The following is a 228,066-nucleotide window of genomic DNA, read 5'->3' as shown; positions in this document are numbered from 1 at the left end:
CCCGGTCCCCGATGACCTGGCGCGGATGGAGCGCAAGCTGCTGGCCCTGTGGGACGCGATCAAGCAGGCGACGGAGACCGGCGACTGGCGGCCGCGGCCGACCAAGCTGTGCGGCTGGTGCGACCACCAGGAGGTGTGTCCGGAATTCGGGGGCACTCCCCCGCCTTATCCGCTGAGCACTCCCGTCGAGGATCCGGGGGCCGTCCCCAGGGAAAGCACAGTCCCAGCTCATTCGTCCGAAGACGGCCAGGGCAGAATGGGCCCGGTCTGAATGTGAGGAGTTCCCGTGGCTATCCGCGTCCTACTGGTCGATGACCAACCGCTGCTGCGTACCGGCTTCCGGATGATCCTGGAGGCCGAGCAGGACATCGCGGTCGTCGGCGAGGCCGGGGACGGTCTCCAGGCTCTCGACCAGGTGCGGGCGTTGCAGCCCGATGTAGTGCTGATGGACATCCGGATGCCCCGGATGGACGGCGTCGAGGCGACCCGGCAGATCACCGGCCCGGGGCGGGACGGCCCGGCGAAGGTGCTGGTCCTGACCACCTTCGACCTCGACGAGTACGTGGTGGAGGCGCTGCGCGCCGGCGCGAGCGGCTTTCTGCTCAAGGACGCGCCCGCCAATGAGCTGGTGCAGGCGATCCGGGTGGTCGCCGCGGGCGAGGCGATGCTGGCGCCGAGCATCACCCGCAGGCTCCTCGACAAGTACGCGAGCCATCTGCCGTCCGGCGAGGAGCCGGTTCCGGACACGCTGCACACGCTGACCGATCGCGAGGTGGAGGTGCTGAAGCTGGTCGCGCGCGGCCTGTCGAACGCCGAGATCGCCGCGGATCTCTTTGTCAGCGAGACGACCGTCAAGACGCATGTGGGCCATGTGCTCACGAAGCTGAGCCTGCGCGACCGCGTGCAGGCCGCTGTCTATGCGTACGAGAGCGGGCTGGTCCGCCCCGGCGCGCAGTAGGCGAGCCGCAGGAGCACAACACAGCGGAAACAGCCGAGGGGGGGGGGGGGGGGGGGGGGGGGGGCGCGCCGCGGGGGGGGGGGGGGGGGGGGGGCGGGGGGGGGCCCGGGCCCCGCCGCCCCCCCCGCCCCGCCCGGGGGGGGCGGGGCGGGGCGGGCCGCCCCGGGGGGGGGGGGGCGCGCGGGCCCCCCCCCCCCCGCGCGCCCCCCCGCGGGGGGGGGGGGCCCCCCCCCCCCCCCCCGCTCGGCTTTCCGGATACCGCGGGGGTTATTCGCTGCCGCGTCCCAGCTCCCACAGCTGCATGTCCGAGCTGGCGTTGAGCAGTCGCTCCACACCGGTGACAACACCGGTGCGGGCCGCGACATACTGCTTGCCCTGCCACAGCGGCAGCACGGGCACATCGTCGGCGACGATCTGCTGAATCCGCGTGAAGGCCTTCGACGCGGCCGTGCGGTCGGCCTCGCGGCGCGACTGCGGGATGAGCTGCCGGGCCTCGGTGCTCACATACGGAGAGTTGAGGAAGTTGCCCTTGTCCAGGAACGGGGCGATGTAGTTGTCCGGGTCCGGGAAGTCGGGGAACCAGCCGAGGCCGTAGACCGCGTAGTCACCGCGCTTCTGCGCGGGGCGGAACTTGGACCACTCGGTGCCCTTGATGTCGACCGAGAACAGCTTGCTGGCGTTCAGTTGGTCGCGGAGCGTCTCGAACTCCTTGGCCGTGCCTGCGCCGTAGTGGTCGGTCGTGTAGTGGAGCGTCAGCTTCACCGGAGTCTCGACATCCGCCTTGTTCAGGATGCCGGCTGCCTTCGACGTGCTCGGCTCGCCGTACTTGTTGTAGAACGAGTTCGTGTGCGCGCCGATGCTCGTCGGGATGAGCGAGTAGAGCGGCTCGGCGGTGGCACCGTACACCTGGCCGGCGATCTGACCGCGGTCGACGATCGCCGCCATGGCCTGCCGGACCGCCTTGTCCTTCACCGCCGGGTCATTGGTGTTGAAGGCGAGATAGCGGATCGAGAGACCCGGCATCTCGGTGAGCTGGATGCCGTCCTTCGGGCTCTCGGACATCTCCTTGATCTGGTCCGGGGACATCTCGCGGGTCATGACGTCGATGTCACCGGCCTCGAGCGCCTTGCCCATGGCGTCGGCGTCCGGGAACAGCCGCAGCTCCACCTTGTCGTTGCGGAGGTCGAGGTCGCCCTGGTAGTTGCCGTTCTTGCTGAAGACGACCTTGGTGATCTGGTCACCCTTGGTCTCGGTCTTCATGGTGTACGGGCCGGAGCCGTCCACCTGGAAGCCTTCGCGGAGCTCCTTGCCGTCGTACTTGTTCTTGCTGACGATGCCGGCGGCCGGCGTCGAGAGCTTGTACGGGAACGTCGCGTCCGGCGTCGCCAGGTGGAAGACGATCTCGTCGTCGCCCTTGGTCTCGATGGTGTCGATGTTCGCCAGCAGGGCGGCGGTGCCGTTGTCCGCGTTGATGTCCAGCACGCGCTGGATGGAGAACTTCACGTCCTCGGCGGTGACCGGGCTGCCGTCGGCGAACTTCAGGCCGCTGCGCAGCTTGCAGCGGTAGCTCTCGCTCGCGGTGTCCGTGAAGGTGCACGACTTGGCGGCGTCCGGGACCGGCTCGCCGCCGCCCTCCGGGGCGTGCATCAGCGTCTGGACGGTCTGGCGCAGCACGTTCCAGGCGCCGGTGTCGTACGCGTAGGCCGGGTCGAGGGGCGCGGGGGCGTCCGCGGTCGCGATGAACTGGTCCGTGGTGCCCACGACGATGGCGTCACCGCCACCGGTCCCGCCGTCCGCAGCGCCGCAAGCGACGAGTACGGGCGCGAGCAGGCCGACCAAGGCCGGCAGCACCAAAGTCTTACGGTTCATCCTGGACGTTCTCCCTCATCCGGCACTGGGATACAGCGGTGTGTACGGGAGACTCCGCCGCAGCCGCCCGGTCGGAGCGGTTCGATCGGGCCGAGGAAACAGGACGATCGGTCCTGTGTTCGCGACGGTTCGGTGGGCCGTCGATGCGCATCGATGACGCGGCGAAGTTCTCGCGATGAGATTAGTCGGCAACGCCAGGAAAGCTTCACCAGGACCGAGTTGATGAAGTATTCGCTGAGTGATCAGGTATGCCTGAGAGTGGATGGTCAAGGCATGGAGTGATTCGTACACATCAACAATAAATACGGACACAAGGGCATGTCTGGCACGCCTCGAGGGGTCCTAAAGGCCGTCCGAAAGTGCCCCATCTACGGCACCTACAGTGACGAACATCACTCCGGAAAACCCGGAACGGGGAACCGGATAAGGCGAGATCACCTCACGGATAAAGACCGCTGCGGCGCCCGCAGTTTCCCGTGCATTCAAGAAACACGGACAGTACACGGATCAGTTCATTGCCGTGATGAGAGTGCGCAGAAAACCAAGGTCCACTTCTTCGAGCGAACGTACGACAACCCGCCCCTGAGCGGCCGCGATGGGCGCCACGGACGGTACGGCGACGACCCGGCAGCCGGCCGCCTCGGCGGAGGCCACACCCGTCGCGGTGTCCTCGATGACGGCGCATCTCGCGGGCTGGGCCTTCAGGCCGCGCGCGGCCAGCAGATAGGGGTCGGGATGCGGCTTCGTACGCGGCACCTCGTCGCCCGCGACGGAGAGCGCGAAGTTCTCGGGGCCCAGCGAGGCGAGAACGCGGTCGATGATGCGCCGGTGGGAGGCCGAGACCAGGGCGGTGGGCACATTGTGCCTGCTCAGCTCGGCGAGCAGCCGTGCGGCGCCCGGCATCAGCGGCACCCCGCGGGCGATGCGGTCCTCGAACTTCTCGTTGAGCAGCACGGTGAGCTCGGTGAGCGTGATGTCCGCGCCGGTCGCCTGGATCAGATAGCCGGCGCTGCGCGTCATCGGTCCGCCCACCACCACGTCCCGCCAGGCCTCGTCGAGCTGATGGCCGAGGTCCGCGAAGACCTCCACCTCGGCGTCCCACCAGAAGCCTTCGGTGTCGACGAGGGTGCCGTCCATGTCGAGGAAGACTGCCTGCAGCGCGGAGCCTTCGGCCGAACGGGTCAAGGACGCGGGGACCGTGCTGGTCATCTGCACTCCTCCGGAAGGGACGAGAAGGCCGGCCGCCTTTCCCCCGCGGCTTTCCCGCTGGGACAGGCGACCGGCCTGCACTGGACCGACAAGTGTACGACTCGTCCGACTATCGTGCGTTGAAGTACTTCGCCTCGGGGTGATGGAGAACGATCGCGTCGGTGGACTGCTCGGGATGGAGCTGGAACTCCTCCGACAGCTGGACGCCGATCCGTTCCGGCTCCAGCAGCTCGGCGATCTTCGCCCGGTCCTCGAGATCCGGGCACGCTCCGTAACCGAGCGAGAAGCGCGCGCCTCGGTACTTGAGCGCGAACATGTCCTCCACGTCGGCCGGGTCCTCGCCGGCGAAGCCCAGTTCGCCGCGGACGCGGGCGTGCCAGTACTCGGCGAGTGCCTCGGCCAACTGGACGGACAGACCGTGCAGTTCGAGATAGTCGCGGTACGAGTCGGACTCGAAGAGCTCCGCGGTCGCCTCACCGATCCTGGAGCCGACGGTGACGACCTGGAGTCCCACGACGTCGGTCTCGCCGGACTCCTCGGGACGGAAGAAGTCGGCGAGGCAGAGGCGGCGGCCGCGGCGCTGGCGCGGGAAGGAGAACCGGGTGCGCTCGGAGCCGTCCTCGTTGAGCAGGATCAGGTCGTCGCCCTTGGACACGCACGGGAAGTAGCCGTAGACCACGGCCGCCTCCAGCAGATTGCGGGTGTGCAGCTGGTCCAGCCAGCCCCGCAGCCGCGGCCGGCCCTCGGTCTCCACCAGCTCCTCGTACGTCGGCCCGTCACCGGCCCGCGCCTGCTTCAGGCCCCACTGGCCCTTGAACAGCGCACCCTCGTCCAGCCAGGAGGCGTACTCCTTCAGCTGGATTCCCTTGATCACCCGGGTGCCCCAGAACGGTGGCTCGGGGACAGGATTGTCGATGGCCACGTCGGAGCGGACCGTGCCCTCCTCGGGCCGGTCCTCGACGACGGCGTTGGTGGTGGCACGGACGCGGCGTTGCTTGAGTTCGGGCAGGACGGCCCCGGGCACTCCGCGCTTGACCGCGATCAGCGCGTCCATCAGCCGCAGACCCTCGAACGCGTCCCGCGCATAACGCACTTCGCCCTCGTAGATCTCATGCAGATCCTGCTCCACATACGCCCGGGTCAGCGCCGCACCACCGAGGATCACCGGATAGTCCGCCGCCAGCTTGCGCTGGTTCAGCTCCTCCAGGTTCTCCTTCATGATCACCGTGGACTTCACCAGCAGACCCGACATGCCGATGACATCCGCCCGGTGCTCCTCAGCGGCTTCCAAAATCGCCGAGACCGGCTGCTTGATGCCCAGGTTGACGACGTTGTAGCCGTTGTTCGACAGGATGATGTCGACCAGGTTCTTGCCGATGTCATGCACGTCGCCACGGACCGTGGCCAGCACGATCGTGCCCTTGCCCTCCGCATCCGACTTCTCCATGTGCGGCTCCAGATAGGCCACCGCGTTCTTCATCACCTCGGCCGACTGCAGCACGAACGGCAGCTGCATCTGGCCCGAGCCGAACAGCTCACCGACCACCTTCATGCCCGCCAGCAACGTGTCATTCACGATGTCCAGGGCCGGGCGGTCCTGCAGCGCCTCGTCGAGGTCGGTCTCCAGGCCGTTCTTCTCGCCGTCGATGATCCGGCGCTGCAGCCGCTCGTCCAGCGGCAGCGCGAGCAGCTCCTCCGCCTTGCCCGCCTTCATCGACTTCGTGTTCACGCCCTCGAACAGCTCCATCAGGTGCTGCAGCGGGTCGTAGCCCTCGGCCCGGCGGTCGTAGACGAGATCGAGGGCCGTCTTGACCTGCTCCTCGTCGAAGCGCGCGATCGGCAGGATCTTGCTCGCGTGCACGATCGCCGAGTCCAGACCGGCCTTCACGCACTCGTCGAGGAAGACGGAGTTGAGGAGGATGCGGGCGGCCGGGTTGAGGCCGAAGGAGATGTTCGACAGGCCCAGCGTGGTCTGCACGTCCGGGTGGCGGCGCTTCAGCTCGCGGATGGCTTCGATTGTCGCGATGCCGTCCTTGCGGGACTCTTCCTGACCGGTGCAGATGGTGAAGGTCAGCATGTCGATCAGGATGTCCGACTCGTGGATGCCCCAGTTGCCGGTCAGGTCGTCGATGAGCCGCTCGGCGATGGCCACCTTGTTCTCGACGGTGCGGGCCTGGCCCTCCTCGTCGATGGTCAGGGCGATCAGTGCGGCACCGTGCTCCCGGGCCAGGGCGGTCACCTTGGCGAAGCGTGACTCGGGTCCGTCGCCGTCCTCGTAGTTCACCGAGTTGATCACCGCACGGCCGCCAAGCTTCTCCAGCCCCGCCCGGATCACCTCGACCTCCGTCGAGTCCAGCACGATCGGCAGCGTCGAGGCAGTCGCGAACCGGCCCGCCAGCTCCTCCATGTCCGCCACACCGTCACGGCCGACATAGTCCACACACAGATCCAGCATGTGCGCGCCTTCACGGATCTGGTCCCGCGCCATCTCCACACAGTCGTCCCAGCGGGCCTCCAGCATCGCCTCACGGAACTTCTTCGACCCGTTCGCGTTCGTCCGCTCACCGATCGCCATGTACGCCGTGTCCTGCCGGAACGGCACGGTCTGGTACAGCGACGCCGCACCCGGCTCCGGACGCGGCTGCCGCTCGGTCGGAGCGAGATCACGCACCCGCTCGACCACCTGCCGCAGATGCTCCGGCGTCGTGCCACAGCAGCCACCGACCAGAGAGAGGCCGTACTCGCGCACGAACGTCTCCTGCGCGTCGGCGAGCTCGCCGGCGGACAGCGGGTAGTGCGCGCCGTTCTTGCCCAGCACGGGCAGGCCCGCGTTCGGCATGCAGGACAGCGGGATACGGGAGTGGCGGGCGAGGTAGCGCAGATGCTCGCTCATCTCGGCCGGTCCGGTCGCGCAGTTCAGGCCGATCATGTCGATGCCCAGCGGCTCCAGCGCCGTCAGCGCCGCACCGATCTCCGAACCGAGCAGCATCGTGCCGGTCGTCTCGACCGTCACGGAGCAGATGACCGGGAGGTTGCTTCCGGTGGCGTCCAGCGCACGGCGGGCGCCGATGATCGAGGCCTTGGTCTGCAGCAGGTCCTGCGTCGTCTCCACCAGCAGCGCGTCCGCACCGCCGGCGATCATGCCCTCGGCGTTCTGCTGATAGGCGTCTCGCAGCTTCACATACGGAGCGTGGCCCAGCGTCGGCAGCTTGGTGCCCGGACCCATCGAGCCCAGCACCCACCGCTGCTGCCCGGTCGACGCGGTGAACTCGTCCGCAACCTCCCGGGCGATACGCGCACCAGATTCTGAGAGCTCGTAGACCCGTTCGGGTATGTCGTACTCCCCCAGCGCCGCGAGGTTCGCGCCGAACGTGTTCGTCTCGACGCAGTCGACACCGACCTCGAAGTAGGCCGAATGGACGGACCGGACGATGTCCGGGCGGGTCACATTCAGGATCTCGTTGCAGCCTTCGAGGTCCTGGAAGTCCTCGAGCGTCGGGTCCTGGGCCTGCAGCATCGTGCCCATTGCGCCGTCGGCCACCACGACACGTGTCGCGAGGGCTTCACGGAGGGCTTCGATTCGGGTCCGGCTGTCAGCGGAGGGGGTCGGCAACGAGGCCATGGATGAGCTCCCTGGGATGCGACGGCTGTCGGCTTTGCGACTTCCGGTGGAAGGCGCACGGAGCCAGAGTAGCCGGGCCGACCGAAGGGCGGCGGGGGCGTCCCACGGGGCGGACGGCAAGATGTACGGGGGGTTTCTGCAGCCTTTCGGCCACGAGATACTCACACAGCGGTGACCAAGGTCGGCATCGACCGATAGTGTTCAGCATTGTCGAACTGCAGTGGAGAAGGGCCAGGACCGATGGCGAAGAACATCCAGTCACTCGAGCGTGCGGCAGCGATGCTGCGGTTGCTCGCGGGCGGGGAACGCCGGCTGGGCCTGTCGGACATCGCCTCCTCGCTGGAGCTGGCCAAGGGAACCGCCCACGGCATCCTGCGCACCCTCCAGGCCGAGGGCTTCGTCGAGCAGGACCCGGCGTCCGGCCGCTACCAGCTCGGGGCCGAGCTGCTCCGGCTCGGCAACAGCTATCTCGACGTGCACGAGCTGCGTGCCCGCGCCCTCGTCTGGACCGACGACCTGGCGCGCTCCAGCGGTGAGAGCGTCCATCTCGGAGTGCTGCATCAGCACGGCGTGCTCATCGTCCACCATGTCTTCCGGCCCGACGACAGCCGTCAGGTCCTGGAGGTGGGGGCCATGCAGCCACTGCATTCAACGGCCCTGGGCAAGGTTCTCACGGCGTACGACCCGGTGGCGCACACCGAGGCGCTCGAAGTCGAGTTCAAGACCTTCACGGCGCGGACCGTCACCGGCCTCGCGGAGTTCGAGACGGTCCTCGACCACACGCGGGCGCGCGGCTGGGCCGTCGATGTCGAGGAGACCTGGGAGGGCGTCGCCTCCGTCGCCGCTCCGATCCACGACAGGCGTCGTATGCCGGTGGGAGCGGTGGCCATCACAGGCGCCGTCGAGCGGGTCTGCAACGGCGAGGAGCTGCGCTCCGAGCTGGTCGCAGCGGTGCGGGACTGCGCCCGCGCGGTCTCCCGGGATCTCGGCGCCGGGCGTTTCTGACCGTTTCGGCACATCATCGGTAACGATCCGGGTTTCGGTCACACAACCCTTGACGTCGTGTTAACAGGAGGACAAAACTGCCGTTCATCGGTCGGCATTGTCGAACACCTACCGGCAATAGACGCTAGGGTATGGCAACGCCAAGGGCCGGCAACGCCCTCACCTGAGGGCGCGGACCACCGGAGGGACCCGGGGTTCGCCTTCCCCTGGACGAAGGACAAAGGAGTCGCGGGTGTCCAGCTCCGACATCTTCATCGGCGAGATCATTGGTACCGCCGTACTCATTCTGCTCGGCGCCGGCGTAGTCGCCGCCGTAGTGCTCAAGCGCTCCAAGGCGCAGAACGCCGGCTGGGTTGCCATCACCTTCGGGTGGGGCTTCGCGGTTCTGACCGCGGTCTACATTTCAGGACCCCTGTCCGGCGCCCACCTCAACCCTGCGGTCACGGTCGGCATCGCCATCAAGGACAGCGACTGGAGCGATGTTCCGGTCTACCTTGCGGGCCAGCTGATCGGCGCCATGCTCGGTGCCTTCCTGGCCTGGCTGGCCTACTACGGACAGTTCCAGGCCCATCTGACGGACCCGGAGATCATCGCCGCGCCGCCGCACGAGGAAGGCATGGTCAGCGAGAAGGCTGCACCGAAGGCCGGCCCCGTGCTCGGTGTCTTCTCCACCGGCCCCGAGGTCCGGGTCGTGTGGCAGAACCTGGCCACCGAGATCATCGGCACCACCGTGCTCGTCCTCGCGGTCCTCACTCAGGGCCTCAACGACAGCGGCAAGGGCCTCGGCGTCATCGGCGGTCTGCTGGTCGCCCTGGTTGTCGTCGGCATCGGTCTCTCGCTCGGCGGCCCCACCGGCTACGCCATCAACCCGGCTCGTGACCTCGGCCCGCGCATCGTGCACGCCCTGCTCCCGCTGCCCAACAAGGGTGGGTCCGACTGGGGGTACGCGTGGATTCCCGTCGTGGGACCGCTGATCGGCGGAGCACTCGCCGCGGGTATCTACAACCTCGCGTTCGCCTGAGCCCTATCGCCGCCGTATCTCCACAGACTGAGCAGGAGCAAACCGTGACCGACGCACACACCACCGGCCCGTTCATCGCGGCCATCGACCAGGGCACCACCTCCAGCCGCTGCATCGTCTTCGACAAGGACGGCCGGATCGTCTCCGTCGACCAGAAGGAGCACGAGCAGATCTTCCCGAAGCCGGGCTGGGTGGAGCACAACGCCGCCGAGATCTGGACCAATGTCCAGGAAGTCGTGGCGGGCGCCATCGAGAAGGCGGGCATCACCTCCGCCGACGTCAAGGCGATCGGCATCACCAACCAGCGTGAGACCACGCTGCTCTGGGACAAGAACACCGGCGAGCCCGTCCACAACGCGCTCGTCTGGCAGGACACCCGCACCGACGCGCTCTGCAAGGAGCTCGGCCGCAATGTCGGCCAGGACCGCTTCCGCCGCGAGACCGGTCTGCCGCTCGCGAGCTACTTCTCCGGTCCCAAGGTCCGCTGGCTGCTGGACAACGTCGAGGGCCTGCGCGAGCGCGCCGAGCGCGGCGAGATCCTCTTCGGCACCATGGACTCCTGGGTCATCTGGAACCTCACCGGCGGCGTCGAAGGCGGTCACCACGTCACCGACGTCACCAACGCCTCCCGCACGATGCTGATGAACCTGCACACCATGGAGTGGGACGAGAAGATCGCCCAGTCCATGCAGGTTCCCATGGAAGTACTGCCCGAGATCCGTTCCTCCGCCGAGGTGTACGGGCACGTCAAGGGCGGCGTCCTGGACGGCGTCCCGGTCGCGTCGGCGCTCGGCGACCAGCAGGCCGCCCTCTTCGGCCAGACGTGTTTCGCCGAGGGCGAGGCCAAGTCCACGTACGGCACCGGCACCTTCCTGCTGATGAACACCGGCGACAAGATCATCAACTCCTACTCGGGGCTGATCACCACCGTCGGCTACAAGATCGGCGACCAGGCTCCGGTGTATTCGCTGGAAGGCTCGATCGCCGTCACCGGCTCGCTGGTGCAGTGGATGCGCGACCAGATGGGGCTGATCAGCACCGCCGCCGAGATCGAGACCCTCGCGTCCTCGGTCGAGGACAACGGCGGCGCCTACTTCGTCCCGGCGTTCTCCGGCCTCTTCGCCCCGTACTGGCGCTCCGACGCCCGCGGTGTGATCGCCGGCCTGACCCGGTACGTCACCAAGGCGCACCTCGCGCGCGCCGTGCTCGAGGCCACCGCCTGGCAGACCCGTGAGATCACCGACGCCATGACAAAGGACTCCGGCGTCGAGCTCACGGCCCTCAAGGTCGACGGCGGCATGACCTCCAACAACCTGCTGATGCAGACCCTCTCGGACTTCCTGGACTCGCCGGTTGTGCGGCCCATGGTTGCCGAGACGACCTGCCTCGGCGCCGCCTACGCCGCCGGCCTGGCCGTCGGCTTCTGGCCCGACACCGACGCGCTGCGCGCCAACTGGCGCAGGGCCGCCGAGTGGACCCCTGACATGGACGCCGACAAGCGCGAGCGCGAGTACAAGGCCTGGCTCAAGGCCGTCGAGCGTTCCATGGGCTGGCTCGAAGACGAAGAGAACTGACGAGGAGAGCATCAACATGACCACCTTGCAGAGCGTCCCTGCCCTGGGGACGCACCCGGCCTCCGGCTCCCTGCCGAGCCGCGCCGAGACCCGGGAGCAGCTTGCCAAGGCGACCTACGACCTCCTGGTGATCGGCGGTGGCATCCTGGGCATCTCCACCGCCTGGCATGCCGCGCAGTCCGGGCTGCGGGTGGCTCTGGTGGACGCCGGCGACTTCGCCGGCGCCACCTCCTCCGCATCGTCCAAGCTGCTCCACGGCGGTCTGCGCTATCTGCAGACCGGCGCGGTCAAGCTGGTCGCTGAGAACCACTTCGAGCGCCGTGCGGTGTCGCGTCAGGTGGCCCCCCACCTGGCCAACCCGCTGACCTTCTATCTGCCGGTCTACAAGGGCGGACCGCACGGCGCGGCGAAGCTCGGCGCGGGTGTGTTCGCGTACTCCGCGCTCTCCGCGTTCGGCGACGGCGTCGGCCATGTCATCAGCGCCTCCAAGGCACAGCGTGACGTGCCCGAGCTGCGTACGGAGAACCTCAAGGCCGTCGCGGTGTACGGCGACGACCAGATGAACGACTCGCGGATGGCGCTGATGACGGTCCGCGCGGCCGTCGAGGCCGGCGCCACCGTGCTCAACCACGCCGAGGTCACCGGCCTGCGCTTCACCAAGGGCCGGGTCACCGGCGCGGAGCTCAAGGACCGCACGGACGGGACCGAGTTCGGCGTCAGCGCCCGCCTGGTGCTGAACGCGACCGGCCCGTGGGTGGACCACCTGCGGAAGATGGAGGACCCGGACGCGGCGCCCTCCATCCGCCTCTCCAAGGGTGCGCACCTGGTGCTGAAGCGCACCTCCCCGTGGAAGGCGGCGCTGGCCACTCCGATCGACAAGTACCGCATCACCTTCGCCCTCCCCTGGGAGGACATGCTGCTGCTCGGCACGACCGACGAGGAGTACGAGGGCGACCCGGCGGATGTCGCGGTCAACGAGAAGGACATAGCCCAGATCCTGGACGAGGCCGCGTTCTCCATCCGCGACCAGCAGCTGTCCCGCGATCTGATCACCTACTCCTTCGCGGGTCTGCGCGTGCTGCCGGGCGGTCCCGGCAGCACCTCCAAGGCCAAGCGCGAAACGGTGGTCACCGAGGGCCGCGGCGGCATGCTGTCGGTGGCCGGCGGCAAGTGGACCACGTTCCGCCACATCGGCCGTACGGTGATGAACAAGCTGGCCGCGCTGCCCGGACAGCCGCTGGCGGCCGACATGGAGCCGATCTCGCAACTGCCGAAGAAGCTGCCGCTGCCGGGCATCGCCAACCCGCGTGCCGTCGCCCACCGCCTGCTGGTGGACGAGGGAACGCCCGGCCCGCGGATGGCGGCGGACACCGCACGCCACCTCGCCACGCACTACGGCTCGCTCTCCTTCGACATCTCGCGCCTGGCCAACGACGACCCGGCGCTGGCCGAGCGGATCCACCCGGACGCCCCGGAGATCTGGGCCCAGGTCGTGTACGCGCGCGACCAGGAGTGGGCCGAGACGGCGGACGACGTGCTGCGCCGGCGTACGACGCTGACGATCCGCGGTCTCGCGACGGACGAGATCCGCGCCAAGGTCGAGGACGTACTGGGCAAGCGGGCCTGACGACAGGCGGTATCCGCTTCGGCATTCGGCCGGATATTCGCAGGCGAGGGCGGCTCCTTATGGGGCCGCCCTCGTTGTACCCTCAGACATCGGATGAATCGAGGGGCGAGGGGGCGATCTCATGGCGGTCACCGACGAGGCGATCGAAAAGATCAAGGGGATGATCGTCTCGGGCGCGCTGCGGCCCGGCGACCGGCTCCCCAAGGAGAGCGAACTCGCCGCGGAACTGGGCCTGTCCCGCAACTCGCTGCGGGAGGCGGTGCGCGCGCTGTCGCTGATCCGGATCCTGGACGTACGGCAGGGCGACGGCACCTATGTCACCAGCCTGGACCCGCAGTTGCTGCTCGAGGCGCTCAGTTTCGTCGTGGACTTCCACCGGGACGACACGGTCCTGGAGTTCCTCGCCGTACGCCGCATTCTGGAGCCGGCCGCGACGGCGATGGCCGCGTCCCGGATCAGCGAGGCCGAACTGGATGCGCTCAGCGCCCAGTTGGACGCGCTCGGTTCGCAGCCGTCGGTGGAGGAACTGGTCGCCACCGACCTGGAGTTCCACCGGGGCATTGTGCAGACCGCCGGCAACTCCGTGCTCTGCTCACTGCTGGACGGGCTGTCCGGGCCCACCACCCGGGCCCGGGTCTGGCGCGGACTGACCCAGGAGGACGCGGTCAGCCGTACGCTCCACGAGCACCGGGCGATCCTGGCGGCGCTCCGCGACCGGGACGCCGAGGCGGCCCGGTCGTGGGCGACGGTGCACATCGCCAGCGTCGAGCAGTGGCTGCGGTCGACCCTGTAAGCACATGCGGCGGGCGCGGTTCCGGGACCGAACCACCGGAGCCGCGCCCTGGTTCTGCTACTGGTCGCCCGGCAAGATCCAGACGACAGGCCGCCCTAGTCCTGCTTCTCGCCGCTCGCGAAGCGGGAGATCACCAGGGCCACGATGATGATCGCGCCGTTGAGGAACTGGTTCCACAGCGCCGGAACTCCGCCGAGCGTCATCACATTCACCACGAGCTGAAGCGTCAGCACACCCGTCAGCGCGCCGAAGAGCGTGCCCCGCCCGCCCTTCAGGCTGATCCCGCCGATCACCGCCGCCGCGAACACCTGGAAGATCCAGCCGTTGCCCTGCGTCGCCGCGACCGAGCCGTAGTGGCCGGTGTAGAGGATGCCGGCGAAGGCGGCCAGCAGTCCCCCGACGGCCAGCACGATCCAGGTGATCCGGTCCACGCGGATGCCCGCGGCCCGCGCCGCCTCGGGGTTGCCGCCGATCGCGTACAGCGCGCGGCCGTGCCGCAGATACGCCAGCGCCGCCCCGCCCAGCGCGAAGAGCGCCAGACAGATCCACACGGCGGCCGGCGCACCGAGCCAGTCCGTCTTGCCCAAGTACCGGAAGGACTCCGGCACATCGGTGATCGACTTGCCCTCGGTGATGCCGATGTGGAGGCCGCGCAGCATGGTGAGCATGCCGAGCGTGGCGATGAAGCCGTTGACCCGGAGTTTCAGCATCAGGAAGCCATTGACCGCGCCGATCGCCATGCCGACGAGCAGACAGACCGGGATCGCCGTCCAGACCGGCAGCAGTTCCAGGCCCAGGAAGCGTCCGCCCTCACTCGGCAGCACCAGCCACATGGCGATGACCGGCGCGATGCCGATCGTCGACTCCAGCGAGAGATCCATCCGGCCGCAGATCAGGATCAGTGCCTGGCCGAGCACCAGCAGACTCAGCTCCGAGGACTGCTGCACCACGCTGATCAGGTTGTTCGAGGTGAGAAAGACCGGCGAGACGATGAAGCCGATCACCATCAGCACCAGGATCACCGGCACCAGCGAGAAGTCGCTCCACCGGATCAGCTGCAGCCTGCTCACCGGGCTGTCGCTCTTGGTCGCGTCGGCCGTCAGCGGCCGTATCGTGCCGGTCATTCCTGCTCCCCCACACCTTCCATGGCGGCGACCAGTTCACGGTCGGTCCATCCGCTGCCGTACGTCGCGACCACCCGCCCGTGGAAGAGCACGAGCACCCGGTCGCACACCCGCAGATCGTCCAGCTCGTCCGAGATGATCACGGCCGCGCTGCCCTCGTCCGCCACCCGGCGCACGACGCCGAGCAGCGAGTCCTTGGACTTCACGTCCACTCCCGCGGTGGGCCGCAGGGCCACCAGCGCGCTCGGTTTGCGCGCCAGGGCCCTGGCCACCACGACCTTCTGCTGATTGCCGCCGGAGAGTCCGGAGACGAGCTGTTCGGGGCCCTGTGTCTTGATGTCGAGCGAAGAGATCATGGACTGCGCGAATTCCCTTGTACGAGAGGGCAGTACGGTCCCCCACGGGCCGAGCTGGTCGGTGACCGTGAGCGTGGCGTTCTCGGCGACGCTGCGGTCCACGACCAGACCCTGGCGGTGGCGGTCCTCCGGGATGTAGCCGATGCCGGCGTCGAGCGCGTGCGGGACGCTGCCCGGCTTCACCTCACGGCCGCGCACCTCGATCCGGCCCGAGCCGGCCTTGCGCATGCCGACGAGTACTTCGCCGAGTGCCGTGTTGCCGCTGGCCGCGGCGCCGGCGAGGCCGAGCACCTCACCGGCGCGCACCTGAAGGTCCAGCGGCTCGAACTGCCCTTCCAGGGCGAGCCCTTCGGTGCGCAGCACCGGTTCCGCGTCACGGACCAGGCCCGCCGGCGCATGCCATGCGGAGGCGCCGCTGATGGAGTCTCCCGTCATCGCCGCGACCAGATCGTCCTTGGAGAACTCGGCGACCGGCGCGGTGACGACATGGCGGGCGTCGCGGTAGACGGTGACGGCGGTGCACAGTTCGTACACCTCCTGCAGATGGTGGGAGATGAACAGGAACGCCACTCCCTGGCTCTGCAGTTCGCGCAGCTTGTCGAAGAGCCGCTGGATGCCGCGGGCGTCGAGCTGGGCGGTTGGCTCGTCGAGGATGATCAGCCGTGCGCCGAAGGACAGAGCTCTCGCGATTTCCACGAATTGCCGCTGCTCGACCGCGAGATCCTTCGCCCGGGCATTGGGGTCGACGCTCACTCCGTATCCCGCGAGCAGTTCCTCGGCGCGTCTGCGCAGCTGCCGCCAGCTGATGAAGCGGCTGCCGGTGTCGAAGCGGTTCAGGCTGTAATTGTTCAAGAAGAGATTCTCGGCGACGGTCAGATCCGGCACGACCATCGACTTCTGGTAGACGCAGGCGACCTTGGACTGCCAGGCCGCCGTGTCCCCGAAGGCGGGAGCGGGCTCGCCGTTGAAGGTGACCGTGCCCGCGTCGGGCTTGTGCAGCCCGGTGAGGACGCTGACGAGGGTGGACTTGCCCGCCCCGTTGCGCCCGACGAGTGCGTGCGACTCGCCGGGCGCGACGGTGAGCCGTACGCCGTCGAGCGCAACGGTGGGACCGAAGCGCTTGACGATGCCTTCCGCCGCTACGGCGGCTGGTGCGGCCTGTGGCATGGCTAGCTCTTCTTCTCCAGCTGGTTGGCCCACAGCTTCGGGTCGTCCACGTTCTCCTTCGTCACCAGCGGCGCGGGCAGCTGGTCCTCGAACCCGTTCGGGATCTTGATGATGGTGGAGTCGTGGTCGGTCGGGCCCTCCTTGAAGGTCTTTCCTTCCAGGGCGGCCTTGGCGTAGAAGAGCGCGTACTTGGCGTACAGGTCGGCGGGCTGGGACACCGTGGCGTCGATCTTCCCGGCCTTGATGGCGTCCAGTTCCTCGGGGATGCCGTCGTTGGAGATGATCGTGATGTGGCCCGGTGTGCCCGGGGCCTTCAGCAGCTTCTTCTGCTCCAGCAGCGCCAGCGTGGGCTGCAGGAAGACGCCGCCGGCCTGCATGTAGATGCCGTTGATGTCGGGGTGGGCGGCGAGGGTGGACTGGAGCTTGGCGGACGCGACGTCGCCCTTCCAGTCGGTGGCCAGCTCGAAGACCCTGATGCCGGGGAAGTTCTTGTCCATGCAGGACTTGAAGGCCTCGGAACGGTCCCGGCCGTTGATGGAGGACAGGTCGCCCTGGAACTCCACGACCTTGCCCTTGCCCTTCAGCTGCTCGCCGAGGTACTGGCAGGCCTTCTCGCCGTACGCGCGGTTGTCGGCCCGGACCACCATGTAGACATCGCCCTTGTCGGGCCGGGTGTCAACGCTGATCACCGGGATCTTCTTCTCGCCCAGGGTCTGCAGCGACTCGGCTATCGCGCCGGTGTCCTGCGGGGCCATGACGACGGCCTTGGCGCCCTGGTCGGTGAAGGTCTGGACGTTGGCGACCAGCTTTCCGATGTCGTTCTGCGAGTTGGTCAGGGACAGCGCGTCGACCTCGCCGTCCTTGACGCCCTTTTCTATGTACTGCTGGTACGAGTTCCAGAAGTCGCTGTCGCTCCGGGGCAGATCGATGCCCACCTTGCCGTCGCCGGACGCGCTGTCCGACTCGCGGTTGCAGCCCGCGAGGGCCGTCACGGCCAGCAGCACCGCGCAGGCCGCGGCACTTGTCGTACGCACTCTCATTGGTGTCCCGTCCTTCGGTGGTGTCGGCTCAGGTGGCGCAAGTTCGTCGGGAGAGGGTTCGTGGTGCTCAGTCCGGCGGTCGCAGGCGCAGGCCCTGCATTCCGCCGTCGACCGCGAGTGCCGTGCCCGTGACGGCGGCCGCGGCGGGGCTGGCGAGATAAGCGACGGCCGCGGCGACCTCGGCCGCCGCGACGAGTCGCCCGGTGGGCTGGCGGGCCTCCAGTGCGGCGCGTTCGGCGGCGGGGTCGTCGGCCTTGTCGAGCAGTCGGCCGATCCACGGGGTGTCCGCGGTACCGGGGTTGACGCAGTTGACGCGGATGCCCTCGCGGACATGGTCGGCGGCCATGGCCAGGGTGAGGGAGAGGACCGCGCCCTTGCTGGCGCTGTACAGGGCGCGCTGCGGAAGTCCCGCGGTGGCGGCGATGGAACAGGTCTGCGTGATGGAGACACAGCCGGGCCGCTCGGTTGCCGCCGTGCGCAGATGGGGCAGTGCGTGCCGGGCGACGCGCACCATGCCGAGCACATTGATGTCGAGCACGCGCTGCCATTCGTCGTCCGGGTTGTCGGCGACGGTCCCGATCGCGCCGACGCCGGCGTTGGAGACGACGGTGTGCAGCGCGCCGAACTCCTCCGCCGCCCGGTCGACGGCCGCGCGCACAGCCGTGTCGTCGGTGACGTCCGCCTTGATCGCGAGGGCGCCCTCAGGCGCGCCCGCGGTCTCCCGGTCGAGCACGGCGACCCGTGCGCCGCGCTCCAGCAGCAAGCCGGCGACGGCGGCCCCGATCCCGGACGCGCCGCCGGTCACCAGCGCGGCAAGTCCTTCGAAGTCCCGTACGGCCGTCATGAGTTGACCTCCTCGGTGGTGCGGCGGGCCTGCCAGACGGGCCCTTCCGGATAGCGGTGGGCGGCGATCGACTCCGGGAGCATGCGGGCGGAGAATCCGGCCGCCCGCGGCGCGACATAGCGACCGGAGGAGACCACGGCCGGGTGGGTGAAGTGCTCATGGAGGTGGTCGACGTACTCGATGACGCGGTCCTCCCAACTGCCGGAGACGGCGACGTAGTCGAACATCGCGAGATGCTGGACGAGCTCGCACAGTCCTACCCCGCCGGCGTGCGGGCAGACCGGCACTCCGTACTTGGCGGCGAGCAGCAGGATCGCGATGTTCTCGTTGACGCCGGCGACGCGGGCCGCGTCGATCTGGACGAAGTCGACGGCCTCTGCCTGCAGCAGCTGTTTGAACACGACGCGGTTGGCGACATGTTCGCCGGTGGCGACCTTGACCGGCTGGCCCGCGCGTACGGCGGCGTGGCCGAGGATGTCGTCGGGGCTGGTCGGCTCCTCGATCCAGTGCGGTTCGTACGGCGCGAGTGCCGTCATCCAGCGCACCGCGTCGGCGACGTCCCAGCGCTGGTTGGCGTCGACCGCGATGCGGATCGAGGGTCCGACGGCGGCGCGGGCGAGCTTCATCCGCCGCACGTCGTCGTCGATGTCGCCGCCGACCTTCAGCTTGATCTGGCCGAACCCGTCGGCGACGGCCTCCTTGGCCAGCCGGACCAGCTTCTCGTCGGAGTAGCCGAGCCAGCCGGGCGAGGTGGTGTACGCGGGATAGCCCTGCTCGCGCAGGCGCTCGGCCCGCTCGGCCCGGCCGGGTTCGGCGGCGCGCACAATGGCCAGCGCGTCGTCCGGGGTGAGCGCGTCGGTGAGGTAGCGGAAGTCGACGAGCGAGACCAGCTCTTCGGGCGTCATCGCCGCGAGGAACTCCCAGACCGGCAGCCCGGCACGCTTGGCCGCCAGGTCCCAGGCGGCGTTGACGACCGCACCGGCCGCCATGTGCATCACGCCCTTCTCCGGGCCGAGCCAGCGCAGCTGCGAGTCATGCGTGAGATCGATGTGGAGCGCGGCGAGGTCGGCTGCCGTACGGGGCTCGGGCCGTCCGATCACATACGGCCGCAGGGCCTCGATGGCGGCCGCGGTCACCTCGTTGCCGCGGCCGATGGTGAAGCAGAAGCCGTGGCCCTCCGCGCCGTCGTCCGTGCGCAGCACGACATAGGCGGCGGAGTAGTCGGGGTCCGGGTTCATGGCGTCGGAGCCGTCGAGCTGTTCCGAGGTGGGGAAGCGGATGTCGTGAACCTCGAACCCCGTGACGCTCTGACTCATGCACGCACCCCCGTGGGAAGAACATCGGACCTCTGTCGGTCATCCGATGTATAGCGCCGTCAACACGTCACCGTCCAGGGTCGGGACAAAATTTCTCGTACACAGCTCGGATGAATCGAGCGCTGAGTGCGCTGGTCGAGTGGCTCAAGCGCCGTCTTGCCGAAGTTCACCCGGCCGTGCAAGGGGGCTGCGGCCGGACACCCCGTAAGCCGTAAGGTTGGGGCGTACGAAAGGGAACTTCGGAAGGAGGCACTGGGTGATCGAGCTCGAGGGGGTACCCGAGCTGATCGACCCGGTCATGGTGGCCGCGTTCGAGGGCTGGAACGACGCCGGCGACGCCGCCTCCACCGCGGTCGCTCACCTGGACCGGGAATGGAAGGGCGAGGTGTTCGCGGCGCTCGACGCCGAGGACTACTACGACTTCCAGGTCAACCGGCCCACGGTGTGGCTGGACGGCGGAGTACGGAAGATCACCTGGCCCACCACCCGGCTCTCCGTGGTCCGCATCGGCGGCGAAAAGCCGCGCGACCTGGTGCTGGTGCGCGGCATCGAGCCGTCCATGCGCTGGCGCTCGTTCTGCAACGAGATCCTCGGCTTCGCCCATGAACTGGGCGTGGAGATGGTGGTGATCCTGGGCGCGCTGCTCGGCGACACTCCGCACACCAGGCCCGTCCCGGTCAGCGGCATCACCTCGGACTCGGATCTCGCCAGGACCATGGATCTCGAGGAGACCAGGTACGAGGGGCCGACCGGCATCGTCGGCATCCTCCAGGAGGCGTGCACGCACGCGGGTGTGCCGGCCGTGAGCCTGTGGGCGGCGGTGCCGCACTATGTGTCGCAGCCGCCCAACCCCAAGGCCACGCTGGCGCTGCTCAACCGGCTCGAGGACCTGATCGGCCTGCGCATTCCGCTGGGCGAACTGCCCGAGGACGCGCGGGCCTGGCAGCTCGGTGTCGACCAACTGGCCGCCGAGGACAGCGAAGTGGCGGAATACGTCCAGACGCTGGAGGAGGCGCGGGACACCGCTGAGCTTCCGGAGGCTACCGGCGAGGCCATCGCCCGCGAATTCGAACGGTATCTGCGGCGACGGGACGGCGGTCCCGGCCCTGGCGCCACCGGCCCCGGGGGCGTTCCGGGACTTGCCACCGACGGCGGCGAGGGCAGCTCGTATCTGCGGGACACCACCAGCGGACGCACCCGGCCGCCGAAGCCGCCGCGCCCGGAGCCCGAGGCCGGCGAGAGCGGGCCGGACAACGATGCCGAGGGCGTCGAAGGCGGCGACGAGGAAGATTCCTCGGAGGACTGAGGCGGACAAGGCATGAAACGGGGCGGCGCCGGACGGGCGCCGCCCCCTTTCGTTCGCAGCCGTCAGCCGTCAGGCAGTTGGACCGTCAGGCAGTCGGGCCGTTGGGCAGATGTGGTCTCAGCGGATCTGGTCCACCGCGACCGCGTTGTACGTCGTGTCCGGCGTCGGCTCCACATTGAAACGGGCGTTGGGCAGATAGAGGCGCTTGCCCCAGGCCGCCACCGTCGTCGGGATCTGGAAGCGCGGATCGGTGATGCGGGCGATCGCCGTGCCCCTCGTTCCCTCGTCGTTGAGCAGCAGCACATCGATCGCGTTCTGCTGCTGCTGTACGACATAGAGGATGCGGCCGAGCAGCAGCAGGCCGTCCCCGTTGGGCAGCAGGGTGTCGCCGATGTCCACGCGGGTCGCGGCGCCGGTGCGCGGGTCGACCCGGAACAACGAGCCGCCGCCGGCAAAGCCGTTGACCACCAGCAGGGCGCGGCCGTCCGGAGTGCGCGCGATGCCGTTGGCACTGAAGTCCGGGCCCTGCTCCCACTCCCCGCTGAGCGGGAGCGTCGTGACCTTGTCACCGGGCTCGTCCTGCCGGCCGAGCGGCAGCCGGTAGAGCTGCGCCTGGAAAGAGTCCGTGAACCAGGCGGCGCCCGGAGTGAGGACCACATCGTTGATGAAGGTGGTGCCCGAACGGACCGCGTAGGTCTTCAGCAGCTCTCCGGAACGGACATCGGCGACGCGTATCTCTCCGCTGGCGCCGCCGCTCAGGAACAGCCGCCGTTCGCGGCGGTCGATTTTCAGCCCGATCACGGGATGGTCGGCGCCGCCGCCCTGGCTGATGACGCGTCCCCGGCCGGTGGCCAGGCTCGCTCGGTACACCGAGCCGTTCGCCATCGATCCGAAGTAGGCGTACGGACTCGATCCAATGGTGATGCCCTCGGGTTGAAAGCCATTCGGGTGCGGGAATTGCGTAGGCCATCTCGCAGCGGTGGTTTCGGCCGCGTGGGCGACCGAGCCAAGAGGGGACAGAAACGCCGCGCCGCCGAGGGCCGCGACCGCCCCGAGAACTCTTCGACGTGCGAAGGAGCGTTGCATTGACCGTCCTTCCGACAGGTGTTCAGCATTCGTTCTGCATTCGCCCTCACCCCAGCACACGCCAGGCTGCTCTGCAGTGTTTGGCCTAATTGCGGCGTGACATCGTCTTCCAGCCGAATTGCACCGGCTTCCCATTCAGCTTGATTTCAAACGCATTTCGCGCAAGCGGGGTGGACGGGTTGCGGAGTCGGTAGCAGGGTGGCGACCGGCACGACAGGAGACACGGAGCACGGCACCCGAAGGGAGCGGTCATAGCGATGACCGATCAGTCACTCCCAGGTCAGAGCCCCGGAACTGCGGGCCCTGGACCCGATGGAGCTGGATTTACCTACCAAGGAGCCGAGCCGGAGCTGATCGTCGTCGCGCGGGCCGAGGCCCGGCTGCGCGCCGACACCGAGGGCGTACGGTCGGCATCCGGTGCGGACATCTCCGCACTGAACATGTTCCTCAGCGATGAACAGCTGGCGCTGGAACCGGTGTTCGGCAACGAGGAGCGGACGCCCGACCTCTCGCTCTTCTACCGCGTACGCGGCGGCGGAGACCGCACCCGGGAGCTGACCGCGCGGCTCGCCGCGCTGCCCGGGATCGAGACGGCGTACGTCAAGCCCGGCGCCGTACCCGCGCGCACCGCCCCACGGGACTCCCGTCCCGAGGAGGCCAAGCGGCTGAAGGAAGGCACGCCCGAGACCCCCGACTTCACCGGCCGGCAAGGCTATCTGGGTCCCGCGCCCGAAGGCGTGGACGCCCTCTGGGCCTGGCAGCGGCCGGGCGGCTCGGGTCTCGGCGTCACCGTCGTCGACGTCGAGGGCGCATGGCAGCTGGGGCACGAGGATCTGGCGGACAGACTCGCCGGCGTCGTCGTCGGCTCTCCCATCCAGGATGTTGCCTGGCGCAACCACGGCACGGCGGTCCTCGGTGTGATCGGCGGCGACCGCGACGAGAAGGGGATCACCGGCATCGCCCCGGACGCGGTGACCGCGGCGGCGTCGTTCCAGGGCATCGGCACCGCCGCGGCGATCCACGCCGCCGCCGAGCGCCTCTCGCCCGGCGACATCCTGCTGGTCGAACTCCACCGCCCCGGGCCGCGGTTCGAGTTCGAGCCCCGGGACGACCAGCGCGGCTTCATCGCGCTGGAGTGGTGGCCGGACGACTTCGCGGCGATCCGCCGGGCCACAGCGAAGGGCGTGGTGGTGGTGGAGGCGGCGGGCAATGGCGCGGAGAGCCTGGACGACGCCGTGTACGAGCGCAGGCCGGACGAGTTCCCGGAGTGGTGGCGCAACCCGTTCAACCCGTCGAACCAGTCCTCGAGGGCCGTACTCGTAGGAGCGGGCGCTCCCCCGCCCGGGACGCACGGCCGCGACCACGGTCCGGACCGCGCGCGGCTGGCGTTCTCCAACTACGGGGCGCGGATCGACGCCCAGGGCTGGGGCCGGGAGGTCACCACGACCGGCGGCTTCTGGGACCGGCCGGGCGACCTCCAGGGAGGCGCGGAGGAGATCGCCTGGTACACGGACACGTTCTCGGGCACCTCCTCCGCGTCACCGGTCGTCGTCGGCGCGCTGGCGTGTCTCCAAGGCATCCTCAAGGCCGGGGAGTTGGCCCCGATGAGCCCCGAGGTGGCGCGTGACGTGCTGCGCAGGACCGGCTCACCGCAGCAGGACGCACCGGGCCGGCCCGCCTCGCAGCGGATCGGCAACCGCCCCGACATCAAGGCGGCGGTCAGGCACCTGCTGCCGGCGCCCGTCGGCGCCGGCCGGGCGGAGCGCTACTGGGACGAGTTGGTGCCCTACCCCCGTGAACTTCCGCCGCGGCTGCGGCTGTTCGTGGCCGGCGCATGGCGGAACCTCAACCAGCCGGCCCCCGAAATCCGCCAGGCGGTCCACGCCGCCTTCGCGGGCGGACGACCGGATGTTCGCGTCTGGTACGCCGACGACGAGGTCGTCGGCCTGGTCGTATCAGGATGAGTCGAAAGGGAAGGTGAAAGAGGCATGAGCACCACCCCGCAGATGAACCCGGGCACCATGCAGTACGCACAACAGCAGTACGGGCAGCAGCAGTACGGGCAGCAGCAGGGCGCGACCACGGCCCCGCCCTCGCAGCCGGTCCAGCAGCAGGGCCAGTACCCGCTCGCCCAGGAGCTCCAGCAGCTCGGTCAGCAGCAGCCGTACCAGCAGCTGCTCCAGCAGCTCGGCCAGCAGGCACAGCAGGCACAGCAGGCACAGCAGCCTCTGATGCTGCCGAGCGCGGTCGACAGCCAGGCCGTCACCAGCGGTATCGCGACAAAGTTCTGGGACGTCGTCACACCGCTGCCCGGCCAGCCGTCGATCCTGTACCTGTTCATCGACAACGGCTGGCGCCGGCTGGTGAACCCGAACGCGGTGACGCATGACCAGGTCCAGGAGGCCTTCGCCTTCGGGCAGCAGGTCATCGGCTTCTACGAGACGACGAACGACATCATACAGGCCGTCATCGTGAACAAGCAGTAGCGGCAGTCAGCAGAACAACTCCCGCACAGAGGGCGCCGGGTGGGCAGAGACCCGCCCGGCGCCCGCTCATGCTTCCGGGGTTACAGCGCCACGCCGAGCAGCGCGTCGACCGCGCGCGACACGACGCCGGGCGCGCCTTCCTCCGTACCGCCGTCGGACTCCTGGAGCGCGGCCCAGCGGTCGACTGCGGCGAGTGCGGACGGAGCGTCGAGGTCGTTCGCGAGGGCGTCGCGGATCTCCTCGACCAGCGCGTCGGCGGACGGCCCGTCGGGCCGAGACACCGCCGCCCGCCAGCGGTGCAGCCGCTCCACCGCGTCCTCGAGCACCTGGTCGGTCCACTCCCAGTCGGCGCGGTAGTGGTGCGAGAGCAGCGCGAGCCGGATGGCGACGGGGTCGACGCCGTCGCGGCGCAGCTTGGAGACGAAGACGAGATTGCCCTTGGACTTGGACATCTTCTCGCCGTTCAGCGCGACCATGCCGGAGTGCACATACGCCTTGGCGAAGGGGTGCTTGCCGGTGAGGGCCTGGGCGTGCGAAGCGCCCATCTCGTGGTGCGGGAAGGCGAGATCGGAGCCGCCGCCCTGTACGTCGAAGCCCATGCCGAGGTGGTCCAGCGCGATGGCCACGCACTCGATGTGCCAGCCGGGCCGGCCGCGCCCGAGGCTGCCGCCGTCCCAACTCGGCTCGCCCTCACGGGCTGCCATCCACAGCATCGGGTCGAGCGGGTTCTTCTTGCCGGGCCGCTCGGGGTCGCCGCCGCGCTCCGCGGAGAGCGCCTTCATGACCTCCACGTCGTAGTTGGAGACCTCGCCGAAGTGCGGGTCGGCCTCGACGGAGAAGTACACGTCGCCGTCGAGCTCGTACGCCGCGCCGGCGTCCCGGAGCCGCTCGACGAGCGGCACGATGCCGGGTATCGCCTCGACGGCGCCGATGTAGTGCTGCGGCGGAAGCATCCGCAGCGCGGTCATGTCCTCACGGAACAGTGCGGTCTCGCGCTCGGCGAGCTCGGTCCAGTCCTGTCCGTCGCGTACGGCCCGCTCGAGGAGTGGGTCGTCGACGTCGGTCACGTTCTGGACGTAGTGAACCTGCCGCTTGGTGTCGAGCCACACGCGCTGAACGAGGTCGAACGCGTTGTAGGTCGCCGCGTGACCCATGTGGGTCGCGTCGTACGGAGTGATGCCGCAGACGTAGATACGGGCGACGGGACCGGGGTCGAGGGTCACCGGACCATCGGTCGAAGTGTCGTGGATCCGGAGGTCGCGGCCCTTGCCAGGCAGGGCGGGGACCTCAGAAGCGGGCCAGGCATGCATGCCTTGAGCCTAACCGGACGCCAGTTCCGCATACGAACCGGATCACGCCACCCGGCCGGTTCGACGCTCTTGCAAAAGGCCGGGCGGCTGTGCGTGCCCGCGGTCGGACAGCACCTGGCTCACACCGGCGGCCAGGGGATCGCGGGCCACTCGCCCGACGGGGCCGGGTGCAGACCCGAGCCCCGCAGACCCGCGACCCGGGACCGCACCGCCGACAGCTCGGCCGGAGTGATCAGTTCCGCCAGTCGGGTGGCCAGCGGCTCGCCATCGGCCAGGGCGTCGGCCAGCGACGCGAGGACGGTCAGCGCCTGCGGCGGCAGCGGCTCGCCCGCCCAACCCCACAGCAGCGTCCGCAGCTTGTCGTCCACGTTGAAGGTGACGCCGTGGTCGATCGCGTAGAGATGCCCGTCCGCGGTCGGCAGCAGATGCCCGCCCTTCCGGTCACCGTTGTTGATCACCGCGTCCAGCACGGCCAGCTGCCGCAGCCGCTCGTCGTCCGCATGGACCAGCAGCGCCGTACGCCCCTCGCCCACCTCCGCGAAGCCGACCGCCTTCCAGCCGTCGCCCGGCTCCTCGTCCTCGACGAGCGCCAGCAGCGACGCCGACGGGTCCGCCTCGATCCAGAGCTGGACCATGCCCTCGCCGTACGGGCCGTCCCGCAGGACGGTCGGCGGCACCAGGCCCCAGCCGGTCGCCTCGGAGATCTCGTACGCCGCCAGCTCGCGCTGCGCCAGCGTCCCGTCCGGGAAGTCCCACAGCGGCCGCTCCCCGGCGATCGGCTTGTAGACGCAGGACGCCTGCTCGCCCTCGTACGCGACGGAGCCGAACAGCACCGCGTTGGACGCCTCGCGGACCCGGCCGCGCACGCTCAGCTCGCCCTTGACGAGCAGCTCCAGGGACGTCAGGCTCCCCGGCGGTATCCGTTCTGGCGCGGGCATACATGTCCTTCCGGATCGAGCGGCAGGCTGCACAGCGGGCACGGCGGACGGCCGGCGTTCACCACGTCCAGCGCGCGCTTGGCGAAGGCCCTGGCCTGCGCCCCGGTCAGCCGTACGCGCAGCATCGGCGGACCGTTCTCCTCGTCCTGCAGCAGCCGTTCCTCGGCCTCCGCGAGATCCTCCTCGGAGTCCGCGTCCAGCTCCACCAGCGCCTGAGCCTCGACGATCATGCGCTGTTCCTCGCCGTCCCACGCCAGCGCCATCGTGCCGACCCGGAACTCCTCCTCGACCGGCGCGTCCAGCGGCGCGGTGTCGGCGACATCGGCGGGCGCGACCGCCGGCACCGGCGCGTTGCCACCGGTCCGGCGCACGACCTCGTCAAGCAGCTCGTCGATCCGTTCGGCGAGCGCGGCCACCTGGGTCTTCTCCAGCGCGACGCTGGTGGTCCGCCCTGAGGCGGAGGCCTGCAGGAAGAACGTACGGCGTCCAGGCAGCCCGACCGTACCGGCCACGAAGCGGTCCGGCGGATCGTAGAGGAACACCTGACGGGACACGTTCTGTCTCCCTCTGAATCAAAGGAACGGGCGGTATCGACTGGGGTGGGGCGGGCACACGGGTTTTCGGCCCGTCCACCCTACTGCGCGCGGCGATCACGGAGCGCCCGCGCCGCCTCCTACAACAGCCGTCCCGTCTCCACCGTTCCCGCGCGGCGCCAGCGAGCCGAACTCCCCGGTGTCGCCGAGGCGGAGCACGAAGGGCCGGGTGCGGGTGTAGCGGATCGCGGTCACGGAACACGGTTCCACATGGATGCGCTGGAACACGTCCAGGTGCATGCCCAGCGCGTCCGCCACCAGTGCCTTGATGATGTCTCCGTGCGAGCACATCACATAGGCGGCGTCCTCGCCGTGCGCCGCCTCGATGCGCGCGTTCCAGTCGCGTACGGCGTCCACCGCCCGGGCCTGCATGGCCCGCATCGACTCGCCGCCGGGGAACACGGCCGCGGACGGATGCTGCTGCACGACCTGCATCAGCGGCTCGTCGGCGAGCTCCTTGAGCTTGCGTCCCGACCAGTCGCCGTAGTGGCACTCGCCGATCCGCTCGTCCGTCTTCAGCTCGAGACCGGGCCGGGCGTCCAGCAGCGGTTGCAGCGTCTGCACACAGCGCTCCAGAGGGCTGCTGACCACGGCGGCGAGCGGCACCTCGGCGATGCGCGCGGGCAGCGCGGCCGCCTGCGCGGCGCCGCGCTCGTCGAGATGGACGCCGGGCGTCCAGCCGGCGAGCACGCCGGCGGTGTTCGCGGTGGAGCGTCCGTGTCGTACGAGGATCAGCGTGGCCATGCCCGCCAGCCTAGAGCCTGTCTTTCGGATCAGGCCGATCAGTGAACGTGCGCAGCAGGGCACGCGAGCCCGGCAGGATCCGAAGGACAGGCCCTCAAGCCGACGTGCGCCCGGGGGTGCGTTCGGGCCGCAGGCGCGAAAGAATGCGGCCGTGATCGTGGACTGCGCCATCTACCGCGGAGGGCGCCGGACCGAGGGCCCGGCGGACTTCTCGGATGCGCTGGCCGAGGCACGGGCCACCGGCGACGCCTTCCTCTGGATCGGCCTCTACGAGCCGACCGAGAAGGAGTTCGACCATGTCTCCGCGGAGTTCGGACTGCACCCGCTGGCGGTGGAGGACGCACTCAACGCCCACCAGCGGCCCAAGCTCGAGGTGTACGACGACTCGCTGTTCATGGTGCTCAAGCCGGTGGTGTACGAGCCGGAGAGCGACGCGGTCACCACCGACGAGCTGATGGTCTTCATCGGCGACTCGTTCGTGGTGACGGTCCGGCACGGCAAGAGCTCGCCGCTGCACGCCGTGCGGCTGCGTCTGGAGGCCGAGCCGGAGGTCCTCAAGCACGGCCCCACGGCGGTGCTGTACGCGATCAGTGACGCGGTGGTCGACCACTACATCGATGTCGTCGGCGAGCTCCAGGCGGACCTGGAGGAGCTGGAGACCGAGGTTTTCGCGCCGGTCGGCGACGCGCGCAACAGCGCGGTGCGGATCTACACCTTCAAGCGGCAGGTGCTGGAGTTCCGCCGCGCCGCCGGGCCGCTGGCGGCTCCGATGGCCCGGCTCGCGAGCGCGGCGGTGCCGTTCGTCCATGAGCACTCGCAGCCGTTCTTCCGGGACGTCAACGACCATCTGACGCGAGCGAACGAGCAGGTGGAGGGCTTGGACCGGCTGCTGTCGGACGTCCTGGCCGCCCATCTCGCGCAGATGGGCGTGCGGCAGAACGACGACGTACGCAAGATCTCGGCGTGGGCGGCCATGATCGCTGTCCCGACGATGGTCGCGGGAATCTACGGCATGAACTTCGAGCACATGCCGGAGCTGCGCTGGGTGTGGGCGTATCCGGCCGTGGTGGCGCTGATGGCCGGCGTGGTCTACGGCCTGTTCAGGCAGTTCAAGCGCCGCGGCTGGCTGTAGCGGCGCTCGGTTCAGAAGGCGGGTGCGGCGGTGGGCGGCCCGTCGAGCGCGCCGCGCCGCGTCGGCATCGTCAGGCTGACCATCCGGTGCCAGCCGCCGAACCGCTCGTAGCCGTACATCCCGTGGATGCCCGCGGTGAGCAGCGCGGACTTCGCCTTGGGCCACTCCAGCAGCCGGCCCATGTGGCCCATCACTGCGAGGCTGACGTCGCGGTAGACCTTGATCTCGGCGAGCGCGCTCTCGCGCAGGGTCTGTTGGATGACACGGCCGTGACCCGCGCCGGCGAGCGCGAGCAGCTCTTCGTGGCAGTACGCGAGGTGGTTGTCCTCGTCGTTGCAGATCATCCTGATCGCCTTGCCGACCTCGGGGTGGTCACCGAAGTGCTTCACCAGCATGTCCATCTGGTCGGCGGCCCGCTGCTCGGTGACGCGGCTGTGCGACAGGTAGACGACGATGTCCTCCTCGGTCAGGGGCTCGTCGCGGCGCAGCTTCTCGTGGGTGAGTCCGATCCCGTGCTGCTCGAGCAGCATGGTGTAGTCGGTCTCGGGCGGGACGGGGACGGGTTCGAGACCGCGCTTGTTGAGCAGGGCGTTGAAGAGCCTGCCGTGCTTGTCCTCGTCGGCGCCGTGCCGGGTGATCTTCGGCGCGAGGGCCCGCATGCTCTCGGGCACGAGGGCGGCGATCCGGCCGTTCTCCCAGCCGCCTTGCTCCTCACCGCTGGCCGCGATGGAGCAGAACAGCTGGAAGGAATCGTCGTTGTCGATGATTTCCTGGAAAAGACCGCGTGCAGAGAGCATCACTGCCACCTCCTGAAGGCATCCGCAAAGAACGAGTCAAATGCCGTACGGGAGGCGGGGCAACATCTGGGTCGTACAACTCCGCCGAACGGAGGACAACGGAGCTCGACAGGAGCTCGACAGGAGAGGCGGCTGAGGCAGTAACCGACCGGTGCGATGCGGCGTTGTGTACGTGACGGCCGTGGCGGGGAAGACCCCCGAGCCCCCACCACGGCCGCAGGCTTTTCCGGACAGGACCTGGCTGGGGCCGGACAGGACCCGGAGCCTGATCCGGACGACAGGCCCTAGGCCAGCCCGGCGCGCTCCAGGGCCTCCGTACCCGCCCGCAGCGCGGTCAGCCGCTCGTCGAGCGTGAACCCGGCCGGTGCCAGCGTCAGCGTCGTGACCCCCGCCGCGGCGTACGCCTGCATCCGCTCGGCGATCCGCTCCACGGAGCCGAGCAGCGTGGTCGAGTCGATCAGCTGGTGCGGGACCGCGGCCGCCGCGCCCTCCTTGTCGCCGGACAGGTACTTGTCCTGGATCTCGACGGCTTCCTTCTCGTAACCCATGCGCTGCGCAAGCTGGTTGTAGAAATTCTGCTTGCGGCTGCCCATGCCGCCGACGTAGAGCGCGGTGTACGGACGGAACATGTCGGCGAGTCCTTTGACGTCGTCGCCGACGGCCAGCGGCACGGTCGGGCAGACGTCGAAGCCCTCCATCGTCTTGCCGGCCTTCTCGCGGCCCGCGCGCAGATGCCGGATCGCGGTGTCCTCGAGGTGGTCGGCGGAGGGGAAGATCAGCAGCGCGCCGTCCGCGATCTCACCGGTCTGCTCAAGGTTCTTGGGGCCGATGGCGGCGATGTAGAGCGGGATGTGCTCGCGCTTGGGGTGGACGGTGAGCTTGATCGGCTTGCCCGGGCCGCCCGGCAGCGGCAGCGTCCAGTGCTCGCCCTCGAACGACAGGCGCTCGCGGGACATCGCCCGGCGGACGATCTCCACGTACTCGCGGGTGCGGGAGAGCGGCTTGTCGAACTTGACGCCGTACCAGCCTTCGGAGACCTGCGGTCCCGAGACGCCGAGGCCGAGGCGGAACCGGCCGTCGGAGAGCGAGTCGAGGGTGGCGGCCGTCATCGCGGTCATCGCGGCCTGACGGGCCGGGATCTGCAGGATCGCCGAGCCGACGTCGATGCGCTCGGTGTGGGCGGCGACCCAGGCGAGCACGGTCGGCGCGTCGGAGCCGTACGCCTCCGCGGCCCAGCAGACGTCGTAGCCGAGCTGATCGGCCTCCTTGGCGACGGCGAGATTGTCGCTGTCCATGCCCGCGCCCCAGTAGCCGAGGTTGATGCCCAGCCGCATAACCGCTCCCTCTTACTGATCAGTAACGTCACTGTTCCGCCGACCCTAGCGCGCGTTCGCGCGATCCGTCAGGGGGAGGTTGTCCACAGGCTCTCTCCGGGTGGGCCCATGGCCAGTAATCTCAGCGCCCATGGAGCAGAGGCATCTCGGCCGTACCGGCCTGCGCGTGTCCCGGATCGGGCTCGGCACCCTGACATGGGGCCGGGACACCGATGAACACGACGCCGCCGACCAGTTGAAGGCGTTCTGGGACGCGGGCGGGACGCTGGTCGACACCGCCGATGTGTACGGCGGCGGGGATGCGGAGTATCTGCTCGGGCAGCTCGTGGAGCGGCTGGTGCCGCGGCGCGATCTGGTGATCGCGACGAAGGCCGGCAGCGTGCCCGATCCGGACCGGCGATTCGACGGCTCGCGCGGGCATCTGCTCTCGGCGCTGGACGCCTCGCTGGAGCGGCTCGGCACGGACTATGTCGACCTGTGGCAGGTCCATGCCTTCGATCCCGGTACGCCGCTGGAGGAGACGCTTCAGGCGCTGGACATCGCGGTGAGCAGCGGGCGGGCGCGCTATGCGGGCGTGTCGAACTTCTGCGGCTGGCAGCTGGCGAAGGCGGCGACCTGGCAGCTGGCTTCGCCGGGTGTGCGCACCCGTATCGCGAGCACGCAGATGGAGTACTCCTTGCTGCAAAGGGGAGTTGAGCGCGAGGTGCTGCCCGCCGCGGTCGACCTGGGCGTGGGGCTGCTGCCTTCGTCGCCGCTCGGCCGCGGGGTGCTGACGGGCAAGTACCGGCATGCGACTCCGGCCGATTCGCGGGGCGCGTCGGACCAGTTGGCGCCGTTCGTCGAGCCCTATCTCGACGAGGCGGCGAGCCGCATCGTGGACGCGGTGGTGACGGCCGCGGACGGTCTTGCGGCGACGGCACTCCAGGTCGCGCTGGCCTGGGTGCGGGACAGGCCCGGCGTGGTGGCCCCGATCATCGGCGCGCGCAACGCGCAGCAGCTCACGGCCGCATTGTCAGTGGAGGCGCTTACTCTTCCTGACGAGATCTGCCGGGCGCTCGACGATGTGTCCGCGCCGATACACCGCTATCCCGACCAGGACTGGAGCACGCTGTGACTGAGCCCGAGGCCGAGGGCGCCGCCGCGCCCGCACCGGACGCGGAGGGCGCTGCCGCGCCCGAGAGCCCGGACGCCGTCGGGCCGGACGCGCCCGAGGCCACCGCGGCCGAGGCCGAGGCCGAGTCCCCGGACGCCACCGATCCGGACGGGTCCGACGGCGCGAAGGCGGAAGGCGACGAGAAGGCCGGTGAGCTGTCCGAGGCCGAGGCCGAGATCGCCGCGCAGCGCGAGTTGCGGGCCAGGATCGAGCAGCGCAAGGCCGAGAAGGCCGCGCCCATCGAAGCGGGCGCGAAGCTGAGCGGCACGGCCGCCGATCTGCTCGCGGCCGTACGGGCCGTGGAGAGCGGCGAGAAGTCGGGCACCGCGTTCTTCGACTCACCGGCGCCCGCTCCCCGGCGGCCCGCGGCGTCGTCGGCCGAGCCCGTGCGGCCGCGGATCGAGCAGCCGGGGACACCGCGGCCGACCGCGCCGGAGACCGTCGAGGCCGTACGGACGGTGCTCGCCGAAGGCGGTGCGCCCGAGGCGCTGGCGGCGCAGGTCGCCGACGCGCTCGGCGCGATGGCCGCGGAGCTGCTGCGGGAGGATCCCTGGCAGCTGCTGTCCGTGCCCGGAGTGCGGCCCGAGCAGGCCGACGGATTCGCCCGGGCGCTGCTCGGCGACGAGTGCGGCCCGGGTGACGAGCGCCGGACGGCGGGGCTGGTGACCTGGCAGCTGGAGCGCGCGGCGCTGCAAGGGCACACGGCGCTGGAGTCCTCGGCCGTACGGGCCGCGCTGGCGGAGCGTTCGGTGCCGGATCCGGACGGCGCGCTGCAACAGGCCATTGCCGATGGCGCGGTTCTCGTCTTCCAGGACGGCGTCCAGGAAGACATGCAGGACGAGACCGCCGAGTCCGAGGAAGGCCAGGAGGACGAGAAGGAGTCCGAGCAGCCGGCGGTGCCGGTGCTGCTGGGGCTCGACCGGTACGCACTCGCGGAGGAGAGCCTCGCGGACGGCCTCGCGCGGCTGGCCAAGACCGGCGCCGACGCCAGGTGGGAGGCGGCCGAGGCGACCGAGCTGGTCCGTGCCGTCGCCGCCAGTGGCCTGGTGACCCACACCGGCGGCGAGGCGGCGCGCGCCGAGCCCGCGGCGCTCGCCCGGGCCGCCGGCGCACTGGGCATGCGTGCGGTGGTCGCGGTGCACAGCGGAACGCGAAGCACCGACGCCGAAACGGTCACCGTCGCCGGGCTGCTGTCCGGTGCCGAGGGGCCCGGCCGGGACGCGGACGGGGCGTTCGCGCTCGACCTGCTGGTCGTGCTGGACGCGCCGCAGCTCGATGTGGAGACTGCGGCCATGCTCGTCGAGTCGATGCCGGACGGCAGCCGGCTGGTGCTGAGCGGCGACCCGGGACTGCTGGGTTCGGCGGGCGCGGGCCGGGTGTTCGGCGATGTGCTGGCCGCCCGTGTGTGTCCGCAGATCGCCTCGCGCACGCCCGACCCCGGCCCGATCGGTGAGCTGGTCTCGGGCATCGGCATCGGCGAGCTGAACCAGGTGGAGGCGCCCGGCAAGGAGGTCGTCATCGTCCCGGTGCGCGACGCGGGCGAGGCGGTGCACCGCGCCGTGCAGCTGGTCGCCGACTCGGTGCCGCGGGCGATCGGCGTGCCGACCGAGCAGACCCAGGTGATCACCGTGGGCCACGGCGGCTCCGCCGGCACCCGCGCGCTCAACGCGGCACTCAAGGAACGGCTGAACGCCGGACCCGGCCGGTTCGGCGGCTTCGACCCGGGCGACCGCGTCGCCTACGCACCGTCGCCCGGCCGCACGGTCCCCGGGACCGTCGTCTCGGCGGACGCGGACGGCCTGCACCTCGACTGCGCGGGCACGCCGGTCGTCGTCCCGAAGGAGCGCGTCGAATCGGCGGTCCGCCACGGCTGGGCCATGACGGCGCACCAGGCGGCCGGGATGCGCTGGCCCGCGGTGGTCGTGGTGCTGCCCGGCGACGCGGCGCAGGGTCTGAGCCGGCCGTGGGTGTACACCGCCTTCAGCCGCGGCGAGCGTCATCTGTCCGTGGTGCACGGCGTGGACCAGGCGCTGCCGCGCGCGGTCGCCGCCGTCCCAGGCCAGGACCGTACGACCCGGCTGCGCCCCCTCCTCGAAGGCCTGCTCGCACCGGTGCCGCACCCCGCGCCCTGACACGACGCGGCGGCGCGCACGGGACGCTTCCCGTGCGCACCGCCGCGTAGGGAGTGTCCGCAAAGTATCGCCGTCCGCCCGGAGGGCGGGGCATGCGGCGTCCGGTGCGTGCGATCGCAAGGCGCCGGTGCGCCCTCGTAGCGGAGCTACTTGGGCGTATCGGCAACGCAGCGAGCGTGCGTGCAGGGCGTCGCATGCCAGGCGAGACGTTGCGGACACGACCTAGGCCTGGGCCGTCAGGCCGTGGAGTCCAGGTCGTCGAGGTCCTCGTCCAGCTCGTCCTCGTCGAAGACCGAGCTCACGTCGAAACGGCACACGACCCGCTGCGGATCCGCCTGGTCGAACGGCGTGCTGAGCCACTCCCCCGGCTCCGGAAGCTCGTCGGCCGCCGACACCCAGAGCGTGGAGTCGCCCTCCTCCAGACCGAATTCTTTGTGCCGGGAGGCGATTTCATCCGGTTCGTACTCACCGAAGAGCACCCCGAGCGCCGCATGCACGCTCGTACCGACGAGGGAACCATTCTCCTGCCCGTCCTCGTCCGGGTCGACGGCGGCGATGCGCTGTGCCTGCGCGAGCAACCGCGGGGGTTCGACCACCGCGTAGTCCCGCCGGATGAGCACGCTGAGCGCGTTCGGTTCCTCCGGCCCTTCGTACGGCGGCAGCGAATCGTCCGCGCCCGGGATCTCGAAGGGCGTGACCTCGTCGTAGCGGTCGTAGAGGCGTTCGTCGTACGCCTCCGCTGCGGCGGCGAGAACGTTGAACGCGTCATACACGGCCGGGTCGTCCTCACCCGTACGGTTCTCGACCGCCTCGAGGTGACGGTCCAGTGCGGCCTTGACCGCCTCGGCGGCGGCACGTACCTCGTCGGCGGTTGGCTGCGCAGCATCAGACATAGTGCAGACGCTATCCGTACAGGGGCTCTGCCCGCACAATAGATGCGATGCCGGAATACGAATTTGTCGACGTGTACGTGCCGCGCGGGGTCTCCCGCAAGGAAGCGACCCGTCTGCTGACCGACCATGCCGAGTACGGACACTGGGAGTTGGACCGACTGAGTCTGCACCGGGACGGGAGCCGCAGAGTGCGGCTGCGCCGGCGCATCATTCGTCAGGTGCGCGCCACCTGGTGAGCAGGAAGTGACGGAGCGGGCCCCGCGATCGCGGGGCCCGCTCCGTTTTGTGCGGTTTTACTGAGGATTGCCCAGCCGTTACGCGGCGGCGCGGGCGCGGCGGTACAGAACCGCTCCCGCCAGCAGCAGACCCGCGCCCGCCGGGACGATCAGGCCGAGCGGACCGGAGCCGGTCTGCGCGAGCTCATCGGTGGCCATGGGCGGAATGACGGACTGCGCCCCCGGAGCGTTCTGCTCGTCCGGGGTCAGAGGCCCACCAGGGGTCCCCGGAACACCGGGGTGTCCCGGGTTTCCGGGCTGATCCGGATTCCCGGGGTTGCCCGGCTCCTCGGGATGCCCAGGATTTCCGGGCGGAGTGTGGGCGCCCGAGTCATTGGCGCATTCATTGCCCATGGCCGGATTGCCGAGGCCGCCGATGGTGACCGCGTTCCCGCAGGCGTTCACGGGGACGTCGATCGGAGCCTGGACGTTATTGCCCGAGCCCACTCCCGGAGAGTTGCTCGTGGATCCGCCGGCGTGCGAGCCGCCGCCCGGCTTGCCGTGCCCGGAGTTGCCGTGCCCGGAGTCGGACTTGTTGGCACAGCCGTTGCCGAACGCGGGATTGAGCAGCGCGACGACATTCACGGTGTTCCCGCACACGTTCACGGGAACGTTGACGGGCACCTGCACGTTGTTTCCGGACAGGACGCCCGGCGAATTGGAGGCCGTTCCGGCCGCCCCAGAGTCCGCGTGCGCGTAGCCGCCGCCGAGAGCGAGAACGCCGCCCGCGGCCGCCATGGTGATCAGGCCTTTTCGAGTGACCTGTCGCATAGGTTGATTCCCTGCCTTCCAGCTTCAGGAAATACGTCCGGGGGCGCTGTGCCCGGGGACGGAATGCCCGACGGCCCCGGAGGGCATGGCGCGCACTCCGGGACCGCCAGGGTTCAAACCCAAACCCTTATGGGTCGAGTCACAACATCAGTCGTTGATGCAGACGTTGCCGAAGGCGGGGTTCAGCAGCCCGATCACGGAGACCGTGTTGCCGCATACGTTCACCGGCACGTGGACGGGCACCTGAATGACGTTTCCGGAGAGCACGCCGGGAGAGTGCACAGCAGCACCCTGGGCACCCGCGTCAGCCATGGCCACACCAGCACTCGCGAGCACCAGACCACCGGTGGCAGCCGCAGCAGCGACGACCTTCTTGATCATTATTCCTCCTTGTTGGCAATGCGGTCCCAGCCGCGGACCGCATCACCTGTAACGAGGAGGAGGCAGCGGGGCTACGAGCCCGATGTTCCTTTCACTCTTTTCAGTCAAGTGCGCACGTACTGACGATTATTGGAGTTTCGTTTCAGCGAACCTCACCCGATATGGTTCACGACCCGTCGATGAACCGGTCAAGGACACGGACCCCGAACTTCAGCCCGTCGACCGGAACTCGCTCGTCCACCCCGTGGAACATTCCCGCGAAATCCAGCTCCGGCGGCAGCTTGAGCGGTGCGAAGCCGAAGCAGCGGATGCCGAGATCGTCGAAGGACTTGGCGTCGGTGCCGCCTGAGAGCATGTACGGAACGGCCCGCGCGATCGGGTCCTCGGCCTTGAGCGCGATCTGCATCGCGTCGACCAGGTCTCCGTCGAAGCTGGTCTCCAGCGCCTTGTCGCCGTGCACGTCCTCGCGCCTGACCCGCGGGCCGAGCAGCCGATCGATGTCGGCCAGGAACTCCTCCTCGTACCCGGGCAGGAAGCGTCCGTCGACATGGGCGGTCGCCTGGCCGGGGATCACATTCACCTTGTAGCCGGCGCCGAGCATGGTCGGGGCCGCGGAGTTGCGCAGGGTCGCGCCGATCATCTTGGCGATGCCGCCCAGCTTGGCGAGCGTCGCGTCCATGTCCTCCGGGTCGAGCGGTGTGCCGAGCGCGTCGGAGAGCTCGTCGAGGAAGCCCCGTACGGTCTTGGTCATCCGCACCGGCCACTTGTGGCGGCCGAGCCGGCCGACGGCCTCGCAGAGCTCGGTGATCGCGTTGTCGTTGTTGGTCATCGACCCGTGTCCGGCGGTGCCGTCCACGGTCAGGCGCATCCAGTGCATGCCCTTCTGCGCCGTCTCGACGAGATAGAGCCGCAGATTCTCGTTGACGGTGAAGGAGAAGCCGCCGACCTCGCCGACGGCCTCCGTGACGCCCTCGAACAGGTCGGGGTGCTTGTCGACGAGATGCCGCGCGCCGTAGGTGCCGCCGGCCTCCTCGTCGGCGAGGAAGGCCAGCACGATGTCGCGCGGAGGCTTGCGGCCGCTGCGCATCCTGTCGCGTACGACGGCGAGCGTCATCGCGTCCATGTCCTTCATGTCGACCGCGCCGCGGCCCCAGACGCAGTCGTCCGCGATCTCGCCGGAGAAGGGGTCGTGGGTCCAGTCGGCGGCGTTGGCCGGTACGACGTCGAGATGGCCGTGGATGAGCAGCGCGGGCCGGGACGGGTCCTCGCCCTCGATCCGGGCCACCGTCGACGCGCGGCCCTTGTGGGACTCGAGGATCTGCGGCTCGAGCCCGACCTCGGCGAGCTTCTCCGCCACGTACTCCGCCGCGGCCCGCTCCCCCGGTCCCGAGTGATCCCCGTAGTTGCTGGTGTCGATCCGGATCAGCTCACGGCAGAGGTCGACGACCTCGTCCTCGCCCGAGACGGTACGGGCCGTGTTCGACTCGCTCACGCTGATTCCTCCCACTGTCGCTGCTGGTGGTTCCCCCTCATCCTCCCGCGACCGGCCCCGGACCCCAAGGGCGACTGCCCGCCGTCATGCGGCCGTCACACGTCCGGGGCGTGATCGGGCACAGCCGAATGTTTGCTATGGTTTTCCACGTCGGAACGGCCCAGGGCCGCGCGACAGACACCTGGTCCGGGTGGCGGAATGGCAGACGCGCTAGCTTGAGGTGCTAGTGCCCTTTATCGGGCGTGGGGGTTCAAGTCCCCCCTCGGACACCAGCAAGATCCCCACGGAAATCCGTGGGGATCTTTTCGTTCACCCCGCACACAGTCACGTCGGTGAGACGCACATGAGACGCAGACGCAAGGCCCCGCCGTCGCCGCTCCCCCAGCGCGACGGGATCGACCCGGTTCGGGTGCGGCTGCCGGCCGATCCCGAGGGCGCGTGGGCGACGGTCCGCGATCATCTTGTGGCCCGGTACGCCGACGCGATCGGGGCCGAGCAGGTCGACGCCATGTTCCAGCAGGGGCGGTTCGTCTCCGCGGACGGTCCTGTCGCCGCCGACGAGCCGTACGGCGAGGGCCGGTATCTCTGGTTCCACCGGGACTTCGCGCCCGAGGACCGCGTTCCGTTCGAGGTCGGGATCATCCATCGCGACGAGCGGCTGGTGATCGCGGACAAGCCGCACTTCCTCGCCACCACGCCGCGCGGGCGGCACATCACCGAGACCGCGCTGGCCAGACTGCGCCGTGAGCTGGGGCTGCCACAGTTGCAGCCGGCCCACCGGCTCGACCGGCTGACCGCGGGGCTCGCGCTGTTCGTCGTGCGGCCCGGTGACCGGGGCGCGTATCAGACCATGTTCCGGGACCGGCTGGTGCGCAAGGAGTACGAGGCGGTGGCGGCGTACGACCCGGCCGTGCGGCTGCCGGTGACCGTGCGCAGCCGGATCGTGAAGGAGCGCGGAGTGCTGGCCGCGCGGGAGGAGCCCGGCGAGCCGAACAGCGAGAGCCGGATCGAACTGCTCGGCCACCGCGCCGGGCTCGGCCGGTACCGGCTGTCGCCGGCCACCGGCCGCACCCATCAGCTGCGGGTCCATATGAACAGCCTCGGCCTGCCGCTGCTGAACGATCCGCTCTATCCGGTCGTCCTTCAGCCGGGACCGGACGACTACGCGCGGCCCCTTCAACTCCTCGCGAAGGTGCTGGAGTTCACCGATCCGGTGACGGGCGAGCCGTACCGCTTCGAGAGCCGGCTGCGGCTCACCGCCTGGTGATCACAGCTGCACCACCGAGCGCAGCACATCGCCCTCGTGCATCCGGGCGAAGGCCTTCTCGATGTCGCCGAGTCCGATGGTCTCGGTGACAAACGCGCCGAGGTCGATCCGGCCCTGCTGGTGGAGGTCGATCAGCATCGGGAAGTCCCGGGACGGCAGGCAGTCGCCGTACCAGGAGGACTTGAGCGCGCCGCCGCGGCCGAAGACGTCGAGGAGCGGCAGTTCCAGCTTCATCTCCGGGGTCGGGACGCCGACGAGGACGACGGTGCCCGCCAGGTCGCGGGCGTAGAAGGCCTGTTGGTAGGTCTCCGGGCGGCCGACCGCCTCGATGACGACATCCGCGCCGAAACCTCCGGTGAGTTCGCGAATGGCCTCGACGGGGTCGGTGGAGCGGGAGTTGACGGTGTGCGTGGCGCCCATCGTCTTCGCCGTCCGGAGCTTGCGGTCGTCGATGTCGACGGCGATGATCCGGGCCGCGCCCGCGAGGCGCGCGCCGACGACCGCCGCGTCCCCGACGCCGCCGCAGCCGATGACGGCGACGGAGTCACCGCGGCCGACGTTGCCGGTGTTGATGGCCGCGCCGATGCCCGCCATCACTCCGCAGCCGAGCAGTCCGGCGACGGCCGCCGAGACCTCTGGGTCGACCTTGGTGCACTGGCCCGCCGCGACCAGCGTCTTCTCGGCGAAGGCCCCGATTCCGAGCGCCGGCGAGAGCTCCGTCCCGTCGGTCAGTGTCATCTTCTGCCGCGCGTTGTGGGTGTCGAAGCAGTACCACGGGCGGCCGCGCAGACATGCGCGACAACGGCCGCACACGGCACGCCAGTTGAGTACGACGAAGTCTCCCGGCGCGACATCGGTGACGTCCGCGCCGACCGACTCGACCACGCCCGCGGCCTCATGGCCCAGCAGGAAGGGGAAGTCGTCGTTGATCCCGCCCTGCTTGTAGTGCAGGTCGGTGTGGCAGACCCCGCACGCCTGCACCTTCACCACGGCCTCGCCCGGACCGGGGTCGGGCACGACGATGGTCTCCACCCGCACCGGCTCGTTCTTTCCGGGTGCGATCACGCCTTGCACCTGCTGCGACATCGAAAACCTGCCCTTCGTCCGCACGTCGGTCGATGACCACTATGGACGGACATCGGCAGCAGGCGAAGGGCCCCGCCGGAAAGATCCCGCGGGGCCCGTTCCAAGACGAAAGACCCTAGGCGTCCCGGCGCTCGGCCTCGATGGCGCTCACCCGGCCGCGGACCACGAACCAGCCGCCGACCAGCGCCGCCGCGATCAGCGGCAGGAACATCACGGTCGTACGGCCCACGCCGCCGCCCCACCACATCAGGAAGACCACGCTGGCGAGGAAGAACAGCGTGACGATCTGGGTGTACGGAGCCCACGGCAGCCGGTAGGAGGGGCGGGTGACCCGGCCGTCCTGCGCGCGGTGCCAGAACAGCAGCGAGCAGAGCATGATCATGCCCCAGGTGCCGAGAATGCCGATCGAGGCGAAGTTCAGCACGATCTCGAAGGCCTGGCCGGGCACGACGTAGTTGAGCGCGACGCCGAGGACGCCGAAGCCCGCGGTCAGCAGGATGCCGCCGTAAGGCACCTGGCCCTTGTTCATCCGGCCGGTGAACTTCGGCGCAGAGCCCGACAGGGCCATCGAGCGCAGGATGCGGCCGGTGGAGTAGAGGCCGGAGTTCAGGCTGGACAGGGCCGCGGTCAGCACCACGAGGTTCATCACGCCGGCCGCGCCCGGCACGCCGAGCTTGTCCATGACGGTGACGAAGGGGCTCTGGTCCGCGGAGTACGCGGTGTACGGGAGGATCAGCGCGAGCAGCACCACCGAGCCGACGTAGAACAGACCCACGCGCCACATGATCGAGTTGATCGCCTTGGGCATGATCTTCTCGGGGTTCTCGGTCTCGCCGGCGGCGACGCCGCACAGTTCGACGGAGGCGTACGCGAAGACGACGCCCTGGATCACCAGCAGCATCGGCAGCATGCCCATGGGGAAGATGCCGCCGCCGTCGGTGATGGTGGAGAAGCCGGGCGTGTGACCGTCGACCGGGTGCTGCGTGACGACCAGGAAGATGCCGACGAGCATGAAGGCGACCAGCGCGGCGACCTTGATGATCGCGAACCAGAACTCCATCTCGCCGAAGTACTTCACCGAGATGAGGTTGGCGGTCAGGACGACGGCGAGCGCGATCAGCGCGAGGACCCACTGCGGGATGTCGCTGAACATGGCCCAGAAGTGGGCGTAGGTGGCGGCCGCGGTGATGTCGGCGATCGCGGTGGTCGACCAGTTGAGGAAGTAGAGCCAGCCGGCCGCGAAGGCGCCCTTCTCGCCCATGAACTCGCGTGCGTACGAGACGAACGCGCCGGAGGAGGGGCGGTAGAGGACCAGTTCGCCGAGCGCGCGGACGACGAAGAAGGCGAACACGCCGCAGACCGCATAGGCGATGGCGAGCGAGGGGCCCGCGCCCGCCATCCGGCCGCCTGCGCCGAGGAAGAGGCCGGTGCCTATCGCTCCGCCGATCGCGATCATGTTGATATGGCGGGACTTGAGGTCCTTGCTGTATCCGGCGTCGCCGGCGTCCACGTGGGGGGAGCTTGTCGCCGGCGCTGCGGCGCCGAGCTTTTCGGCCGCGGTGGTGCGGTCACTCATGGAGGAGTTTCGCCTTCGTGAGGGGGTGTGCGGTCTCGGCCGTAGCCGGTGAGGGGGTGGTCACCTGGGCATGGCCCGACGGCACATACTCACGGCAACCCTGCGATTCTGGCAGTGGCCAAGGTCACGCAGGGATAGATCTGAGGTGTTTCAGAGGTTACGGCGCAGTAAGCAAGGTCATCGCCGAGTACGCCAATCGGAGGCGCCGCGGGACCTCGAGCCGTGTGCCGCGCCCGTGGGGCGCTCCCGTGGGGCGCTCCCGTGGGGCGCTCAGTGCGCGCTCAGGGCGCCAGTACGTCCAGCTCGGCGAGCGCGCCGACGGCGATCTGCCGGGTGATCTCCTCGGCCCTGACGGCGTCGCCCTCGCGGACCGCCTCCGCGACCTGGACGTGCAGGGTCACGGCCGCCGGATCCGGGTCGTCGAACATCACATGGTGGTGCGTACGTCCGGCGAGCACCTCGGCGACCACATCGCCGAGCCGCGCGAACATCTCGTTGCCCGAGGCGTTGAGCACCACGCGGTGGAAGGCGATGTCGTGCTTCAGGTAGCCCTCGAGCTGGTGGCCGCGCGAGGTGGCGACCATGCCGAGGGCGCATTCGGTGAGTTCGGCGCACTGCTCGGGTGTGGCGTGCCGGGCGGCGAGACCGGCCGCGACCGGCTCGACCGCGGAGCGCAGCACGGTCAGTGAGCGCAGCTGGCGCGGGCGGTCGGCGCCGGCCAGCCGCCAGCGGATGACGCGCGGGTCGTAGACGTTCCACTCGTCGGTGGGCCGCACGGTCACGCCGACCCGGCGGCGCGACTCGACCAGATGCATCGACTCCAGGACGCGTACGACCTCGCGGACGACGGTGCGCGAGACGTCGAAGCGCTGTGCCACCTCGTCGGTACGCAGAACACTGCCCTGCGGATACTCACCCGCGGTGATCGCCAGGCCGAGGGTGTCCAGCACATGTGTATGGAGTCCCTGACCCTCTGTCGTCATGGGCCAAGACTACGGGCCACGGTTCGGGAACAAAAAGTATGACGTTTATGTCTCAGCCTCTTGAATACGTAGTACCTAATGCGTTTCAGTAGCGCGACGGACCGATGTCGACGAAGACAGCTGCAGACAGCGAGGCACGTAATGAGCACCCCCCACGTCGTTGTGGTGATGGGCGTGGCAGGCACCGGGAAGACCACCATCGGTCCCCTGATCGCCGCCGCACTGGGCGTCCCGTACGCCGAGGGCGACGACTTCCATCCGCCGGCGAACATCGCCAAGATGTCGGCCGGCACACCACTCGACGACGCGGACCGGTGGCCCTGGCTCGATGCGATCGGGCAGTGGGCACACGGGCGGGCGGGGCTCGGCGGAGTGGTCTCCAGCTCCGCGCTCAAGCGCGCCTACCGGGACCGGCTGCGGGCCGCCGCCCCGGACGCGGTCTTTCTCCACCTCACCGGCGACCGCCCGCTGATCGAACGGCGGATGTCCGAGCGCAAGGGCCACTTCATGCCGACCGCGCTGCTGGACTCGCAGTTCGCCACGTTGCAGCCGCTCGGCGGCGACGAGGCGGGCGCCGCCGTCGACGTGTCCGGCACCCCCGAAGAAATCACCGACCGTGCCGTCGCCGCGCTGCGGCTGCTCGACCGGTAACCCGCACCAACACCCCGCTCCACCACCCCCGTTCCCCCTGCATAAGGAACCACCGTGACCAGTCTCAGCGTCGAGATGCTGGCAGCGGACGCCACCGAGCCGATCACCTCGGCGGGCAACGCACAGCTGGGCATCGCCGTCCTCGCGGGCATCGCTGTCATCGTCCTGCTCATCACCAAGTTCAAACTGCATGCGTTCCTGGCGCTGACCATCGGGTCGCTGGCGCTCGGCGCGTTCGCCGGCGCCCCGCTCGACAAGACCATCGCGTCCTTCACCACGGGGCTCGGCTCGACCGTCGCGGGCGTCGGCGTGCTGATCGCGCTCGGCGCGATTCTCGGCAAGCTGCTCGCCGACTCGGGCGGCGCGGACCAGATCGTCGACACGATCCTCGCCAAGGCGAGCGGCCGGTCCATGCCGTGGGCGATGGTGCTGATCGCGTCGATCATCGGGCTGCCGCTCTTCTTCGAGGTCGGCATCGTGCTGCTGATCCCCGTGGTGCTGATGGTCGCCAAGCGCGGCAACTACTCGCTGATGCGCATCGGCATCCCGGCCCTCGCCGGCCTGTCCGTGATGCACGGCCTCATTCCGCCGCACCCCGGTCCGCTGGTCGCGATCGACGCCATCGGCGCGAACCTGGGTGTCACTCTTGCGCTCGGGCTGGTCGTCGCCATACCCACGGTGATCATCGCCGGCCCGGTGTTCTCGAAGTACGCCGCCCGCTGGGTCGACATCCAGGCGCCGGACCCAATGATCCCCGAGCGTGCGTCCGAGGACCTGGAGAAGCGTCCGAGCTTCGCCGCCACCGTCTCGACGGTGCTGCTGCCGGTCGTCCTGATGATGGTCAACGCCCTCGTCGAGATCATCGTGGACGACCCCGAGAACCCCGTCCAGCGGGTCACCGACGTCGTCGGCTCGCCGCTCATCGCGCTGCTCGCCGCCGTGATCGTCGGAATGTTCACGCTGGGCCGGGCCGCGGGCTTCACCAAGAGCCGGATCGCCACGACCGTCGAGAAGTCCCTCGCGCCGATCGCGGGCGTGCTGCTGATCGTCGGCGCCGGCGGTGGCTTCAAGACGACGCTGATCGACATCGGCGTCGGCCAGATGATCCTGGACCTCTCGAAGAACTGGGCCATACCGACGCTGCTGCTCGCCTGGCTGATCGCCGTGGCCATCCGGCTGGCGACGGGCTCGGCGACGGTGGCGACGATCTCGGCGGCAGGTCTGGTCGCTCCGCTCGCCGCCGACATGTCGACGACCGAGGCGTCGCTGCTGGTGCTGGCGATCGGCGCCGGTTCGCTCTTCTTCAGCCATGTGAACGACGCCGGGTTCTGGCTGGTGAAGGAGTACTTCGGGATGACCGTCGGTCAGACGATCAAAACCTGGTCGGTGATGGAGACGATCATCTCGGTGAGCGGCATCGGCTTCGTCCTGCTGCTGTCCCTCGTGTTGTAGCTCGTGTTGTAGCTCGTGTTGTAGGCGTCAGTCCGCAGGCGTCACTCGCCGTCGGGGTTCCAGAGCGGGTGTTCCCGCCGGGCCCAAGGGCGCTCGACCGATCCGGTGCGCATGCCACGGCGTGACTCCGGATCGGCGAGCGCCATTCCGATGTGCCCGATGAGCACGATCCCGATGGCGAGTGCCAGCCAGTCATGGATGAAGGTCGCGCTCGTACGCCACACCAGCGGCGCGAGATCCGTGAACCACATCAGCAGCCCGGTGCCGATCATCACCAGCACGGCACCGGCGATCCACGCCGAGTAGATCTTCTGTCCCGCGTTGAACTTCGCGGCCGGCCGCGACTCGGGACTGTGGTCACGTCGCCGTACGGCCCGCAGCCATACGCGGTCGTGCGGGCCGAAGCGGTTGAGCCGCCGCAGGTCCCCGCGGAAGGCGCGCGAGGCGAGCCCGAGCAGGAACGGTGCGGGGATCAGGATGCCCGACCACTCGTGCACGGTGACCACGAGATAGCGGCGGCCGACGAGTTCGGCGAGCTGCGGCACGTACAGACAGGCCGCGGTCACCACGCAGGTCAGCATGAGCACGGCGGTGGTGCGGTGCACCCAGCGCTCGGCGAGGGTGAACCTCCGTACGCGCGTGGGCCGTTCAGACGGTGGGTGTGTCGGTACGGCCGTTGGACCGCCCGACCCAGGCGTCGACGTCATAGCCCCGCTCCTCCCAGTAGCCGGGCTGGACGTCGGAGGTGACGGAGATCCCGGAGAGCCATTTCGCCGACTTGTAGAAGTACATCGGCGCGACATAGAGCCGGACCGGGCCGCCGTGCGAGTGGCTGACCGGCTTGTCCTGCATCTTCAGACAGACCAGCACATCGTCCCGGCGGGCCTGCGGAAGCGTGAGGCTCTCGCTGTACGTGCCGTCGAAGCAGGTGAACCGGATCGCCTTGCCCTCCGGACGCACCCCGGCGGCGTCCAGCAGCAGCGAGAGCTTCACACCCGAGAACGGCGTGTCGGGCACGCGCCAGCCCGTGACGCACTGGACATCGCGCACCACCCGGGTCTGCGGCAGTCTGCGCAGCGCGTCGAGGGTGTACGTGGCCGGCCGGTCGACCAGCCCGTCCACGGTGAGGCGGTAGTTCTGCTCGTCCTTGTGCGGCACCGACGAGGCGACGGAGTAGTACCGGAATCCACCGCCGTTGGGGAGGAGTCCGGTCAGGCCGGTCGGGTCGTTGCTGGAGGCGGCGCCCAGGAACGACTCGAGGCCGCGCTGAAGATACGGCGCGGCGACGAGGCCGCCGGCGCCGAGGCCGAGCATGCCGAGCACGAGCCGGCGCCCGACGGGAGCGCCACCCTCGGCGTCGCCCTCGGCATCGGGTGGGTGTGTGGTCACCCCTCGATTCGACCACCGAGCGTGCGCAGAAGCCAGGGAAGTCAGCGGTACGTCAGACTTCCGTCACACTCGGCACCCTCGGCCGCTATCCCACCGCCTTGGCCGCCGCCCGGCCCGCCGCCCTGCCCGAGAAGATGCAGCCACCCAGGAACGTGCCCTCCAGCGAGCGGTAGCCGTGGACGCCGCCGCCGCCGAAGCCCGCTGCCTCGCCCGCGGCGTACACGCCGGCCAGGGGTTCGCCGTCCGCCGTCAGCACCCGCGAGGACAGGTCGGTCTCCAGGCCGCCGAGCGACTTGCGGGTGAGGATGTTCAGCCGTACGGCGATCAGCGGACCCGCCTTGGGGTCGAGGATGCGGTGCGGCGTGGCCGTCCGGATGAGCTTGTCGCCCAGGTACTTGCGCGCCCCGCGAATCGCCGTGACCTGGAGGTCCTTGGTGAACGGGTTCTTGATCTCGCGGTCTCGCGCGGTGATCTCCCGGCGCAGCTCCGCCTCGTCGATCAGCGGCTCCTTGGTGAGCGCGTTCATGCCGCGCACCAGAGCGGAGAGGTCCTTCTCGACCACGAAGTCCACGCCGTTGTCCATGAACGCCTTCACCGGGCCCGGCACATCCGCCCTCGCGCGCCCGATGACGTCGCGGATCGACTTGCCGGTGAGATCGGGGTTCTGCTCGGACCCGGAGAGCGCGAACTCCTTGCCGATGATCTTCTGGTCGAGGACGAACCAGGTGTAGTCGTAGCCGGACCGCATGATGTGCTCGAGCGTGCCGAGAGTGTCGAATCCGGGGAAGAGCGGGACGGGCAGCCGCTTGCCGCGCGCGTCCAGCCAGAGCGAGGACGGCCCGGGCAGGATGCGGATGCCGTGCCTGGCCCAGATCGGGTTCCAGTTCTCGATGCCTTCGGTGTAGTGCCACATCCGGTCGCGGTTGATGTGGCTGGCGCCGGCGCGCTCCGTGATGCCGAGCATCAGGCCGTCGACATGGGCCGGGACGCCGGAGAGCATCTTCTCGGGCGGGGTGCCGAGGCGGTCGGGCCACTGGGCGCGCACGAGATCGTGGTTGCCGCCGATGCCGCCGGAGGTGACGATCACCGCCTGCGCGCGGAACTCGAAGGCTCCGGCGACCTCGCGGCTGCTCGCGGTGCCTCGCTCGGCGTCGGACGGTTCGAGCACCTCGCCGCTCACGGTGTCCAGCGTGCCCGCGCTGCCGGTCAGGCCGGTGACGCGGTGGCGGAACTTCAGCTGGACGAGGCCGCGCGCGACGCCCTCGCGGACCCGCCGTTCGAAGGGCGCGACGACGCCGGGTCCGGTGCCCCAGGTGATGTGGAAGCGCGGTACCGAGTTCCCGTGGCCGGTCGCGTCGTAGCCGCCGCGCTCGGCCCAGCCGACGACCGGGAAGAACCTCATCCCCTGGGCGTGCAGCCAGGATCGCTTCTCGCCGGCCGCGAAGTCGACATACGCCTCTGCCCACTTGCGCGGCCAGCGGTCCTCGTCGCGGTCGAAGCCGGCGGTGCCGAGCCAGTCCTGGTACGCGAGGTCGCGGCTGTCCTTGATCCGCATCCGGCGCTGCTCGGGCGAGTCGACGAAGAACAGCCCGCCGAAGGACCAGTGCGCCTGTCCGCCGATCGACTGCTCCGGCTCCTGGTCGAGCAGGATGACCTTGCGCCCGGCGTCCACCAGCTCCGCGGTGGCCACCAGGCCCGCGAGTCCCGCCCCGATCACGATCACATCAGCGTCGTACGCCATGGTTTCCATCCTTGTAGGGGGCCGGACTGCGATGGCTCCGATCTTCGGTACGGGCCAGTAACTCGTCAAGGTGTCGGCGGAGTGCAGCTGCTCGGCCCGGTGATTGGATGGGGGCATGACTCCCGCTGACGAAATCCTCGACATCGTCGACGAGAACGACGAGGTGATCGGCCAGGCCCCGCGCGGCGAGGCGTATGCGCGCGGGATGCGCCACCGCTGCGCGTTCATTCTCGCCAGGGACGCGGAGGGCCGGATCTTCGTCCACCGCAGGACCACGACGAAGCTGGTCTTCCCGTCGCTGTACGACATGTTCGTCGGCGGAGTCGTCGGTGCGGGCGAGTCGTACGACGCCGCCGCGCTGCGCGAGGCGGAGGAGGAGCTCGGGGTCAGCGGACTCCCCCGCCCCGTCCCGCTGTTCAAGTTCCTTTACGACAACGGCGAGCAGAGCTGGTGGTCGGCGGTGTACGAGGTCCGCTGCGAGCTTCCGGTACATCCGCAGGCCGACGAGGTCGCCTGGCACGACTTCCTCCCGGAGGAGGAGCTGGAGCGGCGGCTCGGTGAGTGGGAGTGGACGCCGGACGGCTTGGCGGCGTGGCAGCGGCTGCGGGAGTCGGGCCGGTGAGCGGCTTCGTGGAAAGCCTGCGGCTGTGGTTCTCGCCCCAGCGTGTGCGGGAGGACGGCGAGACTCCCGACTACCGGTTCTCGCTCGCCAACGAGCGGACCTTTCTCGCCTGGCTCCGTACGGCGCTCGCGCTCATCGGCGGCGGTTTCGCCGTCGATCAGTTTCTGCCGGATCTGAGGTGGGGCGTACGGACGGGACTGGCGCTCGGGCTGCTCGCGGCGGGCGTGCTGTGTGCGCTGCGGGCGGTCAATCACTGGGTGCGCTGCGAGCGGGCGATGCGGCGCGGTGAGGATCTGCCGGTCTCCCGCTTCCCGGCGCTGCTGAGTCTCGCGGTCGCGGTCGTCGCGGTGGCGATGGTGGTGGTCGTGCTCTTCGGCTGGGAGGACGGCGGTTGACGGAGGTGCGGGACCCCGGATTGCAGCCGGAGCGGACCCGGCTGGCGTGGCGCAGGACCACGCTGTCGTTCACCGTGGCCGCGATCCTGGCGGCCCGGCAGGCGACGGGCGACCGGGCGACGGCGGCGGGCGTGGTCGCGGCGGCGCTCAGTGCGCTGGTGTGGCTGGCGTTTCTGTGGCTGTCGCACCGCCGGGTGCAGCTCCTGGGCGCCGGGCCGCGGCCGCGGGCGCTGTCTGCGGGCGGCGCGCTGGCGGCGGTGGGGTGCACGGTGGCGCTGGCGGCGTTCGCCGTCGCGATGGTGCTCTAGGGCCTGTCGTCTGGATCAGGCCCTAGGTCTTCCGGGTCTTGTCCGGGTCCTGGCCGGTCGGGACTTGCCGGGGCCGCGTGACGGGCGCGGCGGCGGGTGCGGGCCGTGGCGCGAGGTCTAGCCTGGATGGGACAGAGCGTCACGAACCACACCAAAGGTAGCGTCATGACGGTTCTCCATCAGGAACACCCCGCGCACGAGCACACGCACGGTCCGGCCTGCGGACACACCGAGGTCCAGCACGGCGACCATGTCGACTACGCCCACGACGGCCATCTGCACCGCATGCACTCCGGGCACTGGGACGAGTGCGAGCCCGGCGAGCACGTCTCGCACAGCGGGCACGCCCACGAGCACGGCCCCGGCTGCGGTCACCCGGCCGTGGAGCACGGCGGCCATGTCGACTACGTACACGACGGACACCGGCACGCCGCGCACGACGGGCACTGGGACGACCACTGACCAAGTGGCCCCCGCCTTCCCCCGGTCGAGGTCCGGCTGGCAGGCTCCTCCTGACCGGTCCGGCCTCGATTCGGGGGAGTTCTGTTGTCCGCCACTGATCCGTACACCGTCCGGCTCGCTCCGGAAGTGCATGCGTACGTCCAGCCCGACGGCGGCTGGTGTCTGAACAACGCGGGGTTCGTGAGCGACGGAGAGTCCACTCTTCTCGTCGACACCGCCGCGACCGAGCGCCGCGCCAAGGCGCTGCGCGAGGCGGTGCTCGCCGCCGGCGTTCCGCTGCCGCGCACCGTCGTCAACACGCACCACCACGGCGACCACACCTACGGCAACGGCGTCTTCACCGGCCAGGAGTCCGGGGGCGCCGTCGTCATCGGCCACGACTCGTGCCGCAGCGAGGTGCTCGCGGCCGGCCATCAGCTCCATCTCCTGTGGCCGCAGACCGACTTCGGCGCCGTGGAGATTACGCCGCCCACCCTCACGTACAGCGACACGCTCACCGTCCATGTCGGCGGCATCGAGGTGCGGCTCATCCATCCCGGCGGCGTCGCGCACACCCTCGGTGACACGGTCGTGCATCTGCCGCGGCAGCGGGTGGTCTTCACCGGCGACCTGATCTTCCAGGGCGGCACGCCGTTCGTGCCGATGGGCTCACTGAGCGGGTCGCTGCGGGCACTGGATGTGCTGCGCTCGCTGGACGCGACCACCGTTGTGCCGGGCCACGGGCCGATCACAGACCCGTCCGCGTACGACGCGACCGAACGCTATCTGCGGTACGTCGGCGCGCTGGCCGAGGAGGGCCGGGCCAAGGGCCGCACTCCGCTGGAGACGGCGCGCGAGGCCGATCTCGGTGTCTTCGCCGAGCTGCGGGAGAGCGAGCGGCTGGTGGCGAATCTGCACCGGGCGTACGCGGAGCTGGCCGGAGAGCCGGACGGCTCGCCGCTGGACGCGGCACAGGTGTTCGCCGACATGGCGGCAATGAACGGCGGCGTTCCCGTGGCCTGCCACGCCTGACCCCGCTCACTCCCCACACACACATAACCGACAGACACCGGCGGCACCCGGGACTGTGATCCAGTCCCGGGTTCCGGCCGCGCACTGGACTACATACCGACTGGTCGGTCATCATGGGCGAGACCCGTTCTTCCGCCCTCGGAGGTGCCCCGATGAGCTCAGTCCCGCTGCCAGGCCTCGATCCCGAGCAGCTCCGCGGTTGCCTCGACCGCGAGCGTCCGGGCCTGGTGAGCGGACCGCTCAGCGCCCGGCTGATCCAGGGCGGCCGCTCCAACCTCACCTATGCGGTCACCGACGGCACCGGCCGCTGGGTCGTACGCCGGCCGCCGCTCGGCCACGTACTGGCCACGGCGCACGACATGAAGCGCGAGCACCGGGTGATCAGCGCACTGCATCCCACCGCGGTTCCGGTGCCCGAGCCGATCCTGCTCTGCGAGGACGAGTCGGTGATCGGATCGCCGTTCTACGTCATGCAGTTCATGGACGGCACTCCCTACCGCACGGCCGAGGAACTGGCCCCGATCGGCGCCGAACGCACCAGGAACGTGATGCTCGGCCTGGTCGACACGCTGGTCGAGCTGCACGCCGTGGACCCCGAGGCGGTCGGCCTCGGCGACTTCGGCCGGCCCGAGGGCTTCCTCGACCGGCAGCTGCGGCGGTGGGGCAAGCAGCTGGACGCCTCCCGCAACCGTGAGCTCGCCGGGATCGACGAGCTGCACGCGTCACTCGGCCGCTCGCTGCCCAGCTCCCCCGCGCCCACGGTCGTCCACGGCGACTACCGGCTGGACAACGTCCTGGTCGGCCCGGACGACCGGATCAAGGCGGTGCTGGACTGGGAGATGTCCACGCTCGGCGATCCGCTCACCGACCTCGGGCTGCTGGTGATGTACAGCGCGGAGCTGAACATCCCCGGATCACCGATCAGCACCACGGCGTCCGCGCCGGGCCACCCTGAAGTGGACGAGCTGATCGAGCGGTACGCCACCGGGTCCGGCCGCGACACCTCCGCCATCTCCTGGTACACGGCGTTCGCCTGGTTCAAGCTCGCCGTGATCCTCGAGGGCATCCACTACCGCTACACGCTGGGCCAGACCGTCGGCGCGGGCTTCGACCGCATCGGCGATCTCGTCCCCCTCTTCATCGAGCACGGCCTCACCACCCTCCAGGAAGGCTGAGTAACTCCCATGGACTTCGCATTCGACGCGCGCACCGAAGAGCTGCGGGCCAAGCTGCTCGCCTTCATGGACGAGCACGTCTACCCCGCCGAGAAGATCGAGCACGAGCAGCGCGCGCAGCTCGCCTCGCCGTGGGACACCCCGGCGGTCATCGAGGAGCTGAAGGCCGAGGCCCGCAAGCAGGGCCTGTGGAACCTGTTCCTCCCGGACTCCGAGTACGGCGCGGGCCTGACGAACCTGCAGTACGCGCCGCTCGCCGAGATCACCGGACGCAGCCCGCATCTGGCCCCCACCGCGCTGAACTGCGCGGCCCCGGACACGGGGAACATGGAGGTGCTGACGCAGTTCGGCAACGACGAGCAGAAGAAGCAGTGGCTGGAGCCGCTGCTGGCCGGTGAGATCCGCTCGGCGTTCGCGATGACCGAGCCGGAGGTCGCCTCGTCCGACGCGACGAACATCCAGACCCGGATCGACCGCGACGGCGACGACTACGTCATCAACGGCCGCAAGTGGTACATCTCCGGGGCGATGAACCCGAACTGTCAGATCTTCATCGTCATGGGCAAGACCGACCCCGACGGCGACGACATCCGCCGCCAGCAGTCGATGATCCTGGTGCCGCGCGACACCCCGGGCGTCGAAGTCCGCCGCGCCATGCAGGTCTACGGCTACGAGGACCACTCCCACGGCGGCCACGCCGAGGTCGTCTTCACCGACGCCCGGGTTCCGGCGTCCAACCTGATCGACGCGGAGGGCAGCGGCTTCGCCATCGCCCAGGCGCGTCTCGGCCCGGGCCGCATCCACCACTGCATGCGGCTGATCGGCATGGCCGAGCGCGCCATCGAGCTGATGTGCCGCAGGGCGGTGTCCCGTGAGGCGTTCGGCAAGGCGATCGCCCAGCAGGGCGTGGTGCAGAACTGGATCGCGGACGCGCGGGTCACGGTCGAGCAGCTGCGGCTGCTGGTGCTGAAGACGGCCTGGCTGATGGACACGGTCGGCAACCGCGGCGCGCACACCGAGATCCAGGCGATCAAGATCGCGACGCCGCGCGCGGTGGTGGACATCCTCGACAGCGCGATCCAGGTGCACGGCGCGGGCGGAGTCAGCCAGGACTTCCCGCTGGCCGAACTGTGGGCGGGAGCACGGACGTTGCGGCTGGCGGACGGCCCGGACGAGGTGCACCAGCGGTCGCTCGCGCGACGCGAGCTGAAGAAGTACCTGTAGTAGGGGCCGGGGCTCCGCCCCGAACCCCCGCGCCTCAAACGCCGGCGGGGCTGGAAGATCCAGCGTCGCCGGCGGCTGAGCACGCGATCGAAGGCCAACGGGGTCTGGGGCGCAGCCCCGGCACGGGCGTCAGCCCTTACGGCCGCAGCGCCCGCAGCAGCATGTCCGCCAAGTGGTCCGCGACCTGTTGCGGACTCATCGGGCCGTCGGGGCGGTACCACGTGGACAGGTGGTGGACCGAGCCGAAGTGGTAGTCCACCACCAGGTCCGCGGGCGTGGCCGAGGAGAACACGCCGCTCTGCTGGCCCTCTTCGACCAGCGCGCGGAACCGCTCGTGGTAGCGCCGCCGTTCCGCCCGTACCTGCTTGTGCTTCTCCGGGCTCAGATGGTGCATCGAGCGGAAGAAGATCGCGGCGTCGTCGAGGTTGTCGATGGTCGTCACGACGACATCGGCCGCCGCGCCGCGCAGCCGCTGCTCCACCGGCTCGTCGGCGTCCGCGAAGGCGTCGAGACGCTCCTGCTGGATCCGGAGCACCCGTGCGTAGACCTCCTGGAGGAGGTCTTCCTTGGAGCCGAAGTAGTGGTACAGCGCCCCCTTGGTGACGCCGGCCGCCTCGACGATCTCCTGGACGGAGGTGCGGTCGTAGCCGCGCTCGGCGAAGAGTCTGGTGGCGGCGGCCAGTAGCCTCTGCGGTACGGGGGTGCCGTCCCCGTCCGTCGTCCTGGCCATTGCCGCCACCCACCTCTCGTTCGGTACTGCTCAATACCAATCGGTAACTTACCCGGGGAAACGCAGTTCCCGCCTGAGGATCTTCCCACTTGTCGTCTTCGGCAGCTCCGCGAGGATCTCGACTTCGCGCGGATACTTGTACGCAGCCAGGCGCTCTGCGCAGTATGCGGAGATTTCAGCCGGTTCGACCAATGCTCCCGGCCGCAGGCTGACATACGCCTTGACCGACTCACCGCGGTACTCGTCCGGTACACCGACGACGGCCGCCTCGCGCACCGCCGGGTGGGTGTAGAGGACGTCCTCGACCTCGCGCGGCCAGACCTTGAAGCCCGAGGCGTTGATCATGTCCTTCTTGCGGTCGACGACATAGAGCCAGCCGTCCGCGTCCATGAAGCCGATGTCACCGCTGCGCAGCTCGCCGTCGGGGAACGCCTCGGCGGTGGCCTCCGGCAGCCGCCAGTAACCCGGCACGACCTGCGGGCCGCTGATCAGGATCTCGCCCTGCTCGCCGAACGGCACCTCCTCGCCCTTCTCGTCGACGATCCGGATCAGCGTGTCCGGGCCCGGAATTCCGACGGAGAGCGTGCCGGACGCGGGATCGACCGGGGCCTCCTTCTCCGGCGGCACGGAGGCACACGGCGCGGTGCACTCGGTGAGCCCGTAGCCGTTGCGGATGTACGGGCCGAAGCCGGCGCGGAACTTCTCGACCAGCGCGGGCGGCAGCGGCGCGCCGCCCGAGGAGATCACCAGGAAGGAGTCGAAGTGCTCGCGGCTGACCGCGGGATGGGCGGCGAGCGCCATGAAGGCCGTGGAGGGGCCGACGGTGTAGGCCGGCCGGTGCTCGGCGAAGGCGTCGAGGACGACGCCCGCCTCGAAGCGGTAGGCGAGTGCGAGCGTGCCCGCGTTGGCGATGCAGGCGGCGAGCTCGCAGACCATGCCGGTGATGTGGAACAGCGGCGCGAGCGCGAAGTAGCAGCCGCCTTCGGGCACCGGATGGCCGGTGCGCTGGCGCTCGGCGTTGTAGGTGATGCCGCTGTGCAGGTTCATGGCGCCCTTGGGCGTGCCACTGGTGCCGGAGGTGTAGCTGATCAACGCGGTGTCGTCACCGGTGAGTTCACGGCCCGCGGGCGCGGCCAGGCCCTGGCGGGCCACGGTCACCAGGTCGTCGGCGTCGTCCGGCGTCGGCTGCCGCTCGAAGCCGAGTACGCGCGTGTCGTTGCGGCTCTGCAGATCGAGCTCGCAGGCGGTGAGCACCACGCGCACCGGTGAGGCGGCGGCGCACTCGCGCAGATAGCCGTCCCAGGCGCGGTCCGAGCAGATCAGCGCGGCGACATCGGCGTCGTCGAGCACATGGCCGACCTCGGCCGACTTGTACATCGGGTTGAGCGGGACGACGGTGGCTCCGGCCTTCCACGCACCGAGTAGCGCGATCACGAAGTGCGGAGTGTTCTGCAGCATGATCGCGGCGCGGTCGCCCCGCTCGATGCCACGGGCGGCCAGATGGCCCGCGACGGAGTCGGAGAGCGTGTCGGTCTCGCGGTAGGTGAGCCGGCCGTCGAAGTAGGCGAGCGCGGTGTGCTCGGGCGCCCGGTCGACGGCGGCACGGAAGGAGTGCACGACGGTCGCCGGGGGTGTGACGGCGGCCCGCTGGGCGTCGGTGAGCTGCGCGGTCCAGGGCTTGGCGGCGTAGATCGAGGTCATTGAACCGCTCCTTCCCACTTCTGCTGAATGTGGTTCATCCCGGCCAGCCAGCGGCCCGGTGTCGCGGCCCGGGCCTGGTAGAACTCCGCGACCTCGGGGTGCGGCAGGATCAGGAAGCGGTCGGCCTCGATGCCGTCGAACAGCGCGTCCGCGACGTCCTCGGGCTCGATCGCGCTCGGCGCGAGCACCAGCTCGCCCGCCGATCCGGCCGCGGTGAGCATGTCCGTACGGACGCCCTGCGGACAGATGGCGTGCACCTTCAGGCCACGGTGGCGGTAGGTGAGCGAGAGCCATTCGGCAAAGGCGTACGCGCCGTGCTTGGAGACGCTGTACGGGGCCGCGCCCACCATCGTGAGCAGCCCGGCGGCGGAGACGGTGGAGACGAAACGTCCGCTGCCGCGCTCCAGCCAGTCCGGCAGCAGCGCGCGGGCGGCGCGGACGTGGGCCATGACATTGACGTCCCAGGCCGCGGCCCAGACCTGCTCGTCGGCGAAGGCGTCGCCGGGTGAGGCGAGGCCGGCGTTGGCGCAGTAGACGTCCACGACGCCGTCCAGCGCCTCGCGGGCCGCCTCGATGATCTCCGACGCGTCGCCGGGCACCGCGGTCCCGCCTATCTCCTCCGCGACCGCCTTGGCCTTGACCGCGTCGATGTCGTTGACCACGACACGGGCGCCCTCCGCCGCGAACCGGCGGGCCAGAGCGGCTCCAATGCCGCCACCCGCGCCCGTGACCACCACTCCAGCGCCCTGCACCGTACTCATCAAGATCCGCCTCTCTGCGCACCGGCCGTTCTGAGCAGACTAACCAGTCGGTATGTAACGCGGAAGGGGCGGTGGGGGCGGAAAGAGGGGCGGAATGTGGCACGAGGAGCGCTGCCGGGATCGTTCCACGCGCCCGCCGTGCGCGCTAGCGTGCGTGGCCATGACAGACAGTCAGCACGGAGATGTCCCGATGAGCCTGACCCGACGGGGTCTGCTGGCCGCCGGCGGCGCGGTGGGCGCACTGGCCGCGACCGGCTCCACCGCGGCTGCCGCTGCCCCGCCGGACCACCCGCAGGCCAAGGGCCGCCCGGACCGCCGCCGGGTCCGCACCGGCTTCGACCGGCTGGCCGGCGACGGCTACCGCCTGCTGTCCGGGCAGCGGGTCGGCGTGGTCACCAATCCGACCGGGATCACACCCGACGTACGCCACATCGTGGATGTGATGCACGCCGACGACCGGGTGGATCTGGTCGCCGTCTTCGGACCGGAGCACGGCTTCCGCGGCACCGCGCAGGCCGGCGGCTCGGAGGGCCGCTACGACGACCCGGCGACCGGGCTGCCGGTGTACGACACGTATCTGAAGAGCGGGCAGGCCCTCGCCGACATCTTCACGGCCTCGGGCGTGGAGACGGTCGTCTTCGACATCCAGGACGCCGGCGCGCGTTTCTACACCTACATCTGGACGCTGTACGACTGCATGCAGTCGGCCGCGCTGGCGGGCAAGCGGTTCGTGGTGCTCGACCGGCCGAATCCGGTGACGGGACGGGCCGCGCTCGGGCCGGTGCTCGACAAGGCCTTCGCGACCTTCGTGGGCCGCGAGCCGATCGCGCAGGCGCACGGCATGACGGTCGCCGAGCTTGCGCGGCTGTTCAACGGCGAGTTCCTCACGCAGCCGGTGGAACTGGAGACCGTACGGCTGTCGGGCTGGCGGCGGTCGGACTTCTTCGACGCCACGGGCCTGCCGTGGGTGCCGCCGAGCCCCAACATGCCGACGCCGGAGACCGCGCTGGTGTACTCGGGCACCTGCCTGTTCGAGGGCACCAACCTCTCGGAGGGCCGCGGCACGACGCGCCCCTTCGAACTCCTTGGCGCGGAGGGCATCGACCGGAAGTGGGCCGAGGCGGCGAACGCGCTGGAGCTGCCGGGCGTGCGGCTGCGCGAGGCGTACTTCGCGCCGACGTTCTCCAAGTTCCAGGGCAAGACGATCGGCGGGGTCCAACTGCACGTCCACGACCGGGAGTCGTACGACCCGGTGCGCACCGGGATCGCGCTGCTGGTGACGGCGAAGCGGACCTGGAGCGGCTTCGCCTGGCGGCCGGACAACTGGATCGACAAGCTGACGGGCTCGACGAAGGTCCGGACCCTGATCGACGCGGGGGCCGGGACGGACGAGGTCGTGGGCGCGTGGCAGGAGGATCTGGCGGCGTTCCGGGCGGTACGGAAGCGGTATCTCCGCTACTGACGGGGGGGGCCAGCACCACCGCCGAGACGGGAGCTGGCTGGTTGGTCGGGCCGTACTGCCCGCCGACACCCTGGATCCATGGACTCGCACACAACACACCGGTTACACCAGGCCCTGTTGCTCCTGCTGGCTCTCGCTCTCGGCTCGCTCGTTGTGGTGGAGCCGGCACGGGCCGCCCCGCCGTCCGGCGATCCCGTACGCGCGCTGGCGCGGGCGGCACAGCCGCTGTCCGATCTCCGTCCGCTGGAGCGGATGATCGGCTCGGCGAAGATCGTGGGCGTGGGCGAGGCCACCCACAGCTCCCGTGAGTTCTTCCGCATCAAGCACCGCGTCTTCCAGGACCTGGTGGAGCGCAAGGGCTTCACGACCTTCGCACTGGAGGCCAACTGGAGCACGGGGCTGCGCCTGAACGACTATGTGCTGCACGGCAAGGGCGAACCCGAGCGCATCATGCGGGAGGAGTTCCAGAACTCGTATCTCATCTGGAACACCCGCGAGTATCTGGATCTCATCCGCTGGATGCGGGAGCACAACGTCCGGCATCCGCATCATCCGGTGCAGTTCATGGGCGATGACGCCGCCTACGCAGGCCCCGAGCTCTTCGACGAGGTGACGGGCCATGTCGCCGAGCGGTATCCGGCGCTGCTGCCGGAGTTCCGCCGGCTCTACAAGGCGTCGCGGCCGACGGCGTCCGTCGACGAGACGATAAAGGCGTACATGTTCAGGCCGCTGGACGAGCGGCGCACGATGGCCGCTGACGTACAGCGGGCGCTGAAACTGCTCGAGCAGCAGCCGCCCGGACCGGACCTCGGCAGGCACGCCTGGATCGTCCAGCACGCCAGGGCCATCGCGCAGGTCGGCACCATGTACTCGTACGACTTCGCCGATCCGGCCGGACTCGGGCGGATGATGCTCTACCGCGACCGGATCATGGCCGAGAACACGGTGTGGTGGCAGCGGCAGACCGGCCACCGGATGCTGCTCTCCGCGCACAACGGCCATGTCGGGTACGAGACGAGCAATCCGGCGCAGTATCCGAAGCTGCAGGGCGCGTTCATCCGCGACATGATCGGTACGGCGTACGCGAGCGTCGGATTCACCTTCGGGCAGGGGTCGTTCAACGCGCTGGATCTGACCGATCCGGCCGAGCCGATCCGTGAGTTCTCGGTCGGGCCGCCGGAGCCCGGCAGCAATGAGCAGACACTGGAGCGGGTGTCGCGCCGTGACTACTACCTCGACCTGCGTACCGCACCGGCCGCCGCGCAGGAATGGCTGAGTGTGGTCCGCCGGACGCGGAACATCGGCAACGCGTGGCCCGTCGAGACCGAGCCGGTGCGGCTCGCTCCCTCGTACGACGTGCTCGTCCATCTGCATCGCATCCACGCGGCGGACCGGCTCTGACCGCCGCCGTGCGGGACTGAACCACGCCGACCGTACCGAGGCGGCATGGCCGAATCCGATCCAGCGCGTCCCGGGTCTGGCCGTCCCTCCCCCTGCGCCCGCATGCTGCTGGCAGAAGCGGATTTAAGGGGGCGGGGCAGTCATGCCGGAAATGAGCGTCAAGCCATATCAGGACATCACGTTCGACAAGGACGGCGATGTCGATCACGCACAGCGCGACCTGCTGGCGGCGCTGGACGTCACCGATCTGGTGATGTTCGCGCACGGCTGGAACAACTCTCCGTCCGTCGCGGCCCGGCTCTACTCGGCCTTCTTCGCGCCCTTTCCGGGCCTGCTGAACGGCTCCTCCGGTGTGCGGCTCGGCTATGCGGGCGTCGTCTGGCCGTCGATGAAGTTCACCGACGAGCCGATACCCGACTTCCGCCCGTCGGCCCTCGCGCCCCTCGACGCACCGGCGGCGGACTCCGGTCCCGACGCGTCGGGTCTCGACCGGGCGTCGCAGCACGCGCTGGTCGGGCTCTTCCCCGGACACGAGGGCGCGGTCGCACGGATGGCACAACTCCTTGAGGAACAGCCCGAGTCGCCGGAGGCGTTCGCGGAATTCGGCAGGCTGGCACGGCAGTTGGCCGAGCGGCCCGTCGGCGGACTCGAAGGCGGCTGCTTCACGGACGATCTCCCGCAGGACGAACAGGGGCCGCCCGCCGTGCTGTACGAGGACGCGCTGACGATGTGCCGCAAGTTCACGCTGGCGCTGGAGGAGACCGAACTGGTCCGGGACAAGGAGGCCGCGCTCGCGGCGTTCTCCTTCGGCGGCGGGCTGAAGAAGGTGTGGAAGGGCGCGAAGGAGCTGCTGCGGCAGACCACGTACTACGCCATGAAGCGGCGGGCGGGGACGGTCGGCGAGCTCGGGCTCGGTCCGCTGATCGGACAGCTGGCACGGTCCTCTCCGGATGTACGCATCCATCTGGTCGGCCACAGCCAGGGGGCCCGGCTGGTCGCCTTCGCACTGCGCGGACTGCCTGACGGCGTACGCAACGTGAAGTCGGTGACGCTTCTTCAGGGTGCTTTCTCCCACTATGCGTTCTCGTCGAGCCTGCCGCACGCGCCGCACAACTCCGGTGCGCTGCGATCCATGGAACAGCGGGTCGACGGTCCTGTGGTGGCCTGCTACTCGCGGCACGACAGCGCGCTCGGCGTGATCTATCCGCTGGCGGCCGGCCTGGCGGGCGACGACGCGACCGCGGCCGGTCTGGACAAGCGGTGGTGGGCCGTGGGTCACGACGGCATCCAGGCGGTACGGCCGTCGGCGCGGCTGTCGCTGGACGAGGCGCTGCGGCAGGGCATACCAGCGTCCGGCTGTGTCAGCGTGGACACGGCTTCGGTGGTGCGCCGCGGCGGCCCACCGGCCGGCGCGCACAGCGACATCTGCCATGCGGAGCTGGCACGGGTGGTGCTGGCGGCGGGCCGCATCGGGCGTGGGGGGGGGGGGGGGGGGGGGGGGGGGGGGGGGGCCGTTGGGGGGGGGGGGGGGGCCCCCCCCGCCCCCCCCCCCCCCCACGTCCGGGCGGGCGGCGGCGGTTGCCCGGCGGCCGACTACCGGTGGGACGGGAATTCGACGACCTGCTGGTAGGTCGGCCTGTTCTGCCAGTTGGCCGCCGGGTGGGTGATCCCGCCCAGCGCCCGGTGAATGATCGCGTCGGTGCACCACTGGTCGCCGGCCGCGCAGTTCGCGTCGCCGGGATAGACCTCGGTCGGCGGCTTGGCCGTCGCCTGCTTCAGCGCGGCGATGAGCGTGTCACGGCAGGCGGCCAGGTCGCCGCCTCCGCAGTACGTCTTCGCCAGCGGGCCCTGCACCGGTTCGCCCAGCACCTGGCGCAGATCCTTGTCCGCGAAGGCCCACCAGCCGTACTGGAAGGCCGAGCCGCCATGGGCGCCGGTCGGGCCGTGGTTGGCCGCCGGGGACTCGTCGACCGCGAGCGATGCGGTCAACGCGCCGTACAGCGGATCGCCGAGCCCCGGTTTGAACTCGGCTGCGATCAGCAGCGGCCACCAGGCGTCCATGATGCGTACCGCGTCGGGGTGGGTGTACTTGTGCGTGCCGGGCGAGGTCTCCTTCCGCTGTGCGCCCGCCGCACGCCAGGATTCCAACTGCTGGACCGTGGCGTTCAGTTGAGGATCGGTGACGGGCTGGGAACGCAGCACCTTCAGCAGCTCGGGCAGCAGTTGCTCGCCGCGCAGGTCGGTGACGCCGGCCTCCGCCATGGCCCGGGTGAGCGAGGCGCGGGTCACGCCGCCCTGTTCGACGAGCCGGGCCACACGGTCGTCGAGCAGATCGCCGCGGTGCACGGCGCCGAAGCCGAAGCCCGCCGTCGCATAGCCCTTGGCCGGCCGGTTGTTCCAGGAGATGTAGTAGTCCTGGCCGATGGACTGCGGATGCTGAGCGAAGGGCGTGTACGCGGCGGTGTTGGCGGCCGGGTCGAAGCTCTGCCACTCGTACTGCCGGTCCGCCGCGACGGGCAGCGCCGGGTCGACGTCGGCGGCCCGCACCGGGTTCATGCCGCTGTTGAAGTACGCGGCGGTGCGGGAGTCGGCGTAGAACCAGTTGAAGGCGTAGCCGATGTGGTGGGCGGCCTGCTGGAAGGACGCGACGTCGGTCACGAAGGACGGGTCGTTGAGCATCTGGAAGCCGATGATCGAGTCGGCCTCGTGACGGTAGGTGGTGCGCAGCGAGGTGTACGCGACGGGCTTGCCGCCCACCGTGGCGCGGTGGGTGACCATGCCGTACTTGGTGCGCCAGACCTGCATCCGGTAGGAACCGGCGGCGGTCGAGTCGGCGACCGACGGCTTCCAGGCGTTCTTGCGCTCCATCTTCTCCATCGCGGTGCACTCGCCGCGGTAGAGATAGTGGATCGCGTCCTTGGCGGGGGTACCGCCGCCGGGAGCGCACAGTTCGACGGCGTAGGTGTCGGTGATGTCCTGCGCGGAGGACGTGGCGGACCATGCGTAGTCCTGGCCGCGGCCCATCTGGACGTACATGCCGACGCCGGCGAACGAGACGCCGCGAGCGGAGATGCCGGGGCCCTGGAGCTCCTGGAGCATCATCAACTGTGGCGCGAAATAACCGGTTTGGGGACCGAAGACGGCAATCGGGTTCCCGCCGGCGGTGTGTACTCCCGAGACGAGCAGAGCGTTGGACATACCGCGCCTGGCGGAGAGGCTTCCGGGCGGGATGACACCGTCGTCGAACATGCCCTGGGCGGGCTTCAGGCTTTTCGGGGCGCGAACGGGCGACTTGGCGTTCGTGCCTGCCGAGCCGGTGCGGTCGTGGATGAGCTGTTCGGGCGCGACCGAGCCGGCGTCGGGCAGGGCGGTGCCGCGCGGGTTCGCGGGCTTCCGGGCGAACGGGAATGTGCCGTCGTGGACGGTGAGGACGGCCTCCGGGTCCTCGCGCTGCCGGAAGGACTCCCAGACCCTGGTGCCTTCGGCCAGCCCGTACTTCTGCTGCGCGGCGAGCAGCGAGAGCGCGGCCTGCACCTCGCCGCCGCCTCCGCCGCCGAACTGGCCGCCGACGACGGAGGCGATGGAGATCAGGTCGGAGAGCGTGAAGGGCTGGATCTCCCCGACGTTGGTGATCGAGTCGATATGGCCGGTGAGGACGTACTCACCCGGGAAGTAGCGCCCGTTCTTGGACTGCTGGCGGTAGGCGTTGATGCCGTCCACATAGGCCTGGGCGTCGGCCATGGCTTGCTCGCCGCGGGCGCCGTTGGTGGTGCGGATCCGCTCGATCTGCGCCTGGAAGTCGGCCTCGGTGTACGGGGCCTGCGGCCAGAACTGCTGCTCCAGGCCCTGGTTGGCGAGTGCGCCGCCGGCGAACGGGGTGAGCTCGCCGCGGCCGATGTGCCGGAAGAGATCCATCATCCACAGCCGGTCCTGGCCCGCGGCGTATCCGGCGCCGAACTCGGTGCCGTAGCGGGTGGTGCCCTTGATGTGCGGGACGCCGCTCTTCCTGTCGCGGGTGATGGTGACGTCGGGCCGGGGTGTGGTGACGGACTCGACCTGGTCCTGCGGCACACCGTAGGAGGAGTCGTTGAAGAAGTCGTTGATCTTGGCGTCGGTGAGCCCGCCGTAGCCTCCCACCAGGGAGTCGTAGCGGCCGAGTTGGTCGGAGCTGTGGCCGGGGCGGGTGCCGAAGAGACGGTGGGCGAGGATGTCGGCGAGGGTGGCGTTGCCGTTCTCGCCGGGCGGCAGGATGTCGGAGCACTGGCCCCGGCAGAGATCGCCGTCGGCGGCCGCTGCGGTGGGGGGTGCGGGTTCGGCGGCCGTCGCCTGCGGCAGAGGGGCCAGCAGACCGGTGGCGAGCGCGAACGCCGCTGAGGCGATGGAGAGTTTGAGTCTTCCGGTGCGTCGTCGCATGGATGCTCCTCGAGGAGACCGATGCGGCGGAGGTTACTGGCGGTAAGACGCGCCAGTAAGGTGAACATGCGTCACCTTTTGAATCACCTTCAATCCGATTGCGACTCGATTTTCGAATCGGCTTTCGAATCGGCGCACCCGGGGTCAATGAGACTTCGGCACCACTGATGGGGCCCATTCAATTTTCGATGGAGCCGGATCGGGTACTCGTACGTCCATTCTTCAACGCCGAAGTACCAGCGACGGAGGTGGCAGAGCGATGGCCGGTTTCCGGAGTCTTGCGAGACAGGTCCGCGACACGCGGTGTGACCTGGCGCTCAGGCGCTATTCACTGCGTAAGTGCCTGGAGAGGTTTGCCCCTTATGGGCACCGGGCGACCTGGGATCATCTGTGCGCGAGGCACAGCATCGAGCCCGAGGACCGGGCGCCTGATCCGGCGCGGCTGGTGGCCGCGCTCGACGAACTGGAGCAGGCGCGAGCCGTCTGGCTCGCGTACGAAGAGGGATTCGCGGACCGCCGCAAGCGGGAGAAGCACGACGGACTGCGGAGGCCGGCGTCGATCGACGACTGGCACCGGCGGACCTGGGGCGGGAACGGGGTCGCGCGCTGCGACAGCCCGGCCGCCCATCCATCGGCGCCGCTCGACGAGGTGCTGCGCCGGCTGATCTCCGCCCTGGAGACCGGGCCGGGCGCCGCCTGCCCGGTCTGTACGGCGACGGCCATCGTGTGGCGGCAGGACCTGGCGAACGAGCCGTGGACCGGGCCGGTGTGCACGGGCTGCGGCATTGTTGTGCCGCAGCCCGTTCTGACGTCCGAGGCAGTGGCGGCGGCGAAGAAGGCGGGACGCCAGGATCTGGCGTCGGTCGCCTGAGAGTCGCGGGGGCGGCCTCCACAGCGGCGTTGTGCCCCCGCGTACCGGAGTTGCGCCCCCACGTACCAGTGCGCCCGCCAGTGACTCCTCGGCGTTGTCAGTGGCGGCTGGCACTATCGAAGGCATGATCCAGGTCTGTCTGAACGGGCCGCGTTCGGCCGCTGACGGCGCAGCCGTGCCGCTGACGCCGAAAGCCATGGCCGCGTCCGCGGCGGAGGCCGTCGCGGCCGGTGCCGCCGAGGTGCATGTGCACCCCAAGACGCCGTGCGGCGACGACACGCTGTCCCCGCGCGTCGTGGCCGAAGTGCTCACGGCGATACGGGCGGTGGTGGACGTGCCGGTCGGCGTGACGACAGGAGCGTGGGCCGAGCCGGATCCGGTGCGGCGCGTGGAGCAGATCCGCGCCTGGACGGTGCTGCCCGACCACGCCTCGGTGAACTGGCACGAGGAGGGCGCGGAGCGGGTCGCGGCCGCGCTCCTGGAGCGGGGCGTCGACGTGGAGGCGGGCATCTGGTCGGGGACGGACGGTGCGCGGCTGTTCGGGATCTCGGCGCTGGGGCACCGGGTGTTGCGAGTGCTGGCGGAGGTGACGGATCCCGACGCGGCGTCCGCGGAGACGACGGCCCGCGGGCTGCTGGCGGAGCTGGCAGCCGCCCAGGGCACGCCGGTGCTGCTGCACGGCGAGGACGGCGGCGCATGGCCGGTGCTGCGGCTTGCTCTGCGGCTCGGGCTCGACACCCGCGTGGGCCTGGAGGATGCGCTGGTCGCGCCCGACGGCTCACCCGCCGCGTCCAACGCCGAACTGGTCGCGCACGCCCGTGCGTTGGCCAGGACGTCGGAGTGACGAAGATCGGGCGGACGACGGTAGCAGACAGAAAATCGATGGCCCTACGGGCTTGCGCTGCGGACAGTAGTGGGCGATGAAACACGACCGAGGAGCCTGACATGTCGACGCTGCGCGTCACCGCCGAACCGCTGACGATCCATGAGCATCCCAACGCCGATGCGCTCGAGCTGGCCCAGGTGGGCCTGTATCGCGCCGTCGTCGCCAAGGGCGCGTACCTCAGTGGTGACTTCGCCGTCTACATTCCGGAACAGGCCGTGCTGCCGACCGAGTTGATCGAGGAGCTCGGTCTGACCGGGCGGCTCGCGGGCAAGGCGTCCGACCGGGTCAAGGCGGTGCGGCTGCGCGGTGAGCTGTCGCAGGGCATCGTGTGCCGGCCGCGTGCGCTCGCGGACATCGATCTCGCGCAGGCTGCCGCCGACGGCACCGACTTCGCCGAACTGCTCTCGATCACCAAGTGGTCGCCGCCCATCCCGCCCACCATGGACGGCGAGGTGGAGACCGCGCCCGATCTGCTGCCCTGGGTCGACATCGAGAACATCCAGCGCTATCCGGAGATCTTCGAGCCGGGCGAGCCCGTGGTGCTGACGGAGAAGCTGCACGGCTCGGCCTGTCTGCTGACCTACAGCGCCGCGGACGGCGGCCGGGTGCAGGTGTCGTCGAAGGGTTTCGGCGCGAAGGGCCTGGCGCTCAAGGAGGACCCGCGCAATCTGTACTGGCGCGCGGTGCTCGGCCATGACGCCCCGGCGGTCGCGGCCCGCGTCGCCGAGAAGCTGGGCGCGAGCCGCGTCGGCTTCTTCGGCGAGGTGTACGGCGCGGGTGTCCAGGACCTCGGCTACGGCGCCAACGCCCGTTCCGAGGCGCTCGGTTACGCGGTCTTCGACGTGTCGGCGGAGATCGACGGCCAGGTCCGCTGGCTGGACCCGGCCGGGCTGCTGGACGGTGAACTGCCGCTGGTGCCCCGGCTGTACGAGGGTCCGTACGACATCGACAAGGTGCTGGAGCTGGCAAGCGGCCGGGAGACGGTGTCCGGACGCGAGCTGCATCTGCGGGAGGGCGTTGTCATACGTCCCGCCGCGGAGCGCTACAGCCCGGTGCTCGGCGGCCGCGCGATCGCCAAGGCGGTCAGCCCGGCCTATCTGACCCGCAAGGGCGGCACGGAGTACGAGTAGCCGTGCCGGAGGTGGGCCCGCCACGGGGGTGCGGGCCCACCTTTTTTGCGCCTTGTGGCGCGTGTTTCGTAGGGGCCGGCCAGGTCGCCGACCGCGTACGGCCGTGGGACGGCGCGCAGCGCACCGAGCCGCCGGACCGGGCCGCCGGTCACATTCGCCGGGACGCGCGAGCGTCAGGTCGCGTCACCCGCCGGCCGCGGCCGGCGCTCCGGCAGCAGTCGGGAGCCGGTCAGCCGCTCGCCGAAGATGTCGTCCGGGTTGGACAGGACGCAGGTCTGCAGGGACAGACAGCCGCAGCCGATGCAGTCGGTGAGGTGGTCACGGAGCCGGCCGAGCTGCTTGATGCGCTCGTCCAGTTCACTGCGCCACGCCTCGGACAGCCTGGCCCAGTCCTCGCGGTCCGGTGTGCGTTCCTCGGGCAGCTCGGCGAGCGCGTCCCTGATCGTGGCCAGCGGAATGCCGACCCGCTGTGCGGCCCGTACGAACGCCACCCGCCGCAGCGCGTCCCTGCCGTAGCGGCGCTGGTTTCCGCTGGTCCTGCGGCTGCTGATCAGGCCCTTGGCCTCGTAGAAGTGCAGCGCGGACACGGCGGCCCCGCTGCGCGCGGAGAGCTGGCCGACGGTGAGCTCGTGAATCGTCTCGGGAATCTGTGGCACTCAGAGAAGCCTACTGGTGCTCCGTTGACAGGAGCCGCCAACCCCAACCATGCTGAGCAAGCGCTTAGACAACCGCTTGATTGCTTGAGAGGCAGGGACCAGGGACATGGCCGAGCCGAGGATCTTCACCTCCGCCGATGAACTGCGCGCCGGGGTCGGCGAGCAGCTGGGACACAGTGACTGGCTGGAGGTCGAGCAGAAGCGGATCGATCTCTTCGCCGAGGCGACCGGCGACCACCAGTGGATTCATGTCGACCCCGAGCGGGCGGCGAGCGGCCCCTTCGGCACGACGATCGCGCACGGCTATCTCACTCTGTCGCTGCTCCCGGCCCTCGTCCCGCAGGTGCTGCGCGTCGAGGGCATGAAGATGGGCATCAACTACGGCGCCAACAAGGTCCGTTTCCCCTCCCCCGTGCCCGTGGGCTCGCGGCTGCGCGCGACGGCCGTGCTGCAGAGCGTCGAGGAGGCGGGCGGCGGCGTACAGGTGACGGCACTGGTCACGGTCGAGCGCGAGGGCGGCGACAAGCCGGTCTGCGTGGCCGAGTCGGTGTCCCGCTACTTCTTCTGAGCCCGGGACCGGGTCGGGTCCTACTTGCGGGCCGAGACCATGCGCAGGACGAGGTCGGCGTAGAGGGCGCCGACCTCTTCGGGCGTCCGGTGCCCGTGCACGTTGAACCAGCGCGCCACATCGATGCAGAGCGACAGCACGGCGAGCGTCGTCCCCGGCACGTCCGGGACGTCGAACTCGCCGGCCTCCACACCCTCGCGCAAGATCTCGCGCACGACGGCGTCGCTCTGCCGGCGCAGTTCCACGATCTCGGTGCGGTGCTCGGCGGAGAGCGCGTCGAGCTCGTACTGCACCACCCGCGCGGTGTCGTGCTTCCCGGCGTGCCAGCGGACGAAGGAGCTCACCGCTTCGGCGAGCCGCTCACCGGACGTGCCGGGCCGCTCGGCCGCGGCCGACAGAACTTCGAGCGCCTTGTCGTGCCCGATTCGGCTGATCCGGTGAAGGAGCTCTTCCTTGGTCTTGTAGTGGATGTAGAGCGCGGCCGGGCTCATGCCGGCGCGGCCCGCGATGTCCCGGGTCGTCGTCGCGTGATAGCCGCGTTCGGCGAACGCCTCGACGGCGGCGACAAGCAGCTTCCTCGCCGCCTCGGGCGTGACCTCGCCCCACGGGACGTCCTCGCCGAGGGTGTCCTCCGCCGTACTCATCGCTTGCCCCTTCCGCTCAGCAGCGGGAACACCATACCCCGAAGGTGAGCAAGCGCTTAGGGTTCGAGATGATCAAAAGGCTGATCAAGGGCCGATCGGAAGGTCGGATCACGAGGCCGGATCAGGAAGCCGGATCGGGAAGCCGGATCGGGAAGCCGGGTCAGGAAGCCGGGTCAGAACGCGGAGACTCCGGTCAGCGCGCGGCCGATGATCAGTTTCTGGATCTGGCTGGTGCCTTCGTAGAGCGTCATCACCCGCGCGTCGCGCAGCAGCTTGCCGACCGGGTACTCGTCGATGTAGCCGTAGCCGCCGTAGACCTGGAGCGCGTTGTTGGCCGCACGCACGGCCGCCTCGGAGGCGAAGAGCTTGGCCTGCGACGCGGCGGTGGCGAAGTCCTCGCGACGGTCGACGAGGTCGGCCACCCGCCAGGTCAGCATCCTGGCCGCCTCGACGTCGACGGAGATGTCGCTGATCAGCTCCTGGACCAGCTGGTACGAGGCGATGGACTTGCCGAACTGCTCGCGCTCGCCCGCGTAGCCGACGGCCGCGTCCAGTGCGGCCTGCGCGATGCCGACACAGCCCGCCGCCACCGACATCCGCCCCTTGGCGAGCGCGGACATGGCGATGGAGAAGCCCTTGCCCTCGGGGCCGAGCAGGGTGGACGCGGGCACCCGGACGTCCTGGAGGACCAGCTCGGCGGTGGCCTGTCCGCGCAGTCCGAGCTTTCCGTGGATGGTGCGGCGGGTGAGGCCGGGAGTGTCGGCGGGCACCAAGAAGGCGGAGACGCCCTTGTGTCCTGGCGTGTCATTGCTACGGGCGAACAGCAGCACCACATCGGCCCAAGTGCCGTTGGTGATGAACATCTTGGAGCCGTTGATGACATAGTCGCCGCCGTCGTGCACGGCCCGGGTGGTCAGATTTCCGGCGTCGGATCCGGTGCCGGGTTCGGTGAGGCCGAAGCAGCCGAGCGCGTCGCCGGCGGTGAGCCGGGGCAGCCAGTGGCGCTTCTGCTCCTCGTCGCCATGGGCGGCGATCGTCTTGGCGACCAGGCCGAGCGAGACGGAGACAATGCCGCGCACCGAGGAGTCTCCGCGTCCGAGCTCCTCCGTGACCAGGCAGTACGCGAGGTGGTCGCCGCCCGAGCCGCCGTACTGCTCGTCGACGGTCAGGCCGAGGAAGCCGAGCGCGCCGAGCTTCTTCACGATGGAGCGGTCGACGTTCTCGGCGCGGTCCCATGCGGCCGCGTACGGGGTGACCTCACGGCGCACGAAGTCCTCGGCCAGCTGCCGGACGGCCGACTGCTCCTCGCTGAGCTCCAGGTTCATGCGCCACACTCCAGCCTTTAACTACCACTGCTAGTTTCTGCTCGGCAGGCCCTACTATGTGCCGCATGGCCCGACCGCGCAAGCCCCTCCTCAGCCGAGAACGCATCGTCGAGACGGCGAGCGCGCTCGTGGACGCGGAGGGCCTGGAGGCCGTCTCGACCCGGCGGCTCGCGGCCGAACTCGGCGTCAGCGGGCCCTCCCTCTACAACCACTTCCGCAACAAGGACGAGATCCTCGAGGCCGTCGCCGACGCGGTCAGCGCACAGGTCGATCTGTCGATGTTCGACGAGGCCGACGGCCGTGACTGGAGCGTCGCGCTGCACGACTGGGCCGTCTCCTACCGCGCGGCACTGACCGCGCACCCCAATATCGTCCCGGTGCTCGCACGCGGCCCGGGCCGCCGTCCGGCCGGCCTGCGGGTGGCGGACGCGGTCTTCGGCGCGATGGTCCGCGCGGGCTGGCCCGCTGCCCAGGCGACGTATATCGGCGCGCTGATGCGGTACTTCATCACCGGTTCGGCGCTCGGCTCCTTCGCACGCGGCTTCGTCGACGACGCGACGGCGTACGACCCCGCCGACTATCCGCACCTGGGCCAGGCACATCTGCTCGCCGACCGGCAGGAGAAGATCGACGAGGGCGCGTTCGAGACGGGACTTCGGGCGCTGCTCGACGGGCTGGCGGTGCAGTACGAGACGGGCGTTCGGGGTAAGTGGGCGGCGCAGAACTCATAGCGGCGGTCCGGCTTCGACACGGATTTCGACAAGGATTCGACAAGGAGAAGGCGAACGGTTCGGCCGCCGCCGAACAGTGACTGCGCGACCCTGGGAGGCATGACCGCCTCACGTGACCTCGCCGCGTTCGCCGCACTGCTCGCCGACGAGACCCGCGCGTCCTTCTGTCTCGCGCTGCTCGACGGGCGCGCCTGGACGGCTGGCGAGCTCGCACGGCGAGCCGGAGTCGCTCCGTCGACGGCCAGCGAGCATCTCGGGAAGCTGGTGGCCGGCGGGCTGCTCGCCGAGGAGCGTCAGGGCCGGCACCGTTATGTGCGTCTCGCGGACGAGCGGGTCGCGCACCTCGTCGAGGAGCTGACCTCCTACGTCGGCCCCGGTCCCGAGCGGCCCGGGACGCTGCGGGCGGCGAACGCGCGCAGCGCCATGGCCCGCGGCCGGACCTGCTACGACCATCTCGCCGGACGCCTCGGCATCACGATCACCGACGCCATGACCGCACGCGGACTGCTGCACCAGGACTCCGGCTTCGCGCTGACCGTGCAAGGGACGGACTGGTTCCGGGAGTTGGGGCTTTCGCTGGAGCGCAAGGGGCGGCGGCCGCTCGTCCGGTCGTGCCTGGACTGGACCGAACGCAGGCCGCATCTCGCCGGCATCGCGGGCGCGGAGCTGTGCCGCCATGCTCTGGCGGCGGGCTGGTGCGTACGGATCGGGTCGGAGCGCGCGGTGAAGGTGACCGCGGACGGCGAGCGGGCGCTGGCCGAGCTGCTCGGTGTCGAGCCCGGAATATTGCGGTGAACGCCGAAGGGTCGGGCCCGTATGGTCGGCCCATGACGCACTCGAACCGCCACTCGCCGTGGCCCGCTCTGGTGGCCGCGGGCGTCACCGTCGTCCTGTGGGCCTCCGCGTTCGTGTCGATCCGCAGCGCCGGAGAGGCGTACTCCCCAGGTGCGCTCGCGCTCGGACGGCTGCTCGCCGGGTCGCTCGCACTCGGCGCTGTGCTGCTGATCCGGCGCGAGGGACTTCCGCCGCGCGCCGCGTGGCCGGGCATCGCCATCTCGGGGCTGCTCTGGTTCGGCGTCTACATGGTGGTGCTCAACTGGGGTGAGCAGCAGGTCGACGCGGGCACGGCGGCGATGGTCGTGAACATAGGCCCGGTGCTGATCGCGCTCCTCGGCGCGCGGCTGCTGGGCGAGACGCTGCCGCCTCGGCTGCTTGCGGGGATGGCGGTGTCGTTCGCGGGGGCGGTGACCGTGGGACTCTCCATGTCCGGCGAGGGCAGCGCGTCCACGCTGGGTGTGCTGCTGTGCCTGCTGGCCGCGGTGGGATACGCGGGCGGAGTGGTGGGCCAGAAGCCCGCGCTGGCGCATGCGAGTGCGCTCCAGGTGACGACGTTCGGCTGTCTCGTCGGAACGGTGGCCTGTCTGCCGTTCATCGGACAGCTGGTCGACGAGGCCGGTCGCGCACCGGCCTCGGCCACGCTGAACATGGTCTATCTGGGCGTGTTCCCGACCGCGCTGGCGTTCACGACCTGGGCGTACGCCCTGGCGCGTACGACCGCGGGCCGGATGGGCGCGACGACCTACGCGGTCCCGGCGCTGGTGGTGCTGATGTCGTGGCTGGCCCTGGACGAGGTGCCGGGCTGGCTGACCATGGCCGGTGGTGCGCTGTGTCTGGCGGGCGTCGCGGTGTCGCGGTCCCGCGGGCGGAAGGTGACGGCCGCCCCGCGCGAGGGGGAGGTGCGGGGCGGCCGTCCTGCACGGCCGAGCGGTGGCCGCGCGCAGGAGGAGGTCAGTTCTCCCGGGCCGCGGCCCTCGACGCCAGAATCTTGATCGACACCAGCGCGACCACCGCGAGCCCGATGATGTAGGCGGAGACCGCCATCGAGGTGCCGGTCGCCTCCAGCAGCAGGACCATCACGAACGGCGCGAGGCCGCCGCCGAACACCGCCGCGATCTGGTAGCCGAGCGAGGCGCCGGTGTAGCGCATCTCGGCGGTGAAGAGCTCGGCGAACAGTGCGGCCTGCGGCCCGTACATGATGCTCAGGAAGCAGCTGGTGACGAACGTGCCGACGCCGAGCCAGAGCAGCGACTTGGTGTCGATCAGCAGGAACATCGGGATCGCCCAGACCAGCAGGCCGACCGCGCCCGCCGCGTAGATCCGCAGCCGTCCGATGCGGTCGGAGAGCGCGGCCGCGGCCGGTATCAGGACCAGCTGGGTGAGGCTGACGCAGAGCGAGACCGTCAGGACTGCGCTGCGCTTCATGTCGAGTTCGCGGGTCGCGTAGTCGAGCACGCCGGTGATGATGATGTAGAAGGTCGCGGTGTTGACCGCGAAGGAACCGCCGGCCAGCAGGACGGTGCCCAGATGGCTCTTCAGGATCGTCCGCAGCGGCGACCTGGCCTCGCTCTTCTCCTGTGCCGCCAGGGCCTGTTCGGCCTCGCGGAACGCCGGGGTCTCCTCGACCTTCGTGTGGATGTACCAGGCGAGACCGAGGACCAGGAAGCCGACGAAGAACGGGACGCGCCAGCCCCAGGCGGCGAAGGTGGCGTCGCTGGTGGTGGCGCCGGCCACCAGGAAGACGGTGTTGGCGCTCACCACGCCGATGGGGACGCCGAGTTGCACCAGGCTCCCGTACAGTCCGCGCTTGCCCTCCGGCGCGTACTCGGTGGCCATCAGCATCGCGCCGCCCCACTGGGCGCCGACGGCGATGCCTTGCAGGACGCGGAGCAGGACGAGCAGCAGCGGAGCGGCGATGCCGATCGTCTCGTACGTGGGGAGGAGGCCGATGCCGACGGTGGCGATGCCCATCAGCACCAGCGCGAGGACCAGCATCGGCTTGCGGCCGTGCTTGTCACCGAGCTGGCCGGCGATGACGCCGCCGACCGGCCGGGCGAGGAAGCCGACGGCGAAGGTCGCGAAGGCGGCGAGCACTCCGGCGGACGAGCTGCCGGACGGGAAGTAGAGATCGCCGAGTACGAGAGCGGCGGCGATGCCGAAGACGAAGTAGTCGTACCACTCGACGGCGGAGGCGAGTGCGGCTGCGGTGGCGACGCGACGGCGGCGGGGATCCGCGGCCGAGGCGGTGGTCGTGAGCTGTGCGGCGGTGTCCATACGTGCACACTCCGATGGGGCGGGGACGGGGAGTGCGGGGAACATACCGACCAGTGGGTATGGGGTCAACGGTTTGCACAGCTGTGGTTTTCGGGCCGGGGGCCAAGGCCCCCGGCCCGAGGCCCGGCTAGAAGATCACCAGCGCCCGGCCGCCCCGGCCCGCCTTCATGTTGGCGAACGCCGACGGGATGCCGTCCAGACCGATCCGGTCCGTCACCAGCGCCGTCAAGTCCAGGCGGCCCGCCCGGACATGGTCCGCGAGGACCGGAAGGTCCACCGCCGGATTGCTGTTGCCGTAGACGCAGCCGGAGAGCGTGCGGCCCCAGTGGAACAGTTCCAGCGCGTTGAACGTGACCTGCTGGTCCTTGCCGCCGATGCCGACGACCGTGGTGCGGCCGCCGCGACGGGTGGACTCCCAGGCCGTACGGATCGTGACCGCACGGCCCACGCACTCGATCGCGACATCCGCGCCCTGCCCGCCCGTCAGCCGGCGGATCTCCTTCGCCGTGGCGTCGGACGCGAGCACGAACTCCGAAGCCCCCGCCGCGCAGGCCAGCGACTCCTTCTCCGGCGAGACGTCCACCGCGATGATCACCCCGGCACCCGCGATCCGCGCGGACTGGAGCGTCGCGAGCCCGACGCCCCCGACGCCGAAGACCACCACCGACTCGCCCTCGCGGACCCGGGCACAGTGGTGGACCGCGCCGTAGCCGGTGAGGACCGCGCAGCCGAGCAGCGCGGCGTCGGTGAGCGGGATGCCGGCCGGCGCGGGCAGGACACAGTTCGCCGCGACGACGGTCTCCTCCGCGAACGCGGCGACATTGAGTCCCGGATGCAGGTCGGTGCCGTCGGCGGTGCGGGCGTACACCTCGCCGACTCCGGTGAGCGCCTGGGCGCAGAGCCACACCTCGCCGATCCCGCAGTGGTGGCAACTCCCGCAGGACGGAGCCCAGTTGAGGACCACGCCGTCGCCGGGTGCGACATGGTGGACGCCTTCGCCGACGGAGACGACCGTGCCCGCGCCCTCGTGGCCGAGCACGGCGGGCAGCGGCACGCGCATGGTGCCGTCGGTCAGGGACAGATCGGAGTGGCAGACTCCGGCGGCGGCGAGGCGGACCCTCACCCGGCCGGGGCCCGGCTCGGGCAGTTCGATGTCGGTGATCTCCAGCGGAGAGCCGACGGCAGGCAGTACGGCGGCGCGGACCACGTGATGTTTCTCCCGGCTCAGAACTGGAGGGACTTGGTCTGGAGGTACTCGGACAGGCCGTGCGGGCCGAGTTCGCGGCCGACCCCGGACTGCTTGTAGCCGCCGAACGGCGCGAGCGGGTTGAACCGGCCGCCGTTGATGTCGATCTGCCCGGTGTCCATCCGGCGCGCGAAGGCGACGGCCTCGGACTCGTCCCCGGCCCACACCGCGCCGCCGAGACCGTAGACGGTGCCGTTGGCGATACGGAGCGCGTCCTGTTCGTCCTCGTACTTCAGCAGCGCCACGACCGGGCCGAAGATCTCCTCCTGCGCGATGGTCATGGACTCGGTGACATCGGCGAATACGGTCGGGCTGATGTAGTACCCGGTGTCCTGCGGCGCTTCTGGACCGCCCGCGACCAGCCGCGCGCCTTCGGCGACACCCTTCTCGATATAGCCCCGTACGCGCTGCTGCTGCTTGGCGCTGACCACGGGACCGATCCGGTCGCCCGGCACGTACTTGGCGACCGCGGCGGCGGCCAGGCTCACCGCCTCCTCGTACTGGTCCTTGTGGACCAGCATCCGGGTCCAGGCGCTGCAGGTCTGGCCGGAGTTGGACATGACGTTGGCGATGCCGACGCTGACGGCCTTGGCCAGGTCGGCGCTCGGCAGGATGACATTGGCGGACTTGCCGCCGAGTTCCAGCGCGACCCGCTTGACGGCGGCGCCGGCGGTCGCGCCGATCTGCCGGCCGACGGCGGTGGAGCCGGTGAAGGAGACCAGGTCGACGTCCGCGTGGGCGGCCAGCGCCTGGCCGGCCACCGGACCGAGGCCGGTCACCAGGTTGAAGACTCCGGCGGGCAGTCCGGCTTCGTGGACGGCCTCGGCGAAGAGCTGCGCGGTCAGCGGCGTGTCCTCGGCGGGCTTGAGGACGACGGTGCAGCCTGCGGCGAGGGCCGGTGCGACCTTGGCGACGATCTGGTGGAGCGGGTAGTTCCACGGCGTGATCGCGCCGACCACGCCGACCGGTTCCATCAGCACGGTGGAGTTGCCGAGCTTCTCCTCGAAGGAGTACGCGGCGGCCAGTTCCGCGTACGAGGCCGCGACCATGATCGGCAGCGCGGCGTGGACCTTCTGCGACAGGACGAGCGGTGCGCCGAGTTCGGCGGTGACGGTCTCCGCGATCTCGTCCTTGCGGGCCTGAAGGACGTCGCGCAGTGCGCCGATCCGGGCCGCACGCTCGGCGGGCGGTGTGGCGGCCCAGCCCGGGAAGGCCGCGCGGGCCGCGCGGACGGCGGTGTCGACGTCCTCGGCCGTGCCGGCCGGGACATGGGCAATGACCTGCTCGTCCGCCGGGTTCACCACCGCGATGGTGTCCGGTCCGGCGGCGGGCACCCACTGACCGCCGATATACATCCCGTCGTGGGTCTTCATCGCACTCCTCCAGAACCTGCGGCAGTCGTCCGCGACCCAAACTAGCGGTGTTAGTTTTTGGGCGCCAGGGTCACCCGGCGGGATCGGGCCACACTCGATTCTGCCGTTCGCCTGCGGAGTGCCTTCAGAGGGCCGGGCTCACTCGTCCAGGCCGAGGAGATCGGCCGGGGCCGGGCAGATCCGGCGGCCGTCGTGGTCGAAGACATACAGATGAGCCAGGTCGACCAGGAGCGGCACCTGCGCCCCGGTCCGTACGCGCACATCCGGCCCGGTCCGTACGACGAGATCGCTCGCGGCGACCGGCGGCCGCTCCGCCGCGAGCGGCGTCGGCGTCGGTTCGTCGAGCGCCACCACCGGACCCGAGACCCGCGCCACCGTGCGTTCCTTGATCCGGTTCAGCATGCTCGGACCGGTTCTGTTTCTGCGTCTTCGCGCGGGGGCCTGCGGCCGTGGCGACTCGAGTTCGCCGAGCACCGCGGCCTGCGAGCCGATGTTGAAGTGCACCAGCGCCTCATGGCCCTGGTACTCGGTGTGCTCCACGATCCCGGTCAGCGCGACCTCGCCGGTGCGCGCCTGGCTCGGCGGAGCGACCCGCACGGCCTCGGAGCGCAGTCCGACGATGATCTTCCGGCCCTGCTGGATACGGAGCAACTGGTGGTCGACGCTGAGCGGTTCGGGCAGCGGAAGGCGCTGTTTGCCGAGGTCGATCGACATCCGACCGTCCAGCGGCGCGTACACGACGGCCTGCAGCAGATTGATGCGCGGAGTGCCGATGAAGGCCGCGACGAAGACATTGCTCGGCATCGCGTAGGTCGCGCGCGGCGTGCTCACCTGCTGGAGCACTCCGCCGCGCATCACCGCGACCCGGTCGCCGAGGGACATCGCCTCGGCCTGGTCGTGCGTGACATAGACCGTGGTCACCCCCAACTCCCGGGTCAGCTGGGATATTTCGGCCCGCAGATGGTTGCGCAGCTTCGCGTCGAGGTTGGACAGCGGCTCGTCCATCAGAAAGACGGAGGGCCGCCGGGAGATCGCGCGGCCCATCGCGACCCGCTGGCGCTCGCCGCCGGAGAGCTGGCTGGGATAGCGGTCCAGGACGTCCTCGATGCCCAGCATCCGGGCGGTGGCCTCGACCCGGGGGCCGCGGTCCAGGCGCGGGTTCTCGATCCGCAGCGGGAAGCCGATGTTCTCGCGGTTCGTCATGCTCGGGTAGAGCGCGAAGTTCTGGAACACCATGGCCATGGAGCGGTCCCGGGGCGGGATGTGGTTGGCGGGCTCGCCGTCGAGCAGCAGCTCGCCCTCGGTGATCTCCTCCAGGCCGGCGATCATGCGCAGCACGGTCGACTTGCCGCAGCCCGACGGGCCGAGGAGCACCACGAACTCGCCCGGCTCGATGTTCAGAGAGAAGCGGTCGACGGCGCGCCCACCCTTCCCGTACCGCTTGCTGACGTTGTGCAGGGAGATCGTGCGAGTCATGTGGTTCCGCCCTGGGAAAGTGGAGGAGCGGCTGGGACGCCTGAAACTAGCCGACTACTCCCGGTCAGGGAACGATTCACGCGAAGGTTGGGCCCTGGCTTTGTGTACGGTGCCCGCCGGTGCCGGCAAGCGGCCCCGGGCGCCCTGGATCTCCTTGCCCGGCCCACTCATTGACGTCCGCGTGCCCAACCCCGCCGCCACCAGCAGAAGTACGCCCAGCATCACGAACGGCGCGGCGGTTCCGGCGACGCCGGCGATCAGTCCGGCGGACGCGGGCGCCGCGACCTGTCCGAGGCGGTTTCCGGTCAGCCGCAGCGCGAGGGCGGTTGACCGGGCCCGATCGGGGGCAGCCTGTACAACCGTTGTCATCGACAACGGCTGGCCCACGCCGAGGCAGAAGCCCAGCAGGGCGAGCATCACGGCGAGCGCCCAGACCGGGACCGGCAGCGCGAGACCGCCGCACAGCAGCGCGCCGAGCAGACAGGTCACGGTCAGCAGCACGGTGCGCCCCAGCACGCGGATCATCGGCGTCATCACCAGCCGGCAGGCGATGGTGGCGGCCGCGCGCAGACTCAGCAGCAGGCCGATGGTCGCCGGTGCGATGCCGCGGTGTTCGCCGATCACCGGAAGGTAGGCGGTGAGGATGTCGGTGGCGGAGAGCACGGCGAGGCTGATGAAGATGCCGGCGGGCACGCCGCGGGTGCGCAGTATCCGGTGCACGGGAACGGAGTTCGCCCGCGTCGTACGCTCCCGGGCATGCGCCCGGTGTTCGATCCGCCACAGCGAGGTGAGCGACACCGCGGCGACGGCCGCCGAGACGACCAGCGCGAGTGCGCTCGTACGGGCCATGTCGCCGCCGATCAAGGCGCCCGCGGCGATCGGTCCCACCAGCTGGCCGAGCGAGGCGCCGATCGTGAAGTGGCCGAAGTTGCGGTCCTGTTCGTCCGGTGCGGACTGGCGGGCGACGATCGACTGCGCGCCAATGACGAAGCAGAGATGGCCGAGGCCCATCACTCCGCTCCAGGCCGCCATGGCCGGCAGGGAGAGCGCCAGGCCGCTGAGGGCGCAGCCACCGGAGATCAGGACGACGCCGACGGGCAGCAGGGGTGCGCACCGCCCGTGGTCCGTCCTGCGGCCCAGCGGTACCGCGGCGAACAGCGGCAGCAGCGCATAGACGCCGGCGATCACGCCGATCGCGCGTTCGTCGGCGCCGAGAGCCAGCGCCCGGTAGGAGACGGCCGGCCGCGCCATCGACACCGCGCCCTGCGCGAAGGCGAAGGCGATGACGAGGCGCAGCAGCCAGCTCCTGCCGGGCTGTTGGGAAACGGGCACGATCAGATGATGCCGAAGAGGATTCCGGCGCCGAGCACCACCAGTGAGGTGAGCGCGGCCCATTTGACGGTGAACCTGGTGTGGTCGCCGAACTCGACCTTGGCCATGCCGACGAGGACGTACACGGCGGGCACGAGCGGGCTGGACATGTGCAGCGCCTGGCCGACGAGGGAGGCGCGGGCGATCTCCAGCGAGGAGACGCCGTGCGCGGAACCGGCCTCGGCGAGCACCGGAAGGACGCCGAAGTAGAAGCCGTCGTTCGACATGAAGTAGGTCAGCGGCAGGCTCAGCACGCCCGTGACGATGGCCATGTGGGGCCCCATGCCCTCGGGGATCGCTCCGACGAGCCAGTCCGCCATGTGCTTGACCATGCCGGTGCCGGTGAGAACGCCGGTGAAGACGGCGGCGGCGAAGACCATGCCGGCGACGTTGAGCACATTCTCGGCATGGGCGCCGATACGGGCCTTCTGGTCCGCCATCTTGGGGTAGTTGACGGTGAGGGCGAGGGCCGCGCCGAGCAGGAAGAGCACCGGGATGGGCAGCAGCTCCATGATCATCGCGGCGAGCAGCGCGACGGTGAGGCCGGCGTTGAACCAGTAGAGCTTGGGGCGCAGGGTCGCGCGGTGGGGGTCGAGGCCCTGGAAGCCGTCGTCCTCCTGCGGCTCCGCGTCGGTGCCCGAGCCCGAACCCGAACCCGAGCCGGTGCCCGAGCCGCCGGTCACGCCTTCCTCGGCGCCGCCGCCCGCTGTGACGAGTACCGTCTCCGGCTCCGTCTCCAGCACATCGTCCAGCGTGAGGATGCCGAGGCGCTTGCGCTCGCGGCGGCCCAGCACATACGCGAGCACGAAGACGAAGAGCAGTCCGACGGCGAGCGCCGGGATCATCGGGACGAAGATGTCGGCCGCGTCCAGCTTCAGCGCGGTCGCCGCACGGGCGGTCGGGCCGCCCCAAGGCAGCGTGTTCATCACGCCGTTGGCGGTGGCGGCGATTCCGGTCATCACGACCAGGCTCATCTTGAGGCGCTTGTAGAGCGGGTACATCGCCGAGACCGTGATCATAAAGGTGGTGGAGCCGTCGCCGTCCAGCGAGACGATCGCGGCGAGCACCGCCGTACCGACCACGATGCGCAGCGGATCCGCCTTGCAGAAGCGCAGGATGCCGCGGACGATCGGGTCGAACAGGCCGACGTCGATCATCACGCCGAAGTAGACGATCGCGAACATCAGCATCGCCGCGGTGGGTGCGAGATTGCCGACGCCTTCGAGGACGTAGTCCCCGAGGTGGGCGCCCTTTCCGACGAACACGCAGAAGAGTGCGGGGATGAGGACCAGCGCCGCGATCGGCGACATCTTCTTCATCATGATCAGGACCAGGAAGGTCGCAATCATGGCGAAGCCGAGGATTGTCAGCATGAGGGACACCTAACGTTCACCCTTGAACTCCCACCGGGGCGGCGGTTCGGACGACGTTAGGTCGCGCCCACAAGCGTTAACAAGATGTTGACGCGTGAGCAATACGAGCAAAACCCCAGGTCATCGGCCAGGTGATAGCTCGACGGGGAAGCCGTTGAGCACGGCGGTGCCGGACAGCGGGTCGAAGCGCGAGCCGTCGAGCAGCTGGTTCACATTGACTCCGGGACGTGCGGCGGCCACCGACATCCGCGTTCCCGGCCTGCTGTGTCCCCAGCCGTGCGGCAGGCTCACCACACCCGTGCGGACCGTGTCGGTGATCTCCACCGGGGCCTCGACCTCGCCGCCGTCCGCGCTGATACGGGCCGGTTCGCCGTCCGTGAGACCGAGGCGCGCCGCGTCGTCCGGGTGGATCTGGAGCGTGCAGCGGTTGGAGCCGCCGTTGAGCGCGGACACATTGTGCAGCCAGCTGTTGTTGGAGCGCAGATGGCGGCGGCCGACGAGGACGAGCCCGGCGGGCCGATCGTCCAGCGCGCGGCGCAGCCTCGGCAGATCGGCGGCGATGGGCTCCGGCAGCAGCTCGATGCGGCCGCTGCGGGTCTTGAGCACCTGCGGGACGCGGGGCTGGAGCGGGCCGAGGTCGATGCCGTGCGGGTTCTCCAGGAGCTTGTCGAGGGTGAGGTCGTACGGGCCGGTGCGCAGCATCATGTCGAGCCGCCGCTCGGGTCCGCTTGCACCGGTGAGCTGGGCCGTCAGCTCCTTGACGTCCTGGCCGTGGACCGGCGAGTGAGGCGTTTCGACGGCCTTTGCCAGGGTGTTCTGGATGGCCAGATCGTCGACGGCGGCCGGGTCCGCGCCGTGCATGCCGCCGACGGCGAGGATCAGCCGCGCGTGGATCTCGCACTCGTCCATCCGCCCCTCCTCCAGGGGCACGGCGGCCGGCGAGTAGCGGGCCTGGTTGCGCACGGCGAAGGAGTTGAAGGCGAAGTCGAAGTGTGCGCTCTGCGACGGCGGCGGCGGAGGCAGCACCACATCGGCATGGCGCGAGGTCTCGTTGAGATACGGATCGACGCTGACCATGAAGTCGAGGCCGGACAGCGCGCGGTCGAGGCGGTCGCCGTCCGGCGCGGAGAGCACGGGGTTGGCGGCGATCGAGATCACCGCGCGGATCTGACCGTCGCCCGGGGTGTCGATCTCCTCGGCGAGGACGGTCATCGGCAGTTCGCTCTTGGCCTCGGCGAGGCCGCTGACCCGGCTCGCCCAGCGACCGAGCGCGAAGCCCTTGCCGGGTCCTGCCGGGCGGGGCGCGGGCGCGGTGGCCGACAGCGGGAAGAGCGCGCCGCCGGGGCGGTCGAGGTTGCCGGTGAGCACATTGAGGACGTCGACCAGCCAGTTGGCGAGCGTGCCGTACTCGACGGTGCAGCTGCCGATGCGGCCGTAGACGGCGGCGGTGGGTGCGGCGGCGAGCTCGCGGGCGATTGCACGGATCTCGTCGGCGTCCATGTCGCAGGCCGCGGCGACGGCCTCCGGAGTGAACTCCCGCACCGCTTCCTCGACTTCACGCACCCCTTCGGCGTGGTCCGCGAGCCGGCCGAGGTCGGTCAGCCCCTCCTCGAAGAGGACATGCGTGAGGGCGGCGAGCAGCAGGGCGTCGGTGCCGGGCCGGATCGGGACATGCCGGTCGGCGAGCTGCGCGGTGCGGGTGCGGCGCGGGTCGACGACGGTGAGCGTGCCGCCGCGCTTGCGCAGCGCCTTGAGCTTGCCGGGGAAGTCGGCCGCGGTGCACAGGCTGCCGTTGGACTCGAGCGGGTTGGCGCCGAGGAGCAGCAGATGGTCGGTGCGGTCCAGGTCGGGGACGGGGATGGCGACGGCGTCGCCGAAGAGCAGTCCGCTGGAGACATGCTTGGGCATCTGGTCCAGCGTGCTGGCGGTGAAGAGGTTGCGGGTGCGCAGCAGGGTGAGCAGTACGGGCGGATAGAGCGCGCCGGCCATGGTGTGGACGTTCGGATTGCCGAGGACGACGCCCACCGCGTTCGGCCCGTACTCCTCGATGACCGGCCTGATCCGGGCCGCGATCTCGTCGAAGGCCTGCTGCCAGGTCGCCTCCCGCAGCTCGCCGTCCTTGCGTACGAGAGGGGTGCGCAGCCGGTCCGGGTCGGCGTCGAGCTCGCCGAAGGACGCGCCCTTGGGGCAGATGAAGCCCTGGCTGAACACATCGTCGCGGTCGCCGCGCGCGGAGGTGACGCGGCTGCCCTCGATGGTGAGAGTGAGTCCACAGGTCGCCTCGCAGAGCGGGCAGATGCGGAGCGCGGTGCGGGCGGGAGCTGTGCGGGACATGGGCCCTCCCCGGGGCGGCGACGGTGGCGCGCGGTTCTGTCCGAGCATACCGACTGGTATGCACGTACGGGAGGGGTGCCGGGCCCTCGGTCCTGGCCGCCGCCCGGGAGACCGGCTCAGTCCAGCCGCTTCGCCAGATACGCCCGCAGCAGCACCCGCGTCTCGGCCACGATCTCCTCGTCGCCCGACGGCCGCACCCGGAACGCCAGTTGCAGCAGCGCGTCCGCCGCCTCCACCGCCATCAGGATCGCGCGCCGCAGCTCCTTGTCCGGGTCACGCCCGAGATGGCCCGCCACCAGTCCGGTCAGCCGGTCGGCGACCTGGTGGTTCGCGCCGGACGCGGGTGCGCCGACCGGGATCTGGTGGCCGAAGTCCACCAGCGCGAAGCCCGGGACCGTGCGCTTCATCGCCAGATATTCGTCGAGGACGGCATCGAGCAGGCCGCGCCAGTCGCCGTCCGGCAGCGCGCCGAGCCGGCCGCCGATCCGTTCGGCGTAACTGTCCAGATTTCGCTGGGCGAGCGCATCTGCGAGGGCACGCTTGTTGGTGAAGAAGCGGTAGACGGAGCCGATGGGCACACCGGCCCTCGCGGCCACCGCACGGGTCGACAGCTCCTCATAACCGGTCTCGTCAAGGAGTTCGGCACAGGCGTCCAGGATCCGTGCGAGCCGTTCGGTGCTGCGCCGCTGCACGGGCGCACGGCGGAGAGGGGCGTGGGGCACGCGCCCCATCATGCCGCCCGGATGCCGTTGACGGGGCGGTCTCGCAATCCTACGGTTGTCCATAGGATTCCTTCTGCACCGGGAGCAGGCGATGAGCGGCATCGAGCAGGCGCGCAAGACGGCCGATTCTCTGGGGTACTCCCCCGGCTTCGGCAATGAACACAGCTCGGAGGCTGTACCTGGCGCGCTGCCACTCGGGCGGAACTCACCGCAGCGCGCGCCGCTCGGGCTGTACGCGGAGCAGCTGAGCGGCTCCGCGTTCACCGAGCCGCGCACCCGCAACCGCCGCTCGTGGCTGTACCGCATCCGCCCGTCGGCCGCGCATCCGCCGTTCCGCCGCATCGGGAACGGCACGGTCCGCAGCGCGCCCTTCACCGAGTCCGTGCCCGACCCCAACCGGCTGCGCTGGAACCCGCTGCCGGAGCCCGCGCCCGGCACGGACTGGCTGGCGGGCCTGTGGACGCTCGGCGGCAACGGCGACGCCACCCAGCGCACCGGCATGGCCGTGCACCTGTACCACGCCAACTCCTCCATGGAGGACCGGGTGTTCAGCGACGCCGACGGCGAGCTGCTGATCGTCCCGGAGCACGGTGATCTGCTGCTCCGTACGGAACTGGGCCTGCTGGCCGCCCGGCCCGGCGAGGTGGCGCTGATCCCGCGCGGCGTCCGCTTCCGCGTCGAGCTGCTCGACACTGTGTCTGATGGCGGGCAGAGCCCGACCGCACGCGGCTATGTCTGCGAGAACTACGGGCAGCCGTTCGAGCTTCCGGACCTGGGCCCGATCGGCGCGAACGGCCTGGCGAACGCCCGCGACTTCCTTGCGCCCGTCGCCGCGTACGAGCACGTGGAGCGGCCGGTTGAGGTGGTCAACAAATTCTGCGGCAACCTCTGGTCCGCGACATACGACCACTCGCCGCTCGATGTGGTCGCCTGGCACGGCAACCACGTGCCGTACGTCTACGACCTGCGCCGCTTCAATGTCATCGGCACGATCTCGTACGACCACCCGGATCCGTCGATCTTCACGGTCCTCACCTCGCCCAGCGACACCCCCGGCCTGGCCGGCGTGGACTTCGTCGTCTTCGCGCCGCGCTGGCTGGTCGGCGAGGACACCTTCCGGCCGCCGTACTTCCACCGCAATGTGATGAGCGAGTACATGGGCCTGATCGAGGGCGCGTACGACGCCAAGGCGGAGGGCTTCGTGCCGGGCGGCGGCTCGCTGCACAACATGATGTCGGCGCACGGGCCCGACCGGGAGACCTTCGACAGGGCAAGCGCCGCCGAGCTCAAGCCGCAGAAGATCGACGACGGTCTTGCGTTCATGTTCGAGACCCGCTGGCCGCTCACCGCGACCGGGCAGGCGGCGGACGCCTCCCACCTGCAGCAGGGCTATGACAACGTGTGGCAGGGTCTTGAGCGCCACTTCCGGTCGTAGTACGGAGTACGCCGTGACCGCCTTCGCCCCCGACTCGCTGGTCCTGAACCGCAAACTGCCCCTGTGGTACCAGGTCTCGCAGTCGCTGCGCGCCTCCATACTCGGCCGCAGCTCGCACGACCCGCTGCGGCTGCCCACCGAGGAACAGCTCGCCGAGCACTACGGCGTGAGCGTGCTGACCATGCGGCAGGCGCTGAAGGAGCTGGAGCAGGAGGGCCTGATCAGCAGGCACCGGCGGCGCGGCACCTTCATCGAGCCGGGAGCGCGGCGGAGCGCTCCGCGCAGGCTGCTGGGCTCGATCGACGCGATCGTGGCCCAGCAGTCGGGCGAACGGACGACCATCCTCGGGCACGGCCCGGAGCCGGTGCCCGGTGAGCTCACCGAGTACTTCCCGGACATGGCGGAGGTCGTCAGCTACCGGCGGCTGCGCTGCGACGGCGAGAGCGGCGAGCCGACCAACTGGGCGGAGAACGCGGTCCGTTCGGACATCGCGGCCAAGCTGGACCTCGCGGACCTGGAGCGCTGGCCGATGACCAAGGTGCTGCGGGACTCGGTGGGCGTACGGATCAGCAGGATCACCGACACCGTGGAGGCCAGGCTCGCGGACCCGCGGACGGCGGAGCTGCTGAAAGTGCCGCTGCTGAGCCCGATCCTGCACTACACGGGCGTGACCTACGACAAGGACGGCAGGGTGGTCGACGTGGCGCGGATCCGGTACCGCGGCGACCGGTTCTCCTTCTCGGTCACCGTCGACGCGGAGTGAGCACCGGGCAGTGAGTGCTGTCAGGGGCCGCAGCAGGTCCTGTCCGGCCGATCAGGCCGGATCAGCGAGCGGGGTCTGGTGCGTGCAGTTGCAAGACGGAGGAGGGAGACATGGCGGAGCCATGGCGACCGACGACAACGCGGCAGATGTGCGTACCAGGGCACGCGAGCCCGGCAAGATCGGCCGGACAGGGCCTAGCATTTCGGCATGCCGATGCTGGACGAGCTCATGCCGTGGGGCACACCGCCTCTGCGGCTGGGACGACCCTGGGTGATGGCTCCGGACGCCGCTTCCCTCAAGGCGCGCTGGGACGCCCTGGTGCGGGCGGAGGGCGTCGAGCAGGACGCGTTGTTCGGCTGCACCCGTGCTCGTACGCCACACAGCGCCGTCAGCCAGCTGCCCGGGCAGACCACGGAAACCGGCAGGTTCGTCCGCGAGGACGGTCGGTGTCCGGAGCCGGTGCGGGTGACCCACGGGCCCTTCGACGAGCAGTGGCTGATATCCGACCACCGGCTGATCGACGTCGCCCGGCCGGAGCTCTGGCGGGTGGCCGACGATCGGCAGATCTTCCTCGTCGAGCAGGGCTGGGTGGCCCAGGCGTCGGGACCGGCCGTGCTGGCCTCGGCGCTGCTGCCCGACGGGCGCTCCCCCGCCGGACGGCCGGGCAGGATCCGGCCCGTGTACCGGCGGCCCGGCGGCGCCGAACCCAATCTCGCGCCCGGGCTGCTGCCCGCCCTCGGCCGTCACTACGGACGCGAGATCGATGCCGACGAGATGGTGTGCTGGATCCTCGCGGCCGCCGAGTCCTCACCGGCCGGATGTGTGGTGCCGCTGCCCGCCGACCCCGAGACCTGGCTGTCGGGCGTGGAACTGGGCCGGCGCATGCTGGAGATCCAGCTGCGCGGCGGCCGCGGCGCGCAGCGGCCCAGGCTGCCCGGCGGACGGCGTCCCTATGTGCGCGCCGCCGTGCCCGCGCGGCCCGGTGCGATGGAGTACGACGCCGAGGAGGAGGTGCTGAGCCTCGGCGAGGGCCGGGTCTCTCCGGTGCCTGCCGAAGCGTGGGACTTCCAGGTGGGCGGCGTACGGGTGCTGGAGCTCTGGTTCGAGCGCCGGACGGCCGCGGCCGAGCCGGGCACCTTGGCGGCGATCAGGCCGCCGGCCTGGCCGCGGGAGTGGTCGTCGGAGCTGCTGGAGCTGATCACCGTGCTGGCGCTGCTCGGTGAACTCAAGGACCGTCAGCGGGAGTTGAAGATCGGCCACGAGATAACCGAGCTCCCGGGCGTGCTTCCGCCGCCCGGCGCGGCCCGGCGGCCGGCGTCCGTGCTCGATCACCACGAGGAAGGACCGGAGGGCCAGTTCGCGCTGCTGTGATAGGCACGGCTGCATGAGCACCCAGCCCCCGCCCTCGTCACCGCGCTCGCCCTCGGTTGAGCCGCTGCCGCTCGACGGCATCACCGTCGTCGCGGTCGAGCAGGCCGTCGCGGCCCCCTTTGCCACCCGCCAGCTCGCCGACCTCGGCGCCCGCGTCATCAAGGTCGAGCGTCCGGACGGCGGCGACTTCGCCCGGGCCTACGACACGGCCGCCCGCGGGCTCGCCTCGCACTTCGTCTGGTGCAACCGCGGCAAGGAGTCCATCGCCGTCGATCTCAAGGACCCGCGCGGCCTCGACATCGTGCGCCGGCTGGTGGCGGACGCGGATGTGTTCATGCAGAACCTCGCTCAGGGCGCGGCCGCCCGGCTCGGCCTGGACGCGGCCACGCTGTGCGCCGCGCACCCGCGGCTGATCGCCGTGGACATCTCCGGATACGGCGCGGAGGGACCGTACGCCCACAAACGCGCCTACGACATGCTCGTGCAGTGCGAGGCCGGTCTGGTGTCGGTCACCGGGACCGCCGAGCACCCGGTGAAGGCCGGGATTCCGGCGGCCGACATCGCGGCGGCGATGTACGCCTTCTCCGGCGTGCTGGCGGCGCTGCTGCGCCGCGGCGTGACGGGCCGCGGAGGTCCGGTGGAGATCTCGATGCTGGAGTCGCTGGCCGAGTGGATGGGGCATCCGCTGAACCACGGGATGCACGGAGGTGAGCCGCCGGCGCGCACCGGTGTCGCGCACGCCGTGATTTCTCCGTACGACGCCTACGCCACCGCCGACGGCGGACAGGTGCTGCTGTCGGTGCAGAACGACCGGGAGTGGCAGCGGCTCGCTGAGCAGGTGCTGGTCCGGCCCGAGCTGGGCAAGGATCCGGCCTTCGCCACCAACACGGCCCGTACGGCAAACCGCGAGGGGACCGATGCGGTGGTGGCCGAGGCGCTGGCGAGGCTGAGCACCGAGGAGGCGGTCGGCCGGCTCGATGCGGCCGGCATCGCCTGTGCCCGGCTCAACAGTGTGACGGATGTGGCCCGGCATCCGCAGCTCGCGGCGCGGAACCGGTGGCGGGAGGTGGACTCACCGGTCGGGCCGCTGCGGGCGCTGCTGCCGCCGATCACCCTGCCGGGCGGCGCGGAACCGCGGATGGGCGCGATCCCTGCGCTGGGCGAGCACACCGACGCGCTGCTGAGGGCCCTGGGAATGACGGAAGAGGGGACAGCTGCGCTGCGCCGGGACGGTGTGGTCGCCTGAGCGCCTCGTCGCGAGGGGTTGATGTCCTTGCGGGTCCTGCGGGTCGGTCAGCTGCGGCTGCCGAAGAGGGAGCGGCGAAGCCGCCGAAGAGGAGCGAAGAGCGAGACACGCGCGCTCTTGCTCTTGCGGGTGTGCGCCACATCGCGGGAGGTCAGCTCGAGCATCAGCGATGTCGCCTCCACCGCGTCACCCTGCGGGACGGCGGGACCGCCGAGCACCGAAAGATGGCGGTCGAGACGCGAGCTGCTCGCGCCCGTCCCACATGTGATCGCAGGCACGCGCGGCCTGCTACGCACTGTTATCCGTTCCATGTCACTCCCCACCCGTACGACGTACCCGGCCCGGGCAGGTTAACCCTATCGCCCCGCCGTGACACTCGTGTATCCCGGTCGCAGGATTCACCACACCCGTACGTGAGTTGACGGTCATTCACTGAATCCGCCCGATTCCAGGGCGAGTTGGACAGTTTCGAATTCTCCACCAATCCATCCGTCGCGCAGTCCCGAATGCCAGTCGCAAGGCAACCGAACTCGTTGCTCAGAACGGACGGACGCGATGACCGCAACCAACAGGAGCGGGCGGGGGCCCGGAGCTTTCCGGGGGCGCACCGGCCTCGCCGCGCTCATTTCCGGCACGCTGGCCGCCGGGGCTCTTGCCGCCGCCGGCGTGAACGCGCTGGAGCCGGAGGCGGCAACCGCCTCCAGCCACCGTGAGGCACCCCTGATCTCCGGCCAGCCGCAGTACGACAACACCGATGTGTACGCCTTCGTCAGCCCGGACCGGGCGGACACCACGACACTGGTGGCCAACTGGCTGCCGTTCGAGGACCCGGCGGGCGGGCCGAACTTCTACAAGTTCGCGCACGACGCCCAGTACGACATCCACATCGACAGCGACGGCGACGCACAGGGCGATCTGCTCTACCGCTGGACCTTCAAGGACCACGTGAAGAACGGGAACACCTTCCTGTACAACACCGGGCCCGTCACCAGCCTCGACGACCCGGACCTCAACTTCACGCAGACCTACGACATCGATCTGCTGCGGCTGAAGAACCAGCATGTGAAATCCACCACGAAGATCGCCGACGATGTACCGGTCGCGCCGTCAAATGTGGGCAAGGCGTCCATGCCGGACTACCCCACGCTGCGCAAGCAGGCCGTGCATCAACTGCCGAGCGGCATCACGACCTTCGCCGGCCAGGCTGACGACCCGTTCTTCCTGGACCTGCGGGTCTTCGACCTGCTGTACGGCGGTGACCTGTCGGAGGTCGGGGACGACACGCTCAAGGGCTACAACGTCAACAGCGTCGCGCTGCAGATTCCGACGCACTATCTGCAGCAGTCCAAGAAGCAGCCGGTGATCGGCATCTGGTCGACGACCCAGCGGGCGAACGCGAGCGGCGGCTGGACCCAGGTCTCCCGGCTCGGGATGCCGCTGACCAACGAAGTCGTCGTACCGCTGAAGAACAAGGACAAGTTCAACGCGTCCTCGCCGTGGAACGACGCCGACTTCCTGCCCTTCGTCACCAACCCGGAGCTGCCGAAGCTGATCGAGGGCATCTACAAGATCAAGGCGCCGGCCGAACCGCGGAACGACCTGGTCTCGGTCTTCCTGACCGGAGTCAAGGGCCTCAACCAGCCGCCGAACGTACGGCCGGCGGAAGCGCTGCGGCTCAACACGTCGATCAAGCCCACCGCCTCACCGAAGCGGCTCGGCGTACTCGACGGCGACAACGCCGGCTTCCCGAACGGCAGGCGGCTCGGCGACGACGTCCTCGACATCGCGCTCCAGGTCGTCGAAGGCGAACTGGTGGGCTCGAAGAACGACTTGGGCGACGCGGTGGACGCGAACGACGTCAAGTTCGAGGCGAGCTTCCCGTACGTGGCCCTGCCGGCCTCCGGCTCCGACGGACCGACCGCCAAGGGCGGTACGTCCCGCAACGCGCTCAACGGCGGCGCGGGCCTGTCCGGATCGACCGGTGACGGCAACAGCAACACGCTCCTGATCACCTCGGCGGCGGCAGCCGGCGCGGGTGTGCTGCTGATCGCCACGGGTCTGTCCTGGTGGCGCCGCCGGCGGCGCAGCTACGGCACCGGTTTCTAGGGCCTTTCGTCTGGATCAGGCCGGATGAGTGAGCGGGCTCTAGTGCCGTGGATCGCAAGGCGGAGGAGGGAGGCATGGCGGAGCCATGCCGACCGACGACAACGCGGCGAGGCGCGGTGCCAGAGCCCGCGAGCCCGGCAAGATCCAGACGACAGGCCCTAGCAGGCACTCGGGGCTCGTCCCCGGACCCCGCGCTCGCCTGTGGCGGCACGGGGTCCGGGCCACGTCCCAAGCCCCCGCATCGGATCGAGAGGACCGGGAACATGTCTCAGACCAGCGACGCCCGCGCACCGCGCAGCGGGCTTCGGCGGCGCCTCGCCGTCGGATTTGGCGCCCTCGGCGTCGCGCTGGCCATCAGCGCGAGCGCTGTCGTCATCGGCGGCGACGGCAACGGCGGCCCGCCCTCCCCTGTCGGCGTCGCCGCGCCCGGAGCCGGCGTCGCCGCGCTGGAAGCGCATCTGCGGAGCCAGCCCAAGGACGCCCAGGGCTGGGCCACTCTCGGCTCCGCCTATGTCGAACAGTCGCGCACCTCCGGCGACCCCGGCGGCTATCCGCGCGCCGACGACGCCTTCGCGCGGTCCCTCAAGCTGCGGCCCGACGACAATGACGCCGCACTGGCCGGCCGTGCCGCACTGGCGGCCGCGCGGCACGACTTCACCGGCGCGCTGCGGGACGCGGACCGCGCCCTCGCCATCAACCCGTACAGCGATGAGGGCCTCGCGATCCGCATCGACGCGTTCGTCGAACTCGGCCGCTACGACCGGGCGTTGAAGGCGGCCCAGGAGGCCGACGTGCGACGCCCCGGCATCCCCGTCTTCACCCGGCTCGCCTATGTCTTCGAGCTCCGCGGTGACGCGAAGGGCGCGAACCGCGTACTGACGCTGGCCATGAGCTCCGCCGCCTCGCCCGCCGACATCGCGTACGTGGCCACCGCGCTGGGTCAACTCGCCTGGTCCCAGGGCCAGTACGACACCGCACTCAAGCACTGCGCCACCGCCCTGCGCGCCGAGCCCCGCAACATCGCCGCCCTGGAGTGCCGTGCCCGCACGCACGCCGCGCAGGGCAGGACCCCGGAGGCGATCCGCGAGTACGAGGCGATCGTGGCGCGCTATCCGCTGCCCGGTCAGCTGGTCGCGCTCGGCGAGCTGTACGAGGCGGCGGGCAAGCCGCAGCAGGCCCGCAAGCAGTACGCGCTCATCAACACCTGGACGGCTCTCGCCCGCTCCGGCGGAGTCAATCCCGATCTCGACACCGCGCTCGCGGCGGCCGACCACGGAGACCGGGCCGCGGCGCTGAAGGCGGCCCGTGCCGAGTGGCAGCGGCGGCAGACGGTGCACACGGCAGACGCGCTCGGCTGGGCGCTGCTGCGCAACGGGCAGGCCGAGGCGGCACTTCCGTACGCCCGCAAGGCGACCGCGACGGGCTACCGCAACGCGGTGTTCCTGCACCACCTCGGCATGATCGAGCTCGCCGCGGGCGAGGACGCCGCCGCCCGCCGCTCCCTCACCCGGGCACTCGACATCAACCCCGGCTTCTCGCCGCTCGGCGCCGCCGAGGCGCGGCGGGCGCTGAAGCGGACCGCCAAGGAGGGGTCATGAGGAAGCGCATCGCCCTTGTCGGCGCGCTCGTCGTCGGTCTGTTCCTGGTTCTCACCGGGACCGCCGCCGCGCATCCGCTGGGCAATTTCACCGTCAATCACTACGACGGGCTGGTCGTCGGCCGGGGCGAGCTGCGGGTCGACCATGTCGAGGATCTGGCGGAGATCCCGACCGCCCAGGTGGACCCGGCCTCGCGGACACCCGAGGCCCTGCCGTCCTGGGCCCGCGCGCGGTGTGCGACCGCGGCACGGGAGGGGCGGGTCGAGGTGAACGGCCGCGCGGTGGCGCTCCGTCCCGGCGCGAGCCGGGCCGAAGTGCGCCCCGGGCAGGCCGGATTGCCGACCCTGCGCCTGGAGTGCCGGCTGACCGCCACGCTGCCGGACGGCGAAGCGGCCATCGGCTTCCGCGCGCCCGGCGGTGAAGGGCCGGGCTGGCGGGAGATCACGGCGCGGGGTGACCGTATGCAGCTCACCTCGTCCGACGCACCGCAGAAGTCCGAGTCACGCAGGCTGACCGGCTATCCCGAGGACCGGCTCTCCTCACCGCCCAGCCGGACGGAGGCCACGCTGACCGCCGTGCCCGGCGGACCCGCGCTGGTCGACGACGGCGGCACCGACCGGGACGGCGCGGGCGCGGCCTCCGTGCTGCCGCGTGGCGCGGACCGCTGGACCCAGGCGCTGACCGGGCTGGTCGAACGCCGCGAACTCACCCTCCCCTTCGCGGCCCTGGCCCTGGCCACCGCCATCGCCCTCGGTGCGCTCCACGCGCTCGCGCCCGGCCACGGCAAGACGCTGATGGCCGCCGCGGCCGCCGCCGGTGGCCGTAACTCGGTGCGGGACGTGCTGACGCTGGGCGCTTCGGTGACGGTCACGCACACGCTGGGAGTGTTCGCGCTCGGCGCGCTGGTGGCGGCCGGTTCGGCGGCGGCGCCGTCGGTGGTCGCCTGGCTCGGCGTCGCGAGCGGCGCGCTGGTCGCGGTGGCCGGCGCCGCGCTCGTACGCAGGGCATGGCGCCGTCGCGGCCACCAGCACACGCACGACCACCACCATCACCATCACACCCACTCGCACACCCATGCCGATCACGACCACCAGACGGGCCATGACCACACACACCACCACCATGAGCGCCGCGGGATGCGCGGCACGCTGCTCCTCGGCTTCGCCGGCGGGCTCGTGCCCAGCCCGTCCGCCGTCGTCGTCCTGGTCGGCGCGGCCGCGCTCGGACAGGCCTGGTTCGGTTTCCTGCTCGTCCTCGCGTACGGCGCCGGGCTCGCTCTCACACTGGCGGCCGCGGGCTTCCTGGTCGTCCGGGTCGGCGAGCGTGCGGCCGCGTTCCTCATGGCTTTCACGGAGCGCAAGCCCCGAAGCGGGCGGCTCGCGGCGGGTCTTCGGCGCGCGATGCCGCTCGGCACCGCGTTCATGGTCTTCGCCGTCGGATGCGGATTGGTGCTCCGGGGGGCGGCAGCGGCCTGGAGTTGAGCTAGCTTGGAGTGGTTTCCACCGAGATGCCGTGCTGCCGTGACGCTGACGCTACGGATGGGGGCTCGCGTGCCCGAGAATCAACTGATCGCGGGGCGTTACCGGCTGCTGAGCCCACTGGGCGAAGGCGGCATGGGCGTGGTGTGGCGCGCCCGCGACGAGGTGCTGGCCCGCGAGGTCGCCGTGAAGGAGGTGCGGGCGCCCGCCGGTCTGGGCTCCGCCGACGAGCGCCGGCTCTACCAGCGCCTGGAGCGGGAGGCGTGGGCCGCGGGACGGATCTCGCACCGCAACGTCGTGACCGTCTTCGATGTCGCGATGGAAGAGAACCGGCCGTGGATCGTGATGGAGCTGATCCGCGGGCTCTCGCTCGCCGACGTGCTGGAGGCGGAGGGACCGCTGACTCCGCAGCGCGCGGCGCACATCGGCGCGGAGATCCTCGCCGCGCTGCGCGCCGCTCACGAGGCGGGTGTGCTGCACCGCGACGTGAAGCCGGGGAACGTGCTCATCTCGAACGACGATCGCGTGGTGCTCTCCGACTTCGGGATCGCGATGGTCGAGGGCACGTCCAACCTCACGATGACCGGCGAGCTGATCGGCTCGCCCGAGTTCCTCGCGCCCGAGCGGGCGTTGGGGCGCAATCCGGGTCCTGAGTCGGATCTGTGGTCGCTCGGTGTGCTGCTGTACGCGACGGTGGAGGGCAGTTCGCCGTTCCGCCAGAACACTCCGCTGAGCACTTTGCGGGCCGTGGTCGACGAGGAGCTGCCGCCGCCGCGCAGGGCCGGTGCGCTGGCGCCGGTGATCGCGGGACTTCTGCGCAAGGATCCGGCGGACCGGCTCCCGGCGGACGAGGCCGAGCGTCTGCTGCGGTTGGTCGGCGCGGGCGGCACTCCGCAACCGGCCACGCAGCCGGGTTCGTACAGCCCGACCGTCCCGTCCGTCTCATCGGCCCCGTCGCCCGGGCCGGCCACCGCGCCCGTGCCGGTGCCGGTGCCGCTCGCCATGCCCGCTCATGCGACCACGGCGGCGACCCATGGACCGCAGCAGGGTCATCCGCGACGGGCCAAGGTCGTGCTGGCCACGGGCGTTGCGGTGCTGCTGCTCGCGATCGGCGGTCTGGCCTGGGCGCTGGTCAACAAAAACAAGGACCCGGACGACAAGGGCGGCGGCGGCAACAGCCCCGGTCCGGTGACGGGAAGCACGACGCCCGGTCCCACCGGCACGGCGGCCGCTCCGGGCGGCAACACGGACGGCGGCGGTGACGACGACGGCGGCGCCACGACGGGCAACGGCGGTACGACCCACCAGGCACCCCAGACCGTCAGCGTCCACGCACAGGCGGTGCACGGCAGTTACTCGGGCACCTGTCCGCCGCCCGAGGCCAAGGCTCCGGCGTTCCGGGCGACGGTCACGGTCGGCCGCCTCCCCGCCACCGTGAACTACCGCTGGGCCACGGAGAGCGGCGAGAGCTCCGGCTCCGGCTGGAGGACGCTGCGGTTCGCGGCCGGAGACCCGAAGCAGAAGCAGGTCAACCATGTCGAGCTGACCTACAGGGCGGGCGAGACGCACCACGACCGGATCCGGGTGGAGGTCCGGAGTCCGGTCGAGGCGCGGTCCAACTGGGTGGAGTTCTCGGTCACCTGCGAGCAGGAGACCCCGACGGACGGCGGCTCCTACACGGCGAACACGCCCGACGCCGCGAGCACCGTCGGCTTCGCGGTCAGGCGTGCGAGGTGAAGACGGGCAGATAGCCGCCGGACTGGCCGGAGGCGGTGGGGTGGTACGACTCGCTGATGTTGAGCCAGTTGACGCTGTGCAGCCAGGCCGCACCGGAGCAGATCTCGTGCCCGGTGAAGGCGGGGGTCACATCCGCGAAATCGTAGCCGTGGTTGGCTGCGCGCTTCGCGATGGCGGCGTTGAGGTAGTCGGCGGCGGAGTTGATCGCGGACCGTTCGTTCTCACTCAGTCCTGCGATGCAGCTGCCGCCGAGCTTGTAGAAGCGGGGGTAGCCGAGGACGACGACCTGCGCCGCCGGGGCCTTGGTTCTGATGGCCGAGTACACGCCGTCGAGCTTGCCGGGCAGGGTCGTGTCGACGTACGCGCGGGCCGTGTTGATCCGGTTGATGCAGCTGGATTCGGACTGCAGGACGCAGGTGGTCATGACGTCGGCGAAGCCGGCGTCGTTGCCGCCGATGGTGATGGAGACGAGGTCGGTCGCGGAGCTGAGCGGGCCGAGCTGGCCGGCCGTCACATCACCCGTACGAGCGCCCGAGCAAGCGGTGAACGCGAACGACGAGGGTGAATGGGCGGCGGCCCAGAGCTTGGGGTAGGCGCGGGTGCTGCGCTTGCAGTTGCCGCTTGCGCTGTCGTAGCTGCCCGCTCCGAGACCCGAGGAGTACGAGTCTCCGAGGGCCACATAGTCCAGGGCCAGAGCGGATTCCGAGGCCTGCGCCTGGCCCGCTCCGGTGAGAGCGAGAACGGCGCCGAGGAGGAGTGAGGATGATAATGCCGCGATTCGGGACAGTTTCATGGAACCTCCCTTTAGCAGGATCTCTGCCTCAACTTTCGTACCAAGCCCCATACTTCACCGGAAGTGTCCATGCCAAGAATTCGTTGGTCTTCTTGACGGAACGCCCCGGTCTGCGCAGCATGGATGGCCTCACAACCGACGCCTTGGGGGGCAAAGTCGGTGATGCGGACGATCGGCGACAAGCCGTCAGGAGTCAGGACGGATCTACTGCCCGCGCTCGCGGGCGTCGCGTGCGCCGTCTCGGGGGTCGGCGTCGCGCTGGCGCTCGCGGACGTCTCGTCGCCGCTGCGCGCGCCGTTCGTGCTCTTCTTCCTCTTCGCGGGTCCGGCCGGGGGGCTGTACGCCGCGCTGCCGCGACTGGAGCTCGCGGCCCGGGTGGCGACGGCCGCGGCGGGGGCCGTCGTCATCGCCGTGCTGGCGGCCCTGTTCCGCTCGCCGCTGCACGTCCTGACGGCCGGCGGCGCCGTCGCGGCGGTCGCCGCGATCACCGCGCTGCTCTTCCTCCGGACGCCGTTCCGTCGAATGCGGAATCCGGAACAGGCCGGTCCGAGTGATCAATTGAGGAAAGGGATCAAGAGAAGCCGATCGGGACGGTCCGTATCGGACCTCCGAATCGGTATCAAAAAAGTAAAAAGGTGAGTCCTCGTTCCAGGTCTTGCCATACAGTCCTAATCATCAATACCGTCGTACATCCACCCGCAACGGTCCATCACGCAAAGCGGCTCTAGGGGAGGGCTCAGGCGCCGCGATGGTTCCGGAACGGGGCGCGGTAGGGGGGTGCCGTGCTCGGTTTTCGCGCTCTTGCCGAGCCGTACGCCGCGCGGCCAGTTTTGCCAGCTCACCCGACCAAGTGAGGAGAGCTATTCCGTCATGGGCGGGTGACTAGAAACCCCCCTTTCAAACCGGAAACTCATCCGGATCGTCCGTGGGGCGGACGGTCCACCGGTGGAGAGGGAAGACAGACTCATGAGTTCAGTCCTGCACCCGGCCGCTCCGGGGCAAGATCCGTCGGTTCAGCAATCCATGCAGCAACCCAGCCGAATAGCTTCCGACTACCGGCCGATCTCCTCTCATCTCGCGATCACGCCGCCCGTCAGCGTGGTCATCCCCGCGATGAATGAGGCAGAGAATCTGCCGTACGTCTTCAAGACCCTGCCCGACTGGATTCATGAAGTCGTGCTGGTCGACGGGAATTCCAGCGACAACACCGTCCAGGTGGCCCGCGAACTGTGGCCGGACATCAAGGTCGTCAAGCAGGTGGGCAAGGGCAAAGGGGATGCCCTCATCAGCGGATTCGCCGCCTGCACCGGCGACATCATCGTGATGGTCGACGCTGACGGATCGGCCGACGGAAACGAGATCGTCTCGTATGTCTCGGCCCTGGTCTCCGGCGCCGATTTCGCCAAGGGCTCGCGTTTTGCCAACGGCGGCGGCACGGACGACATGACGCCGATCCGCAAACTGGGCAACTGGGTCCTGTGCGCCGTTGTCAACCGCAAGTTCGGAGCCCGCTACACCGATCTCTGCTACGGCTACAACGCCTTCTGGAAACACTGCCTGGACCGGATCACGCTGGACTGCACCGGCTTCGAGATCGAGACCCTGATGAACATCCGGGTGGTCAAGGCCGGGCTGCGCGTGCAGGAAGTCCCCAGCCACGAGTACCTGCGCATCCACGGGGTCAGCAATCTCAGGGCCGTGCACGACGGACTGAGAGTGCTCAAGGTCATCCTCAAGGAGAAGCGCGTGAGCCGTGCCGCCCGCCGCCGTCCCGCGGCGGCGCCGAGCGTGCACATCCCGCGGGGAGAGACGTCTTGAGCGACCGCGGTTTCTCAGTGGTGATCTGCGTCTACACGGAGGACCGCTGGGAGGACATCCTGGCTGCCGTCGACTCCGTACGGCGTCAGTCGCTGCCGGCCCTGGAGACGCTCCTCGTGGTCGACCACAATCCGGCGCTGCTGGACCGGCTGGCCAAGGAGTACCAGGAGTACGGGCCGCTCGGCGGTTCCGCCGCCGAGGGCGAGGAGGTGCGGGTGCTCGCCAACGCGGGCCCCCGCGGCCTCTCCGCGGGCCGCAACACCGGAATCGCCGCCGCCCGCGGCGAGTTCGTCGCCTTCCTCGACGACGACGCCGTGGCCGAGCGTGACTGGCTGCGGTACTTCGCCGAGGGCTACGAGGACCCGCGCGTGATGGCCGTCGGCGGACGGACGATGGCCGCCTGGGCATCAGGTCGCAGGCCGGTCTGGTTCCCGGAGGAGTTCGACTGGGTCGTCGGCTGTACGTACCGGGGGCTGCCGCGCGGCAAGGTGCGGGTGCGCAATGTGCTCGGCGGCAACGCCTCCTTCCGGCGGCGGGCGTTCGACGCGTCGGGCGGCTTCGCCACGGGCATCGGGCGCGACGGCGACAAACGGCCGCTCGGCTGCGAGGAGACCGAACTGTGCATCCGGCTCGCCAAGGCGATGCCGGACGCGGTGCTGCTGATCGACGACCGGTCGGTGATCCACCACAAGGTCCCGGTGGCGCGGGAGCAGTTCGCGTACTTCCGCACCCGGGCGTACGCCGAAGGGCTGTCCAAGGCGCTCGTGGCGCGCAGCGTCGGCGCGGGCAAAGGCCTGGAGTCCGAACGCCGCTACACCACGCGGGTGCTGCCCGCGGGCGTCGTGCGCGGTCTGCGCGACGCGGTGCTGGGCCGCCGCGGCGGGGCGGGCCGGGCGGCCGCGATCGTGACGGGCGTCGCGGCGGCGGCGGGCGGCTATGCGGTGGCGACGGCCCGTGCGCGGGTGGCGGGCGCGCCGACGTTCTCCTCGGGCCCGATCAGCCCGGCGGGCCGGACGGATCATCTGGACCCGACGGACCGTGCGGACCCGGCGGACCGAGCACGCCCGATCAGCTCGGCCGCGCAAAGTGAGGTGTCGTGAATCAGGCCGTACCCATCCTGATGTACCACGCCGTCGCGCACCGGCCGGCGGAGGCGACCCGCGGCCTGTCCGTCTCTCCGGACGCGTTCGCCGAGCAGTTGGAGCTGCTCGGCGAGCGCGGGTTCACCCCCGTCACCACCGCTCAACTGGGCGAGGCATGGCGGTCGGGCGGGCACCGGCCGCTGCCGCCGCGGCCGGTGCTGATCACCTTCGACGACGGTTACGAGGGCGTACACCGGCACGCCCTGCCCGTACTGGCCAAACACGGTTTCGCGGCGACGCTGTTCGTCTCGACCGGCTGGCTGCGCGGTGCGTACGACGAAGGCGGCGCACTCGACACCATGCTCGACTGGGACCAGGTGCGTGAACTCGCCGCCGCGGGCACGGAGATCGGCGGCCACACCCACACCCATCCGCAGATGGACCAGCTCGACGACGAACGACTCCGGTACGAGACGGTCCGCTGCCGTGAGGTGATCGCCGACGAGCTGGGTGCCGTCCCGGTCTCCTTCGCCTACCCGTACGGCTATTCGAGCCGGCGGGTGCGGCGCACCGTCCGGGCGGCCGGATTCGCCCAGTCGCTCGCCGTCGGCAACACGCTGGCCCGGCGCGGCCAGGGGCCGTACGCGCTGGAGCGGGTGACCGTGCGGCGCAGCACCGGCATCGAGGAGTTCGAGCGGCTGGTCGAGGGCCGGGCCGTCGCGCGGAACTTCGCGAAGGACCGTGCGCTCACCAAGGGTTACGCGGTGGTCCGCCGCGCCCGCCGGGCCGCTTCGCTGATCCGGAGTCCGGACTGAGCAGCGGCACGGGCGGCCCGGCAGGATCGGCCAGACAGGGCCTAGGACCGCGCCTGCGGTCAAAAGACCGTGCATGGAAAGGTCCGGTGCCAGATCATGGGCGCATGTCTGCCAAGCCTCAGGACGCGCTGCCGATCCGGCTCACCGTCGACGACAGCGATTCACCCACGGATGTCGTCGACGCGCTGTTCCTCGGCCGTTTCGCGACGGGCGAGCAGCCGTACTCGCACAGCTCCAGCATCGACCGGGTGAAGCCCGGTGCCGCACTTCTGCCCCCGTCGGCCTCCGTGCTGCGCTCCGCGCGCGACGACGACCGCAGCGCCCTGCTCGCCGAGGGCGAGGGCTGGACGCTGCTCGTCTCGCGCTGGAACCGCGGCGCGGACGTCACAGTGACCGCGGTCAGCTCCGAGCTCGCGGAGAAGATCCTCAAGCAGACGACGGACGGTGCGGAGGACGAACCGGAACCGCAGCCGGAGAACGTGACCATGGGGTTCTGGTACGTGTCGCCGCGGCGCGGACCGCACCGCACCACCCGCCAGATCGCCGCCGGCACCTGGGACGAGGTCCGGCCCAACTACACGGCCCCGGTGGCCGACGCCATGGACCGGCTGATGAAGGTCACGCCCGACGACATCGCAGGCCGGCTGCTGCTGCTGCACGGCCCGCCGGGCACCGGCAAGACGTCCGCGCTGCGCACGCTGGCCCGCTCCTGGCGGGACTGGTGCCAGGTCGACTGCGTGCTGGACCCGGAGCGGCTGTTCAACGACGTCGGCTATCTGATGGACATCGCGATCGGCGAGGATGAAGGCACCGCGAAGGGCCGCTGGCGGTTGCTGCTGCTCGAGGACTGCGACGAGCTGATCCGCGGCGAGGCCAAGCACACCGCGGGCCAGGCGCTTTCCCGGCTGCTCAACCTCACGGACGGCCTCCTCGGCCAGGGCCGCAACGTCCTGGTGGGCGTCACCACCAACGAGGACCTGGAGCGGCTCCACCCGGCGGTGGTCCGTCCCGGCCGCTGTCTGGCCCGGATCGAGGTGGGCGCGCTGACCCGCAAGGAGTCGGTGAACTGGCTGGGTACGGAGGAAGGCGTCGGCCGCGACGGTGCGACGCTGGCGGAGCTGTACGCGCTGCGCCGCGGCACCACCCCGCCGTCGATCCCGGACCAGCACAGCGGCGCGGACGCGGGCCTGTATCTGTAGCGGGCCGGCCGGCGGTCACCCGTACGCCGCGCGCAGTGCGTCCTCCACCGCCGCCCGCGCGTCCGCCCGGCTCAGGCCGAGCCGGTGTGCCACCGCCGCGTACTCCGCGGCGGCGGTGGCCGCACGGCGTTCCGCCGCGTCACCCGCAGCAGCGACAAACGTGCCGTTGCGCCCGCGCGTCTCGATGACTCCGTCGCCCTCCAGCGCGCGATACGCCTTCGCGACGGTGTTCGCCGCCAGGCCGAGGTCCTCCGCGAGTCCCCGTACCGTCGGCAGGCGGTAGCCCACCGGCAGCGCGCCGGAGCGCGCCTGTTCGGAGATCTGCGTACGCAGCTGTTCGTACGGAGCGACGGCCGAGTCGTCGTCGACAGTGATGTTCAGGGTCACCCGCCGATTCTCCCCCACCGGCGGAAATCAGGATGCGTCCACCAGCAAAGACGCTGACAATTGCCCGATGCTGATGATCGAGGTACGGCTGGTCAAGGCGGGAGCGACGAAGATCGTCTATCCGGCGGAGCTGATCGAGGACGACGGCAGGCACGTGGTGGTCCGCGCTCCGTGGGCGGGCGAGGGCGTACGGGACTTCGGCTTCGTGCGGTTCGAGGCGGGTGATGTGTTCACCGAGCACTACTGGCGCGACCGGTGGTTCTCCGTGAAGGAGGTCCGTGCCGGCGACGGCTCGCTGAAGGGCTGGTACTGCGACATCGCCAGGCCCGCGGTCCTCGAAGGCGGCGAGCTGGTCGTCGAGGATCTCGATCTCGATCTGTGGGTGTCCGCCGACGGCTCGTCCGTACTGCGGCTCGACGAGGACGAGTTCGCCGAGAGCGGTCTGGCGGAGCGGGACCCACAGGCGGCGGACCGGGCCGTGAAGGCTCTGGACGAGCTCGAACTCCTGGCGCGCCAGAGCGGGTTCGACGCCCTGCTCGCACTCTGAACCGCGTCCGCCCCGTGGCCTGAGAGGCACACGGGGCGGACGCGGCGGTCGATCAGGCCGCGGCGTCACTACGGCGGCGCACGATCAGTTTCTTCAGCCAGGGCCACGCCACCAGGATCACGATCACCGCGTACACCGTCACCGAGAACGGCGTGTTGACCAGGCCGGTAACGCTGCCGTCGCTGATCTGGAGCGCACGGCGCAGCTGCTGTTCCGCGGCCGGGCCGAGGATCACGCCGATCACCGCGGGCAGCACGGGCAGTCCGTACCGCCGCATTCCGAAGCCGATCAGACCGATGATCAGCAGGATGACCAGGTCGAGAGCCTCGCCGCCGACCGCGTACGCGCCGACTCCGGCGAAGAACAGGATTCCCGCGTAGAGATACGGCCGCGGGATGCGCAGCAGCTTCGCCCACAGCGGCGCCAGCGGCAGGTTGAGCGCCAGCAGCAGCACCATGCCGATGAACAGCGAGGCGATCAGACCCCACACCAGGTCCGGCTCGCGCTCGAACAGGAGCGGGCCGGGCTGGATTCCGTACTGCTGGAAGGCGGCCAGCATGACCGCCGCGACCGCGGTGGTCGGCAGACCGAGCGTCAGCATCGAGACCAGCGTGCCGGCCGCGGAGGCCGAGGCCGCCGACTCCGGTCCCGCCACGCCCTCGATCGCTCCCTTGCCGAACTCCTCCTTGTGCTTGGAGAGCCGCTTCTCGGTGACGTACGACAGGAAGGTGGGGATCTCCGCTCCGCCGGCCGGGATCGCACCGAACGGAAAGCCGATGGCGGGTCCGCGCAGCCAGGACTTCCAGGTGCGCCGCACATCGGACTTGGCGAGCCAGGGCCGGCCCACCGGGATCGCCTCTCCGGAGGTACGGCGCAGATGGGCCGCGACCCACAGCGCCTCGCCGATCGCGAACAGACCGACCGCGACGATGACGACGTCGATGCCGTCGGCGAGTTGGAGCGAGCCGAAGGTGAGCCGCTGCTGGCCGGTCATCTGGTCGAGGCCGACGAGTCCGAGCGTGAGGCCGATCAGCAGCGAGGCAAGACCCCGGATCCGCGACGAGCCGAGCACGGACGTGACGGCGATGAAGGCCAGCACCATGATCGCGAAGTAGTCGGGCGCGCCGATGTCCACGGCGAGTTCGGCGACGGTCGGAGCGAGCAGCACCAGCAGGATCGTGCCGATCATGCCGCCCGCGAAGTGACCGCCCGCCGCGGCGGCGAGCGCCTGAGCGCCACGGCCCGCCTTGGCCATGGGATTGCCTTCGATGGCCGCGACGACGGCCGCGCTCTCCCCCGGTGTGTTCAGCAGGATCGAGGTGGTGGAGCCGCCGAACATCGCTCCGTAGTAGATGCCGGCGAACATGATGAACGCGCCGGTCGGTTCGAGTCCGTATGTGACCGGCAGCAGCAGCGCCACCGCCATGGCCGGGCCGATTCCGGGCAGTACGCCGATCGCCGTGCCGAGCAGCACGCCTATCGCGGCCCAGAGCAGATTGACCGGAGTCAGCGCGGTGCCGAAGCCGTCGAGCAGCGAGTTGAGTGAGTCCATCGGCTAGAGCACCTCCATCAGGGGGCCGCCCGGCAGCGGAACGCCGAGCAAGTTGTTGAAGACGAAGTAGGTGACGAGGGAGAGGACAGCGGCGATCAGCGGGTCGCGGTGGTGGTGCCGGCTCCCGAGCGCGAAGGCCGCGCCCCAGAACAGCAGCGCCCCGGCGACCGGGAAGCCGATCGGGCCGATGAGTACGGCGAAGGCGAGGAAGACGCCGGCGAGGAGCAGCACCGTGCGCCAGTCGCTCGGCTCGCTCAGATCGATGTCCTCGCCGGTCTCGGACTCGCCGCGGCCGCCGCGCAGTACGTCGACGGCGAGCAGCACGGCCACCAGCAGCAGGCCGATGCCGACCGCGATGGGGACGGTCCTGGGGCCGACGGGGCCGCGCTGGGCGATCTCGACGTCCATGGTGAGCGCGTCGGTCAGGACGACCACGCCGATGACGAACAACAGCAGACTGACGCCGAGTTCCGAGTGGTCGCGCAGCCAGGAGCGGCGGACCTCCGTGGTGGGTTCGGTCTCCGTGGTGGTCACAGCCCCAGCTCCTTCAGCACCGAGTCCACGCTCTTGTTCTGCTCTTCGAGGAAGTCGCCGAATTTCTCTCCGGTGAGGAAGGCGTCGTTCCAGCCGTTCTTCTTCATCGACTCCTGCCACTGCTTGGAGGCGTGCAGCCCCTCCACCAGGCCGATGAGCTTGTCGCGCTCGGCGTCGGAGAGACCGGGAGGTGCGACGATGCCGCGCCAGTTGGTGAACTCGGTGTCGAGCCCGGCCTCGCGCAGGGTCGGCGCGTCGAGGCCGGGTACCCGCTTCGGTCCGGTGACGGCGAGCAGCCGCAGTTCGCCCGCCTTGATCTGGTCCAGGTATTCGCCGACGCCCGAGACGCCGAAGGCGACCTTGTTGCCGAGGATGGAGGCGAGCAGTTCGCCGCCGCCGTCGAACGGGATGTAGTTGACCGTCTTGGGCTCGATCCCGGCCGCCTGCGCCATCAGCATGGGCGCGAGATGGTCGGGCCCACCGGGTGACGAGCCGCCGCCGACCGGCAGTTTGCCCGGGTTCTTCTTCCAGGCGTCGAGCAGGTCCTTGATCGTCTTGTACGGGGAGTTCTTGGAGACGACCACGATGTCCTGCTCTTCGGTGAGCCGGGCTATGGGCGTGGTGTCGGCGAGGGTCTTGGGCGCCTTGTTGGTGTGGACGGCTCCGACGACGCCGAGGCCCATGGACATGGCGAGCCTGCCGTTGCCGTGCTCGCCGACGAGCCGGGCGAGTCCGACGGTGCCGCCTGCGCCGGGCAGGTTGAACACCTCGATGTTGTGGGTGAGCTCGGCGTCCTCGGCGTTCTTGGCCGCGGTGCGGGCGGTGATGTCGTAGCCGCCGCCGGGCGTGTTCGGGACCATGAACCGCAGACCGGGGATCTGCGTACCGGTGTCGGAGCCCTTGCCTGCGCTGAGCAGCGGCGGCCCCACCAGCACCAGCAACGCCGCCCCGAGCAGGGCGAGAGGAGTGCGCAATCGCACGTGGGCCGCCTTTCGAGAGGTGGTTCGAGAGGGTGTGAAGTGGCCCACATGTTGCCTGCGTGTTAAGAAGCTGTCTCCCTTCCGGAATCAACGGACGTTGTGGTCCTTGTGGTCGCGGCCTAGCGTGTCCGGAAGATGCTGTGCTTTCCCCGGGGGACAACCCCCGGACCCCAGGTCGGAACAGCTGACACGTGGCTGAGCAGGCCGTCCTCGCGAGGTGTATCCCGGTGAACGTGCTGGTGGTGGACGACGACTTCATGGTCGCCAAGCTGCACTGCCGCTATGTGTCCGCGACGGAGGGTTTCCGGGTCGTCGGAGTGGCTCACAGCGGCGCCGACGCGCTGCGCGCCGCCGAGCGGCTGAGGCCCGATCTCGTACTCCTCGACATCTATATGCCCGACATGGACGGGCTCAGCGTGCTGCGCGAGCTGCGCGCGGCCGAGGAGCGCGACGAGGGCCGGGCCAGCGTCGACGCGCTGTTCATCACGGCCGCCCGGGACGCCGGTCTGATCCGGCAGGCGCTGCGGGCGGGCGCGCTGCACTATCTGATCAAGCCCTTCACCCAGGCGGCGCTGCAGGAGCAGCTGCGGCATGTGGCTTCGCTGCGGTCCCGCTTCGACCGGCTCGGCCAGGCCCGCCAGGAGGATGTCGACCAGATCTTCGGCACCCGCCCGCCGGGCTCGCGCGAGCTGCCGAAGGGCCTGGCCGCGCACACCGCCGAGCTGGTGGAGCGCATTCTGCGGGAGCACCCGGGCGAGGATCTGTCGGCCTCGGAGTGCGCGGAGGCGGGGTCGCTGTCGCGGGTCAGCGCACGTCGGTATCTCGAGTACTTCGCGGATACGGGCCGGGTCGAGGTGACCTTGCGGTACGGCGGCACGGGCCGGCCGGAGCGGCGCTACCGGCTGGTCGGCTGAACCACCGGCGAGGGAACCGTTGTCCGCTATGCCCCGTCCCAGGGGCATGCGCTCCCAACTGAGCATCCCCGCAACGGTCCTGGCCCTCCTGACCCTCGCCGCGTGCGGCACCGAGTCGGCCAAAGGGCCTTCCTCCGGCACCACGCACGACGCCGATTCGATCACAACCAAAGCTGATGTCACGGGCATCCGCTGGACGGTCAAGACCATGACCGTCGACGGCAAGAAGTCGTCGGCGCCGCCCGGCGCGCACCTCCGGATCACCACGAAGGGCACGTTCGGCCAGGACGGCTGCAACGGCTTCGGCAGCGCCGGGGCGACGATCGAGGGCAACACCCTCATCGCGCGCCCGGGCGCTACGACCTCCATGGGCTGCGAGAAGGAGGTCGCCGACTTCGAGCAGGCCATGCGCGGGTTCTTCAACGGCAGGCTCACGATGCGTGCGGCCGACAAGAAACTCACCCTGACCGCCAAGAACGGCGACTCCGTCGAGCTGGCGTCCCAGGGCCCGTCCGTACCGCTGGTGGGCACCAAGTGGTCGGTGAACTCGCTCGTCGTGGACAAGAAGCCGTCCTCCGTGCCCGGCGGCAAGGCGAAGCAGCCGTATCTGATCTTCGGCAAGGACGGCACCGTACGCGGCAAACTCGGCTGCAACACCGTGACCGGCACCGCGAAGGTCACCAAGTGGGACCCCAGCATCGCCTTCGGCCGGATCGCCACGACCCGGCGGGTGTGTCCCGGCCCGGAGATGGCGCTGGAGCGTGAACTGCTGAAGATCCTGAAGGGCTATGTGCGGTACAACCAGGAGTTCAACGGTCTGACCCTCACCGCGGAGGACCGCACGAGGGTGTTGACGGCGACGGGGTCGACCGCCTGAGGCTGCGGCCTCTCAGGTCAGGACCATCCAGCGCCGGCCGTCGATGAGTTCTCGCGCCGCGTCGAGGTGACCGGCGTGGCACGCGGTCTCGGTGATGACGTGCAGCAGGACGTCCCGATGGGTGTACAGGTGCGGTTCGCCGAAGAGATGGCGCGGCCACCAGGCCGGCGCGGTGTCCGCGGGTGTGGCGTTGATGACGGCGTTCGCGAACTCCGTCTCCCTGCGGTACCGGTCGAGCACTTCGGCGGCCGGCAGCCTCGGCTCGACCTGCCAGGCGTCCTCGCTGTCGTCGAGGCCGAGGATGACGTCCTTGTCACCGGCGAGGGCCGCACGGAACCAGAACCGCTCCACGTCCAGGGCGAGATGCTGGACGAGTCCGAGACAGTTCCAGCCGGACGGCAGCACGGGCCGCCGCAGCGCATCCGCGTCCAGCCCGTCGAGAATTCCCAGAACATGGCGCCGCTGTCCGTCCAGGGCGGTGAGAAGCGCCCGGATCTCAACATCCGTTGCCTCGTCCGGCACTTCGACCCTCGGCCGCGGACCGTCGTCGGTCGTGTCGGTCACCGCCATCAGAGCGAGCCGAGGTCCGCGCTGACCCACCGCTCCGGCCGCATGGTGATGACCACCTGCTCGCCGTGCTCCTTCCATGCCATGTCGACATAGCCGTCGACCTTGTCGGCCGGGAGGTAGCGGGCCGAGAGCTCCACCAACCGCTCGCGGGTGGCGGCGACGGTGCCGATGACCGGCCCCTCGACCGAGACGTACCGGATGGTGGGCTCGAGCACGTCGGCCAAAAGGCAGATACGGCCTGCCGCGGCGATCAGGGCGGCCTTCCGGGAGTCGCGTCCCGTCATGATCCAGATGTCGCCGCCGGGCGCGTACTGGTACCAGATCGGCACGGTGAGCGGCGCGCGCCCGGCCTCGCCCGTGTCCACCGCAAGGGCTGCGACATGGGGCTGGGCCAGGAACTGCTCGCGCTCTTCGCGGGTCAGGGCCACGACGACTCCTTCACTCGGGCTGCGCTCAGGTCAGCTCAGGTCAAAGGACCCGGGCCGGCCGGGTCCCGGTCAACCGTAGTCCGCCGACCACTGCGACGGACGGCCATTTCGGGCCGCGCCGGACACCCGTGTGGGTCTTTCTGAGCCCCCGCTTAGCGCCTCCTTAAAGGACCCATAAGGATCGCCATCACCCCCTTCCAGCAGGCGATTTCGAGGTTGTGAGCGGCTAGCTTGCTGATCGCCGACGCGGGTTCGAACGGTCGGTGCCGTAGTCCGACGGGGGGCCGCGCCGCCCGTTTGAACTCGCCTCGATCCCCCCATATGACCCCCTTGAGGAGAAACGCCACCATGACCGCTCGCCGTAAGGTCACCACGGTCGCCGTCCTCGGCATCGCGCCGCTCGCGCTGGCCGGGCTCACCGCCACTCCGGCCGTCGCGCACGGTTCGATGACGGACCCGGTCAGCCGGGTCTCCGCCTGCTTCGCCGAGGGGCCGGAGAGCCCGGACTCGGCGGCGTGCAAGGCCCTGGTCGCGGCGGGCGGCACGCAGCCGCTCTACGACTGGAACGAGGTCAACATCGCCAACGCGGCGGGCAATCACCAGTCGCTGATCCCGGACGGCAAGCTGTGCAGCGCGGGCCGCGACAAGTACAAGGGTCTCGATCTGCCGCGCGGTGACTGGCCGTCCTCCAAGCTGGCGGCCGGCAACCACACGTTCCACTACAAGGCCACGGCCCCGCACAAGGGTTCCTTCGAGCTGTACCTCACCAAGGACGGTTACGACCCGACGAAGCCGCTCAAGTGGTCGGACCTGGAGGCGCAGCCGTTCGCCAAGGTGACCAACCCGAATCTGGTGAACGGCGAGTACGTCTTCGACGGCGTCGTCCCGAAGAAGTCGGGCCGTCACCTCGTCTACTCGATCTGGCAGCGCTCGGACTCTCCCGAGGCCTTCTACACCTGCTCCGACGTCGTCTTCGGCGCGGACAACGGCGGCGCGGCCACGCCTCCGGCGGCCTCCGCCCCCTCCGAGGAGGAGATAGCGGACGGCGCCGATCAGTCCACGGTCGACCACAACGGCCACGGTGGCGACGACCACAGCGAGGCGACGAAGGGCTCGGAAGCGAGCGAAAAGGCGGAGAAGCCGGCCGAGCAGGCACCGGCCAACGCGCCCGTGCCGAACAGCGCCTCGGCCCCGAAGGCCGACTCCGGCGAGAACCTCGCCGAGACCGGTGGCGACAGCAACACCCCGTACTTCGCGATCGGTGGCGCGGCCGCGCTCGCCGTCGGCGCCGCCGCGATGTTCGGCACCACCCGCCGCAGGGCGACGGCCGGCGGCCGCAGGGGCCGCTGACCGTCGCCGGGCTACGGGAACTTCGGGACTACCGGAGTACCGGACTACCGACCGCGCGTCCGTCAGGAGAAGACGGACGCGCAGGTCGTCCGGGTGGCGTGCGCCGGGTCAAGGGCGTTCGCCACCTCGTGGTACGCGATCCGGTCGAACAGGCCGATCGCGAGATGCTCGGACAGGTCGAGCGGGCACAGGTCCTGGACGAGCACATTGCGTACGTTCGGACCGTCCAGATACTGCGAGCGGTACGGGGTGGCCACCTGGTCGTAACGGGTGGAGATGACCGTGTAGTTCACGCCGGGCACCGTGTCCCCGCCCTCGTTGAGCTTGGTGATGAAGGCGGAGCCCACCATCTGGTCGGCGAGTCCCGGGGTCGCGGCGCTGAGCAGCTCCTCGGCGCCCGGGAAGTACGGCAGCAGTTTGGTGAGGCCCGACAGGGTGGTGCCGTGGTTGTCGGGCGCGAGGCCGACGAGTGCGTTCACCTTGTCGGCGCCGCCCAGGAACTTCAGGTAGTGGCGCGGCATCATGCCGCCCTGGGAGTGGCCGACGAGATCGGTCTCGGACGCTCCGGTCGCGGAGAGCACCTTGTCGACGTAGACGTCCAGTTGCTCGGCGGACTTGTCGATGGGTCCGAGGCCGTTGAAGAGGGGCACCCCGGGCAGCTGGCCGTAGTCGAGCGAGAAGACGCAGTAGCCGCGCTTGACCAGGTACGGAGCGAGGCTGAGCCAGTTGTCCCAGGAGTTTCCGAAGGTTCCGTGGACGAGGATGACGGGGCGGGGATGGGCGGCGGAGGGCTTGCAGGAGTAGTTGTTCCAGCCGCTGTGGGGCGCCGAGTCGGCGGCGGCCGCCGACGGGGTGAAGGCGATGGCGGCGGCCAACAGCAGGGCTGCTAACGGTCTGAGTACACGTTTCCAAGGCAGCATCGAGCAGTCTCCTTGCGGCTCAAGGGAGTAGCGATGGCTGGATAGCGGTGCTGCCACAAACGTACGCACGAGTAACCGCCGGATGGAAGTTACGTGCCGGTAAAAACTGAATCCGTGTCAATAAGATGCCGTCGCAGGCGAATCATGGAAAACGACGAACGGCCCTGGGTCCCAACGGGACCAGGGCCGTTCGTGTGTGCCGGGCCTGCGGACTCAGCCCATGGTGTCGAGGTGCTCCTGGAGCCGGTCGTAGGTCTCCACCACGCCCGCCTCCATGCCCATGGCGGTGGCGCCGGCGAGGGCTTCGGCCGTCGGCCAGAGTGAAGTGCTGGTCAGCGTGGTCCTGCCGTCCTTCTCCTCGAAGGTGAGCGTCGTCAGCACCGGTTCCACATCGGGCATCTGCTCGAACATCTCGGTGTAGACGATCCGCTCCGGCGGCACGATCTCCTTGTACACGCCGGAGAAGACGATCTCCTGGCCTTCGGCGTCCTGCTGGCCCCAGCGCCAGGCGCCGCCCGGGCGGAGGTCGATGTCGCAGACCGTCGTGGTCAGCGCGCGCAGTCCGTACCACTTACGTACGTGCTCGGGCTTGGTCCACGCCTCGAACACGAGACTGCGCGGGGCGTCGAAGACGCGGGTGATGACGAGTTCGCGGTCGGTCGGTGTGGTCAGCGTGGTCGGGTTGTCACTTGCCTTCGCGGTCATCGTTTCGCTGCCTTTCCTGGAGTTCGATCAGGTAGTCGTCGAGCCGGCCGAAGCTCTCCTCCCAGAACCGGCGGTAGCTCTCCAGCCACTCGGAGACCGGCTTGAGCGGTCCGGCCCGCAGATGGCAGGGCCGGTACTGGGCGTCGCGCCCCCTGGTGATCAGTCCGGCGCGTTCGAGCACCTTCAGGTGCTTGGAGATCGCCTGCAGGCTGATCGAGAAGGGCTCGGCCAGCTCGTTGACCGTCGCCGCCCCGTCCGCCAGCCGCGCCAGGATGGCCCGGCGGGTCGGGTCGGCGAGAGCGTTGAAGGTGAGGCTGAGCGGGTCGTCTGCCATCTCGTAATCAACCATCCAGTTGTTTAACCGATAGGTTGAGCATGCAGGTCGTCGGGGGTGATTGTCAAGAGAACATCGTCAAGAGGCGAAGAGCCGCGAAGACACGGCCTATGCGGCCAGCGATCCCGGTACGACCGCCCTGGGGCCGAACCGCGCACGGGCCCGGTCCACCACCGCCTCGATCCTGCGCGCCCGCTCGTCGGCCGGATCGAACGACAGCTGCCTGGCCGCCCGCTCCACCGGTGTCAGATCCTCGGCGCGCAGCGCCAGGCCCCGCACCCGGGCCCGCTGCAGACCGAGCGACTCATGGATCCGGTGGGCGACACCGGTGAGCGCCGCGGAGTGGGCGGTCGGCTCGGGCAGGGTGCGCGTCCGGGTGGTCGTGGACCGGTCCGCGTACCGCACGGTGAGGGTCAGCAGCGGCACACCTGGCCGTCGCCGCGCATCCGCAGCCCGAGCTCCTCGGCGATCGAGAGCAGCGCCCTGCAATGGCGCACCGGATCCAGCTCGTCCCACGCGGCCTTGCTCGCACAGCACCCGGCCCGTCCGGACCGGAGACGCGCTGCCGACCGGGCACTGCGCATGGCGGGCGCCAGCGGCCCGCTTCTGCAGGTAGTTGCCCTCGATCTCGCGGCACACGCAGACCCGCAAACCGGTCACGGTTGTGCCGAGGTGGACCGCATGGCACGTGAGTGCGGGCTCACTCCCGCCACCCTGTTTCAAGCGCTCGATCGATTGACGGCAGCCGGCCGCCTCGGATCACGGAGCACCCCCGGGCCCGGGGGCCTGCACTGGGGTTGACACAAGAGGCCGGACGCGGCCGAGACGGCAGCGGCGCCAATGACACACGATACGAGCCAAGGGGCGCCCACGATCACGCCCAGTTCCTGCGTCGTGACCGAAAGCGACTACTCGCGGGGCTCGAAGTGATCTCGAACCGACTCACCCCGTCGGCACACGGGACGGTCGCCCCCAACTCCATTACCCAGTCGCGGAGATGACGAGCGACGCCCGTTTTAGCCACCGCTTCGGACGCCACGAAACCGATCTCACGTTCGAATCATGTCGCTGACCGGGGTCGATGGGGTTAGAGTAATCGAACGAACGTGCGATACGCGCTCCGGGCAAATGGCCGAAAATAGGGGTGGAGCAATGGAGGTGCGGCATGACGGGCTTTGCCCATGTGCACGTCGCGTCCGGCTACTCCGCGAGGTACGGCGGCGCCCATCCCGAGCACCTCGTCCAGCGTGCGGCCGAACGCGGCATGACGGCGCTCGCACTCACCGACCGAGACACCGTCACCGGTGCCGTGCGGTTCGCACACGCCTGCACCAAAGACGGGATCCGGCCGATCTTCGGCGTCGATCTGGCGGTGGAGGCCATCGCGCCCCCTCCCCCACCACAGAGGCCCCGCACCCCGGCACGCGGCGGCGCGCACGCGATCGAGCCGCCGCTGCGGTTCGTGCTGCTCGCCCAGGACAGGGCGGGTTGGGCGCGGCTGTGCCGCATCACCTCGGCCGCCCATGTCGGCACCGCGTCCGGCGCGGCGCCGGTGGTCGTGCCGTGGGAGGCGCTGCGCGAGTACGGCGGCCCCGGGCTGACGGTGTTGCTCGGGCCGCTCTCGGAGCCGGTGCGGGCGCTGTCGGTGGGCCGGGAAGACGTTGCGGTCAAGCTGCTGGCGCCCTGGAAGGAGATCTTCGGGAGGGGAGTCCGGCTGGAGGCTGTCGCGCAGAAACGTTTTGACACTGGTCCGGGATCCCTGCGCCTGGCCGCCCGCACCCTGGCACTGGCCGACCGCACCCGCACCACTGCCGTGCTCTCCAACGCCGTCCGCTACGCCGACCCGAACCAGCACCGCCTCGCCGACGTCCTGGACGCCGCACGGCTGCTGCGCCCCATCGACCGGCGCCACCTGGACAGCGGGCAACGTTGGCTCAAGGACGAAAAAGCGATGATGGTCATCGCGCAGATGGTCGCCGAGTGCGCCGGAGCGGACGCCCGGCGGGCACGCCGCCTGATGGCGGACACCGCCGCCACGGCGGCCGCGTGCACCGTCGACCCCGCAGCGGACCTCGGGCTGGGCACGCCACACTTCCCGGAACCGTCGCTCTTCGGCGCCGAGCCCGGAACGGGTGGAGCCGCACAGTTGCTGCGTCGGCAGTGCGAGGCAGGCATGACCCGACGCGGCCTCGACCGCGACCGGGCGGCGCTCGACCGGCTGGACGAAGAACTCAACGTGATCTCCGAGCTGAACTACGACTCGTACTTCCTCGCCGTCGGCCAAGTGGTGGCCGACATCCGAGCCAAGGGCATCCGGGTCGCGGCCCGCGGCTCCGGCGCCGGATCGATGGTCTGCCACGCGCTGGACATCGCCACCGCCAACCCGCTCGACCACCGCCTGCTGTTCGAACGCTTCCTGAGTGTGCGCCGGGCCTCGCTGCCCGACATCGACATCGACGTGGAGTCCGCCCGTCGGCTGGAGTGCTACGACACCATCTTCGACCGGTTCGGCAAGGAGCGGGTGGCGGTCACCGCCATGCCCGAGACCTACCGGGCCCGCCGGGCTCTTCGGGACACCGGCCTCGCGCTGGGGATCGCGCCGGCGGAGATCGACCGGATCGCCAAGAGCTTCCCGCACCTGAGGGCCGCCGACATCACCGGCGCGCTCGCCGAACTGCCCGAGCTGCGACAGCTGGCGGGCGAGGCGGACCGGTACGGGCCCCTGTGGGAGCTCGCCGAAGGTCTCGACTCCCTGGTCCACGGCATGGCCATGCACCCCTGTGGCGTGGTCATCAGCGACGCCACCCTCCTGGACCGGCTGCCGGTGCAGCCCACCCCGCAGGGCGACTACCCCATGGCCATGGCCGCGAAGGAGGAGATCGAGGCGCTCGGCAACATCAAACTCGACGTGCTGGGCGTGCGGATGCAGTCCGCGATGGCCCACGCCGTCACCGAGATCGAACGGACGACTGGTAACCGCATCGACCTGGACGACCCCCAGCAGGTGCCGCTCGACGATGTCTTCGCATTCAAGCTGATCCAGGAGAGCCAGACCCTGGGCCTATTTCAATTGGAGTCACCTGGTCAACAAGACCTTTTGTCGAGACTGCAGCCACGCGATCCTCAGGACGTCATCGCTGACATCAGCCTCTTCCGGCCCGGCCCGGTCGCCGGGGGCATGCCCGAGCGGTACATCGCCGCTCGCCACGGCGGCACACCGTCCTACGCCCATCCGGACCTGGAGCCGGTGCTCGCCGACACCTACGGCGTGACCATCTGGCACGAGCAGATCATCGAGACCTTCTCGGTGATGACCGGCTGCGACCGCGCACTGGCGGAGATCGCCCGGCGCGCGCTCGGCGACAAGAACCGGCTCCCCAGGATCAGGGACTGGTTCGACCGACAGGCACGCGCGCGTGGCTACAGCGCGGCCGTGCGGGACGAGGTCTGGAAGACCGTCGAGGCCTTCGGCGCGTACGGCTTCTGCCGCGCCCACGCGGTCGCCTTCGCCGTACCTGCCCTGCAGAGCGCCTGGCTCAAGGCGCACTACCCGGCGTTCCTGCTGGCCGGCCTGCTCGAACACGACCCCGGGATGTGGCCCAAGCGCGTCCTCGTCTCCGACGCCCGTCGCCGTGGTGTGCCCGTCCTGCCCGTCGACGTCAACGAGTCCAAGGTGAAGCACACCGTCGAGAAGGCCGACGGAGACCAGTGGGGTGTGCGGCTCGCGTTGTCCGCGGTGCACGGCATCAGCGAGGGCGAGTGTGCGCGGATCGAAGAGAGCCAGCCGTACGGATCGCTGTCGGACTTCTGGCAGCGGGCCCGCCCCAGCCGGCCCATCGCCGAGCGCCTCGCCGAGATCGGCGCCTTGAACTGCCTGCACGACGGCCGGCTCACCCGGCGTGATCTGCTGCTCCAGATCGCGGAGTTGCACCGGCAGTCCCGGGCCCGGTCCGCGCACGAGGGTCAACTGCCCATCCAAGCGGGCGCGGTCGGCGGTGCGGAGCCGAGCGGGCTGCCGGAGATGACCGGGCGGGAGGCGCTGAGCGCCGAGCTGAGCACCCTCGGCATCGATGTCTCCAAGCATCTGATGGAGCACCATCACCGGCTGCTGCGCGAGATCGGCGCGACCGACGCGGCGCATCTGGCCGGGATGCGGGCCGGTCAGCAGGTGCTCGTGGCCGGGGTGCGGGCCTCCACGCAGACGCCGCCGATCGCGAGCGGCAAGCGGATCATCTTCGTCACGCTGGAGGACGGGTCCGGCCTGGTCGACCTGGCGTTCTTCGAGGACTCCCACCCGGCCTGCGCGCACACCGTCTTCCACAGCGGGCTGCTGCTGGTGCGCGGCACGGTCCAGGTGCGCGGCACCCGCCGTACCGTCGTCGGCTCCATGGCCTGGGACCTGGACGAGATCGCCGCCGCCCGCCGGGACAGCGGCCCCGAGGCCGCGCTCGCCCTCCTCGGCGAGACCCGCCCGCACCCGACCCCCGCCCAGCCGCAACGCACCCTGGCCGACGGCACCGCGGGCGCACGGCTGCATCCGTACGCCGACCTCCAGCCCGCCGGCACCCGCTCGGCCGACCTGAAGAAGTTCGGCCACCGAAGCCCCGGGAGCGCGGGATGAGGATGAGTACACGTCAGCGGCACATCGCCCACCTCCATCTGCACCCTGCGCTGAGCGAGGATCAGTACGGCGACGCAATCGAACTGATGTCTGGTGTCACACCTCACGTGCAGGCCGTCCCGCCCAGCGCCGTCCAGCTCGACCTGACTTCGGCGCTCCGATACTTCGGTCTGCCTCCCTACGACATCGTTCAGATGACGAAGCTGAGGCTTAAGGCTCTCTACGACATCGACAGCAGCGCCGGGCTCGCGAACAACCGCATGCTGGCAGCGATGGCAGCAGACGCGTCCCCGCCGGGCGACACCACCTGGATCCGCGACGGGCAGGCCGACGCCTGGCTCCACTCCCGTCCGGTCACCGCGCTGCCAGGGATCGGCCGTGCCACGGCGGACACTCTCGCCAAATACGGACTGCACACCATCGGCCAGGTCGCTGACATACCCGCGGCAACACTGCAGCGGCTTCTCGGCGCCGGCCAGGCACGGCTACTGGCCGAGCGCGCCCGCGGCCATGACCCCCGCCCGGTCACCCCTTCGGAACGGGCAGCGCACCTGGTCGCCGACCTCGTGCTGGAGCGGGACTGCCTCGACCCGGCACAGCATCACCGAGCGGTCCTGGGACTTGCCGACCAGATCGGCCAACGCCTGCGCGGCGAAAGCCAGATCGCCGGACGGCTCACCCTCACAGTGCGCTACGCCGACCACAGCTCCACGACACGCACGCGCACAATGCCGGAACCGACCAACCACTCACCGGCCCTTGCCGCAGCCGCCCTGGGGCTACTGACCACCCTCGGACTGCAGCGAGCGAGAGTCCGCGCCTTCGCGATCCGTGTCGACAGTCTGCTGCCGGCCGACAGCGCCTACTGGCAGCTTTCTCTGGATCCTGGCGATGCCCGTGCTCGCGCCGCCGAAGCAGCCGCAGACCGTGCTCGCCGACGCTTCGGGCCAGAGGCCGTACGTCCAGCTGCTCTGGCGGACTGACCGCTTGCGCGAAGAACCACGACTACAGGCTTTGATCAGGCCGATCCCATGTTGCGCAGGTCAGACGGCACCTTTCAGTCCTGCGCCGTTCAACAGTTCCGGTTCCGTCCCTGGCTGATCAACTGGTTGCTGCCGTGGGCGGGCTGACGGTTGGCACTCTCCGTCGTTCTGAGTACGCAGTCGAATTACTGAATGACGTCACTGAATGACGCGCCCGCCCGGCGGACCGCCAGGAGCGCCGCGCCGATCTCCGCCGCCGCTCGTGGATCGGACAGGGAGCGGCCCGTCAGCTCCTCGATGCGGCGTAGCCGGTAGCGGACGGTGTTGGGGTGGACGAAGAGGCTGCGCGCCGTGTCCGTGGCGGAGCCGGCGGCGGCGTACCAGTGCTCCAGGGTTTCCAGCAGACGGGCCCGCTCCGCGGCCGGGAGACCGAGCAGGGGTTGGAGGACCACCTCCACCAGGTGTGCCGCCTCGGCCGGGGCGGCGGCGACGACCATGGCCAGTGGATTGTCGTCGAACCGCGCGACTCCGGGGTCGGTGCCCGGGAGGCCGGCCAGAGCGAGACGGGCGAAGCGCAGAGCCTGGGGGGTGTCCTGCAGAGAGTGAAAGCACGGGCTGACGCCTACGCGGGCGCCCGCGCGGCGCAGGATGCGCAGGCAGGTGCTCTCCGCGGTCGCCGTGGGCAGGGCGGCCAGACCGATCTGCTGGTCGGGCAGCAGCCGCCAGGCGAAGTGGACCTGGGCCTGACGCAGCGCCACTTCCGCCCCCGCCAGCGGCTCCTCGCCGGGAGCGTCGGCCGCCGCCGCGGCGACGACGTAGGGCCCGCGGTCGGGCAGACCGAGCTCACGGGCGGCCTCCCACAGCGTGCGGTCGGCGATGACGCCGGTGAACAGCGCCTCCACCAGTGCCGAGCGGCGCGCCTGACGCCGCGAGGTCAGCTCGGCGGTCGTCTCCCGGTAGGCCGCCGCCACCGCCTCCGCGTAGCGGCCGAACAGGGCCCAGATCTCCGCGGAGTGGGACACCAGTTGGGCGTCGGTGACCTCGGGACGGTTGCGTGCCTCGGCGAGGACCTCCGTCCACAGGAGCTCGAAGCCGATCCGGTACGCGTGCAGGGTGTCCGCCAGTGGCACGCCCTGCTCGGCACGGAGGCGGCCGGTCTCCCTGGCCGGGCTCGGGTCCTGCACGCCCGCGCGGCCGAGCTGGTTCAGGAGCAGGTCCGCGTTGGCGGTGCACGAGCGGCGCAGCGAGTCGAAGGGGATCAGCGACTCGTCCTTGTAGGCATCGACGTCCGAGCGGATGCGCTGCGCCATCCGCTCGCCCAGTTCCGGCAGACTCGCATGAAGCGCCGAGACCACCCCTGAGAGGTCCATTCCCGCAGCGTAGCGCCCCTGTTTTGTTCTCGGGAACAATCCGGGAGGGCAGACGCTGTCAGACCGCACATAGGCCGTCGCCACGGACATCTGCACGATGTCGTCAGTGTGAACAGCGGATTTCGACGGCGACGTTCGTGGAGGCGGTCATGGCCAATCTGGCTCAGTTCCTGGTGGAGACGGCGCGGCGGCAGCCGGAACGCCCCGCGCTGCGGCTGGGGCGCCAGGTCACCAGCTACGCGGAGCTCGACGAGCGCAGCGCCCGCGCCGCCGCGCTGCTGCGGGCCGAGGGCATACGCCCCGGAGACCGGGTTGCTCTGATGCTGCCCAACGTTGTCGAGTTCGTCGTCCTGTATTACGGCGTGCTGCGCGCCGGAGCGGTCGTTGTGCCGATGAACCCGCTGCTGAAGACCCGGGAGACCGAGTACCACCTGCGCGACTCGGGCGCGGTGATGCTGTTCGAGTGGCACCAGGCGCCGGGCGAGGGCGCGCAGGGCGCGGCCGCCGCCGGAGTGCGGCACCTGGCCGTCGAGCCCGCCGCCTTCGCGGGCCTGCTGGCCGCACGCGAGCCGCTGCCGGAGGTGAGCGAGCCGGACGGCGAGGACGTGGCCGTGCTGCTGTACACCTCCGGCACCACCGGCCGCCCCAAGGGCGCCACGCTCACCCACGCCGGACTGCGGCACAACACCGAGGTCAACGCGGTCGAAGTGCAGCGGATGACGGCGCAGGACGTGGTCGTGGGCTGTCTGCCGCTGTTCCACATCTTCGGCCAGATCTGCACGATGAGCGTGACCATCCGCGCCGGTGCCTCGCTCACCCTGATCCCCCGCTTCGACCCGCAGACCGTGCTGGACGCCATCGCCCGCGACCGGGCGACGATCTTCGAGGGCGTACCGACCATGTACGCGGCGCTGCTCCAGCACCCGTCGGAGGCCGACGTCTCCACGCTGCGGATGTGCGTCTCCGGCGGAGCCTCCCTGCCGGTGGAGATCCTGCACGGCTTCGAGCGCCGCTTCGGCTGCGTGGTGCTGGAGGGCTTCGGCATGTCCGAGACCAGTCCGGTGGTCACCTTCAACCACCCCGACCGGCCACGCAAGGCCGGGTCCATCGGCACCCCGATCAAGGACGTGGAGGTACGACTCCTCGACGACAAGGGCCAGGACGTGACTCCCGGCGAGATCGGCGAACTGGCCGTGCGCGGGCCGAACGTGATGAAGGGTTACTGGAAGCGCCCGGAGGAGACGGCGGCCACGATTCCGGACGGCTGGCTGCGCAGCGGCGACCTCGCGCGCCAGGACGAGGACGGCTACCTGTACATCGTCGACCGCAAAAAGGACATGATCATCCGCGGCGGCTACAACGTCTACCCGCGCGAGATCGAGGAGGTGCTCCACGAGCACCCGGCCGTTGCGCTGGCCGCGGTGGTGGGCGTGGCCGACGCGCATCTGGGCGAGGAGATCGCGGCCGCGGTGGTGCTGCGCCCGAAGGCGCAGGTCACGCCCGACGAGCTCCGGCAGTTCGTCAAGGAGCGGGTGGCGGCATACAAGTACCCGCGCGAGGTATGGCTCGTGGACACCCTGCCGACCGGCCCCAGCGGCAAGATCCTCAAAAGGGAGATCACCGCGCCGGCGGGATGAGGTCGATCGTCTCCACCTCCGTGCCTGGCTGTCCAGTATGCGACCCGTTCGGTCCCCGCACTCCGTGGAGTGCGGGGACCGAACGTTGCATCCACGCTCATGAACAGCGGGTGCGCAGAGGCTCCGCTTCACGGTGTTACGGCATGAACAGGGCGAGGTTCACCTCGTTGGCCATCCGCTGATGGCCGGCGTCGTTGGGGTGCAGGTGGTCGCCGCTGTCGTAGGCGCCGTTGAGGGCCAGAGGGTCGTCGGGGTCCTGCATTGCCTTGTCGAAGTCGATGACGCCGTCGAAGGCGCCACTGTTGCGGATCCACTCGTTGACGTCTTGGCGGAGCTTCTCGCCGTCAGGCGTGGGCCCTCGCGCCAAGTCGTAAGCGCGGCAGCCGCACTTCAGACAGGGATGCCAGCATGCTGGCAACGAAGGACTGGGAACGTCAATCACTCCTGAAGTCGTCGCGGACCTGGCCGCCATCGGCACGCCGGCCGTGTGCAGCAGCTCTAACCGCCGTGGTGACGGGTCCGGTTGAGGTAGGTCGCTCGTGCAGTCCTTCCACGCGCAGACCGCGCAGCGGATCACGGGCAACAACCTCGATCAAAGCGTGAAGGCGCGCCGCACGTCGGGCGCCATCCTGGTGGTGTCGCCGCAGACGAAGACCACGGCCTCGATGTCGGGGTGGACGGCCCGCAGCAGCCCGTCGGTTCGTCCGGCGGCTCGTCCAGGTCGGCCAGGGCGCGCACAGCGGTGTGCAACCGGCCCATGATGGCGCAGGCGCCGGGGACGTCGCCGACGACCAGGGCGACGCGAGTGCCGGAGAGCGGGATCACGTCGTACCAGTCGCCGCCGACGTCCGTCTGCTCAGCCGTTTCGGGACGCGCACGATGCCGTCATCGCTGCCGAGTGCGAGCCGCCACCGCGGCGGCCCCCGCCGCCGGACCCGGTCGGAGTAGGCCGCTGCGCTCATCGTGTCGTCGCTGACGGGCCGTCCTCTGGCGAAGTCATGTGCCCGAATGCGTTGCGTGACCGATTTCGACGTGCGGCTTCAGACCGGAGCGCAGCACGCGGCCGAGCGCAACGGACAGTCCGATGCGCAGCAGGTGTCCGCTGCCAACTACCTTTGGCCGGAAGCGGATCGTCCAGGTGAGCTCCGTCTCGTCTCCATCCGCGCGAAGCGAGATCTCGCCCTGGTGGCAGACGAACGGCGACCCGTTGATCACCCGGTACCGATATATGGTCGGTGGCTCGAAGGTCACGACCTGTTCTGTCGCTGTTGTCCCGGGCAGCTTCAGCAGCCGTTGCGATCCGCGGCCGTCTCGCCCGGGCGTGCCGTCGACGATGCGTCGCGCCGAGCCGATGCCGAGCCAACTGGCCATGTTGTCGTGGTCGGTGATGACGTCCCACGCGGCCTGGACGGGTGCGGCGATGCGCACCGTCTGCTCGATGGCGTGGGTGTCGGCCTTCGGTCGCCGGTCGGCCGGCTTCGCGCTGAATCCCCAGTGCTTGTCGGACTTCGCCGACATCCACAGCAGCTCGACGGAGAATTGCTGAGGATCGTTGACGTAGACGACGCCGCCACCGGGCAGGTGACGCGGCTTGCTGTTCGGTACCGCTCCGGCACGGCATGCCCGTTGGTACAGGTCGTCGTGGTCGCGTCGCGAGCGCGCGCCGAAGGCGATATTGAGTATGCCTTGATCAGAGATCCGGTGATCCGCCGGGCGGTCCCGCCCGACCGGATCGAGGTACTGGACAGCCTCCACCAGGACGTCGCCGGCTTGGTACACGGCGCTGCGGGTCTGCGCCCCTGGCAGACCCCACAACGACTCGTGCTCAGGTGCGCGCAGCGCGGCGGCCGAGCGGGCGAGGCCAAGTCCGTCGAAGAACGCGGCCGAGCGGGCGAGATCCGGCACCGACAGGGTGACCGACCGCAGCGCGACCGAACATGTCGCCCGGGCAGCACTTCCTGCGGCACCGCCCAGCGGGTCGTCCTCCATGATCTCGACGAAGACGCCGTCGGGGTTGCGCACGCAGGCTCGTCGCGCACCGGGCGGGCCTACCGGAGCGGTGAGCGGCGGCGAGGCGAGCCGCGCCAGCCGAATCAGGGTCTCGTCGAAGTCGGCGACCCAGACACCGATGCGCGAGTACCCGATGTCATTCGGCGTCCGGTCGGGCGGCATCAGCCGCGCCAGCGGGCGCTCGAACTGGAACATCTCAAGCTGAAACCACTCGTTGCGGCCGACCAGCCACCAGCAGGTCGAGGCGACGCGCGGCAGGCCCTGCACCACCGACGCCAGCGGGCCGCGCATCCGTGCTCGCGCCCCACCTGCCGGCCAGAAGCCGAGCCCTTCGCGGAACCACCGCTCGGTGCGCGCGAGGTCGATGACGGAGACGGCCACCTGACACAGCGATGGGTGTTCGGAGGTGGGACGGTACGAGGTCGGAAGTGTGGTCGACATGCTGCTCTCCCTGCTGAGGTCGCGAAGTGTCTGGCGGGGGTGCGACGTTGGTGTGGACACGGCGCGGGTGACGCCGCGCGGTGGGCGATTCACCGGCCCAACACCGGCGGCGGGGGCGGCGGCGGTGCGCAGCTCGTACGGTTCGGGGTCGAAGCGACGGATCGCTCGTCGGTACGCGAGACTCGCCGCGGGCCGGTCGGTCGACGCCACGCCGTCGGCATCCTGGTACCGGCTCGTACAGCCGCCGGTCGACCAGACCGTCCGCGCCACCTGGGCGGTGTACCGCTGGGTGTGCGCGAGTTGCTCGTCGGCACGCACCTCGACGCTGGTGATGCCGCGTGAGCGCAGCAGGTGCAGCCTGTCCATCACGTAGGCCAGCCGGCACTCCTCCTGGAACACGTGGGAGTTGTGTCGGGTCGCGCTGCCGGCGCCACCGATGCGGAACGCCGAATGGAAGGCCGCGCCGGTGAATCGGTCCAGCCCGGGCAGCTTCGGGATCGACGGGTCGGCGATGGGGCCGCTGGCGTCGATGAGCGACGTCCGTCGTCAACCGACCGGTGCTGGTCTCGATCCGCCATCGGTGCGCCACGTCGTCCCACGCGGCCTCGAGCAGGCTGCACCCGAAGCGGATACGGGACAGCAGATCGTGCTCCTGGGCGACCCGTCGCAAGTAGTAGCGAAGCTCCGCTTGCGGGGAGAACACGTGCGTCCCGTTCGCGTTCGGCGCGATGGGCAGTGAACAGAGGTTCGACGGGGTGTCGCACGCGCAGCCGGAACAGGTGTTGCTGCACCGGACGCCGCCCACCTTCTGCTCACGCTCGAGGACGAGGACGGGCTCTTTCCGGCGCTTGAGCGCGTGGGCCACGGCGAGGCCAACGAAGCCGGCCCCGACAACCCCGACGCCGAGATGCGGCGGCTCGAACCGGCTAGGCACGTCTGACACCACCCTTGAAAAGCGAACGCGAGTTGCGTTAGGTTTTCAGCCATGCCAGCACCCGTCAAGAGCAGTCAGGCCGCCGGTTCGCCCCGACCAGGAGTGGACGAGGCCGGGTCCGATCGGCCGCGGCGACGGGAACCCGTGCAGACCCGCAGCCGCGAGACCGTCAAGCGCATCCTGGACGCGGCGGCCGGGCTCATCGACGAGGGCGGCGTCGATGCCGTGACCACCCGCGTCATCGCCGATCGCGCCGGGATCACCGCAGCGTCGCTCTACCGCTTCTTCGCCGACCGTGAGCAGATCCTCGACGCGCTCGTCGAGCGCCACCTGGAACGGCTCACGGCCCACTTGGCCGCGGTCGAGGCGGACTGGGCGCCGACGTCAGTCGCGGAATTCGTCGAGCGCGAACTCGACTCCTACGCCGGCTACTACCGCGACCACCCCAACGCCGCCCGGCTGTGGCTGGACGGAAGAGTGTCGCCGACCGTGCGCGCCGAGGTACTGCGCTACAACCGCAGCACCGCCGAGCGCTTGCATGGATTGGCCGTCGCAGCCGGACTGGTCGCGTCGCAGACCGACCTGCTCGTATTCGTGGTGGCGGTCGAACTCGCGGACCGGGCTCTCGAACTCGCGTTCCGAGAACGTAGCGACCCTGACCCCGACGTGATCGCCCACGGCCGAGTCGCGCTGATCGCCTACCTCGACGCCACGCTGCGGCAATAACCCCACATTCCCGAGCCCACGGCCCGGCGTCGCACGCATCGACGTCTGCCCACATCGAGCAGGAAGCCAACCATGCACGAGATCACCTTCGCCAGCGGCAGCGATGGCTGCTCCGCCTGGCATCTCCCAGCCGGAAGCGACGCCTTCGACGGGCCGGGCGGACGTCCGTGTGCCGTTATCGCGCCGGGCTTCGCGGCCACCCGTGACAACAGCTTGCTCGGCTACGCCGAGGAGTTCGCAGCGGCCGGCATCGACGTCCTGCTCTTCGACTACCGCGGGTTCGGCGAGTCCGGTGGGCGCCCCCGTCAGCTCGTGTCGGTGCGGCGCCAGCGGCAGGATTTGCACGCTGCGATCGCAGCGGCTCGCCGGCTACCAGGCGTCGATACCGAGCGGATCGTGCCAACGGGATTCTCATACTCGGGCGGGCACGTGGTCGCGGTCGCCGCCCAGGACCGACGCGTCGCGGCGACGATCTCGGTGACACCCGCGATGGACGGCGTCCCGGTGCTGCTGCAACTCGCCCGCACCGCCGGCTTGCGTCATATCGCTCGTTCGTCGGCACACGGACTGCGCGATGGGCTACGCGCACTGACCGGCCGCCCGCCGTACTTCGTGGCAGTGGTGGGCGAACCGGGCTCGCGTGCGATCTTCGCGAGGGAGGGCGGCGAGCACCTGTACAGCGAGATCGCGGGGCCGAGCTGGCGCAACGAGGTAGGTGCGCGCGTGGCGCTCCAAGCGGGATTCAATCGGCCGATCAGGTTCGCGTCGCGCCTTGCCTGCCCGCTGCTCGTCCAGGTCGCCACGTGCGACACCATCGCCCCGGCCGCCACGGCCCGCCGTGCAGCCGCGAAGGCGGGTGCACACGCCGAGCTGCGGGAGTACCCGCTTGACCATATGGATGTCTACCTCGGCACCGCGCAACAGCAGATAGTCGCCGATCAGCTCGAGTTCCTGCGCCGCGTTCTCTGACGGGTCCGCGACCGCCTCAATGCGGAGACGCCATCAGGCAGCCGATGGACACCGAACTGCGCCGCGTCGCGCGGCCCCATTTCAAGCAACGTCCGGCACAACGGAAGCGGAGTGAAGACCTTGTCGAAGCGAGCGCAGCGAATCATGATCTGGTGGGCCGTGACCCTCCTGGTCATCTACGCCCTGAGCCTCGGGCTCCTGTTCAACATGATCCCGCCGCCGCGGGCCACGCTGTCGATTGAGCAGATCTCGGACTGGTACGCACACCGGCACACCAGTATCCGCCTGGGCGCGGTGATTGCGTCGTGGACCAGCGCGTTCTTGCTGCCGCTGTCGGTGGTGATCGCGGTGCAGCTCGGCCGGCTCGAGGGCGGTCGCCGGGTATGGTCGATTGCGGCGTGCGCCAGCGGCGTCATGTCCTCGATCTTCCTGGTGCTGCCGCCCATGTTCTGGGGAGTCGCCGCGTATACGCCGTCGCGCGATCCACAGGCCACCGCCCTGATGCACGAACTGGGCATGCTGACCCTGGTGACGGCGGTCCAGTACTTCATCTTCATGTTCGTTGCGGTGGTCGTGTTCAGCTTCCGCACACCGACGATGCCACACTCCCCATTCCCGCGCTGGTTCGGCTATTTCACCGCTTGGGTATCCGTGATGTTCGAGGTCGGCCCGATCGCCTTCCTGACCAGAACCGGACCATTCGCGTGGGACGGCCTGCTGGTCTTCTGGGCACCGACCGCTCTCGTCGTCACGTGGATATCAGTCATGGTCTTCCTGCTGCTCAAAGCGATCAAACACCAGGAAGACGACGACGAGGCGACCACGACCGCACCGATCCTCGCCGCAACGGCCTGATCTTGCGGGCACAGATGGCGACCACGACAGACGTTCCCGCCGAGCCGCCACCGCGGGCCTCGTCAGCACGGCACATTCCCGGCGAGACCGGTCTCTGGATCATGTTGCTCGGCGACATGACAGTCTTCGCGGTCCTGTTCCTCGTGTACCTGCAGCAGCGCGGCCGGCATCCTGCTCTGTTCGCAGCCTCGCAGAGCACCCTCAATGGCAACCTCGCCACGGTCAACACCCTTGTTCTGCTGTCCAGCTCCGTCCTCGTCGTCCTTGCGACCCGTGTCGTGCGCACCCCACAGCGTCACTACGCACCGCGGCTCCTCGTCGGTGCGATCGCGCTCGGACTGGCCTTTGTCGGAATCAAGGCGATCGAGTATCACCACCTGTTCGCTGCCGGCATCACGTCGCACATGAACTCCTTCTTCGTGTACTACTTCACGCTGACCGGCCTGCATCTCGCGCACCTGTGCGCGGGGCTGATCGTGCTCGCGGTGCTGCTGACACTGTCGAGAATGCGCGAGCTCACCACCGGTCAATACAAGCTTTTCGAAGGCGGCGCATGCTTTTGGCACATGCTCGACCTGCTCTGGCTCATCATCTTCCCGCTCGTATTCCTGGTGAGGTGAGTGACAACCGTGTTGCTGCGGACGAAAGCCACCGCCGTCTGGGCAGTCCTGGTCGCGCTCACGACGCTGTCCTGGATGCTGGGTACGACGCACGGATTTGGTGCTGGCGGCCATCGACGCGCGAGCGTCGTCATTCTCGTCGTCGCGCTTTTCAAGGCCAGGCTCGTCGGCCTCCATTTCATGGACCTACGACGCGCTCCGACTGTACTTCGCGCCCTGTTTGAGGCTTGGTGCGCCGCAGTCTGCGCAGCGACCATCAGCCTGTTCCTCTTCGCATAGCTGAGACTAGGCTTCCCGGTCGCTCGCCGGCCCTGCCGGACCTGTTACGAATCCGCTGGGTCAGAGGTGACAACCACCTGTCCGCCGAAGCAACTGCCGCCGTCCACTACGACCGTTGCAAGGCAATGTTCGTGTGCCACCTCAATCCCGCCGTCATCCCCCAGGCGCGCACATGGATCCGTGCACCATCGCCGCAGCCGGCGCCTTCCTCTGGCCGCGTTCCCCGTCCCGACGGCTGCGGGCTGCGGCCGCGTGTTGACCCATACGTGTCCCTGTTCGGCCGTCGGGCGGATCCTCGACCTTTGCGCCGGAACGATGCGCGCGGCCAGTCGCCCACCCGCACCGCCCCAGTCACCCACCCTCACTGCCCGGAGGTTTCCGTGCGCTCTTACTTCACCCCGGCTCCACCCGGTCGCCCACCGACGCCGCGCCTCTCGCTCGATGCCCTGCAGCTGCAACGCAGTGACCGCCTCCGCGAAGCCGCGCATCGTGCCCAGCGTTCATTCCTTGTTGCCAACGCGGTTCCCCTTGCCGCCGGCATCGTGCTGTCCTCGTTCACGGACATTCCCGCAGTGCCTGTGTACGGGCAGCTCACACTGGGCCTGGTGTGGGGCATCCTGCAATGCGGCCTCTTCGTCGCCACTGCCTGGTTGTACGAGACTCGATCGACGCGTTTGTGCGATCCCGTTGAGCAGTCCCTGGCTTCCGGCATGCCCCAGGCCGAGACGTCGGGTGCTTCTCCCGTCAACGAGTCCTGGCGGTGAAGCGATGACCGTGCATATCTTGAGCTCGAGCATGCTCGACCCGGTCGGTTCAGATGCCAGAGGCCCCGTGATCATCGTCTTCCTGGGCTTCATCGCAGTGTCCGTCCTGTGGCTTGTCGCGCTCGCTGCAGAGCAGGGAGACCACCCGGAAAGGCTCTACATCGCCGACCGGTCCCTCTCCCCGGTCTTCAACGGGTTCGCCATGGCGGGCGAGCAAATCTCGGTCGTCACCCTGTTGGCAACCTCCGGGACTATCGCCCTTTTCGGCTACGACGGGTTCGCCGTCGCCATCGACGGTGTCATAACACTCGGTGTACTGCTGCTCCTTGCACAAAAGATACGCAATAGCGGCCGTTACACTCTCGGCGGCCTCTTCTCCTTGCGCGCATCAGGGCCGGGGCCGCGCATTGCCGCAGCTGTGGTGACACTGGTCATCACGATTCCCATTCTCATGGTCCAGCTGCGGACCGCCGGCATCAGCGTGGCTCTCCTGATCGGCTTGTCGACCGATGAGGCCCAGGTGGTGTGCACGGTATTGATGGGCTGCCTCGTTGCATTTTTTGCCTCGGTGGCGGATCTGAGAGGCACCAGTTTCGTACACGTCGTCAAGGTACCCATCACCTTGGTAACGCTTGCGGTTATCACGTTGCTGGCCCTCAGGAAATTCGCGTGGGACCCCGGAAGTCTGCTCTCGGCTGCGGAGGAGAAGAGCCTAGCGCCGGACGAATACCTGAGCCCGGGGCTCTGGGCGCACTCAGCGGGCCTCGGACCGTTCAACACGATCAGCGCCCACATAGCCCTGATCCTCGGTACGGCCGTGATGCCTCACCTGATCCTGCGCATCGGCGCGTCCCGCACCGGGCGCTCGGCACGACGATCCATGAGCATTGCCGCGGGACTGGTCGGTGCCTTCGTCCTCCTCCTGATCACGACAGGCTTCGCGGCGGCGGCCGTGGTGGGCAGTAGGGACATCGGCGCGGTCGACGCCTATGGGCAGTCGTCCCCGATCTTGCTGGCCTCGGGCGTACTCCGGGACGGCTCAGCAGCACGCGTTGTGCTTATCACCGTCATGGCGTGTGTCGCCTTCCTCGCCGTGCTCACGGCCGTGACAAGTGTGACCTTCGCTGCCGCCGTCTCCTTCGCTCACGATGCGTTTGCGCGAGCCAAGCGCCTCCACACCGGCACCAGAGAAGTGTGGGCACTACGTCTGGCCGTCGTCATCCTGTGCGCCGTTGGCCTGTCGCTGTCCGCTGCCACCCATCGGTATCCAGTTGAGTTCCTGGTCACCTTCTCGCTGAGCGTTGCAGCGTCGTGTATCTTCCCTGTGCTGATCTACTCCTTCTTCTGGCGCAGGTTCAATCGCAGAGGGCTACTGTGGTCCGTCTACGGAGGACTGCTGCTCTGCATCATAATCACGCTCTTCTCGCCCACCGTCTCTGGGACGGAGTATGCGCTGTGGCCGGAAGTGAGTTTCAACTGGTATCCGCTCCACACCCCAGTCCTGATTTCCGTGCCAGCAGCATTCTTCCTCGGGTGGCTCGGCAGCATTGTCTCGCCAGGAAATTCTGAACTCGATTTTCGGCACGTCGAATACAGAATCCTGACGGGAAAGGAAGTCGGACCGAGGGTCATTGATCCGAAACAGTGAGCCCTTTCCAACCTCACGCTGAGGCGTGGTGCAGGACGAGGACACAGCCTGGACGATCGCGGTGATGCGGTTGGTGCTGCAGCGGGGTTTCACCAGCAGGCGCCGGCGCCGGTCCGGGTACCGGCCTCCACCAGCAGATGCAGACGGGCCGGTGTCCAATGCTGCTCGGTCACGTCCTCAAGAACGTGCACCCCGAGGGGGACTCGGTCAGCGCGCTGTGAGCAGTGCCGCATCGACCATCTCGGCGTCGGCTCCCTCCGCGGGGTCGAGATGCACGCGCACCAGCGCACGGTCCCGTCTTCGCCCAGCAGGGCAGACACCCTGGCGCGGACGTTGAGCCGGTGCCCATCCTGGTGCTGCGCGGCCACGGTCGCTCCCGCCGTCGCGTCTTCGGTGGCTGTGTACGCGAGAACGGGAGTCGTTTGTCAATGACTTCTGGAGCCACTTCGTGCGCTGCCACCATGATCAATGTCCATGAGTTCGGGAGTCACTTTCGTCACGCTGGACGGCCCATTTCGTCACCACTCCACTCCCTGATCCAGGCGGATCCGCGCTGACCCTGCCGAATGCCTGACCCCGCCCACTCTACAAATGTAGAGTCCGGGGGTATGAGTGGACTCGCAGGCACGTTCGTTCCCCGACCGGACTTCGGCTCCCGGCACCAGACGGTCATCCCGGCTCCGGTGGACGCGGTGTGGGCGGCGTGGCAGGAGATGGAGCAGGCCGGTGGCGAGGGGTGGGGGTCTGTCGTCCGGGCGCTGTTCGCCGTGCGGCGGCAGCTCGGCCGCCTGAAGCGCGGGGGCGGCGGCTTACCGGAGGAGGACCTGCGGGACAGCTTTCTGCTGCTGGCCGAGGACCCGCCGCAAGAGACGGTCCGGGGAATCGTGGGGCAGTGGTGGACCATGGGAGCGGCCGACGGACGACCGGACGTCACAGGCCTGCGTGAGTTCCTGGCATTCGACGAACCCGGCTACGCGAAGGCGACGTTCAGCATGCGATTCACCGCGGACGCCGCCACCGGCGGCACGCGGGTCGTCACCGAGACCCGGGTCCTGTGCCTCGACGAGGCGGCTCGTCGGGCCATGGGGCGGTACTGGCGGCTCATCGAGCCGTTCAGCGGCCTCGTCCGCCGGATGATGCTCAGCAGGCTCAGGAAGCGGGCCGTCGCATGAGCAGCGCCAGAAGCCCCCGAGTACAGGCGCTGCTCACCGCGGCGGTGGCGGTTATTGCCGATGAGGGTCTGCGAGGGCTCACCCACCGGGCGGTCGACGGGCAGGCGAAGGTGCCGGCCGGGTCGACCAGCTATTACTTTCGTACCCGGCAGGCACTGCTCGCCGGCGTGGTCGCGTTCATCGCCGAACAGGAAGTGGCGGACATCGAAGCGGCGACCGTCTCCGAAGAGCTGGCCGGGGCGCCGCCGGTACGTCAGGTGGCCGACCGCTTCGCGGGCGTACTGGCCCACTGGCTCGGCCCCCAACGCGACCGCACCCGCGCCCGCCTGGAGATTATCCTCCTGACGGCGCGCCACTCAGAAGGGGAGCTGGGCACCGAACTGCTCCGCGCCCGGGAGAGCTTCGTCGGCCAGGCGCAGCTGCTGGCAACGGCGCTCGGCAGCCCGGATCCGAAAGAGGGCGGGCGGCTCGTGGTCGCCTTCGCCGAAGGACTCACGTACGACGGGGTGACGCGACCCGGCCCGGACACCACCGACCGGGCGGCCCTGCGACAGATGCTGGAGAGGGTCCTGCTCACCCTGGCCCGGTAGCGGGGCGCTGAAGAGGCCAGCTGGGCGGCACTAGTTCCGGCAGCCGGTCCACCGACCCGTCTGGAGCATTTCGCCACCACCCCGAACCTCCACCGGAGTGCCTCCCGTTCTCGCGAACATCGCCTATTCGCGCGAGTGTGCGACTCCCAATGCCATGTCAAAACGACGTCACTAGTCGCGTACAGAGCCAATGCCCTTGAAGCCGGCCGCCTCGGCACGTGAGACGAACCACTCCGCGACCTTGCGGTCCTTGGGGGTGTAGAGCTGGAAGAACCCGGGAGTGCGCGGCGACGTCCCGATGACCCGACCGGAGCGAGCAGGAGCGATGTCGGCAGCGACATCCCGAAGAGGTCGATCGAGAGGTCGCGCTGAGCGGGGCCGCTCAGCGTCCGCGGGATGAGGCCCCAGCGGTCGAAGGCGGTGACGTTGGCGTCCTGGGTGTACTCGTCGCCGGCCCCGCCCGCGACATAGGACACGATGTCCGGCGGGAGGGCAGCGTGCGCGCGGGCCTCGAGCTCCGCGTAGGTGAGCGGCAGCTTCTCCCGCACACCCGACAGACCGCGCTTATGGATCTCGAGCTGAAAATCGCCAAAATTCGGCGTCGCGTTCGTCGTGATCAGTCGAACAGGCTGGTCGTCCGGGCCGCGACCCAGCGGCCGGCAGCAGGCGAGAGGCGGTTGATCACGTACAGGGCGCGGGCGTCGGGCCCGATCGGCGCGATCGCGCGGTTGCGTCCCGCCGCATGCAGAATGGCCACCGCGGCGCGCTCGGGCGAGTAGCCGCGACGTTCGTACATGCTCTGAACCCGGGCGGCATGCGCGTCGGCGTCGGCCCCGCGGACGATGCTGGTGCGCGTGATCGCGGTGTTGATGAGACCAGGGCAGATGGCGGTCACGCCGATCTTGTGCGGGCGCAGCTCGAGGCGCAGGTTCAGGGTGAGGCCCAACACCGCGAACTTGGTGGCGGAGTACGCGGACATGACCGGGGTTGCGCTGTACCCGGCGGCCGACGCCACGTTGACGACCTGCCCTCCGGTGCCGCGCTCGATCATGCGCGGGACGAAGCGCTCGCAGCCGTGCACGACTCCCTTGATGTTGACCGCCATCTGCCGGTCCCAGTCCTCGGGCTTGGTTTCCATGAACCCGGCCAGGACGCCGATGCCGGCATTGTTGATGAGCAGGTCGACCGCGTCGTACTGGGCGTGCACGGCGTCGGCGAAGGCGTCCATCGCCGCGGGGTCGGTCACATCGACGGTTTGCGCGAACACCTTGCTGCCGAGGGTGCGGGCAGCCGCCGCGGTCTCGTTCAGGCCGGCTTCGTTGCGGTCGCAGAGGACGAGCGTGGCGCCGCGCCGTGCGGCGAGCAGCGCCGTGGTGCGGCCGATGCCGCTGCCGGCGCCGGTGATGAGGACGACACGGTTGTCCAGGTCTTTGACGTTCATGGGTGACTCCGGTTTCCGGTGGGGAACGCGGTCCGGGGGGACGCGCCGGGTGACAGGGCCGGGTGGGGATACCGGGCTGGTCGGCTGCAACTCGTCTGTTCGTACGTGTCCGCGTCGGCCGTGCGCGAGGGCGCTGCTTGCGTATGGAGACTCGGCGGTCTCTTCTTGTCGTATGTCGATGGCGGTCGGGTTCTGGTGGCGTAGTACGGCTTGGAGCCACGGAACTCGCCGGTCTCTTCGGCGCCCCTCAGAGGGCGCGGCGCAGGAAGTCGAGCTGGTCGGCCAGGGCCTTCTCCTGGCCGGGGCCGACATAGACGTCCAGGTGGTCCCAGGGATATTCCCGAAGCTCGGCGCGGGCGCCCGCCTTCGTGACAGCGCGGCGGCCGGTGTGGGGCGGGGCGATGGTGTCGTTGATCCCGACCTGAACGAGCCACGGACAGGTGACCCGTGAGGCGGAGCTGATCGGCCGGTTGAACCCCGCCTCGAGCGCCGCGCGCGCACCGATCTCGTTGCGCCACGTCGGGCCTGCGAGGGTGCGGTACTCCTCCAGTCCGCCCTGCCGGGGGATGATCGCGTTCGAGCCCGGCTCGCCGATCATCGGAACGAGGTGTGGTCTGCGGCCGGTGAGCGCCCTGGACGCGTCGCGCAGTCCGTTGACGGTCGCGCGGACCAAGTAGCCCAGGCCGCCGTTGCGGGCGAGCTGCGCCAGCACCGCGATGCCGTCCATCGCCGGCGTCACGGAGATCGTCGCGGCGACGCGCTTGTCCTGGGCGGTGACCGCGAGCACGTGGCCGCCGGCGTAGGAAACACCCCAGAGCACGATGCGGTCGGGGTCGACGCCCGGCAGGCGGCGGGCGGCTGCGAGCGCGGCGTGGTAGTCCTGGCGCTGGCGCCGCACGGACACCAGCTGGCGGGGCGATCCGCCGGAGGCGCCGAACCCGCGGTAGTCGAAGAGCAGGGCGTCGATTCCGGCGGCGGCGAAGCCCTTGGCGTAGCCCAGCAGGCCGTCGTCACGGGTGCCGCCGAAGCCCGGCGCCATGACGACGCACGGCCGTCCGCCTGCGCCGGCGAACCCGTCGCTGGTCGCCGGGAGATGCCAGGCGGAGCATTGGTGGTTGCCACTGGTGAAGGTGATCTCGTCCATGGTGTGGGTTCCTTGTCGGTTTGCGGTGGGGGCGGGGAGTTCGGGGGCCACGGTCGTGGCGCACGCTGTGCAGGGCGGCGGTGCGCCGCGTGGAATCGCCGAGCACACACGCTTGGGCTTTTGAGGCGTGCCCTGGCACACCCAGGTTGCGGGCCTGACCGTCTCGTCTGCGCGGAGTGGACGGGCCTGGCGCCGACATGGGCGGTGCGGACCTGATCGGTCGAGCGCCTGGGCTCAGTTGGGCCGGATTGTGTTGTATCCGGGCGCCGAGGTGGCCAGTTCGGTGATCGCGCCCATGCCTCGGTGACGACGCCGGCCACGCGTGTCCGGTGACCGGCGCTGCCGGAGTCCGGTGGTGCCGATGGCGCGATGCCTGCCTCGCCCGGCGTCTGCCTTGGGCGGTGGGGCCTACTGCCGCAGCGCGGCCTCCAGGTAGGCAGTGAGGGCGATCCGGCCTTGGCGCATCACGTCGGGGTCGGGATCGCGGCGCTCCCGGAAGGCCAGGTCCAGGGTCCGGTCGCCGAGCTCGACCGCCATCACGAAGACGAGCAGATCGGTCTGCGGGGCAACCAGGCCGGCCTCGACGGCCAAGCCGTGCAGATGCTCGGCGGTGCGGCGGTGGTCGCGCAGCACCGCCGCCCGCACCGTCGGCGAGACCCGCCCGTCCAGCCACAGCCTGGCGGCGTTGTGGTTGACCTGGAAGTAGGCGGCAAACGAGTCGAGTGTGCGCTCGACGAGCTCCGTCAGTGACGAGGGCGTCCAGCCTGCCTCGTCCTTGGCGAGGAAGGCGCCGAGCCGCTCAAGGTGCTGTTCCATCAGCGCGTCGAGGATCTGCTCACGGTCGACGAAGAAGCGGTAGAGCGACGGCGCGGTGATGCCGGCGCGCTTGGCGATGGCACGGGTGGTGACGGCCTCGACGCCGCCCTCCTCAAGGAGGACGGCCGCGGCGTCGAGGATCCGTTCGACGGTCTCGCGGCTGCGGGCCTGGACCGGCTGTCGACGGCGGCTGCGAACGGGCTGGTCCTGGTCCCGCCCGGCACTGGGCGATTCCTCGGGTTCTGGGCTCTTGACGACTTCTGACATGGGTGGGAGCGTAACGCGACTCACGTTAGCTTTTCTAGAGGAGCTCCACACATGAACGCTGAGTTCGAGCCGCAACACCTCCGCGTCGTGGTTGTCGGGGCCGGGTTCGGTGGGCTGGCCGCGGCCCATGCGCTCAAACGCCAGGGTGAGGACTTCGCCGTCCTGGAGCGCGAGCAGGAGGTGGGCGGCGTATGGCGGGACAACAGCTACCCGGGCTGCGCCTGCGACATCCCGTCGAACCTGTACTCGCTGTCCTTCGCGCCCAACCCAACCTGGACCCGCGCCTTCTCCCAGCAGTCCGAGATCCGCGACTACCTGCGCAGGGTCGCCCGCGAGCACGGGCTTCTCCCCCACATCCGCTTCGGCTGCAGCCTGCTGGGGGCAGCCTGGGACGACGCCGCGCAGCGCTGGCGGATCGAGACCAGCACCGGACCGCTCACCGCCGACGTGCTCATCGACGGCAGCGGCCCCATCGCCGACCCCTCGACCCCGCAACTGCCGGGCCTGGACGGTTTCGCCGGTGAGGTGTTCCACTCGGCCCGCTGGAACCACGACCTCGACCTGACCGGCCGCAAAGTGGTGGTCATCGGTACGGGCGCATCGGCGATCCAGTTCGTCCCCGCGATCCAGCCGACCGTCGGGCGGATGACGGTGGTGCAGCGGACGGCGCCGTGGATCACTCCGCGGATGGACCGTGCGACGGCCAGCTTCGAGCGACGGCTCTACGCAGCCGCGCCGTGGCTGCAGCGGCTGATACGCCACCGGCAGTACTGGATGCGTGAGCTGGTGACGTGGAAGATCATGGTGTCGCCGCGGGTGCGGCGGATCGCGACCAAGGCCGTCCTGCTGCACATGCGCCGACAGGTGGCCGACCCGGCACTGCGTGAGCGGCTGACCCCGGACTGGGAGCTGGGCTGCAAGCGCATCCTGATCTCCAATGACTGGTATCCGGCCCTGTCGGCGCCCAATGTCGACGTGGTCAGCGCCGGCGTCCGCGAGGTGCGGGCGCACTCGGTGGTCACCACCGACGGCCGCGAGCACCCCGCCGATGTGATCGTCTTCGGCACCGGGTTCCATGTCACCGACCCACCGATCGCGGAGCACCTCCGCGGACGCGACGGCCGAACCCTGGCCGAGTGCTGGAACGGCAGCCCGCACACCTACCTCGGCGTCACCGTGACCAATTTCCCGAACCTGTTCCGCCTCGGCGGCGCGGGCAGCGCGACCGGCCACAACTCCCATGTGTTCCAGGAGGAGTGCCAGGTGGCGTACGCGATGGACGCGCTGCGCCTGATGCGCGCACGCGGCATCACCAGCGTGGAGGTCCGCGTCGAGGAGCAGCGCGCCTACGTCGAGCAGCACACGGCGCGGCTGGCGGGCACGGTCTGGTCGGTCGGTGGCTGCGAGAGCTTCTACCAGGGCGCCGACGGCGTGGCTTCGCTCAACTGGCCCGCCGAGACCTGGAAGTACCGTCGCGCGACCCGTCGCTTCGATCCCGCCCCGTACGAGCTGCGCACCGCAGCCACTGTCGCCCCCGCAGCGAACTGAGCCTCCACACCACTTCCATTTCCATCCCGAACGACAGGGAGACCTGGTCATGACCAACCTTGCAGACAGCCTGGGCGCCTCGGCGACACGCGACGGCGACGCCCCCGCGATCCGCCTCGGCGAGACAGTGCTGACCTATGCGGAGCTCGACGAAGCCAGTGCCCGCATGGCGGGGCTGCTGCGCGAACGGGGCGTGCAGCCCGGTGACCGGGTCGGCTGCATGCTGCCCAACGTGCCGCAGTTCGCCGCGGTGTACTACGGCATCCTGCGCGCCGGCGCCGTGGTGGTGCCGATGAACGTGCTGCTCAAGCCCCGTGAGGTGGCGTACCACCTGAGCGACTCTCAGGCCACGCTGGTGGTGGCCTGGCACGGGTTCGCCGAGGACGCCCTGGCCGGGGCGGCCACCGCCGGCACCGAGTGCCTGCTGGTGACGCCGGGCGAGTTCGAGACCCTCCTCGCCGCCACCACTCCACAGGCCGGCATCGTCGAGCGCGACCCGTCGGACACCGCCGTCATCCTCTACACCTCGGGGACCACCGGCACGCCCAAGGGCGCCGAGCTGACCCACTCCAACCTGATCCGCAACACCGAGATCTCGGTCGACCTGTTCTCGCTCACGGCCGGCGACGTCGTGCTCGGCGCGCTGCCGCTGTTCCACGCGTTCGGCCAGACCTGCGGTCTGAGCGCCTCGGTGACTGCCGGCGCCTGCCTCGCACTGGTGCCCCGCTTCGACGCGCACGCGGTGCTCGAGACGATCCACCACCATCGGGTCAGCATCTTCCAGGGCGTTCCCACGATGTACGTCGCGCTGCTGAGCCACCCGGAGCGGGCGAAGTTCGATGTGGACAGCCTGCGGCTGTGCGTCTCGGGCGGCTCAGCGTTGCCGGTGGAGGTGCTGCATGCCTTCGAGGCCGAGTTCGGCTGCATCATCGTGGAAGGCTACGGGCTGTCGGAGACCTCGCCGGTGGCCTCGTTCAACCACGCCGACCGGGTGCGCAAGCCGGGGTCGATCGGCCAGCCGATCGACGGGGTGGAGATGACGCTGCTGGACGTCTCGGACGGCGTCGGCGAGATCGCCATCCGCGGCCACAACGTCATGAAGGCCTACTGGCAACGGCCGGAGGCCACCGCCGAAGCGATCGACGCCGACGGCTGGTTCCGCTCCGGTGACCTGGCCCGGGTCGACGAGGACGGCTACTACTTCATCGTCGACCGCAAGAAGGACCTGATCATCCGCGGCGGCTACAACGTCTACCCGCGCGAGATCGAGGAACTGCTCTACGCCCACCCGGCGGTGCGCGAGGCCGCTGTCGTCGGCGTCCCGCACCCCGAGCTCGGTGAGGAGATCTGCGCCGCGGTCGCGCTCAAGGACGGCGCCACGGCCACCCCCGAGGAACTGCGCGAGCACATCAAGGCCCAGGCAGCGGCATACAAGTACCCGCGGCACGTGTGGATGGTCGCCGAGCTGCCCAAGACGTCCACCGGCAAGATCCTCAGGCGCAGTGTCGAGGTGCCGGCGAGCGTGACGGACGCGGAGACCGCGGGCTGAGCCCACCCCTTGGGAGGCCGCCTTCTGCCGTCGACACCGACGGCGGAAAGCGGGCTCGGTCATGCGACGGCGAGGCCGGCACACCGCACGGTGCGCCGGCCCATGCTGCGGGCAGATGGGACCGTCCTGTTCGCCGCATCACGGAACGCCCCACCGAGCTGACTGGCGATCAGGCCGGGTCGAGGAAGATGTCGAGTGCGAGCTCGCCGCTGAAGTCGTCGGGGGTGTAGACGGACAGGTCGGTGACGCCCTCGGCGGCCAGCACCTCGTCGTCGATGTACAGGTTGCCGGTGCACGCCCGGGCGTTGCGGGTGAGGATGGCGTACGCGGCGTCGGCCATGATCTGCGGACTGCGGGCTCGCCCGGCACCGCCGACCACGTTGCGTACGGCGGCCGTGTCGATCAGGGTCCGCGGCCACAGGGAGTTGGCGGCGATGCCGTCGGCGGCGAGTTCCTCGGCGAGCCCGATGGTGCACAGGCTCATGCCGTACTTCGACAGCGTGTAACCGAGATGCTTCCCCACCCAGTACGGCGCGAGGTTCAACGGCGGGGAGAGCGTGAGGATGTGTGGGTTGTCCGCCTCGCGCAGGTGCGGGATCGCGGTCTTGCTCAGCAGGAACGTGCCACGCGTGTTGATGTCCTGCATCAGGTCGTACCGCTTCATCTCCAGCTGCTCCGACGACGACAGGTCGATCGCGCTGGCGTTGTTCACCACGATGTCGATGCCGCCGAAGGCCCTGGCCGCCCCGTCGACGGCGGTGCGCACATCCTCCTCGTTGCGGACGTCGCCGACGACGGCCAGTCCCTTGCCGCCCGCGCGCTCAACCTCTTCGACCGCCGTGTACACCGTGCCTTCGAGCTTCGGGTGCGGCTCCGCGGTCTTGGCGAGCATCACCACGTTCGCACCGTCGCGGGCCGCACGCAGGGCGATGGCGAGTCCGATGCCGCGACTGCCTCCCGACATCAAGATGGTCCTGCCGACCAGCGTCTGTGTCATGGTCGAACCTCCAAAATCAATTGGCAGAGCTAATGATATGCAGTGCCAATGATACGGTCCAGGCATGACTTCCACTCCCACACGCCAGAGCGACCGGCTCCACCACGAGCTCCTCGCCCCCAAAGAGACGCAGTCCGTTCGTGCCGCCGTGCGCCGGATCGCGGAGCACGAAGTGGCTCCGCACGCCGCGGCGATCGCGGGAGGCGACGAGCGCACGGACGGTTTCCCCCGGCAGGTGTTCGACGCGCTTGCGTCGGCAGGGATCTTCCGGATCCCCTTCCCCGGCGAGGTCGGCGGCGACGGGCTGATCCATCCGGCGACCGCCACCGCTGTGGCCATCGAAGAACTGGCCTACTACTCCAGCAGCGTCGCGGCCGTTTTCGACGTGCACTGCATCCTGGCGGGCAACGCGCTCAACCAGGGCACCGAAGCACAGCGCAAGCGCTGGCTGCCCAAGGTGGTCGACGGATCGCTGGTCGGCGCGTTCGCCACCACCGAGCCGGATGCTTCCAGCGACCTGTCTCCGCAGGCGGTTCAGACCGAGGCCATACGTACCGAGGCCGGCTGGGTGCTGAACGGCCACAAGAGGTGGATCTCCAACGCTCCGGTCGCCGGGTTCGTGGTGGTTCTCGCCCGGACCGGCACGCGGCTGAGCATGTTCATCGTCGACACGGCACTTCCGGGCGTGGAAGTCGGCCTCGCCGACCGCAAGATGGGCAACCGCGGCCAGCTCACCGCGGACATCCGGTTCACGAATGTGCACCTGTCCGACGACGATCTCCTCGGTGGCGCCGAAGGACAAGGACTGCGCCACGCGCTGTCCACTCTGACCTACGGCAGGATCGGCATCGCGGCCGCCGGAGTCGGCATGGCACAGGTCGCCTTCGACCTCACCGTGGCCCACCTGTCGACGCGACACGCCTTCGGCAAGCCGGTGGCCGCCAACCAGCACTGGCAGTTCCTGCTTGCCGAACGGGCCACCGAGATCGAGAACGCCCGCAACCTCTACACCAAGGCCGCCCTGCGCCTGGATGCCGGCAACCCGTCTCCGGAGCCCGAGGCCGCGATGGCGAAGTACTACGCCACCAAGCTGTCGGTGGACATGGCGCGCGACGCGGTCCAGGCTTTCGGCGGTCTCGGCTTCGCGCGCGAACTGGGCGCCGACGGCAGCCCCGGTCCCGTCGAGGCGATCTACCGGGACAGCAAGATCGGTGAGATCTACGAAGGGACCAACGAAATCCAGAAGTGGGTCATCGCCCGCCAGATCTTCGGCCGCGACGTCATCGGCTGAACAGGCGGCAGCATCGCTATGGCACGTCACTGGTGAACGACGTGGTTCCTGCGGGCCGGTCAGACCGCGTATGTCCAGCCGTCGTCTCGGTCTGGTCGCCCCCGGGACATCGTTATACGCCCGCTCGCCGGCCGGGCGCACCACGCGACGCGAGACTGCGTTCCCCGTACGATGCACCACATCGTATGCACAGCTAATTATGGGTGGGGTGAACGATGTCCGAGGCGCCGCTGGTCCCCGGGACTGTGGCCGAGCACACGATCTGCCTGTTGACCAAGATCGGGCAGGTGGCATTCCGGATTGCCGAGGACGGCCTCGGCAATCTCGGGCTGCGGGTGCGCCACTACAGCGTGTTGCAGGCGTTGGCCGACAACGGCCCCATGTCACAGCTGGCACTCGGCACGTTCCTGCGCATCGACCCGGCCACCATGGTCACCAGTCTGGACGACCTGGAACGGGCTGGATACGCCGTACGGGAGAGGGATGCCCGCGACCGGCGCCGGTACGTGGTGCGGAGCACGGACGACGGCCGCGAGGTCCTTGCCGGCGCCAATCGAAGGCTCAATAGTCTCGATTCGGACGTCCTGGCCGACCTGAGTGCCGCCGACCGCAAGGCGTTGCATCGGATGATGAACGAGTTGGCGTCCGGCCCCACCCTTCCCTCTATGTTCGACGCTGTCCGCGACCAGGCCGGGGCACGGAAGATGCAGGGCGCTGGTTCACGGGTGGAGCCCTCGGGGGACAGTTAGGACCGCTCCGGTGAGGGCAGGCGCAGAGGGTCTGTGTGGGCCGCTGAACTGTTGCTCGCACGGTGGCGAAGCGGGCCGAGGTCGTCCGTCCAGGGATGCGGGCGTACTCGCCGAGGTACGCAGGGCGGCACCCGCCGGCTGCCGACACTGGCAGTGGACATGATCGGCTGTCCTGAGCGGCGCCTGATCGCCGTCTGCGGTGAAATGGGCCTGTTGACCTCGCCGCCTCGGACGGCGAGGGGAAGGAGCCTGGAGGAGTCGACATGAACGCGCGACCGGGCCCCTCTGAGCCCCGACGGCGGTCCGCGACACGTGGTGCCCGGGTTGTGCTGGACGAGCAGGGTGCCGTCGCCGAGTGGAGTGCGGAGGCACAGGAGCTGCTCGGTTATCCGGCGGACGAGGCCCTGGGCCGCCCCGTGACGTCACTGCTGTCCGCCGGGGAGCGGTCGGCCTCCGCAAGCCTCACGGAGGAGACGCCGGGCCCTGGTGAACGGTTGGCCGCCCGACATCGGGACGGGCACCTCCTCGATGTCCGCGCACAGGTGCGCCTCCTCGTGCACGACGGCACCGTGCGCTGGTCAGTCGTCCTGAGAGCCGCGGACGGCACCGATGAGCAGGAGCTCGATACGGCACTGCTGAGAGCGCTGCTGACCGAATCCCCACTCGGTGTGCAGGTCCTCGACCGCGAGCTGCGGGTCGTCCGGCTGAACCTCGCCGCGCCGGGAGCCCACGGTGCAGTGGGTGAGGAGGCCATCGGTCGCCTCGCTCGTGATGTGGCACCGGGCGTGGTGGATGACGCTGCGGAGCAGGCGATCCGGTCGGTGCTGGAGACCGGTGAGCCGGTGACCGACTTCGAACACATGGGCCGTCCCCCGGCCGATCCTGATCACGATCACATGTACTCGGTGACACTCCTGCCGCTAAAGGATGAGAACGGAAGCGTTCTCGGGGTGTGCATTACTTCGGAGGACGTGTCCGAGCGGCACCGGGCACAGATGGGCCTGGCCCTGCTGGTGGAGGCGGGCACCCGGATCGGTACGACGCTGGACGTGATGACGACGGCCGAGGAGCTGGCCGTGGTCTCCGTGCCGGCTCTTGCCGACATCGTGGCGGTGGACGTCTTGGAGGACGTGTTCCACGGTGAGGCGTTCCCGCCCGGGCCGGTGAGCGCCGAGGCGCCCGTGCGGCGCGCCGCCTTCCACGCTGCCGAGGGGCTGGACGTTCAGCCGGCGTACGCTCCGGACGAGCTGGTCCCGACCTACCCGCCGTTCTTCACCGCGTGCCTGGCAGACCTGCAGCCCCGCCTGCTGCGTGACCTGAAGGCCGACCGCGAGTGGTCCGCCCTTGAGCCTCATCGAACCGAAACCGTGCGCAGGGCCGGCACGCATTCCATGATGGTCGTACCACTCACCGCCCGCGGTGTGATGCTCGGCATCGCCAGCTTCTACCGGACGAGGACCACCGATCCGTTCGAGGAGGACGATCTCGCCCTCGCCACCGAACTCGCCGCCCGGGCGGCCGTGTGCATCGACAATGCGCGGCAGTACACGCGCGAGCACAGCGCCGCGCTCACCCTGCAGCGCAGCCTGCTGCCGCAACGCGTCCCGGCCCAGAACGCGGTGGAGGTGGCCTGGCGCCACGAGCCCTCCGGTAACGTCGGGGACTGGTTCGATGTCATCCCGCTCCCCGGCGCGCGGGTGGCGCTCGTGGTGGGGCAGCTGGTCGGGCAGAGCATGCAGGCAGCGGCGGAAATGGGCCGGCTGCGCAGCGCCATCAACACCCTTGCCGCACAGGACCTGGCCCCCGACGAACTGCTCGCCCAGCTGAACGACCTGGTGACCGGCCAGGCCGATGCCCAACCTCCCGACGGCACCTCGGCAGGGACGTCTCTGGCAGGGGCCACCTGTGTGTACGCGGTCTACGACCCGATCTCTCGACGCTGCGCCTTCGCCCGGGCCGGCGGCTTGGCACCTGTGATCATCAAGCCCCAAGGCAAGGTGGAATTGCCCGACGTCCCGTTCGGCCCACCGCTGGGCAGCGGTCGTCCGCCCTACGAGACCGGCGAAGTGGAACTACCGGTGGGAAGCGCCATCGTCCTGTCCACCAGCAGCCTTGTCCAAGGCGGGGACCCGCAGACGGTGCCGGCCGGCCTGCGGCAGATCCTGGTTAACCCCCACCGGCCCATGGAAGACACCTGTGACGCCGTGGTCCGCGCACACCAGGACAGCGGGGAGGACAACATCACGTTGCTGCTGGCGCGCACCAAAGGTCTCGGCGATGACCAGGTGGCGGCCTGGACCCTGCCGAACGACCCGGCGGTCGTCACCACCGCCCGCACGTTGGCCCGTCGGCAACTCGCCGACTGGAGCCTGGAAGAGTTGGAGCCCATCACCGAACTGATTGTCAGCGAGCTGGTCACCAACGCCATCCGCTATGCCAGCGGCCCCATCCATCTGCGCCTTGTCCGCGACCTCACCCTCATCTGCGAGGTCACCGACGGCAGTAGCACCGCCCCGCATCTGCGCCATGCGTACGAGACCGACGAGGGCGGCCGGGGTCTCTTCCTCATCGCCCAGCTCACTCGCCGCTGGGGCACCCGATACGCCGCCCGGGGCAAGACGATCTGGGCCGAGCAGGCCCTCCCCTTGGCCGATCACGATGCCGCCGAGGCTGCTTGATCACAACGAAGCCACCCACCAGCGGGCGGCACTGTGAACACCCGCCACGTCGGCCGGTTGTGGAGCTGCTCCAGCATCGCATCCGCGGCCCGTGCGTCCGAGCCGAAGGCCTCCGGGAAGGAGCCCTCGCACAGGTCGGCCAGGTGTGCCGAGTAGAAGCCAGGCATCTCAAGGGAGGTTGCCCCTCCACAACGCGCGATGGGCCCTGACCGTCCGGTACGCCGACCGCCCGACAACCACCCGTATCCGTACCTGCCCGAACCCACCGCACGCAGTCCTCAACAACGCTCGGCACCCCGCGCGTTGCGCTTATTGATCCTGCTCGCTACCCGTTCGTGTGGTGCCGTCGTCCGCGGCATGGGCCGCGGTCGAAGGCGCCGCCGCTCGGTGAGCCCCTCCTTGCGCGCCCGCATCCGCCATTCGGCCCCGCCCCGCCTGCGCGAACACCCGCAGACACCGAGCGTGGGGCCATGACGCGGACATCGGACGGCCCTCGCGAAGGCCCTCACGGAGGTCTCTTCGGGGAGCTCAAAGACGCGGTGAGCGTGCGAGCCGCGGTCCTGGTCATCGGGGTGCTGGCGCTCCAGCTCGCCTTCATCACCTCGTACCTCGGCGCCTTCCACAAACCGAAGCCGAACGAGATCCCGCTGGCCGTCACCTCTCCCTCCGCACAGCACATCGACGAGGCCCTGTACCAGCTCTCCACGCTGCCCGGCAGTCCGTTCGATCCGCGCGCCGTCATGGACGAGGCCTCGGCGCGGAAGCAGCTCATGAACCGCGACGTCGACGGAGTGCTGATGGTCGACCCGCGCGGCACCGCCGACCGGCTGCTCGTCGCGAGCGCCTCGGGCGCCTCGCTCACCCAGGCCCTCACCGAGGCCGTCGCGGTGACGCAGAAGGCGCAGCGGCGCACCGTGAACGTGGTGGACATGGTCCCCGGTGCCCCGGGCGACGCCCGCGGGCTCTCCGGGTTCTACCTGGTCGTCGGCTGGTGCGTGGGCGGCTATCTGTGCGCGGCGAGCCTCGCCATCAGCGCGGGCGCACGGCCCGCCAACGCGTCGCGCGCCCTGATCCGGCTCGGCGTGCTGCTGCTGTACTCGATCGCCGCCGGGCTGCTCGGCGCGGTGATCGCGGGCCCGGTCCTGGACGCGCTGCCCGGCAGCCTGCCGGCCCTGTGGGGCCTCGGCACGCTGGTGGTCTTCGCGGTCGGAGCGATCACGCTCGCCTTCCAGGGCCTCGCGGGCGTCGTCGGCATCGGGCTCGCGATCCTGCTGGTGGTCGTCCTCGGCAACCCGAGCGCGGGCGGCGCGTATCCGTATCCGCTGCTGCCAACGTTCTGGCAGGTGATCGGCCCGGCGCTGCCACCGGGCGCGGGCACGTTCGCGGCCCGCTCCATCGTGTACTTCAAGGGCAACGGCGCCAACGGCCCGATGCTGGTGCTCGCGGCCTGGGCCGTGGCGGGGGCGGCGGTCACACTGGCCTGCGGGAAGCTCCGCGCGGGCGGCACGACCGACTCGGAGCCGGGCAGGACGGCCATGGCGAGCCGCAGCACGGCCGCGGCCGGCTGAGGCGGGGCCGATGCCCGGACCATCCGATCCGCGAGACGGCGGCGAGCCGCAGCACGGGACCGGCCCGGAGCGCGAGTCCGGCCGGGCACACGGCCAACCGTCGTCCGGCGGTACGGGTCTGCCGCGGCGGCTGCGTATCCGGGCCGCACGGCGCGCCACGCGCGGGCCGGGCGGCGCCGACCCCCGCACCGCCATCGGGGTCGAGGCCGGCGGCGAGCCGCACATCTCGCCCGCGCTGCGGACCGCCGCCGCGTACGCCTGGCGGCTCCTGGTCATCGGCGGTGTCGTGTACGCCGTCTTCTCGATCCTCGGGCGCTTTCACGAAATCGGCGTGGCCGTCTTCCTCGGCCTCGTCATCACGGCGATGCTCCGGCCCGTGGCCGATCTGCTGGCCCGCCGGCTGCCGCGGCCGCTCGCCGTCGCCCTGTCGCTGCTCTGCAGCATGGCCCTCGTCCTCGGCATCCTGGCCCTCGTCGGCGAGACCATCGCCGGTGAACGTGCCGTGCTGCAGCGGGAGTTCACGACCGGCATCGACAGGATCGAGCGCTGGCTGGAGCGGCCGCCGTTCCGGCTGAACCCGGACGCGCTCACGGACCTCCAGTCACGGATCGGGCGATTCCTGTCCGAACACCGGTCCACGCTGATCAGTACCGCCCTCAGCGGCAGCCGCCGACTGGTGGAGGTGCTGACGGTGCTGGCGCTCGCGCTGTTCTGCTCGGTCTTCTTCCTGCACGCGGGCGACCGGCAGTGGGGCTGGTTCTGCGCGCAGTTGCCGGCGTCGGTGCGGGACCGGGTGGCGCTGGCGGGTCAGGCGGGCTGGCGGACGTTCACCGGGTACACGCACGGCATCGTGCTGGTGGCGGCCACCAATGCCGTACTGGTCGGGCTGGCGCTGTGGGCTCTCGGCGTGCCGCTGGCCGTACCTCTGGCGCTGCTCGAGTTCTTCGCCGCCTTCATCCCGCTGATCGGCTCGCCCATCGCGGCGGTGGTGGCGCTGGCGTCCAAGGGGCTGCTCACCGCGGCGCTCGTCGTCGCGCTGATCGTGATCATCGGCCAGATCGAGGGGCATCTGCTGCACCCGATGGTGATGAGCTGGGCCGTCCAACTGCACCCGGTGGTGGTCGCGCTCTCGGTCATCGGCGGCACGATCGCGGCGGGGATCGTGGGCGCGGTGGTGGCCGTACCGCTGGTGTCCGTCCTCTGGTCGGCCCGCCAGACCCTGCGCAAGCATGACGCGCAACACCCGTAGCGCATAACGCGGTACGGCCCGCCGATCGGCGGGCCGTACCGGAGTTCCGGGGCGCGGGATGCCTGCACCCCGCGCCCCTGCTGCAAACAGGCGTCAGCCGATTTCCGCGCCGAAGACCGAAAGCGCCTCCGGAACCGGCTGGAAGAAGGTCTCGCCGCCCGAGGAGCAGTCGCCACTGCCGCCCGAGGTCAGGCCGATCGCGGTGTCGCCCGCGAAGAGCGAGCCGCCGCTGTCGCCGGGCTCGGCGCAGACGGTGGTCTGGATGAGACCGTTGACGATGTCGCCGTTGCCGTAGTTCACGGTGGCGTCGAGTGCGGTGACCTCACCGTCGTGCAGCTGCGTGGTGGAGCCACTGCGCTGCACCTGCATGCCGACGGTCGCCTCGCCCGCCTGGGTGATCGCCTGCGAGCTGCCGTTGTAGAGGTTGACCTCGCTCGGGTGCTCGGTGCTGCCGGTGTACTTGACGAGCGCGAAGTCGTTCTCCGGGAACTGCGACTCGACCATCTCGCCGATCGGCGCGCCGCCCGCGGAGTCGGACCACTCGCTGCCGGCCTGGCCGCAGTGTCCGGCGGTGATGAAGTGCGGCTCGCCGTCCTTGACCACGTTGAAGCCGAGCGAACAGCGTCCGCCGCCCGAGTGGATCGCGTCGCCGCCCGCGATGAACTTCTTGAACTCTCCGGCGGACTTCTTCAGTTCGACCTTGGCGCCGAGGCTCTTGACCACCTGGGTGAGCTTGGTCAGCGCCTCGCCCTTGACCGTACGGTCGGCGGTGACGACGACCTTGTTGGTGACCGGGTCGACGGCCCAGGCGGTGCCCGGGATGGTCGCCTTGACCGTGAGGGTCTGCCGGGCGCCGGTCAGCTCCGCGAGGGTGTTCTCAACGATTCTGGCCTTGCCGCCCGCCTTGCGCACGGACTCGGCGGCGGCCTCGTCGACGACGTTCACCACGAGGGCCTTGGCGTCGGCGTCGTAGTACGTGCCCGCCGCGTCCGCGCCCAGGTCCTGGGTCAGCGTGGTGGCAAGGTTTCCGGCCGCTGCCACCGACAGCGACTTTGCGGCGAACTGCTCAGTGTTGTCACTGGCGTTCGCACTCTGGAAAGTGACGCCCGCGGCGACCAGAGCGGCGACCGCGCCGCCGGCGATCGCCGCTTTCCTCTTGGGTATGCGTCGGTGCTTCAACTTCGACCTCCTGTGGGGGCCGTGTCCTGACAAGTGGGGTGCCGGGACACGGAGGATGGGTCGCCCACTATTCCGATACCAATCGGTAGCACACAAGGTCGACTTCAGGACGGGCACACGACAACGCCCGGGCGTTCACAACGTCTTCACAGCAAACGTCCACACTGGTCATTCCATTTTGCGAACACCGCGTGCAATCGCCCCATGGGCAGCGTGTAAGGACTAGTCCTGTCCTGTTCTCGACTCTGCTGGTCCTGTTTTCGACTCCGCCGGTCCGGAATCCGAAGGCGGCAGCGGCTGCGGCTGCGGCTGCGGCTGCGGCATCTGAGCACGCTCCAGGAAGCGGAGCAGCTCCACCGGGAAGGGCAGCACCAGCGTGGAGTTCTTCTCCGCCGCGACGGCCACCACCGTCTGGAGCAGCCGCAGTTGAAGTGCCGCGGGCTCCTTGGACATCACGCCGGCCGCCTCGGCCAGCTTCTTCGACGCCTGGAGCTCCGCGTCCGCGTTGATCACACGGGCCCGCCGCTCCCGGTCCGCCTCCGCCTGCCGCGCCATCGACCGCTTCATGGTCTCCGGCAGCGAGACGTCCTTGATCTCCACCCGGTCGATCTGTACACCCCAGCCGATCGCCGGACTGTCGATCATCAACTCCAGGCCCTGATTGAGCTTTTCGCGATTGGACAGCAGATCGTCCAAATCGCTCTTGCCGATGATCGACCGCAGCGACGTCTGCGCCATCTGCGAGACCGCGAAACGGTAGTCCTCCACCTGCACCAACGCATCGGCGGCGTCCACGACCTTGAAGTAGATCACCGCGTCCACACGGACCGTCACGTTGTCCCGGGTGATGCCGTCCTGGGCGGGCACCGGCATGGTCACGATCTGCATATTGACTTTACTGAGCCGGTCCACGAAAGGGACTATCATCGTGAAGCCCGGGCCGCGCACCGAGGTCCTGAGCCTTCCGAGCCGGAAGACCACGCCCCTCTCGTACTGCTTGACGACCCGGGCCGCCGCCATCACATAGACGACTCCCGCGGACAGGACGGCCGCGCCGGCCGTCACCAGTGCCTCGACCATCACGGCCCCCTGGGGTGCGATGTGGACCCGCGTGTACGAGCCTCTTCGACGGTAGCCCTGGAATGACGACAAAGGGAGTCCCGGTCAGGTGCCCTGATGGGTAATCATCAAACAGTCGGGGAATGCCAAGGCTCACCATGCCTGGACAGGGCACGGACGACAAAGGGGGCGCGGGTGCGACGTCGGGTGCGCGCGGCGGACGGGCGGCATCTGATGGTGGAGCGGCTGGGAGATCCGCGCGGGAGGCCGGTCTTTCTGCTGCACGGCACACCCGGCAGCCGGCTGGGACCTGCGCCCCGCGGCATGGTGCTCTACCAGCGCCGTACCCAGCTGATCGCGTACGACCGTCCCGGTTACGGCGGTTCGGACCGGCTCGCCGGGCGCAGTGTCGCCGATGTGGCCGAGGACGTGCGGACGATCGCCGACGAGCTGGGCCTCGAGCAGTTCGCCGTGGTGGGCCGCTCGGGCGGCGCGCCGCACGCGCTGGCCTGTGCGGCGCTGCTGCCGGAGCGGGTCACCCGTACCGCCGCACTGGTCACGCTCGCGCCGCAGGACGCAGACGGTCTCGACTGGTTCGAGGGCATGGCCGCATCGAACGTCCTGGAGTACACCGCCGCGTCCGTCGACCCGGCCGGGCTCACCGAGCGGTTCATCCTGCGCGGCGCGGAGATCAGGAAGGACCCGATCCGGCTGCTCGACGATCTGCGCCGGGAGCTGACCGACTCCGACCGGATGGTGGTGGCCGACGCCGGTGTCCGGAACATGCTGCTGCGCAACTACCAGGAGGCGCTGCGTACGTCCGCCTACGGCTGGATCGACGACGCGCTCGCCTTCCGCAGCCCGTGGGGCTTCGACCCGGCGGACATCAAGGGCCCGGTGATGCTCTGGCACGGCGAGAAGGACGTCTTCTCGCCGGTGGGCCACTCCCGCTGGCTCGCGGCGCGCATCCCCGGCGCGACGGCCGTACTAGAACCGGCCGCCGCGCACTTCGACGCGCTCCACGCGCTCCCCCTGATCCTCAACTGGCTGCTCGACCAGTAGAGGATCAGGGGTCCCCGGGCTCACACCGCGAGCGGCTCCAGGTCGCGGTGCACCCTGCGCTCGTCCCGGGCGATCCGGGTCAGCGCATGCTCCTCGCCGAGCTGGCGCACCAGCTCCTGCACGGTCTCCGCCCGCACATGCGCCGCTTCGTCCTTGCGGCCGAGCAGTCCGAGCGTGACCGACATGTTGGACGCGATGCCCAGCACCTCGGGATGGTGCGGGCCGAGCACCTCGCGCAGCCGGGTCACCGTCCGCTGCTCGATCTCCAGCGCCTCCTCCAGACTGCCCAGATCCGCAAGGGCGTTGGCGAGGTTGGTGGTGGCGAACAGCGCGTGCGGATGGCTCTCGCCCAGGACCTCGCGCATCGTCCTCGACACCTTCTGCAGCAGCGCCTCCGCGGACTCGGGATCGCCGCAGCCCCACTGGAAGATGCCCAGGTTGTTGATGGCCGCGAGGGTGTACGGATGCCGCTCGCCCGGCACCTTCATGTACTGGTCGACGACCTCCTGTGCCAGGTCCCGGGCCGCGACCGGCTCGCCGGCCGCGAACAGGTCGGCCGCCAGATTCAGATCGCAGGAGAGCGAGTCCGGGTTGGCCGAGGTGTACTTGGCGCGATAGCGGTTGCGCGTTGCCGTGGTCAGCCGCCGCGCGTCCTCCACCCTGCCGGCCCTGCGCAGCGACACGGCCAGGCTCTTGGCCGCCGCGAGCGTGCCCGGGAAGGCCCGGCCCAGCTGCTCCTTGTAGATCTCGTAGGTCCGGCTGAGCAGTGCGACCGAGTCCTCGTACCGGCCGACCTCACGCAGATCGCGCGCCAGGTTCATGGCCGAGGAGAGGGTGTACGGATGCTCCGGCCCGAGCACTTCGGTGCGCCGGTCGAAGACCTCCTGGTCGATCTCGCGGGCTCTGGCGTACTGGCCGACCATGCGCAGGTTCAGCGCCAGGTTGTTGGCGGCCGCGAGCGTACGCGGATGGGACTCGTGGAAGATCTGGCTGAATCCCTCGTGCGCCTCGTTCGCCAGCTCCATGGCCCTGCCGTACTGGCCGAGCGTGCCGAGGTCCATCGCCAGACCGCTGGTGGTCATGTACGTATGCGGATGGGACGGGCCAAGGACCGCCTGCTGGCGCTCCAGGGTCACCTCGTCCAGCTCCTTGGCCTCCACATAACGGCCCTGCGAGCGGTAGATGTTGGAGAGGTGGAAGCGCAGATAGAGGTACTGGAGATCGTCGTTGCCCAGCATCTCCCGCCACGACTCACGGACATCGTCGGCGAGCGCCGCCGCGGTGTTCCAGTCGCCGCGCTTCCACAGGTAGCGCACGCGGTCGATGATCAGCCGGCGGGTCTCGGGCTCCTTGCAGTACCGGGCCTCGGAGGGGCCGAGGTGCGGCCAGATGGTGTTGAACCGCGCCCAGGTCTCGGGGTTGTCGATCGGCTCGTCGTCATCGGGCCGCGCTCCCGCGAGCACCCGGTGCACGGCGTGCCGCGCGTCCTGCTGCTCCTCCTCGGTCAGCTGGGCGCGGATGACCGCCTGCACCAGGCGGTGCACCTGGATGGAGTTGGAGACCTGGTCGACCTTGGCCAGCGCGAACCGGCCGATCTCCCGGATGACCCGGCCGAGCACCAGCTTCTCCTGAAGGGAGGCGTCGTACGGCTTGAGCGCGTCGATCATCTCCTTGCTGTAGAGAAGGTTGGCGGAAATCGGCTCGGGCGCGAAGAAGGCGCAGAGCTGGAGCAGCCGGACCGCGGCCGGCGAGCGCTGCTTGAGCCGCTCGATCGACACGTTCCAGGTCGCGGCGACCGGTTCGGGATAGCCGACGGGCTGGTTGAGCGCGAGGACGCTCGCGGCCTGATCCTTGAGCTGTTCCAGATACTCGGCGACCGGTGTCGCGGTCTCCGCGATCCAGGCCGCGGCCTGTTCGACGGCGAGCGGCAGATCGCCGACGGCGGTGGCGACCTGGTCGGCGTCCTCGATGGTCAGCCCGCGGGCGCGGCGCTGCAGATGCTCGATGGACTCCTCGCGCAGGAACACGTCGACGGCCAGCGCGTCGCCGTACTGCGACCAGGTCTGGTTCCTCGACGTGACCAGGATGTGCCCGGGGCCCTGCGGCGGGAAGAACTGCTTGAGCTGCTCGGGATCGTCGGCGTTGTCGAAGACCAGCAGCCAGCGGGAGGTCGGCTGGCCGCGGCGCAGCAGGTCGATGGCCTCCTTCGAGGCGGCGGCCATGTCCTCGCCGCCCTGTGCCCCGAGGCGTACGGCGAGCTCGGCCAGACCGGCGATCACATCGTCGGGCTGTTCGGAGGAGATCCACCACACCAGGTCGTAGTCGGCCATGAAGCGGTGCACATACTCCAGCGCCACCTGTGTCTTGCCGACGCCGCCGAGCCCGTACAGGGTCTGCGGCTGCGGCAGCACGGCGGCCACCGACATGCCGCCGCCGAGCTGGTCGCGCATCCGCTCCAGCACCACGGAGCGTCCGGTGAATCCGGGGTTGCGCGGTGGCGCGTTCCAGATCTTCGGCACGGTTCCGGGGAAGCGCGGTCCCGGCGATGTGCTGTCGGTCAGCTGGACCGGCCGGTCGAGTGCGCGCAGCAGCGCCGTGGTGGCGTGCACCTCGTCGAGCCGGAAGAGATCCACCGGATTGCGGTCGATATACGGCGTGGTGAGCCGGACGTCGCCGACGCGGACCGGCAGCAGATGGTGCCGGCTGCCGCCGGGATCCTCGGCCGCGGTCCGTGACCAGACCTCCACCGCCCGGGACGACTTGAGATAGGCGCTGGACAGCAGCACGACGGTGCGGGCCGCGTTCTCGGCGGCGACCGTGTCCTGGTCCGCGGGGTCGCGCTCGGCCGAGACATCGCGTGGCACCACGCGGAATCCGGCCCGGGTGAGCTGGTACTCGACCCAGTCCGCCCACATGCGGTTCTCGGCGACATAGCTGAGGAAGAGGTCGGCGGGCAGCGCCGGGCGGCGGCGCGTGAAGGCGTCCCTGATCCGGAGCCTGACCTCTTCGCCGACCGTCGGCATGGAGGTGATCTGCTGTTCGGTGACGACGGCGGTGAGCCGTTCGAAGGCGGAGAGCAGCGAGTTGGTCAGCCCGGCCTCGTCACCGAAGGTGGCCAGGGTCTCCTCGTAGGCGTAGTAGGGCCGGTAAGGAATCTCCACCGCGCCCCAGTAGGCGGTGAGGTCATCGCCGTTCAGACCGCTCGGGAAGCGGTCGAACTTCAGCCGGGCCAGGGCCCGTCCGGCGTCCGCCTTCTCCTTCTCGCCCTCGTCGATCCGCATCGGCACCGGATAGATCTTGATGCCCCGGCCGCCGTAGCGCTCGTCGATCTGCCGGGCGACCGCGGCCGCGCCGTCGATGGACTGGTCGCTGAGGGTGAAGCAGTCGACGAGTATGTCGGGCAGATGGACGGTGCAGATGTCGGCGATGTCGCTCAGGCCGGTACGGCTGTCGATCAGGACGTAGTCGTAGTTGGCCTTCATGTCCTCGCGCAGCGCGTCGAAGAACAGGCCGCCGCCGAGCCGGTCGTAGAAGTTGTCCCAGTCGAAGGTGGAGACCGTCGCGGAGTATTCGCGGTTCTGCTTGCCCGCGGAGACGAAGTCGAGCGTGCCGCCGTCGGGGAACTCCCAGCCGAGTGCCTCGGGTGTGAGCGAGACGGCATGCGGCTGGATGCGCGCGTAGTCGACATGCCAGTCGTCGCGGCGGCCGGCGTCGGGAGTGATCGCGGCCCAGGCGTACTCGGTGATCAGATCGATGACGCCGGTGGTGGCGCCGAGTGTGGACGGGTCGAGGAAAGGGTGGAAGAAGCGGTGCAGGCCGGGCGCTTCCAGGTCCCAGTCCACCGCCAGGACCCGCTTGCCGTTCGCGGCCAGGATCCAGGCCGTGTTGGCCAGGGCCATCGTGCGGCCCGTACCTCCCTTGTACGAATAGAAGGTGACGATGCGTCCGTCACGACTGGCTGTCATCCGTGTCCTCCGCATCGGAGCCGATTCCATGCGTGCTGGGGACGTACTGGGTGGTGCCGTACTCGGCCATCGGGCCGCGGAGCCTGGGCCGTTCGGTCCGGGACGCGCCGGCGGGCGGGGTCGGCGGGAAGACCTCGGCGTGCCGCAGATACTCCTGCGCCGCCGACTCCACCACCTGCGGCAGGATCTGCCCGAAGGCCTCCATGCTGAGCACTCCTCTGGCGGCCGCGCGGCAGGCGGCACGGCCCTGCCGCATCTGATGAGGCATGGTCCGCTCCAGCTTCTGCACCAACTCGGCCTCCGACACCCGGCTCTGCGGATCGTCGCGGTTCCACGGAACCACGACGCTCACCCACGGACGGGGCTCGGCGTCGAACGCGGCCAGCCGCTGACGCCGGTCGTCGTCCTCCAGCGCCCAGCGGTCGACGAGCAGTATTTCCGGCCGGGTGGGCGGCTGGCTGAGATCCGGCGGTGTCTCGTGGTCGAAGGAGGAGACCGTGGCCTGGTAGTTGAGCGAGCGCACTAAATCCTGTGCGACATAGGCCAACGGCCGTGCGGAGTCCGGATGGTACGGATTCCAGTCCTGCGACTGTTTGCCGTAGTAGTCGGGCGCGCGGCCCTCGGGCAGTTCGTGCTGGGTGGGCGCGGCGACCGTCAGGTGCATCGGCCGGGGTCCGCCGGTCGGCTTGCCGAAGGCGCTGGGCGCATGCCGGTAGTCGACGGGGCTGCCGGAACTGACGCGCGTAGTGTCGGCGACAGCGACGATCCGTTTGGCGAGTTCGTAGACGGCCGCCTCGTACTCCTCGGCGAATATCCGCAGCTTGATCAGGCCGTAGAGGCCGTCGGTGACATAGCGGTCGCCGAAGGCCCGGTGGTTGAACTGCAACCGCTCGGCGGGACCCGGCAGTTGCTCCGGCGGCATCGGCACCCACAGCGCGGGCACGATCGCCTCCGCCGGCCGGTTGCTCTTCGCCTGGTGGTAGATCGCCCGCTGGGCGAAGGCGTACCACTCCTTGCCGCACATCTCGCTGGCGAAGTACCGCGGCGAGAACAGCGGTACGAACACCCGGCAGGTGGCCAGGACTTCACCGAGCCGCTCCGACCATCCCTCCCCCGACCGGATCTCGCGGTCCATGAAGCCGGCGGGCGCGCCGGCCGGTAAGTCCGTCATCGCCATGACATGGCCGCAAAGATCGCGGAAGAGCCGCTCCACCCACATGTCCGGATCAGGGCCACCGGCCCCGTACCGCGGCGTATGGGCATAGCTCAAGAAAAAATACGGCCGATGGTCCGCCGCACGCTGCTGCCCTCGTTCCGACACACGACCCCCGTCCCCTCTGACGCCCGCATCCGCATCCCGCTTCGATGACTGATGCAGGCGAATTCATCATTACGGAGTCCGACACACTCCATCCCCCTGGCGTTCAGACAATCAACACCGCTTTTCGGTCATCCAGTTCTCTGCATGATCGACCGCGTCCTTGATCGAGAACAGCCTTGCAGGCCTTCCTCCCAGTTGTCCCTTCTGCTCCATACCCCATGTGAAGGCGGCGCCGATCGCGTCGAAATCACTGTCGTCAAGATGGACGTCCTCGTACTCCGTCCATTCCTTACCCCCGTCAGGTCGCTGCACCACACAACGGTAGGTGCGCAGGGGTGCTTTGGTGCGGTATTCGGCGAGATGGAATGCGGTGCAGACGTCGAAATCCACATTGATCATCAGAACATGGGCCCCGGCCCGGTAGAGCGCTCCCAGCGGGGAGCTGTCACCGAGATGCGAGGTGAGCGGATGACTGGCGAGCAATTCCGTGGCCCGCCGGCCGACCGCCGCGAAGGAGGTCTGCGGATGGGCGCTGCGTATGGCCCCGTCGGCCGTGCGCACGGACTCGGCCAACCGGCCCATCCCCTGGCTCGGCGAGCCGGCCGGGTCGAAGGCCGGCATGTCCGCCCGGAAGGCCGCCGCCTGCTCGGGTGTCATTCCCCGTACGAGGGTGCGGTACGAGAAGGACGTGTCGGAGTTCTCCTCGGTGAATGCGGGCACCACCAGCGTTCCGTCCTCGCCGAGCGCCTCCAGCAGCGCGTCCCGCAGGGCGTCCGCGCCGAGGCCGGTGGCGCGCAGCGCGGCGTGCACGAGCAGCGTCATGCCGCCCTGTACGCCCAGCTCCCGCAGCCGTTCCACCAGCGGGCCGGCGGCACGGCGCTCAGCCACGGCCGTGCTCCTTGCGGAGCTCGTCCAGCAGGCGCCGCCCGCCGACCGTCAGCTCGGCCGCGCGCTCCAGGGTCTCCAGCGCGCGCCCGGCCCGGTCGGCCTCGTCCGGATCGAAGGCCTCGAGCCCGATCCGCTCGTACGCACCTGCCAGCAGTTCGGAGAACGGAACCGGCTCGTCCTGCCAGGGCGCCGGATGCTGCCACCAGCCGTCCTGCGCGTAGAGATCCGTGACATCGACCAGGGCACGCAGTTTGGCCCTCCGGAAGCCGCGCAACAGCGCGACCGCAAACTCCTCGGCAGTGGCGGGCAGTGCCATGCCCAGCGCGCCGTAGCCGTGCCCGCCGACCGACGGCCCGCCCGATGTCAGCGGTGTCAGCGTGGTCAGGCTGTCGGCGGCCTCCGCGGCCTGTTGCGGCACCGCGTCCTGGAGCAGGGCCCAAGCCTTGATGAGCCGTTCGCCCCACAGCGCCGCCTCACGGGAGTCGAGCCGCTCGCGCGCGGGTGCGTCGAAGCAGTCGCGGTGCGGATCGAGGTCGTCCAGCCGCAGCGCCGGCGCGCCTTGGCCGCCCAGTGTCCGTACGGGCAGCCAGTCGTCGCTCTCCTCGTCGATGCGTACGTGCCGGGCCTCCTGGCCCGCGATCAGCACCCGGAACCCGTCGTCGGCCGCGCACACCTCGGCCTCACCGTGCTCGCCGGAGCCCGCGAGCCGCAGCTCGCCGAGCGTGGGCAGCCAGAGCCTGCCGTCCCTCCAGGGCACGCGGACTGTGGCGTCGAGCCCGCCTCTGATGACAGCGGTCGCGACATACGAGGGCAGCCGGAGCGCGAGTTCGGCCGCCTCCGGCCGTCCTTCGCGCAGCGCGGCCAGAGTGTCCCGCAGCCAGCTGAGGCTGTACGGGTGGCCGAGGACCGGGTCGAGGGCGTCCGAGCGCTCCTCCAGAGCGGCCGCCAGCTCCCAGGCCTCGCGCCAGGCTTCACCGCCGCGTCCTTCGAGCCCGATGTTGACGGTGGCGAGCAGATAGCGGGTGAGGTCCTGGTGGTGGGCCGCGAGAACGCCGGGATCAGTGACGGCGGGAGAGACGGTCGCCGCGGCCGTGCGCTGCTCGATGCCGCGGATCAGCGCTTCGAGGTCGGCGCAGTACACCGAGGTGTTGTCGAAGTCGTTCCGTGAGCTGTAGCGGTGGGTGTAGAGACCGCCGCCGCAGGACCGTACGACCGGGCACTGCCTGCACGTCTCGCTCACTCCGGCAAGGCCGAGCTGACGCGCTCTGACTCCCGGGTGGGCCGCGACCTCGTCGAAGGAGTGGGCGAACACATCGAACCCGGTGGCCGCGGCGCCTTCGTAGGCGCTCTTGAGCGAGTCGACCTGTTCCAGCGTGCCGTCGGTCTCCACGACCACGAGATCGGTGGGTGCCAGGCCTAAGGACTCGGTGAGGCTGGGGCCGCCGGAGAGCGTGGAGAGCACGGACTCGAAGAGCCGTACCGGCACCTGCCTGCCCTGTGCGTCCCAGCGGTCGAAGATCTTCAGCAGCCACTCGGCATAGGCGGTGGGAGAGCCGTCCGGACGGGCGGGCGGGTCGTCCCAGGTGGCGTGCGGCAGCAGGAAGTCGATACGGGGCGGTTCGAGCTCGGCGAGCGCGTCGTAGGCCGCGATCGGGTCGTTGGCCACGTCGATCGTGCACAGCAGGCCGAGATAGAGATGGCGGTAGCGCTCCTCGCGGAGCAGATCGACGGCTCTGAGGACCAGCGGATGGCTGGTGCGGCCGTCCGCGAAGCGGCGATGGCGGTCGTTGGCGGCGCGGTCGCCGTCGAGGGAGATGCCGACCTTCAGGTTGTACTCACTGAAGAGGTCGAGGTAGCGGCTGCTGAGCTGCAGTCCGTTGGTGTGGATCCTGAGGTCGAGTTCGGCGACTGAGTCGAGGGCTTTGGTGAGCTCCTCACAGACGCGTCGCAGTCGTGCGGGTCCTGCCAGAAGTGGCTCCCCTCCGTGCAGGATCACTGACACGGAGGGCAGGGCATGTCTCTTGGCATGCTCGGCCAGTCGCAGAGCTGTCCAGGAAATCGCTTCGTCAGAGATCGCCTTCGGGCGGGTACGCCAGCTCTGATCAGCGTGTTCGTAGATATAGCAATGGTCACATGCAAGATCGCATCTGCTGTGAACCTTCAATACGATCTCGCGGAATGGGACCAAGGGTCCAGTCATTCCGCCAGTCTAGGCCCAGTCTAGAGAGCCGAGTTGAAGGTCGCGGCCCGCACGGTACGGCCGGCGGTGACGGGGATGACCCGGGCCAGCTTCTTGGCGGCGTCGTCGGCACGCACGTCGATCTGTGCCAGCGGGACTCTGTTCTTCTTCGCAGCGGCGAAGGAGGCGGAAGTCTGAAACGTCATGAGGGCCGTCCTTGATGTTGTGACCTGTTGTGTGCAGCACAGATACCACGCACCATTGCGATGCCGGCGGCACGACTTTACTCTCACATCCACTCGCAGCAACTCAGGTCGAAGACCTGTGGCCGCAGAGTTGCATAACATTCTCGCAGCAGAGTACGGAACGAGCCATTCCGCCTAACGAGTGACGACAAAACTGCAGACGGGGGTGCACATGACCGGGATTCCCGGCCCACTGCAAAGCATGGTGTTCCGTAACAACGATCTGCCGGTTCTCTTCCATCACACGGACGCCATAGCCATCGCCCGTCAGCGCGAAGCTGTCGGCGCCACCCGCTATCAGCTGCTGTTATTGGTCGTGGGGGCGGCGATGGCCGCGCTCCCCTCGAACCTGACACGCGCTGACAGCTTCCAACTACCGGGCGCACTCAGCGCGTTGGCGTACGCCGGCGTGCTGGTGATCAGCTACCGCGCTTCGAGGCGCAGAGCAAAGTCGCATTGGCAACTAAACCGCTCCGCGGCGGAGTTCATCAAGTCCGTCTGCTGGCGCTACTCCGTCCATGGAGCCCCCTTCGAGGCCGCCTCGGCCCTCGACGCCAACTCCCCGGATTCCGACGAGCTGTTCAGGGTCCGGCTGGAGGAAGGGCTGCGGGAGCTGACCAAGGTGGGCTGGCAGGATCCGCGTACGACCGTGCCCAAGGTGGCCGGCGCGGAGCTGATCACCACGGCCATGCGGCAGCTGCGCGCCAAGCCTTTCAGCATACGCAAGGAGACCTACATCAGGGACCGGCTGATCGAGCAGCGGAACTGGTACCACCGGAGCGCCGACATCTACCGCCGCGTCACCATGCTCTGGTCGGTCTCGATCGGACTGCTCACGCTGCTTGCGCTGTTCTTCGCTCTGCTGCGGACCTTCTCGCTCGCCGACTCCCTTCATGTGGCAGGGGTGTTGTCGGCCGCGGCGGCCGCGTGTCTGGCCTGGAGCGAGATCCGCCGCCATCAACCCCTCATCGCGGCCCACTCGTTGGTCGAGGAGGACCTTGCGGCGATGCACACGGCGATGGAGACCACGGTCTCCGACGCGCAGTGGCCTTCGGCGGTGTACGAGACCGAGCGCATCGTGTCGCCACAGCACACCGACTGGCTGGTGCGGCACCGGAGTTGACGCCACATCAGCGAGGACGCCGTTCGAAGACGCAGTTCTCAGTACGGCGGCCGTTCCAGGCCCTCGCGCCAGATGACGGTCACCGGCTTCCCGCGGTCGCGCGCATACCGCACGATGTCCGCCGTACCGCCGAGGCCGCGGGCCGGCAGGCCGTCCCAGACCGCGAGGAGCCGGTCGCAGTTGTCGGCGATATAGGCGCCGGCCGCGTAGTAGGCCTCGTCGGTGGAGTACGGGAAGGCCAGCTGGATCTCGCGCGTGGCGCGGCCCCTCAGCTGCTGGTAGCGGGCCAGTTCGGCCGGCGCCCGGAAGCCGCTCTCGTAGTCGTCGCTCGGAATGACCACCGTCAGTTCCGCCCCGCAGTCCAGGGCGATGTCGGCGAAGAGCTGGTCCGCGCCGGCGGCGAGGCTGGAGAGCGCCTCCATGGAGCCGTCGAGACCGCGGAGCACGGCGCGCATTCCGGCGGAGATATGGGCGTAGGCCTCAGGGGGAATGCCACGGTGGCCGGTCACTCCAATGCGTTTCACTGCCCCGCAACCCCCGTCCCGCCTGTGCCCGACCTTCTGACATCCTCTCAGACACGGACAAGCCGACAAGACGCCGAGCCCCCGTCCTTCATACGGACGAGGGCTCGACTGCTGCTTACTGCGGTGGTCGTGCCTCAGTAAACGCTGACTCCATAGGCGCTGAGCGCCTCGGTGACCGGCTGGAAGAACGTGGTGCCGCCGGAGGAGCAGTTGCCGCTGCCGCCGGAGGTCAGGCCGATGGCCCTGCTGCCGGAGTAGAGCGGGCCGCCGCTGTCGCCGGGCTCGGCGCAGACGTTGGTGCGGATCATGCCGTAGACGATGTCGCCGCCGCCGTAGTTCACCGTGGCGTTGAGGCCGGTGACGGAGCCGCTGTGGGTGCCCGTGGTGGAGCCGCGGCGGGTGACGGACATGCCGACCGTGGCGTTGGCGGCGCTGGTGATGTCCTGGCCGCCGACGGTGCCGGGGTGGGACAGCGAGGTGTTGGAGTAGCGCACCAGGCCGTAGTCGTTGCCCGGGAAGCTGGAGCCGGCCGTGGGGCCGATGGTGGTGGTACGCGAGGAGTTGGTGTACCAGGTGCCCGCGCCGTCGGTGCAGTGACCGGCGGTCACGAAGTAGTAGGTGCTTCCGCTGCGGACGTTGAAGCCGAGCGAGCAGCGCCAGCTGGAGGCGTAGATGGCGTCGCCGCCGGCGATGAGCTTGGAGAAGGTGCCGGGAGTGCGCTCGACGCGAATGGCGCCGGCGTTGGCTCCGGCCGCCTTCTTGATCTTGGCGATCTCGGCCTTGGAGACGGTGCTGTCGGCGGTGACGAGCAGGGTCTTGGTGGCGGGGTCGATGTTCCAGGCGGTGCCGGCCACATCGGCGTCGAGCACGGCGTCGCTCGCGGCGGTGAGCTGGTTCGCGCTGAAGGTACCGGCCTGGTCGGCATTGGCCGCGGGGACGGCCATGGCGGCAGCGGCGACGAGGCCGGTGGTTACGGCGATCAGACGGGTACGTCTCGCCGTGGCACTGCGGGGGGTGGTGCGCTTGATCCTCACTTGTCGTTCCTCCATGGGGGAATCGGGGGCCCGTTGTGGGGTTCGGGGCCCGTGAGGCGCAGCCATGGAACACTTCCGACGCGAGCATGTCAATCACGTTCGCTTTTCGGACAAGCCGTGCTCCTGACAAGCGCTGTTCGGGAGTATTCGGTGCGTCAACTTCCGGCGCAAGGGCGTCTTTCGGCCGCTGCGCGCACCCACGACTCATGGCCCCGGCAGCCAAGTGGCCATCGGGGCTGTGCAGTCCATCCGGTGGGTCAGACGGGTCAGCCGCTCCGCAGGTTCCGTTCTCCGGCGTCGATTCCGACCGGGAGGGTGTTGCCGGGCGGCGGGAAGGGGCAGATGAAGTGGTCCGCGAAAGCGCACGGAGGCAGCAGCGAACGGTTGAAGTCGACGGTCACCGTGTCGTCTTCGGCGGGCGGCGCGGGCCGCAGGAACCGGAAGCGGTAGCTTCCATTTCCGCTGGTCGCGTCGGCGAAGACGGCCCAGAGCGAGCCGTCCGCCTCGACGGCCACCTGCAACGTGCGCTCCTCGCCGTCGAGTTCGAAGACGATCTCGCCGCCGAGGCCGAGCCCACGCTCGCGTCCGTCCGCGTTCCGCACCCGTACGCTGCGCGGTTCGTCGTACGGACGGAACCGTCCCGGCAGCGACCAGCGGGCGTCGTACGCGCTGGCCTCGATGCCCTGGAACGCCTGCCGCGCGGGTGATCGGGGGTCGAAGTCCCGTACCGCCCATAACCCTTCGCGGCGCATCACGACCAGTCGTCGTTCGCCGTGCGCGACCCGGGACGCGTGGATCGGCCCGTGGTCGGCGGCGAGACGGATTTCGCCGGTCAGCGGCTGTCCGTCGATGGTCAGACCGTCCTCGGCGGCGGCCGTCAGCACCACGTCCTCACCCTCTTCGCGCCACCCTCCCGGCACGGCCGGAATTCGCCCCTCCGGGTAGTCCGAAAGCCAGTACGTGCCGATCAGCGAGAGCGGACCGTGTGGCGCCGAGACCGTCGCGGTGCGCTGTTCCTGCCAGTTCTTCCAGTCCTGCTGGGCGTCGGAGGTCATGTCGTCAACCTTTCCACACGGGTTCGCCCAGCCCGAGATGCGAGCGCAGCGTCGAGCCGGCGTACCGCGTACGGAAGGCTCCGCGCTCCTGGAGGAGCGGCACCACCTGCTGGACGAAGTCGTCGAGCCCGCCGGGCACGAGATACGGGACGAGGACGAAGCCGTCGGCCGCGTCCGAGGTCACGAACTCCTCCATGGCCGCGGCCACGGACTGCGCGGTGCCGATGAAGGACGGCCTGCTGGTCGTCTCGATGACGGTCCCCCGGATCGACAGGCCCTTGGCCTGCGACAGCGCACGCAACTCGGCGGCGACGGCCGACGGATCGCCGGCCCCGACCCGGCCCTGGACGAACGTCGACTCCGGGTCGGGGCCCGGGTCGCGGTCCGGGTCCGGGTCGAACTCGGGCATCGGCCCGTCCGGATCGTACGAGGACAGGTCCCGGCCCCAGATCCGCTCCAGCGCGACGATCGCGTGCTGTGGCGAGACCTGCTGTCTGCGGATCTCGGCGGCCTTTTCCTGCGCCTCGGCGTCGGTGGCCCCGAGGACGAAGGTGACGCCGGGCATGGCCAAGAGGTCGCCGGGGACCCGGCCGTACTTGGCGAGCCTGCCCTTGACGTCGGCGCAGAAGGCACGGCCCGCCTCCAAGGTGCCGTGCCGGGAGAAGACCACGTCCGCGGTGGATGCGGCGAGCTCGCGGCCTTCGTCGGAGTCGCCGGCCTGGATGACGACGGGGTGGACCTGCGGCGAGCGCGGGACGGTGAACTCGCCCTCGATCGTGAAGTGCTGTCCGGTGTGGGAGAAGGGCCTCGGTGTTCCGTCCGGCGTCCAGGAGTCCCACAGTTCGCGGGCCGTCGCGACGAACTCGGCGGCCCGGGTGCGGCGGTCGGCCGGGTCCAGGTAGCCCCCTCTGCGGAAGTTCTCTCCGGTGGAGTCGTCGGAGGAGGTCACCACGTGCCAGGCGGCGCGTCCGCCGCTGAGATGGTCCAGCGAGGCGAGCCGACGGGCCAGTTCGTACGGCTCGTTGAAGGTGGCGTCGACGGTGGCGGCGAGGCCGAGCCGGTCGGTGACGGCGGCGAGGGCGTTCAGCACGGTGATCGACTCGGGTCGGCCGGCCATGTCCAGGTCGTGGATGCGGCCTCTGTGCTCGGGCAGCCGCAGCCCGTCGGCGAGCAGGAGGAAGTCGAACAGGCCGCGTTCGGCGGTGCGGGCGAGATGCTCGAAGGAGGCGAAGTCGATCTGGCTGCGGGAACGGGGATCGGTCCAGACGGTGGAGTTGCCGGGGTCCGGGAAGTGGGCCGCGAGATGCATCTGCCGTCGCGTCATGATGCCTCCGTGGTCACGGCGTACGGGCTGGTCGCGGCGTACTGCTCGGTCACGGCGTACTGGTTGGCCGGCCGGGCGAGGCCCAGGTGCTCGCGCAGCGTGCCGCCCGGATGGAAGGTGCGGAACAGACTGCGGTGCTGGAGCAGTGCGACCGTGCCGTTGACGATCCGCTCCAGGTCCCGGTGCGGGGCGATCGGCGCGAGGTGGAAGCCGTCCACCGCTGCCTGGGCGTGCCACCGGGTGATCAGTTCGGCGAGGTCGACCGGACCGCCGCTGTAGTACGAGCCCTTGGCCGCGAGCCGTGGCCCGCTGTCCAGGCCGGGCTCGCGCGCGGACTCGTTCGCGCCGAGGTCGACGACGAGCGTGAGAAGGACGCGCAGGGTGGCGGGGTCGCGGCCGTGCGCCGCGGCCCGGCGACGGAGGTCGTCCCGCAGCGCGGCCGCCTTCTCGGGCGAGCCGGCGCGGATGAGCGCGACGTCGGCGTGCCGTGCGGCGGCGTCCCTGCCCGGCTCGGCCGTGCCGTCGACGACGATGACCGGGTGTCCCTGCGGCGGCCGGGGCACGATCGACGGTCCGCGCACGCTGAACGTGCCGCCCTCGAAGTCGACATGGTGCAGCTTGTCACGGTCGATGAAGCGACCTGTCGCTCTGTCGCGGATCTCGGCGTCGTCCTCCCAGCTGTCCCACAGCCGGGCGGCGGCGTCGGCGACCTCGCCGGCCTCCCGCCACAGGTCGGACGCGGGTGCGGGCAGGCGGCGGCCGAAGAGCCGGCTCTCGGCCCCGGTGGTCGACACGTCGACCTGCCAGCCGGCCCGGCCGCGGCTCACCCAGTCGAGCGTGGCGACCGCCGTGGACACATGGAAGGGCTCGGTGTGTGTGGTGGTCACGGTCGGCACCAGACCGATCCGTTCGGTGGCCGGTGCGACCCGGGAGAGCACGGCGAGCGCGTCGAGTCCCGGCCGTGCGAAGGAGTCGCCGAGCGTGACGAAGTCGAGTGCGCCGCGCTCGGCGAGCCGGGCGAGTGCGACGTAGTACGCGGCGTCGTACCGCGCCGGGCCGTCGAGAGCGACGGCCAGGTGCAAGGGGCGGATGGCGGACATGGGGTTCCTTCGAGGTCTGGTCGTACGGTCTGGGGGGAAGGACCGCGGGTCAGGCGGTGAGCCGGGGACGGCAGGAGGGATCGCGCAGAAGGCAGAGCGCGGACCGCGCGGACGCGTACGACTCGGGCGGATCGGCGGCCGGCCGCTCAAGGAAGCCGGTCGGGCGCGGACCGGCTCCGATCACGACTATCGAAGGCTCTGTGGGCACAGCCATGCGAAGGCTCCGTGGATGCAGAGATCGAACACGGGATGCCTTCACCGGAAAACGCGAGGTGGACCGAGCCCCTCAGCACGATCCGTTGCCGAGGCTAGGCGCTCGGCACAGGCCGCTGTCAAGCCTGTCCAGACTGTGAGCCGTACGTCGCAGGTCAGTTGACGCGGAAACGGATGCCTGTTCAACTTGGGCCATGCATGCGCAGCAGTGGCTGGTCAAGCGCTCCCACATCGACCTCGGTCGCGTGTGGTCCGCGTCCTGTTGAGCCGTCGAGCCGACCCCGCTGCTTCTCTCTTTCCCGTGCCTTCACCGGCACCGCACCACGCAACCCCTCCCCTCACGCCGCTGAACTGACGTCGGGTCAGCAGTCGCAACCGCAGCAGTCGCAGCAGTCCGGGCAGTCGCAGTCCCGACAGCAGCCTTCGCGCTTCTTGCGCGACCAGGGACCCTCGTACTCCTTGGCGCAGCAGATCTGGCAGGTGCAGAAGAGCCCGGTGAAAACCGCGCAGCCGGCCAGGAAGCCGCGCCGCTTGGGCGTGGGCGGTTCGCCGCCGCCGAACTGCGGGGGCAGCCCGCCCGGCCCGCCGGGCACGCCCGGGTTGCCGCCGCCGTAGGGGTTGTTCGAGCCGTACGGTCCTTGGCCGCCCGGCCCGTAGCCGCCGCCCTGGTACGGATTCTGCGGTGCGCCGGAGCCCTGGTGCGAGCAGGTCGTCGTGCCGAAGGCCCGGTTCACCGAGGTCCGCAGCTCGTGCGCGAGCAGCACATGCACGAGCTTGTCGTCCACGAAGCGGACATCCCTCAGCGCGAGCCGGATGCCGTGCAATGCGTCGTCCGCGAGCCGGCGGGCCTCGGCCAGCGATGTGCCGGTGGCCGTGAGCGGGTTCCAGGCACCCGACGCGGCGTCAGCTTCCCTGTCCTCCACGGCATCCAGCAGATGAGCCAGCCGCCCGAAGAGCTTTCCGGCCTCGGCGAGAGGTGCCCCGTTCTCCGGCCGTCCGGCGAGCACGGCGGTGTGCGCGAAGGCGGCCGCCGTCGCCGTCTCGGTCGGTTCGGTGACGGTCAGCAGCGCGGTGCCCGGTCCGGCCAGCGCCTCGATGCCGGTCTGCCGGTCGACGGCGTCGAGCAGCACGGCGGTGTCGAAGCCGAGCTCGGCCCCGGTGCGGGCGCCGGCCCTGTCCCAGCCGGCGGCGACCCGGCGCGCGGCGGCGGCCACCGGCCTGCGGGCCAACACCCCGTCCCGGTCGGCGACGTGGTCCCGGATCTTCGCCGAGGCCAGCACCAGCGAGACGGCCGCCGCGAGCCGTGCGCCCTCGCCGCGGGCGACCGGCGCGGTGCGCATGGCGCGCAGCGGGCAGGGCCCCGCGGTGCGCCGCGATGCGGAGGTGCGCTCGGCCTGAGCCTCCGTCAGAACCGAGACGATCAGGCCGTCGTAGTTGGTGACGACCCGGGCGAACTGGCCGTGGTCGGAGCGAAGTGCCAGGCAGAGCCCGCAGAGATGGGCCATCCACTCGGCCTTGAGCCCGTCCGTGAGCCGGTGGGTGCAGGGTCTGACGATTCCGAACACGACGGTCCCCCGAGAGTCGTTCGACAGTGCGGCAGGCATCGTATCCAGTGGCCGGTTCACCCGTACGTCCCCGACGTCACCCATCTGGCCCGACTTTCATATTTTGCGATGATCACGGGCCTTACGGAGGAAGAATCTTGACGAATCGCCACATCTTCTGCACCAGTACCGTCACGAATCCCCTGCACGGCGACTATCTACTTGGCGCGGGATCCGCACTATGGACGACCATAGGGGTGCGGAAAGACGGAAGACCGCAGTGAGCACTGCAGTGAAAGGAGGCGTCCATGGGATCTGTGCGCAAGGCGAGTGCCTGGCTGGGGCTCGTCGAGGACAGCGACGAGCCTTACTACGACGACGAGTACGCCGAGGGTGCTGAGTCGGGCGACGCGTGGGTCACCGACCCGCGGGTGCGCGTGGCCTCCGAGTCCGCCCAGGAAGCGGGCCGCCGGATCGCCACCGTCTCGCCCTCCAGCTTCCGGGACGCCCGTGGCATCGGCGAGCTGTTCCGGGACGGCGTCCCGGTCATCGTGAACCTCACGGCCATGGAGCCGGCCGACGCCAAGCGCGTGGTGGACTTCGCCGCCGGGCTGACCTTCGGGCTGCGCGGTTCGATCGAGCGGGTGGCCACCAGGGTTTTCCTGCTGAGCCCTTCGGACACGCAGGTGATGAGCGGCGAGGCGGCGAGCCGTACGCACAACGCCGGCTTCTTCAACCAGAGCTGAGGCCGCGGTGGTTTTCCGGCCGGGGGTCCGGGGGTTGCCCCCGGGAAATGCAGCAACCAGAGCTGAGCAGGGCGCTCGCGGCCCCCTCCGGTCTACCGGAAGGCGTCCAGGCCGGTGAGCGCCTTGCCCAGCACGAGCTGGTGCATCTCGACGGTGCCTTCGTAGGTGAGCACCGACTCGAGGTTGGTCGCATGGCGCATCACGGGGTACTCCAGCGAGATTCCGTTCGCACCGAGGATGGTGCGTGAGGTGCGGCAGATCTCGATCGCCTCCCGCACATTGTTGAGCTTCCCGAAGCTGACCTGCTCCGGCCGGAGTTTCCCGGCGTCCATCCGGCAGCCCAGATGGTGCGCGAGCAGGATCCCCTTGTGCAGTTCCACCGCCATGTCGGCGAGCTTGGCCTGGGTGAGCTGGAAGCCACCGATCGGCCGACCGAACTGCTCCCGCGTACGCGCGTACTCCAGCGCCGACTCGAAGCTCGAGCGCGCGGCGCCCATCGCGCCCCAGATGATTCCGTAGCGCGCGTGGTTCAGGCAGCTCAGCGGGCCCTTGAGGCCCGTGACGTCCGGCAGCACCGCGTCGGCGGGCAACCGGACCTCGTCCATGACCAGTTCGCTGGTGACGCTGGCCCGCAGCGACCACTTGTGCTTGATCTCGGGCGCGGAGAAGCCGGCGGCGTCGGTGGGCACCGCGAAGCCGCGGATTCCCTCGTCCGTCTGGGCCCAGACGACGGCGACGCCCGCCACCGAGCCATTGGTGATCCACATCTTGCGGCCGGTCAGGACCCAGTCCGAGCCGTCGCGCTTGGCGTAGGTCCGCATACCGGCCGGGTCGGAGCCGTGGTCGGGCTCGGTGAGGCCGAAGCAGCCGATGATCTCGCCGGCCGCCATGCCGGGCAGCCAGCGCTGCTTCTGCTCCTCGGAGCCGAAGCGGTGGATCGCGTACATGGCGAGCGAGCCCTGTACGGAGACCAGCGAGCGGATGCCGGAGTCGGCGGCCTCCAGCTCGAGACAGGCCAGTCCGTACTGGACGGCGGTGGCGCCCGCGCAGCCGTAGCCCTTGAGGGACATGCCGAGTGCGCCGATCGAACCGAGTTCACGGGTGAGTTCGCGGATGCCGGGCAGCTCGCCGCGCTCGTACCAGTCGGCGATGTACGGCAGGACGCGGTCGGCGGCCCAACTGCGCACCGTGTCGCGGATCGCGAGGTCCTCGGGGGCGAGCAGATCGTCGATGCCGAGGGGGTCGGCGGCGTCGAAGGGCGCGGGCTTCGAGGGTGCGGACATGACATGGCCTCCGGCGGCGCTCGCTGAAGCGAGTCGCGGTTCGCATCACGGTCGGACAGCGGATCGAGCAGAGATCGGACAGCGGATCGCCCAGAAAACTAGCAGTGTTAGTTACTGGTCTCCGCGACGACGTTACGGCTCAGTGTGCCGCGCGTCCAGACCCGGTCGCCTCGGCGGGCGTACGGCTCGCCGGGATGGAGACCTCGGACCGCCGCGGCCGCGGGTACGTCCCGGCCTTCTCCGCCTTGCCGGTCTTCTCCGTCTTCCCGCACTTCTCCACCGCGGCGCACTCCATGACCCGCGGCAGCTTCAGCGCTGCGAGCGCGCCCAGCAGCAGCAGTCCCGCGCTGACCAGCAACGTGACATGGAGGCCATGGACAAAGGAGTGGCGTGCCGTGGAGCGCACTATCTCTCCGGCCGAGCCGCCGAGCCGGTCCGACACCTGGTACGCCTCGCCCAGAGAGTGGGACGCGGCGGCACTGGCCGAGCCCGGCACTCCGGCGAGCGAGCCGAACGCGGGCGCATACGCGGCGTTCATGATGCTGCCGAGCAGCGCGATACCCATCCCCGCGCCCAGCTGGTACGAGGTCTCGCCGATCGCCGCCGCGCCGCCCGCCTGCTCCTGCGGGGCCTCGCTCAGCATCGACTCGTACGCCGCGAACAGCGTGGTCTGCAGCCCGAAGCCGAGCAGCACGAAGCCCACGGTGAGCAGCAGTGGCCGGTCGTGCTGGCCCATCAGCACCAGCAGCAGCACGGCGGCCGCGGTCAGCACAAAGCCCCAGCCGACCATCCGCCGCGGGCCGACGCGGCGGAGTGTGTACGAGCCGGTGGCGCCGGCGGCCATCGCGGCGAAGGTCAGCGGCAGCAGCCGCAGACCAGTCTCCAGCGGGCTGAGACCGAGGATCAGCTGGAGGTACTGGACGGCGATCAGCTCGAGGCCGACCAGCGCCAGCATGGCGAGGACGATGCAGCCGACGGAGGTGGAGAAGGCGGCCCTGGCGAACATCCGCATGTCGATCAGCGGATGCTTGTGGCGCTTCTGCCGCCGCACGAACAGGGTCAGCAGTACGGCGCCGACCAGCAGCGGACAGACCGTACGCACGTCGAGGAGGTCCCCGCCGGCGCCGAGCCGCTTGATTCCGAGGACCGCGCCGAGCACGCCGGCCGCGGCCATCAGCGCGCCGAGCACGTCCCAGGGCCCGTCGGAGTCGCCACGGGACTCGGGCAGCAGCCAGCGGCCGATGGGCAGGATCAGGGCCATCAGCGGAATGTTGATCAGGAAGACCGAGCCCCACCAGAAGTGCTCGACGAGAAAGCCGCCGAGCACCGGCCCGGTGGCGGCGCCGACCGCAGCCACCGCGGTCCAGATGCCGATCGCCATCGCCCGCTCGCGCCGGTCCGGGAAGACGGCGCGGAGGATCGAGAGCGTGGCGGGCATGATCATCGCGCCGCCGACGCCGAGCAGGGCGCGGGCCCCGATCAGCACTTCGGGAGTGGTGGCGAAGGCGGCGACCGCCGAGGCCGCGCCGAAGATCCCGTAACCGAGCAGCAACACCCTGCGACGGCCGACCCGGTCGCCGAGCGTCCCGAAGAGGATCAGCAGCGCGGCGCAGATCAGCGGGTACGCGTCCACGATCCACAGCAGCTCGACGCCGCTGGGCCGCAGATCCTCGGTGACGGCGGGCACGGCGACATGCAGCACGGTGGCGTCGAGGGCGACGAGCAGCAGGCTGACGCAGAGAACAAGAAGGACGACCCAGCGGTTGGCACCGCCGCCTACGGCACGGAGTCGTGCTCCGGCCGTGGTCGTCCCGTACATGTACGTACCTCCCAGTGAGTCCCTCGCCCTCGGCGGGCCAGCCGGGGACGGGTCCCACAGGGCGGTCCGGCATCGACGGGCGAGTGAGCCGTCAGCGTACGCGAGTTCCGGCCGGGCGCGCGTGGTCCATCTCTCACCTCGCAGGACACCGCAGTGTGGTGTACGCCACGCTCCCACGCCCGGCTTGAATCGATCTTGGGCTCTCGGCAACAGCAGGAAAATTCCGTACGGGGCGGCGGTGAACTGTAATTCGTACCGCACAAAGAGGCCCGGGAGCGGCCGCCTGGGCAATAGCGCGAACGGCCCAACGTATTTCCGAATTAGCCTGGAATAAATGCCGTTCTGAGACCTACTCCACATCACATCGTCATCACAAAGCCGCGGGAACGACCGAGCCGCACACTCACTCGCTGTAACGTCGATTGGGTGCGTACCGACATCTTTGCCCGCCTGGACCGAGAGCCGGAACCGCCGAAGATAGAGATCCCGCGGATGACCCGCACCCGTCTCGCCCTCTTCGGCGGGACGTCTGCGTTCTATGTCGCCATCGTCGTCGCCGTGTTGGCGTCGACCTGGCTGGTGATCATCGACTGGAAGATCATGCTGTTCCGGCCCTATCAGCAGTGGCCGGACCTGCACGCCTTTCTCGACTACTTCGTGGTGCTCGGCCAGCGCGGACCGACGGCCGTGATGGTCGCCGCCTGGCTGGGCTGGCGCTCCTGGCGTCAGCACACCCTTCGGCCCCTTCTCGTGCTCGGCGCCTCGCTGTTGCTGCTCAACGTGACGGTGGGCGCCGTCAAGATCGGACTCGGCCGGCTCGGCCCCCACTACGCGACCGAGATCGGATCCGCCGAGCTCTTCGCCGGCGGCGATATATTTCCTTCCGGGCATACCGCGAACGCGGTCGTGACCTGGGGAATCCTGGCGTATCTGGCCACCACCCCGCGGGCCAGACGCTATCTGTCGGCCCTGTCGGCGACGGTCTCCCTCGGCGTCGGACTGACCACCGTGTATCTCGGTACGCACTGGCTGAGCGATGTGCTGCTCGGCTGGGCGGCCGGTCTGCTGATCCTGCTCGCGCTGCCCTGGTGCGAGCCGCTGATCGGCCGCGCGGAGCGCTGGATCCTGTCGCTGCGGGACGAATGGCGGCTGCGCCGCAGGCTGGCTCCGTCGCTGCCGGTCGCGGCGGGCGGCCCGAGGCCCGGGATGTTCCCGCAGCGCCCGACGGAGGACGGTCCGGCCCGCGAGCCGGTGGCCACGGTGGGCGGGACGTCAGGTCCCAACGGCAGAACGACGGCCCAACTGGCCCAGACCCGGCCGCACACGGTGCGCTCCGAGCGGATGCCGGTCACGCCGTCGGGCAGCCGCCGTCCGCCCACGTCACGGCCTGTCACGGGCGGCTGATCGACAGCGCCGCACGTACAACGAAGGCCCCGACCGTCCCGGTCGGGGCCTTCGCCGTATGCAGCAGGGCCGGGCTCAGCCCTTCCAGCAGCGGATGACGGTGCCGCCCTCCACCTCGAAGTTCAGCCTGCCCTCCAGGTACTCCATCGTGATGATCGCGCCGGGCGGCAGCGCCCGGACGGTGGTCCAGCCGCGCTCGCGGGCCAGCCGCTCGGCGCCTTCCGCCGAGAGGCCGACATAGGAATCCGGAGCGTCGTCGGGCTGTACGGGAGGGGTCGGTATGGGTGCCATGACACCCACCGTAGGCGGCAGCGGACGGTGACGGAAGCGGGGCCCGATCGTCCTTAACCCATCCCGCGTACCTCACCGGTCACGCTTCTGTCACAGGATCACGACACGCGTTCAGCGCAAACTCCGTCACTCGAACGAGCAGTTCAACACTGCCAGCGCGGTAATTCCGTAGCTCTTGCCGATCATGCTAAATTCCCGCGTGGAATTGTCCGGGCCAAGCACCGGAGGGCGAATTGACGGACCGTGGAGAATTCACGGGTTCCTTACACAATCCCCCCGTGTGTTCGAGTGTCCGCACAGCCGTACCAGCCTTCCGGGAAGCGGTCCCAGGCGCATCCCGGCTCGTACGCACTCTGTCGGGCCGGCCCAGGTGGCGAGCATCATGGCCCGAGCCCGACACCTACGAGAACAGGCCCGAGCCGCGGACAGCGAGGGGGCAGTGATGGGTACGGAGACGGAAACCGCCGAGGCCACGGCAGAGTCCGTGCCGGGACGCCGTCCGGGCCGGGTGTTCGTGGACTGGCTGACCACCACCGATCACAAGAAGATCGGGCATCTCTACCTCATCACCTCGTTCCTCTTCTTCCTGATCGCCGGGCTGATGGCCCTGATGATGCGCGCCGAGCTGGCCCGTCCCGGGCTGCAGCTGATGACCAACGACGAGTTCAACCAGGCGTTCACCATGCATGGCACGATCATGCTGCTGCTCTTCGCGACCCCGGCCTTCGCGGGCTTCGCCAACGAGATCATGCCGCTGCAGATCGGCTCGCCCGACGTGGCCTTCCCGCGGCTGAACATGCTCTCGTACTGGCTGTATCTCTTCGGCGGGCTGATCGTGCTGGGCTCGCTGCTGGTCCCGAGCGGGCCGGCGAGCTTCGGCTGGTTCGCCTACGCCCCGCTCAACTCGCTGGAGCGCTCGCCCGGCATCGGCGCCGACATGTGGATCATGGGGCTCGCGCTCTCCGGCTTCGGCACCATCCTCGGCGCGGTCAACTTCATCACCACCATCGTCGGGATGCGCGCGCCCGGCATGACGATGTTCCGGCTGCCGATCTTCACCTGGAACGTGCTCTTCACCTCGATCCTGGTGATCTTCGCCTTCCCGGTGCTCGCGGCGGCGCTGCTGGTGCTGGAGTCGGACCGGCAGTTCGGATCGCTGGTGTTCCAGCCGGAGTCCGGCGGGGCGCTGCTGTGGCAGCACCTGTTCTGGTTCTTCGGCCATCCGGAGGTCTACATCATCGCGCTGCCGTTCTTCGGTATCGTCACCGAAATCCTGCCGGTCTTCTCCAGGAAGCCGATCTTCGGTTATCTCACGCTGGTCGGCGCGACGATGGCCATCACCGGGCTCTCCATCGTGGTGTGGGCACACCATATGTTCGCCACCGGGGCCGTGCTGCTGCCGTTCTTCTCCTTCATGTCCTTCCTGATCGCGGTCCCGACCGGAGTGAAGTTCTTCAACTGGACGGGCACGATGCTCAAGGGCTCGCTGTCCTTCGAGACGCCGATGCTGTGGGCGATCGGCTTCCTGGTCTCGTTCCTGTTCGGCGGGCTCACCGGGGTGATCCTCGCGTCGCCGCCGATGGACTTCCATGTCACCGACTCGTACTTCGTGGTGGCGCACTTCCACTACGTGGTCTTCGGCACCGTCGTCTTCGCGACCTTCGGCGGCTTCTACTACTGGTGGCCCAAGTTCACCGGCAAGATGCTGGACGAGCGGCTCGGCAAAATGCAGTTCTGGACGCTGTTCGTCGGCTTCCACGCCACCTTCCTGGTCCAGCACTGGCTCGGCGCCGAGGGTATGCCGCGGCGGTACGCCGACTATCTGGCGGCGGACGGCTTCACGGCCCTCAACACCTTCTCGACCATCGGCTCGTTCCTGCTCGGCATCTCGACGCTGCCGTTCCTCTACAACGTCTGGAAGACGGCCAAGTACGGGAAGAAGGTCGACGTCGACGATCCGTGGGGGTACGGGCGGTCGCTGGAGTGGGCGACGTCCTGTCCGCCGCCGCGGCACAACTTCCTGACCCTTCCCCGGATCCGCACCGAGTCGCCGGCCTTCGATCTGCACCATCCCGAATTCGCGGCCCTGGAACACGGGATGGACGAGCCGGAGGCAATCAGCCGAGGGCCCGGGACAGACGGTCCCGCACCGTCCTGATGTGCTCGGTGAGCTCCTTGGGCTCCACCACCTCGAAGTCGACGCCCATGAGCATCACATGGATCACCATCACATCGAGGCTCGCTGCGCCGGTGCGCAGCAGGCAGCTGGTGTCGTCGACCGCTTCGAGGACACCGGCGGACGGGCTGATGATCTGCGCGGCGGCGTCCGCGGGCGCATGGAGCCGGATGACGGCCTGTTCCGCGTACGCGCGGGTCGAGACGCCCCGGGAGACATAGGCGGCCAGATCGTCGGCGGGCCCGGTGCGCGGCTGGAAGCGCGGGCCATGCGGCGGCTTCGGCGTGATCCGGTCCGCCCGGAACGTACGCCAGTCCGCGCGGTCCACGTCCCAGCCGACGAGATACCAGCGGCGCTCGGTGCACACCAGGCGGTGCGGTTCGACGGTGCGGCGGCTGGTCGCCCCGCTGTGGTCGAGGTATTCGAAGCGCAGCCGCTCGCTGTCCCGGCAGGCGTTGGCGAGTTCGGTGAGGACGGAGGCGTCGAGCCGCTCGTGCTGCGCGCGCAGCATCGGCACGGTGAAGGCGTTGAGCGCGCTCACCCGCCGCCGCAGCCGGTTCGGCAGCACCTGCTCCAGCTTCGCCAGTGCGCTGACGGAGGTCTCGCCGATGCCTTCGATGCCGGTGCCCGCGGCGGTGCGCAGGGCCACCGCGACCGCCACCGCCTCGTCGTCCTCCAGCAGCAGCGGCGGCAGCTCGGCCCCCGCGCCGAGCTGATAGCCGCCGCCGGTGCCGGGGCTGGCGTTGACGGGATAGCCGAGCTCGCGCAGCCGGTCGACGTCGCGCCGTACGGTGCGCGGCGTGACGCCGAGCCGGTCGGCCAGATCGGCGCCGGACCATTCGCGGTGGGCCTGCAACAGGGAGAGCAGGCGCAGCAGTCTTGCCGAGGTCTCCAACATGGTCTTGAGTCTGCCAGCCATTGAGGACAGCGGCTGTCCGCAAGTCTGCGTACCGTGAGGGACATGGCAGACAACAGCGCACACCAGGAGATCCGGCCGTACCGGATCGAGACTTCCCAGGCGCAGCTCGACGATCTGAGCGATCGTCTGGCCCGCACCCGCTGGCCCGACGAACTGCCGGACGCCGGCTGGGCGTACGGCGCGTCCCTCCCCTACCTCCACTCGCTCGCCGAGTACTGGCGCACCGCCTACGACTGGCGCAAGCACGAGGCGCAGCTCAATGAACTCCCGCAGTTCACCACCGAGATCGACGGCGCGCAGGTGCACTTCCTGCACGTCCGCTCCCCGGAGCCGGACGCCCTGCCACTGGTTCTCACACACGGCTGGCCGGGCTCCGTCGTCGAGTTCCTCGATGTCATCGGCCCGCTGAGCGATCCGCGCGCCCACGGCGGCGACCCGGCCGACGCCTTCCACCTGGTCGTCCCGTCCATCCCCGGCTTCGGCTTCTCCGGCCCGACCAAGGAAGCCGGCTGGAACGCGAGCCGGGTCGCCAGGGCCTGGGCCGAGCTGATGCGGCGGCTCGGCTACGAGAAGTACGGCGCCCAGGGCGGCGATCTCGGCGCGATCATCTCGCCGACGCTGGGCCGGACCGCACCCGATGCCGTGGTCGGCGTGCATGTGAATGCCGCGTCCGTCGGCTTCATCCCGCTCGGCCCGGTGCCCGACGAGATCCTGGCCGAGCTCACCGACACGGAGAAGACTCGGCTGGCCGCCATCGGCAAGTTCACCGGCGACGGCTTCGGCTACAACGCCATCCAGTCGACCCGGCCGCAGACTCTCTCGTACGGCCTCACCGACTCCGCCGTGGGACAACTCGCCTGGATCATGGAGAAGTTCAAGGAGTGGACCCATGCCTCCGCCGAGCTCCCGGAGGACGCGGTCGACCGGGACAGGCTGCTCACCAATGTGATGCTGTACTGGCTGACCGGCACCGCAGGTTCGGCGGCCCGGATGTACTACGAGAACGGGCACACCGGCGACTGGTTCCCCACCACACGCTCCGAAGTGCCCACCGGCGTCGCGAACTTCGCCGAGGACGTGGCGATCCGGCGGTACGCCGAGGAGACCAACACCATCGTGCGCTGGACGGAGTTCGACCGGGGCGGCCACTTCGCCGCGCTCGAAGTGCCCGAGCTGCTGGTCGAGGACGTCAGGGCGTTTTTCGCGCCACTGCGGTGACGCGTACGGACAGCTCGTTGTCGCCCGTGTAGCAGGGGATGGCCCGGAAGGTGTCCGTCAGCAGCGGCGGATAGGAGAAGATCACCTTCTTGTCCCAGACGTCGTCGAGGATGCGGGCGATCCGCGTCCCGGCGGCGTCCTCGGCGGGCAGCAGCCACAGGTCCCACCACTGCTCCTTCGGCACGGGCTGCTCGATCAGCGACTCGTACGCAACGGTGAAGGCGAAGGCGGGCCCCTCGCGTGTGACCTCGAGCCGGTGTACGCGGTCGGTGCCGCGCAGCCGGGCCTCGGCCACGGCGCTCTCGGCCAACTCGGCGCCGTACAGCACACCTTCGACGGTCATCGTGGAACGGCCGGGCGCGCAGCCGATGTCGCCCGCCTCGGCGTGCGGCATCCGCAGCCAGCTGCGGACCGCGAGCCGGCCCTCCGGTGTGGCGTACGGGATGCGGGCGGCGACCGGGCGGCCGGTCGCGGGTACGCGGCCGATGATCGTCCGCAGATCCCGGACGCCCGCGTCCACGGCGTCGTCCTGGTCCGTACGGATGTCCCAGTGGCCTTCGGCGAGTTCGGCGTCGGCGGGCAGTTCGGCGCGCGCGGTGCCGTCGTCCGAGACGGTCAGCGGCAGTCGCCACTCGTCGTCGGCGCCGCGGCGCTTCAGCACCAGCGGCGCCTGCTGCCCGGCGACGGTGAAGGCAAGCGCGCCGTCGGCGCCGGCCACGCAGTCCGCCCGCAGGGCCTGCTGTTCGGTCGTGGTCATGAGGTCTTTTTGGCCTTCCGGATCGTCGCGGCGGCCAGATACCGCATTGCGTACGCACCGCCGAACACCGCGGCCCGGCCATGGTGCACGGTGTCCCGGAGCGCGCTGCGGCCGCCGGGGCGCGCGACCAACTCCGTGAACAGCGCCTCGTGCCGCTCGGCGATCCGCGCGGGGTCGAAGCGCGCGGAGGCGGCGAGCGCGGCCCGGCCGGTGCGCAGCCGCAGTTCGTCGTCCTCGACCAGTCCGAGCAGCGCGTCGGCGACGGCGTCCACATCGCCGACCGGCACGAGCCGGCCGTCGACGCCGTCCTCGATGATCTCCCGCGGTCCGAGCGGGCAGTCGGTGGAGACCACCGGCAGCCCGCAGCGCATCGCCTCGACGATCGTCATGCCGAACGACTCGTGGGTGGAGGTGACGGCGGCGATCGAGCCCTTGACCCACTCCGCCTCCAGCGGACTGGCGGGCCCCATCAGATAGACGTGGTTGTGCAGTTGGCGCTCTTCGATGAGGGCGCGCAGCGCGTTCCGCTCGTTGCCGGTGGCATCGCCGCTGCCGTAGATCCGCAGCCGCCAGTCGGGGCGGGCGGCGACCACCTTGGAGAAGGCCTTGACCAGCAGGTCGTACTGCTTGACCTTGGTCAGCCGGCCGGCCGCGACGACCCATTTGCCGGAGCCGTCGGCCGGCCGGACGGCGGGCATCGGCACGGCGTTGGGCACGGCCGCGATCCGTACGCCGGGCAGATGGAGCCGCGCCCGGTAGGCGCGGGCGTCCGCGTCGGTGACCGTGGTGACCGCGTCGAGCAGCGGATACCGGTGCGCGATCTCCCGGCGCAGCCGGTAACCGTGGCTGTCCAGCGTGAGGTGCTCCTGGCCGACGCGGACCGGCCCGCGCCGGGTCTGGCGGGCGATGTGCACATTGAGCCCGGGGCGGGTGCCGACGACGACATCGGCCTCGAGCGATCCGAGATGCGCGGCGATCCGGTCGTCGGTGAGCCTGCTGTACTGCTTGACCCTGCCGTCGCCGCGCGGGAATACCTTGGCGGGCCGCCGCTGGTCGGGGTGGTCGCCGTCGTAACCGGGGCTGTGCCTGCGCTGGTCGACGAGGTGCTTCATGGTGACGCCGGCGGGAGCGCCCATGGCGGGCTCGTCACGGTGGCGGAAGACGGAGACGATCTCGACGTCGTGCCGCTCGGCCAGCGTCTGGGCCAGCGTGAAGGTCGTGCGGATCGTGCCGCCGATGCCGTACGCGTTGTGGAGCAGGAACGAAATATGCATACGGCGCTGCATCCCCCAGGTCTCTTTCTGTACAGACCGACTTTACTTCGCCGCTATGGCCGATACGGGAGCTGGGGCACATCGAAGCAGTTCTCGGTCATCTCGCCGCCCTGGGTGACCCAGCCGCGGCCGTCCTGCCAGCGGGCGACGGACAGGCAGGTGTTGCGGGTTTTCGGGGGTTCGGCGAGTCGTTCGTACCGGACGGGCAGCAGCAGTCCGTCGGCGGTGTACGGCTCGGACCGGCTGACGAACCGTTCGACGCAGGCCCGGGTGAGGTCCGCCGTACAGGACTTGACGGCGTCGGTGAACCACATCGCGGCGGCCCAGCCCTCCAGCTGCCACTGCGAGAGTTCGCCGCCCTTCGCCTTCATCGCGTCGCGGAACGCGCGGACGGCCGGCTGGTCCGTGGCTTCGTAGTTGCGGCTCGATCCGGTGACCCACAGGGCGTTGCGGCAGGCGGACGCGTCCTTGAAGTCCCGGGCCACGGAGGACGACCAGTTCTGGACGTTGGTGACTTTGGCGGTGACCCGTGCGCCGACGGCGTCCATCGCCTCGCACAGCTGCGCGTTGCCGTGTGTGTCCATCGCGTCGAAGACCAGGTCGGCGCCCTGCTGTTTGATGTCGGCGGCGACGGCGCGGAAGTTCGGCAGCGCGAAGTCGACCTGTTCGGCGACGACTCGGTAGCCCTCGGCCTTGAGGCCGTCGGTGATCAGCCGGGCGTACGCGGCGGACGATGCCTGGTTGTAGGAGACGACGGCGGCGGTGCGCGCGCCCTGTGTGGTCTTGAAGTAGCGGTACACCTCGGTGCCGCCGTACAGCGTGCCGCCCCAGCCGGTCGTGCCGTTGCGCGGCGCGAGGCTGCCGTAGATGCCGTACAGATGCGGATAGGTGTCGTACGCGGGTCCGATCGGCTGGCCGCCGATGTCGGGGACGCCGGCCTTGGAGACCAGCGGCGCGCCCGCGTAGTCGAGGGCGGCGGTGGCGACCAGGGCGAACACCTTCCGCTCGTCGACCAGCTTGTGCACACATTCGTTGTTGCCGACGCCGCTGCCGCCGTCGTCGCAGGTGATCACCTCGATACGGCGGCCGTCGACGCCGCCCTTCGCGTTGAGCGCGTCGAAGTAGGCCTTCGCTCCCTCGCCGGGGCCGGTGAAGGCTGCGCCCCCGACCGGGCTGGTGGCGCTGGCGATGACGCCGACGCGGATCGGTTCGGCGGCGTTGCTGCGAGCGGGTGACGTGGGCGACGCGCCGCTTTCGAACGCGCTCTGAGGCAGCCGGCTGCCGCAGGCCGCGCTCCCGATCAGGAGCGCCGCGAGCAGCAGGGCTTCAGCAGCCCGGTGCGGCCGCATTGCCGCTGAGCTTGACCAGGGCGCACAGCGTCTTCACGGAGACCTTCCAGGTCTCGTCCTGGTAGACCGATGTGCCCTTGGAGCCGGGCAGCGCGGGAGCGCCGCCGACCAGCAGGTCATAGGTGACGGTGGCCTCGGTGGGCGAGGTGAACTGCACGTCCGTGACCTTCGCGGAGGACTGCGCGGCGTTCTTGTCGCCGCCGAAGGCAGCGAGCAGCGGACGCAGGTCTTCGCCGTTCTCCAGCACCTTGACCTTGGCTTCCGTGCTCGCTTCGGGGTCGAAGAAGGTCGTCCAGTTCTGCTCGATCTCCGCCTCGGCCGCGGCGGGGTCGGCGGGGCCCTCACCGGCCGGAGGGCTGGTGCCGGGCTCGGTGGGCGGGGCCGTCGTGGCCGTCGCGGTGGGAGTCGGAGAGCTGCCGGAGCCTCCGTCGCCGTTGTCGGAGCATGCCGCCGTGGCGGGTACGAGTACCAGCACGGCGGCGGCCGCCCATGCCGCGGTTCTTGAGTGCCTGACGTGGACCATCTGGCTCACCACCGGTTGTCGGCTTCCAGCGTCTGTCGGTTCAGGGCATAGTGCAAGGAATCGGCGTACATCACCAGACCGTCACCAGACCCGGGAGGGCCGTGCGATGCCGATGTCCCGACTGCTGTGGTGGGGCGGGCTCGCGGCTGCCGCCGGTGGCGCCGTGCTGAGCGTGATCGGCTGGTACGGGGTGTCGGGCGAGCGGTTCGCCGAGCGGCAGATTCCCTACCTGGCGTCCTGCACGGTGCCGGGCGCGGCACTGCTGGTGGCGGGGGCGGTGCTGCTCGCGGCGGCGCTTCGCTCCACGGACGTACGGCCTTCGGCCTCGGCCGGCACGGAGGAGCCTTCGCCGTCCTGGGACGTGCCGCCGCGGCAGGCGCCGTCGTCGGACGGGCCGCCGCTGTGCGTGCCGGGCGGAACGCTGGCGCACCGGCCGGACTGTCCGCTGGTGGCCGGGAAACCGGAGGCCGAGCCGGTCGGGGACCGTGAACTGGACCCGTGTCCCGTGTGCGAGCCCAGGACCTGACGGGTGAGCTCACTGACGTACGACCTCACCCTCGCGGGGCTCGCGGTCGGAAGCGCGGCCGCGCTCACCGGGATCGGACTGATCGTCACCTACCGGGCGACCGGCGTGCTGAATCTGGCGCAGGGCGCGATCGCGATGGTCTGCGCGTATGTGCTGCGGGAGTTCGCGGTGGAGTGGGGCTGGCCGCTGCCGCTCGCCGCTGCGGTGACGCTGCTGGTCGTGGCACCCGGGATCGGGCTCGTACTGGACCGGCTCGTCTTCCGTCCCATCGCGATTCTGGAGGTGGACCCGGCACGGGCTCTCGTGGCATCCATCGGTGTGTTCGTGCTGTTGGTCGGTGGTGCGGCGCTGGTGTGGGGCCCCGGGGCGCGGGCGGACGCGCCGAAGCTGCTGCCGGACGATCCGTGGGCCCAGCTGGCGGCGGTCCTGGTGCTGGCGTCGCTGGTCGCTTCGGTCACCCGGTGGACGCCGTTCGGGCGTGAGCTGCGGGCGGTCGTCGACAACCGTCCGCTCGCGGCGCTGGGCGGGATCGACGCGGACCGGGTGTCGGCGGTGGGGTGGGCGTTCGGCTCGTTCACGGCCGGGCTGACCGGGGTGCTGCTCGCGCCATACGTCCGGCTCGATCCGTACGGGCTGCCCCTGCTGGTCGTCGAGGTCATCGCGGTCGCGGTGATCGCGCGGATGCGGAGCCTGCCGGTGGCGGTGGCCGCGGCGCTGGCGATCGGCGTGGCACAGGCCCAGCTGACCCGGCTGCACCCGTCGGGCTGGGGCGAACCGCTGCTCCAGGCGGTGGGCGCGAATCTCTTCGTCGTCGCCCTGCTGATCGCGGCGCTGGTACTGCCGGGGATCGGGGCGCAGGGCTCGTTGGCCCGCGCGACGGCGCCGGCGGTACGGGTCCCGGGCGTCGCGTGGCTCGTCGCCGCGATCCTCTTCCTGCTGCCGCTGGGCTTCGCGGGCAGGGACCTGCACACCGCGATCCAGGTGCCTGCGCTGGCCGTGATCCTGCTGTCGCTGGTGGTCGTGACGGGCCGGGGCGGCCAGATCTCGCTGGGCCAGGCGGCGTACGCGGGCCTGGGGGCGCTGTTCACGGCGCTGCTGGCGGCCGGGCGCTTCCCCGGGCTCCCGGCGATGCCCGAACTGCTCGCGCTGGTCGTCGCGGTGCTGCTGGTCGCGCCGCTCGGGCTGCTCACCGGCTGGCCGGCGATCGGCCGCCACGGACTCGCGCTGGCGCTCGCGACGCTGGCGGTCGGCGTCGGGGTGAGCCGCTTCGTCTTCGCGCAGCCGTACGCGACGGCGGGTCTGTCGCTGTCCCGCCCGGCGGGCCTGATGTCCGACCGCGCGTTCTACGTCATCGAACTGGCGGTACTCGCTTGTGCGTTGCTCGCCGTGGCGGCCCTGCGGCGGGGCCGGACGGGCCGGGCGCTCGCGGCACTCCGCGACCACGAACCGGGCGCGTCGGCATCCGGCATCCCGGTGCCCGCGCTCAAACTCCTCGCCTTCGTCACGGGCGCGGCGCTCGCGGCCCTGGGCGGCGGTCTGCTCGGCATGGGCCTGCGCGCCTTCGACCCGGAGGCGTACGACCCGGTGGTCGGCCTGCTCTGGTTCGCCGCGATCGTGGTCCTGGGCGCGGACAACCTCCTTGCCCCGCTTGCCGCGGCCGCGCTCCTGGTGGGCCTGGACGCCGGCACCCGCGGCGGCGTCGCGGCGGCGGTCATCGGCATCCTGGCGATCCTGATCGGCCGCCTGCCTGATCTGCCGTCACGGGTGTTGGGCCTGCTGTCCCGCCGTGGGGCCGAGCCTCGGGGCGTGCTCACCGCCGAGCCCGGCGAGCCCGGCGGGGCCGCGGGCCCGGGCCACGGGCCGAAGACGGCCGTCTCCGCCACGGGCCGTCGGCCCGGCCGTGATGCCGCCGCCGAGCCCGGCGGCCCACCACCCGCGCCGGGCGCGCCAACCACACAGCCGGACCCTGGCCACGCCGCGGCCCCACGGCCCAGCCGTGATGCCGAGTCGGCAGACACGACTGCCGGACTCGGCTACGGCGAAGCCGGGAGTCCACGACCCGGCCGTGAGACCGATGCCGCAGGACCTGGCGAAACCGCGGCCCCACGGCCCGGGCGCAAAGCCAACGGCACCGGCACCGGCACCGACGGCGACGGCGAACCGCCCACGGCCGCGCCGCCCGGCTCCGGCGAAGCCGGAAGCTCAACACCCGCGCCCGGCACGCCAACCGAACCGTCACGCCCCGGCGCAGCCGGGCCCGGGCCCGGCGAAGGCGGCGGCCCGGAGCCCACTCTGGGCGCGCCAACCACGCCGCCGCGGCCGGGCCGCGCCGCGAGTCCACAGGCCGGCCGTGAAGCCGAGCCGGCAGCCAAGGCTGCTGGGCTTGGCTCCGGCGAAGCCGGGAGCCCACCGACCGCGCCGGGCGAAGGCGGGGGTCCACCGCCCAGGCTGGGCGCGCCAACCACCCCTCCACGCCCCGGTGCAGCCGGCTCCGGCGAAGCCGGAAGCCCACCGACCGCGCCCGGCGCGCCAACCAAACCGCCACGCCCCGGCCTTCCCCCGACCGCGCACACGCTCGTCGCGCGCGCCGTGCGGCTCAGCTACCGGCGGTTCGTCGCGCTCGACGGGGTTGATCTCGTCCTGCGCTCCGGACAGGTCACCGCGCTCGTCGGCGCCAACGGGGCCGGCAAGAGCACCCTCTTTCACTGTCTGTGCGGCACCCTGCGGCCCGACTCCGGGCGCGTCGAGCTCGACGGGGTCGACATCACCCGGCGCGCCTCGCACGCCCGCACCCGGCTCGGGATCGCCCGGACCTTTCAGCAGCTCGCCGTTTTCCCCTCGTTGACCGTCGAGGAGAACGTCCGCATCGGCGCCGAGCAGGGGCATCTCCGTGACGCCTCGACCGTTCCGCACGTGCTGCGGCTGCTCGGGCTCGACGGGCCCGTCCGGAGTCTGCCCGCCGCCGGGCTGTCCACCGGGGCCCTGCGGCGCGTCGAGTTGGGGCGGGCGCTCGCCGGGCAGCCGCACACGTTGCTGCTGGACGAGCCCGCCGCGGGGCTCGACTCCGGCGAGGTCAGGGCGCTGGCGCGGATCCTCGAGGCGCTGGCGGCCGACGGGATGGCCGTGCTCGTCGTCGAGCACGATCTCGATCTCGTCGCCCGTATCGCGCACACCGTGCATGTCATGGAGGCGGGGCGGATCGTGCGATGACCGTGGAGATCGAGCTGCGCGCCGCCCGGGTGCGGTACGGCCCGCTGGAGGCCCTGCACGGCGTCGACCTCGCCGTGCCCGCCGGTGCCGTCACCGTCCTGCTCGGGCGCAACGGCTCCGGCCGTACCACCGCGCTGCGCGCGCTCGCCGGGACGGTGCCGCTGTCCGCCGGACGCGTGGTGTGGCGAGGGGCCGACGTGACCGGGCTCCACGCGCATGAACGGGCCCGTCGCGGGCTGTGCTTCGTACCGGACCTGCGCGCGGTGTACGACACCCTCACGGTCGCGGAGAACCTTGAAATCGCCGCGGGAGGCGGGCAGTTCGAGCGCGCTCTGGACGGCTACCCGGCCCTCCGGCCGTTGCTCGACCGCCGCGCCGGCACCCTCTCCGGCGGTGAGCAGCGCATGCTCGCGGTCTCCCGGTCCCTGCTGTCGTCCGCCCGTGTCGTCCTCGTCGACGAGCCGACGCAGGGCATGTCACCGGCCGTCGCGACCCGTACGTACGAACTGCTCCGCACCCTCGACGCCGCGGTCGTCCTCGCGGAGCAACGGCTGCCGTCCGGCCTGGGCGCGGCCGCCTCCACCACCGTCCTCGTCCATGAACTGCGCCGCGGCTCCGTCGTGTTCAGCGGGGAGCCCGGCGAGCGCGGCCCCGCCCGGTCGGAACCGGACGGGGCCACCTGACGGAGCCGGAGCACGGCAGGTCAGAGCGCGAGCCGCTGCCCGGGCACGATGAGGTTCGGATCACCGCCGATGACGGCCTTGTTGGCCGCGTACAGCTCGCGCCAGTCCGTGTCGTGCGCGGCGGCGATCGCGCTGAGCGTGTCGCCGCTGCGGACGATGTAGCGCCCGTCGCGGTCACTGCCGCGATCGGTGTGCGCCCGGACCCGCTGGGGTGCCTCCGCCGGGGCCTTGGCCTTCGGCTTGACCTTGGCCTTGACCTCCTTCGGGCCGGCCTTGTAGGCCGAGGACTTCTCCGGCGCGCTTCCGTACGCCCCGGCCCTCGCCGAACACGTCGGCCACGCGCCCCAGCCCTGTGCCCGCTGGACCTTGGTCGCGACCGCGATCTGCTGTGCCTTGCTCGCCCGGTCCGCGGTGGCCGCGTAGGCCCCGCCTCCGTAGGCCCGCCACGTCCCGGCGGAGAACTGCAGCCCGCCGTAGTAGCCGTTGCCGGTGTTGATGTGCCAGTTTCCGCCGCTCTCGCACGTGGCGATGCGGTCCCATACCCCGCTGTCCGCCGCCTGGGCCGTGCCGGACGTCGCACTGAGCAGAGCCAGCGGCGCCACCAGTGCGGCGCCGACCAGCGCCGCCGTGTCACGCCTGCGTATGGAACGGGAACTCGTGAACATCAAATCCCTCTCGAAGGACCCGGGGTCCCTCGGGCGGCGCGGCCTTCGACGCATCCGGCGTCCTGGTCCGCTCCCCCCAGCCCGCTGAGGTGGTGGTGCGTGGTGCTGGTGGTGCGGTCTGCCGCACTGGCTGTGCGGCCGGGCGGGCTGTCCCGGGCGGTGCTCTCTGCACACGGCGGAGGAATCTAGGCAGCGCACCCCTCCGGTATCAACCAATTCCCTGTCGTTCCAGGCCAGTTGCCCATTACCCGAAGTAGCGTCGAAATCCGGCCACCCACTTGATTCGCTGATTTCATGATTTGTCGACCTGCCGACGACCCGATCTGTGAGCCGGTTCACGCCGTCAACTTCCGTGCATCCAGCAGCTGTTGACGGTGAGTAGTCAATTCCGCCCGCTGTCTCACCGCTTGCGTCGGATGGTTCGATTCCGTTCCTCTCCGTGCGTGACCCCTGCCACAGATCACCCGTTGAGTTCTTTATGAGCCGGGACCCGCCCGGCGTACAAGATCAAGTCCGAGGAGCCACCCGTGCCGCGCATGCTCGACGTCAGCGAGGACGTACGCGCCGAGATCGGCGACGAAGAAGCCGACCGGCTGCTGGCCGGCCTGAATGCCCCGGGCAGCTACGACTGCACCTCCTGCCGCACTCCGGGCGACTCCGAGCAGGAGCGCACGAGCACCGTCCTGTTCGTCGGCGACGAGACCGCCGTTCTCGCCTTCGCCCACGCCACCTGCATCCCTTCGCAGGTCGTCCAGGTCGCCGAGGACCAGCTCCAGGGAGCCGTACGGTCCATCACCGGCGAGGACCCGAACGCCGCGCAGGACCGTCCCCAGGGCGCGCCCGGACAGGCCGTCCTCGGCATCACCAGCGGACTCGTGCTGATCAACGGTGAGCTGCACCCGGCGCTGGTCGTCGAACCGACCGCACCCATCGCCCGTCCCGGCACCACCGGCAACGGCGGCGACGACTTCCTGCCGCTCCTCATCGAGCAGGGCTTCGTGCCGATCTCCGACGTCAACCAGCGGCCGTCCCTGCTGCCCGGCTGGTCGGTGCTCGTCGCCATGGGCCAGCTGCACGCCGTGCTCCAGCCCGGCACCGGCGGCGGCAGCCCGGTCGCCTGGTGGCAGGCCCACCAGCCGCTCCAGGTCACCGACGGCTGGCGGGCGGCCGCCAACCGGTCGCACACGGTCCTGGTGTTCGCCGCCCCGGTCGGTTCGATCGGCCAGCAGCCGCGCGAGGACCTGCTGCGCCAGGCGCTGGAGAAGGCCGCGTCGGGCGGCCGACTGGTGGCCGCCGCGATGCCGCTCGCCGGCACCTGAGCGGGAGCGGGAGACCGGCCGGGGGCGTACCGACACGCCCCCGGCGCACGTCTGCGTACTTCCGCCGGAAGAATGCAGCACCACCCAGCCCGCATCCCCCGGTCGGCGGCGTCGTTGCAGGTACGTGCACTCATACGACCCCTCCCGCCAGCCGTACCAGAGCCACATCCCGGCCATGCGCCCCGCGCACGAGGCTTCGGGAGGCCACTCCTCCACGCCGATCTACGACGCGCTGTACTCCGAGTTCCGCAGAGCGTTCCGGACGCTTCCCGGCGACCGCAGCGGCGAGGAGGATCTCGGCTTCAAGGGCTTCGGGACGGGGCTGCACAGGGCGCACCCGGGGGCGGGCTGGCAGCCGTACCCGACGAGCCGGCCGAACCACGGGAACCTGCGGCCGGCGCTGCCGCCGGCGCCCCGGCGAGGGGTCTGAGGCCGGTACGTACGACACAAAGGGCGCTGCCCCGGACCTGGTGAACGGTCCGGGGCAGCGCCCTTTGTCGTTGGATCACCGACGTCGGATCACCGACGTCGGATCACCGACGTCAGGTCACTTCTTGCGGCCGCGCTTCTCGCGCACCCGCACCGAGATGTGGATCGGCGTGCCCTCGAAGCCGAACTCCTCGCGCAGCCTGCGCTCCACAAAGCGGCGGTAGCCGTGCTCCAGGAAGCCGGAGGAGAACAGCACGAACCGCGGCGGCTTGGTGCCGGCCTGCGTGCCGAAGAGGATGCGGGGCTGCTTGCCGCCGCGGATCGGGTGCGGATGCGAGGCGACGATCTCGCCGAGGAAGGCGTTCAGCCGGCCCGTCGGGATACGCGTCTCCCAGCCCGCCAGCGCGGTCTCGATCGCCGGGACCAGCTTCTCCATGTGGCGGCCGGTGAGGGCGGAGACGTTGACCCGCGGGGCCCAGGAGATCTGACCGAGCTCGGTGTCGATCTCGCGCTCCAGGTAGTAGCGGCGCTCCTCGTCGAGTGTGTCCCACTTGTTGAAGGCGACCACCATCGCGCGGCCCGCCTCGACGGCCATCGTGATGATCCGCTGGTCCTGGACGCTGATGGACTCGCTCGCGTCGATCAGGACGACCGCGACCTCCGCCTTCTCGACGGCCGCGGCCGTACGCAGCGAGGCGTAGTAATCCGCGCCCTCCTGGAGGTGGACGCGGCGGCGGATGCCGGCCGTGTCGATGAACTTCCAGGTGACGCCGCCGAGTTTGATCAGTTCGTCGACGGGGTCGCGGGTGGTGCCCGCCATTTCGTTGACGACGACGCGGTCCTCGTTGGCCACCTTGTTGAGCAACGAGGACTTGCCGACGTTCGGACGGCCGATCAGCGCGATGCGGCGCGGGCCGCCGACGGCGGTGCCGAAGGTCTGGGCCGGGGCCTCGGGCAGCGCCTCCAGGACGGCGTCGAGCATGTCGCCGGTGCCGCGGCCGTGCAGGGAGGAGACGGGGTGCGGCTCGCCGAGGCCGAGCGACCACAGGGCGGTGGCGTCCGCCTCGCCGCTCGGTCCGTCGACCTTGTTGGCGCAGAGCACGACGGGCTTGCCGGCCCGGCGCAGCAGCTTGACGACGGCCTCGTCGGTGTCGGTCGCGCCGACCGTGGAGTCCACGACGAAGACGACCGCGTCGGCGGCCTCGATCGCGTACTCGGCCTGGGCGGCGACGGAGGCGTCGATGCCGAGGACGTCCTGCTCCCAGCCGCCGGTGTCGACGACCTTGAAGCGGCGGCCTGCCCACTCGGCCTCGTAGGTGACGCGGTCGCGGGTGACGCCGGGCTTGTCCTCGACGACGGCCTCGCGGCGGCCGATGATGCGGTTCACCAGGGTCGACTTGCCGACATTGGGGCGGCCGACGACGGCGAGGACGGGCAGCGGGCCGTGGCCCGCCTCCTCGATGGCGCCCTCGACGTCCTCGAGGTCGAACCCTTCTACCGCGGCGAGCTCCATGAACTCCGCGTACTCGGCGTCGCCGAGTGCTCCGTGGTCGTGCTGGTCGTTCATGAAGTCCGTTCCTCATTCATCATCGATGGACCGCGATATGGCGCGGGCCACTACTCAAGTCTTACCTAGCGCCCGGTGAGGCGCCTGGCGTTTTTCAGGTGGGCGGTGAGCCGCTCCTGGATCCGTACGGTGGCGTCGTCCAGCGCCTTGCGCGTACGGCGACCGCTACCGTCACCCGCCTCGAAGGCGTCGCCGAAGACGATGTCCACCCGGCTGCGCAGCGGAGGCAACGCCCGTATCAACCGTCCGCGGCGCTCGCTGCTTCCCAGCACCGCCACGGGGACGATCGGCGCCCCGGAACGTACGGCGAAGTACGCGAGCCCGGCGCGCAGCGATGCGAAGTCTCCTTCACCGCGAGTGCCCTCGGGAAATATGCCGAGGACGCCGCCGCGCTCCAGTACGCCGAGCGCGTTGGTGACGGCGGTGCGGTCGGCGGTCGTACGGTCCACCTTCAGCTGACCGATTCCGAGCAGGAACGGGTCGAGCGGGCCGATGAACGCCTCTTTCTTGATCAGGAAGTGCACGGGCCTGGGCGCGGTGCCCATCAGCATCGGCCCGTCGATGTTGTGCGAGTGGTTCACGGCGAAGATCACCGGCCCGGCCGTCGGGACCCGCCAGCCGCCGAGCACCCGCGGCCGGTACAGGCCGTGCATCAGCCCGATGCCGATCCTCCGCCCGACCGCCGCGCCCTTCTCGGACGGTGCCGCGCCCTTCCCGGACGATACGGTCACCGCGCCGCCCGCTTCTCCTCGACGAGGGTGACGACACACTCGACGACCTGCTTCAGAGTCAGCGCGGTGGTGTCCACCTCGACCGCGTCGTCCGCCTTGGCGAGCGGGGAAGTCTTACGGCTGGAGTCGGCCGCGTCCCGCTTGATCAGGGCTTCCTTGGTGGTCGCCACGTCGGCGCCCTTCAGCTCGCCGCTGCGGCGGGCGGCGCGGGCCTCGGGCGACGCGGTCAGGAAGATCTTCAGATCCGCGTCCGGCAGCACGGTCGTGCCGATGTCGCGGCCCTCGACGACGATGCCGGTCCCGGCGGCCGCGGCGATGGAGCGCTGCAGCTCGGTGATCCGCGCCCGGACCTCGGGGACCGCGCTGACCGCGCTGACCTTGGCGGTGACCTCCGGCGTACGGATCGGTCCGGACGCGTCCACGCCGTCGACGGTGATGGCGGGCGCCGCGGGGTCGGTGCCGGAGACGATCGCGGGCTTGCCCGCGGCGGTGGCGATGGCGGCGGGGTCCGCCACGTCGACTCCGTTGCTGATCATCCACCAGGTGATCGCCCGGTACTGCGCGCCGGTGTCCAGGTAGTTCAGCCCGAGAGCGGCTGCGACTGCCTTGGAGGTGCTCGACTTGCCCGTGCCGGAGGGGCCGTCGATGGCGACGATCACGGAATCCACGGTGTCGGACACCTTTCCTGGTACGCGGAGAGGGCCGGCGGAAATGCCGAGGGGCCCCGAACAAGGTTACCGATTGCCGGGGCCATCCTTTACACACGTTCGGCGGAGCCCTCAGACACCCCGTTACTGCCGGATCGACCAGCCGCGTTCCCGCAGCGCGGCCGACAGCACCGGCGCCGCCGCCGGCACGACCATCAGCTGGACCAGACCCGCCTGCTGACCCGTAGCATGCTCGATGCGGACATCCTCCACGTTCACACCCGCACGACCCGCATCCGCGAAGATCCGCGCCAGCTCTCCCGGCTGGTCGCTGATCAGGACCGCGACGACCTCGTACGAGGTCGGTGCCGCGCCGTGCTTGCCCGGGACCCGGGCGCGGCCCGCGTTGCCCCTGCGCAGGACGTCCTCGATGCCCTCGACTCCCCCACGGCGCTTGGACTCGTCGGAGGACTGCAGCGCGCGCAGCGACTGCACCGTCTCGTCCAGGTCGGCCGCGACGCCCGCCAGCACGTCGGCCACCGGGCCCGGGTTCGCGGAGAGGATCTCGACCCACATCCGCGGGTCGGATGCCGCGATCCGCGTCACGTCGCGGATGCCCTGGCCACACAGGCGTACGGCCGTCTCGTCGGCCGCTTCGAGGCGTGCGGCGACCATCGAGGAGATCAGCTGGGGGGTGTGCGAGACCAGGGCCACCGCGCGGTCGTGCGCATCGGCGTCCATGACCACGGGGACGGCCCGGCAGAGCGCCACGAGTTCGAGCGCCAGGTTGAGGACCTCGGTGTCCGTGTCGCGGGTCGGTGTGAGCACCCACGGCCGTCCCTCGAAGAGGTCGGCGGTCGCCGCCAGCGGCCCGGAGCGCTCTTTGCCCGACATCGGGTGCGAGCCGATGTAGCCCGTCAGGTCGAGGCCGAGGGCCTCGAGCTCGCGGCGGGGGCCGCCCTTGACGCTGGCCACGTCGAGGTAGCCGCGGGCGCGGCCGGCGCGCATCGCGTCGGCGAGCGCGGTGGCGACATGAGCCGGCGGCACGGCGACGATCGCCAGGTCCACCGGGCCCTCGGGCGGATCGTCCGTGCCCGCGCCGAGCGCGGCGGCCGTCCGGGCGCGCTCCGGGTCGTGGTCGACGAGATGGACGACGACTCCGCGTCCGGCGAGCGCGAGGGCCGCCGAGGTGCCGATCAGGCCTGTTCCGATGACGACGGCGGTTCTCACTGGGCGATGTCCTTGCGCAGGGCGGCGGCGGCACCGAGGTACACGTGCGCGATCTCGGGTTTGGCGAGCTCGGACTCGACGTGGGCGAGGATCCGTACGACTCGGGGCATCGCACCCACGACATCGAGCTCCTGGGCGCAGATCAGCGGTACGTCGACGATGCCGAGCTTGCGGGCCGCGGCCGCCGGGAAGTCGCTGTGCAGATCGGGCGTGGCGGTGAACCAGACGCTGATCAGATCGTCGGTGGTGAGTCCGTTCCGCTCCAGGACGGCGGTGAGCAGTTCGCTGACCTGCTCGTCCATGTGCCCGGCGTCGTCCCGTTCCAGTTGGACGGCTCCACGGACCGCTCGTACCGCCACGTCGTGCTCCTTAGCTGTGCGGGTGCTCCATTCAGCGTAGTCAGGCGCGAGGAGGGAGCGCGGCGGCGACCGCCCTGCGAGACATGGCGTCGGCACGCGGCCGCCGCCGGCCTGCGGCGAAGGCGGTCAGAGTTGCTGCTGCTTGAAGATGTCCTCCAGCGACGCGCCCTGCGCCAGCTGTCCGTTCGGGCTCAGCTTGTCGACGGCCTGCCGCAGCGACAGGACTGGGTCTGGTCGACGAGACCGGACTTGGTGAGCATGCCCAGGAGACCGCCCAGGTCGCTACCCGCCATGATTCGCCTTTCGAAGAGCCATCCGGAACACGGTCAATGTCACCCAAACAGGACACCACGGCCACTTGGAGCGACGACCCCGTTCACGGCCCCGTTCACTCCCCGCACCGCCCCGTTCCACCGGCCTGCGCTAGAACTGGCGGCATGCTCTTTCATGTCGTGCCCGTGGACGAATGGACGGCGGACCTGGAGCGTCCGTACGCCCCTGTCTCGCTGACCACCGAGGGCTTTGTGCACTGCTCGCCCGACCGGCCCGCCGCACTCGCCATCGCCAACGGCCCGTACCGCGACGTACCGGACCTGCTGGTGCTCCAGATCGACGAGGCCGCACTCGCCGCCGAGATCCGCTGGGAGGGCTCCGAGGACCTGCTCTTCCCGCATGTGTACGGGCCGATCGAGCGGGCCGCCGTCACCGCCGTGCTCGCGGTGGTGCGGGACGCGGACGGCCATGCACAGGAGCTCGCGCCCTGGGCGTGAGTGCGCGAACCGGTGGACGTCCGCCTTCTGGCGGCCGTGCCTGTGGCGATGCACTGCCTATGCGGGTTGGACTGTCAGAGTTGCAACACGAGCACGCTCGGTGTCACGACATAGGGAGACGGCCATGGACGCGCGACGACGGACGGTGCTGACGGCAGGAGCGGCGGGAGTCGCCGCGCTGGTGACGGGGTGCGGTGACGGGGACGAGAGCGGCGGAGCGACGACGGAGCAACCGACGGCGACAGCGGACACGCCGAGCCCTCCGGCCACGACCGAGTCGACGGCGGCACCCACCGGTGAGGCGACGGGATCGTCGACCCCGGCCGGTGAGGAGCTCGCCAAGACGGCGGACATCCCGGTGGGCGGCGGAAAGGTGTTCGCGGAGCAGAAGATCGTGGTGACGCAGCCGACTGCGGGCCAGTTCAAGGCCTTCTCGGCCGTGTGCACGCACCAGGGCTGCACGGTGAACGCGGTCGCGGACGGCACGATCAACTGCCCGTGCCACGGCAGCAAGTTCAGCGTCGAGGACGCCGCGGTCGAGGCCGGCCCGGCACAGACTCCGCTGCCGCAGAAGCAGATCACCGTCTCCGGGGACACGATCCTGCTCCCGTAGCCTGTGGCGCATGACCCCGGAAGTCCTGGTGCGCGACCACACGATCTACTCGTGCGTCATGGGGTCGCGTGCGTTCGGCCTCGCGACTGAGGACAGCGACACGGACCGCCGCGGCGTCTTCCTCGCGCCGACGCCGCTGTACTGGCGGTTCGAGAAGCCGCCGACGCATGTGGAGGGCCCGGCGGACGAGCAGTTCTCCTGGGAGCTCGAGCGCTTCTGCGAACTGGCGCTGCGGGCCAACCCCAACATCCTGGAGTGCCTGCACTCCCCGCACGTCGACCACATCGACGCGACGGGCCATGAACTCCTCGCCCTGCGCGACGCGTTCCTCTCCCGCCACACCCACCAGACCTTTGTCCGCTACGCCCAGGGCCAGCACAAGAAACTCCAGTCGGACGTCAGCGTGCACGGAGCGCCCCGCTGGAAACACGCGATGCACCTGCTCCGCCTCCTGACGAGCTGCCGCGATCTGCTCCGCACGGGTCGCCTGGTCCTCGACGTCGGCGAGGACCGCGAGCGCCTGCTGGCGGTGAAGCGCGGCGAAGTCTCCTGGCGGGAGGTGGAGTCCTGGATGTCCCGCACGGCGGACGAGGCGGACGAGGCGGCCCTGTCGACCCCGCTCCCGGCGGAGCCGGACCGGGCGCGGGTCGAGGACTTCCTGATCCGCACCCGCCGCGCGTCGGCCGGGTCGGCCCTCGACGCCGCCCGGCTCTAACGCGTCAGCCGCACTCGTACGGTGAAGTCGTGCAGCGCGTCGTACGCGTACGCGCCCGGTTCCTGCGGGAGGTCCGAGGCCGTCCGGGCTGCCTCCAGCACCTCGTGGAGGGCCTCGAAGTCGGCGCGTACGGTGCCCTCGGTCAGACCCGCCGCCGGGCCGTGCTCCGCGGCCGCCTTCGCGTCGATCAGCTCGGGCAGATAGCCCGGCGCGGCGGGCACCTCACCGAGCAGCGTGGGCAGATGGGCCTGCACCTCGCCGGTACGCATCAGGTGGACGCCGGAGAGCAGCGAGCGGAAGGCGTACAGCAGCGGCTTCAGCTCACCCGTGCGCTCGTAGAGCCGCCACTGCGTGTTGGCGAACCCCAGGTAGTGGTGCGCATGGTTGCTGGTGAGCACGCCGGGGGCGAGAGCCACCAGTTCCGCGTGCGCGGCTGTCGTGTGGATGACCAGCGGCGACAGCAGCTGTTCCAGCACATAGCCGTTGCGCCGCAGCATCAGCCGCGCGAACTTGCGCAGGTCGTGCGTGACCAGGTCCATCTCGACGCCGTCGCGGTCCCACATCCGCGACCGGGTCTCCGCCGGCTCGCGCAGTCCTACGAGCTGCTCGACGGGCAGGACATGGACACCCCGCAGGTCCACGTCGGAGTCCCGTGAGGGGAAGCCGTAGAGATGCGCGCCGGAGACCGTGGCGAACAGCAGAGGGTCCGGCTGCTCGGTGACGACAGAGGTGAGGTCCAGGCTCAGGGCATCCAGCACGGATCAAGCATCCCAGAGCGCACCCAGCGACATCAGGTCGCTCCGGTACTCGATCCGTTCCGACCAGTCCTTCGGCCACGCCCCCGCCCCCAGGTGCGCCCCCGCGAACGCTCCCGTCAGGCACGCGATCGAGTCCGAGTCGCCTCTCGTGCAGGCCGCCCGGCGCAGGGCCGACACCGGGTCCTCCGGGAAGAGGAGGAAGCACAGCAGTGCGGTGGCGAGGGCCTCCTCCACGATCCAGCCGTCGCCGGTTACCAGGCACGGGTCCGTCTCCGGGTTTGCCGTACGCAGGGCCTTCGCCAGGCGTTCCAGGATCTGGAGGCACTCGTCCCAGCCCCGGGCGATGAACGCCTCGGGCGTCGGGTCGTGGGAGTAGGTCCAGAGGTTGCCGAGCCAGCGGTCGTAGTAGCGGCCGCGGTTCTCGTACGCGTACGAGCGCAGCTGGCCCACCAGGCCCATCGGCTCCGCGCCCTGCGCGAGCAGGAACACCGCGCGGGCTGTCAGGTCGCTCGCCGCGAGCGCGGTGGGATGGCCGTGGGTGAGCGCGGACTGCAACTGGGCCGCGCCCGCGCGTTGTTCCTCGCTCAGGCCCGGGACGAGGCCGACCGGCGCGACGCGCATATTGGCGCCGCAGCCCTTGGAGCCGATCTGGCTGGCCTCCTGCCACGGCCGGTCGCTGTCGAGCAACTGGCAGGCGAGCATGCAGGTGCGGCCGGGCGCGCGGTTGTTGTCCGGGGAGTGGTACCAGGCCACGAACTCCTCACGGACCGGCCGCGTCAGCCGCGACGCGACGAGCAGTCCGCGGTCCATGGCGGTGCGTATGCCGCGTGCCAGCGCAAGCGTCATCTGGGTGTCGTCCGTGACGATCGCAGGCTTCGGCAGCACCATCTCCCGCCAGGGCCCGCATTTGGCGAGTATCTGCGGCACATCGTTGAACTCGGTCGGGAAGCCCAGTGCGTCCCCGAGCGCGAGTCCGATCAGTGAGCCGGTGGCGGCCTGTTTCGTGACGGTCCTCGTGGTCCTCAGCATGGTCATGCCTGCCGTCCTTCCGGTCGCAGGAGTGGCGGGTGCAGGGCCGATGCGGCGCCTGCCCGGTAGAGCGCGGCCGGTTTCCCCCGACCGCCGGTACGGCGCGGCGGGCCCTCGACGGCCTCGACGAAGCCGGGTGTGGTGAGGACCTTCCGCCGGAAGTTGGGCCGGTCGAGGTCGACGCCCCAGACCGTCTCGTACACCTGCTGGAGCTCGCCGAGCGTGAACTCGCCCGGGCAGAAACTGGTGGCCAGACAGGTGTATTCGAGCTTCGCGCCGATCCGCTCGTGCGCGTCGGCGAGGATCAGGTCGTGGTCGAAGGCGAGCGGCCGGGCGGCCGTCAGGGCCGTCCACCGGGCGTGCGCCGCGTCGCCGCCGCCGCGCGGCTCCGGCAGATCGGGCAGCAGCGCGGTGTAGGCGACGGACACGACGCGCATCCGCGGATCGCGGTCGGGGCCGCTGTAGGTCCGCAGCTGCTCCAGATGGAGGTCCTCCACGGTCTCCTGCGACAGCGCGGTCTCCTCGGCGAGTTCACGGCGGGCGGCCTCCCCGGCCGACTCCCTCGGCCGTACGAATCCGCCGGGCAGCGCCCATGCGCCTTTGTACGGGTCCTCGCCGCGCTGTACGAGCAGCACATGCAGCCGTCCCTCGCGGACCGTGAAGACGGCGAGGTCGACGGTCACCGCGAAGGGCGGGAACGCGCCCGGGTCGTAACCCTGCATCAGCGTCGCTCCGGGAGAGGTTCGGCGAGGTCCCAGCCCTCGTCGAGCAGCGCGTCCACGGCGGCGACCGCGGCGGCCAGCCGCTGCTCGTGCGGTCCGGTGAGAGTGACGGTACGCCGCTCCGTGCGTGCCAGCTCCTCCCGGAACCGGCCGGTCATCCAGGGCCGCAACTGCTCCCCGTCGCGCAGTCCGTCGTCCTCGAAGTCCACGCCCTCGTGGTCGGTGAGCAGCCACAGATGCTGCCGTCCGCGGGCGGCGATCCGTGCCACCTCGTCGCTGCGGCCGCCCAGATAGCGCTCGTGCCAGACGGTCGTCGCGAAGGCGTCGGTGTCGCAGAACAGCAGCGGAGAGCCGGCCCGCGCGGCCTCCTCCTCCAGCTCGGCCTGCCGCGCGGCGATGACCGGGAACTCCGCCGAGGTGAAGGAGACCTCGGCCCAGTCCGCGCCGGGCCGCTCGGCGCGCAGCCGCGCCAGTTTCCGCTCGCTGAACTCCCGCCCGTACTCCGGCACACAGCGCGTCCGCGCCCAGACGCCGCCCCGCCGCCGGTAGTGCTCGGTGAGCGCCCGGGCCATGGTCGTCGTGCCCGTCGACTCGGCGCCGAGTACGACCACGCGCCGGGCGAGCGCCGCCCGCACCGGCGGCTGGAGGAAGTCCCAGCAGCCGACCGGGTCCTTGCGGACGGCCGTCCCGGACACCGGGTACAGGGTCCGGTCCGGGTCGAGGCACACGGACTCGGCGCCGAAGCGGCGGCCCAGCTCCTCGCCGTACGTCTCCGAGGTGAAGACGGCGTCGACGGGCTCGGGGACGGCGGCGCGGAAGACGGCCATGTGCGCGTCCCAGACGGCCGGGTCGTTCAGGTCCATCGGGATGTCGTCGACCGCGCCCACGACCCGTACACCAGGGTGCACTTCGCGCATCCACGCCACCCGCTCGGCGAGCGGAATCGTCTCCACGGAGGCCGCGCAGACCAGCACGGTCAGCAGTTCGCAGCGGTCGGCCGCGGTCCGTACGAGATGGTGGTGTCCGGCGTGCGGCGGATAGAACTTCCCGAGCACCAGGCCGTGCGCATAGGGCCTCATGCCGTCGCCTCCGCCAACTCCCGCCGCCCGGCGGCCAGATCGCGCGACCAGTTGCGCAGTCCGACGACGCACAGGGTCATGAAGCCGACGTACAGCAGCGAGGTCAGATAGAGCTCCTTGTACGCGTACAGCGGGATGTAGACCACGTCGGCCGCGATCCACAGCCACCAGGACTCAAGACGCTTGCGGCACTGCCCGTACGTCGCCATCAGCGACAGCGCGGTGGTGAGCGCGTCCCAGAACGGGACGGTCGAGTCGGTCCGGCTGTCGAGCAGGAGCGTCAGCCCGAGAGTCCCCACCACCCCCGCCGCGAGCAGCCAGGTCCACTCGGTGCGGCTGGTACGCCGCACAGGGAGGCCGTCGGAACCTGGTCCACCCCCGTGGGTCCAGGTCCACCAGCCGTACACGGCGAGGGTGATGAAGACGACTTGCAGGCCTGCGTCGGCGTACAGGCCGGCCTGGGTGAAGAGCAGGATGAAGAAGAGGTTGTTGGCGATGCCGATCGGCCAGTTGGCGATGTGCTGGCGGGCGACCAGCCAGACGCAGAGCGCGCCGCTGCCGAAGCCGAGGACCTCGGTCCAGCTCACCGGTGTGTCGAGAACGGTGAACAGCGGCTGCTGCAGGGGTTCGAGGATGTCCGCGAGACTCACGCCCGCCTCCTTAATAGTCACTCTGACTATAAAGGGGTGGGGCCCAGGGGCACAAGACGCGACGAAGCCCGCGGCCGGATCGGCCGCGGGCTTCGTCGCTGAACTGGTCCGGCTACAGGCCGACTTCCTTCATCAGCATGCCGACCTCGGTGTTGGTCAGACGGCGCAGCCAGCCCGACTTCTGGTCGCCGAGCCCGATCGGCCCGAACGACGTCCGGACGAGCTTGTCGACCGGGAAGCCCGCCTCCGCGAGCATCCGCCGGACGATGTGCTTGCGGCCCTCGTGCAGCGTGACCTCGACCAGGTAGTTCTTGCCGGTGTTCTCGACGACCCGGAAGTGGTCGGCGCGCGCGTAGCCGTCCTCCAACTGGATGCCGTCCTTGAGCCGCTTGCCGAGCTCACGCGGCAACGGGCCCTGGATCGCGGCCAGATAGGTCTTCTTCACGCCGTACTTGGGGTGGGTCAGCCGGTGGGCCAGCTCGCCGTGGTTGGTGAGCAGGATGATGCCCTCGGTCTCGGTGTCGAGCCGGCCGACGTGGAACAGACGCGTCTCGCGGTTGGTGACGTAGTCGCCGAGGCACTGGCGGCCGTCGGGGTCCTCCATCGTCGACACGACACCGGCCGGCTTGTTCAGCGCGAAGAAGAGATCCTTCTGGGTGGCGACGGTCAGCCCGTCGACCTTGATCTCGTCCTTCGCCGGGTCCACGCGCATGCCCTGCTCAACGACGATCTTGCCGTTGACCTCGACGCGGGCCTGGTCGATCAGCTCCTCGCAGGCGCGCCGCGAGCCCATCCCGGCCCTGGCCAGCACCTTCTGCAGCCGCTCGCCCTCCTGCTCCGCGCCCGGGAAGGTCTTCGGGGTCTTCACCTCGGGCTTGCCCGCGTAGCGCTCGCGGTTGCGCTCCTCGGTACGGGCGTCGTACTCACGCGAGCGCGCGGGCGCGGTGCGCCCGCCACCGCGCTGCGGGGACTGCTTCGGGCCGCCCTTCGCACCGCCGCGGGCCGCCGCACCCCGGCCGCGCTTCGGCTCGTCGGGGGAACCGCCCACGTCGTAGCGGCGCTCCTCGGGACGGGGCTTGCCCGCGCGCTTCTGCTTGTCGTCACGGCTGTTACCGGCACCCCGGTAGTTGCCGCGCCCGCTGCTGTCCTTGCCGCTGCTTCGCATCAAAGTTCCGTCGTCTGCTTGTCGTCTTCGTCGTCCGGGGCATCCGGATCGAACGACGGAACACCTTCTTGGGTCTCGGCCTCGATCGCCTCGGCCTCGGGGAGGAAGGGCGCGAGCTCCGGGAGCTCGTCCAGGCCGCGCAGGCCCATCCGCTCCAGAAAGTAGTTCGTCGTCCTGTACAGGATCGCACCTGTTTCGGGTTCCGCGCCCGCCTCCTCGACCAGACCGCGCTGGAGCAGGGTCCGCATGACCCCGTCACAGTTCACTCCGCGTACCGCGGAGACGCGCGAACGGCTGACCGGCTGGCGGTACGCGACGACCGCCAGCGTCTCCAGTGCCGCCTGGGTGAGCCGGGCGTGCTGCCCGTCCAGGACGAAGCGTTCCACGGAGTCCGCGTGCTCGGCGCGCGAGTAGAACCGCCAGCCGCCCGCGACGAGCCGCAGCTCGAAGCCGCGGCCCTGGACGGTGTACTCGTCGGCCAGCTCCCGCAGAGCGTCCGCCACGGCCCGCCGCGGCTGGTCCAGCACCTTGGCGAGGTGCTCCTCGGTGGCAGGCTCGTCGACGACCATCAGCACGGCCTCGAGGGCGGGCTTGAGCTCGGCCTTGAGATCGGCCTTGAGATCGGTCACGGTTTCTTCTCCTCCTCCGGAATCTCGGGGGGCCGGTCGAACTCGTCGGTGACGGTCGCCTCCGCGTCGCCGCCGGCCCAGGTGACGGTGAGCTCCTCCAGGGCGTCCTCCTGATCGAGGACGACGGCCTTGTCGCGGTAGAGCTCCAGCAGGGCGAGGAACCGGGCGACGACGGTGAGGGTGTCGCCGACGCCGGCGATCAGCTCGCGGAAACTGACCCGCCCGCGCTCCCGCAGCAGGCCCACGACGATCTCGGCCTGCTCCCGGACGCTGACCAGCGGCGCATGGATGTGGTCGATGTACACCTGTGGCTTGGGCTTGGGCTGCATGGCCTTCACGGCCAGCTTGGCGAACCCTTCGGCGCCGATACTGATGACGACCTCGGGCAACAACTCTGCCAGCTGCGGCTCCAGCCCCACGGTACGGGGGTAGCGCCGGGCCTCCTCGGCCAGCCGCCGGTCGAAGATCTCGGCGATCTGCTTGTACGCGCGGTACTGCAGCAGCCGCGCGAAGAGAAGGTCCCGCGCCTCGAGCAGCGCGAGATCGGCCTCGTCCTCGACTTCGGCGGTGGGCAGGAGCCGGGCTGCCTTGAGATCGAGCAGCGTGGCGGCGACGACAAGGAACTCGGTGGTCTGGTCGAGATCCCAGTCGGGCCCCATGGCGCGGATGTGCGCCATGAACTCATCGGTGACCTTGGACAGGGCCACCTCGGTGACGTCGAGCTTGTGCTTGCTGATGAGCTGCAACAGCAGATCGAAGGGCCCTTCGAAGTTCGCCAGCCGGACTTTGAACCGCCCGTCGTCCACGACGGGCGGCGCCTCGCTCGTATGCGGCGCGGCTGAAGGTGCGGCTGAGGGCGCGGCCGGGGTCTCGGCGACGTCCGGCTCCGCCGGGGTCTCGGCCCCGGTTTCGGGAAGGGGCGGCGCCTGGGGAGACTCCTCCGGCTCCTCCGGCCCCTCAGGCTCTCCGTCGTCCAGCAGGCGGTCCGGCTCCGAGAGCCCCGTCTCAGGCTCCACCGGACCCGCCTCAGGCCCCGGCTCAGGCTCCACCGGAGCGGCCACCGGCTCCACCTCGGCGGCCTCGGAGCCCGGGGCCTCCGCCCCGGGTGAAGCCTCCGGCTCCGGGCGCACGCCCGGCGCGCCCGGGCCACGGCCCAGGGAGCGGCGGGAGGAGCGGGGAGCGTCGGCGGTCGGCGGCATCGTGGTCCAGGGGGCAAAGGAGCAGGCAGGGGCAGCGCGTCAGGCTACCCTCAGCGGCCACGCAGGCGTCGCACGAGAATGCTCGCGTCGCCCCGCTGCTCAAGATCCGCCAGCACCACGGCAACCGCTTCGCGGACGATCCGCCCGCGGTCCACGGCCAGCCCGTGTTCGCCGCGCAGCACGAGCCGCGCGTGCTCGAGGTCCATCAGCTCCTCGGCGGAGACATAGACCGTGATCTTCTCGTCGTGCCGTTCGCGACCGCTCGGGCGGCGGTTCGCACCGCGGCCGCCGCTCCGGCGCCGCGTCTGACCGCCGGGCGCGACACCCGCGGCCGCCGACTCCTGCGCGGTCTGGGCGGCAGGACGGGGCTTCGTCCCGCTCCTCTGGTCGGCGTCGGCCTTCGCGCCCCGGCTGCGTCCGTCGGCACCGTCCGCGTCGGCCGCGGAGTGCTCCTCGGACGGCGAGGACGGGGACGGCTCGGGCGCGCCCTCAGAAACCGGGTCGCTCTCTCCCGCCGGCGCAGGCACCCTGGGCTCGCCGTTCGCCTGCCGCCGCGGAGAGGACGACTGCAGCGCCATGCCTCCGGTCGTGCGGAACAGCTCGTCGGCCCCGGGCAGACTCACTCGGCGTGACACCGGGCGAGCACCTCCCTGGCGAGCTGACGGTACGCGGCGGCTCCGACGGAGTTCGATGCGTAGGTGGTGATGGGCTCACCGGCCACCGTGGTCTCCGGGAAGCGCACGGTCCGCCCGATCACCGTGTGGTAGACGTGGTCGTCGAACGCCTCGACCACCCGCGCCAGCACCTCACGGCTGTGCACCGTACGGGAGTCGTACATCGTGGCCAGGATGCCGTCGAGCTCCAGGTCGGGGTTGAGCCGCTCCTGGACCTTCTCGATCGTCTCGGTCAGCAGCGCCACTCCGCGCAGCGCGAAGAACTCGCACTCGAGCGGCACGATCACCTTGTGAGCCGCGGTCAGGGCGTTCACGGTCAGCAGGCCGAGCGACGGCTGACAGTCGATCACGATGTAGTCGTAGTCCGACATCAGCGGCTTCAGCGCACGCTGCAGCGTCGACTCGCGCGCGACCTCGCTCACCAACTGCACTTCGGCGGCCGACAGATCGATATTGCTCGGCAGCAGGTCCATGTTGGGCACGGCGGTCTTGAGCAGTACCTCGTCCGCCGCCATGCCCCGCTCCATGAGCAGGTTGTAGACGGTGAGGTCGAGCTCCATCGGATTCACACCGAGACCCACCGACAACGCACCCTGCGGGTCGAAGTCGACGAGCAGCACACGCCGTCCGTACTCCGCGAGCGCGGCGCCCAGGTTGATGGTCGACGTCGTCTTGCCCACGCCGCCCTTCTGGTTGCACATCGCGATGATCTTCGCGGGTCCGTGAGAGGTCAGCGGACCCGGGATCGGGAAGTACGGCAGTGGCCGTCCGGTGGGGCCGATCCGCTCGCGGCGCTGACGCGCGGCGTCAGGGGCGAGGGTGGCCGCGTACTCGGGATCGGGCTCGTACTCGGCGTCGGGGTCGTAGAAGTGCCCTTCGGGGACTTCCTCGTAGGCGGCGAAGTGGGTGGACTCTCGGCCACTCTCGTTGCCGGCCATGGCGTTCACGTGTAGGCCGTCCATCATCTTCATCGTGTGGGCTGTCGTCATGGGCGTGGTGTGCTGCTGCGTCGCGAAGGTTCGGACTGCGACGGAGCCGACAGCTTCGTGCCCGACTGACGGGCTCTGCCCCCGCGCTGGGGGCACCCCGACGCCCTCTGGACGTAGGGGGAGCATTCCTGGTTGACCACCCCCGGGAGTAAATGTCGACTCATTCACAAGTCGTCTTACCTCCTTGGACGTGACCAGGAAACATATCGATAGGTCAGCGTGGCACCATGCCGACGGTTGGCGACTCTATGGCGTGTCACCGCTCCGCAGCAACACAATCCACCGGACCCGGGCCAATGTGTCGGCAACCGAACACCCTTCTGTCAAGGGTGTCGGGCGTCGGGGCAGGACCTGGCCGCCAGGTTTCGAGGGTGTGCGAAACGGTTAAAGGGTTACGTTCGAGGCGAGTTGAACGAGCGTCCCAAAGCGGTCGGATACATATCCGGCCGGACCCCGCTCAGCAAGGTCCGGCCGTGAGTGTGATGTTGACGTGAGGCGTTGACCGTCAGCCGAGAAGCGAGCTCAGCTCGACGGTCTCCAGGCCGTGGGCCTCGGCGACCGGGCCGTAAACAACCTGGCCGTCATGGGTGTTGAGGCCCAGCGCGAGCGCCTGGTCCCGGCGCAGCGCCTCGACCCAGCCGCGGTTGGCGAGCTCCACGATGTACGGCAGCGTCGCGTTGGTCAGCGCGTACGTCGAGGTGTTCGGCACGGCGCCCGGCATGTTGGCGACGCAGTAGAAGACCGAGTTGTGAACCTGGAAGGTCGGCTCGGCGTGGGTGGTGGGACGCGAGTCCTCGAAGCAGCCGCCCTGATCGATTGCGATGTCGACAAGTACACTTCCGGGCTTCATCCTGGAGACAAGCTCGTTGGTGACCAGCTTCGGCGCCTTGGCGCCCGGGATGAGAACGGCGCCGATGACGAGGTCCGCTTCCAGGACGGCCTTCTCGAGCTCGAAGGCGTTGGACATGATCGCCCGGACCCTCGTGCCGAAGACCTTGTCGGCCTCGCGCAGCTTGTTGATGTCACGGTCGAGCAGCGTGACATGGAAGCCCATGCCGACGGCGATCTGCGTGGCGTTCCAGCCGGAGACGCCGCCCCCGATGACGACGGCCTTCGCGGGCTGGGTGCCGGGGACACCGCCGGGGAGCACGCCGCGGCCGCCGGCCGAGCGCATCAGGTGGTACGCGCCGACCTGCGGGGCGATACGGCCCGCGACCTCGGACATCGGGGCGAGCAGCGGCAGCGCGCGGTTCGCGGTCTCCACCGTCTCGTAAGCGATGGCGGTGGTGCCGGACTCCAGCAGCGCGTCCGTGCACTCGCGGGAGGCCGCGAGGTGCAGGTAGGTGAAGAGCGTCTGGTCCTTGCGGAGGCGGTGGTACTCCTCCGCGATCGGCTCCTTGACCTTCAGCAGGAGGTCCGCGGTCGCCCAGACCTCGTCGGCGGTGGGGAGGATCTGCGCTCCGGCGCCGATGAACTCGTCGTCCGTGATCGAGGAGCCGACACCGGCGTTCTGCTCGATGAAGACCTGGTGGCCGTGGCGCACCAGCTCGTGCACGCCGGCGGGTGTGATGGCCACCCGGAACTCGTTGTTCTTGACCTCGCGGGGGATGCCGACCTTCACGTCGATCACGGTCCTTGGCTCAGGGGATACAGGGGGGCATTGCCATACATACCCGGATACACGCGGCGCACCGGGAGACATCGCGAGAACCCGCGACGGAGCCAGTCTAATGAAGGACTTCTCGCTGTCTAGCCTTACAAAGCATTAATCTTTGGCCGAAGTGCTACGGATTTCGCAGGCGGAACCCTCCTCTCCAAGCAGTCTCTCTGCCGTTGTGCGGTGCAGTCGGGCGGCTGCCGGGTCGCCCAGCCGGTCGAGGGTGTCGGCCAGCCTGAGCTGCAGCGCGGCATGGAGCCGCACGTCCCCGGCCTGCCGCGCCCACTCCACCGCCTCACGACAGGTGTGCAAGGACTCCTCCGGCCGGCCCGCATATTCCTGTACGCGAGCCGCCTCGCTCAATGCTCGCGCCTGGGACGGGAGGTCGCCCACCTTGCGGTATCCGGCCACCGCGGCCCGCCAGCTGCGCAGCGCGTCGCCGTACCTGCCCGCGTACGAGTACACGGCACCGAGGCGGCCGTACAGCCGCGCCTCGTCGGCGCGCTCCTCGCGGGCCTGGCGCTGCGCGAGGGCCCGGCCATACCAGTCGGCGGCCCGCTGCCAGTCCCCCAGCTCCTGATAGGCACCACCTACGGATTCCGTTGCGCGACCGATGGCATACAGGTCATTTGCTCTGCGTCCGGCATCCAAAGCCGACCGATATCGCACCAGGGCCTCTTCCATGCGCCCGGTCTGCGCGTCCAGATCCGCGAGGTTCAGCAGCGCCGCGGCCGCTTCCCGGTGCAGTTCGCGGCGCTCGGCGACACCGAGCACCAGCTGATGCAGTCCGTAGAGTTCGGGCGCTGCGGCCTCGGTGCCGCGGTGTGCGGCCAGCGCCCGCACCAGGGCCGCGACCAGCCGGCGCGCCAGCGTGTCCAGCTCGCCGTCCTCGACGGCGACGCGAGCGGAGGCCAGCAGCGAGGGCTGTCGCAGCCGCAGCCACTCGGCGGCGGTCCAAGCGTTCGGGAAGCGCAGCGCGCGCGGCAGTCCGGCCAGCTTTTTGCGGGCCGGCGATCCGTCCGGTTCGGTGATGGCACGGCACGACTGCAGCTGCCGTACGGTCCGCTCCAGCATCCGGGCCCTGGCCAGCTGCACCTCGGCGGGCCGGTCGTGCGTCTCTACCAGCGCGCGCAGCAGCGGCGCGAGCGAGCCCGGCACCTGGTACTGGACACCGGCGGCGTGCAGCAGCCCGAGCGTCACGAAGTCGTCCAGCATCTTCTGGGCGTCCGAGACGGAGCAGCCGCCCAGCGCCGACGCGGTGTGCGCGTCGGCGAGGCCGGCGGGCGCGAGTGCGAGCAGTCGCAGTATCCGGGCGGAGGGGCCCGGCAGTGATCCGTACACCAGCCGGAAGGCTCGGGCCAGCGGCCTGAGGCCCTTGGGCTGTTCCTCGTCGTCGGGCAGGGCGCGCAGCCGCTTGGTCGCGTCGGCGACCGACGACTTGGGCCGGGCCGCGAGCCAGCCGCCGACCAGCACGAGTGCCGCGGGCAGCCCGCCGCACTCTTCCGCGACGGTCTCGGCGGCCTGCGGATCCACGGTGATCCGCACCGATCCGGTGAAGGTGCCGAGCAGCTCGATCGCGGCCTTCGCGTCCATGCCGCCGAGCGTGCACGGCCGTACGTCCGCGATGCCGGTGAGCGGGCCCTCGGCGACCGCGATCGCCAGGCAGTCCGGGTTGTCGGGCAGCAGCGGATCGACCTGTTCCGCGTCGGCGGCGTCGTCGAGCAGCAGGACCGTACGCCGGGTGGCGAGCGTCTCGCGGACCATCGACGTCAGTTCGTCCTCGTCGGCGCCGGGTGGCGACGGAACGCCGAGGGAGTCGAGCAGCGCGCGGGCCGTCTCCTCGGCCGGGACGCGGCGGCCGCCCGGCTCGGTCAGCCGGGCGCGCAGGACGCCGTCGGGATACTCGTCGGTGAGCCGGCCGGCGAGCTGCTCGGCGAGCACGGTGCGTCCGGAGCCGGGACGGCCGGCGATGAGGAGCACCCGGGCGCGAGGAGCCTTGCGGCCGGCGATCGTGTCCAGTCCGGCGCGTTCGATGTCGGCCCGCAGGGCCTTCAACTCCCGCTGCCGTCCGAAGAACTGGCCCCGGGCCGGCTCGGCCCGGCCGCCCAAGTCCACCGCCTGATCCGTCACGGCCACGCTCCCGTCCGTCCGCGCACGAGCCGAGCCCGCAGGGAATCCGCACGGGCATTCCGAGCGTAGTTCACGCTCTGCGACGAACCGTGCGGAGCGGGCGGAGCATGCCGCGCGCATCGCCCGATCGGATCAGCGGATGGTAGGACTGACTGACTGTCAGGCTTACGTCAGGCTCGTGTCAGGCTTCGAAGGGCCGGGCCGGCCACGGCGCCTCCGCCGGGCGCAGGGAGTCGAAGCCGTCGCCCGCGAGCACCGCCGTGGCCGACAGGACGCCCACCACGAGGCAGTTGTTGTGCAGCTCTCCGGCGAGCACACCGCGTACGAGCTCGTCGAGCGGGACCCGGGCGAGCTCCATGTCGGCCTCCTCCTCGGAGACTTCGAAGCGTTCGCCCTCGGCCGCCGACAAGTCGCGGGCGAGGAAGATCCGTACGGCTTCGTCGCAGCCGCCGGGCGTCGTGTAGACGTCGGCCAGCACCCGCCAGTCCTCGGCCTTGACGTGCGCCTCCTCGTACAGCTCGCGCTGTGCGGCGTGCAGCGGGTTCTCACCGGGCACGTCCAGCAGACCGGCCGGGATCTCCCAGAGCTTGTGGCGCACCGGGTGCCGGTACTGGCGCAGTACGAGGACGCGGCCGGTCTCGTCGAGCGCGAGGACTGCGACCGAGCCGGGGTGCACCTGGTAGTCGCGGCGGGCGACCGAGCCGTCGGGCATGACCACGTCGTCGGTGCGGACACTGGTCTTGTTGCCCTGGAACGGGGTCGCTGTCGCGGTGACCTGCCATTCCTCGGGCGTGTCCTTGATGGCCATGTGCGTCCTCCCGCTGTGCCGTTCCGGGGACAGCTCGGGCCCCCGTGGAAAACCCCGAAAAACCCGGTGAAGACCGGGGTGCGGATCCCGCGGGACCCGCCCCGGTCAACCGTATCTCCTGCGGGTTACTCGCCCGACTTGCGCGCCACCGCGGCCTTCACCAGGCCCGCGAAGAGCGGGTGCGGCCGGGTCGGACGGGACCGCAGTTCCGGGTGGGCCTGGGTCGCGACCAGGTAGGGGTGCACCTCGCGCGGGTACTCGACGTACTCGACGAGCTTGTTGTCCGGGCTGGTTCCGGAGAAGAGGATGCCCGCCTTCTTCTCCAGCTCGGCGCGGTAGGCGTTGTTCACCTCGTAGCGGTGGCGGTGGCGCTCCTCCACGTACGGCTGGTCGCCGTAGACCTCGCGGACGATCGAGCCCTCGGCGAGCTTCGCCGGGTAGAGCCCCAGGCGCATGGTGCCGCCGAGGTCGCCGGCGCCCTCCACGTACGCCAGCTGCTCCTCCATGGTGGAGATCACCGGGTGGGCGGTGCCGGAGTCGAACTCGGTGGAGTTCGCCTCGGAGATCTCGGCGAGGTTGCGGGCCGCCTCGATCACGATGCACTGCAGGCCCAGGCAGAGGCCGAGCAGCGGGATCTTGTTCTCGCGGGCGTACTGGATCGCGCCGACCTTGCCGCTGACGCCGCGGTCTCCGAAGCCGCCCGGGATGAGGATCGCGTCGACGTCGCCGAGCTGCTTCGCGGCCCCGGCCGGGGTCTTGCAGTCGTCGGACGCGACCCACTTGACCGTGACGCGGGCCTTGTTGGCGAAGCCGCCGGCGCGCAGCGCCTCGGTCACCGAGAGATACGCGTCGGGCAGGTCGATGTACTTGCCGACCAGCGCGACCGCAACCTCGTGGTCGGGGTTGTGCACGCGGTCCAGCAGGTCGTCCCAGACGGTCCAGTCGACGTCGCGGAACGGCAGGTCCAGCTTGCGTACGACATAGGCGTCCAGGCCCTCGGTGTGCAGCACCTTGGGGATGTCGTAGATCGACTTGGCGTCGATGGCCGCAACGACGGCCGCCTCGTCGACGTCGCACATGAGGGAGATCTTGCGCTTGATCGCGGTCGGCACGTCGCGGTCGGCGCGGAGCACGATCGCATCCGGCTGAATACCGATGTTTCGCAGCGCCGCGACGGAGTGCTGGGTGGGCTTGGTCTTCAGCTCGCCGGAGGGGCCGATGTACGGCAGCAACGAGATGTGCACGACAAAGACATTGTCGCGTCCGACCTCGTGGCGGACCTGGCGGACGGTCTCCAGGAACGGCAGCGACTCGATGTCGCCGACCGTGCCGCCGACCTCGGTGATCACGACGTCGACGTCGTCGGCGGCCATGCGGCGGATGCGGTGCTTGATCTCGTTGGTGATGTGCGGAATGACCTGGACCGTGTCGCCCAGGTACTCGCCGCGCCGCTCCTTGGCGATCACCGTCGAGTAGACCTGGCCGGTGGTGACGTTGGCCGATCCGTCGAGGTCGACGTCGAGGAACCGCTCGTAGTGGCCGATGTCCAGGTCGGTCTCGGCGCCGTCGTTGGTGACGAACACCTCACCGTGCTGGAACGGGTTCATGGTGCCCGGGTCGACGTTGAGATACGGGTCGAGCTTCTGCATCGTGACCCGCAGACCCCGGGCCTTGAGCAGCGCGCCCAGGCTGGACGCCGTGAGGCCCTTGCCGAGGGAGGAGGCGACACCCCCGGTGACGAAGATGTGCTTGGTCGTCATGGATTTGGGCGGCATCGCCAAGAGGGGGCTCCCGTGGTCGCGAGGTGAGGTGCGTACCGACGCCCCTCCGACCGGCTCGGGGGGTGCAGTCGCTGCGGTTTCGGGGCCCCTGTTTCGCACAGGACGGCCACCGGTCCACGGGGTACCAGGGTATCAGCGACAGGCACAGGCTGCTTCCGGCCACGCGTGTTCACTGCAGCACCTCGTTCACCAGGGACTCACCCTTGGATCACCCGTTCGGCAGCACCGCGTTGCCAAGACCCGCGCGCGGATCACCATGGTGCGTCGTATCCTGCTCGGACACTCGCTGCCGAGCCAGGCCGGCAAACGGCACATCCCCGCCCGTCAACCGGAACTACCCCGCTCGTCAACGACCCTTGACCGAGTAAGCGCCCCGCGGGGCGGACGTGGCCGTTCGACTGGAGATGCACGTGGCCGGGCGCATCGAGGATTACGCACTCATCGGAGACATGCAGACCGCCGCACTGGTCTGCCGGGACGGCACGGCGGACTGGCTCTGCCTGCCCCGCTTCGACTCCCACGCCATTTTCGCCGGCCTGCTCGGCACCGAGGAACACGGGTTCTGGAGACTGGGCCCCGCGCATGCAGGGCACGCCGAGCCGCCGGTCGCCGACCGGCGCCGGTACCGCGGTGACTCCCTGATCCTCGAATCGGAGTGGGACACACCGCGCGGCACGGTCCGTGTGACGGATTTCATGCCGCCGCGTGACGGTGCGCCGCAGCTGATCCGAATCGTGGAGGGCGTGACCGGCCGGGTGCCGATGCGCTCGGCGCTGCGGATGCGTTTCAGCTACGGCCGGGTGGTGCCGTGGGTGCACAAGGTCGACGGCCGCACGGTCGCCGTCGCCGGACCCGACTCGGTCTGGCTGGACGCCCCGACGGAGACATACGGCAAGAACCTGACGACATACTCCGACTTCACCGTGGCGCCCGGCGAGCGGATCGCCTTCACGATCAGCTGGCAGCCCTCGCACCACCAGCCGCCGGCGCTGCCGGACCCGGAGGGCTCACTGGAGGCCACCGAGGACTTCTGGCGCGAGTGGGTCGAGCACTGCACGTACCACGGGCCCTACCGCGAGGCGGTGGTCCGCTCGCTGATCACGCTGAAGGCACTGACGTACGCGCCGACCGGCGGCATCGTCGCCGCTCCCACGACCTCGCTGCCGGAGGAGATCGGCGGCGTACGGAACTGGGACTACCGCTACACCTGGCTGCGCGACGCGGCGATCACTCTCTCCTCGCTGCTGCGCACCGGGTACCGCGAGGAGGCCCGTGCCTGGCGCGAGTGGCTGCTGCGCGCGGTCGCGGGCGACCCGGAGAACCTTCAGATCATGTACGGCATCGCGGGTGAACGGGAGCTGGGCGAGGCCGAGTTGGACTGGCTGCCGGGCTATGAGAACTCCGCTCCGGTACGGGTCGGGAACGGCGCGGCCCACCAGCTCCAGCTCGATGTGTACGGAGAGGTCACCGAGGCCCTGCACCTGGCCCATATGACCGGTCTGTCGCGCAACGACTACGCCTCGCTGCTCCAGCTCAAGCTGATCCGGTATCTGGAGACCCACTGGGACCAGCCGGACGAGGGCATCTGGGAGGTGCGCGGGCCGCGCCGGCACTTCGTGCACTCCAAGGTGATGGCCTGGGTCGCCGTCGACCGGACCATCAAGCTGATCGAGTCCGGCGACGCGGACGGGCCGCTGGAGCGGTGGCGCGAGCTGCGCGACGACATCCACCGCGATGTCTGCGAGAAGGGCTTCGACAAGGAGCGCAACACCTTCACGCAGTCGTACGGCTCCAAGGAGCTGGACGCCTCGCTGCTGCTGATTCCGCAGATGGGCTTTCTGCCGCCGGACGACAAGCGGGTCATCGGCACGATCGAGGCGATCCAGCGCGAGCTGTCCACGGAGGACGGTTTTGTGCTGCGCTATCCGACCGCCGGCGAGGACGCCGGGGTCGACGGTCTCGAGGGCGACGAGGGCGCGTTCCTGGCGTGCTCGTTCTGGCTCGCGGACGATCTGGCCATGATCGGGCGGGTGGACGAGGCGCGGCGGCTCTTCGAGAAGCTGCTGGCGCTCCGGAACGACCTGGGGCTGCTGGCCGAGGAGTGGGACCCGAAGCTGCAGCGGCAGGTCGGGAACTTCCCGCAGGCCTTCAGCCACGTTCCGCTGATCGACACGGCGCTGCGGCTGACCGCCTCGGGCGCGTACGGCGGGTAGGCCTCAGGGTCCGCGGGACCGAGCGCGGCAGGACCGTTCGACTGATCACGTCCCGGCCTCCGGGACTACGATGAGTAGGTCCTGTCGCGCCCTCGGAAGGGGGCCACTATGGCGCCCCAAGGCATTGCGGAGGCGGCGCTGACCGGCCTCCGCCAACAACTGACCGGCGAGGCGATCGTCCCCGGCGAACCGGCGTACGACGACGCTCGCACCATCTTCAACGGCATGATCGACCGGCGGCCCGCTGTCATCGCGCAGTGCGAGACGGGCGCTGATGTGGCCCGGGCCGTCCGCTTCGGCCGGGAGCAGGATCTCGCGATCGCCGTCCGTGGCGGCGGCCACAGCGTCGCGGGCATGGCGGTCAACGACGGCGGACTCGTCGTCGATCTGCGCCGGATGCACACCGTGATCGTCAATCCCGTGGAGCGCGCGGTGCGCGTCGGCGGGGGCGCCACGATGAGCCATCTCGACCGGGCCTGCCAGCCGCACGATCTCGCGACCACCGGCGGCCGGGCGTCCACGACGGGCGTCGGCGGCTTCATGCTGGGCGGCGGATCGGGCTGGCTGGAGCGGAAGTTCGGGCTCGCCTGCGACAATCTGGTCGCCGTCGAGCTGGTGACCGCGGCGGGCGACACCGTCCATGCCAGCGAGGACGAGAATCCGGAGCTGTTCTGGGCGCTGCACGGCGGCGGCGGAAACTTCGGAGTGGCCACCGCGATCACGCTGCAGCTGCACTCACTGCCCGCGATGTCCATGATCATGCTGCTGTTCCCGGCCGAGAAGGGGCCCGAAGCGGTCCGTGCCCACCGGGACTTCTGCGATACCGCTCCCGACGAGGTCGGCGGAGCGGTGCTGTACCTGACCGGGCCTCCCGAGCCGTTCGTCCCCGAGGAGCTGGTGGGCAAGCTGGTCTGCGCAATCCTGGTCACCTACGCGGGGACGGAGGAGCAGGCCCGCAAGGTGGCCGAGCCGATGCTCGGTCTCGGTCATGCGGCGGAAGTGATCGCCCAGCTGCCGTACGCGGAGCTGCAGTGCATGCTCGACGATCCGCCCGGGCTGCGTAACTACTGGTCGGCCGAGTACCTGAGCGGCTTCCCGGACGATGCGGTGGACGCCTTCTGCGCGCGTGCCGACGCCATGCCGGTGCCGTCGAACTCGCAGCACATCATGTTCCCGATGGGCGGCGCGGTGGCACGCGGCCCGGCCGACTATCCGGTGCCGTGGCGCAGCGCGCGGTGGGGGATCCATCCGTTCGGGATCTGGTCGGACCCGGCCGACGACGAGCGCGCCAGGCAGTGGGTGCGCGAGGCACGCAACGACGTCATGCCCTGGTCGATCGGCGCGGTGTACGGGAACTTCATCGGGCAGGAGGGCGAGGAGCGGGTCGTCGCGAGCTTCGGTGCGGAGAACTACCGGCGGCTCGCCGCGGTCAAGGCGGAGTACGACCCCGACAACGTGTTCAGGCTCAACCACAACATCAAACCGGTCTCGCCGGTGCCGGCGTAAGCCCGGTCCTCACGTAAGCCCGGTCCTCATATAAGCCCGGTCGTCACGTAAGTACGCCGAAACCGTCGCCATGCCCGACAATCGCCTCCCGGGACGACCGAGCCGAGTGAACCCGAGTGAGAGCGCGAGGCGAGCAGTCAGTGGACACCCAGGGCGAGCCGCAGGGCGGTATCACGGTGCGACGGGCGCTCGAGCTGCCCGGGCTGCGCGCCGGACTTCCGGAGGTCGTCGCGGGCGCGGAGCGGCTGGGCCGCACCGTGCGCTGGGTGCACGCGGGCGAGGTGCCCAACATCGCGTCGCTGCTGAAGGGCGGCGAACTGCTGCTCACCACCGGCATGGGTCTCGGCACCCGGCCCGCGGAGCAGCGGGCCTTTGTCCGCCGCCTCGCCGACCGGGGCATCGCGGCCCTGGTCGTCGAGCTGGGGCCGCGGTTCAGCCGCCTCCCCGCCGCGGTCGTGGAGACGGCACGGGCGGCGGGACTGCCACTGGTGCAGCTGCACCGCGAGGTTCCGTTCGTCTCGGTGACCGAGGAGGTCCACACCGAGATCGTCAACGGGCACTACGCACTGCTGCGGCGGGCCGAGGAGGTGCACCGCCGTTGTACGGAGGTGCTGCTGGACGGCGGTGGCGTGCCCCAAGTGCTGCGTATCCTCGCGGACTTCACCGCGAACCCGGTCTTCCTGGAGACTCCGGACGGGCAGCTGCTGTACGCGGCCGGCTCGGAGACGGCTCAGGCCGGCGCGGATCCGCTCCAGGTGTGGGAAGGGCTGCGGGGCCAGCGGGAGGCACGCGAATCGCCGCCGGCCGGGACGGTCCTGGTGGATGTGCCGGGCGGCGGCCAGGGTGCGGCCTCGGTACGTGCCCGGCTGGTGCTGCCGGCCGTCGGCTCACCGCTGCTCACGGTGCACCGGATGGCGGCGGAACGGGCCGCCGGGCTGCTGGCGGTCGTACTGATGCAGGCACGCCAGGAGGAGGAACTGGCGGCACGAGGGCGCGGCGACTTCCTGACCGACCTGGCGGAGGGCCGTATCACCGCGGAGGACGCGCCCGCGCAGGCGAGGGTGCTGGGCTTCAAACCCGGCGAAGGGCCGCTGCTGCCGGTCGTCATGCGGCTGGCGGCCGAGCTGTCCCCGTCGGGCAACTGGGCGCTGCTGGCCCGTGCGGTGCTGGAGGAGCTGTCGGCGGTCGGCGTGCCGGTGCTGCTGGGCGTGCGCCCGGTGGAGGGCCGGGTGCCGCTGCTGCTGGGCCTGCGCTCCGAGTCCGAGCGCACGGCCGTCGCGGACCGGGTCGCGGCTGCCCTGCGAGCCGGTGTGGAACGGGCGGGTCTCGAGCGCGCGGGAGCTCATCCGCCGGTCGTGGTGGTGGGCATGGCGGGCGGCTGGGCCTCGGCGTCGGCGGGCCTGCGGCACGCGGCGGAAACGGCGACGGCCGCGCAGGGCCTGTCCGACCGCCCGTGGTACGACGCCCGCCGGCTCGACACCGACCTGCTGCTGTGGCGACTGCGCGACCACCCGGACCTGGCGGCCTTCGTGGACCGCGCGATCGGCCCGCTCCGCGACCACGACGCGACGTCCCGCCCGCCGCTGCTCCCGACGCTGGAGACGTATCTGGCCCACGCGGGCCGCAAGGCGGAGACGGCCCGCGAACTCCACCTGAACCGCCAGACGCTCTACAACCGCCTGGCCCGCATCTCCGAACTGCTCGGCACGGACCTGGACGACCCGCAGACGGTCCTGGCCCTGAGCCTGGCACTTCGGGCACGCCGCCATGTGACCTGAGGGGCCTTCAAGCCGCCGCTCGGCGGCCGCTCACGCGCCGCGCAGCCGGGTGCTCAAGGCAGGGGCGGGATGCGTAAGCCCCCACCACTCACCGCACCCGGCCCGCCACCAACTCGTCGTACACGCTCAGCACCTGTGCGATCGTCTCGTCTTCCGTCGGCCAGGTCGCCGCCTGCGCCCGGCCCGCCGCCGCCAGATCCTCCCGGAGTGCCGGGTCCGCCAGCAGCCGGTGTACCGCCGTCGCCAGCGCCTCCGCGTCGCCGTACGGGACCAGTTCCGCCGCGTCGCCGACGAGTTCGGGGACGCCGCCGACCGCCGTCGCGACCAGCGGGACGCCGAGGCGGAGCGCCTCCTGGGCGAGCAGGGCGCGGGCCTCCCAACGGCTCGGGAGGACCGCGACGTCCGCCGCCGAGAGCAGTTCGGTGATGTCGTCGCGGCGGCCGACCAGCCGTACCGGGAGCTGTTCCGCCTCGATGCGTCTCTGGATCGCGGCACGTTCGCGCCCCTCCCCCGCGATCACCACCAGCGGCACGGGATCCAGGCCACGCCACCGGCGGGCCGCGTCCAGCAGCGTTCCATAGCCGCGGTGCGGCTCCAGGCTCCCGACCGCCATCACCAACGGCCGCTCCACCGCGCCCAGTTCGGCCCTGGCCTTGTCTTCGACGCCGTCGGCCCGCCACCGCGGTGCCGGCACCGCCACCGGTCCGAGCCGGGCGTCGCGTGCGCCGCGGTTGCGGGCGCGGTCGACCAGCTCGGAGCACGTACCGAGGACAACGGCTGCCGCACGCGCCGCCCTTCGCTCCAGCAGCCGCAGCACCCGGCCCCGCGCGCCCTCGTCGTGCGCGCGCGTGTGCCAGGTGACGACGAGCGGTACCCGCAGCCCGCTGAGCGCCAGCGCGGTCCGTACCGCCGCATGCAGTCCGTGCGCATGCACCACGTCGGCCCCGGAGCACGCGGCGCGCAGCGCGCCGACCGCCGCCGGGTCGCTGCGTCGCGGCACGGGCGCGAAGTGGGCCCCGGCGCCCGGGAAGTCGTAGTGGTGCTCCAGCTCGGCGGGCGCGCACACCGTCACCCGCACGCCCCGCGCCACCAGCCCCGCCGCCAGCGACCGGACATGCGCGCTGCTGCCCGCGCTGCCGCCGCCCAGCACTTGGACCGTACGAAGCTGTGTCACCCGCCAAGGATGCCAGCCCGTACGCACGTTCCGGCACCGCCGGGATGTCGCGCCCGTGTACGGGCCAGGGCCCTCGCCGTTCCGGGATCACCCACACAGGTGACCCGGCGACGTTCGAGGCAGCCGGCTAACCGTCCGCCCTCGCCGTGGCGAGCAGTTCCTCCGCATGCGCCCGAGCCGTCTCGCTGTCCTCCTGGCCCGCCAGCATCCGCGACAGTTCGCGGATCCTGTCCTCGCCCTCCAAGACCGTGACACCGCTTCTGGTGACCGAGCCGTCGTTGGTCTTCTCGACCAGGAGCTGGCGGTCGGCGAACGCGGCCACCTGCGGCAGGTGCGTCACCACCACCACCTGAGCCGACTTGGCGAGCTTCGCGAGACGCCGGCCGATCTCGACCGCCGCCTTGCCGCCGACGCCCGCGTCGACCTCGTCGAAGAGATACGTCGGCACCGGGTCGGTCCCGGCGAAGACCACCTCGACCGCGAGCATCACGCGCGAGAGCTCACCGCCGGACGCTCCCTTGGCGATCGGCCGCGGCGGCGCGCCGGGGTGCGGGGCCAGCAGGAGTTCGACCTCGTCGACGCCGTACGGGCCGTAGGCCACCGGCCGGCCGCCGACCTCGACGCCTTCGGGGTCCTCGGTCTGGCTGATGGCGAACGACACGCGTGCGTGCGGCATCGCCAGCGACGACAGCTCCTCGGTGACGGCGTCGGCGAAACGTGCCGCCGCCTCCGTGCGCGCGTCGGTCAACGCCTGTGCCAGACCGGACAGTTCGGACCGCAGCGCGTCCCGTTCCGCCGTCAGCTCGCCGATCCGGTCGTCGTCGCCCTCCAGTTCGATCAGGCGCCCGGCGCCTTCCTCCGCCCAGGCCAGTACGGCATCGATACTCTCGCCGTACTTGCGGGTCAGCTGAGTCAGCGCGGAACGCCGTTCCTCGACCGCGGCCAGCCGCAGCGGATCGGCGTCCAGATTGTCCGCGTATCCGGCCAGTTCTCCGGCCACATCGCCGAGCAGGATGGAGATCTCACCCATCCGTTCGGCGAGCGCGGCGAGCGCCGGGTCGTGGGAGCGTACGGCGTCCAATGCCCGGCCCGCGCCCGCGACGAGCGTCGTCGCGTCGACGGCCTCCGGGTCCTCGGGGTTGCCGGCGAGCGCGGTGTGCGCGAGGGACGCGGCAGAGGCGAGCGCCTCCGCGTGGCCGAGACGCTCGGCCTCCGCGGCCAGTTCGACGTCCTCGCCGGGCCGCGGTTCGACGCCGGCGACCTCGTTGAGACCGAAGCGGAGCAGATCCGCTTCCTGCGCGCGCTCACGGGCGCGCGTGGTGATCTCGTCGAGCTCGGCTGTCGCGGCCCGCAGCCTGCGATAGGCGGCCGCGTACTTGGCGTGCGGCCCGCTGACCGCGCCGCCCGCGTACCGGTCGAGCGCCTCGCGCTGTCTGGCCGGCCGCAGCAGGCCCTGCTGGTCGGTCTGGCCGTGCACGGCGACGAGTTCGTCGGCCAGCTCGGACAGCAGGCCGACCGGCACGGACCGGCCACCGAGGTGTGCGCGCGAGCGCCCCTCGGCGGATACGGTCCTGCTGATCAGCAGAGTGCCGTCCTCGAGTTCGGCCCCTGCCTCTTCGGCCCGTACGGCCGCGGGCGCACCCGCGGGCACCCCGATCCGACCCTCCACCACCGCCGACTTGGCGCCGATCCGCACCAAAGCCGGGTCGGCCCGCCCGCCGAGCAGCAGCCCGAGGCTGGTGACGACCATGGTTTTGCCCGCGCCCGTCTCGCCGGTCACCGCGGTGAAACCGGGCGACAGCTCGACGACCGCATCGTCGATGACCCCGAGCGACCGTATCCGCATCTCCTCCAACACGGACACGACCTTACGAGGTCCGGGGCCCGGTGTGCGACGGACCCCGGCCTCCGATTCACTCTCCGGTGCGCGGGCTCAGGTTCCGGGCTAGCCCGGCCTGCCGCGCCAGCCGGAAACCGGCAGCGCGAACTTGGCGACGAGCCGGTCCGTGAACGAGGCGTGGTGCAGCCGCGCCAGGCGCACCGGCACCGCCCCGCGGCGTACCTCGACACGGGCGCCCGGCGGCAGTTCCACGGTCCTGCGCCCGTCGCACCACAGCACTCCGTGCGGCGTGTGCGTCTGCACCTCCACCGCGAGCACCGACGTCGGCGAGGTCACCAGCGGTTTGGCGAACAGGGCGTGCGCGCTGATCGGCACCATCAGCAGCGCCTCCACCTCCGGCCACACCACCGGGCCGCCGGCCGAGAAGGCGTACGCCGTGGATCCGGTCGGTGTCGCGCAGACGATGCCGTCGCAGCCGAACCCGGTCACCGGACGGCCGTCGATCTCCAGCACGACCTCCAGCATCCGCTCCGGCGAGACCTTCTGGACCGCCGCCTCGTTCAGCGCCCAGTCCCGGTGCACGATGTCGCCGTTGCGGTGCACGAGGACATCGATCGTCATACGCTCCTCGACCTCGTAGGCCCGCGTGACGACCCGGTCGACCACCTTGTCGAGGTCGTCGCGCTCCGCCTCGGCGAGAAAGCCCACCCGCCCGAGGTTGACGCCGAGCATCGGGACTCCGGAGGCGCGGGCGAACTCCGCGCCGCGCAGCAGCGTCCCGTCGCCGCCGAGGACGACCAGCAGCTCACAGCCGTCGAGTACGTCGGGGGTCGCCTCGGCGACCATCTCGACGGACGGCGGCAGCGGAAGGTCCGCCGCCTCCCGCTCCAGCACGCGTACGCCGATGCCGCAGCGCAGCAGCCCCTGTACGACGAGTTCGGCACTGCGGATCGCCGCGGGCCGGCCGGTGTGCGCAAGCAGGAAAACGGTGCGCGCTGTTGGCTCTGCCGGTGTCGCTGCCGGTGTCGCTGCTGGTGTCGTGGTCAACGAGGTCCCTCCGCAACTGCACGGTCGACGTCCGCCGGATCGAGCTCGGGCGCTCCGGCCCGGAGCCACAGAAAGTACTCGACATTTCCGGAGGGTCCGGGCAGCGGACTGGCGGTGACGCCCAGCACGCCCAGACCGAGCTCCGCAGCCTTGCCGGCCACGGTCCGCACGGTCGCCGCACGCAGTTCGGGACTGCGTACGACTCCGCCGCTGCCGAGGCGCTCCTTGCCCACCTCGAACTGCGGTTTGACCATCAGCACCAGATCGGCGTCCGGGGCCGTGCAGCGCACGAGCGCCGGCAGGACGAGGCCCAGCGGAATGAAGGAGAGGTCTCCCACCACCAGGTCCACCGCCTCACCGTCGATCGTCTCCAGCGTCAGCTCGCGGACATTCGTACGGTCCTTGACGGTCACGCGTTCATCACTCTGAAGAGACCAGGCGAGTTGTCCGTATCCGACGTCCACCGCCACGACGTGCGCGGCGCCCGCCCGAAGCAGTACGTCCGTGAAGCCGCCGGTGGACGCACCGGCGTCCAGGGCCCGCCGTCCCTCGGTCTTCAGGCCGAGCGGTGTGAAGGCAGCGAGCGCGCCGGCGAGCTTGTGTCCGCCGCGCGAGACGTAGTCCGGGTCGCTGTCGTCGGAGGAGACGACGATGGCCGCGCTCGTCTCGACCTGGGTGGCCGGCTTGGTCGCGGTGTTGCCGCCGACGGTCACCCGGCCCGCGGCGATCAGCTGGCTCGCGTGCTCGCGTGAGCGTGCGAGGCTCCGGCGTACCAGCTCGGCGTCGAGGCGGCGGCGGGCCACTCCTGCCACGTTCGGTTCAGCTCCTGTAGTTGTACGAGGGTGTCGGCGAGGGCCCCGCGGGTGCGGGCGCCGGGCGTGCGTCCAGCGCGGTCAGCGCGTCGCGCAGCCCTCGATGTACATCCTCGTACACCTCGAGGTGTCCGTCCGCCGGGAGGTGGTCGGCATCGCCGAGGCGCTCAAGACCGGCGTCCACATCGGCGTTGCCGGTGGGCACACGCACGACGCCGAGAGGCTCGGGGGCGGCCGGTTCGTACGCCTGAGGAGTGGACTGAGGCCCGGACGCAGACGCAGACGCGGCCGCACCGGCCCCGGGGCTCGCCGGCTCGTGCTGCGTCCGGTGCTCGTCCGGCCGCCGGTGCTCGTCCTGCGTGCCGTGCTCGTCCTGGGTGCCGTACGTGTCCTGCGTGCCGTACGTGTCCTGGGTCGTCGGGCGCTGCGGGATCTCCCAGATCTCCGGGCGCGGCGTCGAGTCGCTCATGCCCAGACGCTACCGCGAAGCCCTGCGGTACCGTCGATCACGATGGCGACGATGGAGGAGTGCCGCAGCGCACTCAAGAAACTCTCGGACAACCTCGCAGGGGCGGAGGGCGATGTGCGCAGCGCGGCTGCGCTGGACCGTTCGCTCAGCTGCCACATCAGGGATCTGGACATCACGTTCACCGGCCGTCTGGAAGGCGGCCGGATCGAGGTGGCCGACACCCTTGAAGGACCGCCTCGCGAGAAGGCACAGATCCGCCTGGCGATGACCGGCGACGATCTGGTGGCGATGGTGGACGGCGAGCTGAACTTCGCGAAGGCATGGGCCTCGGGCCGGGTCAGACTCGAGGCCGGATTCCGCGATCTTCTCCGTCTCAGGACGCTCCTGTAGGTCTGACCGGCAGCCCCTCAGGCGACCGACGTGGCGCTGCGCCTGCGGGCCGCGGGCACCACCAGCGGCGTACCGGACTCCGGGTCTGCGATGACCTGGCTCTTCACACCGAAGACCTGCTCGACCAGCTCGGCGGTGACCACCTGCTCCGGCGCGCCCTCGGCGACCACCTTGCCGTCGCGCAGCGCGATGAGGTGGGTGGCGTAGCGGGCGGCCTGGTTGAGGTCGTGCAGTACGGCGACGAGCGTCCGGCCCTGTGTCTCGTGCAGCTCCGCGCACAGGTCGAGCACTTCCAGCTGGTGCTGGATGTCGAGGAAGGTCGTCGGCTCGTCGAGCAGCAGCAGCGGGGTCTGCTGAGCGAGCGCCATCGCGATCCATACGCGCTGGCGCTGCCCGCCGGACAGTTCGTCGACATAGCGATCTGCCAGTTCGCCGACTCCGGTCGCGTCCATCGACTCCTCGACAACGCGTTCGTCCTCCGGCGACCACTGCCGCAGCAGCCCCTGGTGCGGATAGCGGCCGCGGGCGACCAGGTCGGCGACCGTGATCCCGTCCGGCGCGATCGACGACTGCGGCAGCAGGCCGAGCGTCTTCGCCACCTTCTTGGCGGGCAGCGAGTGGATGACCTGGCCGTCGAGCAGGACCCGGCCCTGGGACGGCTTGAGCATCCGCGACAGGGCACGCAGCAGTGTCGACTTGCCGCAGGCGTTCGGGCCGACGATCACCGTGAAGGAGTTGTCGGGGATCTCCACCGAGAGGTCTTCGGCGATGATGCGCTGGTCGTAGCCGAGGGTGACCGATTCCGCGGTGAGGCGCTGCATGGTGGTCGTACTCCTGGATGTGGGTTTCACGGTCTCGGGACTCGCAGTCTCGGGGCTCTCAGTCTCAGGGCTCGCAGTCTCGGGGCTCGCAGTCTCGGCCTTCACGGTCCCGAGGTGCGCTGTCCCAGGGTTTGTCCGCGGCCGGCTCATATGCGGCCCGCCTTGCGTTCGGTGACCAGCAGCCACAGCAGATAGCCGCCGCCGAGCACTCCGGTCACCACGCCGACCGGCAGCTCCCGGTCGCCGAAGGCGGTCGTGGCGATCCAGTCGGCGACGAGCAGCAGCGCTCCGCCCATCACGGTGGCCGCGGTGAGGTTCGGGCCGGGCGAACGGGTCAGCCGGCGGGCCAGTTGCGGGGCGCTCAGCGCGACAAAGGCGATCGGGCCCGCGGCGGCGGTCGCCACCGCCATGAGCAGGACGCCCGAGCCCATCAGCACCACGCGGGTCCGCTCGACCGGCGCACCGAGCGCGTACGCCGCGTCGTCGCCCATCTCCAGCATCCGCAGCGGCCGCGCGTGCACGAGCACCGGCGGGACCAGCACGACGAAGACCGCCAGCAGCGGCCAGACCTGGGCCCAGTCACGGCCGTCGAGCGACCCGGTCATCCACAGCGTGGCCTGGGTGGCCTCGACCAGGTTGGCCTTGGTGACCAGAAAGTGGATGGCGGCCGTGAGCATGGCGGCGACGCCGACGCCCACGAGGACCAGCCGGTAGCCGTGCACGCCGCGCTTCCACGCCAGCAGGTAGACCGCGACACCGGTCACCAGACCGCCGACGATCGCGCCTCCGGCCACCGCGAGCGCGCCGCCGTTGAAGAGGACGATCACGCTGAGCGCGCCCACCGTCGCACCCTGGCCGAAGCCGATCACATCCGGACTGCCCAGCGGATTGCGGGAGATGGACTGGAAGATCGCGCCGCTGAGCGCCAGTGAGGCGCCGACGAGCAGTCCGACCAGCACGCGCGGCAGCCGCAGGTCCTGGACGATGAACTCCTGTGCGGGCGTGCCGTTTCCGAGCAGCGTGGCGATGACTTCGCCGGGCGCGATCGGGAAGTCGCCGCTGCCGATCAGCACGACTCCGGCCGCCGCCGCGGCCACCGCGAGCAGCAGGACGACCACGGCCGACCTGGGATCGAAGCGGAGCGAGAGCCCCCCGGGCGTGCGTATCGCCTTCGCGCTCTTCACCGTCACCGACTTCACGTCCGCCGTCTTCACCTTCACCGCCTTCACGTTCGCCGACTTCCCGTTCGCCGTCACAGCTGGGCCATCCTCTTGCGGCGTACGAGATGGATGAAGACGGGCCCGCCGAGCAGCGCGGTGACGATGCCGACCTGCAGCTCGGACGGACGGGTGACGACCCGGCCGACGACATCCGCGCCCAGCAGCAGCACCGGCGACAGCACGGTGGCGTACGGCAGGATCCACCGCATGTCGGGCCCGGTGACGGCACGTACGAGATGCGGGATCATCAGCCCGATGAAGACGATCGGCCCGCAGGCAGCGGTCGCGGCTCCGCACAGCAGGGTCACGCAGAGCATCGACAGCGCGCGGGTCCGGTTGAGGTGCGCGCCGAGCGAGCGCGCGGTGTCATCGCCCATCTCCATGGCGTTCAGCGGCCGGGCGAGCAGCAGCGCGAGCACCACGCCGATGCCGATGAACGGCGCGACCTTGCGGATGGTCTCCATGTCGGCCGAGGCCAGCGAGCCGACGGTCCAGAACCGGAGCCGTTCGAGCGCGGCCGCGTCCAGCAGCTGTACGGCGTTGATGTAGCCGTAGAGCGCGGCGGTGGCGGCGGTTCCGGCGAGCGCGAGCCGCACCGGGGTCGCGCCGCGGCTGCCGCCGAGGATGTACACGAGTACGGAGACGACGGCGGCGCCGAGGAAGGCGAACCACACATAGCCGGTGAGCGAGGTGACGCCGAGAAAGCTGATGGCGGAGACGACCGCGGCGGATGCTCCCGCGTTCACTCCGAGCAGTCCCGGCTCCGCCAGCGGATTGCGCGTCAGCGCCTGCATCACCGCGCCGGCGAGCCCGAGCGCGGCGCCGACGATCAGGCCGAGCAGCGTCCGCGGCACTCGCACATCGTGGACGATCACGTCATTGCCGACGCCCGTGTTGTGGAACAACCCGTGCCACACATCGGAGAGCGGAATCGATTTTGCACCGACGGCGATGCTCGCGACACAGACCAGCAGCAGGACGCCGAAGGACACCAGAAGCCCGGCGGCGCGCAGCGCGTGACGCTTGCGGGTGGCAACGGCGGGCTTCGGCTCCGCGCTCTGTTCGGGGCGACTGTCGACCAACACGGAGTTAGGTTAGCCTACCCTCCCATCACTCCTGAACGAGGGAAGCCCCGAGGTACGGGCGCTGCGGACACGACCTAGAGCCCCACCCGCTTCAGCGCCTGCCCGGCGTCCAGCGCGCACACTCCGTCTCCCGCGAACGTCCACGCCGCCGCGCACAGCGCCCGCAGCGCGTCCATCGCCGCGCCCTCGCCGTCACCGTCGAGCACCAGCGCGCCGTCCCGTACGGACGCGGTCCAGCCGCCGCACCCGAACCCGCCGTCCACCTCGGACACTTCGGGCTGACCGGTCAGCATCCCGCGCAGATCGGCGTCCACATACGTCGGCCGGTGCTCCGGCGGCGCGGCCAGCAGCTGCGCGGCATCCGTCACGCCGGTCAGCACGAGCAGCGAGTCCACACCGCCCCGGAACGCGCCTTCGATGTCCGTGTCCAGCCGGTCCCCCACCACCAGCGGATGCTTGGCGCCCGTCCGCAGGATCGTCTCCTTGTGCATCGGAGGCAGCGGCTTGCCGGCCACCTGCGGCTCGGCGCCCGTCGCGATCCGTACGACCTCCACGGCCGCGCCATTGCCCGGCGCGATCCCCCGAGCGCTCGGAATCGTCAGATCGGTGTTGGACGCGAACCACGGCACACCGCGCGCAATCGCGTAACACGCCTCCGCGAACCGCCCCCACACCAGATCCGGCCCGCCGTACCCCTGCACCACCGCCGCCGGATCGTCGTCGGCCGACTCCACCGGCTCGAGCCCGCGTTCACGCAGCGCGACCCGCAGCCCCTCGCCGCCGATCACCAGCACGCGCGACCCCTCGGGCACCTGCTCGGAGATCAACCGGGCGACCGCCTGCGCGGAGTTGATGACATCCTCCGCGGCGGTCGGCACACCGAGGGCCGTGATGTGCGCGGCCACCACCACCGGCGGCCGCAGTGCGTTGTTGGTCACATACGCGAGGTGCATGCCGCCGTCCCGCGCGGCCAGAAGCGAGTCCACGGCGTACGCGATCGCCTCGCCGCCCGCGTACACCACACCGTCCAGATCCAGCAGCGCGGTGTCGTAGGCCTCGCTCAGCGCTGTCGCGCTGCCGCTCGGCCGGGTCCTGGTCGGCTGGCTCATTCGCTTCGTCTCCTCGGTCTGTGCCACTGTCCCGATCATCGGTCATACCCGCACCCACTTAGGATGCACAGATGAACAGCGAAGGTCCTGCGGCCAAAGACGGTCTGCGCCTGTTGCCCTTCCGTGGACTGCGTTACGTCCCCGACCGGGTCGGCTCTCTCGCCGCCGTGACCTCGCCGCCGTACGACGTCGTCGTCAGGCCCGACGGACTGCATCATCTCGAGTCCGCGGACCCGTACAACATCGTCCGGCTGATCCTGCCTCAGGCGAACAGCGCGGGCGCACGCCATCAGCAGGCCGCCGACACCCTCGCACGCTGGCTGGACGAGGGCATCCTCGCCCCCGACCCCGAGCCCGCGCTCTATGTGTACGAGCAGCGCCAGGGCGACCTGCTGCAGCGCGGCGTCATCGGCGCGCTCGCCCTGTCCGAACCGGCCGAAGGCGTCGTCCTGCCGCACGAGGACGTGATGCCGGACATCGTGGCGGACCGCGCGGCCCTCATGCGCACCACCGACGCCAATCTGGAGCCGCTGCTGCTCACCTACCGCAGCATGGGCGACGCCGACGGCGCGGGCGCCGTCATCGAACGGACCGTCCTGCGGCCGCCGTTGCTCGCCACCACCACGGAGGACGGCTTCAGCCACCGCCTGTGGTCCGTGACGGATCCCGGCGATCTGGCACAGATTCACGCCGATCTGGCCGACCGTCAGGCACTGATCGCCGACGGGCACCACCGCTGGGCCACCTATCTGCGGCTGCGCTCCGAACACCCCTCGCCGAGCCCCTGGAGCTACGGCCTCGTCCTGCTCATCGACACGGCCCGCTATCCGCTCCAGGTCCGCGCCATCCACCGGCTGCTGCACCGGCTCCCGGTCTCCGAAGCGCTGGCGGCGCTCGGCGGCTCGTTCCGTGCGAAGCGGCTGGAAGTCCCGCTTCCGCAGGCACTGGAGGCGCTCGCCGACGCGGCCGCCGACGGCAACGCCTTCCTCCTCGCGGGCGACGGATCCTTCCACCTCGTCGACCGTCCAGACCCGGAACTCCTGTCCCGTACGGTGCCCGCCGACCGTCCCGAGGCCTGGCGCACGCTCGACGCGACGGTCCTCCACTCCACGCTCCTGGACACGATCTGGCGTATCCCGGACACCCCGGAGCACATTGCCTACATCCATGCCACCGACGCAGCGGTCGAACAGGCCGAGCGCAACAACAGCACGGCGGTGCTGATGCATCCGGTGCGGGAAGAAGTCGTACGGGATCTCGCGCGCGAAGGTGTCACGATGCCCCGCAAGTCGACGTCCTTCGGCCCGAAGCCGGCGACGGGCCTGGTGCTCAGGAGCCTGACGCTGGACTGACGCGGACACCGGACGGGAACACCGGGACATGCGAAAGGGCGGCACCCACGGTGTGGGTGCCGCCCTTCCTTCTTACTTACTTGTCCTCGTCGCTCTCGTCGTCCGCGAGCTCGTCGGCCTGGTCCTGCTCGTCCTCCGCCTCGACCTCGGACTCGTCTTCCGCGTCGACGGCGTCCACGAACTCCACGCCGTCCAGCTCGGCGAGCCGGTCCGAAGCGTCGGTGGCACCGTCCTTGTCGGCCTCCAGCGCCTTGGCGAACCACTCGCGCGCCTCGTCCTCACGCCCGGCCGACAGCAGGGCATCGGCGTACGCGTACCGAAGCCGCGCGGTCCACGGCTGTACGGAACTGGACGCCAGCTCGGGGCTCTGCAGGGTCACGATGGCAGCGTCGATCTGCCCCATGTCCCTGCGCGCACCGGCCGCGACCAGCCGCATCTCGACCTGTCCCGCCTTGTCCAGCTTCTGTACCTCGGGCTCACCGGCCATCGCCATCGCCCGCTCGGGCCGCCCGAGACCGCGCTCGCAGTCCGCCATGACGGGCCACAGCTCGACACTGCCGGTCATCCGCCGTGCGGCGCGGAACTCGGCCAGGGCCTCCGAGTACTTCTGCGTGGCGTACGCGGCGAAGCCGGCCGCCTCACGCACGGCGGCCACACGGGAGGCCAGCCGCAGCGCGACCTTGGAGTAGGCGTACGCCTCCTCCGGGTCCTCGTCGATCAGCTTGGCGACCATGACGAGGTTCTTGGCGACATCCTCGGCGAGGCCCTTCGGCAGGCTCTGAAGCTCCTGCCGCACGTCCTTGTCGATCTCGTCGCCCGTGACGTCCTCGGGAATCGGCAGCCTCTTGATCGGCTCGCGGTCGCCGCGGTCCCGGTCACGGTCGTCGCGGCGCCCGTATCCGCCGCGGTCGTCCCGACGGGGACCACGGTCGTCACGGGATCCGCGGTAACCGCCACGGTCGTCGCGCCGGTCGTCCCGACGGGGTCCGCGGTCGCGGTCACGGTCGTCACGACGGCCGTATCCGCCGCCACCGCCGGCGCCGCCGCCGCCGGGGCGTCCACCACGGTCGTCATCACGACGCGGCCCACTCGGCCGGTCATCACGACGCCCATAGCCACCGCCACCGCCGGCGCCGCCGCTGGGTCGACCACCACGGTCATCCCGCTGGCCGCGGTATCCGCCACGGTCACGGTCATCGTCACGACGGAACGACGGACGCTCATCACGCCGGTCGTCGCGCCGGTCATCGCGGCCACGGTCGTCACGCCGGAACCCACCAGGACGCTCGTCCCGGCGGTCATCACGCGGCCCGCGGTACCCGCCACGGTCGTCATCACGACGCGGCCCACTCGGCCGGTCGTCACGCCGGTCGTCGCGGCGTCCGTAGCCGCCGCCACCACTGGGGCGTCCGCCACGGTCGTCATCACGACGCGGCCCGCTCGGCCGGTCGTCACGACGGCCATAACCACCGCCGCCGCCACCACCGCTCGGACGCGAGCCGCCATACCCACCGCCACCACCACTGGGACGAGAGCCGCCGTACCCACCGCCGCCACCACTGGGACGAGAGCCGCCGTATCCGCCACCACCACTGGGGCGACCACCACGGTCGTCATCACGACGCGGCCCGCTCGGCCGGTCGTCACGACGGCCATAACCACCGCCGCCGCCACCGCCGGAACGGTCATCGCGCCGGAATCCACCGCCACCACCGCTCGGACGCGAGCCGCCATACCCACCGCCACCACTGGGGCGAGAGCCGCCGTACCCACCGCCGCCACCACTGGGGCGACCACCACGGTCGTCACGCTGCCCGCGGTACCCACCACGGTCGTCCTCGCGACGCGGCCCACTCGGCCGGTCATCGCGGCCACGGTCGTCGCGCCGGAACCCACCAGGACGCTCATCGCGTCGGTCATCACGCCGGTCGTCGCGACGGTCATCACGCGGACCGCGGTACCCACCGCGGTCGTTGCCACGGTCGTTACCACGGTCGTTGTCACGACGCGGCCCACGGTCCCGGTCGTCGCGGCCACCGCGGAAGCCGCCCCGGTCACCACCATCCCTACGGCGCGGCTCGCGCTCCGGACGATCGTCGGGAGAGTTGGGGGACATCGGCGTGACTCCTGTCTTCAGGTACTGCTGTCATTCTCGCGCAGCCGGCCATCGGACGCGCTTCGGCAAACAAACAAAACAAAAAAGGACCCGTGGTCCAGCGTGAACGCTGGACCACGGGTCCTGAAAGATTGTTCGGCGGTGTCCTACTCTCCCACAGGGTCCCCCCTGCAGTACCATCGGCGCTGAAAGGCTTAGCTTCCGGGTTCGGAATGTAACCGGGCGTTTCCCTAACGCTATGACCACCGAAACTCTGTGAAATTATCGATCCGGAACCCACACACCCCCGTGGCCACAGGGATGGGGTTCGACAGTTCGTTACTTCAGAACTGACACAGTGGACGCGAGCAACTGAGGACAAGCCCTCGGCCTATTAGTACCAGTCACCTCCACACC

At 70.1% G+C, this 228,066-nt stretch carries 200 protein-coding genes, 1 tRNA gene, 1 rRNA gene and 4 pseudogenes (1 of these 206 only partly in view); 91 read left to right on the top strand and 115 right to left on the bottom strand.

Annotated features, from left to right (window positions below):
* Both ACH4YL_RS16845 and ACH4YL_RS16840 read left to right on the top strand, forming a co-directional pair.
* Positions 1-271: the end of a RecB family exonuclease gene (locus ACH4YL_RS16845; RefSeq protein WP_398508087.1), read on the top strand. 764 nt of this gene lie to the left of the window's left edge; the window shows 271 of its 1,035 coding nt (coding positions 765-1,035); the start codon falls outside the window, past its left edge; its stop codon occupies positions 269-271.
* A gap of 15 nt (positions 272-286) precedes the next feature.
* The gene (locus tag ACH4YL_RS16840) at positions 287-958 is read left to right on the top strand and encodes a response regulator (RefSeq protein ID WP_398508086.1); all 672 of its coding nucleotides are present in this window, start codon (positions 287-289) and stop codon (positions 956-958) included.
* A 267-nt stretch (positions 959-1,225) separates the two neighbouring features.
* Here ACH4YL_RS16840 and ACH4YL_RS16835 read toward each other — a convergent pair whose 3' ends face one another.
* The 3 genes from ACH4YL_RS16835 to metH form a co-directional block, all read right to left on the bottom strand.
* Entirely contained in the window at positions 1,226-2,827 is a 1,602-nt protein-coding gene (locus tag ACH4YL_RS16835; protein ID WP_398508085.1) for an ABC transporter substrate-binding protein, read from the bottom strand.
* 507 nt (positions 2,828-3,334) lie between these two features.
* The gene (locus ACH4YL_RS16830) at positions 3,335-4,036 is read right to left on the bottom strand and encodes an HAD family hydrolase (protein WP_398508084.1); all 702 of its coding nucleotides are present in this window, start codon (positions 4,034-4,036) and stop codon (positions 3,335-3,337) included.
* Positions 4,037-4,145: 109 nt separating this feature from the next.
* Positions 4,146-7,658 (bottom strand): methionine synthase, encoded by a 3,513-nt coding sequence (metH, locus tag ACH4YL_RS16825; protein ID WP_398508083.1) that lies wholly within the window; start codon positions 7,656-7,658, stop codon positions 4,146-4,148.
* Between the two features lie 240 nt (positions 7,659-7,898).
* Here metH and ACH4YL_RS16820 point away from each other — a divergent pair, with 240 nt between their 5' ends.
* The 5 genes from ACH4YL_RS16820 (at position 7,899) to ACH4YL_RS16800 (ending at position 13,678) form a co-directional block, all read left to right on the top strand.
* Positions 7,899-8,663: an IclR family transcriptional regulator gene (locus ACH4YL_RS16820; protein ID WP_398508082.1), complete on the top strand. Its 765-nt coding sequence runs from the start codon at positions 7,899-7,901 to the stop codon at positions 8,661-8,663.
* 232 nt (positions 8,664-8,895) lie between these two features.
* The gene (locus ACH4YL_RS16815) at positions 8,896-9,684 is read left to right on the top strand and encodes an MIP/aquaporin family protein (RefSeq protein WP_398508081.1); all 789 of its coding nucleotides are present in this window, start codon (positions 8,896-8,898) and stop codon (positions 9,682-9,684) included.
* A gap of 44 nt (positions 9,685-9,728) precedes the next feature.
* Positions 9,729-11,258 carry a glycerol kinase GlpK gene (glpK, locus tag ACH4YL_RS16810; protein WP_398508080.1) on the top strand — a complete coding sequence of 510 codons (1,530 nt, stop codon included), beginning with the start codon at positions 9,729-9,731 and terminating at the stop codon, positions 11,256-11,258.
* 16 nt (positions 11,259-11,274) lie between these two features.
* A complete protein-coding gene (locus ACH4YL_RS16805) occupies positions 11,275-12,885 on the top strand; it encodes an FAD-dependent oxidoreductase (RefSeq protein ID WP_398508079.1) in 1,611 nt (536 codons plus the stop codon).
* A gap of 121 nt (positions 12,886-13,006) precedes the next feature.
* Positions 13,007-13,678: a FadR/GntR family transcriptional regulator gene (locus tag ACH4YL_RS16800; protein WP_398508078.1), complete on the top strand. Its 672-nt coding sequence runs from the start codon at positions 13,007-13,009 to the stop codon at positions 13,676-13,678.
* Between the two features lie 95 nt (positions 13,679-13,773).
* Here ACH4YL_RS16800 and ACH4YL_RS16795 read toward each other — a convergent pair whose 3' ends face one another.
* From ACH4YL_RS16795 to ACH4YL_RS16775, 5 genes are all read right to left on the bottom strand, one after another.
* Positions 13,774-14,802 carry an ABC transporter permease gene (locus tag ACH4YL_RS16795; RefSeq protein WP_398508077.1) on the bottom strand — a complete coding sequence of 343 codons (1,029 nt, stop codon included), beginning with the start codon at positions 14,800-14,802 and terminating at the stop codon, positions 13,774-13,776.
* A complete protein-coding gene (locus tag ACH4YL_RS16790) occupies positions 14,799-16,325 on the bottom strand; it encodes a sugar ABC transporter ATP-binding protein (protein WP_398508076.1) in 1,527 nt (508 codons plus the stop codon). The genes ACH4YL_RS16795 and ACH4YL_RS16790 overlap by 4 nt, the downstream gene beginning before the upstream one ends.
* Before the next feature lie 2 nt (positions 16,326-16,327).
* Positions 16,328-17,365, bottom strand: coding sequence for a sugar ABC transporter substrate-binding protein (locus tag ACH4YL_RS16785; protein ID WP_398508075.1), 1,038 nt, complete (start codon positions 17,363-17,365; stop codon positions 16,328-16,330).
* Positions 17,366-17,432: 67 nt separating this feature from the next.
* A complete protein-coding gene (locus tag ACH4YL_RS16780; protein ID WP_398508074.1) occupies positions 17,433-18,209 on the bottom strand; it encodes an SDR family NAD(P)-dependent oxidoreductase in 777 nt (258 codons plus the stop codon).
* Complete coding sequence (locus tag ACH4YL_RS16775) at positions 18,206-19,525, bottom strand: enolase C-terminal domain-like protein (RefSeq protein ID WP_398508073.1); 1,320 nt, start codon at positions 19,523-19,525, stop codon at positions 18,206-18,208. Before ACH4YL_RS16775 ends, ACH4YL_RS16780 begins: the two co-directional genes overlap by 4 nt.
* Positions 19,526-19,781: 256 nt before the next feature.
* Between ACH4YL_RS16775 and ACH4YL_RS16770 the strand changes: the two genes are divergently transcribed.
* Entirely contained in the window at positions 19,782-20,831 is a 1,050-nt protein-coding gene (locus tag ACH4YL_RS16770; protein WP_398508072.1) for a PAC2 family protein, read from the top strand.
* A 117-nt stretch (positions 20,832-20,948) separates the two neighbouring features.
* Here ACH4YL_RS16770 and ACH4YL_RS16765 read toward each other — a convergent pair whose 3' ends face one another.
* Entirely contained in the window at positions 20,949-21,716 is a 768-nt protein-coding gene (locus tag ACH4YL_RS16765; protein WP_398508071.1) for a superoxide dismutase, read from the bottom strand.
* 458 nt (positions 21,717-22,174) lie between these two features.
* On the opposite strand from ACH4YL_RS16765, the gene ACH4YL_RS16760 reads away from it, so the two are divergent.
* On the top strand, positions 22,175-23,881 hold the full coding sequence (locus ACH4YL_RS16760) for a S8 family peptidase (protein ID WP_398508070.1): 1,707 nt from the start codon (positions 22,175-22,177) through the stop codon (positions 23,879-23,881).
* 24 nt (positions 23,882-23,905) lie between these two features.
* Complete coding sequence (locus tag ACH4YL_RS16755; RefSeq protein ID WP_398508069.1) at positions 23,906-24,403, top strand: hypothetical protein; 498 nt, start codon at positions 23,906-23,908, stop codon at positions 24,401-24,403.
* Between the two features lie 80 nt (positions 24,404-24,483).
* Here the strand turns inward: ACH4YL_RS16755 and mshC are convergent, their stop codons facing one another.
* From mshC to ACH4YL_RS16735, 4 genes are all read right to left on the bottom strand, one after another.
* Positions 24,484-25,713 carry a cysteine--1-D-myo-inosityl 2-amino-2-deoxy-alpha-D-glucopyranoside ligase gene (mshC, locus tag ACH4YL_RS16750; RefSeq protein ID WP_398508068.1) on the bottom strand — a complete coding sequence of 410 codons (1,230 nt, stop codon included), beginning with the start codon at positions 25,711-25,713 and terminating at the stop codon, positions 24,484-24,486.
* Between the two features lie 119 nt (positions 25,714-25,832).
* Positions 25,833-26,651 (bottom strand): SCO1664 family protein, encoded by an 819-nt coding sequence (locus tag ACH4YL_RS16745; RefSeq protein WP_398508067.1) that lies wholly within the window; start codon positions 26,649-26,651, stop codon positions 25,833-25,835.
* Positions 26,615-27,205 carry a DUF3090 domain-containing protein gene (locus ACH4YL_RS16740; protein WP_398508066.1) on the bottom strand — a complete coding sequence of 197 codons (591 nt, stop codon included), beginning with the start codon at positions 27,203-27,205 and terminating at the stop codon, positions 26,615-26,617. The genes ACH4YL_RS16745 and ACH4YL_RS16740 overlap by 37 nt, the downstream gene beginning before the upstream one ends.
* Before the next feature lie 96 nt (positions 27,206-27,301).
* Positions 27,302-27,988, bottom strand: coding sequence for a histidine phosphatase family protein (locus ACH4YL_RS16735; RefSeq protein WP_398508065.1), 687 nt, complete (start codon positions 27,986-27,988; stop codon positions 27,302-27,304).
* Positions 27,989-28,139: 151 nt separating this feature from the next.
* On the opposite strand from ACH4YL_RS16735, the gene corA reads away from it, so the two are divergent.
* Positions 28,140-29,120, top strand: a complete 981-nt coding sequence (gene corA / locus ACH4YL_RS16730; RefSeq protein WP_398508064.1) for a magnesium/cobalt transporter CorA — start codon at positions 28,140-28,142, stop codon at positions 29,118-29,120.
* An 11-nt stretch (positions 29,121-29,131) separates the two neighbouring features.
* Here corA and ACH4YL_RS16725 read toward each other — a convergent pair whose 3' ends face one another.
* The gene (locus ACH4YL_RS16725) at positions 29,132-29,917 is read right to left on the bottom strand and encodes a ferritin-like domain-containing protein (protein WP_398508063.1); all 786 of its coding nucleotides are present in this window, start codon (positions 29,915-29,917) and stop codon (positions 29,132-29,134) included.
* A gap of 284 nt (positions 29,918-30,201) precedes the next feature.
* Complete coding sequence (locus ACH4YL_RS16720; RefSeq protein ID WP_398508062.1) at positions 30,202-31,251, bottom strand: LLM class F420-dependent oxidoreductase; 1,050 nt, start codon at positions 31,249-31,251, stop codon at positions 30,202-30,204.
* 130 nt (positions 31,252-31,381) lie between these two features.
* On the opposite strand from ACH4YL_RS16720, the gene ACH4YL_RS16715 reads away from it, so the two are divergent.
* Positions 31,382-32,365: an aldo/keto reductase gene (locus ACH4YL_RS16715; RefSeq protein ID WP_398508061.1), complete on the top strand. Its 984-nt coding sequence runs from the start codon at positions 31,382-31,384 to the stop codon at positions 32,363-32,365.
* Positions 32,350-34,536 (top strand): helix-hairpin-helix domain-containing protein, encoded by a 2,187-nt coding sequence (locus ACH4YL_RS16710; protein WP_398508373.1) that lies wholly within the window; start codon positions 32,350-32,352, stop codon positions 34,534-34,536. Before ACH4YL_RS16715 ends, ACH4YL_RS16710 begins: the two co-directional genes overlap by 16 nt.
* 236 nt (positions 34,537-34,772) lie before the next feature.
* Here ACH4YL_RS16710 and ACH4YL_RS16705 read toward each other — a convergent pair whose 3' ends face one another.
* A complete protein-coding gene (locus ACH4YL_RS16705; protein ID WP_398508060.1) occupies positions 34,773-35,429 on the bottom strand; it encodes a hypothetical protein in 657 nt (218 codons plus the stop codon).
* A 47-nt stretch (positions 35,430-35,476) separates the two neighbouring features.
* Between ACH4YL_RS16705 and ACH4YL_RS16700 the strand changes: the two genes are divergently transcribed.
* Positions 35,477-35,665, top strand: a complete 189-nt coding sequence (locus tag ACH4YL_RS16700) for a DUF5703 family protein (RefSeq protein ID WP_005319466.1) — start codon at positions 35,477-35,479, stop codon at positions 35,663-35,665.
* Positions 35,666-35,743: 78 nt separating this feature from the next.
* Here the strand turns inward: ACH4YL_RS16700 and ACH4YL_RS16695 are convergent, their stop codons facing one another.
* From ACH4YL_RS16695 to ACH4YL_RS16685, 3 genes are all read right to left on the bottom strand, one after another.
* Positions 35,744-36,475: a chaplin gene (locus ACH4YL_RS16695; protein ID WP_398508059.1), complete on the bottom strand. Its 732-nt coding sequence runs from the start codon at positions 36,473-36,475 to the stop codon at positions 35,744-35,746.
* Between the two features lie 147 nt (positions 36,476-36,622).
* Entirely contained in the window at positions 36,623-36,856 is a 234-nt protein-coding gene (gene chpH, locus ACH4YL_RS16690) for a chaplin ChpH (RefSeq protein WP_398508058.1), read from the bottom strand.
* Positions 36,857-37,022: 166 nt separating this feature from the next.
* A complete protein-coding gene (locus tag ACH4YL_RS16685; RefSeq protein WP_398508057.1) occupies positions 37,023-38,348 on the bottom strand; it encodes a M20/M25/M40 family metallo-hydrolase in 1,326 nt (441 codons plus the stop codon).
* Positions 38,349-38,532: 184 nt separating this feature from the next.
* Here ACH4YL_RS16685 and ACH4YL_RS16680 point away from each other — a divergent pair.
* Positions 38,533-38,620 (top strand) — tRNA-Leu (locus ACH4YL_RS16680).
* Between the two features lie 71 nt (positions 38,621-38,691).
* Complete coding sequence (locus ACH4YL_RS16675) at positions 38,692-39,615, top strand: RluA family pseudouridine synthase (protein WP_398508056.1); 924 nt, start codon at positions 38,692-38,694, stop codon at positions 39,613-39,615.
* On the opposite strand, the gene ACH4YL_RS16670 is transcribed toward ACH4YL_RS16675, so the two are convergent.
* The 3 genes from ACH4YL_RS16670 to ACH4YL_RS16660 form a co-directional block, all read right to left on the bottom strand.
* The gene (locus ACH4YL_RS16670; RefSeq protein ID WP_398508055.1) at positions 39,616-40,701 is read right to left on the bottom strand and encodes an S-(hydroxymethyl)mycothiol dehydrogenase; all 1,086 of its coding nucleotides are present in this window, start codon (positions 40,699-40,701) and stop codon (positions 39,616-39,618) included.
* A 115-nt stretch (positions 40,702-40,816) separates the two neighbouring features.
* Positions 40,817-42,277 carry an amino acid permease gene (locus ACH4YL_RS16665; protein ID WP_398508054.1) on the bottom strand — a complete coding sequence of 487 codons (1,461 nt, stop codon included), beginning with the start codon at positions 42,275-42,277 and terminating at the stop codon, positions 40,817-40,819.
* A gap of 281 nt (positions 42,278-42,558) precedes the next feature.
* Complete coding sequence (locus tag ACH4YL_RS16660; protein ID WP_398508053.1) at positions 42,559-43,260, bottom strand: FadR/GntR family transcriptional regulator; 702 nt, start codon at positions 43,258-43,260, stop codon at positions 42,559-42,561.
* A 141-nt stretch (positions 43,261-43,401) separates the two neighbouring features.
* Here ACH4YL_RS16660 and ACH4YL_RS16655 point away from each other — a divergent pair, with 141 nt between their 5' ends.
* Both ACH4YL_RS16655 and ACH4YL_RS16650 read left to right on the top strand, forming a co-directional pair.
* Positions 43,402-43,911 (top strand): gluconokinase, encoded by a 510-nt coding sequence (locus ACH4YL_RS16655; protein ID WP_398508052.1) that lies wholly within the window; start codon positions 43,402-43,404, stop codon positions 43,909-43,911.
* 54 nt (positions 43,912-43,965) lie between these two features.
* On the top strand, positions 43,966-45,363 hold the full coding sequence (locus ACH4YL_RS16650) for a gluconate:H+ symporter (RefSeq protein ID WP_398508051.1): 1,398 nt from the start codon (positions 43,966-43,968) through the stop codon (positions 45,361-45,363).
* Positions 45,364-45,404: 41 nt separating this feature from the next.
* On the opposite strand, the gene ACH4YL_RS16645 is transcribed toward ACH4YL_RS16650, so the two are convergent.
* The 3 genes from ACH4YL_RS16645 to ACH4YL_RS16635 form a co-directional block, all read right to left on the bottom strand.
* Entirely contained in the window at positions 45,405-46,070 is a 666-nt protein-coding gene (locus ACH4YL_RS16645; protein WP_398508050.1) for a cytochrome b/b6 domain-containing protein, read from the bottom strand.
* Complete coding sequence (locus ACH4YL_RS16640; RefSeq protein WP_398508372.1) at positions 46,012-46,677, bottom strand: molybdopterin-dependent oxidoreductase; 666 nt, start codon at positions 46,675-46,677, stop codon at positions 46,012-46,014. Before ACH4YL_RS16640 ends, ACH4YL_RS16645 begins: the two co-directional genes overlap by 59 nt.
* A gap of 160 nt (positions 46,678-46,837) precedes the next feature.
* Positions 46,838-48,493 carry an FAD-binding dehydrogenase gene (locus tag ACH4YL_RS16635; RefSeq protein WP_398508049.1) on the bottom strand — a complete coding sequence of 552 codons (1,656 nt, stop codon included), beginning with the start codon at positions 48,491-48,493 and terminating at the stop codon, positions 46,838-46,840.
* A 115-nt stretch (positions 48,494-48,608) separates the two neighbouring features.
* Here ACH4YL_RS16635 and ACH4YL_RS16630 point away from each other — a divergent pair, with 115 nt between their 5' ends.
* The 7 genes from ACH4YL_RS16630 (at position 48,609) to ACH4YL_RS16600 (ending at position 53,690) form a co-directional block, all read left to right on the top strand.
* On the top strand, positions 48,609-49,115 hold the full coding sequence (locus ACH4YL_RS16630; protein ID WP_398508048.1) for an NUDIX hydrolase: 507 nt from the start codon (positions 48,609-48,611) through the stop codon (positions 49,113-49,115).
* Complete coding sequence (locus ACH4YL_RS16625; protein ID WP_398508047.1) at positions 49,112-49,510, top strand: YidH family protein; 399 nt, start codon at positions 49,112-49,114, stop codon at positions 49,508-49,510. Before ACH4YL_RS16630 ends, ACH4YL_RS16625 begins: the two co-directional genes overlap by 4 nt.
* Entirely contained in the window at positions 49,507-49,818 is a 312-nt protein-coding gene (locus ACH4YL_RS16620) for a DUF202 domain-containing protein (protein ID WP_398508046.1), read from the top strand. The genes ACH4YL_RS16625 and ACH4YL_RS16620 overlap by 4 nt, the downstream gene beginning before the upstream one ends.
* Positions 49,819-49,983: 165 nt before the next feature.
* Complete coding sequence (locus tag ACH4YL_RS16615) at positions 49,984-50,280, top strand: hypothetical protein (protein WP_398508045.1); 297 nt, start codon at positions 49,984-49,986, stop codon at positions 50,278-50,280.
* Positions 50,281-50,364: 84 nt separating this feature from the next.
* Positions 50,365-51,291, top strand: a complete 927-nt coding sequence (locus tag ACH4YL_RS16610) for an MBL fold metallo-hydrolase (protein ID WP_398508044.1) — start codon at positions 50,365-50,367, stop codon at positions 51,289-51,291.
* A gap of 152 nt (positions 51,292-51,443) precedes the next feature.
* A complete protein-coding gene (locus ACH4YL_RS16605) occupies positions 51,444-52,466 on the top strand; it encodes a phosphotransferase family protein (RefSeq protein WP_398508043.1) in 1,023 nt (340 codons plus the stop codon).
* A 9-nt stretch (positions 52,467-52,475) separates the two neighbouring features.
* On the top strand, positions 52,476-53,690 hold the full coding sequence (locus ACH4YL_RS16600; RefSeq protein WP_398508042.1) for an acyl-CoA dehydrogenase family protein: 1,215 nt from the start codon (positions 52,476-52,478) through the stop codon (positions 53,688-53,690).
* 136 nt (positions 53,691-53,826) lie between these two features.
* Here ACH4YL_RS16600 and ACH4YL_RS16595 read toward each other — a convergent pair whose 3' ends face one another.
* From ACH4YL_RS16595 to ACH4YL_RS16585, 3 genes are read right to left on the bottom strand one after another with little or no spacing between them, the layout of a single operon-like run.
* Entirely contained in the window at positions 53,827-54,420 is a 594-nt protein-coding gene (locus tag ACH4YL_RS16595) for a TetR/AcrR family transcriptional regulator (RefSeq protein ID WP_398508041.1), read from the bottom strand.
* 48 nt (positions 54,421-54,468) lie between these two features.
* Positions 54,469-56,121, bottom strand: coding sequence for an AMP-binding protein (locus tag ACH4YL_RS16590; protein ID WP_398508040.1), 1,653 nt, complete (start codon positions 56,119-56,121; stop codon positions 54,469-54,471).
* Positions 56,118-56,882, bottom strand: a complete 765-nt coding sequence (locus ACH4YL_RS16585; protein WP_398508039.1) for an SDR family oxidoreductase — start codon at positions 56,880-56,882, stop codon at positions 56,118-56,120. Before ACH4YL_RS16585 ends, ACH4YL_RS16590 begins: the two co-directional genes overlap by 4 nt.
* 190 nt (positions 56,883-57,072) lie before the next feature.
* On the opposite strand from ACH4YL_RS16585, the gene ACH4YL_RS16580 reads away from it, so the two are divergent.
* The 3 genes from ACH4YL_RS16580 (at position 57,073) to ACH4YL_RS16570 (ending at position 61,375) form a co-directional block, all read left to right on the top strand.
* Entirely contained in the window at positions 57,073-58,344 is a 1,272-nt protein-coding gene (locus tag ACH4YL_RS16580) for an exo-beta-N-acetylmuramidase NamZ domain-containing protein (RefSeq protein WP_398508038.1), read from the top strand.
* Positions 58,345-58,422: 78 nt separating this feature from the next.
* Positions 58,423-59,745: an erythromycin esterase family protein gene (locus tag ACH4YL_RS16575; RefSeq protein WP_398508037.1), complete on the top strand. Its 1,323-nt coding sequence runs from the start codon at positions 58,423-58,425 to the stop codon at positions 59,743-59,745.
* Positions 59,746-59,887: 142 nt separating this feature from the next.
* Complete coding sequence (locus tag ACH4YL_RS16570; protein WP_398508036.1) at positions 59,888-61,375, top strand: serine-threonine protein kinase; 1,488 nt, start codon at positions 59,888-59,890, stop codon at positions 61,373-61,375.
* Here ACH4YL_RS16570 and ACH4YL_RS16565 read toward each other — a convergent pair.
* Positions 61,339-64,158, bottom strand: a complete 2,820-nt coding sequence (locus tag ACH4YL_RS16565) for a penicillin acylase family protein (protein WP_398508035.1) — start codon at positions 64,156-64,158, stop codon at positions 61,339-61,341. The genes ACH4YL_RS16570 and ACH4YL_RS16565 overlap by 37 nt on opposite strands.
* Positions 64,159-64,417: 259 nt before the next feature.
* Here ACH4YL_RS16565 and ACH4YL_RS16560 point away from each other — a divergent pair, with 259 nt between their 5' ends.
* The 3 genes from ACH4YL_RS16560 (at position 64,418) to ACH4YL_RS16550 (ending at position 67,045) form a co-directional block, all read left to right on the top strand.
* A complete protein-coding gene (locus ACH4YL_RS16560; protein WP_398508034.1) occupies positions 64,418-65,029 on the top strand; it encodes a hypothetical protein in 612 nt (203 codons plus the stop codon).
* Between the two features lie 124 nt (positions 65,030-65,153).
* Positions 65,154-65,873: a 3-keto-5-aminohexanoate cleavage protein gene (locus ACH4YL_RS16555; RefSeq protein ID WP_398508033.1), complete on the top strand. Its 720-nt coding sequence runs from the start codon at positions 65,154-65,156 to the stop codon at positions 65,871-65,873.
* 101 nt (positions 65,874-65,974) lie between these two features.
* Complete coding sequence (locus ACH4YL_RS16550; protein ID WP_398508032.1) at positions 65,975-67,045, top strand: RNA ligase (ATP); 1,071 nt, start codon at positions 65,975-65,977, stop codon at positions 67,043-67,045.
* 173 nt (positions 67,046-67,218) lie between these two features.
* Here the strand turns inward: ACH4YL_RS16550 and soxR are convergent, their stop codons facing one another.
* Entirely contained in the window at positions 67,219-67,701 is a 483-nt protein-coding gene (soxR, locus tag ACH4YL_RS16545) for a redox-sensitive transcriptional activator SoxR (protein WP_398508031.1), read from the bottom strand.
* Positions 67,702-67,807: 106 nt separating this feature from the next.
* Between soxR and ACH4YL_RS16540 the strand changes: the two genes are divergently transcribed.
* Positions 67,808-68,269 (top strand): MaoC family dehydratase, encoded by a 462-nt coding sequence (locus tag ACH4YL_RS16540; protein WP_398508030.1) that lies wholly within the window; start codon positions 67,808-67,810, stop codon positions 68,267-68,269.
* Between the two features lie 20 nt (positions 68,270-68,289).
* Here ACH4YL_RS16540 and ACH4YL_RS16535 read toward each other — a convergent pair whose 3' ends face one another.
* A complete protein-coding gene (locus ACH4YL_RS16535) occupies positions 68,290-68,913 on the bottom strand; it encodes a TetR/AcrR family transcriptional regulator (protein ID WP_398508029.1) in 624 nt (207 codons plus the stop codon).
* Between the two features lie 173 nt (positions 68,914-69,086).
* On the bottom strand, positions 69,087-70,238 hold the full coding sequence (locus tag ACH4YL_RS16530) for an acyl-CoA dehydrogenase family protein (RefSeq protein WP_398508028.1): 1,152 nt from the start codon (positions 70,236-70,238) through the stop codon (positions 69,087-69,089).
* A gap of 65 nt (positions 70,239-70,303) precedes the next feature.
* Between ACH4YL_RS16530 and ACH4YL_RS16525 the strand changes: the two genes are divergently transcribed.
* The 3 genes from ACH4YL_RS16525 (at position 70,304) to ACH4YL_RS16515 (ending at position 72,798) form a co-directional block, all read left to right on the top strand.
* Complete coding sequence (locus ACH4YL_RS16525; protein ID WP_398508027.1) at positions 70,304-70,969, top strand: TetR/AcrR family transcriptional regulator; 666 nt, start codon at positions 70,304-70,306, stop codon at positions 70,967-70,969.
* Between the two features lie 99 nt (positions 70,970-71,068).
* Positions 71,069-71,764 carry an ArsR/SmtB family transcription factor gene (locus ACH4YL_RS16520; RefSeq protein WP_398508026.1) on the top strand — a complete coding sequence of 232 codons (696 nt, stop codon included), beginning with the start codon at positions 71,069-71,071 and terminating at the stop codon, positions 71,762-71,764.
* Positions 71,765-71,796: 32 nt separating this feature from the next.
* Positions 71,797-72,798 carry a DMT family transporter gene (locus tag ACH4YL_RS16515; protein WP_398508025.1) on the top strand — a complete coding sequence of 334 codons (1,002 nt, stop codon included), beginning with the start codon at positions 71,797-71,799 and terminating at the stop codon, positions 72,796-72,798.
* Here ACH4YL_RS16515 and ACH4YL_RS16510 read toward each other — a convergent pair.
* From ACH4YL_RS16510 to ACH4YL_RS16475, 8 genes are all read right to left on the bottom strand, one after another.
* On the bottom strand, positions 72,758-74,080 hold the full coding sequence (locus tag ACH4YL_RS16510) for an MFS transporter (protein ID WP_398508024.1): 1,323 nt from the start codon (positions 74,078-74,080) through the stop codon (positions 72,758-72,760). The genes ACH4YL_RS16515 and ACH4YL_RS16510 overlap by 41 nt on opposite strands.
* Before the next feature lie 127 nt (positions 74,081-74,207).
* Entirely contained in the window at positions 74,208-75,287 is a 1,080-nt protein-coding gene (locus tag ACH4YL_RS16505) for a zinc-binding dehydrogenase (RefSeq protein WP_398508023.1), read from the bottom strand.
* Positions 75,288-75,304: 17 nt separating this feature from the next.
* The gene (locus ACH4YL_RS16500) at positions 75,305-76,699 is read right to left on the bottom strand and encodes an aldehyde dehydrogenase family protein (RefSeq protein ID WP_398508022.1); all 1,395 of its coding nucleotides are present in this window, start codon (positions 76,697-76,699) and stop codon (positions 75,305-75,307) included.
* Positions 76,700-76,837: 138 nt separating this feature from the next.
* A complete protein-coding gene (locus tag ACH4YL_RS16495) occupies positions 76,838-78,175 on the bottom strand; it encodes an ABC transporter ATP-binding protein (RefSeq protein WP_398508021.1) in 1,338 nt (445 codons plus the stop codon).
* A gap of 54 nt (positions 78,176-78,229) precedes the next feature.
* Positions 78,230-79,507: an MFS transporter gene (locus ACH4YL_RS16490; protein WP_398508020.1), complete on the bottom strand. Its 1,278-nt coding sequence runs from the start codon at positions 79,505-79,507 to the stop codon at positions 78,230-78,232.
* A 2-nt stretch (positions 79,508-79,509) separates the two neighbouring features.
* On the bottom strand, positions 79,510-80,919 hold the full coding sequence (locus ACH4YL_RS16485) for a CitMHS family transporter (protein WP_398508019.1): 1,410 nt from the start codon (positions 80,917-80,919) through the stop codon (positions 79,510-79,512).
* Positions 80,920-81,039: 120 nt separating this feature from the next.
* Complete coding sequence (locus tag ACH4YL_RS16480; protein ID WP_398508018.1) at positions 81,040-83,253, bottom strand: molybdopterin oxidoreductase family protein; 2,214 nt, start codon at positions 83,251-83,253, stop codon at positions 81,040-81,042.
* A gap of 116 nt (positions 83,254-83,369) precedes the next feature.
* Complete coding sequence (locus tag ACH4YL_RS16475) at positions 83,370-83,984, bottom strand: TetR family transcriptional regulator (RefSeq protein WP_398508017.1); 615 nt, start codon at positions 83,982-83,984, stop codon at positions 83,370-83,372.
* An 82-nt stretch (positions 83,985-84,066) separates the two neighbouring features.
* On the opposite strand from ACH4YL_RS16475, the gene hmgA reads away from it, so the two are divergent.
* From hmgA to ACH4YL_RS16455, 4 genes are all read left to right on the top strand, one after another.
* Positions 84,067-85,410 carry a homogentisate 1,2-dioxygenase gene (gene hmgA / locus ACH4YL_RS16470; protein ID WP_398508016.1) on the top strand — a complete coding sequence of 448 codons (1,344 nt, stop codon included), beginning with the start codon at positions 84,067-84,069 and terminating at the stop codon, positions 85,408-85,410.
* A gap of 13 nt (positions 85,411-85,423) precedes the next feature.
* A complete protein-coding gene (locus ACH4YL_RS16465) occupies positions 85,424-86,173 on the top strand; it encodes a GntR family transcriptional regulator (RefSeq protein ID WP_398508015.1) in 750 nt (249 codons plus the stop codon).
* Positions 86,174-86,380: 207 nt separating this feature from the next.
* Positions 86,381-87,544, top strand: a complete 1,164-nt coding sequence (locus ACH4YL_RS16460; protein WP_398508014.1) for a type ISP restriction/modification enzyme — start codon at positions 86,381-86,383, stop codon at positions 87,542-87,544.
* A 13-nt stretch (positions 87,545-87,557) separates the two neighbouring features.
* Complete coding sequence (locus ACH4YL_RS16455) at positions 87,558-88,790, top strand: CaiB/BaiF CoA transferase family protein (RefSeq protein ID WP_398508013.1); 1,233 nt, start codon at positions 87,558-87,560, stop codon at positions 88,788-88,790.
* 47 nt (positions 88,791-88,837) lie between these two features.
* On the opposite strand, the gene ACH4YL_RS16450 is transcribed toward ACH4YL_RS16455, so the two are convergent.
* On the bottom strand, positions 88,838-89,101 hold the full coding sequence (locus ACH4YL_RS16450) for a hypothetical protein (protein ID WP_398508012.1): 264 nt from the start codon (positions 89,099-89,101) through the stop codon (positions 88,838-88,840).
* 244 nt (positions 89,102-89,345) lie between these two features.
* Between ACH4YL_RS16450 and ACH4YL_RS16445 the strand changes: the two genes are divergently transcribed.
* The 4 genes from ACH4YL_RS16445 to ACH4YL_RS16430 all read left to right on the top strand — a co-directional run bounded on the left by ACH4YL_RS16445 (position 89,346) and on the right by ACH4YL_RS16430 (position 95,709).
* Positions 89,346-90,896 carry a DUF4331 domain-containing protein gene (locus ACH4YL_RS16445; protein ID WP_398508011.1) on the top strand — a complete coding sequence of 517 codons (1,551 nt, stop codon included), beginning with the start codon at positions 89,346-89,348 and terminating at the stop codon, positions 90,894-90,896.
* Between the two features lie 263 nt (positions 90,897-91,159).
* Complete coding sequence (locus ACH4YL_RS16440; RefSeq protein WP_398508010.1) at positions 91,160-92,494, top strand: tetratricopeptide repeat protein; 1,335 nt, start codon at positions 91,160-91,162, stop codon at positions 92,492-92,494.
* Complete coding sequence (locus ACH4YL_RS16435) at positions 92,491-93,975, top strand: sulfite exporter TauE/SafE family protein (protein ID WP_398508009.1); 1,485 nt, start codon at positions 92,491-92,493, stop codon at positions 93,973-93,975. Before ACH4YL_RS16440 ends, ACH4YL_RS16435 begins: the two co-directional genes overlap by 4 nt.
* Positions 93,976-94,032: 57 nt before the next feature.
* Positions 94,033-95,709 (top strand): protein kinase, encoded by a 1,677-nt coding sequence (locus ACH4YL_RS16430; RefSeq protein WP_398508371.1) that lies wholly within the window; start codon positions 94,033-94,035, stop codon positions 95,707-95,709.
* Here ACH4YL_RS16430 and ACH4YL_RS16425 read toward each other — a convergent pair.
* A complete protein-coding gene (locus tag ACH4YL_RS16425) occupies positions 95,693-96,502 on the bottom strand; it encodes an SGNH/GDSL hydrolase family protein (RefSeq protein ID WP_398508008.1) in 810 nt (269 codons plus the stop codon). The two genes, ACH4YL_RS16430 and ACH4YL_RS16425, sit on opposite strands and share 17 nt — an antisense overlap.
* Before the next feature lie 162 nt (positions 96,503-96,664).
* Between ACH4YL_RS16425 and ACH4YL_RS16420 the strand changes: the two genes are divergently transcribed.
* The 5 genes from ACH4YL_RS16420 (at position 96,665) to ACH4YL_RS16400 (ending at position 101,416) form a co-directional block, all read left to right on the top strand.
* Positions 96,665-97,141 (top strand): hypothetical protein, encoded by a 477-nt coding sequence (locus ACH4YL_RS16420; RefSeq protein ID WP_398508007.1) that lies wholly within the window; start codon positions 96,665-96,667, stop codon positions 97,139-97,141.
* 327 nt (positions 97,142-97,468) lie between these two features.
* On the top strand, positions 97,469-98,320 hold the full coding sequence (locus ACH4YL_RS16415; RefSeq protein WP_398508006.1) for a glycosyltransferase family 2 protein: 852 nt from the start codon (positions 97,469-97,471) through the stop codon (positions 98,318-98,320).
* On the top strand, positions 98,317-99,420 hold the full coding sequence (locus tag ACH4YL_RS16410; protein ID WP_398508005.1) for a glycosyltransferase family 2 protein: 1,104 nt from the start codon (positions 98,317-98,319) through the stop codon (positions 99,418-99,420). The genes ACH4YL_RS16415 and ACH4YL_RS16410 overlap by 4 nt, the downstream gene beginning before the upstream one ends.
* Positions 99,421-99,440: 20 nt before the next feature.
* Positions 99,441-100,217: a polysaccharide deacetylase family protein gene (locus tag ACH4YL_RS16405; protein WP_398508370.1), complete on the top strand. Its 777-nt coding sequence runs from the start codon at positions 99,441-99,443 to the stop codon at positions 100,215-100,217.
* A gap of 104 nt (positions 100,218-100,321) precedes the next feature.
* On the top strand, positions 100,322-101,416 hold the full coding sequence (locus tag ACH4YL_RS16400; protein ID WP_398508004.1) for a DUF5925 domain-containing protein: 1,095 nt from the start codon (positions 100,322-100,324) through the stop codon (positions 101,414-101,416).
* 15 nt (positions 101,417-101,431) lie between these two features.
* On the opposite strand, the gene ACH4YL_RS16395 is transcribed toward ACH4YL_RS16400, so the two are convergent.
* Positions 101,432-101,803: a GntR family transcriptional regulator gene (locus ACH4YL_RS16395; protein WP_398508003.1), complete on the bottom strand. Its 372-nt coding sequence runs from the start codon at positions 101,801-101,803 to the stop codon at positions 101,432-101,434.
* 67 nt (positions 101,804-101,870) lie between these two features.
* Between ACH4YL_RS16395 and ACH4YL_RS16390 the strand changes: the two genes are divergently transcribed.
* Positions 101,871-102,350 (top strand): DUF402 domain-containing protein, encoded by a 480-nt coding sequence (locus ACH4YL_RS16390; protein WP_398508002.1) that lies wholly within the window; start codon positions 101,871-101,873, stop codon positions 102,348-102,350.
* Between the two features lie 52 nt (positions 102,351-102,402).
* On the opposite strand, the gene ACH4YL_RS16385 is transcribed toward ACH4YL_RS16390, so the two are convergent.
* From ACH4YL_RS16385 to ACH4YL_RS16375, 3 genes are read right to left on the bottom strand one after another with little or no spacing between them, the layout of a single operon-like run.
* Positions 102,403-103,902, bottom strand: a complete 1,500-nt coding sequence (locus ACH4YL_RS16385; RefSeq protein WP_398508001.1) for a tripartite tricarboxylate transporter permease — start codon at positions 103,900-103,902, stop codon at positions 102,403-102,405.
* A gap of 3 nt (positions 103,903-103,905) precedes the next feature.
* Positions 103,906-104,436: a tripartite tricarboxylate transporter TctB family protein gene (locus tag ACH4YL_RS16380; RefSeq protein ID WP_398508000.1), complete on the bottom strand. Its 531-nt coding sequence runs from the start codon at positions 104,434-104,436 to the stop codon at positions 103,906-103,908.
* On the bottom strand, positions 104,433-105,416 hold the full coding sequence (locus ACH4YL_RS16375) for a Bug family tripartite tricarboxylate transporter substrate binding protein (RefSeq protein WP_398507999.1): 984 nt from the start codon (positions 105,414-105,416) through the stop codon (positions 104,433-104,435). The genes ACH4YL_RS16380 and ACH4YL_RS16375 overlap by 4 nt, the downstream gene beginning before the upstream one ends.
* Before the next feature lie 233 nt (positions 105,417-105,649).
* Between ACH4YL_RS16375 and ACH4YL_RS16370 the strand changes: the two genes are divergently transcribed.
* The gene (locus tag ACH4YL_RS16370) at positions 105,650-106,330 is read left to right on the top strand and encodes a response regulator (RefSeq protein WP_398508369.1); all 681 of its coding nucleotides are present in this window, start codon (positions 105,650-105,652) and stop codon (positions 106,328-106,330) included.
* Positions 106,331-106,358: 28 nt separating this feature from the next.
* Positions 106,359-107,207 carry an META domain-containing protein gene (locus ACH4YL_RS16365; protein ID WP_398507998.1) on the top strand — a complete coding sequence of 283 codons (849 nt, stop codon included), beginning with the start codon at positions 106,359-106,361 and terminating at the stop codon, positions 107,205-107,207.
* Between the two features lie 12 nt (positions 107,208-107,219).
* Here the strand turns inward: ACH4YL_RS16365 and ACH4YL_RS16360 are convergent, their stop codons facing one another.
* Together ACH4YL_RS16360 and ACH4YL_RS16355 are read right to left on the bottom strand one after the other, a co-directional pair.
* On the bottom strand, positions 107,220-107,777 hold the full coding sequence (locus ACH4YL_RS16360) for a DinB family protein (protein ID WP_398507997.1): 558 nt from the start codon (positions 107,775-107,777) through the stop codon (positions 107,220-107,222).
* Positions 107,777-108,205: a pyridoxamine 5'-phosphate oxidase family protein gene (locus ACH4YL_RS16355; protein ID WP_398507996.1), complete on the bottom strand. Its 429-nt coding sequence runs from the start codon at positions 108,203-108,205 to the stop codon at positions 107,777-107,779. Before ACH4YL_RS16355 ends, ACH4YL_RS16360 begins: the two co-directional genes overlap by 1 nt.
* Positions 108,206-108,553: 348 nt before the next feature.
* Between ACH4YL_RS16355 and ACH4YL_RS16350 the strand changes: the two genes are divergently transcribed.
* On the top strand, positions 108,554-109,555 hold the full coding sequence (locus tag ACH4YL_RS16350) for a lytic polysaccharide monooxygenase (protein ID WP_398507995.1): 1,002 nt from the start codon (positions 108,554-108,556) through the stop codon (positions 109,553-109,555).
* A gap of 62 nt (positions 109,556-109,617) precedes the next feature.
* On the opposite strand, the gene ACH4YL_RS16345 is transcribed toward ACH4YL_RS16350, so the two are convergent.
* The 4 genes and pseudogenes from ACH4YL_RS16345 to ACH4YL_RS16330 all read right to left on the bottom strand — a co-directional run.
* A complete protein-coding gene (locus ACH4YL_RS16345; protein ID WP_398507994.1) occupies positions 109,618-110,475 on the bottom strand; it encodes an esterase/lipase family protein in 858 nt (285 codons plus the stop codon).
* 213 nt (positions 110,476-110,688) lie between these two features.
* The gene (locus tag ACH4YL_RS16340) at positions 110,689-111,180 is read right to left on the bottom strand and encodes an SRPBCC family protein (RefSeq protein ID WP_398507993.1); all 492 of its coding nucleotides are present in this window, start codon (positions 111,178-111,180) and stop codon (positions 110,689-110,691) included.
* Positions 111,161-111,514, bottom strand: coding sequence for an ArsR/SmtB family transcription factor (locus tag ACH4YL_RS16335; RefSeq protein ID WP_398507992.1), 354 nt, complete (start codon positions 111,512-111,514; stop codon positions 111,161-111,163). The genes ACH4YL_RS16340 and ACH4YL_RS16335 overlap by 20 nt, the downstream gene beginning before the upstream one ends.
* Before the next feature lie 108 nt (positions 111,515-111,622).
* Positions 111,623-112,026: pseudogene (locus ACH4YL_RS16330) on the bottom strand (hypothetical protein); the annotation flags it as partial.
* Between the two features lie 653 nt (positions 112,027-112,679).
* Between ACH4YL_RS16330 and ACH4YL_RS16325 the strand changes: the two are divergent.
* Entirely contained in the window at positions 112,680-116,135 is a 3,456-nt protein-coding gene (locus tag ACH4YL_RS16325; RefSeq protein WP_398507991.1) for a DNA polymerase III subunit alpha, read from the top strand.
* A 2-nt stretch (positions 116,136-116,137) separates the two neighbouring features.
* Positions 116,138-117,118: a DNA polymerase thumb domain-containing protein gene (locus ACH4YL_RS16320; protein ID WP_398507990.1), complete on the top strand. Its 981-nt coding sequence runs from the start codon at positions 116,138-116,140 to the stop codon at positions 117,116-117,118.
* 185 nt (positions 117,119-117,303) lie between these two features.
* Here ACH4YL_RS16320 and ACH4YL_RS16315 read toward each other — a convergent pair whose 3' ends face one another.
* On the bottom strand, positions 117,304-118,473 hold the full coding sequence (locus tag ACH4YL_RS16315) for a PucR family transcriptional regulator (protein WP_398508368.1): 1,170 nt from the start codon (positions 118,471-118,473) through the stop codon (positions 117,304-117,306).
* Between the two features lie 164 nt (positions 118,474-118,637).
* Between ACH4YL_RS16315 and ACH4YL_RS16310 the strand changes: the two genes are divergently transcribed.
* On the top strand, positions 118,638-120,125 hold the full coding sequence (locus tag ACH4YL_RS16310; protein ID WP_398507989.1) for a long-chain fatty acid--CoA ligase: 1,488 nt from the start codon (positions 118,638-118,640) through the stop codon (positions 120,123-120,125).
* 136 nt (positions 120,126-120,261) lie between these two features.
* On the opposite strand, the gene ACH4YL_RS16305 is transcribed toward ACH4YL_RS16310, so the two are convergent.
* Positions 120,262-120,492, bottom strand: coding sequence for a GDSL-type esterase/lipase family protein (locus ACH4YL_RS16305; protein ID WP_398507988.1), 231 nt, complete (start codon positions 120,490-120,492; stop codon positions 120,262-120,264).
* A gap of 629 nt (positions 120,493-121,121) precedes the next feature.
* Positions 121,122-122,975, bottom strand: a complete 1,854-nt coding sequence (locus ACH4YL_RS16300) for an SRPBCC family protein (RefSeq protein ID WP_398507987.1) — start codon at positions 122,973-122,975, stop codon at positions 121,122-121,124.
* A gap of 37 nt (positions 122,976-123,012) precedes the next feature.
* Here ACH4YL_RS16300 and ACH4YL_RS16295 point away from each other — a divergent pair, with 37 nt between their 5' ends.
* Entirely contained in the window at positions 123,013-123,315 is a 303-nt protein-coding gene (locus ACH4YL_RS16295; RefSeq protein ID WP_398507986.1) for a hypothetical protein, read from the top strand.
* A gap of 12 nt (positions 123,316-123,327) precedes the next feature.
* On the opposite strand, the pseudogene ACH4YL_RS16290 reads toward ACH4YL_RS16295, so the two are convergent.
* A pseudogene (locus ACH4YL_RS16290) lies at positions 123,328-123,510 on the bottom strand (FAD-dependent oxidoreductase); the annotation flags it as partial.
* A gap of 51 nt (positions 123,511-123,561) precedes the next feature.
* On the opposite strand from ACH4YL_RS16290, the gene ACH4YL_RS16285 reads away from it, so the two are divergent.
* From ACH4YL_RS16285 to ACH4YL_RS16245, 9 genes are all read left to right on the top strand, one after another.
* The gene (locus ACH4YL_RS16285; protein WP_398507985.1) at positions 123,562-124,236 is read left to right on the top strand and encodes a TetR/AcrR family transcriptional regulator; all 675 of its coding nucleotides are present in this window, start codon (positions 123,562-123,564) and stop codon (positions 124,234-124,236) included.
* A 72-nt stretch (positions 124,237-124,308) separates the two neighbouring features.
* The gene (locus ACH4YL_RS16280; RefSeq protein ID WP_398507984.1) at positions 124,309-125,205 is read left to right on the top strand and encodes an alpha/beta hydrolase; all 897 of its coding nucleotides are present in this window, start codon (positions 124,309-124,311) and stop codon (positions 125,203-125,205) included.
* Positions 125,206-125,316: 111 nt separating this feature from the next.
* Positions 125,317-126,060 (top strand): hypothetical protein, encoded by a 744-nt coding sequence (locus ACH4YL_RS16275; protein ID WP_398507983.1) that lies wholly within the window; start codon positions 125,317-125,319, stop codon positions 126,058-126,060.
* A 14-nt stretch (positions 126,061-126,074) separates the two neighbouring features.
* Positions 126,075-126,680 (top strand): cytochrome c oxidase subunit 3, encoded by a 606-nt coding sequence (locus ACH4YL_RS16270; protein ID WP_398507982.1) that lies wholly within the window; start codon positions 126,075-126,077, stop codon positions 126,678-126,680.
* 9 nt (positions 126,681-126,689) lie between these two features.
* Positions 126,690-126,959 (top strand): cytochrome C oxidase subunit IV family protein, encoded by a 270-nt coding sequence (locus ACH4YL_RS16265; protein ID WP_398507981.1) that lies wholly within the window; start codon positions 126,690-126,692, stop codon positions 126,957-126,959.
* Positions 126,960-127,339: 380 nt separating this feature from the next.
* Positions 127,340-127,723, top strand: coding sequence for a hypothetical protein (locus tag ACH4YL_RS16260; RefSeq protein WP_398507980.1), 384 nt, complete (start codon positions 127,340-127,342; stop codon positions 127,721-127,723).
* 31 nt (positions 127,724-127,754) lie between these two features.
* Positions 127,755-129,371 carry a cation acetate symporter gene (locus tag ACH4YL_RS16255; RefSeq protein ID WP_398507979.1) on the top strand — a complete coding sequence of 539 codons (1,617 nt, stop codon included), beginning with the start codon at positions 127,755-127,757 and terminating at the stop codon, positions 129,369-129,371.
* Positions 129,372-129,979: 608 nt separating this feature from the next.
* Positions 129,980-130,543: a hypothetical protein gene (locus ACH4YL_RS16250; protein ID WP_398507978.1), complete on the top strand. Its 564-nt coding sequence runs from the start codon at positions 129,980-129,982 to the stop codon at positions 130,541-130,543.
* Positions 130,540-131,133, top strand: a complete 594-nt coding sequence (locus ACH4YL_RS16245; RefSeq protein WP_398507977.1) for a TetR/AcrR family transcriptional regulator — start codon at positions 130,540-130,542, stop codon at positions 131,131-131,133. The genes ACH4YL_RS16250 and ACH4YL_RS16245 overlap by 4 nt, the downstream gene beginning before the upstream one ends.
* A 189-nt stretch (positions 131,134-131,322) precedes the next feature.
* Here ACH4YL_RS16245 and ACH4YL_RS16240 read toward each other — a convergent pair.
* The 4 genes and pseudogenes from ACH4YL_RS16240 to ACH4YL_RS16225 form a co-directional block, all read right to left on the bottom strand.
* A pseudogene (locus ACH4YL_RS16240) lies at positions 131,323-131,750 on the bottom strand (alpha-hydroxy-acid oxidizing protein); the annotation flags it as partial.
* The gene (locus ACH4YL_RS16235) at positions 131,750-132,574 is read right to left on the bottom strand and encodes an SDR family NAD(P)-dependent oxidoreductase (RefSeq protein ID WP_398507976.1); all 825 of its coding nucleotides are present in this window, start codon (positions 132,572-132,574) and stop codon (positions 131,750-131,752) included. The gene ACH4YL_RS16235 and the pseudogene ACH4YL_RS16240, both read right to left, overlap by 1 nt.
* Before the next feature lie 247 nt (positions 132,575-132,821).
* Positions 132,822-133,718: an alpha/beta hydrolase gene (locus ACH4YL_RS16230; RefSeq protein ID WP_398507975.1), complete on the bottom strand. Its 897-nt coding sequence runs from the start codon at positions 133,716-133,718 to the stop codon at positions 132,822-132,824.
* A 408-nt stretch (positions 133,719-134,126) separates the two neighbouring features.
* Positions 134,127-134,801 carry a TetR/AcrR family transcriptional regulator gene (locus ACH4YL_RS16225; RefSeq protein WP_398507974.1) on the bottom strand — a complete coding sequence of 225 codons (675 nt, stop codon included), beginning with the start codon at positions 134,799-134,801 and terminating at the stop codon, positions 134,127-134,129.
* Between the two features lie 51 nt (positions 134,802-134,852).
* On the opposite strand from ACH4YL_RS16225, the gene ACH4YL_RS16220 reads away from it, so the two are divergent.
* Together ACH4YL_RS16220 and ACH4YL_RS16215 are read left to right on the top strand one after the other, a co-directional pair.
* A complete protein-coding gene (locus ACH4YL_RS16220; protein ID WP_398507973.1) occupies positions 134,853-136,349 on the top strand; it encodes a flavin-containing monooxygenase in 1,497 nt (498 codons plus the stop codon).
* 49 nt (positions 136,350-136,398) lie between these two features.
* Positions 136,399-137,898, top strand: a complete 1,500-nt coding sequence (locus ACH4YL_RS16215; protein ID WP_398507972.1) for a long-chain fatty acid--CoA ligase — start codon at positions 136,399-136,401, stop codon at positions 137,896-137,898.
* A gap of 169 nt (positions 137,899-138,067) precedes the next feature.
* Here ACH4YL_RS16215 and ACH4YL_RS16210 read toward each other — a convergent pair whose 3' ends face one another.
* Positions 138,068-138,895, bottom strand: coding sequence for an SDR family oxidoreductase (locus ACH4YL_RS16210; RefSeq protein WP_398507971.1), 828 nt, complete (start codon positions 138,893-138,895; stop codon positions 138,068-138,070).
* Positions 138,896-138,959: 64 nt separating this feature from the next.
* On the opposite strand from ACH4YL_RS16210, the gene ACH4YL_RS16205 reads away from it, so the two are divergent.
* The 5 genes from ACH4YL_RS16205 to ACH4YL_RS16185 all read left to right on the top strand — a co-directional run bounded on the left by ACH4YL_RS16205 (position 138,960) and on the right by ACH4YL_RS16185 (position 146,430).
* A complete protein-coding gene (locus ACH4YL_RS16205; protein ID WP_398507970.1) occupies positions 138,960-140,186 on the top strand; it encodes an acyl-CoA dehydrogenase family protein in 1,227 nt (408 codons plus the stop codon).
* A gap of 215 nt (positions 140,187-140,401) precedes the next feature.
* Positions 140,402-140,935: a MarR family winged helix-turn-helix transcriptional regulator gene (locus tag ACH4YL_RS16200; RefSeq protein WP_398507969.1), complete on the top strand. Its 534-nt coding sequence runs from the start codon at positions 140,402-140,404 to the stop codon at positions 140,933-140,935.
* A 263-nt stretch (positions 140,936-141,198) separates the two neighbouring features.
* Positions 141,199-143,613 carry a SpoIIE family protein phosphatase gene (locus tag ACH4YL_RS16195; protein ID WP_398507968.1) on the top strand — a complete coding sequence of 805 codons (2,415 nt, stop codon included), beginning with the start codon at positions 141,199-141,201 and terminating at the stop codon, positions 143,611-143,613.
* A 470-nt stretch (positions 143,614-144,083) separates the two neighbouring features.
* Positions 144,084-145,181: a DUF3533 domain-containing protein gene (locus ACH4YL_RS16190; protein ID WP_398507967.1), complete on the top strand. Its 1,098-nt coding sequence runs from the start codon at positions 144,084-144,086 to the stop codon at positions 145,179-145,181.
* Positions 145,182-145,191: 10 nt separating this feature from the next.
* On the top strand, positions 145,192-146,430 hold the full coding sequence (locus ACH4YL_RS16185) for an AI-2E family transporter (RefSeq protein ID WP_398507966.1): 1,239 nt from the start codon (positions 145,192-145,194) through the stop codon (positions 146,428-146,430).
* A gap of 93 nt (positions 146,431-146,523) precedes the next feature.
* Here the strand turns inward: ACH4YL_RS16185 and ACH4YL_RS16180 are convergent, their stop codons facing one another.
* Together ACH4YL_RS16180 and ACH4YL_RS16175 are read right to left on the bottom strand one after the other, a co-directional pair.
* Positions 146,524-147,609, bottom strand: a complete 1,086-nt coding sequence (locus ACH4YL_RS16180) for a S1 family peptidase (protein ID WP_398507965.1) — start codon at positions 147,607-147,609, stop codon at positions 146,524-146,526.
* Between the two features lie 222 nt (positions 147,610-147,831).
* Positions 147,832-148,689 (bottom strand): slipin family protein, encoded by an 858-nt coding sequence (locus ACH4YL_RS16175; RefSeq protein ID WP_398507964.1) that lies wholly within the window; start codon positions 148,687-148,689, stop codon positions 147,832-147,834.
* 174 nt (positions 148,690-148,863) lie between these two features.
* Between ACH4YL_RS16175 and ACH4YL_RS16170 the strand changes: the two genes are divergently transcribed.
* Positions 148,864-149,730, top strand: coding sequence for an alpha/beta fold hydrolase (locus ACH4YL_RS16170; protein WP_398507963.1), 867 nt, complete (start codon positions 148,864-148,866; stop codon positions 149,728-149,730).
* A gap of 20 nt (positions 149,731-149,750) precedes the next feature.
* On the opposite strand, the gene fxsT is transcribed toward ACH4YL_RS16170, so the two are convergent.
* From fxsT to fxsA, 5 genes are all read right to left on the bottom strand, one after another.
* On the bottom strand, positions 149,751-153,695 hold the full coding sequence (gene fxsT / locus ACH4YL_RS16165) for an FxSxx-COOH system tetratricopeptide repeat protein (RefSeq protein ID WP_398507962.1): 3,945 nt from the start codon (positions 153,693-153,695) through the stop codon (positions 149,751-149,753).
* On the bottom strand, positions 153,679-155,016 hold the full coding sequence (locus ACH4YL_RS16160; protein ID WP_398507960.1) for a TIR-like protein FxsC: 1,338 nt from the start codon (positions 155,014-155,016) through the stop codon (positions 153,679-153,681). Before ACH4YL_RS16160 ends, fxsT begins: the two co-directional genes overlap by 17 nt.
* 111 nt (positions 155,017-155,127) lie before the next feature.
* Positions 155,128-155,838: an aminoglycoside N(3)-acetyltransferase gene (locus ACH4YL_RS16155; protein WP_398508367.1), complete on the bottom strand. Its 711-nt coding sequence runs from the start codon at positions 155,836-155,838 to the stop codon at positions 155,128-155,130.
* Between the two features lie 58 nt (positions 155,839-155,896).
* Positions 155,897-158,104, bottom strand: coding sequence for a radical SAM/SPASM protein FxsBH, inactivated beta-hydroxylase extension form (gene fxsBH / locus ACH4YL_RS16150; protein ID WP_398507959.1), 2,208 nt, complete (start codon positions 158,102-158,104; stop codon positions 155,897-155,899).
* Positions 158,105-158,124: 20 nt separating this feature from the next.
* Positions 158,125-158,289, bottom strand: coding sequence for an FxSxx-COOH cyclophane-containing RiPP peptide (fxsA, locus tag ACH4YL_RS16145; RefSeq protein WP_398507958.1), 165 nt, complete (start codon positions 158,287-158,289; stop codon positions 158,125-158,127).
* Positions 158,290-158,530: 241 nt separating this feature from the next.
* Between fxsA and ACH4YL_RS16140 the strand changes: the two genes are divergently transcribed.
* The gene (locus tag ACH4YL_RS16140) at positions 158,531-159,451 is read left to right on the top strand and encodes a DUF4231 domain-containing protein (RefSeq protein WP_398507957.1); all 921 of its coding nucleotides are present in this window, start codon (positions 158,531-158,533) and stop codon (positions 159,449-159,451) included.
* A 38-nt stretch (positions 159,452-159,489) separates the two neighbouring features.
* Here ACH4YL_RS16140 and ACH4YL_RS16135 read toward each other — a convergent pair whose 3' ends face one another.
* The 7 genes from ACH4YL_RS16135 to ACH4YL_RS16105 all read right to left on the bottom strand — a co-directional run bounded on the left by ACH4YL_RS16135 (position 159,490) and on the right by ACH4YL_RS16105 (position 166,266).
* Positions 159,490-159,975, bottom strand: coding sequence for a hypothetical protein (locus ACH4YL_RS16135; RefSeq protein ID WP_398507956.1), 486 nt, complete (start codon positions 159,973-159,975; stop codon positions 159,490-159,492).
* 134 nt (positions 159,976-160,109) lie between these two features.
* A complete protein-coding gene (locus tag ACH4YL_RS16130; protein ID WP_398507955.1) occupies positions 160,110-161,009 on the bottom strand; it encodes a S1 family peptidase in 900 nt (299 codons plus the stop codon).
* A gap of 266 nt (positions 161,010-161,275) precedes the next feature.
* Positions 161,276-162,064, bottom strand: a complete 789-nt coding sequence (locus tag ACH4YL_RS16125; protein ID WP_398507954.1) for a DUF1684 domain-containing protein — start codon at positions 162,062-162,064, stop codon at positions 161,276-161,278.
* A gap of 4 nt (positions 162,065-162,068) precedes the next feature.
* Positions 162,069-163,373 carry an NtaA/DmoA family FMN-dependent monooxygenase gene (locus ACH4YL_RS16120; RefSeq protein WP_398508366.1) on the bottom strand — a complete coding sequence of 435 codons (1,305 nt, stop codon included), beginning with the start codon at positions 163,371-163,373 and terminating at the stop codon, positions 162,069-162,071.
* An 11-nt stretch (positions 163,374-163,384) separates the two neighbouring features.
* Entirely contained in the window at positions 163,385-164,488 is a 1,104-nt protein-coding gene (locus ACH4YL_RS16115) for an LLM class flavin-dependent oxidoreductase (RefSeq protein ID WP_398507953.1), read from the bottom strand.
* A gap of 49 nt (positions 164,489-164,537) precedes the next feature.
* Positions 164,538-164,702: a hypothetical protein gene (locus tag ACH4YL_RS16110; RefSeq protein ID WP_398507952.1), complete on the bottom strand. Its 165-nt coding sequence runs from the start codon at positions 164,700-164,702 to the stop codon at positions 164,538-164,540.
* A 361-nt stretch (positions 164,703-165,063) separates the two neighbouring features.
* Positions 165,064-166,266 carry a DUF5685 family protein gene (locus tag ACH4YL_RS16105; RefSeq protein ID WP_398507951.1) on the bottom strand — a complete coding sequence of 401 codons (1,203 nt, stop codon included), beginning with the start codon at positions 166,264-166,266 and terminating at the stop codon, positions 165,064-165,066.
* Positions 166,267-166,553: 287 nt separating this feature from the next.
* Here ACH4YL_RS16105 and ACH4YL_RS16100 point away from each other — a divergent pair, with 287 nt between their 5' ends.
* On the top strand, positions 166,554-166,991 hold the full coding sequence (locus ACH4YL_RS16100; protein WP_398507950.1) for a cell division protein SepF: 438 nt from the start codon (positions 166,554-166,556) through the stop codon (positions 166,989-166,991).
* A 92-nt stretch (positions 166,992-167,083) separates the two neighbouring features.
* Here the strand turns inward: ACH4YL_RS16100 and ACH4YL_RS16095 are convergent, their stop codons facing one another.
* Together ACH4YL_RS16095 and ACH4YL_RS16090 are read right to left on the bottom strand one after the other, a co-directional pair.
* A complete protein-coding gene (locus ACH4YL_RS16095; protein WP_398507949.1) occupies positions 167,084-168,274 on the bottom strand; it encodes an acyl-CoA dehydrogenase family protein in 1,191 nt (396 codons plus the stop codon).
* 139 nt (positions 168,275-168,413) lie between these two features.
* Positions 168,414-170,093, bottom strand: a complete 1,680-nt coding sequence (locus ACH4YL_RS16090; protein ID WP_398507948.1) for an MFS transporter — start codon at positions 170,091-170,093, stop codon at positions 168,414-168,416.
* Between the two features lie 426 nt (positions 170,094-170,519).
* On the opposite strand from ACH4YL_RS16090, the gene ACH4YL_RS16085 reads away from it, so the two are divergent.
* The gene (locus ACH4YL_RS16085; protein ID WP_398507947.1) at positions 170,520-171,497 is read left to right on the top strand and encodes a phosphatase PAP2 family protein; all 978 of its coding nucleotides are present in this window, start codon (positions 170,520-170,522) and stop codon (positions 171,495-171,497) included.
* Positions 171,498-171,572: 75 nt separating this feature from the next.
* Here the strand turns inward: ACH4YL_RS16085 and ACH4YL_RS16080 are convergent, their stop codons facing one another.
* Complete coding sequence (locus ACH4YL_RS16080) at positions 171,573-171,788, bottom strand: I78 family peptidase inhibitor (protein WP_398507946.1); 216 nt, start codon at positions 171,786-171,788, stop codon at positions 171,573-171,575.
* Positions 171,789-172,230: 442 nt separating this feature from the next.
* Here ACH4YL_RS16080 and ctaD point away from each other — a divergent pair, with 442 nt between their 5' ends.
* Positions 172,231-173,946, top strand: coding sequence for a cytochrome c oxidase subunit I (gene ctaD / locus ACH4YL_RS16075; protein ID WP_398507945.1), 1,716 nt, complete (start codon positions 172,231-172,233; stop codon positions 173,944-173,946).
* On the opposite strand, the gene ACH4YL_RS16070 is transcribed toward ctaD, so the two are convergent.
* Positions 173,906-174,862 (bottom strand): helix-turn-helix transcriptional regulator, encoded by a 957-nt coding sequence (locus ACH4YL_RS16070; RefSeq protein ID WP_398507944.1) that lies wholly within the window; start codon positions 174,860-174,862, stop codon positions 173,906-173,908. The genes ctaD and ACH4YL_RS16070 overlap by 41 nt on opposite strands.
* Before the next feature lie 63 nt (positions 174,863-174,925).
* Here ACH4YL_RS16070 and ACH4YL_RS16065 point away from each other — a divergent pair, with 63 nt between their 5' ends.
* A complete protein-coding gene (locus ACH4YL_RS16065; RefSeq protein ID WP_398507943.1) occupies positions 174,926-176,101 on the top strand; it encodes an epoxide hydrolase family protein in 1,176 nt (391 codons plus the stop codon).
* On the opposite strand, the gene ACH4YL_RS16060 is transcribed toward ACH4YL_RS16065, so the two are convergent.
* From ACH4YL_RS16060 to ACH4YL_RS16045, 4 genes are read right to left on the bottom strand one after another with little or no spacing between them, the layout of a single operon-like run.
* Entirely contained in the window at positions 176,073-176,858 is a 786-nt protein-coding gene (locus tag ACH4YL_RS16060; protein ID WP_398507942.1) for a hypothetical protein, read from the bottom strand. The genes ACH4YL_RS16065 and ACH4YL_RS16060 overlap by 29 nt on opposite strands.
* Positions 176,855-178,132: a glycosyltransferase family 4 protein gene (locus tag ACH4YL_RS16055; protein WP_398507941.1), complete on the bottom strand. Its 1,278-nt coding sequence runs from the start codon at positions 178,130-178,132 to the stop codon at positions 176,855-176,857. The genes ACH4YL_RS16060 and ACH4YL_RS16055 overlap by 4 nt, the downstream gene beginning before the upstream one ends.
* A gap of 53 nt (positions 178,133-178,185) precedes the next feature.
* Positions 178,186-179,481, bottom strand: coding sequence for an ABC transporter substrate-binding protein (locus tag ACH4YL_RS16050; RefSeq protein WP_398507940.1), 1,296 nt, complete (start codon positions 179,479-179,481; stop codon positions 178,186-178,188).
* Positions 179,459-180,004 carry a hypothetical protein gene (locus ACH4YL_RS16045; protein WP_398507938.1) on the bottom strand — a complete coding sequence of 182 codons (546 nt, stop codon included), beginning with the start codon at positions 180,002-180,004 and terminating at the stop codon, positions 179,459-179,461. Before ACH4YL_RS16045 ends, ACH4YL_RS16050 begins: the two co-directional genes overlap by 23 nt.
* Before the next feature lie 106 nt (positions 180,005-180,110).
* On the opposite strand from ACH4YL_RS16045, the gene ACH4YL_RS16040 reads away from it, so the two are divergent.
* The 3 genes from ACH4YL_RS16040 to ACH4YL_RS16030 are packed head-to-tail and all read left to right on the top strand — an operon-like array spanning position 180,111 to position 184,423.
* Entirely contained in the window at positions 180,111-180,530 is a 420-nt protein-coding gene (locus ACH4YL_RS16040; protein ID WP_398507937.1) for a hypothetical protein, read from the top strand.
* Between the two features lie 3 nt (positions 180,531-180,533).
* On the top strand, positions 180,534-183,740 hold the full coding sequence (locus ACH4YL_RS16035) for an ATP-binding cassette domain-containing protein (protein ID WP_398507936.1): 3,207 nt from the start codon (positions 180,534-180,536) through the stop codon (positions 183,738-183,740).
* A complete protein-coding gene (locus ACH4YL_RS16030) occupies positions 183,737-184,423 on the top strand; it encodes an ATP-binding cassette domain-containing protein (protein WP_398507935.1) in 687 nt (228 codons plus the stop codon). Before ACH4YL_RS16035 ends, ACH4YL_RS16030 begins: the two co-directional genes overlap by 4 nt.
* Positions 184,424-184,443: 20 nt before the next feature.
* On the opposite strand, the gene ACH4YL_RS16025 is transcribed toward ACH4YL_RS16030, so the two are convergent.
* Positions 184,444-185,088 (bottom strand): transglycosylase family protein, encoded by a 645-nt coding sequence (locus tag ACH4YL_RS16025; RefSeq protein ID WP_398507934.1) that lies wholly within the window; start codon positions 185,086-185,088, stop codon positions 184,444-184,446.
* Positions 185,089-185,615: 527 nt separating this feature from the next.
* On the opposite strand from ACH4YL_RS16025, the gene ACH4YL_RS16020 reads away from it, so the two are divergent.
* Positions 185,616-186,407 (top strand): hypothetical protein, encoded by a 792-nt coding sequence (locus ACH4YL_RS16020; RefSeq protein WP_398507933.1) that lies wholly within the window; start codon positions 185,616-185,618, stop codon positions 186,405-186,407.
* Positions 186,408-186,582: 175 nt separating this feature from the next.
* A complete protein-coding gene (locus tag ACH4YL_RS16015) occupies positions 186,583-186,837 on the top strand; it encodes a hypothetical protein (protein WP_398507932.1) in 255 nt (84 codons plus the stop codon).
* 117 nt (positions 186,838-186,954) lie between these two features.
* Here the strand turns inward: ACH4YL_RS16015 and der are convergent, their stop codons facing one another.
* The 5 genes from der to aroH form a co-directional block, all read right to left on the bottom strand.
* A complete protein-coding gene (gene der / locus ACH4YL_RS16010) occupies positions 186,955-188,403 on the bottom strand; it encodes a ribosome biogenesis GTPase Der (protein ID WP_398507931.1) in 1,449 nt (482 codons plus the stop codon).
* A gap of 65 nt (positions 188,404-188,468) precedes the next feature.
* Positions 188,469-189,134 (bottom strand): lysophospholipid acyltransferase family protein, encoded by a 666-nt coding sequence (locus ACH4YL_RS16005; protein ID WP_398507930.1) that lies wholly within the window; start codon positions 189,132-189,134, stop codon positions 188,469-188,471.
* The gene (cmk, locus tag ACH4YL_RS16000) at positions 189,131-189,814 is read right to left on the bottom strand and encodes a (d)CMP kinase (protein ID WP_398507929.1); all 684 of its coding nucleotides are present in this window, start codon (positions 189,812-189,814) and stop codon (positions 189,131-189,133) included. Before cmk ends, ACH4YL_RS16005 begins: the two co-directional genes overlap by 4 nt.
* Before the next feature lie 111 nt (positions 189,815-189,925).
* Positions 189,926-191,011: a prephenate dehydrogenase gene (locus tag ACH4YL_RS15995; RefSeq protein ID WP_398507928.1), complete on the bottom strand. Its 1,086-nt coding sequence runs from the start codon at positions 191,009-191,011 to the stop codon at positions 189,926-189,928.
* On the bottom strand, positions 191,008-191,370 hold the full coding sequence (aroH, locus tag ACH4YL_RS15990; protein ID WP_398507927.1) for a chorismate mutase: 363 nt from the start codon (positions 191,368-191,370) through the stop codon (positions 191,008-191,010). The genes ACH4YL_RS15995 and aroH overlap by 4 nt, the downstream gene beginning before the upstream one ends.
* A gap of 437 nt (positions 191,371-191,807) precedes the next feature.
* Between aroH and ACH4YL_RS15985 the strand changes: the two genes are divergently transcribed.
* From ACH4YL_RS15985 to ACH4YL_RS15975, 3 genes are all read left to right on the top strand, one after another.
* Positions 191,808-192,140, top strand: coding sequence for a DUF952 domain-containing protein (locus ACH4YL_RS15985; RefSeq protein ID WP_398507926.1), 333 nt, complete (start codon positions 191,808-191,810; stop codon positions 192,138-192,140).
* Between the two features lie 124 nt (positions 192,141-192,264).
* The gene (locus tag ACH4YL_RS15980) at positions 192,265-192,753 is read left to right on the top strand and encodes a Rieske (2Fe-2S) protein (RefSeq protein ID WP_398507925.1); all 489 of its coding nucleotides are present in this window, start codon (positions 192,265-192,267) and stop codon (positions 192,751-192,753) included.
* A gap of 10 nt (positions 192,754-192,763) precedes the next feature.
* Positions 192,764-193,468, top strand: coding sequence for a DNA polymerase beta superfamily protein (locus tag ACH4YL_RS15975; RefSeq protein ID WP_398507924.1), 705 nt, complete (start codon positions 192,764-192,766; stop codon positions 193,466-193,468).
* Here the strand turns inward: ACH4YL_RS15975 and ACH4YL_RS15970 are convergent.
* From ACH4YL_RS15970 to ACH4YL_RS15905, 14 genes are all read right to left on the bottom strand, one after another.
* Positions 193,465-194,226 (bottom strand): DNA polymerase beta superfamily protein, encoded by a 762-nt coding sequence (locus ACH4YL_RS15970; protein ID WP_398507923.1) that lies wholly within the window; start codon positions 194,224-194,226, stop codon positions 193,465-193,467. The two genes, ACH4YL_RS15975 and ACH4YL_RS15970, sit on opposite strands and share 4 nt — an antisense overlap.
* A 3-nt stretch (positions 194,227-194,229) precedes the next feature.
* On the bottom strand, positions 194,230-195,261 hold the full coding sequence (locus ACH4YL_RS15965; protein ID WP_398507922.1) for an ADP-ribosylglycohydrolase family protein: 1,032 nt from the start codon (positions 195,259-195,261) through the stop codon (positions 194,230-194,232).
* Positions 195,258-195,977: an NUDIX hydrolase gene (locus tag ACH4YL_RS15960; RefSeq protein WP_398507921.1), complete on the bottom strand. Its 720-nt coding sequence runs from the start codon at positions 195,975-195,977 to the stop codon at positions 195,258-195,260. The genes ACH4YL_RS15965 and ACH4YL_RS15960 overlap by 4 nt, the downstream gene beginning before the upstream one ends.
* Positions 195,977-197,056: an AAA family ATPase gene (locus tag ACH4YL_RS15955; protein WP_398507920.1), complete on the bottom strand. Its 1,080-nt coding sequence runs from the start codon at positions 197,054-197,056 to the stop codon at positions 195,977-195,979. The genes ACH4YL_RS15960 and ACH4YL_RS15955 overlap by 1 nt, the downstream gene beginning before the upstream one ends.
* Entirely contained in the window at positions 197,053-197,706 is a 654-nt protein-coding gene (pnuC, locus tag ACH4YL_RS15950) for a nicotinamide riboside transporter PnuC (protein WP_398507919.1), read from the bottom strand. Before pnuC ends, ACH4YL_RS15955 begins: the two co-directional genes overlap by 4 nt.
* Before the next feature lie 112 nt (positions 197,707-197,818).
* Positions 197,819-198,871, bottom strand: coding sequence for a pseudouridine synthase (locus ACH4YL_RS15945; RefSeq protein WP_398507918.1), 1,053 nt, complete (start codon positions 198,869-198,871; stop codon positions 197,819-197,821).
* The gene (scpB, locus tag ACH4YL_RS15940; RefSeq protein ID WP_398508365.1) at positions 198,871-199,440 is read right to left on the bottom strand and encodes an SMC-Scp complex subunit ScpB; all 570 of its coding nucleotides are present in this window, start codon (positions 199,438-199,440) and stop codon (positions 198,871-198,873) included. Before scpB ends, ACH4YL_RS15945 begins: the two co-directional genes overlap by 1 nt.
* Positions 199,441-199,496: 56 nt before the next feature.
* On the bottom strand, positions 199,497-200,699 hold the full coding sequence (locus ACH4YL_RS15935; RefSeq protein WP_398507917.1) for a segregation/condensation protein A: 1,203 nt from the start codon (positions 200,697-200,699) through the stop codon (positions 199,497-199,499).
* Between the two features lie 50 nt (positions 200,700-200,749).
* On the bottom strand, positions 200,750-201,322 hold the full coding sequence (locus tag ACH4YL_RS15930; protein WP_398508364.1) for a hypothetical protein: 573 nt from the start codon (positions 201,320-201,322) through the stop codon (positions 200,750-200,752).
* The gene (locus ACH4YL_RS15925; RefSeq protein WP_398507916.1) at positions 201,319-202,488 is read right to left on the bottom strand and encodes a ParA family protein; all 1,170 of its coding nucleotides are present in this window, start codon (positions 202,486-202,488) and stop codon (positions 201,319-201,321) included. Before ACH4YL_RS15925 ends, ACH4YL_RS15930 begins: the two co-directional genes overlap by 4 nt.
* A 379-nt stretch (positions 202,489-202,867) precedes the next feature.
* Positions 202,868-203,983 carry an alanine dehydrogenase gene (gene ald / locus ACH4YL_RS15920; protein ID WP_398508363.1) on the bottom strand — a complete coding sequence of 372 codons (1,116 nt, stop codon included), beginning with the start codon at positions 203,981-203,983 and terminating at the stop codon, positions 202,868-202,870.
* 144 nt (positions 203,984-204,127) lie between these two features.
* The gene (locus ACH4YL_RS15915; protein ID WP_398507915.1) at positions 204,128-206,149 is read right to left on the bottom strand and encodes a tetratricopeptide repeat protein; all 2,022 of its coding nucleotides are present in this window, start codon (positions 206,147-206,149) and stop codon (positions 204,128-204,130) included.
* 181 nt (positions 206,150-206,330) lie between these two features.
* Positions 206,331-206,957 (bottom strand): NUDIX domain-containing protein, encoded by a 627-nt coding sequence (locus ACH4YL_RS15910; protein ID WP_398507914.1) that lies wholly within the window; start codon positions 206,955-206,957, stop codon positions 206,331-206,333.
* Between the two features lie 125 nt (positions 206,958-207,082).
* Positions 207,083-208,732: a CTP synthase gene (locus ACH4YL_RS15905; RefSeq protein ID WP_398507913.1), complete on the bottom strand. Its 1,650-nt coding sequence runs from the start codon at positions 208,730-208,732 to the stop codon at positions 207,083-207,085.
* 416 nt (positions 208,733-209,148) lie between these two features.
* Between ACH4YL_RS15905 and ACH4YL_RS15900 the strand changes: the two genes are divergently transcribed.
* From ACH4YL_RS15900 to ACH4YL_RS15890, 3 genes are all read left to right on the top strand, one after another.
* Positions 209,149-210,951 carry a glycoside hydrolase family 15 protein gene (locus tag ACH4YL_RS15900; RefSeq protein WP_398508362.1) on the top strand — a complete coding sequence of 601 codons (1,803 nt, stop codon included), beginning with the start codon at positions 209,149-209,151 and terminating at the stop codon, positions 210,949-210,951.
* Between the two features lie 108 nt (positions 210,952-211,059).
* The gene (locus ACH4YL_RS15895) at positions 211,060-212,457 is read left to right on the top strand and encodes an FAD-binding oxidoreductase (protein ID WP_398507912.1); all 1,398 of its coding nucleotides are present in this window, start codon (positions 211,060-211,062) and stop codon (positions 212,455-212,457) included.
* A 140-nt stretch (positions 212,458-212,597) separates the two neighbouring features.
* Positions 212,598-214,235, top strand: a complete 1,638-nt coding sequence (locus ACH4YL_RS15890) for a PucR family transcriptional regulator (RefSeq protein ID WP_398507911.1) — start codon at positions 212,598-212,600, stop codon at positions 214,233-214,235.
* 88 nt (positions 214,236-214,323) lie between these two features.
* Here ACH4YL_RS15890 and ACH4YL_RS15885 read toward each other — a convergent pair whose 3' ends face one another.
* The 5 genes and pseudogenes from ACH4YL_RS15885 to ACH4YL_RS15865 all read right to left on the bottom strand — a co-directional run.
* A complete protein-coding gene (locus ACH4YL_RS15885; RefSeq protein WP_398507910.1) occupies positions 214,324-215,409 on the bottom strand; it encodes a glycosyltransferase family 4 protein in 1,086 nt (361 codons plus the stop codon).
* A gap of 127 nt (positions 215,410-215,536) precedes the next feature.
* On the bottom strand, positions 215,537-217,255 hold the full coding sequence (gene recN, locus ACH4YL_RS15880; RefSeq protein WP_398508361.1) for a DNA repair protein RecN: 1,719 nt from the start codon (positions 217,253-217,255) through the stop codon (positions 215,537-215,539).
* Positions 217,256-217,354: 99 nt separating this feature from the next.
* Positions 217,355-218,296, bottom strand: coding sequence for an NAD kinase (locus ACH4YL_RS15875; RefSeq protein ID WP_398507909.1), 942 nt, complete (start codon positions 218,294-218,296; stop codon positions 217,355-217,357).
* A complete protein-coding gene (locus tag ACH4YL_RS15870) occupies positions 218,293-219,108 on the bottom strand; it encodes a TlyA family RNA methyltransferase (RefSeq protein ID WP_398507908.1) in 816 nt (271 codons plus the stop codon). The genes ACH4YL_RS15875 and ACH4YL_RS15870 overlap by 4 nt, the downstream gene beginning before the upstream one ends.
* Positions 219,109-219,115: 7 nt before the next feature.
* Positions 219,116-219,361: pseudogene (locus ACH4YL_RS15865) on the bottom strand (hypothetical protein); the annotation flags it as partial.
* Positions 219,362-219,619: 258 nt separating this feature from the next.
* Here ACH4YL_RS15865 and ACH4YL_RS15860 point away from each other — a divergent pair.
* Positions 219,620-219,967 carry an SCP2 sterol-binding domain-containing protein gene (locus ACH4YL_RS15860; protein ID WP_398507907.1) on the top strand — a complete coding sequence of 116 codons (348 nt, stop codon included), beginning with the start codon at positions 219,620-219,622 and terminating at the stop codon, positions 219,965-219,967.
* A 17-nt stretch (positions 219,968-219,984) separates the two neighbouring features.
* Here ACH4YL_RS15860 and ACH4YL_RS15855 read toward each other — a convergent pair whose 3' ends face one another.
* The 4 genes from ACH4YL_RS15855 to ACH4YL_RS15840 form a co-directional block, all read right to left on the bottom strand.
* Positions 219,985-220,788 carry an ABC transporter ATP-binding protein gene (locus ACH4YL_RS15855; RefSeq protein ID WP_398507906.1) on the bottom strand — a complete coding sequence of 268 codons (804 nt, stop codon included), beginning with the start codon at positions 220,786-220,788 and terminating at the stop codon, positions 219,985-219,987.
* A 146-nt stretch (positions 220,789-220,934) separates the two neighbouring features.
* Positions 220,935-221,972 (bottom strand): FecCD family ABC transporter permease, encoded by a 1,038-nt coding sequence (locus ACH4YL_RS15850; RefSeq protein WP_398508360.1) that lies wholly within the window; start codon positions 221,970-221,972, stop codon positions 220,935-220,937.
* 68 nt (positions 221,973-222,040) lie between these two features.
* Positions 222,041-223,093, bottom strand: coding sequence for a FecCD family ABC transporter permease (locus ACH4YL_RS15845; RefSeq protein WP_398507905.1), 1,053 nt, complete (start codon positions 223,091-223,093; stop codon positions 222,041-222,043).
* Between the two features lie 74 nt (positions 223,094-223,167).
* A complete protein-coding gene (locus tag ACH4YL_RS15840) occupies positions 223,168-224,202 on the bottom strand; it encodes an HAD hydrolase-like protein (RefSeq protein WP_398507904.1) in 1,035 nt (344 codons plus the stop codon).
* Positions 224,203-224,273: 71 nt separating this feature from the next.
* On the opposite strand from ACH4YL_RS15840, the gene ACH4YL_RS15835 reads away from it, so the two are divergent.
* Complete coding sequence (locus ACH4YL_RS15835) at positions 224,274-225,554, top strand: DUF1015 domain-containing protein (protein WP_398507903.1); 1,281 nt, start codon at positions 224,274-224,276, stop codon at positions 225,552-225,554.
* Positions 225,555-225,630: 76 nt separating this feature from the next.
* Here ACH4YL_RS15835 and ACH4YL_RS15830 read toward each other — a convergent pair whose 3' ends face one another.
* The 3 genes from ACH4YL_RS15830 to rrf all read right to left on the bottom strand — a co-directional run bounded on the left by ACH4YL_RS15830 (position 225,631) and on the right by rrf (position 227,920).
* Positions 225,631-226,350, bottom strand: a complete 720-nt coding sequence (locus ACH4YL_RS15830; protein WP_398507902.1) for a hypothetical protein — start codon at positions 226,348-226,350, stop codon at positions 225,631-225,633.
* Positions 226,272-227,591 (bottom strand): hypothetical protein, encoded by a 1,320-nt coding sequence (locus tag ACH4YL_RS15825; protein ID WP_398507901.1) that lies wholly within the window; start codon positions 227,589-227,591, stop codon positions 226,272-226,274. Before ACH4YL_RS15825 ends, ACH4YL_RS15830 begins: the two co-directional genes overlap by 79 nt.
* A gap of 212 nt (positions 227,592-227,803) precedes the next feature.
* A 5S ribosomal RNA gene (rrf, locus tag ACH4YL_RS15820) occupies positions 227,804-227,920 on the bottom strand.
* Between the last annotated feature and the right edge of the window lie 146 nt (positions 227,921-228,066).

It is taken from the genome of Streptomyces sp. NPDC020681 (assembly GCF_044334895.1).
Lineage (GTDB): Bacteria > Actinomycetota > Actinomycetes > Streptomycetales > Streptomycetaceae > Streptomyces.
Note: the sequence above shows the minus strand (reverse complement) of the source record. Positions and strands in the feature narration are given on the sequence as shown.

Excerpts from the sequence above, each read along its gene's own strand:
- ACH4YL_RS16835 (WP_398508085.1), bottom strand. The coding sequence starts at position 2,827 with ATGAACCGTAAGACTTTGGTGCTGCCGGCCTTGGTCGGCCTGCTCGCG.
- ACH4YL_RS16830 (WP_398508084.1), bottom strand. The coding sequence starts at position 4,036 with ATGACCAGCACGGTCCCCGCGTCCTTGACCCGTTCGGCCGAAGGCTCC.
- metH (WP_398508083.1), bottom strand. The coding sequence starts at position 7,658 with ATGGCCTCGTTGCCGACCCCCTCCGCTGACAGCCGGACCCGAATCGAA.
- ACH4YL_RS16820 (WP_398508082.1), top strand. The coding sequence starts at position 7,899 with ATGGCGAAGAACATCCAGTCACTCGAGCGTGCGGCAGCGATGCTGCGG.
- ACH4YL_RS16805 (WP_398508079.1), top strand. The coding sequence starts at position 11,275 with ATGACCACCTTGCAGAGCGTCCCTGCCCTGGGGACGCACCCGGCCTCC.
- ACH4YL_RS16800 (WP_398508078.1), top strand. The coding sequence starts at position 13,007 with ATGGCGGTCACCGACGAGGCGATCGAAAAGATCAAGGGGATGATCGTC.
- ACH4YL_RS16795 (WP_398508077.1), bottom strand. The coding sequence starts at position 14,802 with ATGACCGGCACGATACGGCCGCTGACGGCCGACGCGACCAAGAGCGAC.
- ACH4YL_RS16790 (WP_398508076.1), bottom strand. The coding sequence starts at position 16,325 with ATGCCACAGGCCGCACCAGCCGCCGTAGCGGCGGAAGGCATCGTCAAG.
- ACH4YL_RS16785 (WP_398508075.1), bottom strand. The coding sequence starts at position 17,365 with ATGAGAGTGCGTACGACAAGTGCCGCGGCCTGCGCGGTGCTGCTGGCC.
- ACH4YL_RS16780 (WP_398508074.1), bottom strand. The coding sequence starts at position 18,209 with ATGACGGCCGTACGGGACTTCGAAGGACTTGCCGCGCTGGTGACCGGC.
- ACH4YL_RS16775 (WP_398508073.1), bottom strand. The coding sequence starts at position 19,525 with ATGAGTCAGAGCGTCACGGGGTTCGAGGTTCACGACATCCGCTTCCCC.
- ACH4YL_RS16765 (WP_398508071.1), bottom strand. The coding sequence starts at position 21,716 with ATGGCGAACGGCTCGGTGTACCGAGCGAGCCTGGCCACCGGCCGGGGA.
- ACH4YL_RS16760 (WP_398508070.1), top strand. The coding sequence starts at position 22,175 with ATGACCGATCAGTCACTCCCAGGTCAGAGCCCCGGAACTGCGGGCCCT.
- ACH4YL_RS16755 (WP_398508069.1), top strand. The coding sequence starts at position 23,906 with ATGAGCACCACCCCGCAGATGAACCCGGGCACCATGCAGTACGCACAA.
- mshC (WP_398508068.1), bottom strand. The coding sequence starts at position 25,713 with ATGCATGCCTGGCCCGCTTCTGAGGTCCCCGCCCTGCCTGGCAAGGGC.
- ACH4YL_RS16745 (WP_398508067.1), bottom strand. The coding sequence starts at position 26,651 with ATGCCCGCGCCAGAACGGATACCGCCGGGGAGCCTGACGTCCCTGGAG.
- ACH4YL_RS16735 (WP_398508065.1), bottom strand. The coding sequence starts at position 27,988 with ATGGCCACGCTGATCCTCGTACGACACGGACGCTCCACCGCGAACACC.
- ACH4YL_RS16725 (WP_398508063.1), bottom strand. The coding sequence starts at position 29,917 with ATGCTCTCTGCACGCGGTCTTTTCCAGGAAATCATCGACAACGACGAT.
- ACH4YL_RS16720 (WP_398508062.1), bottom strand. The coding sequence starts at position 31,251 with ATGCGGCTGGGCATCAACCTCGGCTACTGGGGCGCGGGCATGGACAGC.
- ACH4YL_RS16715 (WP_398508061.1), top strand. The coding sequence starts at position 31,382 with ATGGAGCAGAGGCATCTCGGCCGTACCGGCCTGCGCGTGTCCCGGATC.
- ACH4YL_RS16705 (WP_398508060.1), bottom strand. The coding sequence starts at position 35,429 with ATGTCTGATGCTGCGCAGCCAACCGCCGACGAGGTACGTGCCGCCGCC.
- ACH4YL_RS16700 (WP_005319466.1), top strand. The coding sequence starts at position 35,477 with ATGCCGGAATACGAATTTGTCGACGTGTACGTGCCGCGCGGGGTCTCC.
- ACH4YL_RS16695 (WP_398508059.1), bottom strand. The coding sequence starts at position 36,475 with ATGCGACAGGTCACTCGAAAAGGCCTGATCACCATGGCGGCCGCGGGC.
- chpH (WP_398508058.1), bottom strand. The coding sequence starts at position 36,856 with ATGATCAAGAAGGTCGTCGCTGCTGCGGCTGCCACCGGTGGTCTGGTG.
- ACH4YL_RS16675 (WP_398508056.1), top strand. The coding sequence starts at position 38,692 with ATGAGACGCAGACGCAAGGCCCCGCCGTCGCCGCTCCCCCAGCGCGAC.
- ACH4YL_RS16670 (WP_398508055.1), bottom strand. The coding sequence starts at position 40,701 with ATGTCGCAGCAGGTGCAAGGCGTGATCGCACCCGGAAAGAACGAGCCG.
- ACH4YL_RS16665 (WP_398508054.1), bottom strand. The coding sequence starts at position 42,277 with ATGAGTGACCGCACCACCGCGGCCGAAAAGCTCGGCGCCGCAGCGCCG.
- ACH4YL_RS16660 (WP_398508053.1), bottom strand. The coding sequence starts at position 43,260 with ATGACGACAGAGGGTCAGGGACTCCATACACATGTGCTGGACACCCTC.
- ACH4YL_RS16655 (WP_398508052.1), top strand. The coding sequence starts at position 43,402 with ATGAGCACCCCCCACGTCGTTGTGGTGATGGGCGTGGCAGGCACCGGG.
- ACH4YL_RS16645 (WP_398508050.1), bottom strand. The coding sequence starts at position 46,070 with ATGACGTCGACGCCTGGGTCGGGCGGTCCAACGGCCGTACCGACACAC.
- ACH4YL_RS16640 (WP_398508372.1), bottom strand. The coding sequence starts at position 46,677 with ATGCTCGGCCTCGGCGCCGGCGGCCTCGTCGCCGCGCCGTATCTTCAG.
- ACH4YL_RS16635 (WP_398508049.1), bottom strand. The coding sequence starts at position 48,493 with ATGGCGTACGACGCTGATGTGATCGTGATCGGGGCGGGACTCGCGGGC.
- ACH4YL_RS16630 (WP_398508048.1), top strand. The coding sequence starts at position 48,609 with ATGACTCCCGCTGACGAAATCCTCGACATCGTCGACGAGAACGACGAG.
- ACH4YL_RS16615 (WP_398508045.1), top strand. The coding sequence starts at position 49,984 with ATGACGGTTCTCCATCAGGAACACCCCGCGCACGAGCACACGCACGGT.
- ACH4YL_RS16605 (WP_398508043.1), top strand. The coding sequence starts at position 51,444 with ATGAGCTCAGTCCCGCTGCCAGGCCTCGATCCCGAGCAGCTCCGCGGT.
- ACH4YL_RS16600 (WP_398508042.1), top strand. The coding sequence starts at position 52,476 with ATGGACTTCGCATTCGACGCGCGCACCGAAGAGCTGCGGGCCAAGCTG.
- ACH4YL_RS16595 (WP_398508041.1), bottom strand. The coding sequence starts at position 54,420 with ATGGCCAGGACGACGGACGGGGACGGCACCCCCGTACCGCAGAGGCTA.
- ACH4YL_RS16590 (WP_398508040.1), bottom strand. The coding sequence starts at position 56,121 with ATGACCTCGATCTACGCCGCCAAGCCCTGGACCGCGCAGCTCACCGAC.
- ACH4YL_RS16585 (WP_398508039.1), bottom strand. The coding sequence starts at position 56,882 with ATGAGTACGGTGCAGGGCGCTGGAGTGGTGGTCACGGGCGCGGGTGGC.
- ACH4YL_RS16580 (WP_398508038.1), top strand. The coding sequence starts at position 57,073 with ATGAGCCTGACCCGACGGGGTCTGCTGGCCGCCGGCGGCGCGGTGGGC.
- ACH4YL_RS16575 (WP_398508037.1), top strand. The coding sequence starts at position 58,423 with ATGGACTCGCACACAACACACCGGTTACACCAGGCCCTGTTGCTCCTG.
- ACH4YL_RS16570 (WP_398508036.1), top strand. The coding sequence starts at position 59,888 with ATGCCGGAAATGAGCGTCAAGCCATATCAGGACATCACGTTCGACAAG.
- ACH4YL_RS16565 (WP_398508035.1), bottom strand. The coding sequence starts at position 64,158 with ATGCGACGACGCACCGGAAGACTCAAACTCTCCATCGCCTCAGCGGCG.
- ACH4YL_RS16560 (WP_398508034.1), top strand. The coding sequence starts at position 64,418 with ATGGCCGGTTTCCGGAGTCTTGCGAGACAGGTCCGCGACACGCGGTGT.
- ACH4YL_RS16555 (WP_398508033.1), top strand. The coding sequence starts at position 65,154 with ATGATCCAGGTCTGTCTGAACGGGCCGCGTTCGGCCGCTGACGGCGCA.
- ACH4YL_RS16550 (WP_398508032.1), top strand. The coding sequence starts at position 65,975 with ATGTCGACGCTGCGCGTCACCGCCGAACCGCTGACGATCCATGAGCAT.
- ACH4YL_RS16540 (WP_398508030.1), top strand. The coding sequence starts at position 67,808 with ATGGCCGAGCCGAGGATCTTCACCTCCGCCGATGAACTGCGCGCCGGG.
- ACH4YL_RS16535 (WP_398508029.1), bottom strand. The coding sequence starts at position 68,913 with ATGAGTACGGCGGAGGACACCCTCGGCGAGGACGTCCCGTGGGGCGAG.
- ACH4YL_RS16530 (WP_398508028.1), bottom strand. The coding sequence starts at position 70,238 with ATGAACCTGGAGCTCAGCGAGGAGCAGTCGGCCGTCCGGCAGCTGGCC.
- ACH4YL_RS16525 (WP_398508027.1), top strand. The coding sequence starts at position 70,304 with ATGGCCCGACCGCGCAAGCCCCTCCTCAGCCGAGAACGCATCGTCGAG.
- ACH4YL_RS16520 (WP_398508026.1), top strand. The coding sequence starts at position 71,069 with ATGACCGCCTCACGTGACCTCGCCGCGTTCGCCGCACTGCTCGCCGAC.
- ACH4YL_RS16515 (WP_398508025.1), top strand. The coding sequence starts at position 71,797 with ATGACGCACTCGAACCGCCACTCGCCGTGGCCCGCTCTGGTGGCCGCG.
- ACH4YL_RS16510 (WP_398508024.1), bottom strand. The coding sequence starts at position 74,080 with ATGGACACCGCCGCACAGCTCACGACCACCGCCTCGGCCGCGGATCCC.
- ACH4YL_RS16500 (WP_398508022.1), bottom strand. The coding sequence starts at position 76,699 with ATGAAGACCCACGACGGGATGTATATCGGCGGTCAGTGGGTGCCCGCC.
- ACH4YL_RS16495 (WP_398508021.1), bottom strand. The coding sequence starts at position 78,175 with ATGACTCGCACGATCTCCCTGCACAACGTCAGCAAGCGGTACGGGAAG.
- ACH4YL_RS16485 (WP_398508019.1), bottom strand. The coding sequence starts at position 80,919 with ATGCTGACAATCCTCGGCTTCGCCATGATTGCGACCTTCCTGGTCCTG.
- ACH4YL_RS16480 (WP_398508018.1), bottom strand. The coding sequence starts at position 83,253 with ATGTCCCGCACAGCTCCCGCCCGCACCGCGCTCCGCATCTGCCCGCTC.
- ACH4YL_RS16475 (WP_398508017.1), bottom strand. The coding sequence starts at position 83,984 with ATGGGGCGCGTGCCCCACGCCCCTCTCCGCCGTGCGCCCGTGCAGCGG.
- hmgA (WP_398508016.1), top strand. The coding sequence starts at position 84,067 with ATGAGCGGCATCGAGCAGGCGCGCAAGACGGCCGATTCTCTGGGGTAC.
- ACH4YL_RS16460 (WP_398508014.1), top strand. The coding sequence starts at position 86,381 with ATGCCGATGCTGGACGAGCTCATGCCGTGGGGCACACCGCCTCTGCGG.
- ACH4YL_RS16455 (WP_398508013.1), top strand. The coding sequence starts at position 87,558 with ATGAGCACCCAGCCCCCGCCCTCGTCACCGCGCTCGCCCTCGGTTGAG.
- ACH4YL_RS16450 (WP_398508012.1), bottom strand. The coding sequence starts at position 89,101 with ATGGAACGGATAACAGTGCGTAGCAGGCCGCGCGTGCCTGCGATCACA.
- ACH4YL_RS16445 (WP_398508011.1), top strand. The coding sequence starts at position 89,346 with ATGACCGCAACCAACAGGAGCGGGCGGGGGCCCGGAGCTTTCCGGGGG.
- ACH4YL_RS16440 (WP_398508010.1), top strand. The coding sequence starts at position 91,160 with ATGTCTCAGACCAGCGACGCCCGCGCACCGCGCAGCGGGCTTCGGCGG.
- ACH4YL_RS16435 (WP_398508009.1), top strand. The coding sequence starts at position 92,491 with ATGAGGAAGCGCATCGCCCTTGTCGGCGCGCTCGTCGTCGGTCTGTTC.
- ACH4YL_RS16430 (WP_398508371.1), top strand. The coding sequence starts at position 94,033 with ATGGGGGCTCGCGTGCCCGAGAATCAACTGATCGCGGGGCGTTACCGG.
- ACH4YL_RS16425 (WP_398508008.1), bottom strand. The coding sequence starts at position 96,502 with ATGAAACTGTCCCGAATCGCGGCATTATCATCCTCACTCCTCCTCGGC.
- ACH4YL_RS16420 (WP_398508007.1), top strand. The coding sequence starts at position 96,665 with ATGCGGACGATCGGCGACAAGCCGTCAGGAGTCAGGACGGATCTACTG.
- ACH4YL_RS16415 (WP_398508006.1), top strand. The coding sequence starts at position 97,469 with ATGAGTTCAGTCCTGCACCCGGCCGCTCCGGGGCAAGATCCGTCGGTT.
- ACH4YL_RS16405 (WP_398508370.1), top strand. The coding sequence starts at position 99,441 with ATGTACCACGCCGTCGCGCACCGGCCGGCGGAGGCGACCCGCGGCCTG.
- ACH4YL_RS16400 (WP_398508004.1), top strand. The coding sequence starts at position 100,322 with ATGTCTGCCAAGCCTCAGGACGCGCTGCCGATCCGGCTCACCGTCGAC.
- ACH4YL_RS16390 (WP_398508002.1), top strand. The coding sequence starts at position 101,871 with ATGCTGATGATCGAGGTACGGCTGGTCAAGGCGGGAGCGACGAAGATC.
- ACH4YL_RS16385 (WP_398508001.1), bottom strand. The coding sequence starts at position 103,902 with ATGGACTCACTCAACTCGCTGCTCGACGGCTTCGGCACCGCGCTGACT.
- ACH4YL_RS16365 (WP_398507998.1), top strand. The coding sequence starts at position 106,359 with ATGCCCCGTCCCAGGGGCATGCGCTCCCAACTGAGCATCCCCGCAACG.
- ACH4YL_RS16360 (WP_398507997.1), bottom strand. The coding sequence starts at position 107,777 with ATGGCGGTGACCGACACGACCGACGACGGTCCGCGGCCGAGGGTCGAA.
- ACH4YL_RS16350 (WP_398507995.1), top strand. The coding sequence starts at position 108,554 with ATGACCGCTCGCCGTAAGGTCACCACGGTCGCCGTCCTCGGCATCGCG.
- ACH4YL_RS16345 (WP_398507994.1), bottom strand. The coding sequence starts at position 110,475 with ATGCTGCCTTGGAAACGTGTACTCAGACCGTTAGCAGCCCTGCTGTTG.
- ACH4YL_RS16340 (WP_398507993.1), bottom strand. The coding sequence starts at position 111,180 with ATGACCGCGAAGGCAAGTGACAACCCGACCACGCTGACCACACCGACC.
- ACH4YL_RS16335 (WP_398507992.1), bottom strand. The coding sequence starts at position 111,514 with ATGGCAGACGACCCGCTCAGCCTCACCTTCAACGCTCTCGCCGACCCG.
- ACH4YL_RS16325 (WP_398507991.1), top strand. The coding sequence starts at position 112,680 with ATGACGGGCTTTGCCCATGTGCACGTCGCGTCCGGCTACTCCGCGAGG.
- ACH4YL_RS16320 (WP_398507990.1), top strand. The coding sequence starts at position 116,138 with ATGAGTACACGTCAGCGGCACATCGCCCACCTCCATCTGCACCCTGCG.
- ACH4YL_RS16310 (WP_398507989.1), top strand. The coding sequence starts at position 118,638 with ATGGCCAATCTGGCTCAGTTCCTGGTGGAGACGGCGCGGCGGCAGCCG.
- ACH4YL_RS16295 (WP_398507986.1), top strand. The coding sequence starts at position 123,013 with ATGCGGAACGCCGAATGGAAGGCCGCGCCGGTGAATCGGTCCAGCCCG.
- ACH4YL_RS16285 (WP_398507985.1), top strand. The coding sequence starts at position 123,562 with ATGCCAGCACCCGTCAAGAGCAGTCAGGCCGCCGGTTCGCCCCGACCA.
- ACH4YL_RS16280 (WP_398507984.1), top strand. The coding sequence starts at position 124,309 with ATGCACGAGATCACCTTCGCCAGCGGCAGCGATGGCTGCTCCGCCTGG.
- ACH4YL_RS16270 (WP_398507982.1), top strand. The coding sequence starts at position 126,075 with ATGGCGACCACGACAGACGTTCCCGCCGAGCCGCCACCGCGGGCCTCG.
- ACH4YL_RS16255 (WP_398507979.1), top strand. The coding sequence starts at position 127,755 with ATGCTCGACCCGGTCGGTTCAGATGCCAGAGGCCCCGTGATCATCGTC.
- ACH4YL_RS16250 (WP_398507978.1), top strand. The coding sequence starts at position 129,980 with ATGAGTGGACTCGCAGGCACGTTCGTTCCCCGACCGGACTTCGGCTCC.
- ACH4YL_RS16245 (WP_398507977.1), top strand. The coding sequence starts at position 130,540 with ATGAGCAGCGCCAGAAGCCCCCGAGTACAGGCGCTGCTCACCGCGGCG.
- ACH4YL_RS16235 (WP_398507976.1), bottom strand. The coding sequence starts at position 132,574 with ATGAACGTCAAAGACCTGGACAACCGTGTCGTCCTCATCACCGGCGCC.
- ACH4YL_RS16230 (WP_398507975.1), bottom strand. The coding sequence starts at position 133,718 with ATGGACGAGATCACCTTCACCAGTGGCAACCACCAATGCTCCGCCTGG.
- ACH4YL_RS16225 (WP_398507974.1), bottom strand. The coding sequence starts at position 134,801 with ATGTCAGAAGTCGTCAAGAGCCCAGAACCCGAGGAATCGCCCAGTGCC.
- ACH4YL_RS16220 (WP_398507973.1), top strand. The coding sequence starts at position 134,853 with ATGAACGCTGAGTTCGAGCCGCAACACCTCCGCGTCGTGGTTGTCGGG.
- ACH4YL_RS16215 (WP_398507972.1), top strand. The coding sequence starts at position 136,399 with ATGACCAACCTTGCAGACAGCCTGGGCGCCTCGGCGACACGCGACGGC.
- ACH4YL_RS16210 (WP_398507971.1), bottom strand. The coding sequence starts at position 138,895 with ATGACACAGACGCTGGTCGGCAGGACCATCTTGATGTCGGGAGGCAGT.
- ACH4YL_RS16205 (WP_398507970.1), top strand. The coding sequence starts at position 138,960 with ATGACTTCCACTCCCACACGCCAGAGCGACCGGCTCCACCACGAGCTC.
- ACH4YL_RS16200 (WP_398507969.1), top strand. The coding sequence starts at position 140,402 with ATGTCCGAGGCGCCGCTGGTCCCCGGGACTGTGGCCGAGCACACGATC.
- ACH4YL_RS16195 (WP_398507968.1), top strand. The coding sequence starts at position 141,199 with ATGAACGCGCGACCGGGCCCCTCTGAGCCCCGACGGCGGTCCGCGACA.
- ACH4YL_RS16190 (WP_398507967.1), top strand. The coding sequence starts at position 144,084 with ATGACGCGGACATCGGACGGCCCTCGCGAAGGCCCTCACGGAGGTCTC.
- ACH4YL_RS16185 (WP_398507966.1), top strand. The coding sequence starts at position 145,192 with ATGCCCGGACCATCCGATCCGCGAGACGGCGGCGAGCCGCAGCACGGG.
- ACH4YL_RS16175 (WP_398507964.1), bottom strand. The coding sequence starts at position 148,689 with ATGGTCGAGGCACTGGTGACGGCCGGCGCGGCCGTCCTGTCCGCGGGA.
- fxsT (WP_398507962.1), bottom strand. The coding sequence starts at position 153,695 with ATGACAGCCAGTCGTGACGGACGCATCGTCACCTTCTATTCGTACAAG.
- ACH4YL_RS16155 (WP_398508367.1), bottom strand. The coding sequence starts at position 155,838 with ATGACGCTGCTCGTGCACGCCGCGCTGCGCGCCACCGGCCTCGGCGCG.
- fxsBH (WP_398507959.1), bottom strand. The coding sequence starts at position 158,104 with ATGACTGGACCCTTGGTCCCATTCCGCGAGATCGTATTGAAGGTTCAC.
- fxsA (WP_398507958.1), bottom strand. The coding sequence starts at position 158,289 with ATGACGTTTCAGACTTCCGCCTCCTTCGCCGCTGCGAAGAAGAACAGA.
- ACH4YL_RS16140 (WP_398507957.1), top strand. The coding sequence starts at position 158,531 with ATGGTGTTCCGTAACAACGATCTGCCGGTTCTCTTCCATCACACGGAC.
- ACH4YL_RS16125 (WP_398507954.1), bottom strand. The coding sequence starts at position 162,064 with ATGACCTCCGACGCCCAGCAGGACTGGAAGAACTGGCAGGAACAGCGC.
- ACH4YL_RS16120 (WP_398508366.1), bottom strand. The coding sequence starts at position 163,373 with ATGCATCTCGCGGCCCACTTCCCGGACCCCGGCAACTCCACCGTCTGG.
- ACH4YL_RS16115 (WP_398507953.1), bottom strand. The coding sequence starts at position 164,488 with ATGTCCGCCATCCGCCCCTTGCACCTGGCCGTCGCTCTCGACGGCCCG.
- ACH4YL_RS16110 (WP_398507952.1), bottom strand. The coding sequence starts at position 164,702 with ATGGCTGTGCCCACAGAGCCTTCGATAGTCGTGATCGGAGCCGGTCCG.
- ACH4YL_RS16100 (WP_398507950.1), top strand. The coding sequence starts at position 166,554 with ATGGGATCTGTGCGCAAGGCGAGTGCCTGGCTGGGGCTCGTCGAGGAC.
- ACH4YL_RS16095 (WP_398507949.1), bottom strand. The coding sequence starts at position 168,274 with ATGTCCGCACCCTCGAAGCCCGCGCCCTTCGACGCCGCCGACCCCCTC.
- ACH4YL_RS16090 (WP_398507948.1), bottom strand. The coding sequence starts at position 170,093 with ATGTACGGGACGACCACGGCCGGAGCACGACTCCGTGCCGTAGGCGGC.
- ACH4YL_RS16080 (WP_398507946.1), bottom strand. The coding sequence starts at position 171,788 with ATGGCACCCATACCGACCCCTCCCGTACAGCCCGACGACGCTCCGGAT.
- ctaD (WP_398507945.1), top strand. The coding sequence starts at position 172,231 with ATGGGTACGGAGACGGAAACCGCCGAGGCCACGGCAGAGTCCGTGCCG.
- ACH4YL_RS16070 (WP_398507944.1), bottom strand. The coding sequence starts at position 174,862 with ATGTTGGAGACCTCGGCAAGACTGCTGCGCCTGCTCTCCCTGTTGCAG.
- ACH4YL_RS16065 (WP_398507943.1), top strand. The coding sequence starts at position 174,926 with ATGGCAGACAACAGCGCACACCAGGAGATCCGGCCGTACCGGATCGAG.
- ACH4YL_RS16060 (WP_398507942.1), bottom strand. The coding sequence starts at position 176,858 with ATGACCACGACCGAACAGCAGGCCCTGCGGGCGGACTGCGTGGCCGGC.
- ACH4YL_RS16055 (WP_398507941.1), bottom strand. The coding sequence starts at position 178,132 with ATGCATATTTCGTTCCTGCTCCACAACGCGTACGGCATCGGCGGCACG.
- ACH4YL_RS16050 (WP_398507940.1), bottom strand. The coding sequence starts at position 179,481 with ATGCGGCCGCACCGGGCTGCTGAAGCCCTGCTGCTCGCGGCGCTCCTG.
- ACH4YL_RS16045 (WP_398507938.1), bottom strand. The coding sequence starts at position 180,004 with ATGGTCCACGTCAGGCACTCAAGAACCGCGGCATGGGCGGCCGCCGCC.
- ACH4YL_RS16040 (WP_398507937.1), top strand. The coding sequence starts at position 180,111 with ATGCCGATGTCCCGACTGCTGTGGTGGGGCGGGCTCGCGGCTGCCGCC.
- ACH4YL_RS16030 (WP_398507935.1), top strand. The coding sequence starts at position 183,737 with ATGACCGTGGAGATCGAGCTGCGCGCCGCCCGGGTGCGGTACGGCCCG.
- ACH4YL_RS16025 (WP_398507934.1), bottom strand. The coding sequence starts at position 185,088 with ATGTTCACGAGTTCCCGTTCCATACGCAGGCGTGACACGGCGGCGCTG.
- ACH4YL_RS16015 (WP_398507932.1), top strand. The coding sequence starts at position 186,583 with ATGCGCCCCGCGCACGAGGCTTCGGGAGGCCACTCCTCCACGCCGATC.
- der (WP_398507931.1), bottom strand. The coding sequence starts at position 188,403 with ATGAACGACCAGCACGACCACGGAGCACTCGGCGACGCCGAGTACGCG.
- ACH4YL_RS15985 (WP_398507926.1), top strand. The coding sequence starts at position 191,808 with ATGCTCTTTCATGTCGTGCCCGTGGACGAATGGACGGCGGACCTGGAG.
- ACH4YL_RS15980 (WP_398507925.1), top strand. The coding sequence starts at position 192,265 with ATGGACGCGCGACGACGGACGGTGCTGACGGCAGGAGCGGCGGGAGTC.
- ACH4YL_RS15975 (WP_398507924.1), top strand. The coding sequence starts at position 192,764 with ATGACCCCGGAAGTCCTGGTGCGCGACCACACGATCTACTCGTGCGTC.
- ACH4YL_RS15965 (WP_398507922.1), bottom strand. The coding sequence starts at position 195,261 with ATGACCATGCTGAGGACCACGAGGACCGTCACGAAACAGGCCGCCACC.
- ACH4YL_RS15960 (WP_398507921.1), bottom strand. The coding sequence starts at position 195,977 with ATGCAGGGTTACGACCCGGGCGCGTTCCCGCCCTTCGCGGTGACCGTC.
- ACH4YL_RS15955 (WP_398507920.1), bottom strand. The coding sequence starts at position 197,056 with ATGAGGCCCTATGCGCACGGCCTGGTGCTCGGGAAGTTCTATCCGCCG.
- ACH4YL_RS15945 (WP_398507918.1), bottom strand. The coding sequence starts at position 198,871 with ATGCGAAGCAGCGGCAAGGACAGCAGCGGGCGCGGCAACTACCGGGGT.
- scpB (WP_398508365.1), bottom strand. The coding sequence starts at position 199,440 with ATGGTCGTCGACGAGCCTGCCACCGAGGAGCACCTCGCCAAGGTGCTG.
- ACH4YL_RS15935 (WP_398507917.1), bottom strand. The coding sequence starts at position 200,699 with ATGCCGCCGACCGCCGACGCTCCCCGCTCCTCCCGCCGCTCCCTGGGC.
- ACH4YL_RS15925 (WP_398507916.1), bottom strand. The coding sequence starts at position 202,488 with ATGCTCCCCCTACGTCCAGAGGGCGTCGGGGTGCCCCCAGCGCGGGGG.
- ACH4YL_RS15910 (WP_398507914.1), bottom strand. The coding sequence starts at position 206,957 with ATGGCCATCAAGGACACGCCCGAGGAATGGCAGGTCACCGCGACAGCG.
- ACH4YL_RS15905 (WP_398507913.1), bottom strand. The coding sequence starts at position 208,732 with ATGCCGCCCAAATCCATGACGACCAAGCACATCTTCGTCACCGGGGGT.
- ACH4YL_RS15895 (WP_398507912.1), top strand. The coding sequence starts at position 211,060 with ATGGCGCCCCAAGGCATTGCGGAGGCGGCGCTGACCGGCCTCCGCCAA.
- recN (WP_398508361.1), bottom strand. The coding sequence starts at position 217,255 with ATGCGGATACGGTCGCTCGGGGTCATCGACGATGCGGTCGTCGAGCTG.
- ACH4YL_RS15860 (WP_398507907.1), top strand. The coding sequence starts at position 219,620 with ATGGCGACGATGGAGGAGTGCCGCAGCGCACTCAAGAAACTCTCGGAC.
- ACH4YL_RS15855 (WP_398507906.1), bottom strand. The coding sequence starts at position 220,788 with ATGCAGCGCCTCACCGCGGAATCGGTCACCCTCGGCTACGACCAGCGC.
- ACH4YL_RS15840 (WP_398507904.1), bottom strand. The coding sequence starts at position 224,202 with ATGAGCCAGCCGACCAGGACCCGGCCGAGCGGCAGCGCGACAGCGCTG.
- ACH4YL_RS15835 (WP_398507903.1), top strand. The coding sequence starts at position 224,274 with ATGAACAGCGAAGGTCCTGCGGCCAAAGACGGTCTGCGCCTGTTGCCC.